At 59.9% G+C, this 230,686-nt stretch carries 203 protein-coding genes, 1 tRNA gene, 3 pseudogenes and 1 riboswitch (2 of these 208 only partly in view); of the genes and pseudogenes, 96 read left to right on the top strand and 111 right to left on the bottom strand.

The features are described from left to right. From RS75_RS04495 to RS75_RS04485, 3 genes are all read left to right on the top strand, one after another. On the top strand, nucleotides 1–1,437 hold the 3' portion of the coding sequence (locus RS75_RS04495; RefSeq protein WP_045017774.1) for a type I secretion system permease/ATPase. Its footprint begins 783 nt before the window's first position; 1,437 of the gene's 2,220 nt are visible here — the last part of the coding sequence; the start codon falls outside the window, past its left edge; its stop codon occupies nucleotides 1,435–1,437. Between the two features lie 8 nt (nucleotides 1,438–1,445). Then, nucleotides 1,446–2,804: an HlyD family type I secretion periplasmic adaptor subunit gene (locus tag RS75_RS04490; RefSeq protein ID WP_045017771.1), complete on the top strand. Its 1,359-nt coding sequence runs from the start codon at nucleotides 1,446–1,448 to the stop codon at nucleotides 2,802–2,804. A 113-nt stretch (nucleotides 2,805–2,917) separates the two neighbouring features. Further along, a complete protein-coding gene (locus RS75_RS04485; RefSeq protein ID WP_045017768.1) occupies nucleotides 2,918–3,412 on the top strand; it encodes a hypothetical protein in 495 nt (164 codons plus the stop codon). Nucleotides 3,413–3,432: 20 nt separating this feature from the next. Here RS75_RS04485 and RS75_RS04480 read toward each other — a convergent pair whose 3' ends face one another. The 4 genes from RS75_RS04480 to RS75_RS04465 form a co-directional block, all read right to left on the bottom strand. Beyond that, entirely contained in the window at nucleotides 3,433–4,701 is a 1,269-nt protein-coding gene (locus tag RS75_RS04480) for an O-antigen ligase family protein (protein WP_045017766.1), read from the bottom strand. A gap of 7 nt (nucleotides 4,702–4,708) precedes the next feature. Further along, on the bottom strand, nucleotides 4,709–5,995 hold the full coding sequence (locus RS75_RS04475; RefSeq protein WP_045017764.1) for a polysaccharide biosynthesis/export family protein: 1,287 nt from the start codon (nucleotides 5,993–5,995) through the stop codon (nucleotides 4,709–4,711). Between the two features lie 193 nt (nucleotides 5,996–6,188). After that, complete coding sequence (locus RS75_RS04470; protein WP_045017761.1) at nucleotides 6,189–6,869, bottom strand: sugar transferase; 681 nt, start codon at nucleotides 6,867–6,869, stop codon at nucleotides 6,189–6,191. A 618-nt stretch (nucleotides 6,870–7,487) separates the two neighbouring features. Then, nucleotides 7,488–8,036 (bottom strand): cupin domain-containing protein, encoded by a 549-nt coding sequence (locus tag RS75_RS04465; RefSeq protein ID WP_045017758.1) that lies wholly within the window; start codon nucleotides 8,034–8,036, stop codon nucleotides 7,488–7,490. 273 nt (nucleotides 8,037–8,309) lie between these two features. Here RS75_RS04465 and RS75_RS04460 point away from each other — a divergent pair, with 273 nt between their 5' ends. The 3 genes from RS75_RS04460 to RS75_RS04450 all read left to right on the top strand — a co-directional run bounded on the left by RS75_RS04460 (nucleotide 8,310) and on the right by RS75_RS04450 (nucleotide 12,953). After that, the gene (locus RS75_RS04460) at nucleotides 8,310–9,377 is read left to right on the top strand and encodes an IS110 family RNA-guided transposase (protein ID WP_045017882.1); all 1,068 of its coding nucleotides are present in this window, start codon (nucleotides 8,310–8,312) and stop codon (nucleotides 9,375–9,377) included. A 277-nt stretch (nucleotides 9,378–9,654) separates the two neighbouring features. Next, nucleotides 9,655–10,989: an aspartate aminotransferase family protein gene (locus tag RS75_RS04455; protein ID WP_045017756.1), complete on the top strand. Its 1,335-nt coding sequence runs from the start codon at nucleotides 9,655–9,657 to the stop codon at nucleotides 10,987–10,989. Nucleotides 10,990–11,132: 143 nt separating this feature from the next. After that, complete coding sequence (locus tag RS75_RS04450; RefSeq protein WP_045017754.1) at nucleotides 11,133–12,953, top strand: methyl-accepting chemotaxis protein; 1,821 nt, start codon at nucleotides 11,133–11,135, stop codon at nucleotides 12,951–12,953. A gap of 77 nt (nucleotides 12,954–13,030) precedes the next feature. Here RS75_RS04450 and RS75_RS04445 read toward each other — a convergent pair whose 3' ends face one another. From RS75_RS04445 to RS75_RS26745, 4 genes are all read right to left on the bottom strand, one after another. Next, nucleotides 13,031–13,816 (bottom strand): L,D-transpeptidase, encoded by a 786-nt coding sequence (locus tag RS75_RS04445; RefSeq protein WP_045017751.1) that lies wholly within the window; start codon nucleotides 13,814–13,816, stop codon nucleotides 13,031–13,033. 19 nt (nucleotides 13,817–13,835) lie between these two features. Continuing rightward, on the bottom strand, nucleotides 13,836–14,891 hold the full coding sequence (locus RS75_RS04440; protein ID WP_045017748.1) for a L,D-transpeptidase family protein: 1,056 nt from the start codon (nucleotides 14,889–14,891) through the stop codon (nucleotides 13,836–13,838). Nucleotides 14,892–15,046: 155 nt separating this feature from the next. Next, complete coding sequence (locus RS75_RS04435) at nucleotides 15,047–15,832, bottom strand: SDR family oxidoreductase (protein ID WP_045017745.1); 786 nt, start codon at nucleotides 15,830–15,832, stop codon at nucleotides 15,047–15,049. Next, entirely contained in the window at nucleotides 15,829–16,212 is a 384-nt protein-coding gene (locus RS75_RS26745) for a hypothetical protein (protein ID WP_045017742.1), read from the bottom strand. The genes RS75_RS04435 and RS75_RS26745 overlap by 4 nt, the downstream gene beginning before the upstream one ends. Before the next feature lie 68 nt (nucleotides 16,213–16,280). Here RS75_RS26745 and RS75_RS04425 point away from each other — a divergent pair, with 68 nt between their 5' ends. Then, a complete protein-coding gene (locus tag RS75_RS04425; RefSeq protein WP_045017741.1) occupies nucleotides 16,281–16,856 on the top strand; it encodes a DNA-3-methyladenine glycosylase in 576 nt (191 codons plus the stop codon). Here the strand turns inward: RS75_RS04425 and RS75_RS27045 are convergent. The 3 genes from RS75_RS27045 to RS75_RS04415 form a co-directional block, all read right to left on the bottom strand. Then, nucleotides 16,831–17,019, bottom strand: a complete 189-nt coding sequence (locus RS75_RS27045; protein WP_052679652.1) for a hypothetical protein — start codon at nucleotides 17,017–17,019, stop codon at nucleotides 16,831–16,833. The two genes, RS75_RS04425 and RS75_RS27045, sit on opposite strands and share 26 nt — an antisense overlap. Before the next feature lie 230 nt (nucleotides 17,020–17,249). Then, nucleotides 17,250–17,447 (bottom strand): hypothetical protein, encoded by a 198-nt coding sequence (locus RS75_RS04420; RefSeq protein WP_045017739.1) that lies wholly within the window; start codon nucleotides 17,445–17,447, stop codon nucleotides 17,250–17,252. 177 nt (nucleotides 17,448–17,624) lie between these two features. Then, on the bottom strand, nucleotides 17,625–18,638 hold the full coding sequence (locus RS75_RS04415; RefSeq protein WP_045017737.1) for a substrate-binding domain-containing protein: 1,014 nt from the start codon (nucleotides 18,636–18,638) through the stop codon (nucleotides 17,625–17,627). Nucleotides 18,639–18,905: 267 nt separating this feature from the next. Here RS75_RS04415 and RS75_RS04410 point away from each other — a divergent pair, with 267 nt between their 5' ends. The 6 genes from RS75_RS04410 (at nucleotide 18,906) to RS75_RS04385 (ending at nucleotide 24,978) form a co-directional block, all read left to right on the top strand. Next, nucleotides 18,906–20,171, top strand: a complete 1,266-nt coding sequence (locus RS75_RS04410) for an ABC transporter substrate-binding protein (protein WP_045017735.1) — start codon at nucleotides 18,906–18,908, stop codon at nucleotides 20,169–20,171. A 64-nt stretch (nucleotides 20,172–20,235) separates the two neighbouring features. Further along, nucleotides 20,236–21,210, top strand: a complete 975-nt coding sequence (locus RS75_RS04405) for a carbohydrate ABC transporter permease (RefSeq protein WP_045017733.1) — start codon at nucleotides 20,236–20,238, stop codon at nucleotides 21,208–21,210. Beyond that, entirely contained in the window at nucleotides 21,207–22,040 is an 834-nt protein-coding gene (locus tag RS75_RS04400) for a carbohydrate ABC transporter permease (protein WP_045017731.1), read from the top strand. The genes RS75_RS04405 and RS75_RS04400 overlap by 4 nt, the downstream gene beginning before the upstream one ends. A gap of 11 nt (nucleotides 22,041–22,051) precedes the next feature. Then, nucleotides 22,052–23,080 (top strand): ABC transporter ATP-binding protein, encoded by a 1,029-nt coding sequence (locus RS75_RS04395; protein ID WP_045017729.1) that lies wholly within the window; start codon nucleotides 22,052–22,054, stop codon nucleotides 23,078–23,080. Nucleotides 23,081–23,136: 56 nt separating this feature from the next. Next, nucleotides 23,137–23,922: a ThuA domain-containing protein gene (locus RS75_RS04390; protein ID WP_045017726.1), complete on the top strand. Its 786-nt coding sequence runs from the start codon at nucleotides 23,137–23,139 to the stop codon at nucleotides 23,920–23,922. Between the two features lie 6 nt (nucleotides 23,923–23,928). Next, nucleotides 23,929–24,978 (top strand): Gfo/Idh/MocA family protein, encoded by a 1,050-nt coding sequence (locus tag RS75_RS04385; RefSeq protein WP_045017724.1) that lies wholly within the window; start codon nucleotides 23,929–23,931, stop codon nucleotides 24,976–24,978. 237 nt (nucleotides 24,979–25,215) lie between these two features. On the opposite strand, the gene queE is transcribed toward RS75_RS04385, so the two are convergent. From queE to RS75_RS04330, 11 genes are all read right to left on the bottom strand, one after another. Continuing rightward, complete coding sequence (queE, locus tag RS75_RS04380; protein WP_045017722.1) at nucleotides 25,216–25,971, bottom strand: 7-carboxy-7-deazaguanine synthase QueE; 756 nt, start codon at nucleotides 25,969–25,971, stop codon at nucleotides 25,216–25,218. Continuing rightward, nucleotides 25,968–26,324 carry a 6-carboxytetrahydropterin synthase QueD gene (queD, locus tag RS75_RS04375; protein ID WP_045017720.1) on the bottom strand — a complete coding sequence of 119 codons (357 nt, stop codon included), beginning with the start codon at nucleotides 26,322–26,324 and terminating at the stop codon, nucleotides 25,968–25,970. Before queD ends, queE begins: the two co-directional genes overlap by 4 nt. Beyond that, nucleotides 26,324–27,034: a 7-cyano-7-deazaguanine synthase QueC gene (queC, locus tag RS75_RS04370; RefSeq protein WP_045017718.1), complete on the bottom strand. Its 711-nt coding sequence runs from the start codon at nucleotides 27,032–27,034 to the stop codon at nucleotides 26,324–26,326. The genes queD and queC overlap by 1 nt, the downstream gene beginning before the upstream one ends. A gap of 172 nt (nucleotides 27,035–27,206) precedes the next feature. Beyond that, nucleotides 27,207–28,340: a Gfo/Idh/MocA family protein gene (locus RS75_RS04365; protein WP_045017880.1), complete on the bottom strand. Its 1,134-nt coding sequence runs from the start codon at nucleotides 28,338–28,340 to the stop codon at nucleotides 27,207–27,209. Between the two features lie 23 nt (nucleotides 28,341–28,363). Next, a complete protein-coding gene (locus tag RS75_RS04360; RefSeq protein ID WP_045017715.1) occupies nucleotides 28,364–29,128 on the bottom strand; it encodes a sugar phosphate isomerase/epimerase family protein in 765 nt (254 codons plus the stop codon). A 59-nt stretch (nucleotides 29,129–29,187) separates the two neighbouring features. Continuing rightward, nucleotides 29,188–30,276, bottom strand: a complete 1,089-nt coding sequence (locus RS75_RS04355; RefSeq protein ID WP_045017713.1) for an ABC transporter ATP-binding protein — start codon at nucleotides 30,274–30,276, stop codon at nucleotides 29,188–29,190. Between the two features lie 5 nt (nucleotides 30,277–30,281). Further along, a complete protein-coding gene (locus RS75_RS04350) occupies nucleotides 30,282–31,223 on the bottom strand; it encodes a carbohydrate ABC transporter permease (protein WP_045017710.1) in 942 nt (313 codons plus the stop codon). Then, nucleotides 31,216–32,118, bottom strand: a complete 903-nt coding sequence (locus RS75_RS04345; RefSeq protein ID WP_045017708.1) for a carbohydrate ABC transporter permease — start codon at nucleotides 32,116–32,118, stop codon at nucleotides 31,216–31,218. The genes RS75_RS04350 and RS75_RS04345 overlap by 8 nt, the downstream gene beginning before the upstream one ends. Nucleotides 32,119–32,259: 141 nt before the next feature. Further along, nucleotides 32,260–33,492, bottom strand: coding sequence for an ABC transporter substrate-binding protein (locus tag RS75_RS04340; RefSeq protein WP_045017706.1), 1,233 nt, complete (start codon nucleotides 33,490–33,492; stop codon nucleotides 32,260–32,262). 325 nt (nucleotides 33,493–33,817) lie between these two features. After that, nucleotides 33,818–35,245: a mannose-1-phosphate guanylyltransferase/mannose-6-phosphate isomerase gene (locus RS75_RS04335; RefSeq protein ID WP_045017705.1), complete on the bottom strand. Its 1,428-nt coding sequence runs from the start codon at nucleotides 35,243–35,245 to the stop codon at nucleotides 33,818–33,820. 271 nt (nucleotides 35,246–35,516) lie between these two features. Next, a complete protein-coding gene (locus tag RS75_RS04330) occupies nucleotides 35,517–37,946 on the bottom strand; it encodes a glucose/quinate/shikimate family membrane-bound PQQ-dependent dehydrogenase (protein ID WP_045017703.1) in 2,430 nt (809 codons plus the stop codon). A 327-nt stretch (nucleotides 37,947–38,273) separates the two neighbouring features. Here RS75_RS04330 and RS75_RS04325 point away from each other — a divergent pair, with 327 nt between their 5' ends. The 8 genes from RS75_RS04325 to RS75_RS04290 all read left to right on the top strand — a co-directional run bounded on the left by RS75_RS04325 (nucleotide 38,274) and on the right by RS75_RS04290 (nucleotide 48,093). After that, entirely contained in the window at nucleotides 38,274–39,272 is a 999-nt protein-coding gene (locus RS75_RS04325) for a LysR family transcriptional regulator (protein WP_045017701.1), read from the top strand. Nucleotides 39,273–39,404: 132 nt separating this feature from the next. Then, nucleotides 39,405–41,693 carry an NADP-dependent malic enzyme gene (locus tag RS75_RS04320; protein ID WP_045017699.1) on the top strand — a complete coding sequence of 763 codons (2,289 nt, stop codon included), beginning with the start codon at nucleotides 39,405–39,407 and terminating at the stop codon, nucleotides 41,691–41,693. 332 nt (nucleotides 41,694–42,025) lie between these two features. Further along, nucleotides 42,026–42,865, top strand: a complete 840-nt coding sequence (locus tag RS75_RS04315) for a transporter substrate-binding domain-containing protein (RefSeq protein ID WP_045017696.1) — start codon at nucleotides 42,026–42,028, stop codon at nucleotides 42,863–42,865. Between the two features lie 189 nt (nucleotides 42,866–43,054). Further along, on the top strand, nucleotides 43,055–43,798 hold the full coding sequence (locus tag RS75_RS04310) for an amino acid ABC transporter permease (protein ID WP_045017695.1): 744 nt from the start codon (nucleotides 43,055–43,057) through the stop codon (nucleotides 43,796–43,798). After that, entirely contained in the window at nucleotides 43,795–44,577 is a 783-nt protein-coding gene (locus RS75_RS04305) for an amino acid ABC transporter permease (protein WP_045017693.1), read from the top strand. The genes RS75_RS04310 and RS75_RS04305 overlap by 4 nt, the downstream gene beginning before the upstream one ends. Nucleotides 44,578–44,589: 12 nt before the next feature. After that, nucleotides 44,590–45,405: an amino acid ABC transporter ATP-binding protein gene (locus tag RS75_RS04300; protein ID WP_045017690.1), complete on the top strand. Its 816-nt coding sequence runs from the start codon at nucleotides 44,590–44,592 to the stop codon at nucleotides 45,403–45,405. A 4-nt stretch (nucleotides 45,406–45,409) separates the two neighbouring features. Further along, on the top strand, nucleotides 45,410–46,756 hold the full coding sequence (locus RS75_RS04295; protein ID WP_045017878.1) for an MmgE/PrpD family protein: 1,347 nt from the start codon (nucleotides 45,410–45,412) through the stop codon (nucleotides 46,754–46,756). A 26-nt stretch (nucleotides 46,757–46,782) separates the two neighbouring features. After that, nucleotides 46,783–48,093, top strand: a complete 1,311-nt coding sequence (locus RS75_RS04290; RefSeq protein WP_045017689.1) for an LLM class flavin-dependent oxidoreductase — start codon at nucleotides 46,783–46,785, stop codon at nucleotides 48,091–48,093. Between the two features lie 79 nt (nucleotides 48,094–48,172). Here RS75_RS04290 and RS75_RS04285 read toward each other — a convergent pair whose 3' ends face one another. Beyond that, nucleotides 48,173–49,909, bottom strand: coding sequence for a methyl-accepting chemotaxis protein (locus RS75_RS04285; RefSeq protein ID WP_045017687.1), 1,737 nt, complete (start codon nucleotides 49,907–49,909; stop codon nucleotides 48,173–48,175). Nucleotides 49,910–50,232: 323 nt separating this feature from the next. On the opposite strand from RS75_RS04285, the gene RS75_RS04280 reads away from it, so the two are divergent. Continuing rightward, a complete protein-coding gene (locus RS75_RS04280; protein ID WP_045017685.1) occupies nucleotides 50,233–51,486 on the top strand; it encodes an NAD(P)/FAD-dependent oxidoreductase in 1,254 nt (417 codons plus the stop codon). Between the two features lie 58 nt (nucleotides 51,487–51,544). On the opposite strand, the gene RS75_RS04275 is transcribed toward RS75_RS04280, so the two are convergent. Both RS75_RS04275 and RS75_RS04270 read right to left on the bottom strand, forming a co-directional pair. Continuing rightward, nucleotides 51,545–52,078 carry a hypothetical protein gene (locus RS75_RS04275; protein ID WP_162484788.1) on the bottom strand — a complete coding sequence of 178 codons (534 nt, stop codon included), beginning with the start codon at nucleotides 52,076–52,078 and terminating at the stop codon, nucleotides 51,545–51,547. 80 nt (nucleotides 52,079–52,158) lie between these two features. After that, nucleotides 52,159–52,383 carry an aa3-type cytochrome c oxidase subunit IV gene (locus RS75_RS04270; RefSeq protein WP_045017681.1) on the bottom strand — a complete coding sequence of 75 codons (225 nt, stop codon included), beginning with the start codon at nucleotides 52,381–52,383 and terminating at the stop codon, nucleotides 52,159–52,161. Between the two features lie 416 nt (nucleotides 52,384–52,799). Between RS75_RS04270 and RS75_RS04265 the strand changes: the two genes are divergently transcribed. Continuing rightward, the gene (locus tag RS75_RS04265; protein ID WP_234704224.1) at nucleotides 52,800–53,369 is read left to right on the top strand and encodes a TRAP transporter small permease subunit; all 570 of its coding nucleotides are present in this window, start codon (nucleotides 52,800–52,802) and stop codon (nucleotides 53,367–53,369) included. A gap of 1 nt (nucleotide 53,370) precedes the next feature. Next, a complete protein-coding gene (locus RS75_RS04260; protein WP_045017675.1) occupies nucleotides 53,371–55,212 on the top strand; it encodes a TRAP transporter large permease in 1,842 nt (613 codons plus the stop codon). Between the two features lie 187 nt (nucleotides 55,213–55,399). Here RS75_RS04260 and RS75_RS04255 read toward each other — a convergent pair whose 3' ends face one another. Beyond that, the gene (locus RS75_RS04255) at nucleotides 55,400–56,494 is read right to left on the bottom strand and encodes a TRAP transporter substrate-binding protein (protein ID WP_045017674.1); all 1,095 of its coding nucleotides are present in this window, start codon (nucleotides 56,492–56,494) and stop codon (nucleotides 55,400–55,402) included. Nucleotides 56,495–56,798: 304 nt separating this feature from the next. Here RS75_RS04255 and RS75_RS04250 point away from each other — a divergent pair, with 304 nt between their 5' ends. Then, the gene (locus RS75_RS04250) at nucleotides 56,799–57,554 is read left to right on the top strand and encodes a gamma-glutamyl-gamma-aminobutyrate hydrolase family protein (protein ID WP_045017672.1); all 756 of its coding nucleotides are present in this window, start codon (nucleotides 56,799–56,801) and stop codon (nucleotides 57,552–57,554) included. Nucleotides 57,555–57,654: 100 nt separating this feature from the next. Here RS75_RS04250 and RS75_RS04245 read toward each other — a convergent pair whose 3' ends face one another. From RS75_RS04245 to RS75_RS04190, 13 genes and pseudogenes are all read right to left on the bottom strand, one after another. Further along, nucleotides 57,655–58,686 carry an ABC transporter permease gene (locus tag RS75_RS04245; RefSeq protein ID WP_045017670.1) on the bottom strand — a complete coding sequence of 344 codons (1,032 nt, stop codon included), beginning with the start codon at nucleotides 58,684–58,686 and terminating at the stop codon, nucleotides 57,655–57,657. A gap of 32 nt (nucleotides 58,687–58,718) precedes the next feature. After that, complete coding sequence (locus tag RS75_RS04240; protein WP_045017668.1) at nucleotides 58,719–60,260, bottom strand: sugar ABC transporter ATP-binding protein; 1,542 nt, start codon at nucleotides 60,258–60,260, stop codon at nucleotides 58,719–58,721. 238 nt (nucleotides 60,261–60,498) lie between these two features. Then, nucleotides 60,499–61,428, bottom strand: a complete 930-nt coding sequence (locus RS75_RS04235; RefSeq protein WP_045017666.1) for a sugar ABC transporter substrate-binding protein — start codon at nucleotides 61,426–61,428, stop codon at nucleotides 60,499–60,501. Nucleotides 61,429–61,746: 318 nt separating this feature from the next. Then, a pseudogene (locus tag RS75_RS27040) lies at nucleotides 61,747–61,969 on the bottom strand (amidohydrolase); the annotation flags it as partial. A gap of 6 nt (nucleotides 61,970–61,975) precedes the next feature. After that, nucleotides 61,976–62,920, bottom strand: a complete 945-nt coding sequence (locus tag RS75_RS04230; protein ID WP_045017664.1) for an isoaspartyl peptidase/L-asparaginase family protein — start codon at nucleotides 62,918–62,920, stop codon at nucleotides 61,976–61,978. A gap of 45 nt (nucleotides 62,921–62,965) precedes the next feature. After that, the gene (locus RS75_RS04225) at nucleotides 62,966–64,504 is read right to left on the bottom strand and encodes a hydantoinase/oxoprolinase N-terminal domain-containing protein (protein ID WP_045017662.1); all 1,539 of its coding nucleotides are present in this window, start codon (nucleotides 64,502–64,504) and stop codon (nucleotides 62,966–62,968) included. Then, nucleotides 64,501–65,577 carry a DUF917 domain-containing protein gene (locus RS75_RS04220; protein WP_045017659.1) on the bottom strand — a complete coding sequence of 359 codons (1,077 nt, stop codon included), beginning with the start codon at nucleotides 65,575–65,577 and terminating at the stop codon, nucleotides 64,501–64,503. The genes RS75_RS04225 and RS75_RS04220 overlap by 4 nt, the downstream gene beginning before the upstream one ends. A 117-nt stretch (nucleotides 65,578–65,694) precedes the next feature. After that, nucleotides 65,695–67,290 (bottom strand): ABC transporter substrate-binding protein, encoded by a 1,596-nt coding sequence (locus RS75_RS04215; protein ID WP_045017657.1) that lies wholly within the window; start codon nucleotides 67,288–67,290, stop codon nucleotides 65,695–65,697. A 42-nt stretch (nucleotides 67,291–67,332) separates the two neighbouring features. Continuing rightward, on the bottom strand, nucleotides 67,333–68,466 hold the full coding sequence (locus RS75_RS04210; RefSeq protein WP_045017655.1) for a DUF917 domain-containing protein: 1,134 nt from the start codon (nucleotides 68,464–68,466) through the stop codon (nucleotides 67,333–67,335). After that, nucleotides 68,459–70,015, bottom strand: coding sequence for a hydantoinase/oxoprolinase N-terminal domain-containing protein (locus RS75_RS04205; RefSeq protein ID WP_045017877.1), 1,557 nt, complete (start codon nucleotides 70,013–70,015; stop codon nucleotides 68,459–68,461). The genes RS75_RS04210 and RS75_RS04205 overlap by 8 nt, the downstream gene beginning before the upstream one ends. A gap of 17 nt (nucleotides 70,016–70,032) precedes the next feature. Further along, complete coding sequence (locus tag RS75_RS04200; RefSeq protein WP_045017654.1) at nucleotides 70,033–71,679, bottom strand: ATP-binding cassette domain-containing protein; 1,647 nt, start codon at nucleotides 71,677–71,679, stop codon at nucleotides 70,033–70,035. Nucleotides 71,680–71,683: 4 nt separating this feature from the next. Further along, nucleotides 71,684–72,565, bottom strand: a complete 882-nt coding sequence (locus RS75_RS04195) for an ABC transporter permease (RefSeq protein ID WP_045017652.1) — start codon at nucleotides 72,563–72,565, stop codon at nucleotides 71,684–71,686. Continuing rightward, complete coding sequence (locus tag RS75_RS04190; RefSeq protein ID WP_045017650.1) at nucleotides 72,565–73,593, bottom strand: ABC transporter permease; 1,029 nt, start codon at nucleotides 73,591–73,593, stop codon at nucleotides 72,565–72,567. Before RS75_RS04190 ends, RS75_RS04195 begins: the two co-directional genes overlap by 1 nt. Before the next feature lie 136 nt (nucleotides 73,594–73,729). Between RS75_RS04190 and RS75_RS04185 the strand changes: the two genes are divergently transcribed. Then, a complete protein-coding gene (locus RS75_RS04185) occupies nucleotides 73,730–76,081 on the top strand; it encodes a helix-turn-helix transcriptional regulator (RefSeq protein ID WP_045017648.1) in 2,352 nt (783 codons plus the stop codon). Between the two features lie 48 nt (nucleotides 76,082–76,129). On the opposite strand, the gene RS75_RS04180 is transcribed toward RS75_RS04185, so the two are convergent. The 10 genes from RS75_RS04180 to RS75_RS04135 form a co-directional block, all read right to left on the bottom strand. After that, nucleotides 76,130–77,443: an HlyD family type I secretion periplasmic adaptor subunit gene (locus RS75_RS04180; RefSeq protein ID WP_045017645.1), complete on the bottom strand. Its 1,314-nt coding sequence runs from the start codon at nucleotides 77,441–77,443 to the stop codon at nucleotides 76,130–76,132. Further along, nucleotides 77,430–79,277, bottom strand: coding sequence for a type I secretion system permease/ATPase (locus tag RS75_RS04175; RefSeq protein WP_045017643.1), 1,848 nt, complete (start codon nucleotides 79,275–79,277; stop codon nucleotides 77,430–77,432). The genes RS75_RS04180 and RS75_RS04175 overlap by 14 nt, the downstream gene beginning before the upstream one ends. Nucleotides 79,278–79,291: 14 nt before the next feature. Then, entirely contained in the window at nucleotides 79,292–80,047 is a 756-nt protein-coding gene (locus tag RS75_RS04170) for a calcium-binding protein (RefSeq protein WP_045017641.1), read from the bottom strand. Nucleotides 80,048–80,152: 105 nt separating this feature from the next. After that, on the bottom strand, nucleotides 80,153–82,951 hold the full coding sequence (locus tag RS75_RS04165; RefSeq protein ID WP_045017640.1) for a TonB-dependent receptor: 2,799 nt from the start codon (nucleotides 82,949–82,951) through the stop codon (nucleotides 80,153–80,155). 138 nt (nucleotides 82,952–83,089) lie between these two features. Further along, the gene (locus RS75_RS04160; RefSeq protein WP_045017638.1) at nucleotides 83,090–84,085 is read right to left on the bottom strand and encodes a FecR family protein; all 996 of its coding nucleotides are present in this window, start codon (nucleotides 84,083–84,085) and stop codon (nucleotides 83,090–83,092) included. Between the two features lie 112 nt (nucleotides 84,086–84,197). Next, nucleotides 84,198–84,698 carry an RNA polymerase sigma factor gene (locus RS75_RS04155; RefSeq protein ID WP_045017636.1) on the bottom strand — a complete coding sequence of 167 codons (501 nt, stop codon included), beginning with the start codon at nucleotides 84,696–84,698 and terminating at the stop codon, nucleotides 84,198–84,200. A gap of 205 nt (nucleotides 84,699–84,903) precedes the next feature. Then, nucleotides 84,904–85,659: an ABC transporter ATP-binding protein gene (locus RS75_RS04150; protein ID WP_045017635.1), complete on the bottom strand. Its 756-nt coding sequence runs from the start codon at nucleotides 85,657–85,659 to the stop codon at nucleotides 84,904–84,906. After that, complete coding sequence (locus tag RS75_RS04145) at nucleotides 85,653–86,720, bottom strand: FecCD family ABC transporter permease (RefSeq protein ID WP_045017633.1); 1,068 nt, start codon at nucleotides 86,718–86,720, stop codon at nucleotides 85,653–85,655. Before RS75_RS04145 ends, RS75_RS04150 begins: the two co-directional genes overlap by 7 nt. Then, complete coding sequence (locus RS75_RS04140) at nucleotides 86,717–87,856, bottom strand: ABC transporter substrate-binding protein (RefSeq protein WP_045017631.1); 1,140 nt, start codon at nucleotides 87,854–87,856, stop codon at nucleotides 86,717–86,719. The genes RS75_RS04145 and RS75_RS04140 overlap by 4 nt, the downstream gene beginning before the upstream one ends. A gap of 96 nt (nucleotides 87,857–87,952) precedes the next feature. Beyond that, on the bottom strand, nucleotides 87,953–89,086 hold the full coding sequence (locus RS75_RS04135; RefSeq protein WP_045017629.1) for an ABC transporter substrate-binding protein: 1,134 nt from the start codon (nucleotides 89,084–89,086) through the stop codon (nucleotides 87,953–87,955). 113 nt (nucleotides 89,087–89,199) lie between these two features. Here RS75_RS04135 and RS75_RS04130 point away from each other — a divergent pair, with 113 nt between their 5' ends. Beyond that, complete coding sequence (locus RS75_RS04130; protein WP_045017627.1) at nucleotides 89,200–90,024, top strand: class I SAM-dependent methyltransferase; 825 nt, start codon at nucleotides 89,200–89,202, stop codon at nucleotides 90,022–90,024. Between the two features lie 154 nt (nucleotides 90,025–90,178). On the opposite strand, the gene RS75_RS04125 is transcribed toward RS75_RS04130, so the two are convergent. From RS75_RS04125 to RS75_RS04110, 4 genes are read right to left on the bottom strand one after another with little or no spacing between them, the layout of a single operon-like run. Further along, nucleotides 90,179–90,673 (bottom strand): pseudoazurin, encoded by a 495-nt coding sequence (locus RS75_RS04125; RefSeq protein ID WP_045017625.1) that lies wholly within the window; start codon nucleotides 90,671–90,673, stop codon nucleotides 90,179–90,181. Continuing rightward, a complete protein-coding gene (locus RS75_RS04120) occupies nucleotides 90,670–91,470 on the bottom strand; it encodes an ABC transporter ATP-binding protein (RefSeq protein WP_045017622.1) in 801 nt (266 codons plus the stop codon). Before RS75_RS04120 ends, RS75_RS04125 begins: the two co-directional genes overlap by 4 nt. Then, nucleotides 91,467–92,495 carry a FecCD family ABC transporter permease gene (locus tag RS75_RS04115; protein ID WP_045017620.1) on the bottom strand — a complete coding sequence of 343 codons (1,029 nt, stop codon included), beginning with the start codon at nucleotides 92,493–92,495 and terminating at the stop codon, nucleotides 91,467–91,469. The genes RS75_RS04120 and RS75_RS04115 overlap by 4 nt, the downstream gene beginning before the upstream one ends. Then, nucleotides 92,492–93,523 (bottom strand): ABC transporter substrate-binding protein, encoded by a 1,032-nt coding sequence (locus tag RS75_RS04110; RefSeq protein ID WP_045017617.1) that lies wholly within the window; start codon nucleotides 93,521–93,523, stop codon nucleotides 92,492–92,494. The genes RS75_RS04115 and RS75_RS04110 overlap by 4 nt, the downstream gene beginning before the upstream one ends. Before the next feature lie 163 nt (nucleotides 93,524–93,686). After that, a riboswitch (cobalamin riboswitch) is annotated at nucleotides 93,687–93,920 on the bottom strand. Between the two features lie 185 nt (nucleotides 93,921–94,105). On the opposite strand from RS75_RS04110, the gene argE reads away from it, so the two are divergent. From argE to RS75_RS04080, 6 genes and pseudogenes are all read left to right on the top strand, one after another. Further along, on the top strand, nucleotides 94,106–95,230 hold the full coding sequence (gene argE / locus RS75_RS04105; RefSeq protein ID WP_045017616.1) for an acetylornithine deacetylase: 1,125 nt from the start codon (nucleotides 94,106–94,108) through the stop codon (nucleotides 95,228–95,230). 24 nt (nucleotides 95,231–95,254) lie between these two features. After that, entirely contained in the window at nucleotides 95,255–96,181 is a 927-nt protein-coding gene (locus RS75_RS04100; protein WP_045017614.1) for a 2-hydroxyacid dehydrogenase, read from the top strand. A 26-nt stretch (nucleotides 96,182–96,207) separates the two neighbouring features. Then, complete coding sequence (locus tag RS75_RS04095) at nucleotides 96,208–96,564, top strand: cupin domain-containing protein (protein WP_045017612.1); 357 nt, start codon at nucleotides 96,208–96,210, stop codon at nucleotides 96,562–96,564. A 297-nt stretch (nucleotides 96,565–96,861) separates the two neighbouring features. Further along, nucleotides 96,862–97,044: pseudogene (locus RS75_RS04090) on the top strand (aldehyde dehydrogenase family protein); the annotation flags it as partial. Nucleotides 97,045–97,150: 106 nt separating this feature from the next. Continuing rightward, nucleotides 97,151–98,194: a tartrate dehydrogenase gene (locus RS75_RS04085; protein WP_045017608.1), complete on the top strand. Its 1,044-nt coding sequence runs from the start codon at nucleotides 97,151–97,153 to the stop codon at nucleotides 98,192–98,194. A 15-nt stretch (nucleotides 98,195–98,209) separates the two neighbouring features. Then, nucleotides 98,210–99,667, top strand: coding sequence for an NAD-dependent succinate-semialdehyde dehydrogenase (locus RS75_RS04080; RefSeq protein ID WP_045017875.1), 1,458 nt, complete (start codon nucleotides 98,210–98,212; stop codon nucleotides 99,665–99,667). Between the two features lie 93 nt (nucleotides 99,668–99,760). On the opposite strand, the gene RS75_RS04075 is transcribed toward RS75_RS04080, so the two are convergent. Together RS75_RS04075 and RS75_RS04070 are read right to left on the bottom strand one after the other, a co-directional pair. Further along, nucleotides 99,761–101,035: an NAD(P)/FAD-dependent oxidoreductase gene (locus tag RS75_RS04075; RefSeq protein WP_045017607.1), complete on the bottom strand. Its 1,275-nt coding sequence runs from the start codon at nucleotides 101,033–101,035 to the stop codon at nucleotides 99,761–99,763. Nucleotides 101,036–101,050: 15 nt separating this feature from the next. Next, nucleotides 101,051–101,719: a haloacid dehalogenase type II gene (locus RS75_RS04070; protein ID WP_045017605.1), complete on the bottom strand. Its 669-nt coding sequence runs from the start codon at nucleotides 101,717–101,719 to the stop codon at nucleotides 101,051–101,053. 324 nt (nucleotides 101,720–102,043) lie between these two features. Here RS75_RS04070 and RS75_RS04065 point away from each other — a divergent pair, with 324 nt between their 5' ends. The 7 genes from RS75_RS04065 to RS75_RS04035 all read left to right on the top strand — a co-directional run bounded on the left by RS75_RS04065 (nucleotide 102,044) and on the right by RS75_RS04035 (nucleotide 110,597). After that, nucleotides 102,044–102,880, top strand: coding sequence for a GNAT family N-acetyltransferase (locus RS75_RS04065; RefSeq protein WP_045017873.1), 837 nt, complete (start codon nucleotides 102,044–102,046; stop codon nucleotides 102,878–102,880). Between the two features lie 14 nt (nucleotides 102,881–102,894). Continuing rightward, complete coding sequence (locus RS75_RS04060; protein ID WP_045017603.1) at nucleotides 102,895–104,268, top strand: aspartate aminotransferase family protein; 1,374 nt, start codon at nucleotides 102,895–102,897, stop codon at nucleotides 104,266–104,268. Nucleotides 104,269–104,552: 284 nt separating this feature from the next. Next, nucleotides 104,553–105,236 (top strand): HAD-IA family hydrolase, encoded by a 684-nt coding sequence (locus RS75_RS04055; RefSeq protein ID WP_407691513.1) that lies wholly within the window; start codon nucleotides 104,553–104,555, stop codon nucleotides 105,234–105,236. A gap of 94 nt (nucleotides 105,237–105,330) precedes the next feature. Then, nucleotides 105,331–106,941 carry an ABC transporter substrate-binding protein gene (locus RS75_RS04050; RefSeq protein WP_045017599.1) on the top strand — a complete coding sequence of 537 codons (1,611 nt, stop codon included), beginning with the start codon at nucleotides 105,331–105,333 and terminating at the stop codon, nucleotides 106,939–106,941. A gap of 199 nt (nucleotides 106,942–107,140) precedes the next feature. Then, entirely contained in the window at nucleotides 107,141–108,091 is a 951-nt protein-coding gene (locus tag RS75_RS04045) for an ABC transporter permease (protein ID WP_045017597.1), read from the top strand. Beyond that, nucleotides 108,091–108,942 carry an ABC transporter permease gene (locus RS75_RS04040; RefSeq protein ID WP_045017595.1) on the top strand — a complete coding sequence of 284 codons (852 nt, stop codon included), beginning with the start codon at nucleotides 108,091–108,093 and terminating at the stop codon, nucleotides 108,940–108,942. Before RS75_RS04045 ends, RS75_RS04040 begins: the two co-directional genes overlap by 1 nt. Beyond that, a complete protein-coding gene (locus RS75_RS04035; protein WP_045017593.1) occupies nucleotides 108,942–110,597 on the top strand; it encodes an ABC transporter ATP-binding protein in 1,656 nt (551 codons plus the stop codon). The genes RS75_RS04040 and RS75_RS04035 overlap by 1 nt, the downstream gene beginning before the upstream one ends. A 158-nt stretch (nucleotides 110,598–110,755) precedes the next feature. Here the strand turns inward: RS75_RS04035 and RS75_RS04030 are convergent, their stop codons facing one another. Beyond that, nucleotides 110,756–111,232, bottom strand: coding sequence for an Lrp/AsnC family transcriptional regulator (locus RS75_RS04030; RefSeq protein WP_045017871.1), 477 nt, complete (start codon nucleotides 111,230–111,232; stop codon nucleotides 110,756–110,758). Nucleotides 111,233–111,463: 231 nt separating this feature from the next. On the opposite strand from RS75_RS04030, the gene RS75_RS04025 reads away from it, so the two are divergent. Then, the gene (locus tag RS75_RS04025) at nucleotides 111,464–112,789 is read left to right on the top strand and encodes an NAD(P)/FAD-dependent oxidoreductase (RefSeq protein ID WP_045017591.1); all 1,326 of its coding nucleotides are present in this window, start codon (nucleotides 111,464–111,466) and stop codon (nucleotides 112,787–112,789) included. A gap of 87 nt (nucleotides 112,790–112,876) precedes the next feature. Here RS75_RS04025 and RS75_RS04020 read toward each other — a convergent pair whose 3' ends face one another. The 7 genes from RS75_RS04020 to RS75_RS03990 all read right to left on the bottom strand — a co-directional run bounded on the left by RS75_RS04020 (nucleotide 112,877) and on the right by RS75_RS03990 (nucleotide 120,937). Continuing rightward, complete coding sequence (locus tag RS75_RS04020; protein WP_045017589.1) at nucleotides 112,877–113,812, bottom strand: ABC transporter substrate-binding protein; 936 nt, start codon at nucleotides 113,810–113,812, stop codon at nucleotides 112,877–112,879. A gap of 121 nt (nucleotides 113,813–113,933) precedes the next feature. After that, nucleotides 113,934–114,872 (bottom strand): ABC transporter substrate-binding protein, encoded by a 939-nt coding sequence (locus RS75_RS04015; RefSeq protein ID WP_045017587.1) that lies wholly within the window; start codon nucleotides 114,870–114,872, stop codon nucleotides 113,934–113,936. A gap of 25 nt (nucleotides 114,873–114,897) precedes the next feature. Beyond that, nucleotides 114,898–116,703 (bottom strand): amino acid ABC transporter permease/ATP-binding protein, encoded by a 1,806-nt coding sequence (locus RS75_RS27370; RefSeq protein ID WP_084686428.1) that lies wholly within the window; start codon nucleotides 116,701–116,703, stop codon nucleotides 114,898–114,900. 13 nt (nucleotides 116,704–116,716) lie between these two features. Then, nucleotides 116,717–117,274 carry a GNAT family N-acetyltransferase gene (locus RS75_RS04005; RefSeq protein ID WP_045017585.1) on the bottom strand — a complete coding sequence of 186 codons (558 nt, stop codon included), beginning with the start codon at nucleotides 117,272–117,274 and terminating at the stop codon, nucleotides 116,717–116,719. A 22-nt stretch (nucleotides 117,275–117,296) separates the two neighbouring features. Then, a complete protein-coding gene (locus tag RS75_RS04000) occupies nucleotides 117,297–118,484 on the bottom strand; it encodes a M20 aminoacylase family protein (protein WP_045017584.1) in 1,188 nt (395 codons plus the stop codon). Between the two features lie 84 nt (nucleotides 118,485–118,568). Continuing rightward, on the bottom strand, nucleotides 118,569–119,909 hold the full coding sequence (locus RS75_RS03995) for an LLM class flavin-dependent oxidoreductase (RefSeq protein ID WP_045017581.1): 1,341 nt from the start codon (nucleotides 119,907–119,909) through the stop codon (nucleotides 118,569–118,571). Between the two features lie 23 nt (nucleotides 119,910–119,932). Continuing rightward, on the bottom strand, nucleotides 119,933–120,937 hold the full coding sequence (locus tag RS75_RS03990) for an LLM class flavin-dependent oxidoreductase (RefSeq protein ID WP_045017579.1): 1,005 nt from the start codon (nucleotides 120,935–120,937) through the stop codon (nucleotides 119,933–119,935). Nucleotides 120,938–121,241: 304 nt separating this feature from the next. On the opposite strand from RS75_RS03990, the gene RS75_RS03985 reads away from it, so the two are divergent. After that, nucleotides 121,242–121,691, top strand: coding sequence for an RrF2 family transcriptional regulator (locus tag RS75_RS03985; RefSeq protein WP_045017867.1), 450 nt, complete (start codon nucleotides 121,242–121,244; stop codon nucleotides 121,689–121,691). Between the two features lie 7 nt (nucleotides 121,692–121,698). Here the strand turns inward: RS75_RS03985 and RS75_RS03980 are convergent, their stop codons facing one another. From RS75_RS03980 to RS75_RS03960, 5 genes are all read right to left on the bottom strand, one after another. Then, nucleotides 121,699–122,643 carry an acyl-CoA dehydrogenase family protein gene (locus RS75_RS03980; RefSeq protein ID WP_045017577.1) on the bottom strand — a complete coding sequence of 315 codons (945 nt, stop codon included), beginning with the start codon at nucleotides 122,641–122,643 and terminating at the stop codon, nucleotides 121,699–121,701. Nucleotides 122,644–122,694: 51 nt separating this feature from the next. Beyond that, nucleotides 122,695–123,240 (bottom strand): flavin reductase family protein, encoded by a 546-nt coding sequence (locus RS75_RS03975; RefSeq protein WP_045017575.1) that lies wholly within the window; start codon nucleotides 123,238–123,240, stop codon nucleotides 122,695–122,697. A 202-nt stretch (nucleotides 123,241–123,442) separates the two neighbouring features. Beyond that, the gene (gene ssuD, locus RS75_RS03970; protein ID WP_045017573.1) at nucleotides 123,443–124,612 is read right to left on the bottom strand and encodes an FMNH2-dependent alkanesulfonate monooxygenase; all 1,170 of its coding nucleotides are present in this window, start codon (nucleotides 124,610–124,612) and stop codon (nucleotides 123,443–123,445) included. A 159-nt stretch (nucleotides 124,613–124,771) separates the two neighbouring features. Beyond that, entirely contained in the window at nucleotides 124,772–124,969 is a 198-nt protein-coding gene (locus RS75_RS26740) for a hypothetical protein (protein WP_045017571.1), read from the bottom strand. Nucleotides 124,970–125,186: 217 nt separating this feature from the next. Next, nucleotides 125,187–125,807: an alpha/beta hydrolase gene (locus RS75_RS03960; protein WP_045017569.1), complete on the bottom strand. Its 621-nt coding sequence runs from the start codon at nucleotides 125,805–125,807 to the stop codon at nucleotides 125,187–125,189. 36 nt (nucleotides 125,808–125,843) lie between these two features. On the opposite strand from RS75_RS03960, the gene RS75_RS26585 reads away from it, so the two are divergent. Together RS75_RS26585 and RS75_RS03955 are read left to right on the top strand one after the other, a co-directional pair. After that, entirely contained in the window at nucleotides 125,844–126,143 is a 300-nt protein-coding gene (locus RS75_RS26585) for a hypothetical protein (protein WP_160297174.1), read from the top strand. Nucleotides 126,144–126,205: 62 nt separating this feature from the next. Further along, the gene (locus RS75_RS03955; protein WP_045017865.1) at nucleotides 126,206–127,276 is read left to right on the top strand and encodes an LLM class flavin-dependent oxidoreductase; all 1,071 of its coding nucleotides are present in this window, start codon (nucleotides 126,206–126,208) and stop codon (nucleotides 127,274–127,276) included. 60 nt (nucleotides 127,277–127,336) lie between these two features. On the opposite strand, the gene RS75_RS03950 is transcribed toward RS75_RS03955, so the two are convergent. The 3 genes from RS75_RS03950 to RS75_RS03940 form a co-directional block, all read right to left on the bottom strand. Continuing rightward, nucleotides 127,337–128,515 (bottom strand): acyl-CoA dehydrogenase family protein, encoded by a 1,179-nt coding sequence (locus tag RS75_RS03950; RefSeq protein ID WP_045017567.1) that lies wholly within the window; start codon nucleotides 128,513–128,515, stop codon nucleotides 127,337–127,339. Beyond that, nucleotides 128,512–129,543, bottom strand: coding sequence for an ABC transporter substrate-binding protein (locus RS75_RS03945; protein WP_045017863.1), 1,032 nt, complete (start codon nucleotides 129,541–129,543; stop codon nucleotides 128,512–128,514). The genes RS75_RS03950 and RS75_RS03945 overlap by 4 nt, the downstream gene beginning before the upstream one ends. A 112-nt stretch (nucleotides 129,544–129,655) precedes the next feature. Beyond that, the gene (locus tag RS75_RS03940; RefSeq protein ID WP_045017565.1) at nucleotides 129,656–131,263 is read right to left on the bottom strand and encodes an ABC transporter substrate-binding protein; all 1,608 of its coding nucleotides are present in this window, start codon (nucleotides 131,261–131,263) and stop codon (nucleotides 129,656–129,658) included. Between the two features lie 270 nt (nucleotides 131,264–131,533). On the opposite strand from RS75_RS03940, the gene RS75_RS03935 reads away from it, so the two are divergent. From RS75_RS03935 to RS75_RS03905, 7 genes are all read left to right on the top strand, one after another. Further along, nucleotides 131,534–132,523 (top strand): ABC transporter permease, encoded by a 990-nt coding sequence (locus RS75_RS03935; RefSeq protein WP_045017562.1) that lies wholly within the window; start codon nucleotides 131,534–131,536, stop codon nucleotides 132,521–132,523. Next, nucleotides 132,520–133,515, top strand: a complete 996-nt coding sequence (locus RS75_RS03930) for an ABC transporter permease (RefSeq protein ID WP_045017560.1) — start codon at nucleotides 132,520–132,522, stop codon at nucleotides 133,513–133,515. Before RS75_RS03935 ends, RS75_RS03930 begins: the two co-directional genes overlap by 4 nt. After that, a complete protein-coding gene (locus RS75_RS03925; RefSeq protein WP_045017557.1) occupies nucleotides 133,512–134,510 on the top strand; it encodes an ABC transporter ATP-binding protein in 999 nt (332 codons plus the stop codon). Before RS75_RS03930 ends, RS75_RS03925 begins: the two co-directional genes overlap by 4 nt. Beyond that, the gene (locus tag RS75_RS03920) at nucleotides 134,488–135,423 is read left to right on the top strand and encodes an ABC transporter ATP-binding protein (protein WP_045017555.1); all 936 of its coding nucleotides are present in this window, start codon (nucleotides 134,488–134,490) and stop codon (nucleotides 135,421–135,423) included. Before RS75_RS03925 ends, RS75_RS03920 begins: the two co-directional genes overlap by 23 nt. Before the next feature lie 39 nt (nucleotides 135,424–135,462). Next, on the top strand, nucleotides 135,463–136,518 hold the full coding sequence (locus RS75_RS03915; protein ID WP_045017553.1) for an aldo/keto reductase: 1,056 nt from the start codon (nucleotides 135,463–135,465) through the stop codon (nucleotides 136,516–136,518). Nucleotides 136,519–136,587: 69 nt separating this feature from the next. Next, a complete protein-coding gene (locus RS75_RS03910) occupies nucleotides 136,588–137,826 on the top strand; it encodes an acyl-CoA dehydrogenase family protein (protein ID WP_045017551.1) in 1,239 nt (412 codons plus the stop codon). 123 nt (nucleotides 137,827–137,949) lie between these two features. Further along, nucleotides 137,950–138,921: a LysR substrate-binding domain-containing protein gene (locus tag RS75_RS03905; protein WP_045017550.1), complete on the top strand. Its 972-nt coding sequence runs from the start codon at nucleotides 137,950–137,952 to the stop codon at nucleotides 138,919–138,921. Between the two features lie 16 nt (nucleotides 138,922–138,937). Here RS75_RS03905 and RS75_RS03900 read toward each other — a convergent pair whose 3' ends face one another. Together RS75_RS03900 and RS75_RS03895 are read right to left on the bottom strand one after the other, a co-directional pair. Further along, complete coding sequence (locus RS75_RS03900) at nucleotides 138,938–140,290, bottom strand: LLM class flavin-dependent oxidoreductase (RefSeq protein WP_045017547.1); 1,353 nt, start codon at nucleotides 140,288–140,290, stop codon at nucleotides 138,938–138,940. Between the two features lie 54 nt (nucleotides 140,291–140,344). After that, complete coding sequence (locus tag RS75_RS03895) at nucleotides 140,345–141,940, bottom strand: ABC transporter substrate-binding protein (RefSeq protein WP_045017860.1); 1,596 nt, start codon at nucleotides 141,938–141,940, stop codon at nucleotides 140,345–140,347. Between the two features lie 408 nt (nucleotides 141,941–142,348). Here RS75_RS03895 and RS75_RS03890 point away from each other — a divergent pair, with 408 nt between their 5' ends. After that, complete coding sequence (locus RS75_RS03890) at nucleotides 142,349–143,656, top strand: NtaA/DmoA family FMN-dependent monooxygenase (protein WP_045017545.1); 1,308 nt, start codon at nucleotides 142,349–142,351, stop codon at nucleotides 143,654–143,656. 61 nt (nucleotides 143,657–143,717) lie between these two features. Here RS75_RS03890 and RS75_RS03885 read toward each other — a convergent pair whose 3' ends face one another. Further along, nucleotides 143,718–144,746 (bottom strand): LLM class flavin-dependent oxidoreductase, encoded by a 1,029-nt coding sequence (locus RS75_RS03885; RefSeq protein WP_045017858.1) that lies wholly within the window; start codon nucleotides 144,744–144,746, stop codon nucleotides 143,718–143,720. Between the two features lie 425 nt (nucleotides 144,747–145,171). Here RS75_RS03885 and RS75_RS03880 point away from each other — a divergent pair, with 425 nt between their 5' ends. The 3 genes from RS75_RS03880 (at nucleotide 145,172) to RS75_RS03870 (ending at nucleotide 148,633) form a co-directional block, all read left to right on the top strand. Next, complete coding sequence (locus tag RS75_RS03880; RefSeq protein ID WP_045017543.1) at nucleotides 145,172–146,320, top strand: mandelate racemase family protein; 1,149 nt, start codon at nucleotides 145,172–145,174, stop codon at nucleotides 146,318–146,320. 6 nt (nucleotides 146,321–146,326) lie between these two features. Beyond that, nucleotides 146,327–146,956, top strand: coding sequence for an SGNH/GDSL hydrolase family protein (locus RS75_RS03875; protein WP_045017542.1), 630 nt, complete (start codon nucleotides 146,327–146,329; stop codon nucleotides 146,954–146,956). A 78-nt stretch (nucleotides 146,957–147,034) separates the two neighbouring features. Further along, nucleotides 147,035–148,633: an ABC transporter substrate-binding protein gene (locus RS75_RS03870; protein ID WP_045017540.1), complete on the top strand. Its 1,599-nt coding sequence runs from the start codon at nucleotides 147,035–147,037 to the stop codon at nucleotides 148,631–148,633. A gap of 371 nt (nucleotides 148,634–149,004) precedes the next feature. Here the strand turns inward: RS75_RS03870 and RS75_RS03865 are convergent, their stop codons facing one another. The 4 genes from RS75_RS03865 to RS75_RS03850 are packed head-to-tail and all read right to left on the bottom strand — an operon-like array spanning nucleotide 149,005 to nucleotide 152,513. Then, entirely contained in the window at nucleotides 149,005–149,763 is a 759-nt protein-coding gene (locus RS75_RS03865; RefSeq protein WP_045017538.1) for an ABC transporter ATP-binding protein, read from the bottom strand. Then, entirely contained in the window at nucleotides 149,763–150,599 is an 837-nt protein-coding gene (locus RS75_RS03860) for an ABC transporter ATP-binding protein (protein ID WP_045017536.1), read from the bottom strand. Before RS75_RS03860 ends, RS75_RS03865 begins: the two co-directional genes overlap by 1 nt. Nucleotides 150,600–150,603: 4 nt before the next feature. Then, nucleotides 150,604–151,491, bottom strand: coding sequence for an ABC transporter permease (locus RS75_RS03855; RefSeq protein WP_045017534.1), 888 nt, complete (start codon nucleotides 151,489–151,491; stop codon nucleotides 150,604–150,606). Continuing rightward, nucleotides 151,491–152,513, bottom strand: coding sequence for an ABC transporter permease (locus RS75_RS03850; protein ID WP_045017533.1), 1,023 nt, complete (start codon nucleotides 152,511–152,513; stop codon nucleotides 151,491–151,493). The genes RS75_RS03855 and RS75_RS03850 overlap by 1 nt, the downstream gene beginning before the upstream one ends. 340 nt (nucleotides 152,514–152,853) lie before the next feature. Between RS75_RS03850 and RS75_RS03845 the strand changes: the two genes are divergently transcribed. Next, nucleotides 152,854–153,489: a LysE family translocator gene (locus RS75_RS03845; protein ID WP_045017530.1), complete on the top strand. Its 636-nt coding sequence runs from the start codon at nucleotides 152,854–152,856 to the stop codon at nucleotides 153,487–153,489. Between the two features lie 27 nt (nucleotides 153,490–153,516). Here the strand turns inward: RS75_RS03845 and RS75_RS03840 are convergent, their stop codons facing one another. Next, nucleotides 153,517–154,245: a FadR/GntR family transcriptional regulator gene (locus RS75_RS03840; RefSeq protein WP_045017528.1), complete on the bottom strand. Its 729-nt coding sequence runs from the start codon at nucleotides 154,243–154,245 to the stop codon at nucleotides 153,517–153,519. Nucleotides 154,246–154,365: 120 nt separating this feature from the next. Continuing rightward, nucleotides 154,366–155,352, bottom strand: a complete 987-nt coding sequence (locus RS75_RS03835) for a GlxA family transcriptional regulator (RefSeq protein ID WP_045017525.1) — start codon at nucleotides 155,350–155,352, stop codon at nucleotides 154,366–154,368. 129 nt (nucleotides 155,353–155,481) lie between these two features. Here RS75_RS03835 and RS75_RS03830 point away from each other — a divergent pair, with 129 nt between their 5' ends. The 5 genes from RS75_RS03830 (at nucleotide 155,482) to bigR (ending at nucleotide 159,368) form a co-directional block, all read left to right on the top strand. Continuing rightward, the gene (locus RS75_RS03830; RefSeq protein WP_045017523.1) at nucleotides 155,482–156,309 is read left to right on the top strand and encodes an alpha/beta fold hydrolase; all 828 of its coding nucleotides are present in this window, start codon (nucleotides 155,482–155,484) and stop codon (nucleotides 156,307–156,309) included. Between the two features lie 26 nt (nucleotides 156,310–156,335). Next, nucleotides 156,336–157,127, top strand: a complete 792-nt coding sequence (locus RS75_RS03825; RefSeq protein ID WP_045017522.1) for an SDR family NAD(P)-dependent oxidoreductase — start codon at nucleotides 156,336–156,338, stop codon at nucleotides 157,125–157,127. Nucleotides 157,128–157,140: 13 nt separating this feature from the next. Beyond that, entirely contained in the window at nucleotides 157,141–157,644 is a 504-nt protein-coding gene (locus tag RS75_RS03820) for a hypothetical protein (RefSeq protein ID WP_045017515.1), read from the top strand. An 81-nt stretch (nucleotides 157,645–157,725) separates the two neighbouring features. Further along, a complete protein-coding gene (gene blh / locus RS75_RS03815) occupies nucleotides 157,726–159,021 on the top strand; it encodes a bifunctional sulfur transferase/dioxygenase Blh (protein WP_045017514.1) in 1,296 nt (431 codons plus the stop codon). Further along, a complete protein-coding gene (gene bigR / locus RS75_RS03810; protein WP_045017513.1) occupies nucleotides 159,015–159,368 on the top strand; it encodes a sulfite-sensing transcriptional repressor BigR in 354 nt (117 codons plus the stop codon). Before blh ends, bigR begins: the two co-directional genes overlap by 7 nt. Before the next feature lie 120 nt (nucleotides 159,369–159,488). On the opposite strand, the gene gpmI is transcribed toward bigR, so the two are convergent. The 5 genes from gpmI to RS75_RS03785 all read right to left on the bottom strand — a co-directional run bounded on the left by gpmI (nucleotide 159,489) and on the right by RS75_RS03785 (nucleotide 165,877). Beyond that, nucleotides 159,489–161,006, bottom strand: a complete 1,518-nt coding sequence (gene gpmI / locus RS75_RS03805) for a 2,3-bisphosphoglycerate-independent phosphoglycerate mutase (RefSeq protein WP_045017512.1) — start codon at nucleotides 161,004–161,006, stop codon at nucleotides 159,489–159,491. A 206-nt stretch (nucleotides 161,007–161,212) separates the two neighbouring features. Further along, on the bottom strand, nucleotides 161,213–162,451 hold the full coding sequence (locus tag RS75_RS03800) for a dihydrolipoamide acetyltransferase family protein (RefSeq protein ID WP_045017511.1): 1,239 nt from the start codon (nucleotides 162,449–162,451) through the stop codon (nucleotides 161,213–161,215). Nucleotides 162,452–162,453: 2 nt separating this feature from the next. Beyond that, nucleotides 162,454–163,467, bottom strand: a complete 1,014-nt coding sequence (locus tag RS75_RS03795; RefSeq protein ID WP_045017509.1) for an alpha-ketoacid dehydrogenase subunit beta — start codon at nucleotides 163,465–163,467, stop codon at nucleotides 162,454–162,456. A gap of 1 nt (nucleotide 163,468) precedes the next feature. Then, nucleotides 163,469–164,701: a 3-methyl-2-oxobutanoate dehydrogenase (2-methylpropanoyl-transferring) subunit alpha gene (locus tag RS75_RS03790; protein ID WP_200893614.1), complete on the bottom strand. Its 1,233-nt coding sequence runs from the start codon at nucleotides 164,699–164,701 to the stop codon at nucleotides 163,469–163,471. Between the two features lie 48 nt (nucleotides 164,702–164,749). Beyond that, nucleotides 164,750–165,877 carry an acyl-CoA dehydrogenase family protein gene (locus tag RS75_RS03785; protein ID WP_045017507.1) on the bottom strand — a complete coding sequence of 376 codons (1,128 nt, stop codon included), beginning with the start codon at nucleotides 165,875–165,877 and terminating at the stop codon, nucleotides 164,750–164,752. A 322-nt stretch (nucleotides 165,878–166,199) separates the two neighbouring features. Between RS75_RS03785 and RS75_RS03780 the strand changes: the two genes are divergently transcribed. The 8 genes from RS75_RS03780 (at nucleotide 166,200) to panB (ending at nucleotide 175,032) form a co-directional block, all read left to right on the top strand. Next, entirely contained in the window at nucleotides 166,200–166,673 is a 474-nt protein-coding gene (locus RS75_RS03780) for an Lrp/AsnC family transcriptional regulator (protein WP_003500312.1), read from the top strand. A gap of 56 nt (nucleotides 166,674–166,729) precedes the next feature. Further along, a complete protein-coding gene (locus tag RS75_RS03775) occupies nucleotides 166,730–167,902 on the top strand; it encodes an isovaleryl-CoA dehydrogenase (RefSeq protein ID WP_045017506.1) in 1,173 nt (390 codons plus the stop codon). A gap of 8 nt (nucleotides 167,903–167,910) precedes the next feature. Continuing rightward, complete coding sequence (locus tag RS75_RS03770; RefSeq protein WP_045017505.1) at nucleotides 167,911–169,512, top strand: carboxyl transferase domain-containing protein; 1,602 nt, start codon at nucleotides 167,911–167,913, stop codon at nucleotides 169,510–169,512. Between the two features lie 7 nt (nucleotides 169,513–169,519). Beyond that, nucleotides 169,520–171,505: an acetyl/propionyl/methylcrotonyl-CoA carboxylase subunit alpha gene (locus RS75_RS03765; protein WP_045017504.1), complete on the top strand. Its 1,986-nt coding sequence runs from the start codon at nucleotides 169,520–169,522 to the stop codon at nucleotides 171,503–171,505. 1 nt (nucleotide 171,506) lies between these two features. Then, nucleotides 171,507–172,433: a hydroxymethylglutaryl-CoA lyase gene (locus tag RS75_RS03760; RefSeq protein WP_045017502.1), complete on the top strand. Its 927-nt coding sequence runs from the start codon at nucleotides 171,507–171,509 to the stop codon at nucleotides 172,431–172,433. Then, nucleotides 172,423–173,199, top strand: a complete 777-nt coding sequence (locus tag RS75_RS03755; protein WP_045017500.1) for an enoyl-CoA hydratase-related protein — start codon at nucleotides 172,423–172,425, stop codon at nucleotides 173,197–173,199. The genes RS75_RS03760 and RS75_RS03755 overlap by 11 nt, the downstream gene beginning before the upstream one ends. Before the next feature lie 118 nt (nucleotides 173,200–173,317). After that, on the top strand, nucleotides 173,318–174,196 hold the full coding sequence (panC, locus tag RS75_RS03750; RefSeq protein ID WP_045017498.1) for a pantoate--beta-alanine ligase: 879 nt from the start codon (nucleotides 173,318–173,320) through the stop codon (nucleotides 174,194–174,196). Further along, entirely contained in the window at nucleotides 174,193–175,032 is an 840-nt protein-coding gene (gene panB / locus RS75_RS03745; protein ID WP_045017496.1) for a 3-methyl-2-oxobutanoate hydroxymethyltransferase, read from the top strand. The genes panC and panB overlap by 4 nt, the downstream gene beginning before the upstream one ends. 166 nt (nucleotides 175,033–175,198) lie before the next feature. Here the strand turns inward: panB and rhaI are convergent, their stop codons facing one another. Next, nucleotides 175,199–176,491 (bottom strand): L-rhamnose catabolism isomerase, encoded by a 1,293-nt coding sequence (gene rhaI, locus RS75_RS03740; protein WP_045017494.1) that lies wholly within the window; start codon nucleotides 176,489–176,491, stop codon nucleotides 175,199–175,201. Between the two features lie 51 nt (nucleotides 176,492–176,542). After that, nucleotides 176,543–178,639: a bifunctional rhamnulose-1-phosphate aldolase/short-chain dehydrogenase gene (locus RS75_RS03735; RefSeq protein WP_045017492.1), complete on the bottom strand. Its 2,097-nt coding sequence runs from the start codon at nucleotides 178,637–178,639 to the stop codon at nucleotides 176,543–176,545. Between the two features lie 200 nt (nucleotides 178,640–178,839). On the opposite strand from RS75_RS03735, the gene RS75_RS03730 reads away from it, so the two are divergent. The 7 genes from RS75_RS03730 to RS75_RS03700 all read left to right on the top strand — a co-directional run bounded on the left by RS75_RS03730 (nucleotide 178,840) and on the right by RS75_RS03700 (nucleotide 186,218). After that, entirely contained in the window at nucleotides 178,840–179,670 is an 831-nt protein-coding gene (locus tag RS75_RS03730; RefSeq protein WP_045017490.1) for a DeoR/GlpR family DNA-binding transcription regulator, read from the top strand. 47 nt (nucleotides 179,671–179,717) lie between these two features. Then, entirely contained in the window at nucleotides 179,718–180,728 is a 1,011-nt protein-coding gene (gene rhaS, locus RS75_RS03725; RefSeq protein ID WP_045017488.1) for a rhamnose ABC transporter substrate-binding protein, read from the top strand. 211 nt (nucleotides 180,729–180,939) lie between these two features. Next, nucleotides 180,940–182,475, top strand: coding sequence for a sugar ABC transporter ATP-binding protein (locus RS75_RS03720; RefSeq protein WP_045017486.1), 1,536 nt, complete (start codon nucleotides 180,940–180,942; stop codon nucleotides 182,473–182,475). Between the two features lie 13 nt (nucleotides 182,476–182,488). After that, on the top strand, nucleotides 182,489–183,490 hold the full coding sequence (locus RS75_RS03715) for an ABC transporter permease (protein ID WP_045017484.1): 1,002 nt from the start codon (nucleotides 182,489–182,491) through the stop codon (nucleotides 183,488–183,490). Continuing rightward, a complete protein-coding gene (locus RS75_RS03710) occupies nucleotides 183,487–184,497 on the top strand; it encodes an ABC transporter permease (protein ID WP_045017483.1) in 1,011 nt (336 codons plus the stop codon). Before RS75_RS03715 ends, RS75_RS03710 begins: the two co-directional genes overlap by 4 nt. An 18-nt stretch (nucleotides 184,498–184,515) precedes the next feature. Beyond that, the gene (rhaM, locus tag RS75_RS03705; protein ID WP_045017481.1) at nucleotides 184,516–184,839 is read left to right on the top strand and encodes an L-rhamnose mutarotase; all 324 of its coding nucleotides are present in this window, start codon (nucleotides 184,516–184,518) and stop codon (nucleotides 184,837–184,839) included. Next, nucleotides 184,836–186,218, top strand: a complete 1,383-nt coding sequence (locus RS75_RS03700; protein WP_045017479.1) for an FGGY-family carbohydrate kinase — start codon at nucleotides 184,836–184,838, stop codon at nucleotides 186,216–186,218. Before rhaM ends, RS75_RS03700 begins: the two co-directional genes overlap by 4 nt. A 49-nt stretch (nucleotides 186,219–186,267) precedes the next feature. Here RS75_RS03700 and RS75_RS03695 read toward each other — a convergent pair whose 3' ends face one another. The 4 genes from RS75_RS03695 to RS75_RS03680 form a co-directional block, all read right to left on the bottom strand. Further along, nucleotides 186,268–187,104 carry an alpha/beta fold hydrolase gene (locus RS75_RS03695; RefSeq protein ID WP_045017478.1) on the bottom strand — a complete coding sequence of 279 codons (837 nt, stop codon included), beginning with the start codon at nucleotides 187,102–187,104 and terminating at the stop codon, nucleotides 186,268–186,270. 293 nt (nucleotides 187,105–187,397) lie between these two features. Beyond that, the gene (locus tag RS75_RS03690) at nucleotides 187,398–188,093 is read right to left on the bottom strand and encodes an FkbM family methyltransferase (RefSeq protein WP_045017477.1); all 696 of its coding nucleotides are present in this window, start codon (nucleotides 188,091–188,093) and stop codon (nucleotides 187,398–187,400) included. Between the two features lie 164 nt (nucleotides 188,094–188,257). Continuing rightward, a complete protein-coding gene (locus RS75_RS03685) occupies nucleotides 188,258–190,180 on the bottom strand; it encodes a putative bifunctional diguanylate cyclase/phosphodiesterase (RefSeq protein WP_234704223.1) in 1,923 nt (640 codons plus the stop codon). Nucleotides 190,181–190,201: 21 nt separating this feature from the next. Continuing rightward, nucleotides 190,202–190,708, bottom strand: a complete 507-nt coding sequence (locus tag RS75_RS03680) for an oxidoreductase (protein WP_045017475.1) — start codon at nucleotides 190,706–190,708, stop codon at nucleotides 190,202–190,204. A 639-nt stretch (nucleotides 190,709–191,347) separates the two neighbouring features. Here RS75_RS03680 and RS75_RS03675 point away from each other — a divergent pair. Then, nucleotides 191,348–192,784, top strand: a complete 1,437-nt coding sequence (locus tag RS75_RS03675) for an NAD-dependent succinate-semialdehyde dehydrogenase (RefSeq protein ID WP_045017474.1) — start codon at nucleotides 191,348–191,350, stop codon at nucleotides 192,782–192,784. A 247-nt stretch (nucleotides 192,785–193,031) separates the two neighbouring features. Further along, on the top strand, nucleotides 193,032–194,129 hold the full coding sequence (locus RS75_RS03670) for a DNA alkylation repair protein (protein WP_045017473.1): 1,098 nt from the start codon (nucleotides 193,032–193,034) through the stop codon (nucleotides 194,127–194,129). A gap of 18 nt (nucleotides 194,130–194,147) precedes the next feature. Here the strand turns inward: RS75_RS03670 and RS75_RS03665 are convergent, their stop codons facing one another. From RS75_RS03665 to RS75_RS03645, 5 genes are all read right to left on the bottom strand, one after another. Further along, a complete protein-coding gene (locus RS75_RS03665; RefSeq protein WP_045017472.1) occupies nucleotides 194,148–195,173 on the bottom strand; it encodes a sulfate/molybdate ABC transporter ATP-binding protein in 1,026 nt (341 codons plus the stop codon). Nucleotides 195,174–195,178: 5 nt separating this feature from the next. Beyond that, on the bottom strand, nucleotides 195,179–196,066 hold the full coding sequence (gene cysW / locus RS75_RS03660; RefSeq protein WP_045017471.1) for a sulfate ABC transporter permease subunit CysW: 888 nt from the start codon (nucleotides 196,064–196,066) through the stop codon (nucleotides 195,179–195,181). A gap of 3 nt (nucleotides 196,067–196,069) precedes the next feature. After that, nucleotides 196,070–196,909, bottom strand: a complete 840-nt coding sequence (cysT, locus tag RS75_RS03655; RefSeq protein ID WP_084686422.1) for a sulfate ABC transporter permease subunit CysT — start codon at nucleotides 196,907–196,909, stop codon at nucleotides 196,070–196,072. Between the two features lie 57 nt (nucleotides 196,910–196,966). After that, entirely contained in the window at nucleotides 196,967–197,953 is a 987-nt protein-coding gene (cysP, locus tag RS75_RS03650; protein WP_045017470.1) for a thiosulfate ABC transporter substrate-binding protein CysP, read from the bottom strand. Nucleotides 197,954–198,126: 173 nt separating this feature from the next. After that, a complete protein-coding gene (locus RS75_RS03645; RefSeq protein WP_045017469.1) occupies nucleotides 198,127–199,209 on the bottom strand; it encodes an enoyl-CoA hydratase/isomerase family protein in 1,083 nt (360 codons plus the stop codon). A gap of 282 nt (nucleotides 199,210–199,491) precedes the next feature. On the opposite strand from RS75_RS03645, the gene RS75_RS26735 reads away from it, so the two are divergent. Further along, nucleotides 199,492–199,743 carry a DUF2934 domain-containing protein gene (locus tag RS75_RS26735; protein ID WP_045017468.1) on the top strand — a complete coding sequence of 84 codons (252 nt, stop codon included), beginning with the start codon at nucleotides 199,492–199,494 and terminating at the stop codon, nucleotides 199,741–199,743. Nucleotides 199,744–199,811: 68 nt separating this feature from the next. Here the strand turns inward: RS75_RS26735 and RS75_RS03635 are convergent, their stop codons facing one another. Beyond that, nucleotides 199,812–200,603, bottom strand: a complete 792-nt coding sequence (locus RS75_RS03635; protein ID WP_045017855.1) for an SH3 domain-containing protein — start codon at nucleotides 200,601–200,603, stop codon at nucleotides 199,812–199,814. Further along, nucleotides 200,600–200,863: a hypothetical protein gene (locus tag RS75_RS26160; RefSeq protein WP_152643105.1), complete on the bottom strand. Its 264-nt coding sequence runs from the start codon at nucleotides 200,861–200,863 to the stop codon at nucleotides 200,600–200,602. The genes RS75_RS03635 and RS75_RS26160 overlap by 4 nt, the downstream gene beginning before the upstream one ends. Between RS75_RS26160 and ubiG the strand changes: the two genes are divergently transcribed. Further along, nucleotides 200,862–201,614 (top strand): bifunctional 2-polyprenyl-6-hydroxyphenol methylase/3-demethylubiquinol 3-O-methyltransferase UbiG, encoded by a 753-nt coding sequence (gene ubiG, locus RS75_RS03630; protein ID WP_045017853.1) that lies wholly within the window; start codon nucleotides 200,862–200,864, stop codon nucleotides 201,612–201,614. The genes RS75_RS26160 and ubiG overlap by 2 nt on opposite strands. Nucleotides 201,615–201,654: 40 nt before the next feature. Here the strand turns inward: ubiG and RS75_RS03625 are convergent, their stop codons facing one another. From RS75_RS03625 to RS75_RS03610, 4 genes are read right to left on the bottom strand one after another with little or no spacing between them, the layout of a single operon-like run. Then, the gene (locus RS75_RS03625) at nucleotides 201,655–202,083 is read right to left on the bottom strand and encodes a DUF1178 family protein (protein ID WP_045017467.1); all 429 of its coding nucleotides are present in this window, start codon (nucleotides 202,081–202,083) and stop codon (nucleotides 201,655–201,657) included. Then, the gene (locus RS75_RS03620) at nucleotides 202,080–202,940 is read right to left on the bottom strand and encodes a carbon-nitrogen hydrolase family protein (RefSeq protein ID WP_045017466.1); all 861 of its coding nucleotides are present in this window, start codon (nucleotides 202,938–202,940) and stop codon (nucleotides 202,080–202,082) included. The genes RS75_RS03625 and RS75_RS03620 overlap by 4 nt, the downstream gene beginning before the upstream one ends. A 29-nt stretch (nucleotides 202,941–202,969) precedes the next feature. Next, nucleotides 202,970–203,224: a glutaredoxin 3 gene (grxC, locus tag RS75_RS03615; protein ID WP_045017465.1), complete on the bottom strand. Its 255-nt coding sequence runs from the start codon at nucleotides 203,222–203,224 to the stop codon at nucleotides 202,970–202,972. A 60-nt stretch (nucleotides 203,225–203,284) separates the two neighbouring features. Further along, nucleotides 203,285–204,076 carry a ComF family protein gene (locus RS75_RS03610; protein WP_045017464.1) on the bottom strand — a complete coding sequence of 264 codons (792 nt, stop codon included), beginning with the start codon at nucleotides 204,074–204,076 and terminating at the stop codon, nucleotides 203,285–203,287. A gap of 143 nt (nucleotides 204,077–204,219) precedes the next feature. Between RS75_RS03610 and RS75_RS03605 the strand changes: the two genes are divergently transcribed. Next, a complete protein-coding gene (locus tag RS75_RS03605; protein ID WP_045017463.1) occupies nucleotides 204,220–205,101 on the top strand; it encodes a methyltransferase domain-containing protein in 882 nt (293 codons plus the stop codon). A gap of 18 nt (nucleotides 205,102–205,119) precedes the next feature. On the opposite strand, the gene RS75_RS03600 is transcribed toward RS75_RS03605, so the two are convergent. The 6 genes from RS75_RS03600 to RS75_RS03575 form a co-directional block, all read right to left on the bottom strand. Continuing rightward, nucleotides 205,120–205,302, bottom strand: coding sequence for a Flp family type IVb pilin (locus RS75_RS03600; RefSeq protein WP_045017462.1), 183 nt, complete (start codon nucleotides 205,300–205,302; stop codon nucleotides 205,120–205,122). A 101-nt stretch (nucleotides 205,303–205,403) separates the two neighbouring features. Continuing rightward, nucleotides 205,404–205,718: a hypothetical protein gene (locus tag RS75_RS03595; protein WP_045017461.1), complete on the bottom strand. Its 315-nt coding sequence runs from the start codon at nucleotides 205,716–205,718 to the stop codon at nucleotides 205,404–205,406. Between the two features lie 181 nt (nucleotides 205,719–205,899). Next, on the bottom strand, nucleotides 205,900–206,313 hold the full coding sequence (mutT, locus tag RS75_RS03590) for an 8-oxo-dGTP diphosphatase MutT (protein WP_045017460.1): 414 nt from the start codon (nucleotides 206,311–206,313) through the stop codon (nucleotides 205,900–205,902). Then, nucleotides 206,310–207,086, bottom strand: coding sequence for a GNAT family N-acetyltransferase (locus tag RS75_RS03585; protein ID WP_045017459.1), 777 nt, complete (start codon nucleotides 207,084–207,086; stop codon nucleotides 206,310–206,312). Before RS75_RS03585 ends, mutT begins: the two co-directional genes overlap by 4 nt. Before the next feature lie 18 nt (nucleotides 207,087–207,104). Next, entirely contained in the window at nucleotides 207,105–208,346 is a 1,242-nt protein-coding gene (gene argJ, locus RS75_RS03580; protein WP_045017458.1) for a bifunctional glutamate N-acetyltransferase/amino-acid acetyltransferase ArgJ, read from the bottom strand. 90 nt (nucleotides 208,347–208,436) lie between these two features. Then, complete coding sequence (locus RS75_RS03575) at nucleotides 208,437–209,306, bottom strand: peptidylprolyl isomerase (protein ID WP_045017851.1); 870 nt, start codon at nucleotides 209,304–209,306, stop codon at nucleotides 208,437–208,439. 243 nt (nucleotides 209,307–209,549) lie between these two features. Here RS75_RS03575 and secA point away from each other — a divergent pair, with 243 nt between their 5' ends. From secA to RS75_RS03550, 5 genes are all read left to right on the top strand, one after another. Next, complete coding sequence (secA, locus tag RS75_RS03570; protein ID WP_045017848.1) at nucleotides 209,550–212,258, top strand: preprotein translocase subunit SecA; 2,709 nt, start codon at nucleotides 209,550–209,552, stop codon at nucleotides 212,256–212,258. 145 nt (nucleotides 212,259–212,403) lie between these two features. After that, nucleotides 212,404–213,297, top strand: a complete 894-nt coding sequence (locus RS75_RS03565; RefSeq protein WP_045017457.1) for a DMT family transporter — start codon at nucleotides 212,404–212,406, stop codon at nucleotides 213,295–213,297. 81 nt (nucleotides 213,298–213,378) lie between these two features. Continuing rightward, a complete protein-coding gene (locus tag RS75_RS03560) occupies nucleotides 213,379–214,581 on the top strand; it encodes an acyltransferase family protein (RefSeq protein ID WP_084686439.1) in 1,203 nt (400 codons plus the stop codon). A 57-nt stretch (nucleotides 214,582–214,638) separates the two neighbouring features. After that, nucleotides 214,639–216,054 (top strand): Wzx-type polysaccharide biosynthesis protein UppV, encoded by a 1,416-nt coding sequence (uppV, locus tag RS75_RS03555; RefSeq protein WP_045017456.1) that lies wholly within the window; start codon nucleotides 214,639–214,641, stop codon nucleotides 216,052–216,054. An 8-nt stretch (nucleotides 216,055–216,062) separates the two neighbouring features. Next, nucleotides 216,063–217,334, top strand: coding sequence for a GNAT family N-acetyltransferase (locus RS75_RS03550; protein WP_045017455.1), 1,272 nt, complete (start codon nucleotides 216,063–216,065; stop codon nucleotides 217,332–217,334). A gap of 63 nt (nucleotides 217,335–217,397) precedes the next feature. Here RS75_RS03550 and uppQ read toward each other — a convergent pair whose 3' ends face one another. After that, nucleotides 217,398–218,039: a polysaccharide biosynthesis GNAT family N-acetyltransferase UppQ gene (gene uppQ, locus RS75_RS03545; RefSeq protein WP_045017454.1), complete on the bottom strand. Its 642-nt coding sequence runs from the start codon at nucleotides 218,037–218,039 to the stop codon at nucleotides 217,398–217,400. 296 nt (nucleotides 218,040–218,335) lie between these two features. Between uppQ and RS75_RS03540 the strand changes: the two genes are divergently transcribed. After that, nucleotides 218,336–218,420 (top strand) — tRNA-Leu (locus RS75_RS03540). Between the two features lie 267 nt (nucleotides 218,421–218,687). After that, nucleotides 218,688–219,203 carry a disulfide bond formation protein B gene (locus RS75_RS03535; protein ID WP_045017453.1) on the top strand — a complete coding sequence of 172 codons (516 nt, stop codon included), beginning with the start codon at nucleotides 218,688–218,690 and terminating at the stop codon, nucleotides 219,201–219,203. Between the two features lie 29 nt (nucleotides 219,204–219,232). Here RS75_RS03535 and RS75_RS03530 read toward each other — a convergent pair whose 3' ends face one another. Together RS75_RS03530 and RS75_RS03525 are read right to left on the bottom strand one after the other, a co-directional pair. Then, nucleotides 219,233–219,790, bottom strand: coding sequence for an HNH endonuclease (locus tag RS75_RS03530; protein WP_045017452.1), 558 nt, complete (start codon nucleotides 219,788–219,790; stop codon nucleotides 219,233–219,235). A 67-nt stretch (nucleotides 219,791–219,857) separates the two neighbouring features. After that, a complete protein-coding gene (locus tag RS75_RS03525) occupies nucleotides 219,858–220,079 on the bottom strand; it encodes a hypothetical protein (protein ID WP_045017451.1) in 222 nt (73 codons plus the stop codon). Between RS75_RS03525 and RS75_RS03520 the strand changes: the two genes are divergently transcribed. The 8 genes and pseudogenes from RS75_RS03520 to RS75_RS03485 all read left to right on the top strand — a co-directional run. Beyond that, nucleotides 220,078–220,380 carry a hypothetical protein gene (locus tag RS75_RS03520; protein WP_045017450.1) on the top strand — a complete coding sequence of 101 codons (303 nt, stop codon included), beginning with the start codon at nucleotides 220,078–220,080 and terminating at the stop codon, nucleotides 220,378–220,380. The genes RS75_RS03525 and RS75_RS03520 overlap by 2 nt on opposite strands. 133 nt (nucleotides 220,381–220,513) lie before the next feature. Continuing rightward, nucleotides 220,514–221,119, top strand: coding sequence for a transglutaminase-like cysteine peptidase (locus RS75_RS03515; protein ID WP_045017449.1), 606 nt, complete (start codon nucleotides 220,514–220,516; stop codon nucleotides 221,117–221,119). A 233-nt stretch (nucleotides 221,120–221,352) separates the two neighbouring features. Continuing rightward, on the top strand, nucleotides 221,353–222,144 hold the full coding sequence (locus RS75_RS03510; protein ID WP_045017448.1) for a metallophosphoesterase family protein: 792 nt from the start codon (nucleotides 221,353–221,355) through the stop codon (nucleotides 222,142–222,144). A gap of 265 nt (nucleotides 222,145–222,409) precedes the next feature. Further along, the gene (locus RS75_RS03505) at nucleotides 222,410–223,306 is read left to right on the top strand and encodes a hypothetical protein (protein ID WP_045017447.1); all 897 of its coding nucleotides are present in this window, start codon (nucleotides 222,410–222,412) and stop codon (nucleotides 223,304–223,306) included. Nucleotides 223,307–223,431: 125 nt separating this feature from the next. Beyond that, nucleotides 223,432–225,693 (top strand): polysaccharide biosynthesis tyrosine autokinase, encoded by a 2,262-nt coding sequence (locus RS75_RS03500; RefSeq protein WP_045017446.1) that lies wholly within the window; start codon nucleotides 223,432–223,434, stop codon nucleotides 225,691–225,693. Next, nucleotides 225,686–226,410, top strand: a pseudogene (locus RS75_RS03495) (hypothetical protein). The gene RS75_RS03500 and the pseudogene RS75_RS03495 overlap by 8 nt, the downstream one beginning before the upstream one ends. 37 nt (nucleotides 226,411–226,447) lie before the next feature. Then, complete coding sequence (locus tag RS75_RS03490) at nucleotides 226,448–228,007, top strand: O-antigen ligase family protein (RefSeq protein ID WP_045017443.1); 1,560 nt, start codon at nucleotides 226,448–226,450, stop codon at nucleotides 228,005–228,007. 218 nt (nucleotides 228,008–228,225) lie between these two features. Continuing rightward, nucleotides 228,226–230,686 carry the 5' portion of a DUF4838 domain-containing protein gene (locus tag RS75_RS03485; protein WP_052679651.1) on the top strand. Its footprint extends 515 nt past the window's final position, so only the first 2,461 of its 2,976 coding nucleotides appear in the window; the start codon lies at nucleotides 228,226–228,228; its stop codon lies off the right edge, out of view.

Raw genomic sequence — 230,686 nt, 5'->3', positions numbered from 1 at the left:
CTTGGCGCGCCGATCCTTTCGGCCGCCGCCCGCGCCTCGCTGCATGGCAGCGGCAAGGACTACCAGACATTGCAGGACTTGCAGCAGCTGCGCTCCTTCCTCACCTCCGGCACGTTGATCGCCTTTCTCGATGCCCCGCTGATGCCGCTTTTCATCGTGGTGGTCTATCTCGTCCATCCGCATCTCGGCATCATCATCATGGTCTGCTGCGTGGTGCTGTTCATCATCGCCTGGCTGAACCAGCGTTTCACCGCCAGACAATTCTCCGAAGCGTCCGGTTATCTCAGCCGCGCCAATTTCCATCTCGATTCCATGTCGCGCAACTCGCAGATCATCAATGCTCTGGCCATGATCCCCGAGGCGGTGAAGATGTGGGGCCGCGAAACGGCCGGATCACTGAAGTCGCATGTGGCGGCGCAGGATCGCAACATCATGTTTTCCGGCGTCTCCAAGGCCGCCCGCATGATAACCCAGGTGGCATTACTGGGCTGGGGCGCGCATCTGTCGCTTGCCGGCGAACTGACCGGCGGCATGGTGATTGCCGCCTCCATCATTTCCGGCCGCGCGCTGGCGCCCATCGAAGGGGCGATCGAAGGCTGGCACCAGTTCAACAAATCCGCAGCCTCTTATGGCCGCATCAAGCAGCTTCTCATCAGTTCGCCTTTAAACTTCCCGCGCCTGCGGCTGCCCAATCCGGAAGGCCGTCTGGATGTGGAGCGTATCCTCTTCGTGCCGCCGCCGCAGAAGAAGGTGATCTTGAACGGCATTTCCTTTTCACTGAAAAAGGGAGAGTCGCTCGCCATCATCGGCAATTCCGGCTCCGGCAAGACGACGCTCGGCAAAATGCTGGTCGGCTCCATTCTACCCACCTCAGGAAATGTCCGCCTCGACCTCATGGACCTGCGCAACTGGGATCAGCGGCAATTCGGTGAGAGCATCGGTTACCTGCCGCAGGACGTGCAGCTTTTTCCCGGCACCATCAAGGCCAATATCTGCCGCATGCGCGACGATGTCGAAGATCGTCAGATCTATGAGGCGGCCGTGCTGGCCGACGTGCACGAGCTGATCGCCGGTTTCCCGCAAGGCTACGAGACGGTGGTCGCCGCCGATGGCGCGCCGCTTTCCGGTGGCCAGAAACAGCGCATCGCGCTTGCCCGCGCCTTCTTCGGCGACCCCAAATTCGTGGTACTGGACGAGCCCAACTCCAACCTCGATACGCAGGGCGAGCAGGCGCTGGCAAAGGCCATTCTGCACGCCAAGAAACAGGGCATTACCACCGTCACCATCACCCAGCGGCCGGCACTTCTTCAGTGCGTCGACAAGATCATGGTGCTGAAGGACGGATCTGTCGCCATGTTCGGCGAACGGATGGACGTGCTGAAGGCCATTTCCGGCAATGCCCGGCCAAGCGGCCAGTCTCCGCAGATCGAAGGTTGAGGATCGTCATGTTCAGGAAAAAAACCGCCATCGCCGAGGTAAAATCCCAGGGCCAGCTTGAATGGTACAGCGAAGTGCCGCGTTCCATTCGCCTGCACAGTTCCATCGGTCTGGCCGTGCTGCTTGCCTCCTTCGGCGGGTTTGGATACTGGGCGGGCACGGCGCCGCTCTCTTCCGCCATCATCGCCCAGGGCAGCTTCGTCGCCACCGGCAACAACAAGATCGTCCAGCATCTGGAAGGCGGCATCATCAAGGAAATGATGGTCAGCGAAGGCGACACCGTCGAGGAAGGCGATGTGTTGCTGACGCTCGACAAGACGACAGCGCTCGCCAACGAACGCATGTTGCAGCTGCGGCGGCTCCGCCTCGAAACCATCGTGACGCGCCTGCGAGCCGAGGCGCAGGGAGAAAAGAGCTTCAAGGTACCAGACATCGTGATGAAGGAAGCCGGCGATCCGGATATCAAGTCCATCATCCAGAGCCAGAACATCGTGTTCCACAGCAAGCTCATCAAGCTTGAGGAACAGCTGAACCTCATCGACAAGAACATCCGGTCGCTTGAGTTCCGCTATACGGGTTATGACGGACAAAAACAGTCCTTCGACCGGCAACTGGCGCTTTTAACGCAGGAGCGCGATTCCAAGGCAAAGCTCGCCAGGGACGGCGTCATCCGCAAGACCGACATGCTGGCGCTGGAACGCGCCATCGCCGATGCCATGGGCGATATCGCCCGCCTGACCGGCGAAATGAACCAGAGCGAGGCGGAAATCGCCAAGTTCCGGCAGGAAGCGGTCATCGCCCTTAATGCCAACAAGCAGGCAGCGCTCGACGCATTGGAAATTGCGGAGGCGGATCTCGATAGCGTGCGCGAGCAGGTGCGCGGTGCCGCCGAAGTGCTGGAGCGCACGGTCATCCGCTCCCCCGTCAACGGCACAGTGGTACGCGCCTATTACCATACCGCCGGCGGCGTCATCACCACCGGTAAGCCGATCATGGAAATCCTGCCCGCCCATGTTCCCCTGATCCTTGAGGCGCAGGTTCTCAGAACCTCGATCGATCAATTGCATGAGGGCCAGATCGCCGCGATCCGTCTTTCGGCGCTGGACCGCCGCACGACGCCCGTTTTGAACGGCAAGGTCTTTTACGTTTCCGCCGACAGCATCGAGGAAAATGCAGGCATGCAGGTCAAGGACGTCTATATCGTGCGCGTGCAGATTTCCGACGAGGAGATCGCCAAGGTCCATAATTTCCACCCCGTGCCCGGCATGCCGGCCGACGTTCTGATCCAGACTTCGGAGCGCACCTTCTTCGAATATCTGACCAAGCCCATTTCCGACAGCATGTCCCGCGCCTTCAAGGAAAGATAAAGAAATAGAGCATCTCCGGTAAAAGTGCGCAGCGGTTTTTAGGGCATACACTGTCAATCCTGCACTGACGGGCATAGAATGCCAGTATATTTCATTGGGGCGGGAGAATCAGCATGGCGGCGATGTCGGATGTATTGCTGATGGTCGGCAGGCTGAATTATGTGTGGACCAACACCGAAAGCCTGATGATCTATCTGATCGTCCATCTCCTGAAAGTGGAGAAGGAAGCTGCCATCGTCGTGTTCCTGACGCTCAACACCACGCGGGCGCGCATGGACCTCATCGAGCGTCTGGCGAAGCTTCCCTCAACGCCCGCGCCGGACCGCAAGACCATTCTCTCCATCATGGCGCGGCTCAAGAAGGAAGCGAAGACGCGCAACAAATACAATCACTGCATCTATTCCTTCGACGAGAAGGGCGAAATCGCCAGCACCCAGCTGATGCGGCTGGTGGAAGACGACAGCCAGGTCCGTTACGGCAAGGTCGAACGCATGGACGAGAAGGAAATCGAGCACCTCGAAAAGTCGATCACGGACATCGTCGAGGTCAGCAAGGACATGTGGAGCTTCATCCACGCCAGCCCGCACGTCTCGGCGGATTACCTCTGACGTAGGGCGTTGCGTAGCACTTAAGCTCTCGTCTGCAACCGCACGCCAATCGCCGGGTGGGTTTCGCCGTTCTGCGCGGATTTCGCCGGAAGGCAGAGTTTTCCGGCAGCGAAATACAGCAGGAAAGAACCGATCTGGAAGGGGAAGATGATATCGATTTCCACGAAGGAGCGAACGACGAACAGCGCGCAGATGGCAAACAGAATGACGCCCTGCGGATCGCTATGGCGCATCAGCACCGAACGTAGATGTCCGAGCAGCGTTCCGTAAAGCACCATGCCGAGCAGCACCATGCCGACGATCCCATTCTCCACCACCGTCTCGATATAGGTGTTGTGAAAGTGGAAGCCGCTGCGTCCGGTAATGAAAAAGTCGTTCCACAGGCGCTCGGCATCGGCAAAACCCGCCACCCAGAACCCCTGATATCCGACGCCGAGGATAGGCGTCTGTTTCGCCGCCTCGATGCCCTGCTGCCAGAGATAGGTGCGGCCGGTCAGCGTCGAATCCTTGCCGAAAAGGCCGAGAATGGCATCAAGCAGGCCGAATTGCAGGGAAGCGACCGCTAGCAACACACCAAGACCGCCGAGCGCAAAAAAGGTCATCTTGCGGTTGGCCGGCGAAAGCATGCCGATCGGGATGAAGCCGATAATGAGGGCAACCACCGCCGCCGTGGTAATGGTGGATGTGGCCGATTGCGACGCAATGAGACTATAGGCCGACAAAAGTCCGGTGACGCCAGCGACAGGCAGCCAGATGCCCCTTTGCTTGAGGACCAATACGGAGGATACGGCAAAAATAACGCCGAGCGAGGCGTAAAAGCCGAGCTGGTTCTTTGACGAGAAAGCGCCGACGAAACTGTAGGTTCCATCCAGCGCATCGAAGAGGTGGACACCGAACAGCAGCGAATAGAGCAGCACCACGGCGATGCCGATCAACCCGCCGCGCGTCAGCGTGCGGATTGAGATCACCCGCATGGCGATGAGCGCGCAGACGATATGCGTCATATACTGGATGGAGGCGCGCATGGTCACCGACGCGGCCTCCGACCAGAAGCTCGACAGCACGGTCAGAATGCCGAAGGCGGATATCCACAAATAGCGCGGATAATTGCCGAGTACACGCCGGTAATTGACCACCACCAGCGGTAGCCAGGTGCCATAATAGGCCAGAACCGAGATTTGCCCAAAACGCGAGGAATAGGCGAAAACGAAGAATGACAGCGCAATCGCCGCCATTCCGTAGACTTCATTGCGTTCGGGATCGATCAGCGCCGATTTGGCGATCCGCATGAAAACCTCACTGCATCAGGATTTCGGACGCGACCTTGACGACATCGCCGGGCTGCAGAAGGGCGTTTTCATCCACCTTCACTTCCTTCGGCTTGCCGTTTTCCTCACGCACCACGACATAGCTGATCGTGGCGGATTTTCCCGAGGGATCGAAACGGATTGCCTCGGCCGATTGCGCCAGCGCCTCCGACATCAACTCGCGACTGGTGGTCAGCTGCAGATTGAGCTTGTCCAGTTCCGCTTCTGTATCTTGCAATTCTTTCGAGCGTTGCGCCACCCAGTCGTTACGCAGGTTGATTTCATCCTGGGTCGCCTTGTTGATGTCCTGCTTGGCACGCAGCGACTGCGTGTCGATATCGAGCAGGGTGGATTCCACCTCCGCCGCACGTTCTTCCGCAGAAATACGCCGTTGCGACAGCGCAAGCCCCTGCTCGTTCAACCGGTTGACGCGGTCGCGGTCCTCATTGGCGAGCTGAAGCTGGCGGTTTTGCGTTTCCGACTTTTTCTTCAGCGATTCGACTTCGCTTTCCAGAAGCGCATGCAGATCCGTCAGCGCCTTGAGCTGCAAGGTATAACGCTCGGTCCGGGATTTCATCAGCGCGCTTTCGCTGGCCAGAAGCGTATCGATCTCGGCGATCTTTTCCATTTCCGGCGTCTTGGCGATGTTTTGATCACCCTTCACCTCGGCGACAAGCCGCGCCTGGCGGGCGAGCAGCCTTGCCCGCTGGTTGTCATAAACGGCAGCATCGCCGCGCGCATTGATGAAGTCGCGGGCAAAACGCTGCCCGGCGTCGGAACGCCTCAGGCCGCCGGCAAGGCTGACGGCCTTCAACACGGTGAGATTGGCGGCATAGGGGTATTCGCCTGGAGTCTGCACGTCGCCGCTCAAAAAAATCGGCCGGAACTGGGCGATTTCGACGGAAGCCGACGGCAGGTTGCGAAGCGCGAACTTGCTCTGAAGCTGCGCGCCGATCGCTTCACCGACTTCCGAGGGCGTTTTACCCGCGACGTCAAGCTGGCCGATAAAGGGCAAGGACAGCGCGCCGGACGGACCAACGGAATAATCGCCGTTGATGACGTCCCAGTTGCGGATGCTGCCATCGGCGGGCTGCCATTCCGCAACGCGAATGCGCAGCTTGTCAGCGGTACCGAGCGTATAGTTGGCGCCATCCGCAGCCAATGCGGAAAGCGGCGCTCCAAATGCGACGGATGCGGCAAGCAGAAGAGCGGCGAAAGTCTGTCCGGCGGTTTTTGTGGCAAGCGGACGGCTGGTGGCGGCAAAAAGGCCGTTCATCGGGAAACTCCCTGTTTGCGGATCGCCACGCGGGCGATCAGGCGATAGAGCAGCCGGACAAGGCCGGCTGCGCAGCGCCGCAAAAAGCGGCCATTACGATTTACACCAATGACGCACCCGAAGACCGGACTTGGGATCCCGGTCGGGGTGCGTGTCAAAACAAAGATCGATAAAGCCAAACTCAATATCGGTATCAGTAGCTTCCGCGCGAAAGGCACACGGCTGGAATGGTCTTGACGATGATGAAGACATCCTGTCGCATCGACCAGTTCTGAACATATTGGGTGTCGAAAGCCACGCGGGTCTTGTAGCTTACGTCGTTGCGGCCGCTGATCTGCCAGAGGCCGGTCAGGCCCGGACGGGTGCTGAGATAATAAGCGGCATCGCTTTCGTAGTAGCTCAGTTCCTCGTCAACGACGGGGCGTGGGCCAACGACGCTCATTTCACCGCGGACGATGTTGAGGAGCTGCGGCAGCTCGTCGAGGCTGAGCTTGCGCAGAACGGCGCCAACCGCGGTCACCCGCGGATCGTTCTTGAGTTTGCGGGTGGCGCGCCATTCCTCGGCGGCCTCCGGGTTCGCGGCAAGATATTGCCGCAACATCTCGTCGCCGTTCATCGCCATCGTCCTGAATTTCAGGCAATGGAAATAACGGCCGTTGTGTCCCACACGCCGGTGGCCATAAAAGACCGGGCCGGGATCGGACAATTTTACCAGTGCGGCGATCAACAGGAAAATAGGGCTGAAGATGAGCAGCGCAAGCACAGCCGATGCCATATCGAAGCTGCGTTTTGCGATGCCCCCGATAGGGAAACTGACATCGAAATCTTCGGAACTGCTGAGTGTCTGTTCAGCCGATTGGGTCGCGGACTTCATAGAGAGAACTCCATTTATGTTTTGCGATTGGTCGGTGCCCGGAGGCGCGTCTTTCCGTCTAAAAGAGATAACAAGTCTGTGTTCGGAATTTGATGCTAATGGATTTTTTGTAAGGCACATTGCCTATCACCGTCTATGCGATTTCTTGCGGGAGCCGCCGATCACCGTCCGGGCAATATTAAGGGTTGCATAAAAAAGCAACAAATGTGCCGGCGGCCATGTGTTGAGAGCATGGGTATCGTTCCCGCATGTATTGCGTTTTCGACCTCCGGCAGTCTTTTCTTATGTGTTTCTTGTGACTTAATCAGGTGAGACAGGAACGCCAAGAACAGCCAAGGATGGAATGGACTATTAAATTTTTTTGCACCGCAGCAAGATTGCGGCAATGCATATAAAATTTGACATATTAGCCGGGATTTTTTTACCGGGTGGACTAGTTTGACCAAGAAAAAGCGATGTAGAAGTTGGAAGAGCGGCGCAAAAGCGGCAAAACAGTGGCAAGAATCTGTATTGAAGACCCACTGGATCGTAGAAAATCTTTCCAGACAGACCGAATTCTCTCAATTCGCATCGGCCTGATTGCTCTTCAGATGTAGCTTGATGCAAAAAACAGGGGAATCAAAAGGTAGGAGGCGTGCAGGCGCTGATGACCTCGCACGGCACGGGACCGACGCAACGGAAGCGATGCGGCCTGCGGCTTTCGAAATAATAGGCATCTCCCGGCCCGAGCACCCGCCTCTCTTCGTCCACCGTCACTTCCAGACGCCCCGAGAGGATTATGCCCCCTTCCTCGCCGTCATGGACCAGCGGCACCTTGCCGGTGTCTGCACCCGGCTGGTAACGTTCCTTCAGGATTTGCAGGCTGCGGCCGAAAACATTGTCGCCCACCTGCCGGAAGGATATCGGCCCCTTGCCGATCTCGACCAGTTCATCCGCTCGGTAAAAAGCCTTGCGGCTCGTCTCCGGCTCGAAGGCGAAAAACTCGGCAAGGCCGATCGGTATGCCGTCGAGAATACGTTTCAACGCACCGACAGACGGGTTGGAGGTGTTGGATTCGATCAGCGAAATCGTCGAATTGGTAACGCCGGCGCGTCTTGCCAGTTCGCGCTGGGAAATATTGTGTCGCAGCCGCACGTGGCGCAAACGCCCGCCTATATCCACCGACATGCTGCGGCCCCCGTTGCCGTTGTTCGAAATATCGAAAACTATCTCTCCCTCCTATAACATTTTCAATGGCTTGGCCACAGAAAGAAAAGGGCTTGTTCAGTCCGGAAAATAGCTTTCAATCACCGCAACGAACAGGAGGTGGCATGAAAGGGGCCGTACCCAGCATTGAAGGAACAGATATCTGAGATGGATATGATCTTGGGACAGTCACGCTTGGCGCCGTTTGGCTTACCTTATCTGGGTTTTGACAAACTCAGTGAAGGAGAGCAAAGCGTGACTACCCCTTATGATTATCACATCGGCGTGGATTACCACAAAAGCGACAGCCACCTTGTCGTGCAGGATTCTGCCGGGAAGACGTTACGATCCGGTCGCGTGAAGAATGACCACCAGTCTCTCGGTTTGTTCCTGGAACGGTATCGGGAGAACAGCCACGCGGTGGTGGAAGCCACCCGCAACTGGATGGTGATGTATGACTGGCTGGAGGACATCTGCGACGATGTCGTTCTGGCGCATCCACTGAAGGTTAAGGCGATTGCCGACGCCAGGATCAAGACGGACAAGATCGATGCGACGGTGCTTGCGCACTTGTTGCGCGCCGATCTTGTGCCGGAAGCCTGGGCTCCCGGAGAGAAGGCGCGGGAGTTGCGCATCGCGCTGCGCGAGCGGATGTTCTACGTGCGGCTGCGCACGATGACAAAGAACCGGATCGTGACAGTGTTCGATCGTTACCCGGAGCAGACGACGCAGTTGAAGAAGCTGGGCGACCTTTTCGGCAAGGCCGGCCGGCAGCAGCTCGCTACGATCAAGGTGTCAGATATCGATCGTATCCAGATCGACCGCGGGCTTGACTTCATCGGTGACATCGACGGGCGGATCAAGCAGTCGGAGATGACGATCAAGGCAATGACGAAGACCAACGGCAATGTGAAGCTGTTGAAGACCATTCCCGGCATCGGGGAGTTCTTCGCCCGGCTGATCGATGCCGAGATCGATGACATCGGCCGCTTCCGTAATCCGAAGAAGCTGGCCGCCTATGCCGGGCTTGTTCCTTCGACCTATTCGAGCGGTGGCAAGACCTATCATGGGAAGATCATCAAGCAGGGCAACAAATGGCTGCGCTGGGCCTTTGTCGAGGCGGTCGCCCCGGCCGTCGCCACCGACCCACAACTTCGTGCCCAGTATGAGCATCTGAAGTTCAAGGGAACCAACAAGGCGCGTGTCGCGGTCGCGCGCAAGCTTTTGACGATCGCCTTCCAGATCCTGCGTGACCAGCGCCCCTATGAACGGCGCGCTAATGGTGAGGAAGGCGCCTTGTCGACGATATCCCGGCTGTCCTGATAGTGGTTTAGCGAGCCCCGGCAGGTCTGGGCTGCGCTCTTACAGGAGAATGGGAAGCCGGGAGCCGAACGCCACTATGTGACCGAAGCCGGAAGGAAACGGCATCAGGGTCACGGATTGGAGAATGGTTCAAGACCGAAGGACGTAACATGCCGTCCTTCGAACGAGGAAGATTTTGTCGATCGGCCGAAACGCCGCTCAAAACATAACCGAACCCAGGGAAAAGCCACGCGGAACAAGCGTTTTTGCCCTTGAGTTCTTTCATTGGAGAACCACTATGGATAACCCGAGCCGATCAAATTCCACCTCGCTCGACAGCTATTGGATGCCGTTTACCGCCAACAGGCAGTTCAAGGACAATCCTCGACTGCTGACGAGCGCCGAGGGCATGTATTACACCAGCAATGACGGACGTCAGGTTCTCGATGGCACGGCTGGCCTGTGGTGCGTCAATGTCGGCCATGGCCGCCACCAGATCGCATCCGCCGTCAAACACCAGCTTTCGACCATGGATTATGCGCCCTCCTTCCAGATGGGCCATCCTGTCGCCTTCGAATTCGCCGAGCGTCTGGCGGAAATCGCACCCGGCCCGGAAGGTGCGAAACTTGACCGGGTGTTCTACACCGGCTCCGGTTCGGAATCGGTCGATACGGCGTTGAAGATCGCCATCGCCTATCAGCGCGCCATCGGCCAGGGTACCCGCAGCCGCCTGATCGGCCGCGAGCGCGGTTATCACGGCGTCGGTTTCGGCGGCATCTCCGTCGGTGGTCTCGTCAACAACCGCCGCGTTTTTCCGCAAATCCCCGCCGATCATCTGCGACACACCCACGACCTAGCGAAGAACAGCTTCGTCAAGGGCCAGCCCGAACATGGCGCCGAGCTTGCCGACGATCTGGAACGTCTCGTCGCCCTACATGGCGCCGAAACCATCGCCGCCTGCATCGTGGAGCCGGTGGCCGGCTCAACCGGCGTGCTGGTGCCGCCGAAGGGTTATCTGGAGCGCCTGCGCGCCATCTGCGACAAGCACGGCATTCTCCTGATTTTCGATGAGGTCATCACCGGCTTCGGCCGCATGGGCTCTTCCTTCGCCAGCAACTATTTCGGTGTGACGCCGGATATCGTCACCGCTGCCAAGGGGCTGACCAATGGCGCGATCCCCATGGGCGCGGTCTTCACCAGCCGCAAGGTGCACGATGCGCTGATGCATGGGCCGGAGAACCAGATCGAGCTGTTCCACGGCTATACCTATTCCGGCCACCCGGTCGCCTGCGCTGCCGGCATCGCTACGCTCGATATCTACCGCGACGAGGGGCTCTTTACCCGTGCAGCCGAATTGCAGGATGTCTGGCACGATACCATCCATTCGCTGAAAGGCCTGCCAAACGTCATTGACATCCGCACCATCGGCTTCATCGCCGGCATCGAGCTGCAATCGCGTGATGGCGCCATTGGTGCACGCGCCTATGACATCTTCGTTGATTGCTTCGAGCGCGGCCTGCTCATCCGCGTCACCGGCGATATCATCGCCCTTTCGCCGCCGCTGATCGCCGAGAAATCCCATTTTGACGATATTGTATCGATCCTCGGCGACGCGCTGAAAAGAGCAAATTAAAAATATACGAATCCATTACAGAAAGGCTGCAATAAAACTGCAGCCTTTCTTTTTGCCTTCGCCAAGGCCAGAACGAAGACATATTATTTATTAATCATATTCTATTATATTCCTGAAGTATAACCAACAGCAGGAACGGCTCCATGGCGTCGATTCAGAATAAAATAATATTAGCAAGCATTGCCATTTTTTCCATAACCGGAAGTGCCGCCGGCATCGGCATCTGGGCGACAGAGACCCTCAATCATAACAGCGAATATGTCTCGCTTTCCGCCGATGTACTGCGCAAACACATGCAGGCGGACATGATGCACGATGCGCTGCGCTCCGACGTGCTCGCCGCCATTCTCTCCACCGATGCCAGCATGGGTCTGGACCTCAAGGAGGTAAAGGCTGATCTTGCGGAACATGAAACCACCTTCCGCGAGATGATCGAGGCGAACAAGTCATTGTCAGCCGGCACGGACGTCAAGCCGGTCATCGACAGTGTCGAAAAGCCGCTTCTCGCCTATATCGACGCCGCCGATGCGGTTGTCAGTCTTGCCGGCACCGGCTCGACAGAAGCGATCAAGCTGATGCCGGAATTCATGCGGCAGTTTTCGACACTTGAAAAAGCGATGGAAACGGCGGGCGACCAGATCGAAGCCCTTTCCAACGCCGCCTCAACTGAAAGCGAAAAGACCAAGACGACAATCAATCTCATTTTGAAGGGGTTGCTGGTTCTGGCAGCGCTTTTCTCCGCCGGGCTTTTCCTTCTCACCCGCAAATCGGTCATCCGTCCCATCCTGCGATTGTCGGAGAACATGGAAACCCTTGCGGGCGGCGACACCTCACACCCACCTTCTGGCACCGATCGTAAGGACGAGATCGGCTCCATGTCCGGTGCGGTCGAAATATTCCGCCAGGCAGCGATTGCCAATCGCGCGCTCGAAGAACAGGCCGCAGCAGCCAGACAGCAGGCTGAAGCCGATCAGGAATCGGCACGGCGGCAGGCGGAGGAAGATGCCTCCGAACGGTTGCGCATCGCCACCTCCGGCCTTGCAGCCGGCCTGAAGCGGCTGGCGTCGGGTGATCTGGCCTTTCAGCTCGATGAGGCTTTCGCCCCTCAGTTCGAGGCCTTGCGGCACGATTTCAACAGCTCGGTGCGGCAACTCGCCGAAACGCTCTTCGCCATTTCCGACGGCATTGGCACGATTGACGGCAGCAGCCGGGAAATCGCCGCCGGCGCCGGCGATCTATCCCGCCGCACGGAAAATCAGGCCGCGTCTCTGGAACAGACCGCCGCAGCGCTCGATGAAATCACGGTCAATGTCTCGAACTCCAACAAACGCGCCGCCGAGGCACGCCTCGCCGCCACCGACGCCAACCACAGCGCACTGAAATCGGTCGAGGTGGTAGGCCATGCGGAAGAGGCAATGCGCCGCATCGAAACCTCGTCCCGGCAGATCACCGGCATCGTCGGCGTCATAGACGAGATCGCCTTCCAGACCAATCTTCTGGCGTTGAATGCCGGGGTTGAGGCTGCACGCGCCGGCGAAGCCGGCAAAGGATTTGCCGTGGTGGCGCAGGAAGTGCGCGATCTGGCTCAGCGCGCAGCAAAGGCCGCAAGCGAAATCCGGGACCATATCCGACAATCGTCGACGGAAGTGGAAAGCGGCGTGAAACTGGTTCTAGACACCGGCATGGCGCTGAAGGATATCGGCGAGCGCATCGCCGGCATCGACCGCCATATGAACGCCATCGCCACGTCGGCGGCCGAACAATCGACCGGTCTTGCCGAAATCAACGCGGCGGTGAACGCCATGGATCAGGCCACCCAGCAAAACGCGGCCATGGTGGAACAATCCACCGCGGCCTCGGCAACGCTCGCCACGGAGACGGCAAAGTTGCGGGCGCTGGTATCCCGTTTCCGTCTCGAGATGAAGAATGCCGGTGGCCGCGACATGATACGTCACGTGGCCTGAGGCTGAAGCGCTGGCGACTACGCCTTCATTCAGCCGCCATTTCCAGCCGCCGTCTCCGGCGACTGGAAATTTGTCTATCAGTAGGTCTGCATCGGTTGAGACAGGCCGTCACCGACCACGCCGCCGCCATATTGCGCCACGGGCACGCCCGCTTCGCCGATCGGCACGCCCTGCTGCGCAGGTCCGAGCGCCGTCACCACAATCGGCGTACCATCCGGCACCCGGTTGTATAGATCGACGATATCCTGATTTATGAGGCGCACGCAGCCGGAGGATACCGATTTGCCGATCGTCCACCATTCGGGCGAACCGTGCAGACGGTAGATCGTGTCCTTGCCATCCTTGAAGATATAGAGCGCACGCGCACCGAGCGGGTTCTTGAGGCCAGGCTCCATACCGCCATTGCGGCCGCTATAGGGTTCCAGTTCCGGCTGGCGCGCGATCATCTCGTCGGGCGGCGTCCAGCGCGGCCATTGCCGCTTGTACTGGATCACGCCGCGACCGGCCCATTCGAAACCAGCGCGGCCGAGACCGACGCCATAACGCATGGCCTGGTTGTTCTCATAGGTGAGATAGAGGAAATGGTTGGCGGTATCGACCACGATGATGCCGGGGCGCTCACCCGTTGGGTTTTCGACCATCTGCCGCAGGAACTGACGCGGGATCCGCTTGTAGGGAATTTCCGGCAACGGAAACTGTTCGTCCGGCTTGGGGCCGTACATCAGGGCATACATCGGATCGTCGGCGGGCGCGGCGGGCCGTGCGGTCTCGCGCGCCGTGGTGTTGCAGCCAGCAAGGCCGGCAAGCGCCAGTCCTCCGGCTCCAAGCAGGAAGCCCCGCCGGGTCGTTGTCTTGTCGTTCAATTGAAAAACCTCATTTACGTCATCTCGCACTGGCAAAGGGATCTGCCAGCGCCGCCTCGGGGCGGCTGATAGGGTACTTCGTGCCGGAAACCTGCGATGCCATGGACTTGGCACCGCTGGATTTCAGAATGGCACGGAAGCTCGGATGCATGCCGCCGTCTACATACGCGCTGATGGGGGCGGAAGTTCCCTCGTTCATCGCGGCGGCAAATTTTTGTTGCTCCTCGGCCAGTTTCGAAGCCACCAGCGGGTCCTGCTGGTTGAGCGCAGGCGGGCACGCCGCCAGCGGATCGGCGGGCTCGCCTTCGGCAAATTCGCTGTTGAAAACATATCGCCGGCCGCAAACCGAAACCTTCGGCTGACGGCGCGTCACCTCGAAATAGTCGTAGCCTTCCTTCAGTGTACGCCAGAACGGCATGTTGGGATCGTCCCGATGCGCCACCATGTTCCGCGCGCTCATGCGGAAAGGATAGGCCTGCACCTGAAAGCGGTCCTGCCCACCCTGCAGCGCGCGGGCGACGATGGCGTAGATCTCGCCGACCTGTTGATCGGTCATCGCGTAGCAGCCCGACGACGAACAGGCGCCGTGCACCATCAGCGCTTCGCCGGTGTAACCGAGCGCCGATTCCAGCCGGTTGGGATAACCGAGATTGAAGGAGACGTAATATTGCGAATTAGGGTTCAGCATGCCCGCCGAGACATGATAAAAACCTTCCGGCGCCTGGCGATCGCCCGTCTTCATCTTCGGCCCAAGCTTTCCGGACCAGCGGCACATCGGGTAGGCCTTGAGCAGAGCATAGTTTCCGGTCTTGTCGATCTTCCAGACCTCAAGTTCGCTTTCCTGCTTGAAGATGCGCACCAGAACCGGGCTTTCCGGGCGCATGCTCCTGGCGGACATCTGCGCCATCATCTTGGACGAGAGTTTCGGCGGGTCTTTCTTGACGCTGTCGAGACCCATGGAAGTGCACGCCGCAAGGCTACCGCCGATCGCGACGACCGCAGCTATTCTCACCCCTGCCTTTACCCTGTGCCGCAGCCCCGCAACTGCGAAGTCCAGCAATGCCTTCATGCCCATGGATCGTTCAGCCCGCCTGATTTGCCCGCCATTCCGGCAGACGCTTACCTAACGAAGGTGGCCATATGGCGGCAACCTCGCACCTGGACAAAGTCTCGTGAACAGACGTTACCCTTTCGTTAATCATAGGCACACAAGCCTGTGATGGCACGCCGCTACCGCAGCAGCCCCTGCCCGCCGTCGATCCATACCGGCGTGCCGGTTATATGACGCGAAAGGTCCGAAGCGAGAAAACCGATCAGTGCGGCGACATCGTCGCTCGATCCCGCCTCGCCGCCCGTGACCGGAATGTCGCCCGCCGGAAAACTGACCGGCACCTCGGTCTTTTCGCGCCCGCGTATGTCGGTATTGTCGTCGATCGCCGTTTCGATCTGCCCCGGACACACCGCGTTGACACGAATGCGATGACGCCCAAGCTCCAGAGCCAGTTGCTGGGCCATGGCAAGCTGCCCGGCCTTGGTCACGGAATAGGCCGTAGCGCCCGGCGAGGTGAAGGTGCGCGTGCCGTTGATCGAAGAGACAATGACAATGGAGCCACCGCCCGCCGCCTTCAGATACGGCACGCTGGCATGAACGGTGAGATAGGTGCCGCGCAGGTTGATGCGGATCGTATCATCCCATTCGGAAGGCTTCAGCTCGTCGATAGGCGCCCAGACACCGTTAACACCGGCATTGGCCACCACGACATCCAGGCGGCCGAACGCCCGCACCAACGTCTCGATTGCGTTGTGCATCGCGACCTCGTCCGCCACATCAGCGACAAGGACCTTCGAGGAGCCGGATTCAGCGGCAATCTCATGTTCCACCGCCTTCAGTTCGGATTCGGTGCGGCCGAGGAGACCGACGACAAAACCTTCCGCAGCCAGATGGAGGGCAGCAGCCCGACCGATGCCGGAACCTGCACCCGTGATGAGGGCGACCTTACCGTAAGCCAATGTCACAGCCCTCCTTTTCTGGAAGCGATCGAGGTGCCGACCGCCGAGACCGGATCGCTGGCTGGAAAGCTCTCTTCCAGCCCTTCATCCAGTTCCTCCTCCAGAATGTCGCGGTCCTTCGATGTGCGGGCGCTGGCCTGCCCGTGAGGGGCCTCATCCCGCGCTGTTCCGAGAGCGGAGAGTTGCGAGGGCGCATCCGCGATGACACGCGTTCCGAATGCCGTCAACTGGGTGATCACTGCGCTGGCGCGTTTAATGGCCTCCGCGTCGTCGATCCCTTTCAGACCGTCGGCAAGGCGAACCGAGACCTGCTCGCCGTCACGGCCGACGAATTCGACGGAGACGACACCGTTATCCCGTTTTACATAGGTCGTAGAAAGTTGCATGACATGCCCTCCGGTTTGGATCACTAAATCCTGAATTCACAACGATGGCGGAGCGGAAGGGGTTCCAGATGGATCAGGCCTTTGGCCCGGAAATGCAGGAGAGGTTCTTCCTGCGCGATGCGGTGGACGTGGCCCGCGCTCTCATCGGCGCGGAATTCCGCGTGGGCAATACCGGCGGCATCATCGTGGAAACCGAAGCCTATCATCCGGACGACCCGGCATCGCACAGTTTCAACGGGCAAACCCCGCGCAACAAAGCGATGTTCGGCCCGGCCGGCCGTCTGTATGTCTACCGGTCCTATGGCATTCACTGGTGCGCCAACTTCGTCTGCGCTCCCGGTTCTGCCGTGCTCCTGCGCGCCGTCGAACCCCTGACCGGCATGGACATGATGAAACTGCGGCGGGGAACCGACAAGCTGAAACTCCTATGTTCCGGCCCCGGCAGGCTTTGCCAGGCTCTGGCCATTACCGGAGAGATGGACGGGGCACCGCTGGACAGTCCGCCGTTTTTCCTCCGCCTGCCGAAGGAGGCTGCCGCCGTCACCAGCGGCAGACGCATCGGCATCAGCCGCGCAAAGGATTATCCGTGGCGTTTCGGGCTTGAAGGCTCGGCCTTCGTCAGCAAGAAATTCGAAAAGGTCTGAAAACCGATAGTACCTTCGGCGGTTCGTCGTTTTCATCGGGATTGGGCACCGGCACCTCGTCCGGCAATCTGTCGGGCTCCGGCTCCTTTACCGGCGGTATCTCAGGCTGCGGCGGTACCGGCATCGGCGGTTCGGGATAAGGTTCGACGGGGACGGTCGACATTGCGGCCTCCTGATATAAACGCTCTTTGTCCTACACGGACCGAGACTGCGCTTTCATCTGTTGGGACAGCGCAATCGCGCCGTCGCTACTCAGGCGGCGCAGCGTCAAATTTGCCCGCCGGTCAAATGCCGGTCAGGTCCCTTCGGTCCTTTGCGCCGCCCTGCGGGTCGTGCAGGAAAACGCGGGGAAGCGCCGGTCAGTTCCGTTTTTTAGGAAAGCTTTTGCGATGCTCAGGCAAAACCGAGCGCGCTACGGGAGATATCGCGGGTTTCGCAATAATCGCGGGAGTGGGCCTCGTGACCGTGCTCGCGAGCGGTGGAACGGTTCAGTTCCGGGCTTGGCACGTTGAGCAGCGCATCGGCGTAAGTGCCGGTTGCCTCCACGTCATCGATCACAGTCTGCTGTTGCGGTTTCAAGAATCCAAACATCCGTCCTCCTCCTCCTTCAACACGTCCCCTAAACGCGCTGATCCGGGTCCTGTTCCAAACGCCCGTGACAATTCCGATTATACATGAGATGGCGCTGGCGTATAGACGACGAAAGGCGAACGGCAATCAATTGACGTTCACAAAATGGAATGGAATCAGTGAGCTATGACGACAAGCTCAGGCGGGACCGACCGATTCCCGCAGGATCAGTTCCACGGGCCACAATTCCTGAACCTCGCGGACGGGACGACCGCCGACGATCTGCAAAAGCAGATCCGTCACCCGCATACCCGCCATGCGCATGGGCGAACGGGTGGTGGAAAGCGGCGGCATCATGCTTTCCGGCGTAAGGTAAGGAAACACGTCGTCATGGGCGATGACGGACACGTCCCTGCCGATCGTCAATCCCAATTGCGTTGCGGCGCGATAGACCCCCTGCGCCGTCATCATCGCGCCCGCAACGAAGGCTGTCGGGCGCGGCGTCTGCTCCAGCAGCGAGCGGGCGAAACGGAAAGCAGCATCCTCGCTGAAATGCTCGCTCATCATGAAGCGCGGGTCCGGCGTGATGCCGTGGGTGGCCAGCGCTTCACGAAAACCCTGTTCGCGGTCCTGCACGAAGGTGCGGCCGACAGGGCCGTTGATAAGGGCGATGCGACGATGACCGCGCTCCAGAAAATGGATGGTGGGCCGGTAAGTCACGTCATGATTGTCGATATCGAGCCAGGCATGCTCGAACGCCGTTTTCGAGCGGCCATGGACTATGAAGGGCACGCCCAGCCGGTTGAGCAGCGCGATACGCTCATCCGCCGGGCGCGGCGAATGCACGATGATGCCGTCCACCCGGCCGCTTGATGCCAGCCGGCTGAAAATCGCCAGTTCCTCGTCGAGATTGTTGTCGACGGTGACGCTGACGAGAATGTCGGTCTCTTCCCCTTCCAGCCGGGTCGCCATGCCGCCCATGAACTCCGAAAAGAAATGCCCGCCGCCGGACCGCCCCATGACGACGCCGATCGCGCCGGCCCTGCCGGTTGCCAGACGCACGGCATTGGCGTTGGGCCGGTAGCCGTATTTCAGCGCAGCATCCATCACACGCTGGCGCGTTTCCTCGCGCACCTCCGGATAGCCGCCCAGCGCGCGGCTGACGGTGGTGGGCGACAGCCCGACCTTTTCTGCGAATTCCTTGAGCTTCATGTTTTTTGCCAATTTGCCCTTGCATGCGTTGCCTCGGCAGATTTTTCAAGCCGACAAAAATTGAAAACGATTTCAATTTTTTCTCACCTGAAACCTTACAGTTCATTATTTCGAAAGGCAAACCGTGAAAATTGCATGCGAAAACTCCCGATTTTCCCGCTATCAGAAAGAGTATTGACAGATTGCTTGGCTTTTGCGAGCCTCATATCAGTCAAAAGCGCTTTCAATTTTGAGGATGATCGGAAGCGTCAACGGAGGAGTTTGACAATGAATATTTCCATGAAGACTTTGTTCCTGTGCGGCAGCGTACTTTCTGCGGCGGTTTCGGCGCAGGCGGCCGAACTTTCCATCGCCGCCAATTCGACCGGCAAGAACGTTGCGTTCTTCCGCGAGCGGATTGCCGCCTTCGAAAAAGAGACCGGCCACAAGGTCAACCTGGTCACCATGCCGTCGTCGTCCAGCGAGCAGTTCAGCCAGTACCGGCTGTGGCTTGCCGCCGGCAACAAGGATGTCGATGTCTATCAGACAGACGTGATCTGGGCGCCGCAGCTGGCCGAACAATTCGTGGATCTGACCGAGGCGACCAAGGATGTCATCGGCGATCACTTCCCCTCCATCGTGGCGTCGCAGACCGTGGACGGCAAGCTTGTCGCCATGCCGATGTTCACCGACGCACCGGCCCTGTTCTACCGCAAGGACCTTCTGGAAAAATACGGCAAGCAGCCGCCGAAGACCTGGAAGGAACTGAGCGAGACCGCCAAGGAAATTCAGGACAAGGAGCGCGAAGCCGGCCAGAAGGACCTCTGGGGCTTCGTTTTCCAGGGCAGCGCCTATGAGGGTCTGACCTGCAACGCGCTGGAATGGATAGCATCGGCCGGCGGCGGCCATATCGTCGAAAGCAATGGCGACATCTCGATCAACAACGAGAAGGCCGCAGCCGCCATCGAAGCCGCCAAGGGCTGGGTCGGCACCATCGCACCGCAGGGCGTACTCGCCTACAAGGAAGAGGAAGCGCGCGGCGTCTGGCAGACCGGCAACTCCGTCTTCATGCGCAACTGGCCCTATGCCTACGCACTCGGCAACGGCGACGACAGCGCGATCAAGGGCAAGTTCGGCGTCACCCCGCTTCCGGCGGGAGCAGAGGGTGAAGCCCCGGCTTCGACACTCGGCGGCTGGAACCTTGCCGTTTCGAAATATTCCGACGAGCAGGAAGCGGCCATCCAGCTCGTGAAGTTCATCGCATCCAAGGAAACCCAGAAGATGCGCGCCGTTCAGCTCTCCAACATGCCGACTATCGCTTCGCTATACGACGACAAGGATGTGGCCGCTGCACAGCCCTTCATGCCGACATGGAAGCCGATCTTCGAGACCGCCGTTCCACGTCCCTCCGCCTCGGCCAAGGTGAAATATAACGAGGTTTCCGCCAAGTTCTGGGGCGCTGTTCACAACACGCTCTCTGGCAACGGCACGGCCGCGGAAAATCTCGAACTTCTCGAGGTTGAACTGACCGATCTCAAAGGCAACGGCTGGTAATCCGGCTCGCGCGGGAAGCGGTCTTGCCTGATCGTTTCCCGCGCCCCAACCGCGAGATATTCCCATGAACGACACCGCCCTTCAAAGACCGGTCGCGGCATCCGGCACAGGCTCCGACCTTCAGTCGGAACGCCTGAAATCCGCCTGGCTTTTTCTTGCCCCGACGTTTCTGGTGCTTGCGATGGTGGCCGGCTGGCCGCTCGTGCGCACCGTCTGGTTCAGCCTCACCGACGCGTCGCTGACCAATCTCGACGGCGCGCAATTCGTCGGCCTCAAGAACTACCTCACCTGGATCACGCTCAGCAGCGGACGCACCATCTATCGCGGCCTGCTGGCCGATCCCGCCTGGTGGGGTGCGGTTCTCAACACGCTGAAGTTCACCGTCCTCTCGGTCAGTTTCGAAACCGTTCTCGGTCTCATCGTCGCACTGGTGCTGAACGCCGAATTCAGGGGACGCGGTCTGGTGCGCGCCGCCATTCTGGTGCCGTGGGCCATTCCAACCATCGTTTCGGCGCAGATGTGGGCATGGATGTTGAACGACCAGTTCGGCATATTGAACGACCTGTTCCTCAATCTCGGCCTGATCTCCAACAAGATCGCCTGGACCGCCAATCCAGACACCGCGATGGTCGCCGTGCTGATCGTCGATATCTGGAAGACGACGCCGTTCATGGCGCTGCTCATCCTTGCGGGTCTGCAAATGGTGCCGAAGGACATGTATGAGGCGGCCAAGGTGGACGGTATCCACCCCGTCAAAGTGTTCTTCCGCGTCACCCTGCCGATGATCCGGCCGGCACTCATGGTCGCCGTCATTTTCCGCATGCTGGATGCGATGCGCGTTTTCGACCTTATCTATATTCTGACGCCAAATAACGCCCAGACCCGCACCATGTCCGTGCTGGCGCGCGAGAACCTGTTCGATTTTGATAAGTTCGCCTATGGCGCCGCCGCTTCCACAATGCTGTTCCTCATCATCGCCTCGATAACAGTCGTTTACATGTGGCTCGGGCGCGTCAACACCGATGGAGCTTCGCGATGACCCTGCCAGGCATCCTGAAAACCACCGCCTTTTATGCGCTGGTCGCCATCATCATGGTGATATCCGTATTCCCGTTCTACTACGCGATCCTGACGAGCCTGAAATCCGGCTCGGCACTTTTCCAGGTCAACTACTGGCCCCGTGACTTCTCGCTGACCAACTACACTTTCGTCATCGGCAATGGCACTTTCCTGCGCAATCTCGGCAACTCGCTGTTCGTTGCATCTTCAGTCGTCGTGCTGTCGCTGTTCCTTGCGGTAACCGCATCCTATGCATTGGCTCGCGTTCGCTTCCGTGGACGCTCGCTGCTTCTGCTCACCATCCTGTCGGTTTCGATGTTCCCGCAGATCGCCGTTCTCGCCGGTCTGTTCGAACTGATCCGCTGGGCAGGCATCTTCAACACGCCGTTGGCGCTGATCTTTTCCTACATGATCTTCACCCTGCCCTTCACGGTGTGGGTGCTGACAACCTTCATGCGCGACCTGCCGATTGAAATCGAGGAAGCGGCGATCGTGGATGGCGCGACGCCATGGGTCATCATAACCCAGGTCTTCATGCCGCTGATGTGGCCGGCGCTGGTCACGACAGGGCTTCTCGCCTTCATCGCAGCATGGAACGAGTTCCTCTTCGCGCTCACCTTCACCTCATCGAACGAACAGCGCACGGTGCCGGTCGCCATCGCACTTCTTTCGGGCGGCTCGCAGTTCGAAATCCCCTGGGGAACGATCATGGCGGCATCCGTCATCGTCACCGCCCCGCTCGTCGTCCTCGTTCTGATCTTCCAGCGACGCATCATTTCCGGCCTCACCGCCGGCGGCGTCAAAGGCTAGGAGAAATTAAAATGACCACCATTCAACTGCGCGATCTTCGCAAATCCTTCGGCGCCTTCGATGTCATCAAGGGCATCGACATGGATATACGCTCCGGCGAATTCATGGTCTTCGTCGGCCCTTCCGGCTGCGGCAAGTCCACGCTGCTGCGTCTCATCTGCGGGCTGGAGGAAATCACCGCCGGCACGCTTTCCTTCGACGGCGCGCCGGTCAACCGCCTGCCACCCGCCAAGCGCGGCGTCGCCATGGTATTCCAGTCCTATGCGCTTTATCCGCATATGACTGTGTTCGAGAACATGGCATTCGGCATGAAACTGTCAGGCGCAGACAAGGAACAGCGCCGCAAGCGCGTGGAGGCTGCCGCCGAAATGCTGCAGCTCACGCCCTATCTGGAACGCCTGCCGAAGCAGCTTTCCGGCGGCCAGCGCCAGCGCGTCGCCATCGGCCGCGCCATCGTGCGTGACCCCAAGGTGTTCCTGTTCGACGAACCCCTGTCCAACCTTGATGCCGCGCTGCGCGTTGCCACCCGTCTCGAAATCGCCAAGCTGCATCGCTCGATGCATGACACGACGATGATCTACGTCACCCACGACCAGGTGGAGGCCATGACGCTGGCTGACCGCATCTGTGTTCTACGCGACGGCCGTGTCGAACAGATCGGCACGCCGCTGGAGCTTTACGAAAGCCCTGTTAACACCTTCGTCGCCGGCTTCATCGGCTCGCCGAAGATGAACTTCCTCGCAGGCAAATATGCCGAGACGGAAGGCGCGGCCACCATCGGCATCCGGCCCGAACACCTTTCCATCGCTGCCGGTGAGGCCGGGTGGAACGGCGAAATCATCCATTCGGAAATGCTGGGATCGGACAGCTACATCTATGTCGAGATCGGCGCAGGCGAACCTGTCGTCGTCCGCGAGGAAGGTGTGACCGACCGCAAGCCAGGAGAGCATATCGTCCTCGTGCCTGATGCGGCGCAAATCCACCGTTTCGATAAGGAAGGCCAGGCGCTCGCCCGAAATCCCGTGCGGGGCGCGGCCTGAACAGTCAACTTTCGCCGGATCACCCAAGCTTCCGGCTTTCACCAAGGAGCATGAAAATGACCATCAACACCGTTGTATGGGGCGAGAATATCCACGAACACATCAATGAGACGGTGCGTTCGATCTATCCTGATGGCATGCACAACACCATTGCCGACGCGCTGAACACGAACCCGGAAATCAATGCCACCACCGCAACGCTTCAGGAGCCGGAACACGGACTTTCGCAGGAGCGTCTGGACAAGACAGACGTTCTCGTCTGGTGGGGCCACAAGGACCACGGCGCGGTAGAGGATGAGATCGTCGAGCGCGTCGCCAAGCGCGTATGGGAAGGCATGGGCCTCATCGTCCTGCATTCCGGCCACTTCTCCAAGCCGTTCAAGCGGTTGATGGGCACCCCCTGCGCCCTGAAATGGCGCGAGGCCGGCGAACGCGAGCGTCTGTGGACGATCAATCCGCGCCACCCGATCGCAGCCGGCCTGCCCGAGCATTTCGAGCTGGAAAACGAGGAGATGTATGGTGAGCAGTTCTCCGTGCCGGAGCCGCTGGAAACCGTCTTCATCTCCTGGTTCCAGGGCGGTGAAGTCTTCCGTTCCGGCCTCACCTGGCGTCGCGGCGCGGGCAATATCTTCTATTTCCGCCCCGGCCACGAAACCTATCCGACCTATCACGACGCCAATGTGCAAAAGGTCATCAGCAACTCGGTGAAATGGGCCTATAATCCGGCCGGCGCGCTGACGAGCATCCACGCTGCCCCCAACGTTCCCGTCGACAAGGCGCTGGAGCCTATCGAGGAACGCGGTCCCAAGCTGCACAAGGCAGGCGAAGCAGGTTACAGGTAAAAATCCATGAGACTTCTCATTCTCGGAACGGGCGGCATGGCCAACAACCATGCCACATATTTCTCGCAAATCCCCGGCGTCGAACTGGTGGCGGCGGTGGATGTGGACGATGTGGTGGTGCGGGCCTTCGCGCTTCGCCACAACATTCCGCTCTCCTTCACCTCGCTGGACGACGCGATTGCCTGGGGCGAATTCGACGCGGCGGCGAACGTCACGCCGGATGCCATTCACCACCCCACCAGCCTTAAATTGCTGGCGGCGGGTAAACACGTTTTCTGCGAAAAGCCGCTGGCGGAGAATTACGCCAAAGCCGCCGAAATGGCAGACGCAGCCGAAAAAGCGGGCCTCGTCGCCATGGTCAACCTCACCTATCGCAATGTCGCCCCCTTGCAGGCGGCACGCGAAATGGTGCTGGCCGGCAAGATCGGCAAGGTGCGCCATCTCGAAGCCTCCTATCTCCAGAGCTGGCTCGTTTCCAAGGCCTGGGGCGACTGGATGACGGAAAGCAAGTGGCTGTGGCGGCTTTCCACCAAGCACGGCTCCAACGGCGTTCTGGGTGATGTCGGCATCCACATTCTGGACTTCGCCTCCTATGGCGCCGGCAGCGATGTAGAGCGCATCTTCACGCGGCTGAAGACCTTCGACAAATATGAGGGCAACAAGATCGGCGCCTACGATCTCGATGCCAATGACAGCTTCACCATGACCGCCGAACTGGAAAACGGCGCCATGGGCGTCATTCACGCCAGCCGCTGGGCGACGGGCCACCTCAACGAACTTCGCCTGCGCATCCATGGCGACAAGGGCGCGCTGGAAGTCATCCACACGCCGGATTATTCCAGCCTGCGCACCTGCGTTGGCGAGGATGTTGAGAAGGCGATCTGGAAGACGATCGATGTCGATCCGGTGCCGACGAATTACGAAAAATTCGCCAAGGCCGTCATGGAAGGCGGCGTCGCCGACCCAGACTTCCGCCACGCGGCAAACTTGCAGAAGGTGCTCGATCTCTCGATTGTCGCCGACCGTGAGAGGCGTGAAGTGGCCGTTTCGGTCTGATGCTAAGGGGCGTCATGCGGCACAACGTTGCCGCATGTTTCTTCTCCCCGCCGGGGAGAAGGTGGCCCGAAGGGTCGGATGAGGGGGCAAGCTCTCGGCCTATTGCTGACGTCGCCCCCTCATCCCGCTGCCGCGACCTTCTCCCCGGCGGGGAGAAGAAAGCAAGACGGACCCGCTCGCCCAGCACATCGCGCCCTTTTCTCGGACAGAACACGGTGGGGATATCCCTACGCAACCTCACACCCCCCGCTTGTTCCCCCACAACAGCACATGCAACTGCGGCAGCACGCGAGCCGAAAACCAGCGGTCTTCGTTCGCCTTGTCCACCAGCCACAACATGCGGTCCATGACCCCGTCGATATCCACGCGCGCGTCATCGTCATCCGGCGGTGGCGGCGTGTGGTTGCCGGGCTGGAGGTAAACGGGCAAATGCGGGAAACGCGCCGATGCCGCTTTGGCATAGGCATAATCCGCATCGTCGAAGACCACGATTTTCAGCGCCACCTGCGGTCCGTCGCCGGCGGCGGTGAGACAGTCCGCGAATGCCTGCCAGTCCGTTTCCATGCCGCTCGACGGTGGTTTGGGGCTGAGCACCAGATGATCGAGATCGGCAAACCAGTCTTTTGCGATGCTGCCCTGCGTTTCCAGCGCGAAGCGATAACCCTCGCCATGCCCCTTCGCAATCAACTGCCCAAGCGACTGGATGGCCGGGTTGCCGCCGGAAAGCGACACCGTCAGCGGCACGCCGCCGGAAAGCCGCCGCACCTCCTGCCAGATGGCCTCGACCGACATAGGCAACCATGTCTCGCGATACGCGCTATCAACGGCATGCAACGTATCGCACCAGGAGCAGCGATAATCGCAGCCGCCGGTGCGCACGAAAACGGTGGGAAGGCCGATCAGCGGCCCCTCGCCCTGAATGGTCGGGCCGAAGATTTCGCTGATGCGGATCGCCGTTTCCCTCGCTGCAACCTTCCGTGCAGCCGCCGTCATGGCCGGTATTCCGCCCAGGTCTTGGCCGTTTCGCTCACCCGCACGGCGCTGGTTTCCGGCAGGCTCGTCTTGCACCAATCGTAAAAGTGCTTCGCCAGACATTCCGCCGTCACCCGGTCATGGCCGAGAACGTCGTTCAGGTGGCGATGGTCGAAATGATCATCGATATAGTGCTTCAGCGGTGCAAGCTCGTGATAGTCGCGCACGAAACCGTGCTCGTTCAGTTCTTCACCTGATAGTTCGACCTCGACGATGTAATTATGCCCGTGCAGACGGGCGCACTGGTGGTCGGCGGGCAGGCTTTTCAGCTGGTGAGAGGCGGAGAAATGGAACTCCTTGGTGATGCGAAACATCAGCGCACCTCCTGCGCCGCATAGGCATGGGTGGCGGCCACCCAGAAATCGGGGTCCTCGTAGTCGGTCGGGTCGGTGACGCCAGCGAGATGAAAGGCCTCGCGCCGTTCCACGCAGGTGCCACAGCGGCCGCAATGGCGCAGGCCACCCTTGTAACACGACCAGGTTTCGCCGAAGGGGGTGCCGTATTTCACGCCATCGGTAACGATCGCCGCCTTGGAGACGGTGACATAGGGCGCAAAAAGCGTGACGTCGGCGTAACCTTCGAGCGCATGCGCCTGCATGGCGTTGAAACTGTCGATGAAGCCCGGCCGGCAATCGGGATAGATGAAATGGTCGCCGCCATGGACAGCGATCGCCACCGCATCCGCCTGTTGCGCGGCGGCCAGACCGAAGGCGATGGTGAGCATGATGGCGTTGCGGTTCGGCACCACGGTGGAGCGCATGGTCTCTTCCGCATAATGCCCGTCCGGCACCGCAATGTCGTCCGTCAGGGCCGAGCCGGTGAGATGTGCGCCGATGGTGCGGATATCGATGACATGATGCGGCACGCCGAAACGCCTTGCGCAATCGGCGGCGAAATCCAGCTCCTTCTTGTGGCGCTGGCCATAATCGAAGGAAACGAGAGCGAGAAGTTCATGTTCCGCCGCGATTTTATGCGCAAGCGAAACGGAGTCCAATCCGCCGGAGCAGATGACGATGGTTTTCATAATTTGGGGTCCCTTGTTTTGACCGGGTGGGCTGCGACCGGATACGGCGCGGCTTTAAACCAAAGCAAAGGGCTTGTGAAGAGCTTTAAGATGAGAGCGATGATGCGCTGTTGCTGCTGAAAACAAAAAAGCGGCGGAGTTGCCTCCGCCGCCTGTCTGATCGTCCGTCACCTCAGCGCAGCAGCGCCTGCGCCTCCTCAATGCCGAGAGCGGCCGGCTGGGTGCAGGTCGTGGTCATCTCGATGAAGCGGCCTTCTTCCCCGGATTTGAGTATCGAGGTCATGACGTCGATGCCGTGCAGGGAGCGATCCAGCGAGCAGCGGGCATCGCGGCCTTCCAGAATGGCAATCGCCATATCGGCAAGGCCAGCCGTGCGGTAATTGGCGCGCGGGCCGTTCGGGCTTTCCTGATTGGCGATGCCGAAAGGGTGCGCCCAGTCTTCAAGCGGCTGGATATTCTTGTCGCGTCCACTCGCCTCCACCACGCCACCGAAGAAGTTGGGATCCGGCACGTAGACGGAGCCTTCGGTGCCGTAAAGCTCCATATTGGCGTGGCGGTGCGACCACACGTCCCAGCTGGCCGAAAGCGTGATCGTCGCACCGTTCACGAATTCCAGCAGCGCATGGATGTTGGTCGGTGTTTCGACCGGGATGACCTCGCCGTTCAGCGGCTGGCTGGTCACCGTGCGGGTGGGATTGGCCATGGAAGTCAACGCGCCGACGCGCTTGACCGGGCCGATGAGGTTGATGAGGTTGGCGACGTAATAGGGGCCAAGGTCGAGGATCGGCCCGCCACCCTTCAGGAAGAAGAAGCCCGGATTGGGATGCCACATTTCCATGCCGGGGCTCATCACGTGGCATGTGCCGGAGGTGATGCGGCCGATCTTGCCCTCATCGATATATTGCCGGGCGAGCTGGTGCGCGCCGCCAAGGAAGGTATCCGGCGCGCAGCCGACGGAGAGGTTCTTTTCGCGGGCGATGCGCCGCAATTCCTCGCCTTCCTCCAGCGAAAGCACCAGCGGTTTTTCCGAATAGACGTGTTTGCCCGCCTCCAGCGCCGCTTTCGACACCGGGAAATGCGCGGCGGGAATGGTGAGGTTCACCACCACGTCTACGTCCTTATTGGCAAGCAGTTCCTCGATGGACTGCGCGGTAACGCCGAATTCTTCCGCCCTCAGTTCCGCGGCATTGCGGTTGAGGTCGGCGCACGCCAGCACCTTGATGCCCTTGAAGAGCGGCGCCAGCGAAAAGTAAGCAGACGAGATGTTGCCGCATCCGATGATGCCGACGCCAAGTTCCCTTTGCATGATGAAAACTCCGGAGATTGAACTCAATAGGCTTGGAAGGATGCGATCGAGCGGGTAATCAGCCGGTCGATGTCCTTGGGATTGTCGTGTTCGACCACAAAATGTTTCGCGGCGGATTTCGCCTTCAGTGCAGAAATGAGACCCTTCCAGTCCACGGTGCCGTGGCCGACATCCGCCCAGCCGTCCTCATCCGCGTTCTCGCCTGATGGTGCTATGTCCTTGACGTGCACGGCGGTAATGCGCTTGCCGTAGCTTTCGATCCAGGCGAGCGGATCAGCATTGCCTCTGATAATCCAGGCGATATCCGCTTCCCATTTCAGGTCCGGTCCGCCGGCAAAAATCTGCTCCTGCGGGGTGGAGCCGTCAGGGAGCACCTTGAACTCGAAATCGTGGTTATGCCAGCCGAAAGTCAGCCCGGCATCCACGAAGGGTTTACCCGCCTCCTGCAGGCGCTTGCCGAAGGCGAACCATCCGGCCGCATCCGCCGGGCGCTGGTCGGGCATCAGGTAAGGGCAATAGATCGCCTCCACGCCCAGAACCCTGGCGATGTTCAGGGCTTTTTTCGGATCACCCTCAAGAAGGTCGAGGCCGAAATGGCCTGTCGGCATGGCAAGACCGTTGGCGTCGAGTTCGGCGCGCAGGCTGTTCAGCCCGGCGTCATCAAGCGAGGCGTACATGGCGCCGTAACCTTCGACCTGTTTGTAACCCGCCGCCGACAGCTTCTTCAAAATATTGGAAAAAGGCTGGAAATTACGGGCGCTGTAAAGCTGGAAACCGAGTTCTGTCATTATCTCCTCCATAGAGATGTGGGGGCTTGGGATGGTGTGGGGTTAAAAACGGGGCCTTTCTAAAGCCGCTCTTCGCTCTGCGCGTCGAACAGCGAGGCCATTGTCAGGTCGAGGCCGAGGCGAACTTTGGTGCCAGGCGAAAACCGCCTGTGGCCGCCAACGCGCACCGAGAGGGTGTGACCGGCATGTTTGAGCCAGATCAGATTGTCGGCGCCCATCGGCTCCTCGATATCGACGATCGCCTCGTGCACCTCGCCGCTGACAATGTCGGCATCGACGCGTACATGTTCGGGGCGAACGCCCAGAACCACGGCGCGGCCGGCAACGAGCGGCGTCTCCGGCTGATAGCCATCAAGCGAGAAACTGACGCCATTAGTGGTGAAGACCACCTTGCCGTTCTTCTCGATCAACTCGCCACGCAGGAAATTCATCGAGGGCGAACCGATGAAGCCGGCGACGAAGAGGTTCCTCGGCTTGTTGTAGATGGTGACGGGATCGGCCAGCTGCTGGATAACGCCGCTTTTCATGATCGCGATGCGGTCCGCCAACGTCAGCGCCTCGATCTGGTCGTGCGTCACGTAGATCATCGTGTTTTTCAGCGCCTGGTGCAGCCTCTTGATCTCGACACGCAGTTCCGAGCGCAGCTTGGCGTCGAGGTTGGACAGCGGCTCGTCGAACAGGAACACATCCACGTCACGCACCAGCGCCCGGCCGATTGCCACGCGCTGGCGCTGGCCGCCGGAAAGCTCGGCGGGCTTGCGTTTCAACAGCGGTTCGATTTGCAATATGCCGGCCGCTCTTTTAACGCGCCGGTCAATTTCCTCCTTCGGTACCTTGGCGACCTGAAGGCCAAAGGACAGGTTCTTCTCCACCGTCATCTGCGGATAAAGCGCATAAGACTGGAACACCATGCCGATGCCGCGATCCTTGGGCTCCTCCCAGGTGACGTTGCGTTCCTTGATGAAGATTTGCCCGTCGGTCGGCTCCAGAAGCCCGGCGATGCAATTGAGAAGCGTCGACTTGCCGCAGCCGGAAGAGCCGAGCAGCACGAGGAACTCGCCGTCGTAAATGTCCAGATTGAGGTCCTTCAGGACGGTCACCGCGCCGAAGGACAGGGAAAGATCGCGAATGGAAACGCTTTTGTTCATATAACTCAACCTTTTACTGCGCCTGCGGCGATGCCGCGGACGAAAAGCCTGCCGGAAACGAAATAAACGATCAGCGGCACGGCCCCGGTCAGAAGGGTTGCGGCCATGTTGACGTTGTATTCTTTCACGCCCTGCACGGAGTTGACGATGTTATTGAGCTGCACGGTCATCGGGTAATATTCCGGCCGCGTGAACACCACGCCGAACAGGAAGTCGTTCCAGATGCCGGTAACCTGCAGGATCATCGCCACAACGAAGATCGGCAGTGACATGGGCAGCATGATGCGGAAATAAATCTGCCAGAAATTGGCGCCGTCGATGCGCGCCGCCTTGAACAGTTCCTCCGGCAACGAAGCGAAATAGTTGCGGAACAACAGCGTCAGGATCGGCATGCCGAAGATGGTGTGCACGATGACGAGGCCGGTCAGCGTGCCATAAACGCCCATTTCGCGCAGCACGATGACAATCGGATAGATCATCACCTGATAGGGGATGAAGGCGCCGATGATGAGGATCGAGAAGAACAGTTCCGAACCCTTGAATTTCCAGTTCGCGATGGCGTAACCGCTGACGGAAGCGACGATGATCGAGATGACGACCGAAGGCACGAGAATGCGCACCGAGTTCCAGAACCCGCGTGAAAGCCCGTCGCAATTCAGTCCGGTGCAGGCATTCGCCCAGGCTTTCACCCAAGGCTCGAAAGTGATTTCCACCGGCGGCGCGAAGATGTTGCCGAGCCGGATTTCCGGCATGCCCTTCAGTGAGGTGACGACCATCACGTAAAGCGGCAGCAGGTAATAGGCGGCGGCGACGAACAGCGTGCCGTAGAGAATGATGTTGCGCCGGGAAAAGGTTTTTCTCGGCTTCTTGCCGCGCGGGCCGGAAAGCGCTCCGGCAACCGCATCGGTTGCGGCAGCGACCGTGTTCAATGTGCTGATATTAGCCACGCTTCTTGCCTCCAAATTCGAGGTAGGCCCATGGGATGACGATGATGGCGACGGTCAGAAGCATCATGGTCGAGGCAGCGAAACCCTGCCCCAGGTTCTGCGCCTGAAACATGTAGTCATAGACATATTTCGCCGGCACTTCGGACGCGATGCCCGGCCCGCCGCTGGTCTGCGCCACCACCAGATCGTAGACCTTGACGATGCCGCTGGCGATGATGACGAGCGTGGTGATGAAGACCGGCCGCATCATGGGAATGATGATGAGGATATAGGTTTTCCACATGGGGATGCCATCGACGCGTGTCGCCTTCCAGATATCCTCGTCGATACCGCGAAGACCAGCCAGCATCAGGCACATGACGAGCCCCGTACCCTGCCAGAGCGCCGCGATCAGGATGCCGTATATGACGATCTCAGAATTATAAAGCGGATCGAAGGTGAAGCTTTCCCATCCCATCGAGCGAACCACGGACTGAATGCCGAATTCCGGGTTCAACAGCCATTGCCAGACAAGGCCTGTCACGATGAACGACAAAGCAAAGGGATAAAGGAAGATGGTGCGGAAGGTGTTTTCGAAGCGGATCTTCTGGTCCATCAGCGCCGCCAGCACGAAGCCTATCACCAGACTGAAGATCAGCGACAGAATGCCGTAGATCGCCAGATTCTGGATGGAAATGATCCAGCGCGGCGCAGCCCACAGCCGTTCATATTGATCGAAACCGATAAAGCTCGCACGCGGCAGAAGCTTGGAATTGGTGAATGAATAAATCACCGTCCAGACCGTTCCGCCGAGAAAAATCACGACGGCGGTCAAGATCATGGGAATGGATGCAATCTTCGAATTGAGATTGCGGAAAAGTTGTTTGGGGCGGCCGGAGCGCGCTTGACCCGCCATGGATGACCCTCCTGTAACGTTACCGTTGATAGCCAAGCAAGGCCACAAAGGCCTCGCCCAATCCTCCGGATTGCGTGTTTACGCGTCCCGCAGGGAGCTTACGGCGGATGGATGCGCCACCCGCCGCACAAGAGGTTGCGGTCAGTCAGCCGAACCGATGAGGTCAACGAAGCGCTTTTGCGCATCTTCAGCAGTCATCGCGCCGGCGAAAAACTCCGCCATCAGGTCTTCTTTCTGCTTCTGGGTATCGGCGGAAATCAGCTGGTCAGTGCTGGTCAGCGCATTGCCCTTGGCCAGAATTTCCAGACCCTTCTTCATGCAGTCATTGGCCGCATTGAGGTCGACGTCGCCGCGGATCGGCAGCGAGCCTTTCTTCAGGTTGAAAGCGACCTGCGTTTTCGGGTCGACGATGGTCGCGGCCAGTATGTCCTGCGCCTTGGTTTTCTCCTCGTCCTTCAGAACCGGGAAATAGAAGGCGTCGCCGCCGGTGGTGATGTAGTCGTTGAGGCCGAGCCCCGGCAGGCAGGTGTAATCCGTACCGGCCTTCTGTTTTGCGAGCTGGAACTCGCCCTGCGCCCAGTCACCCATGATCTGGCCGCCGGCCTTGCCGGTGATGACCATGTTGGTGGCCTGGTTCCAGTCCTGAACATTCGTACCCTTGGCCATGTCGCGGGCCGCGACGGCAGCTACGAAAATCTTCGCCATGTCGGGACCGGCCGCCGCTTCGGCATCCTTGTCGCCATAGACTTTCTGATAGAGGTCCTTACCGCCGATCGACAGCGTCAGCGTGTCGAACAGACCGTTGGCCTGCCAGGCCTGACCGCCAAGCGCGAGCGGCTGGATGCCTGCCTTTTTCAGAGCCGGCGCCGCGGCGACGAACTCGGTCCAGTTCTTCGGAACCTCGACACCCGCCTTCTTGAAGGCTTCGTTGGAAAGCCACAGCCATTGCCAGGAATGGATGTTGACCGGGGCGCAATAAATCTTGCCGTCGATGGTGCAGCTGTCGAGCAGACTTGCCGGTTTGATGACCTCTTTCCACTTGCCCTTTTCGGCAACGTCGCTCAGGTCGCGCATCAGGCCGGCCTGCACCAGCTCTTCCGCCTGTCGGCCATGGTTGAACTGGGTAGCGCCCATCGGGTCGCCGCCGGTGATACGGCTGATCATGATCGGGCGGGCGGTGCCGCCCGAGCCTGCAATGGCGCCGTCCACCCATTTGTTGCCGGTGGCATCGAAAGCCTTGGCGAGTTCGGCGACGGCAGCGGCTTCGCCGCCCGATGTCCACCAATGAGTAACTTCAAGATCAGTAGCCCCGGCAATACCCGCCGGAATCATGACACTGGCCAAAAAGGCCGCAGAAATAACGCGCATTCGCATGAGTCTCCTCCCTCACTGAAACGTTGCAGTTGGAACGTAAGCGAAGATTTTTGATTAGGCAACCGCCTAGGACAATGAATCTCGCCATCGCTCCCCAAGGCGTTTTGGACGATCGCAAAACGGGACGGGCGACTGGCTTTTTACCAAGAAAAGAAGGTGGGGGATTGGGAAAAGCCGAATGGCGCGAAGAGGTCGGCTACACGTAACCCACAGGCAATGCGGCGCTGGCCTCCTGATCCGGCGTAATGACAGAGATGCTATGGATCTATGATCCCGGCCTCACCGGCCGGGATAAAATGCCGCTCCAGCGCGGGCAACGATCCTATTATCTCTTATAATCATCCTCGATGCGAATGACGTCGTCTTCGCCGATATAGGCGCCGGTCTGGATTTCCACCAGTTCGAGCGGGATCTGCCCCTCATTGGCAAGCCGGTGCGGCTGGCCAATGGGGATGTAAACCGACTGGTTTTCGGTCAGCAGTCGGGTTTCCTCGCCGATCGTCACCGACGCCGTTCCCTTGACGATGATCCAGTGTTCGGAGCGGTGATAATGTTTCTGGAACGAGATGCGATGGCCGGGATCGACCGTAATGTGGCCTACGCGATAACGCTCGTCCACATACATATGTTCGATGTAACCCCACGGGCGATAGACGCGCCTGTGCGCCTGTGTCTGCGGTGCATGTTCGCCGTCCTTCAGCGTCTCCACCAGCCCTTTTACATCCTGCACCCGATTTTTCGGGACCACCAGAACCGCATCCTTGGTAGCCACCACCACCAGATCCTTCGCACCCACCACCGTCGTCAGCAATTGCGTCGAATGGATCAGACAACCCTCGGAATCAATGAAGACACCGTCGCCCTCCAGCGCATTGTCGTTACCCTGCTTGTCGGCGATCTCCCAGATCGCGTCCCAGCTGCCGATATCCGACCAGCGGAAATGGCCGTGCACCACCGCCATGCGTTTCGTCTTCTCGATCACCGCATAGTCGATGGAGTTTTTCGGCGAGGCCTCGAAGCTTGCCTGATGCAGGCGCACGAAGCCAAGGTCGCTTTCATATTGTTCGACCGACTGCGTCACTGCCGCGAGAATCTCCGGCGCGAATGCCTTCAGTTCGGCAATCATCACGTCGGAGCGGAACAGGAAGTTGCCGGAGTTCCAGAGATAGCCTTTTTCCAGATAGGAGATCGCCGTTTTCACATCCGGCTTTTCCACGAAGGCTTCAACGATGCTGAGGTCTGCCTCGCCATCGATCGCCTCGCCCGGCTTGATATAGCCGTAGGAAGTGCGCGGCTCTGTGGGCACCAGACCGAAGACCACGATATTGCCCTGATCGGCGGCTTTCGCGCCGAGCTTCACGGCGTCGGAGAACTTGTCAGCATCCAGCACAACATGGTCGGCGGCCAGCGCCAGCACCAGACATCCCGGCTCCCGGCGTTCGGCCAGCACGGCGGCGGCCGCCATGGCGGCCGCGCTGTCGCGGCGGGCGGGCTCGAGAACCACCGTCGCCGGCAAGCCGATCTCTTCCGCCTGACGGCGGGCGAAGAAGCGGAAATCCTCGTTGGTGATCACCAGCGGTTCGGAATAAAGCGTCTTGTCGCCCACGCGTGTGAGCGTCTGCTGATAGGTCGAAAGATTGCCGACCAGCGGCTGGAACTGCTTGGGCAACTGATCGCGCGATACCGGCCAAAGCCGCGATCCCGCCCCGCCTGCAAGAAGAACCGGCGTGATCTTTCGAGTTTGTTCCTTCACAGCAAAAACCTTTCCAACTTTAAAAAAATTCCGGCGGGCCGGACAATATACATATTTGCCAATACCGCCATCATCTGTTCACGGGCGGACGAGCGCAAGCTCATAAGTTCACCTTGTGAAAGCTTGGTGAATGCGGGACCCGTTCGCCGATAGACCGTTTTGCTAACGCGAGGCGGAGGGTGAAGTTCCCCTCGGGCATCAGTTGCGCGGCAAAGAAAAACCCCGGACCAATGGCCCGGGGTTGCGTTTTCAGAATGAAGAGCCGTGAGAATCAGTTGGGCAGCGCATAGGCGATCACATAGTCGCCACGGTCGGGAGACTGGCGTGCGCCGCCGGCCGAGATGACGATATATTGCCTGCCAGTCTTTGGAGACTTGTAGCTCATCGGGCCGCCCTGGCTGCCGACCGGAAGGCGGGCCTTCCAGACTTCCTTGCCGGTCGCCGTGTCGAAGGCGCGCAGATAATAGTCCTGCGTGCCGGCGATGAAGACGAGACCGCCCTGCGTGGCGAGCGTGCCGCCAAGCGTCGGCATTCCGATCGGGATAGGCAGGCCCATCTTGATGCCGAGCGGACCCGTATCCTCGACAGTGCCGACCGGCACCTGCCACTTGATCTGCTGCGTCTTCATGTCGATGGCGGTCATCGTGCCATAGGGCGGAGCCTGGCAGGGAATGCCGAGAGCCGACAGGAAGCGGTTCTTGTTCACCGCATAGGGCGTGCCCTTCATGGGAACGACGCCCATGCCGGTGTTGACGCTTTCGCCACCGCTGGCCACCGCCTTGGTCGGAGCGGCTTCCTTCATCTCGATCCACAGGCCGAGGCGCATGTCGTTGACGAAGATGGTGTTGGTGGTCGGATCGGTCGAAAGACCGCCCCAGTTCATGCCGCCGAGCGAACCGGGGAAGGCTAGGGATAGATCCGTTCCCGGCGCGGTATAAAGGCCCTCATAACGCATGCCCTTGAAGGCGATACGGCACAAAAGCTGGTCGAACGGGGTGGCGCCCCACATATCGGCCTCGGTCAGAGTCTGCGCGCCGATTTCAGGCATGCCAACCGAACGCGGCTGGGTGGGCGAATAAGGCTCGTTCGGAATATTGCCGGCCTTGACCGGAACGTCTTCCACCTTCGTCAACGGCTGACCCGTCGCGCGGTCCAGCACATAAATCTGCCCGGCCTTGGTACCGAAGACCAGAGCTGGAACGGTCGTTCCGCCCGCCTTCGGGAAATCGACGAAGCTCGGCTGCATCGGCACGTCGAAGTCCCAGAGGTCGTTGTGAACCGTCTGGTAGACCCATTTTTCACGGCCGGTCGTGGCATCGAGCGCCAGCATGGAAGCGCCGTATTTGTGGTCGAGCGGCGTGCGCGTCGCGCCATAAAGATCGACCGAAGGGCTGCCGACCGGCATGAAGACCGTATTCAGCTCCGGATCATAGGACATGGACGCCCAGACGTTCGGAGTAGAGCGGGTATACGTCTGGCCTGCAGGCGGCAGTCCGGTGATCTCGGGGTTGCCGGGATCGAAAGCCCAGCGAAGCTCACCCGTCACCACGTCAAAACCGCGCATCACGCCGCCAGGCATGTCCACCTGCACGTTGTCGGCGATACGTCCGCCAACGACGACGGTGGTGCCTGCGAGCGTCGGTGCCGATGTCAGCACATATTGCGGATCCGGCGCATCACCGAGACCAATCTTCAGATCGACGCGGCCGTTGGTGCCGAAATCCGGGCAAAATGCGCCGGTGTCGGCATCAAGTGCGATGAGTTCAGCGTTGATGGTGTTCATCAGAATGCGGCGCTGGCAAAGCGCGCCGTCGGCAACTACCGCCGGCGTGACAGGCGTCGAGCCCGGCGCTGTCGGCTGCTTCAGCGGCGCCTTGGCATCGAAATAGGCAAGGCCGCGGCAACGCATCCAGACGCTGGATTTCGCGTTGATTTCGGTCTTCCACTTCTGCGCGCCGGTATCGGCGTCGAGAGCGATGACATTGTTGTGCGGCGTGCACACAAAAACGGTGTCGCCCACCTGCAGCGGCGTCTCCTGATCTTCCGCACCGTTCGCGCCGGGGCTGATCGGGGTATCGCCGGTGCGATAGGTCCATGCCACCTCAAGGTTCTTGACGTTGTCCCGGTTGATCCCGTCAAGCGCGACAAAGCGGCTGCCGCCTGCCGTATTGCCGTAATGCTCCCAGTTCTTCTGCTCCGTTTCCGGCGTCACCGGCGTCAGCGCAGCGACCTCACCATTAAACGCGACAGTCGGATGCGGCACGAACATGCCGGCAAAACCGGCGGCGGACGCGATGGCCAAAACGGCGGCCAGGGCAAAGGAGGTGCCGTAAGCCGGCGTTTTGCCAGCCGCGCGGCGCAGCAGCGGATAGGAAAGCGCAACCACCGTGGCGCCCACACCCAATGCCAGCAGGCGGGAGATGAGCGGCCAGAAGTGCAATCCGGCTTCCCAGAATGCCCAGACACCGCTCGCGATGAAAACAAGGCCGAACAGCAGCGCGCCAGCGGGCTTGCGCAATACGATGAGCAGGCCGGAGACGATCAGCGCGATACCCGCCACGACGAAATAAAGGCTGCCGCCGAGTGCTGCGAGCTTCCCGCCGCCGATGGCGAAGAACAGGCCCGCGGCAATGATGACGGCGCCGAGCACCAACAGCCATAATCTGGCTGGAAGCGACGATGAGGTTGCTGGTTTACTCATGAATTAAATATCCGGTTAGGAGAGCCGCCGCGAAGGCTGACGCCCGATGATCGTTCAATGTCCGGCAAGACCGGGACAGTCCGCCGCACTTGCGGCTGAGCGAAGATGCGATGAAGGCGGCGCGGATGAACGGGGAACAATGCTGGGGAAGACTTCCGTGGTGACTGTCATTTTGACCCATTCACTGCAGGTTTCCGCCGGCCCGGTGGACGGCAGATTAGACGCTCGAATAAATCCTCCCCGGCCCGGAGACTGCCAGCATCGCTTGTTGACGCCAGAGAACCGAGACCTTGGGCGTGGTATAACGTCGCCTGCGACAAGATGACAATGCTCAAGACAGGCAAATTTGATAAGCTATACTTATACCATGTAATCACGCCGAAAAAGACCTGCCCGCCGATGGATATTCGACAACTTACAATCTTCGTGGAAGCCGCAAGGGCCAGAAATTTTCGTGCCGCCGCCTTGCAGCTCGGCATCGCCCAGCCTGCCGTTACCCAGCGTATCCGGCAACTGGAGGAAAACCTGGGCTTCAAGCTCTTTCACCGCATCAGTCGCGGCGTGGAACTCACGCCAGCGGGCCAGTCGATGCTGCTCGATGCGGAGGAAATCCTTGCCCGCACCAGGGGCGCGCTGGAAAAAGCGCACCAGATCAGGCGAGGCCAGCTCGGCACGCTGCGTATCGGCTTCGGCACCAGCGTGATGGCGGAACGCAAATTGCCGGCGCTGATCACCCGTTATGGAGGCGACCATAAGGACATCACGCTTGAACTTCTGCCCGGCATGACGATGGAACAGTTGATCGAGCAGGTGGCGACGCGCAAGACCGACGTAGCCTTCATTCGCGCACCCCTGCCCCAGTTGCCGCAAGGGCTGAGGGCCAAGCCCTTCGATCGCTCGAAACTGTGCGTCGCCCTGCCGGAACAGCATCCGCTTGCGTCCCGCAACAGACTTTCGATTAGCGATATTGCGCAGGAAAAACTGCTGCTGCCGGTAGACGAGATCGGCCTCGGCCTCAGCAGCAGCGCGCTCTCGCTGTTTGAGGATGCAGGCTGCGAACCGCAAATCGCCATGCGCATCGCCAACGTCAATACCATCCTTGCCCTTGTGGCAGCGGGTGCGGGAATTTCTATTCTGCCGGAAAACACGGCGCGCTCCACCAGAGGCGTCACTGGTGTGCCGCTGGACAGCGCCGATCCCTGGTCGGATTGCGTACTGGTCGTCCGGCGGGGTCAGCTTGCCCTTCACGTAGAAGCCTTCGTCAATATGGCGCGGCAGGCCTACAGCGCCGGTCCGCAATTCGAACAATGCGACTTAATCGATTGAATCGTCCGCAAATTTCGCAACAGCTAAATTTGCTGCACTGAACAACATTCAAAGCTTGGCAGGCGCGCGAAAAATACAATAACAACGGCGGATATTTTTACACGTTTATCGACAGGAAAGCACGCACAGCCCATGTCCGACACCACGAAAACCGCCAGCCCCAGAACATCGGTTACGGATCAGGAAGCACTGGATTTCCACTCGCAAGGCAGGCCGGGGAAACTGGAAATCACCCCGACCAAGCCGATGGCGACGCAGCGGGATCTGTCGCTCGCCTATTCGCCGGGCGTGGCTGTGCCGGTGAAAGCGATCGCCGAAAATCCGGCCACCGCTTACGACTATACGACGCGCGGCAACATGGTGGCGGTCATCTCCAATGGCACGGCGATCCTCGGTCTCGGCAATCTCGGCGCGCTCGCCTCCAAGCCGGTCATGGAGGGCAAGTCGGTTCTGTTCAAGCGCTTCGCCGATGTCGACTCCATCGACCTTGAAGTGGACACAGAGGACGCCGATGAATTCATCAATTGCGTGCGTTACCTTGGCCCCTCCTTTGGCGGCATCAATCTGGAAGACATCAAGGCGCCCGAATGTTTCATCATCGAAAGCCGCCTGCGCGAGTTGATGGACATTCCCGTCTTCCATGACGACCAGCACGGCACCGCCATCATCGCCGCCGCCGGCCTCATCAACGCCATCGAGCTGACCGGCCGCGACTTCAAGACGACGAAGCTCGTCTGCAACGGTGCGGGCGCAGCCGCCATCGCCTGCATGGACCTCATCAAGGCCATGGGTTTCAACCCTGAAAACATCACGCTTTGCGACACCAAGGGCGTGATCTACCAGGGCCGCACCGAAGGCATGAACCAGTGGAAATCCGCGCATGCGGTGAAGACCGACAACCGCACGCTGGTGGAAGCCATGAAGGGTGCGGACGTGGTGTTCGGCCTGTCCCAGAAGGGCGCCTTCAGCGAAGAGATGATCCGCTCGATGGCGCCGAAGCCGATCATTTTCGCGATGGCCAATCCGGATCCGGAAATCACCCCCGAAGAAGTCGCCCGCATCCGTGATGACGCCATCATGGCGACCGGGCGTTCGGATTATCCGAACCAGGTCAACAATGTTCTGGGCTTTCCCTACATCTTCCGCGGCGCGCTCGATGTCCGCGCCAGCCAGATCAACGATGCGATGAAGATTGCCGCCGCACAGGCGCTGGCCGACCTTGCCCGCGAAGACGTGCCGGATGACGTGGCCGCCGCCTATCAGGGCAACCGTCCGCGCTTCGGATCGCAATATATCATTCCGGTTCCGTTCGACCCGCGCCTGATCTCGGCCATTCCGGTGGCCGTTGCCCGGGCCGCCATCGAAACCGGCGTCGCCCGCCGCGAGTTGCCCGATCTCGACGCCTATGCCCGCGAGCTTTCCGCCCGACGCGACCCCATGGCTTCGACCACGCAGCGCCTTTACGAGCGGGTGCGCCAGTCGCCCAAGCGGGTCGTCTTTGCCGAGGCGGAAGAAGAACAGGTCATGCGCGCGGCGATTTCGTTTACCGCGCAAGGGCTTGGTACCGCCATCCTGCTCGGCCGCGACGACATCATCAAAGCCAATGCGGAGCGCGCCGGCATCGATCTCGACCGTGCGAATATCGAGATCACCAATGCCCGCCTCTCCAGCCGCGTCGATGCCTATGTCGATTATCTCTATGCGCGATTGCAGCGCGGCGGCTTCCTGCTGCGCGACGTACAGCGCCTGGTCCACAACGACCGCAACCACTTCGCCGCCTGCATGGTGGCGATGGGCGACGCGGATGCCGTGGTCACCGGCGTTACCCGCAACTACTCCACGGCGCTGGAGGATATCCGCCGCTGCATCAACACCAAGCCTGGCCACCGCGTCATCGGCGTTTCGCTGGTCGTGTCGCGCAACCGCACCGTCTTCGTGGCCGACACAGCCGTGCACGACATGCCGTCCGCTGAAGACCTGGCCGATATCGCCGAGGAGGCAGCCGGTCTCGCCCGCCGTTTCGGCTACGAGCCGCGTGTGGCCATGCTCGCCTACTCCACCTTCGGCCAGCCGACCGGCGAGCGTTCCGACAAGGTCCGCGAAGCGGTGAAGATCCTCGACAAGCGCAACGTCAATTTCGAGGTCGACGGCGAAATGTCGGCCGATGTGGCGCTCAACCACCATCGCATGCAGAGCCAGTACCCTTTCGCCCGCCTTTCCGGCGCGGCCAACGTGCTGGTCATGCCCGCGATCCATTCCGCCTCCATCTCCACCAAGATGTTGCAGGAACTGGGCGGCGCAACCGTCATCGGCCCGCTTCTCGTCGGCCTCGACAAGTCGGTGCAGATCACCTCGATGGGCGCCAAGGACAGCGATATCGTCAACATGGCGGCGATCGCGGCCTATAATGCCGGTCGGTGACGGCAGGGCGGAACGTTGCGGCGCATTTCTTCTCCCCGCCGGGGAGAAGGTGGCCCGAAGGGTCGGATGAGGGGGCAACATCAGCGATAGACCGCACCCTTGCCCCTTCATTCCGCTGCCGCGACCTTCTCCCCGGCGGGGAGAAGGTGAAAACTGCGCGAACTCGCTTCTTAAAGAACAAGATTCTACGATTTCAAATTCTTAGGTTATTTTTTCTCACTAGAGAACTTATTGGAACGCAATTTTATTCATATGATTTTTGGCGCAAAGCCAATTCTCGCTCTCGGCGGGCGCGTCATGTAGTTTCCATCTACAATAAAAAGGAAATACCAATGGCCCTCTCCTTCTCCAGATTTGCCGCGAAACTCATCGCCGGAACCGTCGTCGTCGCTTCGATGGCCACCGCCGCTCACGCGGATGCGACGCTCGACCGTATCAAGGGTCGTGGCAAGCTCACCGTTGGCGTCATCCTGTCCGGCGCGCCTTTCGGCTTCATCGATCCGAAGACGCAGGAGCAGAAGGGTCTCAACATCGACGTCGCCAAGGCGCTGGCAGCCGGTCTGGGTGTCGAACTGGTCACCGAAACCGTGACCCCGCCCAACCGCGTGCAATTCCTGCAGCAGGGCAAGGTCGATATCCTGATCGCCAACATGCAATACACGGAAGAGCGCGCCAAAACGCTCGGTTACGTGCCCACCCCCTATGACCGTCAGGGCGGCGCTGCTATCGGCCGCAAGGATTCGGGCATCAAGGACTGGTCGGACCTGAAGGGCAAGATCGCCTGCGTTTCGCAGGGCTCCAACTACACCCAGCCGCTGATCGAGCAATATGGCGCGCAGGTAAAGGCGCTGCCGAGCCAGCCGGAATCGCTGCTGGCGCTGAAGGGCGGCAATTGCGACGTCTCCGTGCACGTCAACGGCACGCTGAGCCTGATGCTTCAGGACCGTGCCGACGAGTGGAAGGATTACGGCATCCTCATCCCGACCGATCTTATCCCTTCTGACTCCGTCATCTGGCTGCGCAAGGGCGAGGCCGACACCCAGGCCGCGCTCGACAAGATCGTCAAGGAATTGCACGCCTCCGGCAAGATGATCGAATTCGCCAAGGCCAACCGCCTGCCGAGCATCGGTTATATGGAAGAGCAGAAGGCGAAGCTTTCCGCAGCGCAGTAAAAAGACAGGTTCCGGGTTTTCTCCTCCTAGCAGCAAGGGCGGCGGGAGATGACGATGCGAACGCGGAGCGGTTTACCCTAATCATCTAGAACGGCCGGTTTCGCCCGCCGTTCTTTTCTGCTTTATAGCAAGGCAGGTCATTCTGGCGTCGCCTGTCGGGCGGCACCGCGACAACAGCATGGATTTCCGATGCAGGATGCATTTATAGCGCGCTTCATAGAACTGGCCGCGCATATCGGCCTCAACTATGACTTTCTGAACAGCGGCTATGAGGTTCAGATCTGGCTCGACGGCATGAAGATGACGCTGATCCTCGTCGCCGTCACCCTGCCGCTCAGCCTCGTTTTCGGCTTCATTTTCGCGGCCATGCTCACCTCCGGCAAGGTCTGGCTCGCCGGACCCGTGCGCGCCTATGTGGAACTGACCCGCAACACGCCGACGCTGGTGCAGCTGATGTGCGGCTTTCTCGTGCTTAACATGCTGATTTCCAACGCACTTGGCGGCGCGCAGAACAATCCGCTCACCCCGTTCTTCTGGGTCGTCGCCATCACCGGCCTGCACGTTGCCGCTTTTCATGCGGAGGCGCTACGCGGCGGCATCGAGGCGGTGCCAGCCACCACCATCGAGGCGGCGCGCTCAATCGGCTTCAACTCCTTCGATATCTTGCGCTATGTGGAGTTTCCGCTGGCAATCCGCACCGCACTGCCCTCCATCATCAACAATCTCATCAATCTGGTGAAGCTCACCACCGTCGGCTCGGCGATTGCGGTCGGTGAAATCACCTATGCCTCGATCCTGATCTGGACGCAGCGCGACAATGTGGTCGAACTGATGCTGGTGATCCTCATCTTCTTCAGTGTCATCAATTTCATCGTGGCAAGGGCGGGTCTGTGGCTCGAACGGCGACTTGCGGTTCCGGGGTTCGGTCAATGAGCGCGGTGGTCTCTCCAACACAGGCGGCGAAGAAGCTGCCTTTCGGCACCATTCTTCTGTGCGGCGTGCTGGTCGCCGTCGTGCTGTGGCTGGTTCTCGACCCTTCGCTCGGCCAGGTGCTGCTGGAATGGCTGCCCTATCTCGGCAAGGGTTTCGCGATGAATGTGCTCATCAGCATTCTGGCGATCGCCATCGGCACCATCATCGGCGTTGTGCTTGGCGTCATGGAGCTTGCGCCCTATCGCCTCGTGCGCGCGCCGGCGCTCACCTATGTGCAAATCTTCCGCAACGCCCCGCATCTGGTGCTGATTTTCGCCGCGACCTACATCTTCCCCTTCGAGATCGTCGCTTTCGGCAACTACATTCCCTTCCCGGACTGGATCAAGGCCGTCGTCGGGCTTGCCATTCCGGCCAGCGCCCACATCGCCGAAATCACCCGCGGAGCGATCCAGTCCATTCCGACCGCGCAATGGGAAGCGGCGCAGGGCCTCGGCTTTTCGCGCAACCAGACGCTGCGCTGGATCATCCTGCCGCAATGCGTGAAACGCTCGCTGCCGCCGTGGATGAACCTTTATTCCTCGATTACCATGGGCACGGCGCTCGCCTCGCTGGTCGGCGTGCATGAGCTTCTGCACGCGGCAACCGATGCCAGCACCGCCGTGCAGCGCAACGATTTCACCGTCGTGGTCTATCTCACCGTCCTGATGGCGTTCTTCCTGTTCTGCTATCCCGTGTCCCGTTTCACGCAGCGCCTCGAGCGGCGCTTCGCCTCCCGCTGATTGGAATACACCATGTCCGCATCCGCACCGCAAACCGCCGCCAAAGCCCCCGCCACCCAAGCCTTGGTTGAACTGGAAGGCGTGCACCTGTCCTTCGGTGACAATCAGGTCCTGAAAGGCATCGATCTTACGGTCAACAAGGGCGACGCCGTCTCCATCATCGGCCCTTCCGGCTCCGGAAAATCCACCATTCTGCGCTGCATCAACGGCCTGCTCATTCCGCAATCGGGCAAGATCACCGTCGGCGGCACCCGCGTCGATCAGCTGAAGACCGAGGCTGAGCGTATAACGTTGCGCAAGCGCATCGGCATCGTCTTTCAGCAGTTCAACCTCTTCCCGCATCTGACGGTGATGGAGAACATCACCATCGCGCCCATCAAAATCCTCGGCACGCCAAAGGCGGAGGCCGAACGTCATGCCCGCGAATTGCTGGAAAAAGTGCGTCTGTCGCAGAAGGTGGATGCCTATCCCGGCCAGCTTTCCGGCGGCCAACAGCAACGCGTGGCCATTGCCCGCGCACTTGCCATGCGGCCGGAACTGGTGCTGTTCGACGAGGTCACTTCCGCGCTCGACCCGGAAACCGTCGGTGAAGTGCTCGCCGTCATCCGCGATCTCGTCAATGACGGCATGACCAGCATTCTCGTCACCCACGAAATGCGCTTCGCCGAAGAAATCAGTGATAATATCGTCTTCACCGAAAACGGCCTGATCGTCGATCAGGGCACGCCGGAGCACATCTTCTACAAATCGACCAATCCACGTATCAATGCCTTCGTCAAAGGTCTCGGAGGACAGGTGGCACGGGTTGCTGACGGCGAAGGGATCTGACGCCATGACCGCCGACGAAAAGCTCACGCTTCACCTGGCTGAGGCCATCGCCGCTTCCGATCCGCTCCGCGACGAAGAGGCGGTAGCGATTGCCCGCACGGCGCTGATCGACTTTTTCGCCTGCGTGCTGGGTGGCGCTTCAGACAGAAGCACGAAAATCCTGATCGACAGCTTTACGTCAGGCACATCCGGCACGGCGGGCATTATCGGCCACGACCTGCGCACGGATGCCTTTACCGCCGCCCTCATCAATGGCCATGCCGGGCACGTGCTGGATTATGACGATGTCCATGGCAGCGTGCGCGGCCACCCCACCGTCGCCATCATTCCCGCTCTGCTGACTGTTGCGGTCGAGGAAGGCTCGACGGCGGATGCCTTCATCGCCGCCTATATCGTCGGGCTGGAAACCATGGCGCGGATTGGTCTGTCGCTCGGGACCAAGCATTACGAAAACGGCTTCCACGCCACCGCCACCCTCGGCCCCATCGGCGCTGCGGCGGCCATCGCCCACATTCTGAAGTTTAATCCGCAAACCACCGCCGTGGCGCTTGGCCTTGCCGCCACGCAATCGGCGGGGCTTCGTCTGCAATTCGGTTATGACGCCAAGCCGCTGCATGCCGGGCTCGCCACGCGCGCCGGCCTCACAGCCGCACGGCTCGCACGATCAGGTTTTCAGGGCGCGCCGGATTTTCTGGACAACCCGATCAGCTTTTATTCCGCCTTCGCCTTCGGTGCCGAACAGCCGAAACGGGTCCTGTCGGGCTGGGGTTCGCCCTGGCAGATCGTCTCGCCTGGCCTCACCCTCAAAGCCTTTCCCTGCTGCACCGCCAGCCACCCCGTCGCTGTCGGCGCGCTTGCACTACGCAACCTGCATGACCTGACGCCGGATGAGATTGAAACCGTCGTCATCACCTTTCCGCCGGGTGGCGATGCCGCCCTTGTCGGCTCGGCTACGCCCGTCACCGGTATCGATGCGCGCTTCAGCGCCGAATATGTCTTTGCCGCCGCACTTGCCGATGGAGCGCTTGGCATTAGCCATTTCGACGAAAGCCCGGCGCGTACCGACCTGCTTGAACTCTCGGCAAAAGTCTCGCGCCGGCATGACGAAACTGCCCGCCGTCTCTCGCCCGATCCGACCACCCGTTTCGTGGTCATCGACGTGACGAAGAAGGATGGCACGGCACTCTCGCGCCGTATCGACGGCCTGCCCGGCATCGATGACCCCACGGAAAAATTTGCCGATGCCACCGGCGGCAATGAAAAACTCGCTGGAATTCCGGCACTGGTGCGGAGCATGAAAACCGCAGCCGATCTCAAGAAGCTCGAAACGCTTCTGGCAACACAAATATAACTCGACCGACATGAAGGCATGATCCCATGACCACGACGACCCGCAAAAGACAGATGCATCTCGGCCTTTTCCTGCAGGGCGCAGGACACCACGTTTCCGGCTGGCGTCATCCGGAGGCGGAAGCCGGCAGCGAGAATTTCGACCTTTTGACCCGCGTCACGAAAATGGCCGAAGCTGCGAAGTTCGACATGGTGTTTCTCGCCGACGGCCTGACCAGCGGCGTCGACGCCCATCCCTCGATGATCGCCCGTTTCGAGCCGCTGACCCTGCTTGCGGCACTTGCCATGGTGACCGACAAGATCGGTCTGGCCGCCACCGCCTCCACAACTTACGGTGAACCTTACCACACCGCCCGTGCCTTCGCCTCCATCGATCATCTGAGCCATGGCCGCGCGGCATGGAACATCGTCACCACATCTTACGCCCGCACGGCGGCAAACTTCTCCAAGAGCCATCCCGAGCATGACGAGCGTTATGCCGTGGCGGAAGAATATGTGAACGTGGTGCGCGGCCTTTGGGACAGCTGGGACGACGACGCCTTCGTCAAGGACAAGCAGGCGGGCCGTTACGTCGATCCTGAGAAGGTCCATATTCTCGATCACGAAGGCAAATATTTCACGGTCAAGGGGCCGCTCAATATTCCGCGCTCGCCGCAGGGTCACCCGATTCTCATTCAGGCCGGCTCCTCCGGGCCAGGTCAGGATCTAGCCGCCCGCACCGCCGATATCGTCTTCACCGCCCAGCAGGCGATTTCCGAAGCACAGGCCTTCTACACCAGCCTCAAGGCGCGGGTGGAAAAGTTCGGCCGCGATCCGGCTAGCGTTGCCGTGATGCCGGGTTTCATGCCGATTATCGGCAAGAGCTTCGAAGAGGCCGGCGAAAAGCTGAAGGAACTGAACCGCTGGACCGATATCAAGAGCGCAATGCCGCTGCTTGAGGAGCGCATCGGCCACAGCCTTGCCGAATACGATCTCGACGGCCCGCTGCCGGATCTGCCGATCTCCGACCAGTTGCGCAGTCGCGCCGAACTTCTGACCGAACTGGCGCGTCGTGAAAAGCTGACGATCCGTGAACTGGCGCTGCGTGTTGCAGCAGGGCGCGGCCATCATATCGTCATGGGCACGGCGAAAGACGTGGCCGACCGCATGCAACAATGGTTCGAAAATGGCGCAGCCGACGGCTTCAACGTCATGCCGCCCTTCTTCCCCGGCGGGCTGGAAGAATTCACCCGCGAGGTTGTGCCGCTATTGCAGGAACGCGGTCTGTTCCGCCTGGACTACGAGGGTTCGACGCTGCGCGACCATCTCGGCATCGAGCGACCTGCATTGCGGGGGTAATGGCATGCGGATGCTGACCGGCCGCATCCGCGTCGCCAAAGCTCGAGAAGTAACGGAAGCAGGCGGCAAGCCCGCCCCTTCAGGCGGCGGCGCGGTCTGCTTGCCGACCCTGCCGAGCGGCATTCGAGAAATCTGACCGGACAGACGATCCGTCTTCGCGCTGAACCGTGCGGCGGTTCAGTTTGAACAGGCTGACCAGTTGCGCGAGCACATCGGCTCCCTGCGCCAGCGTGGTGCTGATTGCCGTGGTGCGGGCGCTCATGGCGGCATTCTCCTGCGTCATCCGGTCCAGCTGGCCAACCGCCTTGTTGATTTCGCTGATGCCGATGGCCTGCTCGTCGGCGGCCTTGGCAATCATGTCGACATTGCCGTCGATGTGCCTGACCAATCCGTCGATCTGCTTCAGTGCCTCGCCGGTCTCACCCACCAGCCTGACGCCTTCGAGAACTTCCGCGCCGGACTTGTTGATGAGCGTCTTGATTTCCTTTGCGGCTTTGGCGGAACGCTGCGCAAGCTCGCGCACTTCCTGCGCCACCACGGCAAAACCCTTACCCGCCTCGCCCGCGCGCGCTGCTTCCACGCCGGCATTCAGCGCCAGAAGGTTGGTCTGGAAGGCGATCTCGTCGATAACGCCGATGATCTGGCTGATTTCCCGCGATGCCGTCTCGATGCGCTGCATGGCGTTGACGGTCCGCTCGACAACCTCCGTCGAGGCCGCCGTCGATGTACGTGCGCTCTGAACGAGTTTGCGCGTCTCTTTGGTATTTTCGGTCGAAGAACGGACCGTGGAGGTGATCTCTTCAAGCGCTGCCGAGGTCTCTTCCAGCGCCACTGCCTGCTCGCGCGAGCGCTCGGCGAGATTGATGGAGGCATCGCTGACTTCCTGGCTGCTTCTGCTCAGCTCGTCCGTCTGGCCGAGAACATTCTCCAGCGTCTTCTGGAATTCCGCGATGGATTTGTTGAAATCGCGTCGCAGCGTTTCGAACTCGCCCACGAACGGCCTATCCAGCGTCAGCCGGATATTGCATTGTGAAAGCCGCTCGAGTGCCGCACCAAGTTCCTCAACCGCATGCATCCGGTCGGTGACGTCAAAAGCGAATTTTACGACCTTGAAGACACGGCCCCGGTCATCGAGGATCGGATTGTAGGACGCCTGAATGAAGACGCGTTTGCCATCCTTGCCGAGCCGCATGAATTGCCCGGAGGAGAAACTTCCTGAACGAAGGTCTTCCCAGAAGGAGCGATATTCCTGGGACCGGACATAGGTCTGATCGCAGAACATCGAATGATGTTTGCCGATAATTTCTTCCGCCGTGTAACCGAGCGCGGTCAGGAAATTCTCGTTGGCGCCGAGGATCTTTCCGTCCGGCGTAAACTCGATCGTCGCCTGCGCCCGGGAAAGCGCCACCAGCTTGCCGTCATCCTCGGCGCTCTTGCGCTTCATCGAGGTGATATCGGTTGCGATCTTGACCACCTTGTAAGGTTTGCCGAAACGAAAAACCGGATTGTAAGAGGCTTCGATCCAGATATCGTCACCGCTTTTCGCACGCCGCCGGTACTGCCCTTGATCGTATTCGCCGCGCGACAGTTTTGCCCAGAAAGCCCTGTATTCGGGCGAAGCCGCGTCTTCAGGCGACAGGAACATGCTGTGGGAGCGTCCGATGAGGTCAGATTGCTGATAACCGACCGCCTTGCAGAAATTGTCGTTCGCTTTCAGAATCTTACCAGCCAGATCGAACTCGATGATCGCCTGTGAGCGGCCAAGGGCGTCGAGGATCGCAGATGCGTCCGAACCGAGATTGAAAAAGTTAGACATGCGTTCCCCCATCAATGACCGATATGCGGACCTCCTCCTCCCTTGATATCCAGGAGATGAAATCGGAGCGGTCTGCTTTCGCGCAAAACTAGCGGGACACCGTTAAATACCGATTAATGATGATCTATAACTATCAATCCGGCTACAGATTTGTCGACAAAACCGTTGCAGGCGCACGCTTTGGCCCACCGCCCTGCCTCGAACCGGAAACGCTTATTTGCCACAGTGCCGATATTTCTGCGGTCGCGGAGCGATGTGGGCTTTCAACGGGACGGCATTCATTGTTATGGCGAGCTTGAAATATTTGTGTTGCAGGAGCGCCGATGACCAAAACCCTGAAATGCGACGTGCTGGTGATCGGCACCGGCATTGTCGGTTCCATGGCGGCGCTTTACCTGCAAAATGCCGGACGCGAAGTCGTTCTTCTGGAGCGCGGCGAGGTTGCCCGAGGCGCGAGTTCCGGCAATGCCGGCATTCTGGCCTTTCCTGAAATCATTCCCATTCCCGCCCCCGGCATCATGAAAAAGGCGCCGCGCTGGCTTTTCGATCCGCTCGGCCCGCTCAGCGTGCCGCCCGCCTATGCGCCGAAGATCGCGCCCTGGCTGTGGCGTTTCTGGCGCGCCAGCGCCGAGCGCAACTTCCGCCACGGGCTGAGGGCGCTCAGCGAAATCAACCGGCTGGCGGCCACGGAAATGGCGCATGTCGCCGCCATGCCGGAGCTTGCTCCTTTCGTTTCGAAAATCGGCACGCTCGATCTCTACGACAGCGAGGCGAGCCTTAACGCCGCCCGCAAGGACTGGGATGAAAAGGAGCAGGCAGGCTTTTCTTCCCAGCGTGTCGGCCGCAATGAGATAGACGAGTTGCAGCCGGGTCTTGCACCGCAATTCCGTCACGCCATGTTCTCACCGGACGGCCTGCAGGTCTCCGATCCCTACGATTTCACCCGCGCCATTTTCGATCTGGTGATTTCCCGTGGTGGAAGCCTGCGCAAGGGCGAGGCCGAACGCATCGACGCCGTCGGCGAAAGCACGATCGTGACGCTGGAAAACGGCGACAAGATCGATGCCGACAAGGTGGTGATCGCCTGCGGCGCGTGGTCGAAGAAACTCGCCGCGACACTTGGCAATATCGTGCCGCTGGAAACCGAGCGCGGCTACAACACCACCCTGCCCGCCGGCGCTTTCAACCTGACGCGCCAGCTTTATTTCAACGACCACGGTTTCGTCGTAACCCCGCTTTCCTCGGGCATCCGCGTCGGCGGCGCTGTCGAACTGGGCGGACTGGAACTGAAGCCGAATTTCAAACGATCGGAAGCCATGCTGAAGAAGGCGGGACGTTTCCTGCCTGGCCTCAAGGTGGAAGGCGGACAGCAGTGGATGGGGTTCCGTCCTTCGATGCCGGATTGTCTTCCCGTCATCGGCACAGCCCGCAACACAACTTCCGTCATCTATGCCTTCGGCCACGGCCATCTGGGGCTGACGCAATCGGCAGCAACCGCGCGCCTCGTGACGCAGCTGGCAAGTGGCGAAGAGACTGCGATTTCGGCCGATCCGTTCCGTCCGGGACGCTTTTCCTGAGACAGGTGGCGGGTTGGATATCAGCCAGAATGTTTCCGGTTCAGGCGGAAGCGTCAGGCTATTTCACCTGCTGCATGGAATCTTCCGGAAACTCCACCTCGGCAAAGGACGGGTAAACCTTTCGCAGGATCGTTACCTGCTGCTGGTCGCTCACGCGCAGCAAATACCAGCCCGTACCGTCGATCAGCGCCAGTGTGTGGGACTTCGCTTCAATCGTCTGGCCTCCGGTTTCCATCACCGTTTTCGTCGGAATGAGCGCATAGGGCGTTCCGTCAGACGTCTGCTCCAGGCTGATCGCCTGCGTGTCCATGGTGAATTCGGTGATCTTGACTGCCGCGAGCGCCATTTGCATCTGTGTCGTCAGAGCGCTGCGCAATTGCCCGACAGAAACACCCGCATCCTGTGCAATGAACTCGAAGATTTTCGGCGGCACCGTCCGGCCTACGGTCTCGAAATCCTGCGCATTTAATGCCGCGCTGAAACGCTCTATCTGCGTATGCAGTTTGTCCTGTTCAGACGGCGAAAGATCGCGCGACAAAGCGGGATATGACAGCGCCGCCAGCAAAAACAGACAGGATAACAGGCGTTTCATTGCATGGCCCTTCCGAACATGGCGTTTCCGGCTGACCAACATCGCCATGTTCCGCGCCGGGAAACGCTCGTGAACGGAATTCAGCGCAGAAGAATGAAGCCTGCGGCCGAGAGGACGAGGAACACGATGAGACCGCCAAGGAAACCCACCGAGGTAAAGAAACCGGCGACCATCGCCAGCATCAGCACGCACAGCAACATGGTGCCGTATTTCGTCATGGCCAGAAAAGCGTTATAGGTCTTTTCGTGCTCGGCGTAGTTCATCTCGGCGCCAACTTCGACTGGACCCGTATGGTGTTCGCTCATTTCCGCTTCCCCTTTATCTCCATCCGCCATACCCGCCGCACAAGACGATTTGCTCGCCGACGATCACGGGTCCATGACGGATTCTCCGGAGCCAGAGGTAACATGAAGTCGGAGAAAAGTGCAATGGATCATTGCCTCCACGTTGCTTGTCGCAGCCGTGGAAAAGTGAAATTTAATAGGCCGTGAAAGACCGATGCTGTAGCGCACAGGGTAAAATCCGTGCACGATAAATTGTAGCAGGCGCTGCCGGGAGGGATTGCCAGAGGAGGGGTAAGCCGTTCGGAGTTGCTTTTTGAAATGCAGTTCAATAAGCACCTGCAAACAAGAAAACATCGGACTTGCTTGGCAACAGGGCATAAGCCGTCAATAAAAAATGCTGCGGTCCGGACCTTGGTTCTGGTCCTGAGGAGGGGAAAGTGAAATTTTTATTGGGAATAAGCCGTGCCGTTGATGCGGTCACCACGGTTATAGGGCAATCTGTGTCCTGGTTGTTGCTGGCGGCGGTGCTGATCAGCGCAACCAATGCGGTCGTTCGCAAGGTATTCGACATGTCGTCGAACGCATGGCTTGAGGTGCAATGGTATTTATACGGCACTGTTTTTATGCTTGCGGCGGCGTATGCGCTTCTTAAGAACGAGCATGTGCGGATCGACGTCCTGTCCTCCACATGGTCGAAGCGCACGCGTGATATCGTCGATTTCGTCCTTCACATCATTTTCCTCGTCCCCTTTGCCGGGTTGATGACCTATCTGGCCTGGCCTTGGTTCTGGAATTCCTTCAACTCCGGTGAAGTGTCGTCCAATGCCGGCGGCCTGATCATCTGGCCTGCCAAATTTGTCGTGCTGCTGGGCTTCGCCCTGCTTCTGGTCCAGGCGTTTTCGGAAATCATCAAGCGATATGCGGTGATCGCCGGATACATGGCCGATCCGCGCGAAACGGCGCTGTCGGAGCACGAAGCAGAAACCAACGGCACGGCAGGAAACTGACATGATAGATCTGATCGCGCATAATCTGCCGCTGGTAATGTTCAGCAGCGTGATGCTGATGCTGTTGCTCGGTTATCCCGTTGCCTTCACGCTTGCCGCCGGCGGCCTCATCTATTTCGTGGTGGGCGTGGAACTGTCCTGGATTTCTCCAGAAATCCGCCTGTTCTGGCCCTTGCTGCAATCCCATCCGGAACGCATTTACGGGATCATGTACAACGACACGCTGCTGTCGATCCCGTTCTTCACCTTCATGGGCATCATTCTCGAGCGTTCCCGCATGGCGGAGGACCTTCTCGATACGATCGGCCAGCTTTTCGGCCCGATCCGCGGCGGCCTCGCCTATGCCGTCATTCTCGTCGGCGCGCTGCTGGGCGCCACGACCGGCGTGGTGGCGGCCTCCGTCATGGCGATGGGCCTCATCTCACTGCCGATCATGATGCGTTACGGTTATAACCGCCCACTCGTCGCCGGCACCATCGCCGCTTCGGGCACGCTCGCGCAGATCGTGCCGCCGTCCCTGGTTCTGATCGTCATGGCCGACCAGCTCGGCCGCTCCGTCGGAGACATGTATGTCGGCGCGCTTTATCCGGCGCTTCTGATCATTGCCACCTACTGCGCTTATATCTTTGCGATTTCAATTTTCAAACCGGACATGGTGCCTGCTCTTCCAAAGGAAGCACGCACGCTCGGTAACGGCGTTACATCGCTTCTCGTGATGATCGCGCTTTCGGTGGCGCTTTATTTCCTCGGGATGCATGTGCTCTTCGCCGGCGTTGCAAGCCCGGAATGGCGGCTCGTTGCCGCGCTGGCCTTTGCCGTCCTGGCGGTTTATCTCGTTGCCCTGTTTAACAGCGCGGTGAGCAAGAAGGTCATCTCGCGTCTGGCTGAACAGGTAATCGTCGTTCTGGTGCCGCCGCTGGCACTGATCTTCCTTGTTCTCGGAACCATCTTCCTCGGCATCGCCACACCGACCGAAGGCGGTGCGATGGGCGCCACCGGCGCACTCATCCTCGCACTCGCCAAAGGCAGACTTTCGGTTGCGACGGTAAAGAATGCGCTGGATGCGACCACCAAACTCTCCGCCTTCGTCATGATGATCCTCATCGGCGCCCGCGTTTTCGGTCTCACCTTCTACGGCATCAACGGTAACGTCTGGATCGAGGAATTGCTGCTTGCCCTGCCTGGCGGGGAATACGGCTTCCTGATCGTCGTCACGATCATCATTTTCATTCTCGGCTGCTTTCTCGATTTCTTCGAGATCGCCTTCATCATGGTGCCGTTGCTCGCTCCCGTGGCCGACAAGCTCGGCATAGACCTGGTCTGGTTTGGCATCATTCTCGGCATCAACCTGCAAACCTCGTTCCTGACGCCGCCCTTCGGTTTTTCACTGTTCTTCCTGCGCTCCATCGCCCCGAATTCCACCTGGGTGGACAAGGTCACCGGCAAAAGGATGCCGGGCGTGAAGACGACGGAAATCTACAAGGGTGTGTTTCCCTATATCGTCATCCAGTTCGCGATGATCCTGGTCGTCATCGCATTCCCCGGCCTGGTCATGACCTACAAAAGCGGTCACAGCACGGTCGATCCCAATACCGTCAAGATCGAGATACCGGGCGGCCCCGGAAGCGGCGGACTTTCCCTTCCCCCGCTTGGCGGCGGTACTTCACCGCAGCAACCCTCCATGGGCCTTCCACCGCTGAACCTGGGCGGGCCAGCCCCGGCACAGCCAGCCCCGCAGGCGCCGGCCCTCGGTCTGCCGCCGCTCGATCTGGGCGGCCCGCAAAACGGACAGCAGCAACCGGCACAGCCCGACCTCGGCCAGCCGCCGAAGATCGGTCCGTAAACGCCGGCCTGCCGAAACCGCCCGCGAATGCAATGTTCCCAAGGGATGACGAAGCCTGCGGCCTCGCCATCCCTCATGACACATGCAAGCCCGATCGCCGCGCGGCTGCACCCCGGAAAAATCGCACAACAAAAACCCCGGAGACCGAAATCTCCGGGGTTTTTGCCGGTCCGCCTTCACCGCATAATCAGAGCTTGCCGTTACGCTGCTGGATCATCATGAATGTATCGAACGTATACTCCGAAAGCTGCATCCAGAGATAACCCTCGCGCTTGAAGGCCACCTGATCCTCGTAGATCTTCTTGAAGTCAGGGTTGGATGCCGAAATATTGGCGTAGACTTCCAACGCGGCCTTGTAGCAGGCTTCGAGGATTTCCTGGCTGAATGGACGCAAGATGGCCCCTTCCGCAACAAGCTGCCGCACCGCTGTCGGGTTTTTGGCGTCGTATTTCGCCATCATATTGGTGTTGGCAAAGGCACAGGCATCCTGCAGCACCGTCTGATAGTGCTTCGGCAGGCTGTTCCACTTGTCCAGATTGACGAAGGAGTGGATGACCGGGCCGCCTTCCCAGAAGGCCGGGTAATAATAATATTTCGCAACCTTGTAGAAACCGAGCTTGTGATCGTCATAGGGACCGACCCATTCGGCAGCGTCGATGGTGCCTTTTTCCAGCGCCGGATAGATGTCGCCGCCGGCGATCTGCTGCGGCACGACGCCGAGCTTTTCCACCACTTTGCCGGCCAGACCGGCAATGCGCATCTTCACACCCTTGAAATCGTCGACGGTGTTGATTTCCTTGCGGAACCAGCCGCCCATCTGCGCGCCTGTGTTGCCTGATATCATGCCGTAGAGATTGTGCTTGGCGTAAAACTCGTTGAGCAGTTTGTTGCCATTGCCCTCGTAGAACCAGGAATTGGTCAACCGGGCATTAAGGCCGAAGGGTATCGCCGTACCGATGGCGAAGGTCGGATCCTTGCCGACGTAATAATAGGAGCAGGTATGGCACATTTCCACCGTGCCTGATGACACGGCATCGGCCGCCTGCAGGCCGGGGACGATTTCGCCGGCGGCGAAAGTCTGGATGGTGAAATTGCCGTCCGTGGCGGCGGCGACATGCTTGGAAATATCCTCTGCGCCGCCATAGATCGTGTCGAGCGATTTCGGAAACGACGACGTCAGACGCCAGGTGATCTTTGTATTCTGTTGTGCAATGGCAGGCGCAGCAAGAGCCGTAGCAGCTCCCGCAAGCGCACCTTTTTTCATAAAGGAACGGCGATCCATCTATATCCTCCCAGATATGAACGCTGCCTGCAGCTTGAATTTCCCCTTTGCTGTTCAGGCATCAAGGCGAAGTATGCACGGTCCCGCCTTGCTGACAAGCACCCTCGCCAAGAATAAACCGCCGAAAAACCGGCCCTTTCGAGAATTTTCCGGAAGGGCCGGTACTATTCTGTTTGCAACTGAAAAGGCTTCATCCCGCCTCATACTTTAGGCGGATACATCGTGGAGGCATCACCAAACGCATGCTTGACTTGGCCCGTCGGCAGTCGCACATATTTTCGGAGATTCGCCGCCTGGAGCCGCCATGCCAAAACCCATCATCGCCGTTCCCGCCGACATCCGGCATTTCGCCGGAGCCGACTGGCACGCCGCCCAGAACCAGTATCTTTCCGCCGCGCTGAAGGTGGCCGGTGTCATGTCTTTCATCGTTCCGGCCTTCGAGGACGGCAATGAGGTCGATGCCATCCTCGACCGGGTCGATGGCCTGCTCGTGTCCGGTTCGGCCACCAATGTGCACCCTTCCCTCTACGGAAAAGAGGCGCAGGAGAGCGACGGACCATTCGATCCGGCCCGCGACGCCACCAGCCTGCCGCTTATCCGCCGCGCGCTGGAACGCGGCATTCCAATGCTTGCCATCTGTCGCGGCATTCAGGAGCTGAACGTGGCGCTGGGCGGTACCCTTGCTTCCGAAATACAGGAACAGCCCGGCATCTGGGACCACCGCAAGCCAGAACATGACGACCGCGACGTGGCGTTCGCCATTCGCCAGCCCGTGCAGGTGCGCGAAGGCTCCTGCATTGCGCAACATCTCGGCGTGTCGGGCGAAATCCAGATCAATTCGCTGCATCGGCAGGCGATTGCTGAAACGGCGCCACGCCTGCAGGTGGAGGCGACGGCGGCGGACGGCACCATCGAGGCCGTTTCCGTGATCGACGCCAAGGGCTTTGCCGTTGGTGTGCAATGGCATCCGGAATATTGGGCCGAGACGGATGCCCCCTCGCGAGCCTTGTTCGAGGCCTTCGGCAAGGCTGTTTACGAGTACCGAAACAGCAAGGCCTGAAACCGGCCTCTTTCCTCCAACGCAAATCAAGCCTTCATCGCCAGGGCATAAAAAAAGGGGCAAGCCTGAAAGCTTGCCCCAAGTCCGGGAGGAGGAGTGTTTAGCGCTTTGCGCGTTTCTTCTGTCGGTAAACGTCGGCGACGACGGCGGCCACGATGATCAGACCTTTGACGATCTCCTGATAATAGGCATCGACCCTGAGGAATGTGAAACCTGACGTCATGACGCCGAGAATGATGGTGCCGATCACCGTTCCGGTGATGCGGCCAGCACCGCCGGCGAGCGAAGTGCCGCCGATAACGGCCGCAGCGATGGCGTCAAGTTCATACATCACACCCATGCCGGCCTGCGCCGTCTGCGCACGGGCGGCGGTAACGACGCCGGCAAGACCGGCCAGCATGCCGGCAATGGCATAGACCTTGATCAGATGCGCCTCGATATTGATACCGGAAACGCGGGCGGCCTGCTGGTTGGCGCCGATGGCATAGGTGAACTTGCCATAACGCGTGTAACGCAGCGCGACGTGGAAAATGACGGCAACGACGAGGAAAACCACGACCGGCCAGACGCCCGTGCCGATGAAGGTGAAACCATCGGTCAGGCCGGAGATCGGCTGACCCTTGGTGTACCATTTGGAAAGACCGCGCGCCGTCACCATCATGCCAAGCGTTGCGATGAAGGGCGGGATTTTCGTACGCGCGATAAGTTGCCCGTTGATAAAACCGGCCAAAGCGCCGGCCAGAATGCCGACAGCCAGCGGCATGAAGAAAGGCAGATCGGTAAGACCCGGATAAAGCGCGCGCGGCCATGTGGAGGATTGCCCCACGCTGGCGGATAACATCGCCGTCAGGCCGACCACCGAACCGGAAGACAGATCGATACCACCGGTGATGATGACCTGCGTGACGCCGACGGCGATGATGCCGATGACCGACACCTGCAGGATCATGATCGTCAGGCGCTGCTGGTTCATCAGAAAGCTCTGGCCGATGAAAATCCAGCCGAGTATTTCATAAACCAGCGCGATGCCGATCAGCACGAAAAATATATTTGCTTCCGGCGGTATGCGCCGATGCGGCTTGCGTCCGGATTTTGCATCCAACTCTGCGTTGGCGGCGGCGTTCGTAGTCATAGTCATTCCTCCTCGAGAAATCCCGGCACGCCTCACCGCGATGCGAGATCCATCACCTTCACCTGTGTGGCTTCACTTCTGTCAAGGAAACCCGTCACGCGACCTTCATGCATGACCATGATACGGTCGCTCATGCCCAGAACCTCCGGCATTTCGGAGGAAATCATGATGACGGCGACACCGTTGCGCGCCATCTCGCAGACCAGCTTGTGAATTTCCGCCTTGGCCCCGACATCGATGCCACGCGTCGGCTCGTCCAGAATGAGAATACGCGGCTTGGTCAGCATCCAGCGGCCGATCAGCACTTTCTGCTGGTTGCCGCCTGACAGATTTTCGATACGCTCATAAAGATTGGGCGTCTTGACCCTCAGCTTGCGGCACATGTCGTCGCAGGCTTCGGAGAGCGCTTTTTCCTGCACGAAGCCGTTGGCGACATATTTGTCCTGCAGGACGGCGATCTGCATGTTCTCCAGAATATTGAGGATCAGCAGGCACCCGGTATCCTTACGGTCCTCCGTCAGGAACGCCATACGGTGGCGGATCGCCTCCGTGGGGCTCGTGATCGAGACTGGTTTACCGTTGATTTCAACAGTGCCCGAAGATGCCGGCGTGACACCGAACACTGTTTCCGCAACATTCGAGCGGCCCGAGCCGACCAGGCCCGCGACGCCTAGAATTTCCCCGGCGCGAACATCGAACGAAACATCGTGGAACACACCCTTGAGCGTCAGGTTTTTAACCGACAGCACCACGTCGCCGATCGGAACCTCTTCCTTCGGGAACATCTGGGTGATTTCGCGGCCCACCATCATGTGGATGATGTCGTCACGCGTCACATCGGTGGAAGCGTGGGTGCCGATATATTTGCCGTCGCGGAAGACGGAAAATTCATCGGCGATCTCGAACAGCTCGTTCATCTTGTGGGTGATGTAGACGATGCCGATACCGCGTTCCCTGAGGTCGCGGATGATGCGGAAAAGATGCTCGACCTCGCGTTCCGTCAGCGCCGAGGTCGGTTCGTCCATGATGAGAACGTCGGAATCGTAGGAAACCGCCTTGGCGATCTCGACCATCTGCCGGCTCGCAACCGACAGCTCGCCGACGCGCATTTCCGGGTCGAGATCGATGCCGAGCCTTTCGAGCAGCGTCTGGGTGCGCCGATACATTTCGCCATGGTCGATAAAGCCCAGCCGGTTTTTCGGTTCGCGGCGTATCCAGATGTTTTCCGCCACCGTCATATAAGCCATCAGATTGAGTTCCTGATGGATCATCGCGATGCCGTTTTCGAGCGCGTCGAGCGGTGAATCGAGACGTATCGCGGCGCCCTTCAGGCGAATTTCGCCGACATCAGGCTGATAAATACCCGCAAGAATCTTCATCAGCGTCGATTTGCCGGCGCCATTCTCGCCCATCAGCGCGTGCACGGTGCCGCGCTTGAGATGGAACGAAACATCATCGAGCGCGACGACGCCGGGAAACTCCTTGCGTATGCCGTCCGCCGCGAGAAGATATTCTGCATTCGGCACTGCGCCACTGGCGCGCACGGCGGCCATTGTCGATGGACTGACGACCATCTCATCCTCCACGATAGACAAAAACGACCGGAGAACGGCTCTGCCAAACGGCGTGGCTCTCCGGGGAGGTTTACAGCGCCATGTCGATCACGACACTAAAAAGGCGCTGTAACAATTTGAATTCACTGAAATTCTATCATCCTGCTTCGGCCCGGAGCCTGGCGTTCCGGTTACCGTCCATATCCGGCATTTGCTTCCGGGATTGGTTCAAGCGGTCGCAAATGCCGGTAGTGGATCGTCAGTTCTTGGCCACGTAGTCCTTGACGTTTTCCGGCGTAACGAGTTGGAAGGGAATGTAGACCTTCTTCTCAACCTTGTCGCCCTTGACGAGCTTCAGCGCGGCATCGAGAGCACCCTTGCCCTGGCCAGCCGCATCCTGGAACACCGTCACGTCGAGATCGCCCGCCTGCATGGCAGCAAGGGCGTCCTGCGTGGCGTCCACACCGGCAACCACATAGTCCTTCATGTCCTTGCCAGCGGCCTTCAGCGCCTGAACGGCACCGATCGCCATTTCATCGTTGTTGGCGATGACGGCGTTGAACTCGATACCGCTGGACAGCCAGTTGGTGACGAGGTCGGAACCCTGGGTGCGCTGCCAATTGGCGGTCTGTTCTTCCACCACGGAAATGCCCTTGCATTCATCGGTCTTCAGAACATCGTGAACGGCCTGCGTGCGCATGCGTGCGCCCTGATTGGACAGTTCGCCCATCATGATCACGGCCTTGCCCTTGCCACCGAGAAGTCGGCAGACTTCCTTGGTTTCGAGCGTGCCTGCCACCGTTTCTTCCGATGCAACAAATGCCTGGCCGTCCGGCAGGTTATCCACGTTCACCGGCTGGCGGTTGACGTAAACCAGCGGAATCTTGGCTTCAGTGGCAAGTTTCGACATGGCCGCCGTCGCATCCGTATCAACCGGATTGACGATGATCGCGTCGACCTTGGAGGCGATGAAGTTCTGGATCTGGCTCTGCTGCTTGGCAACGTCGTTCTGCGCGTCCTCAACTTGCAGTGTGACGCCTTTCAGCCCCTTGGAATAATCCTGCATGCCATTGCGCAGCACGGTCAGGAAGTTGTCGTCGAACAGGGCCATCGAAACACCGACGGTCTCGGCATGTGCCGCCGTGCCCAAAAGCACAGACATGGCCGCACTGATAATAAGCTTTTTCATTATTTTCTCCTCCTCGGTGTCCAGCGCCACCTCTCCCAGCCGGAAACGGACCCGAAAGTCCGTCGCTAACTCCTCACATCCAGAAAACGGAATAATGAAACCGAATTTCTGCTGTTCGATATATTTATTCCATTTTTAGCTCGAACGTCAATGCTTTCTTCGTGGCCGCGGGACGAGGCGGCAAACAAAGCGGTGATGATCAGGGAATTATGGCTCATGCTCTTGCTGAGCACTTCCACGGAAGTCGCTGGGCAGCCTGTGATAAAGCTTCTCGGACAGACAGGGAGAGTGGGCCGGGCGCGAAAAACCCGCCGCGCCTTATCGGTGAAAACCGGGCATCACATCTGTTGGAACGGGGCAGACATAGTCGCTGCCTTCGGTTTTCTCCGGCATTCTTTTTGGACTCTGGCAAGCAGTTCGGGCGAGGTCGTCAGCGAAAGAACTGTCAATGCGAGCGTTTTGGCGGCATACGCCATGGTCTTGTGGTCGCCGGGCTTCTGCCCTGCGCCACCACCTGTCAGATGTGCGGATTGGTTCCGATCACCCGTTACAATTCCACCTCATAGACCCTGTCGTGGGTGGCAACACGGGCCTCGCCTGAAGGCGTCACCCAGCCCCGGAACATGCCGGGCGTATTATAGGGCGCAGCAATCCCGCCTTCGGCGTCGATCGCGACAAGACCGGCACCGATATTGTAGGGCGCCAGATCCTTATGGACGAGATTGCCGGCAGCGGTCTCCAGATCCTGCCCGAGATAGGCAACGCGGGACGCTATCTCGTGGCCGACGACATAGCGGATGAAAAACTCACCCTTGCCGGTGCCGGAAACCGCGCAGGCGCCGTCGCGTGCGTAGGTCCCTGCCCCGATCACCGGGCTGTCACCCACCCTCCCATCCGGCTTATTGGTGTAACCGCCGGTAGAGGTCGCTGCCGCAAGATGTCCCGCCGCATCGAGCGCCACCGCGCCGACGGTTCCGTGTTTTTCATTTTCAGTCGCTTCGGTTCCTGTCGCGGCATGGACCTTCATGGCCGCCAGCGCCTCGACCCGCTTTTGCGTGGTGAAATAGGACTGAGGCTCCGTGGCAAGCTTCTTCTCCTGCGCAAACCGGTCTGCCGCTTCGCCGGTGAGATAGACCGCGCGTTCATCCACCATGAGCGCGCGGGCCGCCTTCACCGGGTTTCGAATGGCACGGGACGCGCTGATCGCGCCCGCCGCCAGGGTCTTGCCGTCCATGATCGACGCGTCGAGTTCGTGAATGCCATTCTCGTTGAGCGCCGCCCCATGGCCTGCGTTGAAATGCGGGCTGTCCTCCATGACGACGACCGCCGCTTCAACCGCTTCCAGCGCTGTTCCGCCAGCCTTGAGCACACCATAACCGGCGCGCAGAGCCGCCGCCAGATCGTGGCGCGCCGCTTCCCACTCATCCGGCGTCATGCTGTCTTCCGGCATCACGCCGCAACCACCGTGAATGGCCAATGCGATCTTCGTCATGTCCTCACTCCACTGTCGCCCCGCCGCCGGCCGGGCCTCTTATCGTCAATGAAAGGCGATGTCGCCGATGACCCGTACCCGTACCCGCCGAGCGCCGCCCGGCAGATAGGCGATGGGAATATCCTCCACCTCAAGGGTCTTGAGGCTCGCGCGCTCTGCTCCCGAAGCGACCGCCGCGTTCTGCGCTTCGGTCTCGGCTTTCGCAAGGGCCTCGTCGCGGCTCAATCCGGAAAAGACCTGATCCACTTCGCCCGAAACCTGCGCCATCGCCGCACCGAGCGCATTGGCAACGCCTGCATTTTCCACCCGCAGTACCTCGGATGCGCCCGGAACCCGCTCCGGTATCAGGAATGCCCCGCCGCCGACCGCAACCAGCGGCACGTCTTCGGCAGACGTCTTCATCTGGTCGAAACTGTCAGCCACCATGTCGCGGATACGGCCGAGCGTCGCCTGTACGAATGCCAGATCGAGGTCCTTCACACGTTCCCTGTCGCCCATCTCGATCAAGCCTGCGGCCACCGCAATATCCGATGTCGTCAGTGTCTCGCCGCCGAAAACGCGGGCTTCGGTCAGGATGCGATACCCCACCGAGCGCGGGCCTATCTTACCTGTCTGCGGGTCGACAATGGTGCCGCCACCAAGTGCGATCGGCAGAAGATCGGGCATGCGGAACAGGGTACGTACTCCGCCAATATGGACGATATTGTTTGCCTCACGCGGAAAACCACCGACAAGGCAACCGATATCGGAGGTGGTGCCGCCAACATCCACCACCATGGCATCGGAAAGCCCGGTGAGGAAGGCCGCGCCGCGCATCGAGTTGGTGGGGCCGGAGGCGAAGCTGTGCACGGGATTTGCGGCAGCCACATCCGCCAGCGCCACGGTACCGTCGTTCTGGGTCAGATAGAACGGCGCCTTCACACCCGCTTCGCGCAGTGCATCCGAAAATGCCTGTACCGTGGTCTTGCCCAATGTCTGCAAGGTGGCATTCAGAAGTGCGACGTTCTCGCGCTCCAGCAGCCCGATGCGTCCGAGCGTGTGGGAAAGCGTGATGCGTGCATCGGGGATCACCGAACGGACGATCTCCGCCGCCCTCACCTCGCACTCCGTCGTCAACGGCGAGAAGGTCGCGGAAATGGCGATGGAGGTGATGCCCGCATCGCGGATTTTCATCGCCGCTTCACGGATTTCGTCCGGGATCATCGGCACCAGCGGGCTGCCATCATATTCATGGCCGCCATGAACCACGAAGATCAGCGGATCGACAGCGTCATGGAGGTCTTTCGGCCAGTCGCACATGGGCGGCAGCGAAGAACCGGTCGGCAGCGCGATGCGAATGGCCGCAACCCGCTCCAGCCGGGCGCGCTCCACCACCGCATTGGTGAAATGCGTCGTACCGATCATCACCGCCTCGATCGGGCGATCCGCCACACCGACATGGCCCGCCACGTGGCTCAGTGCCGCCTTCACGCCGGACAAGACATCCTGCGTGGTCGGAACCTTGATGGAGGCGACGATCGTGTCTCCATCGATCAGAACGGCATCCGTATTGGTGCCGCCAACGTCAATACCGATGCGTTTCATGGGAATACCGATTTGAAGTCAATGTCATAACCGAAGGCACGCGGGCCGACGGCGGCGATACCCGCGGGCGTCGTCAAGAGTTCCGGCGCCGGCAGGGCGACAACCGTGACGCGCTGGCCGTACCGCACCGATTCCGTGCCGATGGCGCTGCCCGAAACGGTGTCGAGAAGGCAAAGCAGATCCGGCGTCATGGCGACCGGCTGGCCATCGCGGAAGGCGACCGCCCATTCGTTCTGGAAGGCGAGTTCCAGGCGCGAGCCTCTGTCGGCGTCGATGCCTTCAATGGTGGTGCTGCCGCGCAGGAAGCCGCCGGTAGTCTCGCGGGCGACATCCACCACCTTGCCACGGAAGAGATGCTTGCCGCCCTCATGGTCGAGAACCGCCTGAACAGGATCGTCATGCCGCGCACGCGCCTCCATCACCGCACGCCCGAGTTCGGTCGCCTTGGTGACGGTATAGTGGATGCCCCACTCCTTCACTTCCTTGCCGGTGCGCGGCGCCTTGCAGGTCGCGGCGGTGGAGCCGACTTCGGTGCAGACCTTGCGCGAGATGCGTTCCATCCATTTCCAGGAGGCAGCACGCGTCACGATCACCTCATTGTCGCGTACATCGACCAGCGAAAGCGGAAACATCGGCAGGTTGCCGATTGCGAAGGATGTCATCTGCGCTTCGGGATAAGCGCGTCCCATCGCATCCGCATTGACGACCGGCCGGTCGAGCATGGCGGCGGCGAGGAAAGACGACAGCGCGTTCGAACCGCCGATCTCGACGCTCATGATCGCCCGGAATGGCTTGCCGAGGTAATCTTCCATGACCTCCACCGCGCGGGCAAGATGAACGGGGTCTCCCAGCCGCTCCTGGCCGACAAGCGGCGCGCCCATCTTGGACACGACGGCCACCATATCGTCGTCGGCAAGCGCCATAGGGTCCATGACCTTTACCCGCCGCCCTTCGGCATAAAGACGGCGCAGATTGAGCGTCGAGATATAGGGATTGCCTCCCCCGCCCGTTCCCAAAATCCAGGCACCGGTGGCAAGAGGTTCGATATCGTCTTCGGAAAATTCCTGGATCATGCGTCATCCTCGAGCATCCCGCAGCCGTTACGGCGCATATGGGTCGCTCTATCCCTTTGAAATCACACGTTTGACCGGCCCCGCCTGTGGCGGAGCCGGATTTTCATAACGAGGCGATCACTCCGCCTTGCAGTCCCAGTGGAAGTTGGAGAAGTTCAGGTCCCAGCTCTGCATGGGAATGAATTCGTAACCCTGAAGGCACTTGTTCGCCGCATAACGGCGGTTCGGTGCAACCGCCCAGACATCCGGCTGAAGATCGGCGATCTTGGTCTGCATTTCCTTGTAGGTGGCGTTCTGCACGCCGACATCGGTCGTGGAACGAACCTTGTCGATCAGCCCGTCGATTTCCGCATTCTGCAACCATTCCATCGACATCCAGGTGCCAGACGCCTTGGAATGATACTGGTTGTAGAACATCGAATCCGGCGAGGGATAAGTCGGCGAGATATTCACCTGCGTCGATGCGGGCGTCGTCTCGGGCTTGGAGGAAAGCTCGACGATGCGGTTCCACGGCTCCGGCTTGATATCGAGCGTGATGCCGATCTGCTCGAGGCTGGACTGCAAAAGCAGCGCCACTTCCGCCTCGAAGGCCAGCGAAGCGACATAGCTGTTGACGAGCGTGATCTTCTGGCCGGCATATTTCGACTTCGCCAGCTCTTCCTTCGCCTTTTCCAGATCGTAGATGCCGGGCTGGATATCGCCGTTATGCGCGTCCTTGAAAGCGTCGGAGAGCGGTCCCTGCATGTCGAAACCGGGATAGATCACTTCCTGGATCGTTTTGTAATCCGTCGCATAGGCAATGGCGCGGCGAACGTGAACGTCGTCGGTCGGGTAGACCTTGGTGTTCAGCTTGATGACGAAGCCGCCGGCGGTGCGGGTCTGGATAAGCTTGTAATTCTTCATGCGGCCGATGGATTCGTAGGTGTCGTTGCCAAGCCCGTGCGAGGAAAGGCCAAGCTCGCCCTTTTCCGCGAGCGCCTTGACGGTGGCGTCGTCGCTCGTCTGGACGAAGCGCACTTCGTCGATCGGTTTGCCCTTGGTCCAGCCGAGGAAATAATCCGCATTGCGGGCGATGACCATATCGGCCGAGCGGTTGTAGCTGACGAGCTTGTAGGGACCGGAACCGGCGGAATGTTCGCCCACATAGGCCTCGCCCCACTTGTCTTCGGGCTTGGCATTGGTTTCGATGAGCGTCTTGTTCAGCGCCATCATCAGCGGCGTGGCTGCCATGAACGGCGAGAACTGGCGCTCGATCTTCATGACGAGCGTCGCATCGTCAGGTGCGGTGACGTTTTCGGGCTTCAGCACGCCGACGATGAGGTTCGACGGGCCTTTGTTGATGCCGAGCAGGCGCTGCACCGACCAGACGAGATCGGCAGCCTTCACCGCCGTGCCATCCTCAAACTTCGCGTCGTCGCGAAGATGGAAGGTATAGATCAAGCCGTCTTCAGAAATATCCCAGGACTTCGCCAGATGCGGCACGATTTCGCCCTTGGCGTTCACCGTGGTCAGGCCGTCATACATGTTCACGATGGCCATGTAGCCGGTGTAGTCAGTCACCTTCGCCGGGTCGAGTGAGCTGAATATCTGCATGGTATTGACCGCGACCGAAACCTTGTCTTCCGCAAAAGCAGCGGAAGGAACAAGCGGCAACGCGATTGCCGTGCCGAGCGCAAGCACGGCAAGGCGGGAAGAAAGTCCTGGCATTTTCATTGTCGTTCTCCTCTTTATTGCGGGTCATTTGCCCGCTTATGGTTAGGCAGCCTTGCTGACCGGTACGGGCAGCGGTGAGAAAGGAATTTCCGGATAACCGAATGCCGCCGGTCCGACGACTTCGAGCGCGCGGGCGCTGCGCAGCAGATCGTGGCAGGGGATCGCGACCACGGCCACGCGCTGGCCATAACGCAGGACTTCGGTGGTGATCGGATAACCCGTATCGACATCAAGCAGGACGATGAGATCCGGCACGGTCACCTCCACCTTGCCGTCACGGCGGAACAGCAGAAATTCGTTCTGGATCGCCACGCTCGCCGTCTGGCCGGAGCAATCGTCAAAACCGGAAAGCTCGACATCGCCCACCGCGAAACCGCCCCGCAGATGGCGCTTCAGATCGGTGATCTTGCCGTTGAAGATGCGTCGTCCGCCTTCAAGCGCGCAGATCGCCGCAATCGGGTCTTCCTGCTGCTTGCGGGCGCGGATCACCGCCTCGCCGAGCGCGATCGCCTTGGTGTAGGTTTTCGGAATGCCATATTGGTGCACGTAGTGGGCCTGCATCGGCGCGGTCGCCAGCATTGCGCCGCCGCCCTGCGAAACGACGCAGGCGCGGGCCATGCGCTCGTGCCAGACCTCGGAAACGGCGTGGCTGAAGATCACGGCATTGCCGTGCAGGTCGCACATTACCGATGGTGTCGAACTATGCCCATAGATGGAGAAGGTCGTCATCTGCATCTCGGGGAAAGCCCGGCCCATGCCGTCGCAATCGAGGATCGGCAGGCCACCGAGCGCCGCCGTCACCAGCGGGTTCATGGAGTTCGAGCCGCCGATTTCCTCGCAGACGATGGCGTCTACCGGGGTGCGGATCAGTTCTTCCATGGCGCGCAGGCAACGCAGACCTTCGCGGCCTTCGCGGATGCGCTCCACGCCGACCACGGGCGCGCCGATGCCGCCGATGGACATGCAGAGCGCATCCGGCTCGATGGCGTCGGTTGCAAGGATCTTCATCTCGTAACCGGCTTTCATGGCCTCGAGTGCAAGCAGCTTGCCCAGATAGGGATTGCCGCCGCCGCCCGTGCCAAGAATGCCGGCACCGATTTCCAGCGCGTCGAGATCCTCCCGCGTCAGCGTACGCAATGCCGCCTCGTCATATTTCAGCTTGCGCGTCTCAGCCATGATTGGCTCCCATTTCTCCAACGACTTTCACATGAATGCGGGTGGCATTGCCGGGCAGATAGGCAAGCGGCATATCCTCGCGCTCGATGACTTCCAGCGTCTCGGCCAATGCGCCTGCCGCAATCGCCTTCTCGCGTGCCTCGGCCTCGGCCTCGGCAAGTGCGCTTTCACGCGTACGGCCCTCGACCAGCGAGAAGACGCGGTCCGTTTCGCCGCTGATCTGCGCGATCGCCGCGCCGACCGCATTCGCCACCGCGAAATTCTCGGGGCGGATGACGTCCAGTTCGCCTATCCGATCCGGCATGAGGATGGAGCCGCCGCCAACGGCGATCACCGGCACCGGCGAGGACGAGATGCGGCTGCGTTCCACACATGCCCCGAGCATGTCGTTGATCTTTTTCACCGCAGCATCCACCAGCCGCTTGTCGAGAGTGGAAACCAGCGCCTTCTCACCCACATCCGCCATGCCGGATGCGACGGCGATATCGGTTGCGGTCAGGGTCGTGCCGCCGAAGCAGAGCGCTTCGCGGCGGACGCGGTAACCAACCGATTTCGGACCGACGGTGAGGCCATGATCACCATTGACCACCAGCGAGCCGCCACCGAGACCGATGGAGAACACATCCGGCATGCGGAAATTGGTGCGCACGCCGCCAATATCCACCGTCGTGGAAGCCTGGCGCGGAAAGCCATGCGACAGCGAGCCGACATCGGTGGTGGTGCCACCGACATCGACCACAACGGCATCCTTGAGGCCGGTGAGGAAGGCCGCGCCGCGCATGGAGTTCGTCGGACCCGAGGCGAATGTGAGCACCGGGAAGCCGCGCACCATATCAGCCGCCATCAGCGTGCCGTCGTTCTGGGTGATGTAGAACGGGCAGGTTATGCCCGCTGCCTTCAGCGCCTCGCCGAAAGCGGCAACGGTGCGGTCGGCGAGCGACAGAAGGCTGGCATTCATGATCGCCGCGCTTTCACGGGCGAGCAGGCCGTGCCGACCGATATCCTTGGACATGACCACCGGCAGACCGGGGCAACGCTCCTGAAGGATTTCCTTCACCCGCACTTCCATCGCATCGTTGATGCCGCTGAAAACGCAGGTGACGGCGGCTGCCTTCAGGCCCTTGGCGCGGATATCGGCGGCGATGCGGACAATCTCGTCCTCATCGAGCGGTGAGAGTTCGCGGCCGTCGAATTCGTAACCGCCCCGCACCTGGTAACCGTGGTTGCCGACGATTTCCCTGAGATCATCCGGCCAGTCGACCATCGGCGGCAGACCGGCGCCGGATGGCAGGCCGAGCCGGATGGCCGCGACCTCGTCCATATGTCGCCGCTCGATCACCGCATTGGTGAAATGCGTGGTGCCGATCATCACGGCGCCAACGCGCGCCCTGTCGATGCCCGACGCCTCGATCACCTTTTCAAGGGCTTCGATGACACCGGACGTCACATCCTCGGTGGTGGAGGCCTTCACCCCCGCCAGAACGATCTTTTCCTGTAACACAACGGCATCGGTATTTGTGCCGCCGACGTCAATTCCAACGCGATACACGTCAGGCTCCTCTTTCATCAATCGGTCGTTTTGACGAGGAAGCGCATACGCTCTTCCTCCGTCACGGTGGGTTTCAGACGTTCTTCCTCGTCGGTGACGACGGGGATCGCCGCGATCAGCGCGCGGGTATAGGGATGCTTCGGCTCAGCGAAGACGGCCGAGGTCACCCCTTCCTCGACGATCTCGCCACGCAGCATGACGGCGATGCGCGAGCAGAAATTGCGCATCAGCGACAGGTCGTGCGAGATCATCAGATAGGTCAGGCCAAGCTCCTCGCGCAGCTGCAGCAAAAGGTCGATCACCGTCTTCTGCACGGAGACATCAAGCGCCGCCGTCGGCTCGTCGAGGATGAGGATTTTTGGTTCGGCCGCCAGCGCACGGGCAATGGCTACACGCTGCTTCTGGCCGCCGGACAGTTCATGCGGGTATTTGCCGAGATAGGATTGCGGCAACCGCACCAGCCCCATTAGTTCCTGCATCCGGTTTTCGCGCGCCTCGCCGCCCATGCCGATGGATTTCAGCGGCAGGCTAAGCGTCTGCCTGACGGTGCGCTTCGGATTGAGGGAGGTGCCCGGATTTTGATAGACGATCTGCGTCAGCCGCTTGCCACGTCCCGGAGACGGGGCGTCGATGACGAGACTGCCGGAGGTCGGGCGCGAGAGGCCCATGATCATCCGGGCAACCGAGGTCTTGCCGGAACCGGATTCGCCCGCAAGGCCGAAAATCTCGCCGTCCTTCAGCGTCAGGTTCACATCGCGCACGGCATGGTAACCGTTGCGCCTGCCGTAAATCTTGTTCAACCCTTCGATTGTGATGATCGGCGAGCGTATGCTTTGCGCCAGATCCGTCACGCGCGGGCCGTAAAGCGGCGGCACCGCATCCAGCAGCGAACGTGTGTAATCCGCAGCGGGAGCATGCAGGATTTGCGCGCAGGGACCGGTCTCGACGATATCGCCATGGTGCATGACCACGACCCGGTCGGCCACCTTGCGCACGACGCCGAGATTGTGGGTGATCATCAACAACGCCATGTTTTCTTCGGCCACCAGCTGGTTGATGAGATTGAGAATTTCATCCTGCGTGGTCACATCGAGCGCGGTGCCGGGCTCATCGGCGATCAGGAGCTTGGGCTGATGCAGCAGCGCAAGCCCGATCAGCACGCGCTGGCGCATGCCGCCCGAAAGTTCTGACGGATAGGCATTCATGACCCGCTCGGTATCGCCAAGCTGCACGCGGCGCAGAACCGCCGCGATGCGGATGCGGCGCTCTGCCTTGGACGAGTTGATGCCGTCGCGCTTGTCGGCAAAGCGCATGACATCGTCGAGATGCGTGCCGATCTTGAAGACCGGATTGAAGGACGACAATGGGTCCTGCATGATCAGCGAAAACGCCGTTCCCTTTAGCGCCTCGCGTTCCCTCCGCGGCATGGCGAGCACATCCCGGCCGTCGATGACGATGGCCCCGGAAGCTATCGCGGCATTCTTTGGCAGCGTGCCGATGATCGTCTTGGCGGTGACCGATTTTCCCGATCCGGTTTCGCCGATCAGCGCCACGCGCTCGCCGGCGGCGACCGTGAAGGCGACATTGCGCAGCACCTGCCGCGTACGGCCATAATTGGTGAAAGTGACGTTGAGGTTTTCGACCTTGAGAAGCGGTTCAGTCATGGCTTTAGCTTTCCACGTCGAACATGTCACGCAGGCCGTCGCCCAGGAGATTGAAACCCAGCGTCACGTAAAGCACGGCCGCACCGGGGCAGAGGACTTCCCACCAGAAATCCGGCATGAACTGACGCCCGTCGGCAACCATCGATCCGAGGTCGGGGGTCGGCGGCTTGACACCGAAACCGAGGAAGCTGAGCGTCGCACCGAAGAGGATGACGAAAGCCGCATCCAGCGTCGTCTTGACGGAAATGACCGAGACGCAATTGGGCAGGATTTCGCGAAAGAGGATATGCAGCGGCCCGGCGCCGGCAAGACGTGCGGCTTCGATGTAATCCTCGGACGCGATGGACTTCGAGACCGAATAAATTAGCCGCGCATGCCAGGTCCACCACAGAAGCGTGATCGCGATCATGGCGTTCGTCAGCGTCGGCTCCAAAAGGTTGGAGACCGCCAGCGCCATGACGAGCGGCGGCATGGCCAGCATCACATTCGTCAGGCCGCTGATGATCTTCTCGATCCAGCCACCGAAATAGCCGGCAGCCAGGCCAAGCACCGTGCCGACGGGAACCGAAATGCCGAGCACGCCGATGACGAGAAGAAGCGAGACCCTGAGCCCGAACACAGTGCGGGAGAAGATGTCGCGTCCGGCCTTGTCGGTGCCGAACCAGTGCTCCAGATCCGGGGGCATGTGGCGGGCGCGGAAATCGACGACAGCGCCGATATGTTTGGGATAGGGTGTGAGCCAGGGCGCGAAAATCGCCAGCACCAGCACCGACAGCAGGATCAGCGAACCGATGACCGCCGCCGGATTGCGGCTGAAGCGGTACCACATCATGTAACCGGCGCTTAAGCCCCGATCGGTGGGTTCAAGCATTTTCATATCAGCCATCAGCGAGCCTCCTTGCGGCGCAGGCGCGGGTCGATGATCGAGATCAGGACATCAACGATCAGGTTCGCAACGATGAAGAACAGGCCGGCCACCAGCACCACGGCGGTTACGGCATTGAGGTCTTTCTGAAGGATGGAATTCAGCCCGTAGGAGGCGAAACCGCCCCAGGCGAAAACCATTTCGATCACGAAGGCGTTGCCGATCAGCGAGGCGAATTCGAGCCCCATGATCGTCAGCGGCGCGATGGAGGAAAGCTTCAGCAAATAACGGAAGATGATGACCCGCTCCGGCACGCCGAAGCTTTGCAGGGTGAGCACATGATCCTTGCGCTGGTTCTCGATCATCGAGGAGCGCGTGATGCGGGTGATCTGGCCGATGCCGGCCATGGAGAGCGCAAATGCCGGCAGCGCAAGGTGTTTCAGCGCGTCCAGCACCACATCGAACCGTCCGGCAAGCGTCCCGTCGATCAGGATGAAACCCGTCGGACCGCCCTGCCAGCCGAGCGCATGATCGATCCTGCCGATGATCGGCCAGCCGGAGATAAAGCGGGCGGCCAGCAATTGCAGCGTGATAGCGAAGAGAAAACTCGGGATCGTCACGCCGGTGAGCGAGAGGATGCGGCCGATATGATCGAGCGGCCGGTCGCGGTAATGCGCGGTGATGACGCCGAGCGGGATGGCGACGGCAAACATGAAGATGACCGAGACCAGCACCAGTTCGACGGTGGCGGGAACGGTCTGCGCCAGATCGGTGGTGACGGGACGCTGGGAAACCAGCGAGAAACCGAGATCGCCGTGCAGGGCGTTACTGATGTAGTCGAGATATTGGGCGGCGAGCGGCTTGTCGAGACCCATCTCGCCGCGCAGCGCATCCACCTGTTCCTGCGTAGCGGCTGGACCCAGCGCCATGCGGGCGGGATCGCCCGGCACCACGCGGGCCAGAACGAAAATCATGATGGACAGGGTGATCATGACCAGCACGAAAGCGCCGAGCCTGTTCAAAATCGCGACCAGCGGATGTTGCTGCATCAGTGGAACGTTCCTTGTGCATCAATTGCCTGAGCACAATTTTTCACCGCACATCCTTTTGAACAATCGCCGAAAGGTATAGTTTTTTGATAAATGAGTATAGGTTTTTGAATTCAAATCCCCTATCCCTTTGCGAATGACGCTTCTGCCGCGCACCCACCTCTGCCGCCGCATCGCCAGCGAAACCGCGGGCGTGATCTTTCTGCGCGCGCCGGCAGGCGCCGGAAAAAGCGTTCTCATGGACATGCTGGCAAAAGAGCTTGGAACGGAGGTGTGCCGGACGCACCAGCCACGAAGCGATGATGCAACAAAAGGCTGGCTGCTATGGGATATCCCGGTCTTCGCACGCGCCGTCCGCATGCCCGCTCCTATTCTGGAAACCGTGCGTTTCGTGGTCATCGCCTGCCGTCCGGATCAGCGCATCAGCGGACTGGCACGGCAAATCCTGCATCGCGGTTCACTCACCATCGGGCCGGAGGAACTGACTTTCAGGCAAGACGAGGCGGATGGCCTTTCTGCCGAGCAGAAACGCCTCGCGCTCAACGACTATGCGGGCTGGCCGGCCTTTCTGTCTCTCGCCTGCGAGCCCGACGAAAAACTGTGTGCCGACTATCTGCGGGAAAACTATCTGCCCCATCTTTCGCCTGCCCAGACGGTTGCGCTTTCACTCTGGCTCGAAGAGCCGTCAGCAGACCCCGGAGAGGACTGGGTGGAACTCCTGCCGCCTTTCCTGACAGGAAACCCGGAAAAGCACGGCATGCTGATACGGCTTCTGACCGTGGCAGTGAGAGAACGTCTTGCGACATTGCAGGCCAGCAGCGCCGTGGTGGAGATCGCCTCGGCTTTCGAAAAGGAAGGGCGCGCGCTTGCGGCAATGGCGATGCTGCTCGACCGCGGTTATGAGACCCATGCCGCGCAAATCCTCGAACGCGCCGATGGCCGCGAGCTGATCTACAGGAGTAGCGTCGACAGGTTTCGCGAAATCATCATGCGGTTTTCGCAGGACATGATCGCGGCGAATGAAACCGTCCTCTTCGCCGTTACCCGCGCACTGCTGAAACAGGGTGAATTGCAGCGCGTGCGCCATCTTCTCGGCAAGAGCCTTGGATCGGATTATCTCGACCCGCTGAAGGTCCTTGCCCGTGGCTCGCGTTTTTCCTTCGCCGCCCGCACGTTCCGGTTGAATCTGATGATTGCCGAGGACCTAACCCCCAATGACGCGATGATAACGCGGCTGGGGGAATTCATGGCCGATTATCCCATGGGCGACCACGGCAAATGGGCGGCCTACTACAATGCGCTGCTGGAATTCGAAATCCGCCGCCGCAATTTTCGCGAGGCAGAGGCCGCCGCCGCCCGCGCCCTCATCTATCTGCGCAAGATGGGCGGTCAGCCGCTGCTGGAATTCTTCATCCATCTGCACCAGATCGTGCTGCGACTGATGAGCGGCGATGTGCTCTTGGCCCGCCGGGCGGCGCAGGAGGCCCGCACAAGGCTGGAGCAGGTGCAGCATGACGCCGCGCAGGAATTCCGGATGCTGCGACTGGCTGAGGCCTGCCTCGCCTACGAGGCCGGAAAGCCGCGCGATCTGCTGCATTTCGTCGAGCATGAATTCGATCATTTCGCAGCGGCCGAGATATGGCCGAGCCTGATGCAATTTGCCCTGCATTATGCCTCGCAGGTTCTGATCGATCATTTTCCGATGACCGTTCGCCCGGGCTTTCTCGACGGGTTGTGGATCCATCTTTCGGAGGGGCTGCAATTCCACGCGATGATGGAGATCAGAACGGCCATCGCCTACCAGAATGCCAATCGCTGGGCTGATGCGGCCGCGACGCTATCTGCAATCCGCATGCCGATGGGTCGCAACTGGGTGGAGAGCGCGCATGAGGACCTTGCCCGTCTGACGCGGCGAGACGAAATCGCCTATGTGATGGCATGGCTTCGCGATGCGGTGCATCTTTTCACGCCGCGCGCCTATCTCTCCCGGCAGATGGACGCGATGATCGCCAATCCCAAGGTCACCAACCGCGAAAAGGTCGCGCTCAGAATTTGGCAGAGCTATGCCGCGCATCAGCGCCGCGACAACGCTGCCGCCCGCGCCCATATTCTGACCGCTTTGGAATCGGCGACGCGCCTTGGTTGCAGCGGCGTCCTGTCGGAGGAGCGCATCTTCCTGTCGCCGCTTCTGAACAACCGCCGTATCCGCAGTTTCATGGAAACCTCTTCCGACGTCCGGACAGCTTTGTCGATTTTCGCCGCTTCGGTGAACTCACCGCAGGCGCGCGCCCTGCATGGCGGACTTTCACAGCGGGAAACGCAGATGTTGCAACTGCTCGCAAGCGGTATGTCGAACAAGAAGATCGCGCAGACGCTCAACATCTCGGAAGTGACGGTGAAATTCCATCTCGGAAACCTGTTCCGCAAGCTCGATTGCAAACGCCGCGCGGAAGCGATCCGCGCGGCGAAAGCACTGGGCTGGCTCTGATCCCAACCCCGAACAACCGATCGGAAGAGCCGGCGCCCCGCCCGAGACCTATTCCTCCCGGAAGGCGCGGTTGATCTGGTCCGTCAGCGGCTTGGCGATATAGGACAGAGCGGTACGCTCGCTGGTCTGGATGAATGCCTCAGCGGGCATGCCCGGCACCAGCGGCGCATTGTTCAGCTTTTTCCGCTCGGAAACCGGCATGGTGATCCGTGCCAGATAATAGGAGAGACCGGTCCTTTGATCGGTGGTGATATCCGCCGCGATGCGACTGACATGGCCTTCCAGTTCGGGCGTGACGCGCTGATTGAACGCGGTCATGCGCAGCATGGCTTTTTGCCCCACCTGTAACTGGTCGATGTCCTTCGGCACGATCTGCACCTCCAGCGCCAGTTCGTCACCTTCCGGCACGATGAGCATGATCGGATCCGCCGGAGTTACCACACCGCCCACGGTATGCACCGCCATTTCATGCACCATACCGGATTGTGGCGCGACGATATCGATGCGTTTCAGCTGGTCCTCGGCGGCCACCTGCCGCTCGACATATTCGCCTGTCTGCGCCTGTATCTCGCGCAGTTCGCGCCCGACCTCGGTGCGCAGTTCCTGATCGATCTGCAGGATCTGCAGTTTCGTTTCGGTGATCCGGCCCGCAGTCTGCGCCTGATAGGCGATTTTTTCACCGCGCTCGCCGCCAAACGTCGCGGCCTGGGTCTGCAGGCTGTTCAGCCGCTGCACGGACACGACACCCTGTTCCCGCAGCGATTTCTGCGAAATGATTTCGTTCTGCAAGACCGCAAGCCCGTTGTCATAGGCGATTTCCTGCGCCTTCAACCCTTCGATTTCATGTTCGAACTGCATGATGCGTTCGGCAAGCTGCGCTTTCCGCCCCTCGCGATAGGACTTGCGGAATTCGAACAGCTTTGTTTCGCTGCGCATGGCGGAGGCGACATCGGGATGATCCTTGCGCACCATGAGCGCCGGCGGAAAGACGAGTTCCGACAGATCGTCCCGCTCGGCCTCCAGCCTTGCCATGCGCGCGCTCAGCTCGTCCAGCCGTTTGGTCACAATGGCGAGATTGGCGCGGGTCTGGGTCGCGTCGAGACGCATGAGGACATCGCCGGCCTTCACCTTGTCGCCTTCGTTCACCAGAATTTCGCCAACAACGCCGCCGCTCGGATGCTGCACTTTCTTGGTATAGGAATCCACCACCAGATGACCGGATGCGACGACCGCACCGGCAAGGTTGGTCGTTGCGGCCCATCCGCCGACACCGGCCAGCAGCGCAACGCTTGCGGCAAGGCCGGCAAAAAGATGTTTGCGGATGGAACGGGACACATGGCTGCGCTGATCAATTTTTGACATCCGTATCTCCTTCCTGGCTCACCTCTTCCCGGCCGTCTTTCAGCACTACCGCCTGGGGATTGGTATTGGCGACAACGCGCAGCGGCGAAATCGTTTGGGCGGAAGCGGCAAATCCCTTGGCTACCTGCCCGTTCGGCGCGCGCAGCACTTTCGACAGCACTTCGTCGCGTGGACCGAAAGCTTTCATCCGCCCCTCCTCCATCATCAAAATGAAATCGACGGCACCGATCGCGCTTGGCCGATGGGCGACGACGACGGCAATGCCCATGCGCGCCTTGACCGAGGCGATTGCCCTGACGACGGCCGCCTCGCCTTCCGCATCGAGATTGGCGTTCGGCTCGTCCAGCACCACGATGAAGGGATCGCCATAAAGCGCGCGGGCAAGACCGATACGCTGGCGCTGCCCGGCCGAAAGCGCGGAACCCGCCTCACCGATATCGCTGTCGTAGCCCTTTTCGAAACGCAGGATCAGTTCATGCGCACCGGCGGCTTTCGCCGCGGCGATGATGGCCTCGGGATCGGGATCGTCCTCGAAACGGCAAATGTTCTCGCCGATCGTGCCGTCGAACAGCTCCACGCCCTGTGGCAGATAACCGATGTGACGGCCGACCGTCTCGCGATCCCATTGATCGAAGCTCGCACCGTCGAGCCGCACCTTGCCGGCTGCGGGCGTCCAGGCTCCGGTGAGAATACGCGAAAGGGTGGATTTGCCGGAACCGGAAGGGCCGATGACGCCAAGCGCGCTCCCGGCGATCATGACGAAACCAAGTCCCGCGACGGTCGGTTTTCGCTCTCCCGGCGGAACGATGGTGACGTTCTCGACCCGGAGTTCCTTTTCAGGCTTCGGCAGGGCCATGGCCGAGGCTGTGGCCGGCATCTGCGCGAAAAGCTCCCTCAGCCTTACCCAGCTCTGCCGGGCCGCCACGAAGGATTTCCAGTTGGAGATGGCGAGATCGACGGGCGCCAACGCCCGGCCCATCATGATGGAGCTCGCAATCATCACGCCGCCCGAGGCCTCCTGCTGGATGACCAGCCATGCACCGACCGCGAGAATGGCCGATTGCAGCACGATCCGCAGGTATTTTGCGATATTGCCGAGACCGCCGGCTACGTCGCTCGCCTTGCGATTGGCGGCAAGATAGGCCTCGTTGGAAACCTGCCAGCGTCTGCCGAGCCGACCTCCAAGCCCCATGGCCTGCACGACCTCGGCATTGCGGCGCGAGGCTTCCAGCTGCCGGTTGCGGGCCATGTTTTCGACCATGGTGTCGCGGATCGGCTTCTGCGAGAAGATATTGGTCAAAATCGTAAGCGATATGAGCAGGATGGCGCCGGCAAGCGCCGTCACACCGATCCAGAAATGAAACAGAAAACATATGCCGAGATAGAGCGGCATCCACGGCAGGTCGAAAAAGGCGGTCGGCCCCGTACCGGATAGAAAGCCGCGCACATTGTCGAGATCGCGCAACGGCTGCAACCCATCACCCGGCATGCGGTTGACGAGCGGCAGGCGCACCACGGCATCATGCACCTTGCCGGAGTAACGCATGTCGAAATCTTCGCCGATGCGGATCAGAACCCGCGCGCGGATGATATCGAGCAGGCACTGGAAGCCATAGAGGCCAAGCGCGAGAAGAGCGAGCCCGATCAGCGTCGGTAGACTGCCGCTGGCCAGCACCCGGTCATAGACCTGAAGCATGAAAAGCGGCGAGGTGAGTGCCAGAATGTTGACCACGCCGCTGACGAGGGCCACACCGAAAAACGTGCTTTTAAGGGGCGAAACAACCGCCGCAGTGAGGGACTGCGGCGGTGTCTGCTGGTGGTTTTGAAAGCCCACAGCCTGATTTTCCTTTACGCGGCAAGCGCCGATGCACTGGCGAAAATGAAGTCCGATGCGTCGAGTACGCTGGAATCTACTCCGTTAAGAGTGATGGATACGGACGTGTCCGTTGCCGAAAGGATAACGGCATTGCCGTTATCATTATACCACAACAAATCGTCCACCGAAGTTGCGCCCCAAGCGGAGACATCCAGCGTATCCGTACCATCCTGATAGCCGTAAGTTCCGGTCGGGCCGGCACTCACAACATCGCTGCCGCCGGAGAATACGAACGTGTCCGCGCCGGCAAAACCCGTCAATGTGTTGGAGGACGCAGTATCCTCGATCACCGTGCCGGTAGCTGCGAAGTAATCATAAAAGCCGGCAAGCGAACCGAAACGGGCAAGCTGGTACACGGCGAGATCGAGAAGATCGCGCGCGCCGGCCAGCGAGTAGGCGCTGTCGGGGTCGATCAGCAGTTCCTGCTGGCTGACGGCGATGCCGCTTGTGGACTGGCTGTAGCCGGTGCCGAGAACGATGCTGTCGACCGAACCCGTCAGGTTGCCCTGGGAGTACTGCAGAGCGCCGCTCATGACGATGCCCTTGCCGCCGGTACTGCCATCGCCCCACGCCTCGTAAGTCGTGTTCGGATCGATGGTCGTCGTTGCAAGCGAGCTGGTCTGAGCGTCGTAGAACGCACCATAGGTCGAACCGAAACCGCTCGTCCAACCGTTGAGGTAGCCGATCAGGTCGGAGGAAGACTGCGTCAGTTGAATTGTGGTAGCCATAGGTGTACTCCTTTGCTGGCCAATACAGATACCTTGGTCATGTGACGAAGGCGTTTTATCTCCGGGACGGGCTGCAACCCCGGCCCGGAGAATTTCTTCCGCATCTCAGAACTTCACGTTCATCGTCGCGATAAAGGTGCGGCCCGGCGCCGTATAGGCACTTGCTGCCGGGATATATTTGCGGTCCGTCAGATTGTTAACGGCGAGCCGAAGCGTCGCCTTTTCATTGAAGGCATAGGAACCGTAGAGATCCACCGTCGTGTAAGGATCTGTCACCTCGCGCAGATTGCCCTCCGTATCGAGTGTGCGCGACTGTGTGGGCGTGACATGGTTCAGCCGCGCGCCTAGCGAGAATTTTTCGTCGAAGAAACGCATGCCGCCATCGAGCGTGAGCTTTACCTTGGGCGCGACATCGCCGGGCCATGCGACGATCTCACCGCTTGTGGTGGTCGTGCCGTTGGAGAAAACCTGTGTTTTGTCTGGCCAGTCTGTCTTCAGCAGTGTCGCCGAGCCGCCGATCCAGAAGCTGCGGGCATCGTAATTGCCCTCGAATTCAAGCCCGCGCATGTCAGTCGTGCCGTCCAGATTGACGAAGCTGGTATAGGTGCGGTCCGAGACCTGATCCGTAACGAGATAACCGAGGGCGATATAATCCTTCACCTCGCGGCGAAAGGCGGCCATTTTGATGCGGACGGAATCGTGGTCCAGCAGCACGCCGTCGAAGCTCATATTCGCGCCGATTTCATAGGTTGTCGCCTTTTCAGCCCGCAAAGCTTCGTTTGGAGCGTATTCGTATCCGGGGCTGTCACCCGGACGCGCGCCAGCGAACAAGGCCTCGAGAATTGTCGGTGGGCGAAGGCTCTGGGAATAGCTCACATAGGGACGGAACCAGTCGACGGGTTTCAGCTCGATTGTAGCGGAGGGCAACCAAGCGCTGTAGGAGCGATCGATATCGACATCATGCGAGGGGTACTCGGTAACTGTTCGAGGTGGCGTGGTCGTACCGGTGCCAGGCATACAGCCGGCCGAGGCATTGGGCCAGGCGCGCGCCAAGTAGAGCGCGTAGCGCGCGGCCCAGCTCGGGTTGGCGGGAAGGAAGACCCGATTGAAATAGTCGAGGGGCGTGTAGTGGTTGCGGACCGGATCGCAAGCGATCGAAGTGTCCACCTGATAGTTGCGGGTGCTGTAATAAGTCGCAGATCCCTTCAGGCGCGACCAGTCGTAACGCACCCCACCGCTTATCGTGATCCAATCCGCCGGCTCCAACTCGCCGTTGAGGAACAGGCTGGCGACATCACGCCGCCCCGCAGGGCTGAAAGCCGTGTAGCTGCTGGCGTAAGAGGGGTTCTGGCTAATAGTGGAACTGGTAGCACTCGACGAGGCAATATCCCGAAAAGCTTCCGCGCCATAATTCAAACTAAACGCACCCGCTTTCGTATCGAAACGGCTGGTATTTTCCAGACTGCCACCAAAGCTGCGCAGGCCCATGTCAAGATTCGTTTCGGCAGCATATCCGGCGCTACTCACGCCAAGTGGCCTGCGATCGGCACGCAACTCGTGCGTCATATTGTCGTTCAGCCACAGCGACGACTTGAAGTCGATGAGTTCGCTTTCCGGGTCCCAGTCCAGCTTCGCGACGACGCTGTCGTTACGCACCCTTTCCCGGTCGATCACCTCGGCAGCGCCCTGAACGAAATCGTTCTGCTGATGCAGCCATGACAGTGACGTCCGCACATCACCAAAGTCACCTTCGCCCTTGAAAAAGGTTGACCAGCCGTCCCGGCCGAGCAGGTCTTTCATCGTCAACGCGGTGCTTCGGGCCTCGCCTTTGGTTCCGATCTTATATTCATCCATGATCGTGCGGCTGTAACCGGCGACAAAGGAAAGAGGACCTTCCGGCTCGCGAATGGCGGCCAGAACCGAACCCTGAAAATCGTAACCATTGGTGCCCCGAGAGACATTCACCTCTCCGCCCTTGTTCGCACCCTCGGGGATCAGATCGGCAGCGCTGACGGTGCGGAACTCGACCTTGCCGCCCAGCGAACCGGCATTGCCGGAGGTGGCGTTGGTCATTTTTTCGACTTCGACCGCGCGAATGAAGGCGACATCCACATAGGCCTGACCATTATTGGCAGAATAAATTGAAGCGCCGCCGGTGCCAAAACCACGCTGCGCATTCTGCCGCGCGCCGTCGATGGAGACGACCACGCGGCCGCTTTCCTGCAAGCCGCGTACATTGGGCGAAACGGTCGGGAAGCTGCCATTGCCTTCACCGGCATAAACGCCGGAGACGCGGTTGAAGACATCGCGCGTGTTGCGCACGCCGGCGGACTGGATCGCCTCGCGGCTGACAACGCTGACGCTGGCGGGGGTTTCGTAAACCCAGTCGGGCGTGCCCTGGTAACCGGAGCCGGCGGCGGCATTGCGCCCGCTTTTACCGGTCAAGGTGATGGTTTCAAGAACCGTGGTGCCTTCCGCCCCGGAAAGATCGACAGCGGCCTCCTGCCCGGTGCCGATGATGACGGTCGTGCCGTTACCGGCGATCCGGAAATTTACGCCCGTGCCCGCCAGAAGTCGCGCCAGCGCCTCCCGCACCGTGAAACTGCCGGTGACGGCATTGGTGCGCACATTGCCGGCCGATGGCGTGGCAAGCGTGATCTGGAGACCGGATTGCCGCCCGAAAGCGCCGACAACGGACGATAGCGATTGGGCGGGAATGTTAAAAGGCCGCGTCGCGCCATGCTCGCCAGCCGGTCGCTGACCATTTGCGGCATTCGGCCCGCTCTGCGCAAAAACCGGCGTCGAAATTGAAACGACGGCCGCCGTCGTCGCCAGCAACACGGTGATACGTGCCTGCTGTGCCGCTTTTTTCCCTGAACCGGTCTTACGTGTCTGGAGGCGCATACTGCTTTCGTCTTCCTGTCTTTCGTTCCGGATATATCTTGACCGGATTACTCAACAAAAAGACGATTGCCTCGACGCTTTTTTTCATGGTTTCGGAAGAAATTTTATAAGCTACTGAAAATAAATAGATTTATTGATTCAGAAGCGGGTGATGATGCGGGCGGTGCCGGCAATCGCATGCACCTTGCCGTGATAGGGCTCCACCAGTGCTTCCAGCGCGCGGTCCGGATCGCGAAGGTTGTAAAAGCCCGTCACGCGCTGCTCGGCAAGCGTCTTGTCCGCCATCGTCAGCCATGCGGGATGATAACGCTGGATTTGCTCCACGACCGAGCCAATCGTCGCATCCACCACGTAAAGCTCGCCGTTGCGCCAGCCGCCGATATCCTCGACGGCGACGCTCTCTTTCCGGATGGCGCCGGAGGCGTCGACAACCAATATCTCGCCCGGAACAAGCCGCGCTGGCGGCGCATTGCGGAAGGAGGCTTCCACCGAACCGTGCGCAAGCGCGACCTGCGTCACGCCATCTGTCAGATCGACATCGAAAGCCGTGCCCAGCACCTTAACGGTCACGTTTTTCGCCTCCACGACAAAGGGTCGGCCGCTGTCCGGCACGACATCGAAAAAGGCTTCGCCCTTCAGCACCCTGACGCTGCGACGGCCATTGGCAAAATCGGTGGAAAGCGCGCTCGCAGCGGCAAGCTGCACCCGGCTACCGTCTTCGAGGGTTATGGTGCGGTTTTCGGCGGTGCTGGTCTGATACTCGGCTTCGATACGGACGAAAAGCGCAGGTACGAACAGCACGGCAAGACAGAGAGACGCCGCCGCCACGGCCATGCCGGCATAATGCCGCGCGGACCAGCGCCGCCGCGATGCCTGTTGTGTGGCCTTGCCAGGCAAATGCGGCGCATCTTCCCAGAGGCTCTTGAGAGCAGGCTCCACCAGACCGAGGTTTCGCCATGTCTTGCACGTCCGCTCCCAGGCCAGACGGTTTGCCGGCGAGGCTGCAAGCCACTGGTCGAACTCCGCCTTCACCCGCTGTTCCGAAGCACCCGCCTGCAGCCGGATCAGCCAGTCAGCCGCTTCTTCCGCCTTGCCCGTCGGCAATTCTATTTTTTTATCGGGATCAATGGTCATTGAGCCGGGCCAGTTCCTTTGACTGGGCGGAGGAGCCGCCTCGTCTTGCGCGTTACTATAAAGACGTTTGATGAAGAAGTTTTTTTCACAGGATGGGACAATAAAGGCTATTTTACTGCATTTCTTTAGTAATCGCGGCAATGCTACCCTTAATCAGACGGTGAGCGCTGGCCACGGACACACCGAGGTGACGAGCGATCTCTTCCATATTGTAACCGCCGAATCTATGCATTTCCAATGCCACCCGCGCCTGAACCGGCAGGGCGGCCAAGATAATCTGCATCTGCCGGACTTCATCGCAAAACAGCGCATGTTCCTCGGGCGTGCCGTGGTCCTGCGGCACACCCCAGAAGGGAGTGTCGTCCGGCCGCTCCCGCAGGTCCTGCCGGTTGCGCCGACGATTGTCGAGGGCGAGGTTGCGAACGATGCGGAAAAGATAAGATTTCAGGTTGGAGGGATTGCCGGAGCCTTCGGGAACGAATTTCAGGAACGCTTCCTGAACCACGTCTTCCGCATCCGCACGCGACCCTAAAATGAGGGTGGCGTATCTGATCAGGTCGATCCTATGCGTGACGTAAGCGTTATAACGCCTGTCATCTTCCCGTATGCCCATGTCTCAACCGAGAGAAATTTCAAGGATCAACGAACTGCAAGCCCCGAATGGCAGCGCAGTTTTGCTGCTCAAACCTCTAGCACCCAAACCGCGGATCGAACAGATATTTCATGACTATTATCATCAAGAATTTATGCAGGCGCGGATCGTGCAACAGCCGGAGACACGCAGACCCGGCAAGCGTTGCCGCCGGGTCTTGATCGCGTCAGATAGCCCCGTCGACGATCACCATCGGCCGGCCCTGCGAACAGGGTTCGATACGCGCGTCGATGCGATAGATATCGCGCAGCATGGCGGAGGTTATCACCGCCTCGGTGCTGCCGCTCACCACCATTTCGCCACGCGCGATCACCATCGTATTCTCACAATAACGAAGCGCGTGATTGAGGTCATGCAAGGCGATCAGCACGATCATGCCGGTCTTCTGTGCAAGATCGGTGACGAAGCCCAGAACCTCGATCTGCCGGTGAAGATCGAGCGCAGATGTCGGTTCGTCCATCAAAAGCACTTCGGGCTTGCGCGCCAAGGCCTGCGCCAGCGACACCAGCTGCCGCTGCCCGCCCGACAATTCGCCAAGTCCCCGAAAGGCGAGATCGTGAATTTTCAATGCCTTGAGAATGGCATCGATCTCGAACAGTTCATCGTCGTGAACACGCCAGCCGCCGCCGCCCTGCTTGGCGGAAAGCAGCACGGATTCGTAAACCGTCAGCACCGCGTTGGCGCCGGTGTCCTGCGGCATGTAGCAGATGGCGCGGTTGCCGCGCGCCGTATCCGACAGTTCGACCAGTCCGGGACCCGAGATCAGGCTGGCGATGCGCTTGAAAAGCGTGGATTTTCCAGCGGCGTTGGGGCCGATGACAGCCGTTACGCTGCCGCCTTCCAGCGTATCGATGCCGACCTTGGAAAGAACGGTGGTGCGCCCGTAGGCGGCGCCGACATCCTTCAGTGCGAGCGCTACCATGCGCGTCTCCTGTTGCCGAAAATAAGCGCGAAAAAGAAGGGTACGCCAACCAGCGCCGTGATGACCCCGATCGGCAGAATAGCGCCGGGAATGAGTATCTTGCTGATAACCGAGGTTGCCGATAAAAGCAGCGCCCCGCAGATTATCGAACCGGGCAGGAAGAACCGCTGGTCCTCGCCCACCACCATGCGGGCGATATGCGGGCCGACAAGCCCGACGAAACCGATGGTGCCGACGAAGGAAACCGGAATGGCGGCCAGAAGGCTGACGGTCAACATGGTCTGCAACCTGAGCCGGCGCACATTGATGCCCATGCTGGCCGCCTTGTCGTCGCCCAGCCGAAGGGCTGTCAGCGCCCAGGCGCTGCGCATGAAGATCGGCACGGTGACGAGAAGAATGCCGCCGGTAACATAGACCTTTTCCCAGGTCGCCTTCGTCAGGCTGCCCATGGTCCAGAAGACGACGGCGGCAAGCGCCTGTTCGGACGCAAGATATTCGAGCAGCGACAATGCCGCATTGAAGGTGAACACCAGCGCGATGCCGAGCAGGACGATGGTCTCGACGGTGACGCCGCGCATCGTCGAGGCGAAATGGATGAACAGGGCAGCGACCATGGCCATGATGAAGGCGTTGATCGGCACCATATATTGCACGGCACCCGGAAAGATTGCCACGCCGCCGACAAGGGCCAGCGCCGCACCGAAACTGGCAGCGGCCGAAATGCCGAGCGTAAACGGGCTGGCGAGAGGGTTGGACAGGATGGTCTGCATCTGTGCGCCAGCAACCGAAAGCGACGCACCGACAGTGACCGCCATCAGAGCGATCGGCATGCGGATATCCCAGATCACCACCCGAAGCTGGTTTGCGGCAGCAGCCGGATCGGCAATGGTCGCCAGAACTTGCGAAAGCGTGTAGCGCGCCGGGCCAAGCGCCATGTCGGCGGCCATGCTGAAACAAAGGGCGATGAACAGCCCGAAAAGAATAACGATCCTGCGGGCGGCAAGGGCGCGATATTGATCGCGCCCGCTCACGCCGACGGCGCTTTCATTCAACGAAGTCATTCATTCGAACCTTTTTCGAGGGAGGCGAAATAGCCCGGTCTGTAGGTAACGGGGAGAAACTTCCGGTGAAATTCCTCAAAATTCTTTTCCGGATCGAGATCGGTAAAGAGGTCGGGATGGAACCACTTGGCGAATTGCTGGATGGGGAAAAACTCGTAAGGCGCACCGTAGAACTGGTGCCAGACGGCGTGGACATCGCCTTTTTTGACGGCCTTCAGTTCAGGAAACGGCGTGCGCTTCATCAGGTTTGCCAGCCGCTTTCGGGAAAGAGCCATATCGGCTCCACGCCCTACGGGAACGAACTGGTTGATGTCGGATTCCGCCGCCCAGTTCGAGCCGGTGACGATGACATGGTCGGGATCGGAAACGACGAGCTGTTCGGGATTGAGATCGCCGAACGTCGTCTTGATGATACCGTCGGCAATATTGTGGCCGCCGGCCAGATCGACCATCGCGCCGAAATTGACGGGGCCGAAGGTGCGGCAGCAATTGTCTTCGCCGGAAATGCCGGGCGCGCGCTCGATGAAGACGTTCGGACGCGTAAGGTCCTTGACGCTGGCGAGCCGGTCGGTCACGCGGGCGATCTCGGTGCGGCGATAAGCGATGAATTCCCTAGCGCGTTCTTCGGCGCCGAACATTTTCCCGAGAATTTCAATCGAGGCTTCGCTGTTCTTCTCGGGATCGAGGCGGAAATCGAGATAGACGATCTTGATGCCGGCGGCGGAAGCCTTTTCTTCGAAACCGCTTTCTTTGGCGGATTTTTCCGCTTCCAGATTGAGGGTGATCACATCAGGCGAAAGGGTGATCGCCGTTTCCAGGCTGAAATCGCCCTGCGGCACATAACCGAAGCGCGGCAGTTTTTCGATCTGCGGAAAACGCTCGACATAGGCGGCGTAGCTGTCTGGATCCTTCTTGAGAAGATCGTCGCGCCAGCCGACGATGTTTTCGAAGGTCCGGTCGCCTTTCAGGGCCGCGATGACGTGAATCTGGCGCGCCTCGCCGACGATGACACGTTTGGCAGGCAGATCCAGCTCCACCTTGCGTCCGGCAACGTCGGTGATCTCCGCTGCCAAAACAGGCACGGCGAGAAGAGAAAAAGCCAGCACCGCAAAATGCCTGAGGGCGTTGAGCCGCATGAGAAGTCCTCATTGAGTTCCAAAAGAAAATGATGAAGCCGCATGGCTGCGGCTTCATCCATCGATCAGACGGCGCTCCTCTTCACCGTCTACGTCTTACTTGGCGTCCTTCAGCGATACGAAGTAACCGGGCTTGTAATCGAGCGGCAGGAAGCGGGCATGCAATTCCTTGAAGGTCGCCTCGGGGTCAAGATCCTTAAAGAGATCCGGATGCAGCCACTTGGCGATTTCCTGGATGGCGACGAACTGATAGGGATTGTTGTAGAACTGGTGCCAGATGGCATGAACATTGCCGTCCTTCACCGCCTGCACGCCCGTAAAGGCCGGACGCTTGGTCAGGTTTTCGAGCTTGCGATGGGCTTCCTTGATATCCGCGCCATAACCGACACCGACCCAGTTGCCGCCAGGAACATAGCCGTTCCAGTTGCCGCCGGTGATGATGATCTGCTCCGGATTGGAGGCGATGATCTGCTCGGGATTAACATTGCCGAACGTGCCGGGAATGATATCTTTCGCCATGTTGATGCCGCCGGCAAGCTCCACCATCTTGCCGAAATTCTCGTTGCCGAAGGACATGCAGCAATCGTCGGAATAACCGCCGGCGCGTTCAATAAAGACCACCGGCTTCTTCGGGTTGGCCTTGGCGAGCGTATCGGTAACGCGGGCGATGGAATCCGCGCGGAACTTGATGAAGTCCTCGGCGAGCTTTTCCTTGCCCGTCAGCTTGCCCATCAGGCGCATGCTCGGCTCGGTGTTTTCCATCGGCTTTTCACGGAAGTCGACATAGACCAGGGGAATGCCGACCTTTTCGAGCTTTTCGACATAGCCGGCTTCCTGCGTCGCCGTCTTCGCGTCGATGTTCATCAAAATGACATCGGGTTTCAGCGCGATGGCCTGCTCGATGTCGAAGGTGCCGTCCTTCATGCCGCCGAAGGTCGGCAGCTTGGCGATCTCAGGGTATTTGGCGAGATAGGCGTCATAGGTTTCCGGATCGGCCTTCGCCAGATCGTCGCGCCAGCCTACCACGTGCTGGAAAGGATTTTCCTTGTCGAGCGCGGCCAGGAAGTAAATCTGGCGTCCCTCGCCCAGAATGACGTGCGAAACGGGAACGTTGACCTCGACATCGCGGCCTGTCACGTCCTTGACGGTTACCTTTTCGGCGAATGCCGGCCAGGCGGCGGATACGAGAAGGCCAAGGGCAAGTGCCGCGAATTTGGCTGAGATGCGCATCGGATATTGCTCTCCAGTGTTGACTGTCGCGGCTGTATTATTTTCTGACTGTACTAGTCAAGATTTATGTTTTAGAGCCATTCTTAACTGACCGGTACATGAGCTGAAGAACAATGATCGACACTATCCAGTATGGTAAAAACGACAGCCTGAGAGACGAAATCAAAGCCTATTGGTCCGGTCGCGCCGCGACCTTCGACCTTTCTCCCGGACACGAGATTTTTTCGGAAGAAGAGCGCGCGGCCTGGCATGCGCTGGTGTTGAAGCATCTGGGCCAGGGCGAAGGCCGCAAGGCGCTCGATCTGGCGAGCGGCACCGGCGTCATCTCGCATCTGATGGACGATCTCGGTTTTCAGGTCACCGGCATGGACTGGTCGGAAACCATGCTGGAGCTTGCAAGGGCGAAGGCGAAAGCGCGCGGGCGCAATATCCGCTTTTTCGTCGGCGATGCCGAAAGCACGATGGAGCCGGACGAAAGCGCCGACGTCATCATCACGCGCCATCTGGTCTGGACGCTGGTGGACCCGCAGGCAAGCTTTGCCGAATGGTTCCGCGTGCTGAAACCGGGCGGACGCCTGCTGATCGTCGATGGTGATTTCGTCAACACCGGCTGGCGTGAAAAACTGGTCAAGAAGCTGGCGACCGGTCTGGAAAGCATCGGCCTCGTGAAACCGGACCAGCCGCACAAGCCGGCGGACCCGGCCAACACCTTCAGCAGCATTCTTTCACGGGTCTATTTTTCGAAAGGTGCAAGGGCCGGCGATGTCGCGGCGCTGTTGCGCGAAACCGGCTTCGAACCCGTCGCGATCGATCAGGAACTTCAGGCCATTCATCGCGCCCAGTCGAAAAACTTCAGCCTGCTGAAGGGTATTTTGCGCGGCCTTCAGCACCGCTATGCGGTTTGTGCGGTGAAGCCGGATACTTCCGGCAAGGGCTGAAGGCCGTTCAACCCTTCGTCACCCCGGACCTGATCCGGGGTCCAGTGCGATCAAGTCCTTGATCGCAAAAGACTCTACTCACGGCGCAGACGCGCCGTGGCTGGATGCCGGATCGAGTCCGGCATGACGGATGACGAGAACTCCGCACAGGAGCTCATTTTTCCATCCGCTCGAAGAGATCATCAAGCCGGGGTTTGGCGCGGCCGGGCACGTCGATCGATTTGTAACTCTGCGGCAAGCTCGCCTCCCCCACCTTGATCAGCATCACCATGCCCATGCCGTAATGCGGTGAGCATTTTATACCGTAAAAGCCCGGTCGTTCGAAACCGGTCTCGAATTCGTCGTTGATCCGGCTTTTGAACCCTTCAGCACCTTCAGGAATCATGCCGTCGATAGTCGCGGCATTGTGGCTCTTGTGGGTCGGCACGAAGCGCACGCGGTCGCCGGGGGCGATCTCCAGAAAATCGGGTTCGAACACCATCGGACCTTTTCCGCCCCGGTTCAGCATCTTCACTTCGAAGGTTTCGGCCGTCGCGTGAAAGGGAAAACCCGCAGCCGTCGCGAGGGCGATTCCGGCAAAAGCGTAAAACGATTTTGCATCCGGAAGGGCGCCAAAGCGAAGATTTTCAAGCATTTTCAACGTGATCATCGTGCCAGCACTTTCTTTGCGTGGTCGACCGTCCCGTGGGCAGGCAGAAAACGAATATGGGAAAAGCCGCCCTCGTCCGTGGTGACGACGGATTGCACGCCGAAAACGGCGGCTATCGTCGCAGAGGTCAAAACCTCGCGCGGTGGGCCGACTGCGATCAATTCGCCCCGATGGATGATGACAACCCGGTCGCAGAACATGGCGGCGTGATTGAGATCGTGCAGCGCCGCCACAACGGTCAGGCCCTGCCGGCGCACCAGATCGAGCAGGCCGATCTGATGGCCGATATCGAGGTGGTTGGTCGGCTCGTCCAGCAGCAGGATGTGCGGCTGCTGCGCCAGCGCCCGGGCAATGTGCAGGCGTTGGCGTTCGCCGCCTGAAAGGTGGTGCCAGTTGCGATCCGCCTTGTCCGCCATGTCGACATTTTCGAGCGCGGCATCGACGATGGCATCGTCTTTTGGCGACCAGGCGGACAGCGGGCCGAGATAGGGCGTGCGCCCGAGTTCCACGGCCTGCCGGGCGGTGATGCGCTCAGTGGTTTCAGCCTGCTGCTCCACGAAGGCGAGCCTGCGGGCAAGTTCCCGCCGCCCGAATGAGACAAGCGGCTCCTCACCAAGCGTGACATGACCCCGGCGCGGCTTGCGAATGCCGGCCAGCATGGAAAGCAGCGTGCTTTTGCCGGAACCGTTCGGCCCGATGATGCCGAGAAATTCACCGGAGGCGACCTCCAGCGAAACCCCGCGCACGATGTCGAGAGTGCCGGCATGGAAATGCAGATCATGGGCGGACAATCTCATGACCGGCCTCTTTTCTGCCCGAGAATGAAGGCGAAGGCGGGCGCACCGACCAAAGCGGTGATGACACCGATCGGCAAAACCTGGCCCGGAATGACGATGCGCGACAAAATATCCGCCACGATCATGAAAACCGCACCTGTGAGGGCCGTCACCGGCAGCAGCATGCCGTGGCGAACGCCAACGAAGATGCGCGCCGCATGCGGAATGACGAGGCCAACGAAGCCGATGGAGCCGACCAGCGACACCATGACCGCCGTCATGATCGCCGAAACCGAGATCAGCACCGCATAGACCCAGCGCACCGGGATGCCGAGCGACGCCGCCGCCTGCCCGCCAAAAGCGAAGGCATCGAGCGCACGGGCATACCAGAGACACACCGCAAGCCCTGCAAGACTGACCGGCAGGGCCAGCCAGACATCCGGCCAGCGCACGCCCGAAAGATTGCCCAGAAGCCAGAACATGATGCCCCGCGCCTGTTCGGCATTGGCGGATTTGGTAACGACGAACGACGTCATGGCGTTGAACAGCTGCGAACCAGCCACCCCCGCCAGAATGATGGCGCTGTTGCCGTGCCCTGCCCGCACCGCCAGAAGGCTGACCAGCGAAAACGCAACGAAAGCCCCGATCAGGGCGCCCGCCGGCATCGTCAGAAACCCTGCGCCGAAGCCCAGAAGCGCCACGGCGACTGCGCCGGTGGAGGCGCCTGCGGAAATGCCGAGAATATAGGGATCGGCGAGTGGATTGCGCAAAAGCGATTGCAGCACAGCACCGGCCAGCGCCAGCGATGCGCCGCAGCAGGCGGCGACAACGGCGCGGCTGAGGCGGTAACTCCAGACGATGCCCTCATCGAGCGGCTCCAGCGGATAACCCGCATGAAACACACGATTGGCGATGGTTTTCGCCACCACATCGAACGGAATTGCGGTCTCGCCGATGGCCGCACCGGCCATCAGCGCGACGAGCAGCAGGGCGAGTGCAGCAAAAGCCAGACCCGCCCTGCCAAGATTGACGGAAAAACCGTTCACTTGGCGAAGCCGGCAGTGGAAATCGCCTCGGCCAGCGTTTCGATGCCCTCGATCGTGCGGATGGTCGGGTTCATCGCCTGCGCGTCCATTTCGAAGACATGAGCCTCCTTGACGGCGGGCATGATGCTGGCAACCGGATCGGTGGCGAGAAACTTAAGCTTGACGGCAACATCATCGGCGGGGAAACGGCGGCGGTCCATCTTGCCGGCAACGATCACCGATGGATTGGCCTTGGCGATGGTTTCCCAACCAACGGTCGGCCATTCCTCATCGCTCTCAATGACATTCTTCAACCCGAGCGCGGACATGATGTAGCCGGGCGCGCCATTGCGTCCCGCCACGTAAGGGTCGATATCGAGTTCAGCGCTGGAGAACCAGAAGACGGCCGAAAGCTTGCCATTCGCCGAGGCGATCTTGGCGCGGGCGGCTTCCTCGCGTTTCTTCAGGTCGGCGACGACTTCCTCGCCGCGATCCTGAACGTTGAATATCTGGGCGAGGTCGCGGATTTCCTGGTAGATCAGATCCATTGTGAAGACGGATTTGCGCACGCCGTCACCCCCACCGGAATTGTCCTTGCCCATGCAATCGGCAGGCGACGTATAGACGGGAATACCGAGTTCGGCGAATTGCGCCGGCGTTCCGACAACGCCTTCGGGGCCGATCTGCCACTGGAACTGCGTCGTCACGAGGTCCGGCCTCTTGCCGACCACCGCCTCGAAGCTCGGATCATTGTCGGCCAGCCGCTCCACCTTGGCGTTGGCGTCCTCGTAACCCTTCAGAACCGGGCCGATCCACAGCGCCGTGCCCACCACCTTGTCGGCGACGCCGAGCAGATAAAGAACCTCGGTCGTGCTCTGGCCGACGGAAACGGTGCGGGCGGGCGCCTGCTTGAAGGTGATCTCGTGGCCGCAGCTTTTGATCGTCAGCGGATAAACGGTTTCGGCAGCATGAGCGGCTCCGGCAGGCAGGGCCGAGAGTGCAACGGCCAGAAGACCGGCGGAAACCGGCAGGTGTTTGAAATGGAACATATGTTCTCCAGTCAGAATACGTGGCGTGATCCGCAGAGGCGCGTCAAAACGCGTGGCGACAAAGCGGCGGCATGTGTGGAGATGGAGAACGGGACACGGAATACGTTTCCGCAGACGGAAAGGTCATAATCAGCTCCTCTTCCGGGCATCCCCGCCCGTAACGATGGTTCATATTATGACGGCAGGTCTCCTGGCTCACGAATATGCGCCGTTCATCTGCCTTCCCGCATCCCGAAGGACACAGTGGCATGACGCTTTGAGGCGTCACGAGGATGAACGGCAATCCGCTTACAGTTGCGGGGGCAGCCACGGCATTGGGCGATTAAATCACCCGCACCATGTTCCCTATTAATCCCTTTGCCTTTCGGCTTCAGGAACCGTCACGTTCTGACATAAGGGGCAAGTGGCGGGGCGTCAATTGCGATATTCGACTTTGAGGAAGGTTGCCGGTCACACCAGCACGAATTTTCTGAAAGCACTGGAAGGTCACAACAATCTACCGAAATCACCCGCATTTCAGCAGATAAACGCCGCAGGCCACTCTAAGCTTGCGCGATGACAATCCGGTCAGCGGAGACGGCCATGAACGCAATCGAAATCCTTGAGCGTCTCGTCGGTTTCCCGTCGATCGTCGGAACCGCCAATGGCGACATTGCCGGATGGATCGCCGATTATCTGGAAAGTCACGGCGCCAAAGTCTCCCTGCTTCCCGGGCCGGAGGGTGACCGCGCCAATCTGTTCGCCACCTTCGGGCCAGCAGATCGTGCCGGCTATATTCTGTCCGGCCACATGGATGTGGTGCCCGCAGGAGAACCGGAATGGTCCTCCGACCCCTTCTCGCTGCGGTCTAAAAACGACCGTCTCTATGGGCGCGGAACCACCGACATGAAAGGCTTCCTGGCGACTGTTCTGGCCGCCGCACCGGCATTTTCGCGTCTGGCGCTGAAACGGCCCGTGCATATCGCCTTTTCCTATGACGAAGAGGCGGGCTGCCGTGGCGTTCCGCATCTGATCGCCCGATTGCCGGAGCTGTGCGCTCCGCCGGCAGGCGCGATCATCGGCGAGCCGAGCAATATGCGGGCCGTTCGGGCGCATAAGGGCAAGGCCGCCGCGCGCATCGCCATCCGTGGCCGCTCCGGCCATTCGTCGCGCCCGGACCAGGGGGTGAACGCCATCCACCTGATGACCGGCATCATGGCAAAAGCCGTCGAGACGGCGGATGCGCTGATGCGGGGACCGTTCGAAACCACTTTCGAGCCGCCCTATTCCTCGCTGCAGATCGGCACCGTCAAGGGCGGTCAGGCGATCAACATCATCCCCGATTTCTCGGCCATCGAACTGGAAGCGCGGGCGATTTCCGGCGTGTCGCCGCTCGCCCTGCTCCAGCCGGTTCGCGACAGCGTCGAGGCGCTTGCCGCAAAGGGCGTCGACATCCAATGGACGCCGATGAGCGATTATCCGGCGCTTTCCTTGCCAGCCGATGCTCCACTCGTTCTGCTTCTGGAGGAATTGACCGGCACGGCCTGTCTAGCGGCCGTCAGCTACGGCACGGAAGCGGGGCTTTTTCAGGCTGCGGGCATCGACGCCATCATCTGCGGGCCGGGGGATATCGGCCGCGCCCACAAACCGGACGAATTCATAACGGCAGGCGAACTTTCGGCCTGCCAGTCGATGCTGGAAACACTCGCCAGCCGTTGCACGGTTTAAACCTTCGGGAAATATGGATTTCAGATGACGTTTCTCTTCAACTCCGACGCAAAGCGCGGCGAAATCTTCCGGCAGGCTCTGGCCGCCGACCTGCCTGATCTGCCGTTTTCGATGGATGCTTCCAGTGTCGATCCGGACGCGGTCCGTTACCTGATCACCTGGGTAGTCCCGCAGGACATCGCCCGGTATCGCAATCTCGAAGTCCTGTTTTCGATCGGTGCAGGTGTCGACCAGTTTCACATCGAGGCCATCCCCGAGACGGTGAAGGTCGTGCGCATGGTGGATGAGGGCATCATCCGCATGATACAGGAATATGTCTGCCTCGGCGTGCTTGCCCTTCACCGCAACCTGCCGGTCTATTTGAAACAGCAGCGCCAGCAATTGTGGAGGCCCCTGTCGGGCCAGCGTCAGGCGGAAGAGTGCCGGGTGGGCGTTCTCGGCCTCGGCATGCTGGGCGTTGCGGCGCTGGAGCGGCTGAAACCTTTCGGTTTTCCGCTCTCCGGCTGGAGCCGCTCACCGCGCCAGATCGAAGGCGTCATCTGCCACCATGGCGAAGAGGGGCTGGCCGCCATCCTCTCTACCAGCGATATTCTCGTCTGCCTGCTGCCGTTGACCGACGAGACCACGGGGCTTCTGAATGCCGGGCGCCTCGGGATGCTTCCCGAGGGTGCCGCCCTGGTCCACACCGGGCGTGGCAAACAGCTTGACCATGACGCCCTCATCGACGCGCTGGACAGCGGCAGGCTTTCAGGCGCCATGATCGACGTCACCGATCCGGAACCCCTACCGGAAGACCACAATTTCTGGACGCACCCGAAAATTCTCCTGACACCGCACATCGCCAGCGTCACCCAGCCCCATTCCGCCGCCCGCACCATTGTCGAAAATATCAAACGATACCAATCCGGTCTCGAACCGCTCGGCCTCGTCGACCGCGGCCGTGGATATTGATTACACCGCTCCAAGAAAGGACATCCATGCCTCTCCTCAAGACAATCGACACCAAACCCACCTTTGAACCGAAAGCCTCCAAGGCCTTGCCTGAACGTCTTATCGCCGGTGATCCGTCGTTCAAGACGTGGCCGCTGGATGAAGCCCGCGACGGCACCGTCCACACCGGCATCTGGGAAGCGACCCCCGGCGAAAGCCGCTCTATCAAGGGCGAAACATTCGAGTTTTGCCACATTCTCGAAGGCGTCATCGAGATCACGCCGGAAGGCGGTGCGCCGCTGCGTTACACGGCGGGCGACAGCTTCGTCATGAAACCCGGCTTTGTCGGCGTCTGGAAGACCATCGAAACCGTGCGCAAGATCTACGTTACGGTCACGGGGTGATTTGTTAAGCCAAATTCTTGGCATTCCGGCCGGTGGACAGGCGTTTTTGCGAAAAACCGCCGGCCGGCAATCGGATGCTGGACCCGTGCCTGCATGGGTGTCATCCCCGAATATTTTTCGGCCGGGATTTGCACCCCGGACGAAATGCAGCAGTTCCCAGTAAGCGACTTATGTCCGCCGAAGATTGCGCTGTGGGCAGCCTGCAAAACAGGATTTTCGTTCATTACCCCACCGCAGTCGGTCAATACTGCTTGCCATCAAGGGGTAGCGTTGAGGCATATCCAAAGAGGATTCCACATGACGCTCAGCTTCGATCCAGACAGCTTATCTCTCCCGATCGGCCATTTCATCGGCGACCGGCTGATCCCGGCTAAAAATGGCATCGACATGCATCGCCCTTCGGACGGCGTCGAATATGCCGGCTGCCCGAAAGCGGATGCGACGCTGGTCGATGAGGCCGTGCAAACCGCCAAGGCCGCGCGGCGGCTACAAGCGCTCCGGCACTGGCAAAGATCTCGGGCCCGAGGCTATCTTGCCAACCGCAAGAGCAAAAGCGTCCTTATCGGACTGTAACAGGGGAAACATCTTGAAAACGCATCGCATCGCACTCATTCCCGGAGACGGCATCGGCCGCAGCGTGACGGAGGCGGCATGGCAGGTTCTCAATGCCGCAGCAAAAAGTTCCAATTTTGCGCTTGAAGGAACGGAATTTCCGTGGTCCTGCGCCTTCTACAAGGAAACGGGCGCGATGATGCCGAAAGACGGCATTGAAACCCTGCGCGGTTTCGATGCCGTCATGCTCGGCGCGGTCGGCTGGCCGGCGGAGGTGCCGGATTCGGTCTCGCTGCACGGCCTGCTGCTGCCGATCCGCAAGGCTTTCGTGCAATACGCCAATATCCGTCCGCACCGGCTTCTGCCGGGTGTGCAAGGGCCACTCAAGTCCGATGGTTTCGACATCCTCTGCATCCGCGAAAATACCGAAGGCGAATATTCCGGCGCGGGCGGACGTGTACACCAGGGCACCGGGGACGAGGTTGCTGTCGAAACCTCCATCTTCACCCGCAAGGGCGTGGAACGCATTTTGCGCTTTGGCTTCGAGCAGGCGCAGAAGCGCCGTGGCAAGCTGGCTTCGGTCACCAAGTCGAACGCCCAGAAATACTCGATGGTGTTCTGGGACGAGGTGACGCAGAAGCTCGCTGATGAATATCCTGACGTCGAGGTTTCGAGCTATCATATCGATGCCATGGCGGCACGCATGGTCATGGCGCCGGAAAGCCTCGATGTCGTGGTCGCCTCCAATCTCTTCGGCGATATTCTGACCGATCTCGGCGCTGCCATTCAGGGTGGTCTCGGCTTTGCCGCCTCCGCCAATATCAATCCCGATCGCTCCGCCCCGTCCATGTTCGAACCGGTGCATGGGTCCGCCCCGGATATCGCCCATCTCGGCATCGCCAACCCCATCGCCGCCATCTGGTCCGGCGCGATGATGTTTGAGCATCTTGGCGAGACCGACGCGGCCGCGAAGATCATGACGGCACTGGAAACAGCGACCGGCAGGGGTATCGGCACGGTACCGGGCAAGGACAAGACGGACACCATAACCGCTGCAATTCTCGCAGCACTCGACTGATTTTGGAGGAACATGATGCAGGGCTTGAAGGACAAGGAACTCTTTCGCCAGACGGGTTTGATCGGCGGCGCATGGCAAGCGGCGGCAACGGGCAAGACAGTCGACGTGATCGACCCGGCAACGCAGGCGGTTATTGGCACCGTGCCGGATATGGATGGCGGTGAAACCCGCGCGGCGATCGAAGCCGCCAATGCCGCCTTCGGGCCGTGGAAGAAAAAGACCCACGCCGAACGGGCGGCACTTCTCGAAAAATGGTTCGCGCTGATGATCGAGCATATCGATGATCTCAGCCTGATCCTCACCACCGAACAGGGCAAACCGCTCGAAGAAGCCAAGGGCGAAATCCGCTATGGCGCGTCCTTCGTCAAATGGTTTGCGGAAGAGGCCCGGCGCATCAGCGGCGGCACCATCCCCTCCCCGACGCCGGATCGCCGCATTGTGGTGCTGAAGGAGCCTGTCGGCATCTGCGGCATCATCACGCCGTGGAATTTCCCAAACGCAATGATTACCCGCAAGGTCGCACCAGCCCTTGCGGCCGGCTGCACCGTCGTCATCAAGCCTTCGGAATTCACACCCTATTCGGCGCTGGCGCTCGGCGTTCTCGCCGAACGGGCCGGCATTCCCTCAGGCGTCATCAACATCGTCACCGGCATGCCGACGGATATCGGCAACGAGATCATGGCCAACGAGACGGTGCGGAAGATCTCCTTCACCGGCTCCACCCGTGTCGGCTCACTTCTGATGCGTGGTGCGGCCGACAGCGTGAAACGGCTGTCTCTGGAACTCGGCGGCAACGCGCCATTCATCGTTTTTGAGGATGCCGATCTGGATCTCGCCATTGAAGGCGCGCTCGTTTCGAAATTCCGCAACGGCGGCCAGACCTGCGTCTGCGCCAACCGCATTCTCGTTCAGGCGAGCGTTTATGACGCGTTTGCGAAAAAACTCGCTGCCCGCGTTGACGCCATGCGGGTCGGCCCCGGAACGGAGGCCGGTGTTTCCATCGGCCCGATGATCAACGAGCCGGCAATCGCCAAAATCCGTGCGCATATCGACGACGCCGTTTCCAAGGGTGCCAAGATCATCACCAAGGCGCATGATCTGCCGGAAGGTCCGCAATATACCGCACCCGTGGTGCTGACGGGCGCCACGACCAAGATGCGTCTGGCGAGCGAAGAGACCTTCGGGCCGGTGGCCCCGCTCTTCCGCTTCGAGACGGAAGAAGAGGCAATCGCCATAGCCAACGGCACGCCCTTCGGTCTTGCCGCCTATTTCTATACCGAAAGCCTCAAACGCGCCTGGCGCGTGGGCGAAGCGCTGGAATTCGGCATGGTCGGCCTCAACACCGGCGCGATCTCCACCGAGGTCGCACCTTTCGGTGGCGTCAAGCAATCCGGCCTCGGCCGCGAAGGCGCGCAGGCCGGTATCGAGGAATATCTGGAAATAAAGACGTTCCACATTGGTGGACTTGCCTGACGACTGTTTCTTTCTCCCCGCCTAAAGGGCCGCTCTGCGGCCCTTCTTTTTTGTACCCATGCAACAAAAAAGCGGCCCGGAGGCCGCTTTGAATTACTGGAACTTGTCGAGCATCTTATAATAAAGCCCGACGAGCGGCAGAAACCAGGGCTTGCCGAAATGGCCGGGAACGGCGGGCCAGTCCAGCCCCTTCAGCGGGTTGGTGTCCGGGCGGCCAAGAATGGCGTCGGCCATCGTCATGCCGAGATGGGTGGAAAGCTGCGCGCCGTGGCCGGAATAACCCATGGCGTACCAGACGCCATCCTGAAAACCGGCGCGCGGATAACGGTCCTTGGTCATGTCGACCAATCCGCCCCAGCAATAATCGATCGGCACATGGGCAAGCTGCGGGAATATGCGGTGCAGGCTTTCCGTCAAGATCGCACCGCTCTTGGCATCAGAACGCTGGTCCGATGTGGCGGAAAAGCGCGCGCGGCCGCCGAAGATCAGTCGGTTATCCGGCGCAAGCCGGAAATAATTGCCGATATTCATGGTGTTGACGTAGGTCCGGTTGCCCGGAACAGACGCCTGCACTTCGGCATCCGTCAGCGGCCGCGTGGCGATAATGAAACTGCCGACTGCGATGATGCGGCGGCGGAAATAGCTGAAGCCGGAGGGCGTGTAAGCCCCGGTCGCGACAAGCACATTATCGGCAGTCACCGTGCCACGCGTGGTTTCCAATTCGTGGATCTTGCCGTTCTGGATGTGTTTCGTCACCGCCGCATTTTCGAAGATCACTGCGCCATGGCGGCTGGCGGCTTGTGCAAGGCCGGCCACATAGCGGCCCATATGCATCATGGCGCTCTTCTTGGACAGCATGGCGCCATAAAAGGGAGAGCCTATTTCCGCCTTGAGATCGTCAACCGACAGAAGCGCCGTATCGGGATCGACCTCGGCATGAACAGCCTCGAAATTCTTCGCCAGCCCTTCGAAATGCTGCGGTTTCGACGCCATTTTCAGCTTGCCGGCACGGCGGAAATTACAATCGATCCCCTCCTCGGCGATCAGCGCCTCCAGCGTATCGATCGAATCGTCCAGCGCCTTATAGATGGCGATGGCGCGCTCCTTGCCGAGTTCCGCCTTGGCGGAGAGGTAGGAGTGGGCAAGGCCATTGTTGAGGTGCCCGCCATTGCGGCCGGAAGCGCCCCAGCCAACGCGCTGCCCCTCCAGAACGACGACGCGCGCGCCAGCTTTTGCGAGCTGGCGCGCAGCGCCCAGACCCGTAAAGCCGCCACCGATGACGGCCACATCATAGTGGCCTTCGACAGGACCTTGCGCCGCCCTCGCAAACAGGGGCGCCGTGTCATGCCAATAGGAGACGAGCTTCATGATCCGATCCTTTCCTTACAGTCCGACGACGCCCGCAAGACCGGAAATATCGGAGATTTCCGTGTAACCATAATAGGGATTTGCCGGTTCGTGGCCGCGATTGACCCAGACCTTGTTCTTGATGCCGAGATCATGGGCAGACATCAGGTCGTAGCGGAAGGAGGACGAGACGTGCAGAATATCCTCCGGGCCGCAGCCGAGCATGTCGAACATATATTCGAAAGCCTTGAAATGCGGCTTGTAGGCCTGTGCCTGTTCGGCCGTATAGACGGCATGGAACGGCGCGCCGAGCTTTGCCACATTCGACATGATCTGCGAATTCATGGCGTTGGACAGGATGACCAGCGGAATTTCCTTGGCGACCTTGGAGAGACCGGCCGGAACGTCCGCATGCGGACCCCAGGTAGGAACGCGCTCATAAACCATTGCCGCATCTTCGTCCTTGAAGGCCACACCGTTGCGCTTGCAGGTGCGCGACAGGGCGTTATGCACGACTTCGGCGTAAGGCTTCCAGTCATGCATGACCTCGTCCAGGCGATAGGCAGAGAAGTCCTTGATGAATTCCTGCATCTCGGCCTCATCCAGACGATCACCATAGAGATCGCGGGCAGCTTCGGCCATCTGGAAGTGGATCAGCGTACCGTGGCAATCGAACGTGATGTATTTCGGGCGGAAGATGGTCATGTCGTCGTCATCCTTTGCTGGGGATCGAAAGTGGCCGTGATATCAGGATTATAGAAAGCCTTTGCCGGACCGGCGCACCGCAATTGCCGGTCGCGAAAGCAGATTGTTGCGTATCCGACCACGAGATTGGCACAGAGTTGCGTGCGCCCATCCGGCCATTCCACGCCGCCCTCCCTTTTGCCCGGCAGTGGCGAAGGACACGCGGCATAAGATGCGGCGGCGGGTAAAAGCAACAGCGAAACATATCGAACCTTGCCATTCGTCGGGACAATGTTCTTTGGCCGCCGGTTTATCAATGAACGAGAAGAACAAACGGAGTGGGCCATGCAATCCAGCCTGATCGATATCCAGAATTTCGAGCCTCATCACCTCGACGCCGCCGTTGAGCTTTCCCGGCAGGCCAGCTGGCCGCACCGCAAAGAAGACTGGGCGCTTGTCCTTTCACTCAGCAAGGGTTTCGTCGCTCTGGAGAGCGGCCGGGTCGTCGGAACGGCGATGGCAACACTTCTGGGAGACACCTGCGCCACCGTTAATATGGTGATCGTGGACGAGGTGATGCGCGGCCGGGGTCTCGGGCGCCAGTTGATGAATGCAGCCCTCGACGCCGCCGAAAATCGCGAATGCCGCCTGACCGCCACCGCCGATGGTCTTCCGCTTTACGAGAAGCTGGGGTTCGCCGCCTGCGGCGAGGTACTCCAGCATCAGGGTATCCCAGTTGCGATCGATAAGCCGGCCGGTGTGACTTGGGCGGAAATCGTTGTTCCAGCCGAGCTTGCAGCACTTGATGCGCAGGCTTTTGGCGCGGACCGCACAGCACTCTTTGCCGAACTTGCAGATAGGGCACGTTTTGCGGTCGTGCGACAACAGGGCGTCATCAAGGGTTTTGCGGCGCTGCGCACGTTTGGCCGTGGCGAAGTCATCGGCCCGGTTGTGGCGGAAAATGCCGAAACTGCACGCGATTTGATCGCCTTCGTGCTTTCCGAGCGCCCCGGCGCATTCCTGCGCGTCGATACCACCGCCGTTACGGGCCTTGGCCCCTGGCTTGCCGAACACGGCCTTGGCCATGTTGGCGGCGGCATCGCCATGCGGCGGGCCGAAGCCGAAATCCCCGTCGACAAAAAACTGAAAACATTCGCATTGACCAGCCAGGCGCTGGGCTGAATCTGGAGAAACCAATGTTAAGCAATTCACTGATCGAGCTCGACCGCGCCCATCTGGTGCACCCCGTCTCTTCTTTCCGCGGCCATGAAAAGCTGGGCGTGCGGATATTGAAATCGGCAAAGGGCGCCACCGTCACCGACATGACCGGCCACCAACTGATCGACGGCTTTGCCGGCCTCTGGTGTGTCAATGCGGGCTACGGCCACGACAGCATCGTCGAGGCGGCGGCAAAGCAGATGCGGGAATTGCCCTATGCGACCGCTTATTTCGACATTGGCAGCGAACCGGCGATCCGGCTGGCCTCCGAACTGGCCGACCGCGCGCCGGGCGATCTCAACCACGTCTATTTCACGCTCGGCGGTTCCGATGCGGTGGACAGCACCATCCGGTTCATCCGCTATTACTGGCACGCCAAGGGCCAGCCGCAGCGCGACCAGTTCATTTCCATCGAACAGGGTTATCACGGCTCCACAACGGCCGGTTCGGGCCTGACCGCCCTGCCCGCCTTCCATGCGGGTTTCGGCGTGCCTTACGACTGGCAGCACAAGATCCCGTCGCATTATGCCTATCGCAACCCTGTCGGTAGCGATCCGGCCGCCATCATCGCTTCTTCCCTGCAAATCCTGAAGGACAAGATCGAGGCCATTGGCCCGGAACGGGTCGCCGCCTTTTATGCCGAGCCCATTCAGGGCTCCGGCGGCGTTCTGGTGCCGCCGCCGGGCTGGATCAAGGCCATGCGCGAACTCTGCCGGTCCTATGGCATCCTCTTCGTCGCCGACGAAGTGATCACCGGCTTCGGCCGCACGGGACCGCTATTTGCCTGTGCCGACGAGGATATCGTGCCGGACTTCATCACCACCGCCAAGGGTCTCACCTCCGGCTATGTGCCGATGGGTGCGGTCTTCATGGCCGACCATGTTTATGATACAATAGCCGACTTCGCGGGCGATGCCGCCATAGGGCACGGTTACACCTATTCCGCCCACCCCGTCAGCGCTGCCGTCGGTCTCGAAGTGTTGAAACTTTACGAGGGCGGGCTGCTGGAGAACGGCCGTCGCGCCGGTGCGCGGCTGATGGCCGGACTGGAAGGGTTGAGAAGCCACCCGCTGGTTGGTGATGTGCGCGGCCGCGGCATGCTCGCTGCCATCGAACTCGTGACCGACAAGGACAAAAAAACACCGCTGCCGGCTGCGGCGGCCCCTGCACGCAAGGTTTTCGACCGTGCCTGGGAGAACGGCCTTATCGTGCGGGCCTTCGCAAACGGCGTTCTCGGTTACGCGCCGCCGCTCTGCTGCACCGACAGCGATATCGACACCATTGTCGAGCGGACGCTGAAAACCCTCGATCAGACGCTCGAGGACCCGGCCGTTCGGGCCGCCATGGCCTGAGACGAAAGACGGATGGCGTTGCGACACCTTCTTGAAATGTCGCAACGCAGCACATATTCGCAATATTCTGCCGAAGTCTCGAGCCTTTTCGGCGAATCCGGCGCGCTGGAAGTGCCAAACTATCTTTAGAAAAACGCCAAACGCCCTAAAGAATGGGCGTTAACAACAATAGGAACGGGGCAAGCATCCCGTCCGGGAACAGAATAAAATGCCGCAGCCTTCCCACGAGGCGCGTGGCATAGCGGAGACCGACATTGCCCAAGAAATTGCGCGACTTCAAATATATGAGCTTCGATGTGGTTGGAACACTCATCGATTTCGAAGGCGGCCTGAAAACGACGCTTGTCGAGATCGGTGCTGAAAACGGCGTGGAGATCGACGGTGAAAAAGCCCTCGGGCTTTACCGCGCCGCCCGCTACTCCGACGCGACCGACCTGTTCCCGGACGATCTCGTCCGTGTGTACCTCGCCATCGCTCCGGAACTCGGCTTGCCGGCGGAGCGCGCCTTTGGCGAACGCCTGCGCGACGCGGCAAAAAACTGGAAAGGCTTTGCAGACAGCCGTGCCGCCATGGCTGAGCTTGCCAGGACGCATCGTCTCATCGCCATGACCAATGCCCAGCGCTGGGCCTTCGAATATTTCTCCAGGGAACTCGGCAATCCCTTTCATGCCGCTTTCACGGCTGATGATACCGGCACGGAAAAGCCCGACCCCGTTTTCTTCGAGAAGGTTTTCGCCTTCGTAGAAAGCGAAGGCGCATCGAAGGACGACATTCTGCACGTCGCGCAAAGCCAGTACCACGATATCGGCATTTCACGGAAACTTGGAATGACCAATTGCTGGATAGAGCGTCGCCACGCCCAGAAGGGATATGGCGGCACGATCGAGCCGGAAAACTTTACCGAACCGGACTACCACTTCACCTCGATGGCCGGCCTTGCCGAGGCCACGAGGCAGACGGGCGGTTGAGACCATCCTTGCCTGTGGCACCACGCGCCAGGACGCGGGTGCCGGAAATTTCTGCAAACGCTATTTCAACAAATCATACAATAAGGGGAAGACCATGAGTGACAGGATTACAAACTGGACCCGCTCCGACGATGCCGCCGTTGAACAGGCGATCCGGCGCGGCGCGACACGGCGAGAACTGCTGCACATGATGCTGGCGGGCGGCGTGGCGCTTTCCGCCGGTTCGGCCATTTTCGGCCGCGCCTCGCAGGCCGTGGCGGCCACCCCCGTTTCCGGCGGTACGCTGAAGGCGGCCGGCTGGTCCTCTTCCACCGCCGATACGCTCGACCCGGCGAAAGCCTCGCTTTCGACGGATTACGTTCGTTGCTGCGCGCTCTACAACCGCCTGAGCTTCCTCGATGTTTCCGGCACGCCCCAGATGGAGCTGGCCGAATCCATCGAAACGAAGGACGCCAAGACCTGGACCGTGAAGCTGCGTTCCGGCGTCACTTTCCATGACGGCAAGGCGCTGACCGCCGACGACGTGGTCTATTCGCTGAAGCGTCACCTCGACCCGGCCGTTGGTTCGAAGGTCGCCAAGATCGCCGCCCAGATGACCGGCTTCAAGGCAATCGACAAGAGCACCGTCGAGATCACGCTGGCAAACGCGAATGCCGACCTGCCCGCTATTCTGGCTCTGCACCATTTCATGATCGTCGCCGACGGCGCGACCGATTTCTCCAAGGGCAACGGCACCGGCGCCTTCAAGCTGGAGAAATTCGAACCCGGCGTCCGCTCGATCATGTCGAAAAACACCAACTACTGGAAACAGGGTGGCCCGCACGTCGATAGCTTCGAGTTCTTCGCGATTTCCGAAGACAATGCCCGCGTCAACGCACTCATTTCGGGCGATATCCATCTTGCAGCAGCGATCAATCCGCGTTCGATGCGCCTGCTCGACAAGCAGGAAGGTATCGTGCTGTCCAAGGGAACGTCCGGCAACTACACCAACCTCAATATGCGGCTGGACCAGGCTCCGGGCAACAATGCCGATTTCATCGCCGGCATGAAGTCGATCATCAATCGTGAGCAGATCGTCAAGGCGGCGCTGCGTGGCCTCGGCGAAGTCGGCAACGACCAGCCCGTGCCGCCAATGAGCCCCTACCACAATCCGGACCTGAAGCCGAAGGCCTTCGACCCGGACAAGGCGAAGTTCCACTTCGAGAAAGCCGGCCTCATCGGCCAGTCCATCCCGGTCATCACCTCGGATGCCGCAAACTCCGCCGTGGACATGGCGATGATCATCCAGGCGTCGGCCGCAGAAATCGGCGTCAAGCTGGACGTGCAGCGCGTTCCTTCCGATGGTTACTGGAGCAATTACTGGCTGAAGGCGCCTATACACTTCGGCAACATCAACCCGCGCCCGACGCCGGACATTCTTTTCTCGCTACTTTACGCCTCCGACGCACCGTGGAACGAAAGCCAGTACAAGTCGCCGAAGTTCGACAAGATGATGCTCGAAGCACGCGGCATGCTGGACATGGAAAAGCGCAAGCAGATCTACTTCGAGATGGAAACGATGATCGCCGACGAAGCCGGAACCATCATTCCCGCCTATATTACCAACGTCGACGCCATCTCCTCCAAGCTGAAGGGACTGGAAGCCAATCCGCTCGGCGGCATGATGGGTTACGCCTTTGCGGAACACGTCTGGCTCGAAGCCTGATAGACCATGGGGCCGGGCGCTGATGCGCCCGGCAACCTTTCCGCCAGTGCGGAAAGCCTCCATAGCTGAACGGGATGGCGAGAAATGTAAGCGGTTTTCGCCTGAAATCCCGCTCAAGCTATATAATTCGGATCATGATGATTTCAGGTCGATCCGGCCTGAACTCATCATGACCCAGGCAGGTCGCAGGAGCATGTGAATGAACAGCCGGATATTATCCCTTATCGCCAGGCGGCTGGTCGTCATGCTGACGACGCTGCTTATCGTATCGTTTATCGTCTTTTCCGCCACCAGCCTGCTGCCCGGCGACACGGCGACGATCCTTCTTGGCCAGTCGGCGACGCCGGAGGCCGTGGCTGGCCTGCGAACCGCCATGCATCTCGACGACCCCGCCCTTTTGCGTTTCGTCCGCTGGCTCTTTGGCCTGCTGCGCGGCGAACTCGGCACGTCCTACGCCAACAATATGGCGATTGCCGACCTCATCGGTCCGCGTTTCATCAACTCCATGAAGCTTGCCGGCATCACGACTGTTATCGCCGTACCGCTGGCGCTGACGCTCGGCATCAGCTCCGCCATGCTGCGCGGAACGCTTTATGACCGCGCCGTCACGATCCTGACCATCGGCGTCATTTCCGTGCCGGAATTCATGATCGCGACGCTCGCCGTTCTGCTTTTCGCCGTGTACCTGAAATGGCTGCCGGCCCTGTCGCTGGTCAGCGAGGTTCATACCCTGTTCGATGTGCTGCGGGTTTACGCCATGCCGGTCATCACCCTCACCTTCGTGGTGTCGGCGCAGATGATCCGCATGAGCCGCGCCGCCGTCATCGAAACGCTCGATACGCCCTATGTGGAAATGGCGCTCTTGAAGGGCGCGCCGCGCATGCGCATCGTCCTCCGCCACGCGCTTCCCAATGCGCTCGGCCCCATCGTCAATGCGGTCGCCCTGTCGCTCTCCTATCTCGTCGGCGGCGTCATCATCGTCGAGACCATCTTCAATTACCCTGGTATCGCCAAGCTGATGGTCGATGGCGTCGCGACCCGCGACCTGCCGCTGATCCAGAGCTGCGCGATGATTTTCTGTGTGGGTTATCTCCTCCTCATCACCACCGCCGATATCATCGCCATCATGTCCAATCCGAGGCTGCGCTGATGGCCGAGCATATCAAAACAACGTCGGGGAATTCGCGTTTGGGTTACAAGATCAACGTAGTCGGCGTTTTCGGCTTTCTCGTCATTTTTCTCTGGGCCATGGTGGCGATCTTCGCGCCTTATCTCATCCCGCATCCAGTCGGTGAAATCATCGATCTCGATTATTTCGGACCGATGACCTCCGATCTCTGGCTCGGTTCCGACTATCTCGGCCGCGACGTGTTTTCCCGCATTCTCATGGGCGCGCGTTTCACGGTCGGCATCTCGCTTGCTGCCGTCACGATCGCCTGCGTGTCCGGCGTCGTTCTCGGCATGAGCGCCGCCGTGGTCGGCGGCTGGTTCGATGCGGTACTCAGCCGCTTTCTCGATGCGGTGAACTCCATTCCGAGCAAGCTTTTCGGGCTTGTGGTCGTCGCCGCCGTCGGCTCTTCCATTCCGGTGCTGATCGTCACCCTGTCGGTGATCTATACGCCGGGCGCCTATCGTTTCGCCCGGGCGCTCGCCGTCAACGTCAACACCATGGACTTCGTCACCGTCGCCCGCGTGCGCGGCGAGAGCCTCCTGTACCTCATTACCTCCGAAATCCTGCCGAACATCATCCGCCCAGTGCTTGCCGATCTTGGCGTGCGTTTCGTGTTCATCGTGCTGCTGCTGTCGGGCCTCTCCTTCCTAGGTCTCGGCCTGCAACCGCCAAATGCGGACTGGGGCGCGCTGGTGCGTGAAAACATCGGCGGCCTGCCCTTTGCCGCGCCGGCCGTCCTCTTCCCGTCGCTGGCAATCGCCAGCCTGACGATCAGCGTCAACCTGCTGATCGACAATCTGCCGCAGAAAATCCGCGACAGGAGCGAATAATGACTAATCTCGTTGAAATCCGTGGACTGAAAGTCGAGGCGACCACCGATTCCGGCCGCCGCATCGAAATCATCAGGGGTGTCGACATCGATATCGCCGAGGGTGAAATCGTCGCGCTGATCGGCGAAAGCGGCTCCGGCAAGACGACCATCGCGCTGTCATTGATGGGTTATGCCCGCCCGGGTTGCCACATTTCCGGCGGCAGCGTTACGGTGGCGGGCCGGGACATGGTGCAGCTTTCGGAAGCAGAACGGGCGACCATTCGCGGCACGAAAATCAGCTATGTGCCGCAGAGCGCGGCAGCCGCCTTCAACCCGGCACAAAAGATCATCGATCAGGTCATTGAAGTCACCCGCATTCACCATCTGATGCCGCCGCAGGAGGCGCGCGTCAGGGCGGTAGAACTGTTCAAGGCATTGTCGCTGCCCAGCCCCGAAACCATCGGCGACCGTTATCCGCATCAGGTTTCCGGCGGCCAGCTTCAGCGTCTTTCCGCCGCCATGGCGCTGATCGGCAACCCGGAACTGGTGATCTTCGACGAACCGACCACAGCACTCGACGTGACCACACAGATCGAAGTTCTGCGCGCTTTCAAATCGGCGATGCGCAAGGGCGGCATCGGTGGCGTCTACGTTTCTCACGACCTTGCCGTCGTCGCCCAGATTGCCGACCGGATCGTGGTGCTGAAAGGTGGCGAGATACAGGAAACCGGCACCACTACGGATATTCTGGAGAATGCGCAGCATCCTTATACGCGGGAGCTGCTGACCGCCTTTAACGACAAGGTCCGCGCCGTAACACCGCTCAGACAGAGTGACGCAAAGCCGCTTCTGGATATCGAAAATCTGATCGCCGGTTATGGAACGAAAGGTAACGACCGGATGCCGCTGGTGCGTGCGGTGGATTCCGTCAGCCTTGCGGTCTATCCCGGCCGCAATCTCGGCATCATCGGCGAATCCGGCTGCGGAAAATCAACGCTGGCGCGCGCCATTGCCGGCATTCTGCCGGCCGCAAGCGGTCACGTCGTCTTCGAAGGCCGGCAACTGGATGCCGACGCCCGGTGTCGCACCAGCAATGAGCTGCGCCGTATGCAGATCGTTTTCCAATATGCCGATACGGCGCTCAACCCGGCAAAACCCATCGAGGACATTCTTGGCCGGCCGCTGACCTTCTATCATGGTATGAAAGGCAAGGCCCGTGACACCCGCATCGACGAATTGCTCGACATGGTGAAGCTGCCGCGCTCGGTTCGCAACCGCCACCCTTCCGGCCTGTCGGGCGGGCAGAAACAGCGCGTCAATTTCGCCCGCGCGCTCGCCGCCGAACCATCGCTCATCATCTGCGATGAAATCACTTCGGCGCTGGACACGGTCGTCGCAGCCGCCATCATCGATCTGCTCGGCGAACTCCAGCGAGAACTGAACCTCTCCTACATCTTCATCAGCCACGACCTTTCTGTGGTGGAAACCATCTGCGACGAGATCGTCGTGATGTATGGAGGGCAGAAAGTGGAGCATCTGGAGACCGAAGCGATCAAATCCCCGACCCATCCCTATTCGAAACTCCTGTTCTCCTCAGTACCGAAGCTCGACCCGAAATGGCTCGACAGTCTCCAGCAGGATGCGGAGCTGGTGCGGGCGTTCTCCAAGAAGTAACAACATCACTTTCGTCATCCTCGGGCTTGTCCCGAGATCTGCAACCGTCTGATTCTGCGAGACGTGGGTAGATCCTCGGCACGAGGCCGAGGATGACGTTGAGTATGAAGCGACGCGTCTCGGCACTTCGGCACCCCTGCAAAGGGACGTCCATCGCCTCAGAGCGGAAACAGGCTGGTCAGCGGCATATGCGATTTGATGATCGGCGATTTCAGCACCACGAAGCTGAAATATTTGTCGATGCCGACATCCATATCCGTCAGGCGTTCCATGATCAGCTGATATTCTACGATGCCTGAGGTGACGAATTTCAGCAGATAATCGTAGCCGCCCGATACCAGGTGGCATTCCACCACCTGATCGACCTTTTCGATGACGCCGAGGAAGCGGGCGAAATCGATCTGGCGGTGGTTCTTGAGCGTGATCTCGGTAAAGACCGTCAGCGTCTGACCGAGCTTGTTGATGTTGATCTGCGCCGAATAACCTTCGATGTAACCCTCGGACTGAAGTTTCTTCACCCGCATCAGGCAGGGGCTCGGCGAGAGGTTGACAAGCTCCGCCAGCTCGACATTGGTGATGCGACCGTTTTTCTGGAGTTCGTAGAGGATCTTGATATCGATCCGATCGAGTTTCATCACTTTGCAGAACCCCTTTTTTGTTTTTTCGTACACGCGGCATAAAATTCTGATGCGGCATTGAAAATCTTATCACATGGGCGAGCGCTGTCGACGCGGTGATGTTTTTTTCATTCAGCATAAAGAGTTGCAGACATGCCGCCGAACGGCAGGAGATTCTGACAATCGGCGTAGTCTGGCAGCGTTTACCTGACGAGCAAGGTAAATTAGGACGAATACAAGGAGCCCGACATGCCTGCCCCGCTGCAACAGATCACGACATCGCCGGAACTGCCGAAATCTGCGGACGCCGTTATTATCGGCGGTGGCATCGTCGGGGTTTTCGCTGCCTATTACCTCGCCCGTCGCGGCCTGAAAGTGGCGCTCGTCGAAAAGGGCCTGATCGGCGCGGAACAATCCAGCCGCAACTGGGGTTGGTGCCGGCAGCAGAACCGCGACGCCCGCGAATTGCCGATTTCAACGCAGAGCCTGGCGCTCTGGGAACGGTTTGCCGCAGAAAGCGGCGAAGACACCGGTTTCCGCCGCTGCGGATTGTTCTACCTGAGCAACAACGAAGCTGAAATTGCCGGCTGGGCGCGCTGGCGCGACTTTGCCATCACCGCCGGCGTAACGACGCATATGTTGAGCGGGGATGAGGCCAGCGAACGTGGCCGCGCAACCGGAAAACGCTGGAAGGGCGGCGTGTTTTCGCCGACGGACGGCACGGCCGATCCTTCGATGGCGGCCCCCGCCGTCGCGCGCGCCATCATGAAACTGGGCGGCACGGTACACCAGAACTGCGTAGCGCGCGGGCTGGAGACGGAAGGTGGCCGCGTCAGCGCCGTCGTTACCGAAAAAGGCACCATCCGCACCAAAACCGCCATCATGTCCGGCGGGGCCTGGGCGTCCTCCTTCTGCCGCCAGCTCGGCATTCGTTTTCCGCAGGCCTCTGTCCGCTCCTCCATCCTGTCCGTCACACCGGGTGCGGAAGGCCTGCCGGATGCGCTGCATACAAAAGCCGTTTCCGTAACGCGCCGGAACAACGGCGGTTACACGCTCGCCATCAGTGGTCTCGGCCGTATCGACCCGACGGCGCAGCAAATGCGTTTTGCGCGCGAATTCGTTCCGATGTTTCTCAAGCGCTGGCGCAGCCTGCGGCCAGGCGGGCTGGAGGGTATTCGCGGCGGCCACGAAACGCTGAAACGCTGGCGGCTCGATGCACCGACGCCGATGGAGCGGGTTCGTATTCTCGATCCTAAACCGAATGCTGCCGCCATTCGCGAGACCCACAAACGGGCGCTGGAACTTCTGCCCGCCCTCCGCAAAACGCAGATTTCCGCCGCCTGGGCCGGTTTCATCGACAGCACACCGGATGGTGTGCCAGCGATCGGCGAAACCAGCGAATTGCCCGGTTTCATCCTCGCCGCCGGGTTCAGCGGCCACGGTTTCGGCATCGGACCGGGCGCTGGCCATCTGATTGCCGATATAGTGACGGGTTCAACCCCGATCGTCGACCCCACCCCCTATCATCCCAGCCGTTTCCAAGGTTCGGCGTGGGGCAAGGTCGCCGATTTCTGATTTTTCTGCTCAGGGCAACTGACGCACAAAACAACACCCGCAGGCATAACCTGCGGGTGTTGTAGTCCGCCGCATTGTTTCGACCGGTCAGCTTTTCGGCAGGCCCGGAGGGTTGGTGCGCGATTCCGGCAAAGCCTCTTCCGAAAGCTGCCAGCGATCCAGTATTTTGGCATACGCGCCGCTCTTGATCAGGTCATTGGTAGCGAGCGTCAGAGCATCGGCCAGTCCTGAACCCTTGCGGGTGGTGATGGCGACATCGGAACGTTCCGGCCAGCCGGCAGAGAGCGTCCCGACACGCTTGATGGTCTTGTCGCGCGCCGCGATGAAGACCAGCTGCGCATGCGGCTGAACGATCACATCCGCCCGCCCCGCCGAGAGTGCGACAAGCCGCGTGGCCTCGTCATCATAATATTGTAGCTCGAGTGGCTTCAATCCGGCAGCGACATTCTCGTCGTTCCATTTCAGCAGAATACGCTCCTGATTGGTGCCGGCCCCGACGATGATCCTCAGACCCGCCGCATCCTTCGGCTCCCTGATGGCAGTGATGCCGCTGTTGGACTTGACGAAGAAACCGTGCAGGCCCTGACGATAGGTGGAAAAGTCGAACTTTTCCTTACTCTGCTCGGTCACGCCGACATTGGAGATGACGGCATCGTATTTTCCTGAGGCGAGGCCGAGCGGCCAATCCGCCCAGGCCACCGCCACCAGTTCCAGTTCGAGGCCGAGGCTGTCGGCCACCGCAAGGGCATAATCCGGGTCGGCCCCGACCACGGTTTTCGCGTCCGTCGCATAGGTTGCAAGCGGTGGGCCGCCGGGTGCAACGGCGACGGTTAGTTTGCCCGGCGTGAAGAATTTGAAGTCTTTCGGAATGGCCGCTATCGCGCCGGCGTCTTTTTCCACCCGGATCCGGCCAGGCTGGTCCGGTGAAAGATCGAAAACATCGGTTGCGAAAGCCGATCCGAAACCTGCGACGGAGAGAAAAGCACCGAGCGCGACTGTCGCGAGACGAGAGGTGAACGTCATTCTGGTTCCCCGATAAAATGATTGCGGGACGGAGGTAGCGCGGACGGGAGGATGCCCGCGCTACCGGCTGAGTGATGTCCCACCTTCAACTCAGCTTGTTAGCAACTCAGCTTTTGGTAACTCAGCTCTTGGGCAGGCCGGGCGGATTGGTGCGGGATTCGGTGATGGCTTCCGAGCCAAGGTTCCAGCGCGCGAGGACCTTGCCGTAATTGCCGTTCTTGATCTGGGCGTTCAGCGCCACCGTGACGGCTGCGGCAATGCCCGCATCCTTTTTGGACGCGACGGCTATTTCCGCCGCTTCCGGCCAGCCGCCGGAGAAGGTGCCGACGAGCTTGGTCTTCTTCTGGCTTGCCGCCTGGAAGGCCGATGTTGCGTTAGGCCCAAGATAGGCGTCCGCGCGGCCGGATTGCAGGGCGATATCCAGCACGGCCTGATCGTCGTAATATTGCACCTCGGTATCGGCCAGCCCCTTAGCCTTGTTGTCCTTGATCCATTTCAGCAGGATCTGCTCCTGATTGGTGGAAGCGCCGACGATGACCTTCAGCCCGGCCACATCCTCGGGCTTGCCGATGGCCGTTACCTTGCTGTTGTTGCCCACGTAAAAACCGAGCAGATCGTTGCGGTAGCTGGAAAAATCGAACTTTTCCTTGCGCGCTTCCGTCACCGTGATGTTGGAGGTAACGGCGTCATATTTGCCGGACGCAAGACCGAGCGGCCAGTCGGCCCAGGCGATCGGAACAAGCTGCAGCTCAAGGCCGAGGCTGTCGGCAACCAGTTGGGCGATATCCGGCTCGACCCCGATCGGCGTTTTTGTATCGCTCGCATAATCGACCAGCGGCAGGCGGAACGGCACGGTCGCGACCGTCAGCTTTCCGTCAGCAATGAACTTGTGGCCAACGGGAAGAAGCTTGATCGCCTCTTCTACCTTCTCAGTGCGCACGCGCCCCTTCTGTTCCGGCGAAAGGTCGACTTCCTGCGCATGCGCAGCCGGTATCAGCGCAGTGGTAGCGGTGAAAAGACCGCCTGCAAGCAACGACAATAGTTTCGATGAAAAAGCCATGCGAGTGTTTCCTTTGTTGTTTTGATTAAAGAACTTTTGCGAGGAATTCGGCGGTGCGCGGGTGATCCGGACTGTTGAACACCTTTTCCGGCGTGCCCGTTTCGATGATGCGGCCCTGTTCCATGAAGACGACCCTGTCGGAGACTTCGCGGGCAAAGCCGATTTCGTGGGTGACGATGATGAGGGTGACGCCTGAGCGGGAAAGCTCCTTGATGACGTCCAGCACCTCGTTGACGAGTTCAGGATCGAGCGCGGATGTCGGCTCGTCGAACAGCAGCACCTTCGGCCGCAGTGCCAGCGCCCGGGCAATCGCCACGCGCTGCTGCTGTCCGCCGGAAAGCTGGCGGGGATAGGCGCCGGCTTTTTCGGCAAGGCCGACGCGGGCCAGAAGATCACGCGCCTCGGCCTGCGCCTGCTCTTTCGATATGCCCCGAACCGCGACCGGTGCTTCGACGATGTTCTCAAGCGCGGTAAGGTGTGGGAACAGGTTGAAGCTCTGGAACACCATGCCCACCTCGGCGCGGCGCTTGAGGATTTCCCGTTCCTTCAGCTCATAAAGCGTGTCGCCCTTTTGACGATAACCGACCAGTTCGCCGTCTATGGCGATGAAACCGTCATCGACGCGCTCCAGATGGTTGATGGAGCGCAGCAATGTGGATTTTCCAGAGCCGGATTGGCCAAGAATGGTGGTGACGCTGCCTGCGGGAATGGAAAGGCTGATATCATCAAGCACTTTCAGCGACCCGAAGGATTTCGAAACACCGTGGATATTGACCGACCCGCCGCGATTTCCGAGCTGGAAGCTCACGGCGTGGGCAGGCACCGAACGCTCGGGCCTCGCGGCTGTCGTGGCCACCGTTTCTACGTTTTCAGGCAAGCGTTTGCGCGGCAGGAAGGTGCGGTAGATCGTGGCGAACAGCGACGGCGGCGGATTACGCAGCGCGCCGCGTGAAAAATGCCGCTCGATATGGTGCTGCACGATCGACAGCGCCGTCAGGATCACCAGATACCAGACGGTCGCGACCATCAGCAGCGGGATCACTTCCAGATTGCGGCGATAGATGATCTGGATCGTGTAGAACAACTCCGGCAGGGCAAGGATGTAGACCTGCGACGTGCCCTTGGCGAGGCCAATGATATCGTTGAAGGCGGTGGGCAGGATGGAGCGCATCGCCTGCGGCAGAACGATGCGGGCAGCCTGCCGTCTGCGGGGAAGGCCGAGTGCGGCAGCGGCTTCCAGTTGACCCTGATCGACCGAGAGAATGCCGCCACGCACGATTTCGGATGCGAAGGCGGCCTGATTGAGCGTCAGCCCCAGAACGGCGGCGGCAAACGGCGTCATCAGCTGCGTGGTATTCCAGCTGATGAAGTTGATGCCGGTATAGGGCACGCCGATCGTCACGGTCTCATAGAGATAACCGAGATTGTTGAGGATCAGCAGAAGCACGATCAGCGGGATCGACCGGAAAATCCAGATATAGGTCCAGGATACGGCAACCAGAAGCGGCGAGCGGGAAACGCGGGCAAGGGCAAGCAACGTTCCCAGCACAAAGCCGAACACGGCACCTAGTGCCGTCAGCAGCAGTGTGCGGCCGAGGCCGACCAGCACCGGTTCGGCAAAGAACCATTCCGCAAACACGTCCCAGCCCCAGCGCGGATTGCCGAAAACGGAATGCAGGACGGCGGCGATAATGAGAACGGAGAAAACCGTGCCCACCGTCCGCAACGGATAACGGGCCGGAACGATGCGGAAATGGGAGTAACCGCCCTTGATCGGTTCACCCTTATGGTCGCTCACCGCAACATGCGGAAAATCAGAGGCTATCGTCATCGGAAAAAGCCTTTCACGGGTGGGCCGGGGAAGATTGCGGCCGGGTAGCCGGTATCGGCGCTCCGTCCGCAACGGAGGTGGAGACGGTATCGGAGAGCCATTTCTCGAAGGGCAGCGACTTGATCGTCTCGGGGTCGGCCGACGTGTCGAACAGAGCGCGATAACCGTTGGTGAGATAAAGGCCGACCGCTTCCGGTTGGCGGAAGCCCGTGGTCAGATAGACGCGGGCATAACCCTGCCGGAACGCCTGCTGCTCCAGTTCCTGAAGCACGATTTTCGCCAACCCCTGCCGGCGGTGGGCCGAATGGGTCCAGACCCGCTTGAACTCGGCGGTTTCTTCGTCGTAACGCATGAAAGCGCCACCAGCGATTGCCTTGCCGCCGCGCAAAAGCAGCAGGAAGTTGCCCGATGGCGGGCTGAAGGCCTCCGGCGGATATTTGTTCATTTCCGCCTTGGCGCCTTCCGCATTGAAATATGTGCCGTAACGGCTGTCATATTCGAACAGCAACTCCTCCAGAAGCGGGGTTGCGAGCGGATCATTGACCGATGTGTAGAGAAAACTGTCGCTCATCTCGTTGTCCTAAACTCGTGCATCAGGAGAGGTATGCTTCCGCCAGACGCACCCAGAAGCGGGCCGCAGGCGCGATGATCGCATCGTTGAAATCGTAGTGGGGGCTGTGCAGCGGCGCACTGTCGCCATTGCCGACGAACAGATAGGAGCCTGGCCGCTCGAGCAGCATGAAGGCGAAATCCTCGCTCGCCGTTCGCGGCTGAAACCCTTCGGCAACCTGCTCGGCGGGAAAATGCCGTTTCGCGACATCGCGGGCAAAAACCGTCTGCGTGACGTGATTGATGACGGGCGGGAAGCCACGGGAATAGGTGACGTCGGCCCTTGCGCCAAAGCTTTCCGCCTGCGCCTTTGCAAGGGCGGGAAGCCGCTCCTCCAGCCTGTCGCGTACGGCGGGCGAAAAGGCCCGCGCGGTGATCTGGAGTTCGACACTTTCGGGAATGACGTTGGAGGCCGTTCCGCCATGGATGGAGCCCACCGTCAGCACCGCCATCTCGCGCGGATCGACATTGCGCGACACGATGCTCTGCAAGGCCGTGATGAAGCTTGCCGAGGCCAGAACCGGATCGACCGTTTCATGCGGCGCAGCGCCATGTCCACCCTTGCCGATGATCCGCACCTTCGCCTTGTCAACGGAGGCCATGGCCGGCCCCTCGACAAAGCCGAACTGGCCGGTTTCGACACCCGGCCAATTGTGCAGCCCGAACACCGCATCAACGGGAAACCGCTCGAACAACCGGTCCTTTATCATCGCTCTGGCACCAGCGCCGATTTCTTCGGCAGGCTGGAAAATCAGTGTCAGCGTGCCGGAAAAGCGCGATGTTTCGGCAAGATAACGGGCGGCCGCGAGCAGGATCGTCGTGTGGCCGTCGTGGCCGCAGGCATGCATCACACCCTGCGTCTGGCTGGCATAGGCAAGGCCGGTTTCCTCGATGATCGGCAGGGCGTCGATATCGGCGCGGATGCCCAGACGCTTGTCACCATGACCACGTTTCAGGGTGGCGACAACGCCATGGCCGCCGACACTTTCCGTCACCTCATATCCGAACGACAGGAGATAACGGGCAACAAGCGCCGCCGTGCGTTTTTCCCCAAGCGAAAGCTCCGGGTGCCGGTGGAGATCGTGCCGAATGGCGATGCTTTCCTCGAGAAAGGCAAGGATTCCCCGTTCGGCGTCGTCCTGCGGACGCGCGCCGTCAATGCGGATATTCATGGTTCTGGTCTCCTGCGCCGCGCTTTACCCGCACAGCACTTTGAAATTCTCTCCGGGCGGCAACGGCTGCCGCCCCACCCGGCCTTATGCGATCGCCTTGTTGGGACCACTTTCAGCGCGGGAATAGATGCTCTCCTTGAACGGCAGGCCGAGATGTTCTCGCAGCGTTGCGCCTTCCAGATGTGGCTCGAAATATCCGCGGCGTTGCAGCACCGGGATGACGAGGCGGATGAAATCATCCAGCCCTTCGGCAATCACGGGGAAGCCGAGAATGAAGCCATCGGCCGCATCGTGCTCCACCCAGCGAATGATCTCGTCGGCCACCTTGTCCGGGGTGCCGATGAAACCTTCGCGTGGGGTCGCGGCCTCCAGCGCCGCTTCGCGCAGGGTCTGTTTCTTTTCCTTCGCGCGACGCTTGATGCGGTCGGTCGTCGAACGGAAGCTGTTCTTGCCGATATCGCCAAGTTCAGGGAAAGGCTCATCCAGCGGATAGACGCTGAAGTCGTGGTGGTCGAAGAAGCGGCCAAGATAGGCAAGCGCATCCTCGATGGTGATGAGGTTGCGGATGACGTCGTATTTCGCTTCCGCCTCCTCCTGCGTTTCACCGACAATCGGTCCGATGCCGGGGAAAATCTTCACGTCGGCAGCAGACCTGCCCTGCGCGACCGCGCTCTGCTTCACACGCTTCAGGAACGTCTGGTTTTCCTCGAGTGATGCGGAATTGGTGAAGACGGCGTCGGCATGTTTGCCCGCAAGGCCGATACCGGCCTCGGAAGAACCCGCCTGGAACACCACCGGCTGCCCCTGTGGCGAACGCTGGATGTTCAACGGGCCTTCCACCTGGAAGAAGCGACCCTTGTGGCCAAGCGTGTGGAGTTTTTGCCTGTCGAAGAATTGCCCCGTCTCGCGGTTGCGCACGAAGGCGCCGTCGTCCCAGCTGTCCCACAGCCCTTTGATCACCTCGAGATATTCATCGGCAATCTCGTAACGCAGCGCATGTTCGGGATGGTTGCGGCTGTAGTTTTTCGCGGTGCCTTCGAGCGGCGTCGTCACCGCATTCCAGCCGGCGCGACCACCGCTTAAAAGATCGAGCGAGGCGAACTGGCGCGCCACCGTGAAGGGGTCGCTGTAGGAGGTCGAAACCGTGCCGGCGAGACCGATCTTCGAGGTGACGGCGGCAAGCGCCGAAAGGATGGTTAAAGGCTCGAACCGGTTGAGGAAATGCGGAATGGACTTGTCGTTGATGTAAAGCCCGTCGGCCACGAAAGCGAAGGCGATGCCGGCCGCTTCCGCCTTCAGCGCGTTCTTCCTGAAGAAATCGAAGTTGACGCTGGCATCAACGGGGCTTTTGGGGTGCCGCCAGGCGTTCATATGCCCGCCGGGGCCTTGAAGCATGATGCCGAAACGGATGGTCTTTCTCGTCATGTCATTCCCTCCTGAGGACAAGTTCACGCCGCCTTGGAAAGGCGGTGTGTGGCCAACAATTCAATAGAAGCAAGCCGCTGATCGGCCCCGACATGCGGCGGCTCGATAATGAATTCCTCGATGCCGTGCTCATCGGAAAGCGCACGCAGCGCCCTGTGAATATCCTCCGGCCCGCCATGCAGGAGGTTGGGCTTGCGCTCCTCGATGCGATAATCGCTATCGCCGGACTGGCGGGCGAATTCCTCGGCCTGCTCGCGGCGGCCAAGGTTGAACGCCTTGCCGTCACTCAGGAACACCCGGTAAATGCGCTGACCTTCCACCTGCCGCGCCGCATGCTCCGGATCGCTGGCGGTAAAGGCCGAAAGAGCAAGAATCGGCGCCCTGCCGCCGCTTTCCTCGCGGAAAGCCGACAGGCTGCGGCGAAGAACCTCCGGATCGCCATTGAGATGACCGGCAAAGACGAAATTCCAACCTCTGGAAGCTGCAAGCCTTGCGCTTTCGGGGCTGGCGCCGAGCAGAAATCTTTCCACCGCAACCGGCGGCGCAGGCGTCGCCTGCAACCCGGCCTGCGCATGCCCCTGCGGTGCGGCACCGGACAGAAATGTGGTGAGCTCACTGAAAGCCGTTTCGAAATCCGGCTTGCGGGCGGGATCATAGGCCTGCTGCAAGGCGGATGTCGCAAGCGGCAGGCCGCCCGGTGTCTTGCCGACGCCGAGATCGACCCGGCCGGGCGCGAGAGACGACAGAACGTTGAACACCTCGGCAACCTTGTAGGGGCTGTAATGCTGCAGCATGACGCCGCCGGAGCCGACACGGATGCGCGACGTCTTCGCCAGAATCCACGCAACCAGCGCCTCTGGCGCAGAACCGGCAAGCTCGGGCGAATTGTGATGTTCGGCCACCCAGAATCGGCGGTAACCCAGTTCTTCGGCGCGTCTGGCGAGATTGATCGTGTCGCGGAACGCGCTTGCCGCGTCTTCGCCCGTCGGAAGCGGGCTCTTATCCAGCAAACTGAGAGTATACATCATCACCTCGCACGTCTTTTGATGCATACTTTGTCTACTGATTTTATATAGTAATAAAGGATGTTCGTTCCACGTTGCGGTGGGATCAGAGAAAATATTGTTTTCCCCGATGATTTCGGCAGGCGTCTTTGGCAAAGCAATCCGAAACCATCAGGAAACAGGTCAAAAAAGCCGACGCGAAGCTGTTTTCGGTGCTAAACCCCGACGAAACGGGCTTGCGCGGGAATTCGGTAAAAACTACTTAGTAAGTTGAGAACAACATGATCCGGCGCTCCAGAATGTGCCGGCTCTCTTTTCGGATCATGCGATGCTGACCAAAAAAGGCAAATACGGACTAAAGGCTCTTGTCGATCTGGCGCGGTTGCCCCAGGGCGAGACCGCCTTCGTGACCGAGATTGCGACCCGCAACAATATTCCGAAAAAATTTCTGGATACTATTCTTCTGGAGCTGCGCAACAGCGGCATTCTGCGTTCCAAGAAGGGACCGAATGGCGGTTATTCGCTGTCGAAAATGCCCTCGGAAATCATGATCGGCCAGGTCATTCGCACGCTGGACGGGCCTTTGGCCCCCATCCGCTGTGCCAGCCGCACCGCCTTTGAAGCCTGCGACGACTGTGACGATCCCGAGACCTGTCAGGTCAGGGTTTCGATGACGGACGTTCGTGACGCCATCGCAACCATCCTGGACAATATGACGCTCGCACAATTCGTCGCCAAGGATGGGCAGGACGCGCGTTCCATTCCCGCAGGTAAATAAGCCTCGCTTATTGCCGGCGCAGATCCTCGTCCAGAGATGCGATCAGCCCGGATTCGCTTACGCCGTCGATAAGGCCCAGGCGTACCATCAGGATTTCCAGCGTGATGGCATTGTTCCTGACCGAGCGATAGGTAACGTTTTCCGCACCCACCTGCGCCGCATCGATATTGGTCGCGAGGCGGGAAATTTGCGCCTTCAGCAGTTCAATGGCGAGAAATATTTCGCCGATGAGGGGCCGCGTGTCGCCTTCATCGGCCAGTCTGTCAATCAGGAGTGCTGAAAGCTCACGCTGTTTTTCACCCAGAGCCACGGCGGCCTTCAGCAGGGTGAAAACGGAAGCGGCCAGATTTCCGGCACCCTGAGCAAGGAACGCAACCTGATCGGCGCGCAGCAGGCCGTCCCATGATGTATTCGGCCGATTGCGCAAAACGACGATTAGAGCCTGCCCGGCCGCGTTGACGGCCGGAACGACGATCCAGTCCGCATCGGCGGTGACCGATCGCGCGGCCTCATCGGGAAGGCGCAGAGCGTAGTCGTCGCCAGTCACCAGAACCGCCTGATCCACTCCTGCGCCAGACGATGCAAGTGCGAAGGTCTCGCCAAGATCGAGGCGGGCAAAGAGAGCCTTGCGTTGCTCGTCGCTTCCCGAATTCCTGATGAATTCAAGCGCGGTGAAGTGTTCGACGAGATCACGCGCTGCTCCCGCATCGGCGGCGGAAATAATCGAAAGCGCCTGCGAGAGAATGTCGTTGGTTATATCCGCCCCGCCCAGTTCGTTTGGAACGGAGAGGGCGAGAAGGCCGGAACGGGCAATCCGGGCATGGATTTGTCCCGGACTTTCCACGGCGCATTTTTCGGCGATCGTTCGGGCGACGGTCAGCACATCGCCATCCGCGCCGAGACGCGGGGACACGAAACGAATTCTTTCGCCAAGTGGCGTGACGGATCCCATGCTCAACTCCCTCAAAGAATGACCGAGTGAAAGCGCCGGAGCGGCCGGCGCTCAGTCCAGCGAATGATAACGTCCGTTTTGATAGACCAGCGAATGGCCCGAGCCGAGGCGGATCGCCTCGACCTTGCCGATGACGATGACGTGGCTGTGCCGCTCGATCGTCTCTTCGATAGTGCAATCGATCGCGGCAACGGCATCCTCGAGAATGGGTGCGCCGCTCGCCAGCCGGGTCCATTCCGCACCACGATAACGATCCACCCCTTTCAGACCGCCGATGCCGGCAAACTGGTTGGCGATGAACTGGTGGTTCGGTCCGATGATATTGATGGCGAGATGACCGAAACGCTGCACCACGGGCCATGTGGATGAGGAACGGTTGAGCGCAACCAGCATTCTTGGCGGATCGACAGACAGGGCGGTGGCGGATGTCACCGTAGCGCCCGTGCGCGCGTCACCCTCGCCCGCCGTGATCACGCTGACGCCGCCGCCCAGCGTTCTGAGCGCCGCCTTCAGGCTGTCGGCATCCGCCGCCTTGCCGGAGACGGGATCGCGAAGATTGATGAATTGTTGATCCTTGGCTGCATATTGCAATGTCATCGGACGCTCCTGAAAACAGCTGACTGATCAATAGTTAGCAGCGGTGGCGGGGCCTGAAATAGACATCGTTTTCCATAATACTTATATTCTATGGAAATAATGTTTTATATGCAGTTCATCTTCTGCTGCGGACGCTCCGCCGGATAGGCGCCCGCTGGAACTGCAAACCGGAAGGCAGCGCCACCTGCCTTCCGGCGGTTGATCACGAGCCAGACACCAGCTTGACGTTGCCGCCATGCCCGCCGCCGCCAAAAACCTGTTTCGCGCCGAAAGACGAGCGGATCTGATTGCGCGGCCCGCCAAGCCCAATTTCCGGGAACAGCAGTTCGGATAGCCGATAGGCTTCCTCCAGATGCGGATATCCCGACGCGATGACGGTATCGATGCCCAGCGCCTGATACTCCCTCAAGCGCGCCGCAACCGTTTTCGGCGAGCCGACCAGCGCGGTGCCAGCGCCCGAACGGACAAGACCGATGCCCGCCCACAAATTTGGGGAGACTTCCAGCCTGTCGCGCCGGCCATTGTGCAGCGCCTGCATCCTCGCTTGCCCGACGGAGTCCGACGCCTTGGAAAAGACCTCTTGAGCCGAAGCGATGGTTTCGTCGGAGAGCTTTGAAATCAACCGGTCGGCATCGGCCCAGGCTTCCTCGTCGGTTTCACGCACGATGAAATGCAGGCGGATGCCGAAAGTGACCTCCCGTCCCTTTTTTGCAGTGGCGGCGCGAACCTTGGCGATTTTTTCCGCCACCTGTGCCGGCGGCTCGCCCCAGGTCAGATATTTGTCGGTAATACCGGCCGAAAACTCGATGCCGGCATCGGAAGAACCGCCGAAGTAAAGCGGCGGGCGCGGTTCCTGTACCGGCGGCAGGCCGAGCTTGGCACCCTGCGCCTTGATATATTTGCCGTCGAAATCTCCCTTGCCGGTTTCGATCAGGGAATTGAACACCTGGAAGAACTCGTCGGCGTGATCGTAACGCTCGTCATGCGGCAGGAAAATGCCGTCACCGGCCAGTTCCTGCGCGCTGCCGCCAACGACGATGTTGAGAAGCAGCCGACCATTGGAAACACGATCGAGCGTGGAGGCCAGCCGTGCGTAATAGGCCGGCGAGGCGACGCCCGGACGGATGGCGACGAGGAATTTCAGCTTTTCGGTATAGGCGGCGAGATTAGCCGCGAGAATGAAGGATTCCTCGCAGGCGACGCCGGTGGGAATGAGCACACCGGAATAACCGAGCCGATCCGCAGCCTGCGCTATTTCCCGGAAATAGCCGGGATCGGCGGGACGCGACAGATCATCGGAGCCAAGATAGCTGCCATCGCCTGAGGTGGGTATGAACCACAGAAAATCGAGTGGTTTGTCAGCGCTGCTCATCGACAGGTCCTTTGCAATCCGCCCATCGGGCAATTCGGCTTGATGATAAAAGGGTAACCAATTCCCCGGCGCGTTTAAGAAATTTTGTTCCAATTTCCCCGCTACAAAGAGAGTTTATCTCCACGGGAAAACCGCGCTTCGAAGCTCGTCGCCGGAATGCTAGAAGACCGGATAAAGGCCGAACATCGCGAAATTCATTTCGCAGATCTCTTCCCGTTCGAGTTCGAGATCGCTTTTCTCCCGCCGGATGCGCCCGGAATGATCCAGCGGATGAAGATTGCCCTGCTCATCCTTGCGCGGGCGACGCCCGGCCAGACCGAACAGATCGAAAGTAAACGCATGAAGTCCCTGCGGCATGTGCGCCTCCTTTGGTCAACGTCCCCTATCCTCCGGCGGCTGCTCAAAATGGTCAATATTTTCCATAAAATTACTATTCTATAATTAGCGGATAGCCGGCAAATGTGGACTAAGGTTGCGGCAACGGGAAAAAATCCGTTTCGAACGTCCATAATGGGATCATCGCGATAGCACTCAGAGGTGACCACTCAAAGCGCGCCGACTTGGAACAAAAAGACTACAGAGCGCCAGCATCACCCAGATGCGCGCCGTGTATCGCGGGCAAGCCGCGTATTCTCGATCTGGTCGCCGCCTTTTCAGATGCGCCCGCCGTTTTCAGGCGGTCGAAGAGAGCATAGCCCTCTGGCCACCGGCCGAAACCGGCGGCGATATTGATATGCCCGACCGAACCGAGATTGACGAGATCGCTTCCCCAGCCGGCAGCAGTACGCGTCAGCTCTTCCGGGTTCATATAGGGGTCGTTCGTGCTGCCAACGACGAGACTGGGGAAAGCGAGCGGCGCTTGAGGAAATGCGCCGAAGCGGACGATGCAGGGGTGCATCGCCTCTACCCGGTCCAGATGGGCGGGCGCCACCAAAAGCGCGCCCTTGATTTTGCTGGCGACGGCTCGCGACGCCATATTCGCGACAAGCAGGCAACCGAGGCTGTGGGCGACGATATAGGCGCTTTCGGTTGCGGCGAGCGCCACCTCCAGACGAGCAAGCCAATCGTCAAGAACCGGGCAGTCCCAGTCCTCCTGATCGACCAGTTGCGCCTGCGGATCGTCCAGCAGCCAATGCCTCTGCCAATGTCCCTCGTCCGAACCGTTAAGGCCGGGAACAATCAAGGTCGTACACATGCCTACTCCGTGGTTTGCGGGCGGTGTGTATCAAGAATGGTGAATTTCACGATTTTAATCGACTATTGCCTTGCTCAACTTTCCCGAACTCAGGAAAAATCGATCCAGACAATTTCAGAAGATCGGAAAATGTTTTCTCTACAGTGGCTCCAACGCCGTTCAAACGGAATCATTTCCTTAAATATTTTCTATGGAAAATATGTGCATAATAAAGCGCAGGCGCGGAAAGTTTTTCCTCTGCCGCACCCCAAAAGAAACACCGCTGCTTGGCCGGGCCGCCGCCGGTTTGCCATTCTCGCACTATCGGAGGCTGCGCCTCCCGAACCTAAAAAATGACCAGGGCCGAACATCGGCGGGCCATTCCACCGCGGCATAAAACCAAAATTCAGGCGGATAATGTGAGCAGCAAGAGCGAATTTCTCTGGTACATCCCCAATGACGTCAAACCCGGCCATAGGGGCGATGCCGTCAGTGAAGACCATAACAGCCTCGATACGTTGACCAGCCATGCCAGAGCGTTGGAAAACCATGGCTGGAAAGGCGCGCTGATCGGCACCGGCTGGGGGCGTCCGGATACCTTTACGGTGGCGGCGTCGCTTACCGCGCGCACCACCACATTCGAGCCGCTGATCGCCATCCGCCCCGGTTACTGGAAGCCGGCCAACCTTGCATCGGCCGCCGCCACGCTCGACCAGCTTTCCGGCGGCCGGGTGCGGATCAATGTCGTCTCCGGCCGGGACGAGCTTTCGGCCTATGGCGACGAAGAAGGCGATCAGGCGCAGCGTTATGCACGCACGAAAGAGTTCATGCGGCTGGTGCGACGGCTCTGGACCGAGGAAAACGTCACTTTCGACGGCGAACATTTCCGGGTCAAGAACTCCACCGTCTCGCCGCGCATCGTTGAACGCGTCGATCGGCCGCATCCCAAGCTTTATTTCGGTGGCGCTTCCGAGGCTGCCGAACAGGTTGCCGCAACCGAAGCCGATGTGCAGCTGTTCTGGGGCGAACCGCTTGCCGGCGTCCGCGAACGGATCGAACGGCTCAGGCACTTCAGTGAGAAGCTTGGCCGCGACCTGCCACCGCTGCAATTCGGCCTGCGGATCACCACGCTGGTGCGCGAAACCACGGCCGAGGCGTGGCGCGATGCGGAAGCGAAGGTTGCCGAGATGGCCGCAAACAACGGCGTGCGCTGGAACGATCATCTTCAGGGGGTTGCAGTCGGCCAGCGCCGCCTGCTGGACCTGCACCGGCAGAACGATGTGCTGGACGACAATCTTTACACCGCGCCCGGCAAGTATGGCGGCGGCGGCGCCGGAACGACATGGCTCGTCGGTTCAGCGGAAGACGTGGCCGCTTCACTGCGCAAATATCGCGCGCTCGGTATCACCCATTTCGTGCTGTCCGACACGCCCTACCTTCAGGAGATTGAACGGCAGGGCGACAAACTTTTGCCGCTACTCCGGGATTGATGCCGACTGCTTGAACTAGGGGCGGCCCTGCCGGGCAAGGTCGCCCCTATCTCCATGTGATCAGCCGCCGGCGGACTTGATGATCTGGCGGCCGAGAATCGTGCGGATCATGTGGCTTTGCGGCGCATGCGCCCTCGCCGTGATGGCGTCGCGGTGATGCCGTTCGAGATTATAGTCCCGGCGCAGGCCACGATTGCCGCCAAGCTCCAGCGCCAGATCCGTCACCGCCACCGCATTGTCGATCACCACATGACGGACGGCGAGCGCATCCGTTCCCACCTTCTCTCCCACATCGATATCGCGGGCGACGGAGAGGAGTAAGCGCCTATTCGCCGTGAGAAGCACTTCGATCTGGCCGAGACCCTCCTGAATGCGCGGAATGGATGACAGCGGCGCACCGAGGCTTGCCGGAACATGGCCCGTCAGATGCCGTAACAGGGCATCACGCGCGGACAGCGCAACGCCGTGGTAGACGGAAGCCAGCAGCACGAAGAAATTGTAACCATCAGCCTCATCGCGCCGCAACGGCTCGTCCGCCGGCTGTTCGGCGACGATCTCGGCAAGCGGCACCTTTACCTCCTCAAGCACCAGATCGTCACTTGCGGTCGCATACATGCCGGTCGCTTCCCATGCCTTCTCCTGGGCGATGCCCGGCGCATCGAGCGGCACCAGAAGCTGGATCAGGCGCGGCGCCTCTTCCGTCGTGAGGGCAAGCACGATCGCCCATTTCAGGCCCGGCAGGCCGGTCACGAAGCTCTTGCGGCCGTTGACCACCCAGACATCGCCCTCGATCCGCGCCGTCGTTTCCGGCAGGCCGCCATGGGCGGGTGAACCGATGCCCGGTTCCGCCTGCGCATTGTTCAACAGCGCCGGTTGCCTGCTGTTGGCGGCCAGCACCTTTGCCGCCAAAGCAGCCGGCCATTTGCCGCGCCGGATGGCCGCGTGAACGCTGTAATGCATGGCGAGGATGAGAGCGGTGGACGGATCACCCTTGGCGATGGCCGCGATGACGGCATGCGCCGTTTCCATGCCCTCTCCCCAGCCGCCGTCCTTTTCAGCCGTGACGAGCCCGAGCAGGCCAGACTTGAACAGCGCCTCGAAATTGCCGGCGGCGAACTCGCCGCTTTTGTCGTAGTCCGCAGCGGTCAGGCTGAAACCTTCGGCGAGCGCGGTTGCAATGGCAATCGGGCTGGATGACTGTTCCAGCGATCGAGGAACGGCGGATATTGCAGCGCTCATGCCACCGCCCTTTCACTTGCCGTGACGAAACGATCGTCAATCCACGCACCGAGATCGAAGTCGTTTTCAAGGAAGCCCCATTGATGCAGGAAATCCTTGTAATGGCCGACAGCGGCAACGAGGTCCGCATCAAGGCCGAGGCCTAGATGGCGGTGGACATCCGGGCCGTTGGCGGCCAGAACCTGTTCTTCGGTCGCACCCGCCTCGCGCGCAATGAAACGGCGCGTTTCTTCCGGATGCTGCTCCGCCCAGAGCGAGGCTTTGGCAATGGCGGCGACCAGCCGCTCCACCAGATCGGGGCGCTCATCGGCAAGCCGCCCGTCAACCGTCAGTACGCGGGGAGAGCCGGAGTTGATGCGTATCTTCGGGTCAGGGTGAAAACCGAACTCCGCCACCTGCACCGCACCGATCAGGTTCGCGGCAGCAATACCGGCCGTTCCCTTGACGAAAATCGCGTCGACCTCGCCACGTAGCAGCGCGATAACCTCCTCGCCAAAGGATTGCCGGCGCTTCAGGCCAAACAGGGACGGTCCCTCCTGCGAGGCCAGCACGGAATCCTTGATGACGATATCCTTCAGTTCGATATCCTCGATCTTCAGCCCCTCCAGCGAGAGTGCCGAGGTGATGCCCTTCAGCGCCGTCGCCCGCATGAAATCGACGATACCATCAGGCCTGCGCGGCACACCGAAACGGCGGCCGACGAGATCGGCAAGCGAGCGGATGCCGGTTTCCGGCAGCGTGATGATCGCCTGAAATTCATCCGTCCAGGTAATGCCGATAAGCCGCGTATTACGCCCCTCCGAGCGGGCGCGAATAGGCGGCACATTGCCGCCGTGGCGGAAGGACCATTCCAGCGTGTGGTTGAAATGGCTCTGCCGGACGGAGCGATCCGGCGAATCGATGATGGATTTCAGCGATATGCCGACCTCCTCGAAGGTCTCTCCGAGATAACCAAGCTGCGCCGCCAGCCCCACGGGCGTGGGCACCGGGCAGCGTGTGTACCAGATTTCAGAAAGTGTCGTGCTCATGGCTTTGGCCTCGATGAAAACGGTGGCACCCAAAAGCGATGCTGAGGTGCCTGTCGATGGAGAGGAGATGCTCCGGCCCGCTGCAAAAGGCGGGCCGGCTTTAGCAAGACAATCAGGATGCGGCGATATGCGCGAAGGCGAGGCTTCCCGCCACACCTTCCGCACCGATGGTGTGATCGGCTATGCGCTTGTTGAAGATGGTGATTTCCGGAGCTGCGACGATATCAATGGCAGGCACGTCCTCGACGAGGATTTGCTGTATTTCCTTCCATTGCGCGACGCGCTTGTCCGGATCGATCTCGATTGCGGCAGCTTCCAGAAGCGCATCCACCTTGGGATTGCTGTAGGCGGCGCCATTGGAGAAGGGTACGCCCTTCTTGAAGTTCTTGGACCAATAGAGCCGCTGCACGCCGACGGTCGGGTCGAAGAGATTGCTCATGCCCTCATAGGCAAAATCGAAATCGCGATCCGTGTAGATGCGCTTGGTATAGGTGGCGAAATCCTGCGTCCGCACCGTCACATCCACGCCGACCTTTGCCAGTGCCTGGCGAATGTAATCCGCGCCGCGCGGATAGGCCTCGGTGCTCGGCACATAGTCCAGATTGAGCCTGAAACGGATGCCATCCGCACCGCGCTTGTATCCCGCCTCGTCCAGCAGGGCTTCCGCCGCCTTCAGATCGATCGGATAGGTCTTCAAATCCTCGACGAACCATTTCGAGAGTTTCGGATTGATCGGTCCGGTGATTGTCGCGCCATAGCCATAGTTGACCGTGTTGAAGATGACGTTGCGGTCGATTACATGCGCGAAGGCGCGGCGAACGCGCACATCCTTGAACACGTCCTTTTCGAGATTGAATTCCACCCGGCTGACGGAATTCGAATATTGATAGCCATTCGTCTCGAAGCCGAGGTTCGGCAGCTCTTTCAGGCGGTCGAGATCGCTATAGGCGACCGGCGTGCTGGGCGCGAGATCGATCTCGCCGGTTTCGATGGCGATGGCGCGGGCCGAGGCATCCGGAATGAAGCGGACGATAAGCTTGTCGAGATAGGGACGTGGCGCATCCCAGTAATCGGCGTTACGCTCAAAAACGATATGGCTGCCGCGCACCCACTCCTTGAATTTGAACGGGCCGGTGCCGATAGGCGCGAGATTGATCGGATTTTCGGTGACTTTCGTGCCTTCATAGAGATGTTTGGGTACGACAGGCGTTTCGGCGGAGGCAAGCGCCGTTATCAGGTAAGGCGCGGGCTTGGAAAGAACCAGCACCGCCGTCAGATCATCCGGGGTCTCGACGCTGGTGAGGTTCAGGAAGGTATTGCGCCCGCGCGGATGCACTTCCTTGATGGTGTTGATGGAGAATGCCACGTCGGCAGCGGTGAAAGGCTTGCCGTCATGCCATTTCACGCCGGGTCTGAGTTTAAAGGTGTAACGCAGGCCATCCGCGCTCACATCCCATGATTTTGCCAGAAGCGGCTTCGGATTGAGATCGAAATCATAGGTCAGCAGCCCTTCGGTGACCTTGGGCGATATATAGACGGAATTATAGGCCGTGTGCGCGATCGTCGTCAGTACCGGCGGCTCCGATGAGATGAGCAAGGTGGCAGTACCGCCGCTTGCCGGCTCCGCAGCACGGAGCTTCAGCCCCGGCAGCGACACCACGCCGAGCGCTACGGACGCCAGCAGAAATCCACGCCGCGTCGTCTGGTTGAAAACAGTCATGCGATACATCTCCTTAATTGAACCGACAAAAAATCGGCAAAACTGAACAGTTGCGCTTAGGAAGAAGTTTGTTCCGCAGACGAGAGTGAGATTGGTATGAAGCACCAACCACCCTCATTAATAGGAATTATCTTTTCTTTATGGCGCGCTTTATCGTAAATTTAAGAAAATAATTCTATTACTCTTTGACAAATTCCATAAAATTAGTCAACTAATACCCGCGCCTTCAAAGGCTGATTTCATGTTTTCCAAGCTTACGGACTGGAGCCGATGTCGAATTCGAAACGGATTTTATCGCAGGCAAAACGGGTCGCCATTCAGGCCATTCCGACGGTTCTCGGTATCGTCATTCTGAACTTCTTCCTGCTGCAGCTGGCGCCCGGCGACGCAGCCGATGTGCTGGCGGCGGAAGCGGGTTCGGCGACGGTCGAGACCATGGCCGAACTCCGTTCCCGCTTCGGACTGGACCTGCCGGTCATGCATCAACTCATGAACTATCTCGGCAATCTGGCCCAATTCAGCCTCGGTTTTTCACCGCGTTACGGCATGCCGGTGGCGGACCTCATCGGCCAGCGCCTGCCCGGCACGCTCGCGCTGATGGGAGCGGCCCTCGCTATCGCGATTTTCGTCGGCGTGTTCCTCGGCTCCATCATGGCGCTCTTTTCCGGCAAGCTGCCGGACCGGATCATTTCGATAGGCTCGCTGATCTTTTATTCCGTGCCGGGTTTCTGGATCGGCTTGATGCTCATCCTGACCTTCTCGGTCAAGCTCGGCTGGCTTCCGTCTGGCGGCGACAGCACCATCGGCAGCAGCCTCACCGGGCTCGACGCCCTTCTGGACAGGCTGCGCTATATCGTTCTCCCCGCCCTTTCGCTGGCGCTTTATTTTCTGGCGATCTATGCCCGCCTCACCCGTGCGGCGATGCTGGAAGTCAAATCCCAGGACTATGTGCGCACGGCGCGGGCCAAGGGCGTTTCTCCGTTCAGGCTCACCACCCGCCATATTCTGCGCAACGCTTTGATCCCCATCACCACCATGGCCGGCATGCATATTGGCGGCCTGCTGGGTGGCGCGGTCGTGGTTGAAACCGTCTTCAGCTGGCCGGGGCTTGGCCGTCTTGCTTTCGAAGCCGTCATGGCGCGAGATTTCAGCGTGCTGCTCGGCATCCTGCTTCTCTCTTCCCTTCTTGTCATTGTCGTCAATGCAGCTGTGGACCTGTTGCAGGCATGGCTCGACCCCCGCATCGGAGAAAGCCGATGAATTCCCCACATACGTCAGCAGTTCTCAACCCGGCCGAACTCAGCACTGATGAGACCAATCCGAAACCGAAAAAACCCGAAGAAAAGGTCTGGCCCTATATCCACGCACCGGACGCGCTTTCGGCCCGCTCCGTCTCCGTGCCACGGCGCGGATTGCGCCGCGAACTGAAAATCTTTCTGACCAACCCCAACGCCATCGTCGGGCTGCTGTTTCTCGCCACTGTCCTCATCGCCGCTCTCACGGCCTCGCTGATCTATCCCGGTGATCCGCTGGAAATGGTGGCCCGCCCCTTCCTCTGGCCCGGCCAGAATCCGGCCTATCCGCTCGGCACCGATTCCATGGGCCGGGATGTTCTGGCCGGCATCGTGCACGGCGCACGCATCTCGCTCACCGTCGGCGTCATCGCCACCCTGATCGGGCTTACGATCGGCATCACCATCGGTGCTTTCGCCGGTTATTTCGGCGGCGTCATCGACGATATTCTCGTCAAGATCATTGAAATCTTCCAGACGTTACCGAATTTCGTGCTTTTGGTGGTGCTGGTCGCCATCGCCCAGCCTTCAATCACCACGGTCACCTCGGCAATCGGCATCATCACCTGGCCGCTCGTTGCGCGCCTGACCCGCGCCGAATTCCGCGCCATCCGCGAGAAGGACTATGTGCTTGCCGCCTGCAGCCTGGGTTATGGCCACGCGCGCATCGTGTTCCAAGAAATCCTGCCCAACGCCCTGCCGCCGATCATCGTCACCTCCTCCGTTATGGTGGCGGGCGCGATCCTCATGGAAGCAGCGCTTTCCTTCATGGGGCTTGGCGATCCCAACCGTGTTTCCTGGGGTTCGATGATCGGTTCGGGACGCGACGTTATCCGCACCGCCTGGTATCTGACCGCCCTTCCCGGCCTCGCCATCGTTTTCACCGTTATTTCGCTGAACCTCATCAGCGATGGCCTCAACGATGCGCTCAACCCCCGTTTCTCGGAGGAACGTCGATGAGCAAACTGATCGAAGTCCACGATCTCTCCGTCAGCTTCGGCTCCACCCAGCCGGTCAAGGGCGTCAGCTTCGATGTGCAGTCCGGCGAAATGCTGGCGATCGTCGGCGAAAGCGGCTCGGGCAAATCGCTGACTGCGCTTGGCCTGATCGGCCTGTTGCCGTCGCATGCAAAGACCGGCGGGCGTGTTCTGCTCGAGGGTCGCGATCTCCTGCCGCTTTCCGAGCGGCAATGGCGCGGCATTCGCGGACGGGATATCGGCATGATCTTTCAGGAGCCTATGACGTCGCTGAACCCGGTCCTGACGGTCGGCGAACAGATCGTCGAGGTGCTACGCATCCATGAAAGGATCGACAGGTATCAGGCGCGCAAACGCGCAATCGAGCTTCTTGACCTCGTCAATATTCCCGACGCCCGCCGTCGTGTGGACGATTATCCGCACCAGCTTTCCGGCGGCATGCGCCAGCGCGTGATGATCGCCATCGGTGTTGCCTGCAATCCGAAACTGTTGATCGCCGACGAGGCGACGACCGCACTGGACGTGACGATACAGGCACAAATCCTCCAGCTGCTCGACAATCTGCGCCGCGATCTCAACATGGCCGTCATCCTCATCACCCACGATCTCGGCATTGTCGCGCAATGGGCCGACCGGGTGATGGTCATGTATGCCGGCCGCAAGGTGGAAGAGGGCCTGCCGGAACCGGTTTTCTCCAATCCTTACCACCCCTATACCCGCGGCCTGCTCGCCGCCTCTCCGCGCGCGGAAGACGGCCAGCATTATCGCGACGGGCCACTCATCGAAATTCCGGGCTCCATCGTTTCCGCCACGGGCGAGCGCGGCTGCGCCTTCCGGCCACGCTGTCCGAGCGCCCGCGGTTTCTGCGGGCAGTTCGTACCGCCGCTGAGGCTCATCTCGGAAGGCCGCTACGCCGCCTGCCCCTTCGTGTCCCCCACATCCCAGGAGGTATTCGATGACGCTCTTGTCAGTGCATAGTCTTTCCACCCATTATTCAGGAGGACGCGGAACCGTCCGTGCCGTCGATGAAGTGTCGCTCGACATCGAGGCGGGTGAGACCGTGGCGCTGGTAGGCGAATCCGGCTGCGGTAAATCCTCGCTCGGCAAGTCGCTGATGCGGCTGGTCGAGCCCACTTCCGGCAGGATCACCTTCAAGGGCGCCGATGTCACGGCGATGTCGTCGTCGCAGCTGCGCGGCATCCGTCGCCGCATCCAGATGATCTTCCAGGATCCCTTCGCTTCGCTCAATCCACGCCAGACGGTTCGCACCATCCTTACCGGACCGCTGAAGGTGCACGGCATTGGCGACAGGGCGCGTCAGGGGCAAATCGTCGAGGCCATCGTCACGCAGGTGGGCCTGCCGCCTGACGCACTCGACCGTTATCCGCATGAGTTTTCCGGCGGCCAGCGCCAGCGCATCGGCATTGCCCGCGCGCTCATTCTGGAGCCGGAGCTGGTCGTCTGCGACGAGCCGGTCTCAGCGCTCGATCTTTCCATTCAGGCGCAGATCCTCAACCTTCTGGTGGAGATGAAGAAGCGGCTTTCGCTGTCCTATCTCTTCGTGTCCCACGACCTTTCGGTTGTGCGCTATTTCTCAGACCGCGTTCTCGTCATGTATCTCGGCAAGATCGTGGAAAGCGCACCGACCGCTGAGCTCTGGGCGTCGCCGAAACACCCCTATACCCGTGCGCTTCTCGCAGCCGTTCCCGATCCCGCGCGTCGCAAGCAAGCGGCTCCCATTTCCGGCGATCTGCCCAGCCCGCACAACCCGCCATCCGGCTGCCGGTTTCACACCCGCTGCCCGCTCGCCACCGATCTCTGTCGCGAAAAAGCGCCGGATTACACCCTTTTCGGCAAGAACCACGCCGTGGCTTGCCACCATGCCCAATAACTTGCCAACCATGCCCAATAACTTGAAGGAGCAACCATAATGGTCGACTATCGCTATCTCGGACGCAGCGCGCTGAAGGTTTCGCCGCTGAGCCTCGGCACGATGATGTTCGGAGGTCCGACGCCGGATGACGTGGCCTTCCGCATCATCGACAAAGCGCGCGAGCAGGGCATCAACTTCATCGATACCGCCGATGTCTATCACGACGGCAAGTCGGAAGAAGTCGTCGGTCGCGGCATCAAGGCCAGCCGCGATCACTGGGTTCTTGCGACGAAATTCGTCAATTCCCATACCAAGGGGCCTAATCTCGGTGGACATTCGCGCAAGTGGGTGATCGAGACCGTCGAGAATTCGCTTCGCCGTCTCAACACCGACTATATCGATATTCTCTATTTCCACCGCGCCGTCTTCGACGCGCCGCTGGAAGAGCCGGTGCGCGCCATCGCAGATCTCATTCGCGCGGGCAAGCTGCGTTACTTCGGCGTTTCAAACTTCCGTGGCTGGCGCATCGCCGAAATTTCGCATCTGGCCGACCAGCTCGGCATCGACCGGCCCATCGCCAGCCAGCCGCTCTACAACATCGTCAACCGCACGGCGGAAGCCGAGCAGCTGCCTGCGGCCCATAATTACGGGCTGGGCGTCGTTTCCTATTCGCCGCTGGCGCGTGGTGTCCTGACCGGCAAATATCAGCCGGGCGAGCAGCCGGGCGCCGATACCCGCGTCGGCCGTGGTGACAAGCGGGTTCTGGAAACGGAATGGCGTCCGGAATCGGTCGAAATCGCCCAGAAGGTTGCGGCACACGCCGCATCGAAGGGCGTTTCGGCAGCAGATTTCGCGCTCGCCTGGGTGCTGAACAACAAGTTCGTCACAGCGGCGATCACCGGTCCGCGCACTGAAGATCATTGGGACGGTTACGTCCGCGCGCTGGATGTGAAGATCGATGCGGAAGACGAGGCGCTCGTCGACAGCCTTGTGACAACAGGCCATCCCTCCACACCCGGTTTCAACGATCCGAGTCATCCCGTCGAAGGCCGCGTGCCGCGTAATGTCGAACCCGCTCCGCGCCCGGTCGTCAAGCCGCGCGCGGTCGCCTGATCGTCCAGAAGAAAATGCCTGCGGCGCGACCGTGCCGCAGGTCATCACATCCGCTCAGGGAAACCCGCAATGTCCAATCCTAAAATACAGACCGCAACCACCGACAATTCCGGCGTACCGAGCCGGGACGACATTCTGGCGCGCGCCAGGGACATTGCGGTTGTCGCGGCCAAGGATGCCGCCCGCCGTGAACGCCATCGGGAACTGCCCTTTGAAATCTTCGATCTGATCAAGCAGGCGAAGATCGGCACGCTGCGCATCCCCGAGGTTAAGGGCGGACCGGGCGGCTCGATTGCGGACTATATCGAAGTGCTGATGATCCTCGGCGAAGCCGACAGCAATATTCCGCACGCACTCCGCAGCCATTTCAATTTCACCGAAAACCTCGCTCTCACACCGATAGAGCTTGAGGATCGGCGGCACCTCGAAAATGTCCTCACCGGCAAGCTCTTCGCGGGCGCCAGCACGGAACAGGGCACCAAACGCCCCGGCGAAATCACCACGCGCCTCAGCGCCGATGGCGACCGTTATCGTCTGAACGGCCGCAAATGGTATGCGACCGGCACCGCCTTCGCAGATTTCGGCACCTTCAGCGCTGTCGGCGACGACGAACAGCCGATCGGCGTCCTCATTCCGCTTGATCGGCCCGGGATCACCATTCTCGACGACTGGGACAGCATGGGCCAGCGCATGACGGCAAGCGGCGGCGTTTTGCTTGAAAATGTCGAAGTGCTCCCGCATGAACTGACGACCCGCAAGCTCGGCAGCCAGGTCGGACGCCACAGCTCGGCCATGCGGCAGTTGCATCTCGCAGCCTCCGCCGCCGGTGCCGTTCAGGGCGCACTCAATGACGGTATCGATTATGTGCAGCGCCAGGCACGCACCACGCTCCACAGCAGCGCGGAAACCGCCAGTCAGGATCCCTTCGTACAGAAGATGCTCGGCGAAATCAGCGCTGGCGCCTTCGCCGTCAAGACGCTGATCCGCGAGGCGGCCCGAACGCTCGACCGGACGGCTGTTGCTTTCGCCAGCGGCGATGAAGAGGCGATAGAGGCAGCCCTACTGGAAGGTTCGCTCGCCACCGCCCGCACCCAGATCATCGCCTCGCAGCTTTCGCTGACGGTCGCCACCAATCTTTACGAACTCGGCGGCGGCTCGGCGACATCGAGCGAGCGGAATTTCGACCGCCACTGGCGCAACATCCGCACGGTCTACAACCACAATCCGCTTGCCCACAAGGCGCGTGTCGTCGGCGACTACTACCTCAACGGCACCACGACGCATCTGAAGGAAGGCCGGGTATTCTAGAGCACGTCCGGTCAAAACGGATCCGTCGGACGTGCTCTATCACTTTGTTTTTTCGCATTTTCCGGACGTAAAACCGCTACGCACTTTTACTGGAAATGCTCCAGCCATGAAGAGGAGACGGCCATGAGAACGGAATTCATCCCTCCTTCCGTCGCGCGGGCGGCTTTTCGCTTGCCGACACTTTCCCGGCTGCCACCGCTGACGGCGTTGCGCGCCTTTGTCGTTGCCGCCCGTCACGCCAGCTTCTCGCGGGCGGCGGAGGAACTGCATGTCTCGACTGCCGCAATCGGCCAGCAGGTCCGCATTCTCGAAACCCATCTCGGCCAGCCGCTCTTCAGCCGCCAGCGCGGCGAACTGGTGCTGACCGATGCCGGCAGCACGCTTTACCCCGGCCTCGCGGACGCTTTCGAAACCATGATAGGTAGCCTTTCCGATCTCATGGCTTCCGGCGGCCGGCGACAGCTGAAGGTTCTGGCGGAAGGCTGTTTTGCTGCCCGCTGGCTGGCGCCACGGCTGGGAGGCATCGTTCCTACTCTCGGAGATGTGGACCTTTCAATCGAATCCCTTGAGGGCGACACCATTGACCTCACCCATTTCGATGCCGATTGCGCCATCGTCGCGACCCATGGACAAATCCTCGGCTTCATTCACGAACCGCTTTTTGCCGATACCGTCAGTGCCGTCTGCACGCCGGATTTCGCGGCCCGTCATCGCCTTTGCGGCGAAGCCGAGCGGCTGCGGGATCTCTCTTTTGCGATGTTGCGCGGCAATGGCGCGGATGCTGCCTTCGAATGGGCAAACTGGCTTCGCGCCTGCCGCATTCCGCTGCGGCTTTCGGCAACCGGACCGCGCTTTTCGCGCCAGACCGCGTTGATAGAGGCAATCTTGTCCGGCCATGGCATCGGCCTTGCGCGCCATTCGCTGATTTCCGAAGAACTTAAAACCGGCCGCTTGATCACACCCTTCGGCGCACCGCAGCCGACGGCCAGCCGTTATCACCTGCTGACAAGTCCTGACAGGCGGCGACTGCCGGAAATCGCATCTCTACTCGCTTTGTTGCGCGAGGATATACGCTCCCTGGAGGCCGCCGCCTGAACACGCCCGTCCCACCTCAGGCGCGTTCCCTTTGCAACTCCTTCGTCGCATGGATGTTTTCCGGCCGGGGCAGGCCGTAATGATCGCGCAGCGTATCGCCCTCGTAATCCTCGCGGAACAGCCCGCGCTGTTTCAGGATCGGCACGACCTCGTCGACGAAGATATCGAACCCGCCATTCAGCCATGGCGGCATGATGTTGAACCCGTCGGCAGCGCCCTCGCGGAACCAGGTCTCTATCCAGTCCGCCACCTGTTCCGGCGTTCCCGAAATCACCTTGTGGCCGCGCCCACCGGCAAGCCGGTGCAGCAATTGCCGGATCGTCGGATTTTCCCGGTCGATGACATCGAGAACCAGCTGGTGACGACTGCTATCCGCCTGCGCGCGTGTCGCTTCCACGGCTTCCTGCGGCAAGGGCTGGTCGAGATCGGCCGATGAGAGATCGATGCCGGTGATGCGCTGCAACTGCCCGAGCGAAAAGGCCGGCTGGATGAGATCGTTGAAGGAAGCCTCGAGCCTGCGCGCCTCCTCTTCGGTGGAGGCGATGAAGGGGCTGATGCCCGGCAGGATTTTCACATGGGCGGGATTACGCCCCGTGGCTGCCACACGTCTCTTGATGTCGGAATAAAAAGACCGCGCACTCTCCAGAGTTTGATGCGCGGTAAAGATTGCCTCGGCGTAACGGGCGGCAAAGCCGCGCCCTTCCTCCGAGGAGCCGGCCTGCACATAGACCGGCCGGCCCTGCGGCGAGCGCGGCATGTTGAGTGCGCCCCGCACGCGGTAGAACTCGCCCTCATGATTGGCGGGATGAATGCGGTCGGTATCGGCAAAAAGACCGCTCTCCCTGTCGGCGACGATGGCATCGTCTTCCCAGCTGTCCCAGAGCTTTGTCACGACGTCGACGAACTCTGTCGCCTGACGGTAACGGTCGGCATGCGGCGGATGCTGCTGGAGATTGAAGTTTCCGGCAGCTGCATCCACCGAGGTCGTCACGATGTTCCAGCCCACCCGGCCGCCGCTGATATGATCGACCGAAGCGAACAGCCGCGCGAGATTGTAAGGCTCGTAATAGGTGGTGGAGGCCGTCGCAATGAAGCCGATCTTTTCGGTGACGGCCGCCAAGGCCGCCAGCATGGTGATCGGCTCCAGCCGGTGGCGGGCGGCATAACGGATATTGGCGTCCAGCACCGGCGCATCAGCAAAGAAAATGGCATCCAGCTTTGCCGCCTCCGCCTTGCGGGCGATATCCTGATAGAGCCTTATATCGGTGACGCGGAGAGGCTCCGACTCGGGGTGACGCCAGGCTGCTTCGTGATGTCCACCCGGATAGATGAACGCATTGAGGACCAGCTTCTCGGATTTTCTGCTCATAGCGATGAACCCTTTTAAACTCTGACACGGCTTTAAACGAGAGGTGGGGAGGCGCTACGCCTCCTTCGTCACCCACGCTTTGGCGAGATTGCCGCTGAGACCCTCCGCTCCCGTCGCATAATCCTTGATGCGGACGCTGCCGACGACCGGCTGGATCGGCGAGACGAGATTGATGACAGGAAGATCCTTGGCGACGACGGCCTGAAACTCTTTAAAGAAAGCCGCACGCTTTTCGATATCCGGCTCCACCGCCGCCGCTTCCAGCAGCCGGTCCACTTCCGGATTGGCGTAGTGGCTGGCATTCGAGAACGGCAGACCGATCTTGAAGTTCTTGCTCCAATAGACGCGCTGCACGCCGGCCGTCGGATCGAAGGTATTGGAGAGGGATTCGACTGAAAGGTCCCAGGCACGGTCGGTATAAACGACCTTCACATAGGTGCCGAAATCGAATTTCTGGATATCCGCCTCGATGCCGATCTTGGAAAGCGCCTGTGCGATGAAATCCGAATAGGTCTGCGGGTTGAACGGGTTGGTCGTGACCCTGAGCTTGAAGCGCTTGCCGCCATCCTTGCGGGGAAAGCCTGCCTCATCCAGCAGTTTTTCCGCCAGCCCGACGTCGAATTTGGCAAAACCGATATCCGGATTGTGGAATTTCGCAAGACCGGGGCTGATCGGCGTGGGCGATGGCACGGCGTAACCATAGAGCACGGTGTCGATCAATGCCGGAACGTCGATCGCGTGGGCGATGGCCTGCCTCACCTTCAATTCCTTGAGATATTCGTTCTCAAGGTTGATGACGAGCTGGTTCTGCTGACCGGCATAGGCATAGATGCGGTCATCCACCTTCAGCGTCGGGATTGATTTCAGCCGTTCCAGATCGGCAAGCGCCACCGGGTTCGGGCCGATGTCGCCCTCCCCGGTTTCGAGCGCCGCCGCGCGAGCGCCCGCATCGTTGATGAGGCGGATGATGACGCGGTCGAGATAGGGGCCTGACGCGTCCCAGTAGTCGGCATTCTTTTCCAGAAGAATATGGCTGCCCGGCACCCATTCCTTCAGCACGAATGGACCGCTGCCGATGATCTGGGCGGGTTTCGGATTGTCGGTCGGCTTGAAGGTCTCGAAGATGTGCTTCGGCACAACAGGCGATTCCGATGAGGCGAGCGCAGTGATCAATCCCGGCGCCGGCTTGGAAAGCTTCACCTTTGCGATCAAAGGATCGGAAGTATCGACGCTTTCGACATGCGAGAAAGTCGCCCGACCACGCGGATGGGCTTCCTTCAGCCGCAGGATCGAAAACTCCACATCCGCCGATGTCACCGGCTTGCCGTCATGGAACTTCGCATTCGGCTGCAAATGGAAGACATATTCCAGCCCGTCGGCGGAAACGCTCCATTCTTTGGCAAGGCTTGGCTTGGGCGAAAGTTCGTAATCGTACGTCAAAAGCCCGTCATAAATCTTCGAGCCGATGAACTGCGGGCCACCCGCGCTGGTATTGATCGCCACAAGCTGGGTCGGCTCGGGAAAATAAACGATCTTGAGCGTGCCGCCCGAAACCGGCTCTTCGGCAGCGGCAAAAGAACCGCCCGGAAGTGCCACGAAAGCGCCGGCGGCGAGTGCAATCTTATGAAACTGGCGTCTGGAAAAGGTCATGTCTGTCTCCGAATAAATCCGATGTGCGAGGCGAACGGCCGCATCAGCCATGGCGTTCGTCCTCTCAATTGCGATCTGGAGGCACGCTACACGCGATGAAATATTTTCTATAGATAAAGTGTACTATTTGGGAGGCCATTGAGGAAATTCGTTTCCAGATCGCCAGCACTCACGCTGTAGACAAAATATCCTTTCGGAAATGGCATCATTTTCGAACGATGCCTTGGCCGAGTGTGCTTGATGGGAGGCGTCTCCTTGCGCGCCGACGCAACCATGGCTCGAAAGTTTTTCTTCTCCGAGCAGCAAGGATTTTTAACTCGCGACCGAAACCCCGGCTGTTACGCTTCCCCACAATTACGCCGGATCCGCAGGCCGGCAATCCAACAGACCTGAAAGAAAAGTGGAAGCATGAGCACGAACAAACGCCGGCTCAATCTGAATGTCGGCATCAACACCACCGGATACCTCGCCAATGCCTGGAAATACAGGAGCGGAGACCGGCACGATATCAACGATATCGGCTATTACCGGCGGCTGACGGAACTGGCCCACAAAGGCCGGTTCGACGCCGTTTTCCTTTCCGATCACCCGGCGCTGCTGACCGACCCGACAAGCCGCCCGTTTCACACCATCGATCCGCTTATCCTCTCCACATCGCTCGCCGCACAGGTGCCGGATATCGGCTTTGTGGCGACGGTGTCCTCCACCTATAATTCGCCCTATAATTTCGCCAGACGGACGCAATCCATCGATATCGTCACCGGTGGTCGGTTGATCGTCAACATCGTCTCTTCCTTCAATCCGAACGTCGCCGCCAATTTTGGCAATGATCCGCTACCGCCCCGCAATGAGCGGTATGCCAAGGCCACCGAATTTCTCGATGTCGCGAAAAAGCTCTGGTCGAGCTGGGATCCGCGCCGCGAAGGCGAGGTGCCGGAAGACCGTTTCTGGGATGCGGCGACGGCCGAGACGATCGATCATGAGGGGCAATATTTCCATGTCAAAGGACCGCTCAACGTGCCGCGCGGGCCGCAGGGGCACCCCGTCATCGCCCAGGCGGGCGCCTCCGAAGGCGGCATCGATCTGGCGGCGCGCCATGGTGAGATCATCTATTGCAACATATTGTCACGCCCCGCCGGCCAGGCCTTTGGCAAAAAGGTCCGTGACCGCGCCGTCTCCTTCGGCCGCGATCCCTCCGGCATCCGCATCGTTCCCGGCCTCGTCGTCATTCTCGGCGAAACCCGCGAGGAAGCGCTGCGCAAACACGAACTCTACAGCGGAACCGGCTCGGAAGACGGTCTCTTGGCGCGCTTCGCCAAGGAAAACGGTATCGAACCCCGCGATTTCGATCCCGATGCGAAACTGGATGGCGAGCGCTTCATTCCCGACCCGAACCGCCAATGGGCAGTGGGCATGGGGCTTGGCCTTTCCGAGCTACTGACCCACGAAAAGCTTACCGCCCGCGAGGCCGTGCGGCGCTCGGAGGGGCACCACCGGCTGCTACTCGGCACAGCGGAAGAGGTGGCGGACGGCATGATCGACCTCTGGCAAGACGGCACGGTCGATGGCTATACCCTGCAGCCGCCCCGCGCCCCTGACGATATCGCCGAATTCGTCGAAAAAGTCGTGCCGGTGCTGCAAGACCGAGGCGTTTACCCGCGCGAATATGAAGGCGCAACGATACGCGACAGATACGGCTTGCCCCAACCGGACTGACGACGGTCCCATCGCCCGCCATTCCCTTGCTCGGCGCGGGAATGGCGGCGTTGTGATAACCTTATTGGCCCGTTGCCGCTCTCAAAACGGGCTTTCCGCCAGAAAGCTGCGGCACGACGGACGCGAAATCCGCGACGATCTGGCGATAATCTTCCGGCTGGAATTCATAGGGTAGTTCCAGCCTGAGTTCCGAGACGTGCGGCAGAACGGGATCCCGCGACAGCTTTTCCAGAATTTCGTCGGTTGTTCCAACGATATCGGACAGAAAAAGCGTGCGTCGCGCACCATGCGGCGCATGCGTTCGCTTGTCGCGCTCGGCGACAAATTCCACATAACGGCGGCGTGTCGCCGGGCTGGCGCTATCGGTCGGCAGGATTACGCGACCAAGGGCAACACGCGGCTGACGTTCATGCGCCCATTCCTGTCGGAAGCGGCTGACCAGCGCTGCCTGCGCTGTCAGAAAATCATCGGTATCTTCACCGCTGACGATATTGCCGGTCAGCAGATTGAAGCCCGCCTTTCCCGCCCAGCGCGCGGAATTCTGCGATCCGCCACCATACCACAGACGATCGGTCAAACCCCTGGCGAAGGGTCGAAGGCGCGGCACTTGCGCGCCGGCCGCATTACCCGCCTCAGTCTCGCTGGACAGCGGTTCCGACCTCAAGGCCCTGGCGAGCTTCTCGGCGCGGGCATGGCTGTAATCCGCATCGGGTGCAGTATCGACATAGTCCGAAATGAGATGGGCGAAGGGCGGCGCGCCCACTGAAACGCCGACATTCAGTCGCCCATGTGACAGGATATCCACTGTGGCGAGATCTTCGGCCAGCCTGAAAGGATTTTCGTAACCGAGCTGAATGACGGCGGTGCCAAGCCCAATCCGCTTGGTGCGCTGCGACGCAGCCGCCAGAAAAGTGGCGGCCGAGGATACGCCGCGCTCCAGATGGCGCTGGCGAACCCAGGCGCTGTTATAGCCCAGCGCCTCCCCGGTCTCGAAAAGCTGCAGGGTTTCCTCCAGCCCCTGCGCAGGATCATCATCGTGATAATTGCCGGGAACCAGAAAAGCGAAATGGGAAATATGGGAAAGGGGCATGGTGTGCATCCGGAAATGATTGTTGCGGCAAGATGAGGCTCAGGCAGCGCAGGTGCGGCCATCCTCCCGTGCCGCGCATACGCAAGACAGAATGCACGATGACCGACATCGCTGGCACAGCATGGTCTTTTATAGTCCTGGCGATTGTTGAAAGATCGTTGCGCGATTCAATAATCTACTAAAATTATGGATTATTTCTGAGAACATTCGCCATATCCGCCCGCCCTCTTTCAAGGCAAGGGCTGCCCCTCCCCCGACCAAAAATCACTCGGCCGATAGCGCCGTCATTATCGGCTTTGCGCAAATACCCTTGATTTCCCTCCCATACATGTAATACAGGTTACCATACATGTTGACAAATAATGCAGACATGTATGACATTGCAGCAACAACGAACGCTGCGATACCTGCATGAGGGAGGAATTATGATCATCACCGACGTCGAGGTCCGTGTTTTCCGCACGACGACCCGTCGGCACTCGGACAGTGCCGGTCACGCACATCCGGGCCCGGCGCATCAGGTGGAACAGGCCATGCTGACCATCCGCACGGAAGACGGTCAGGAAGGGCATTCCTTCACCGCGCCGGAGATCGTTCGCCCACACGTCATCGAAAAATTCGTAAAAAAAGTCCTGATCGGCGAAGACCATCGCGACCGGGAACGCCTGTGGCAGGACCTTGCCCACTGGCAACGCGGCTCGGCCGCGCAGCTGACGGACCGCACGCTAGCGGTAGTGGATTGCGCGCTCTGGGACCTTGCCGGCCGCAGCCTCGGGCAACCTGTATACAAGTTGATCGGCGGTTATCGCGACAAGGTGCTCGCCTATGGCTCCATCATGTGCGGCGACGAGCTGGAAGGCGGGCTTGCAACTCCTGAAGACTACGGCCGCTTTGCCGAAACGCTGGTGAAGCGCGGCTACAAGGGCATCAAGCTGCACACATGGATGCCGCCGGTGAGCTGGGCGCCGGATGTGAAGATGGATATCAAGGCCTGCGCGGCCGTGCGCGAGGCCGTCGGCCCCGATATTCGCCTGATGATCGACGCCTTTCACTGGTATTCCCGCACCGATGCGCTGGCGCTCGGGCGCGGACTGGAGAAGCTCGGCTTCGACTGGATCGAGGAGCCGATGGATGAGCAGTCGTTATCCTCCTACAAGTGGCTCTCCGACAATCTCGATATTCCGGTCGTCGGCCCGGAAAGCGCGGCCGGCAAACATTGGCATCGCGCGGAATGGATCAAGGCCGGCGCCTGCGATATTCTTCGCACCGGCGTCAACGATGTCGGCGGCATCACACCGGCGCTCAAGACCATGCATCTGGCCGAAGCCTTCGGCATGGAATGCGAGGTGCACGGCAACACGGCCATGAACCTGCATGTGGTCGCCGCCACCAAGAATTGCCGCTGGTACGAGCGCGGCCTCTTACATCCCTTCCTCGAATATGATGACGGCCACGACTATCTGAAGTCGCTGTCCGACCCGATGGATAGCGACGGCTTCGTCCACGTTCCCAACCGGCCGGGCCTTGGCGAGGATATCGATTTTACCTTCATCGACAATAACCGGGTGAGGTAACGGGCGATGAAAACGGTGCTCGCCTTTGGAGACAGCCTCACCTGGGGTGCGGACCCGGCCACGGGCCTGAGGCACCCGGCCACATATCGCTGGCCGGAGGTGCTGGAAGCCGAGCTTTCCGGAAAGGCAAAGGTTCATTCCGAAGGGCTGGGCGGGCGCACCACCTGTTATGACGACCATGCCGGTCCCGCCTGCCGCAATGGTGTCCGCGCGCTTGAAGTGGCGCTTTCGTGCCATATGCCGCTCGATCTCGTCATCATCATGCTCGGCACCAACGACATCAAACCGGTGCATGGCGGGCGCGCGGAAGCCGCCGTTTCCGGCATGCGGCGGCTGGCGCAAATCGTCGAGACCTTTATCTACAAGCCGCGAGAAGCAGTGCCAAAACTTCTGATCGTCGCGCCGCCGCCCTGCGTCGCAGGTCCTGGCGGAGAACCCGCAGGCGGGCGCGATATCGAGCAATCGCTGCGGCTCGCGCCGCTTTACCGCAAACTCGCCGCCGAACTCGGACATGACTTCTTCGATGCCGGATCGGTCGCCAGCGCGTCGCCCGTGGATGGCGTGCATCTGGAAGCGCCGGCAACGGCCGCGATCGGCCGGGCGCTCGCCGCTCCGGTCAGAGACATTCTTGGCTGATCATGCGGAGCCTGTGGAGGAACAGGCGCGCGGATCGAAACGTGGAAGGCCGTATGAACCGGCCATATGGGAGGAAAAATGAAACATTTTCTTGCAACCGCCGCACTGGGCGCATTGCTGATCGGCGCTATGCCGCTCAGCGTCTTTGCCGAAACGCCGAAAGACCAGCTCATCGTCGCTACGACCATGAGCAATATCCTGACCCTTGACCCCGCCGCCATTACCGGCCGCGAGACGGTGCAGGTTCTGAATAACATCTACGACACGCTGGTCGTGCTTTCACCCAAAGATCGCAGCGTACAGCCCCGCCTTGCCGAACGCTGGGAAATCGCCGAAGACCGGAAATCGATCCGTTTCCATCTGCGCGGCGACGCCAAATTCGCATCCGGCAACGCCGTGACGGCAAAAGACGTGGCCTGGAGCCTGAAACGCCTGCTCGCCCGCAATCTGGCGCAATCGTCATTCCTGAAAACGCGTGGTTTCAAGCTGGAAGATGCCGACAAGCTCTTCGTTGCCGAAAACGACCAGACCTTCGTGCTGAATATTCCAAAGCCGGATGATCCCAATCTGCTTTTGATGATCCTCGGGCAAAACGGTCCCGGCTCGATCATCGACAGCCAGACGGCGCTTGCCAATGAAAAGGACGGCGATCTCGGCGGCGCGTGGCTGACACTCAATTCGGCAGGATCAGGCCCCTTCAAGCTTACGCAGTGGAAATCCAACGAATATATCATCCTCACCCGCAACGACGATTACTGGGGCGAAAAAGCCCAGATGAAGCGCGTCCTGATGCGCCATCTGCCCGAATCTCAATCACAGCGGCTGATGCTGGAAAAGGGGGATATCGACGTCGCTTACTCCCTGCAGGCGCCAGACCTGAAGTCGCTGGAAGCAGACAAGGCCATCGCCATCGAATCCACACCCGGCTCCGGTTTTTATTACCTCAGCGTGTCGATGAAGGATGAGAAGTTCGCGAACAAGAAAGTACGCGAGGCCCTGCGTTACCTGATCGACTACGACGGCCTCGACAAGGCGGTCATGCCTTATTACGGCAAGCTGCATCAGCGTTCTCTCAGCACCGGCGTGATGGGCGCGCTGCCCGATCAGGGATACAAGCTCGATATCGCAAAAGCCAAGGCGCTCCTGGCTGAAGCCGGCTATCCAAACGGTTTCAAGACGACGCTGCGCGTGCTTTCAGAAGACCCCTTCATGAAAGCGGCAACGGCAATCCAGAACACGCTGGCCCAGGCCGGCATTCAGGCCGAACTGATCAGCGGCTCCGGCGACCAGATCTACGGCGCGATGCGCGAGCGCAATTTCGAACTGCTTCTCGGTCGTGGCGGCGGCGGCCAGCAGCCGCATCCGGACAACAACCTTCGCTCCATCGCCTATAATCCGAACAATGCGGACGACGCCAAGCTCACCAACTACCAGAGCTGGCGCACGAGCTTCTTCGATGAAAAGCTGAACAAGATGATCGAAGAAGCCCTTGTCGAGCGCGACGCGACGAAACAGGCAAAGCTCTACGAAGATTTGCAGGCCTATATGGACGAAATCGTCATGTCCATTCAGCCCTTCTCCGAAGTCGTCGACACTGCTGCCTTCCGCAGCGATATCAAGGGCATGATCGTCAGCCCCTGGCTCTCGCGCTTTGAAGACGTCCGCAAGGAGCGGTGATCCCACACCATATGCGAATGGAAAGAAGGCGCGGCTAACTCCCGCGCCTTTTTACTGGCAACAAGGTCCCATAAATCCGACGTGTTGGCGAAAGCGCAGCATCAGAACCCCGTCACCCCGCACTAGATCCGGGGTCTAGTGCGATCAAGTCCTTGATCGCGAAAGAGTCTTTCCACGGCGCAGAGGCGCCGTGGCTGGATGCCGGATCAAGTCCGGCATGACGGAAGAGAGGGTCTCGTACTTTGTCAGCAGCCTAGGCGGAATTGGCGGCCCGCCATCCAAAAAAATTGCCCGGCACTGAGGCCGGGCAAGGAAGGAGGATTTTATTATGCGTGACGCCCCGGAGGAAGGCGATCACGTTCTTGAAGCTCTCACGCGCCTTCATATTCCAGTGAGGCGCCGATCAGTTCGCGCGCATAGGGATGTGTCGCGCCATTGCCGGCGATGGCCTCGCGCGGCAGGATTTCGGTAATTTCACCGCGCAGCATCACAGCGAAGCGGTCGCACATGTGATCGACAACGGCGAGATCGTGGGTCACCATAATATAGGTGAAACCCCGTTCCTCGCGCAGGCGCTGCAACAGGTTGAGGATTTCCGCCTGCACCGAAACATCGAGCGCAGACGTCGGCTCATCAAGCAGAAGCAGCGACGGTTCAAGGATCAGCGCACGGGCAATCGCCACGCGCTGCCGCTGGCCGCCGGAAAGCTGATGCGGGAAGCGGTCCAGAAACGACACGGGCAGGCCGACATCCGTAATCACCTTGCGCATGCGCTCTTCGCGGTCGCCGAGCTTGTGGATCGAGAGCGATTCCGACAGCACGGTGCGCACCGACTGGCGGGGATGCAGCGATCCATAGGGATCCTGAAACACCATCTGCAACGTGCGGCATCGCTCGATCAGCGGCATGTCGCGAACCGATTGGCCGTTGATGAGAATTTCGCCACTCCAGAAATCGTTCAACATCGACACGCAGCGTAATACGGTGGATTTCCCCGAACCGCTTTCGCCGACCAGCCCGAAGCACTCGCCCGGCTCGACACGGAAGGACACGGAGGGCAGCACTTTCAGAGCCGTGTGGCCACTGCCGAAGGTGATGGAAAGATCGCGGGTTTCAACGGAAACGGCCATTATACTTTCTCCTCCAGCCACTCGGGACGGCGATCCAGCACCGCGAGCGGCGCGCGCGTGCCACCGATGCGCGGCTGCGCCGCCAAAAGGCCACGCGTATAGGGATGCTGCGCCTGATCGAGATCGCGCGCGGCAAGCGTTTCCACCACCCGGCCGGAATACATGATGAGAACCCGATCGCAGAAATTGCGCACGAGATTGAGGTCATGGCTGATCATGATCAGGCCGATGCCGCGATCCCGCACAAGGCTGTCGAGAATGTTCAGAACTTGAAGTCGTACCGTCACATCCAGCGCGGAGGTCGGCTCGTCGGCAATGACGAGATCGGGATCGGCAAGCAGCATCATGGCAATCATGACACGCTGGCCCATGCCGCCGGAAATCTCATGCGGATATTGCTCGTAGACGCGTTCGGCGTCGCGGATCTTCACCGCGTCGAGCATGGCGAGCGCCTTTTCCCGAGCTTCCGATTTCGATGCCTTAAAATGACGTAGATAGGTTTCCGTCACCTGATCGCCGACGCGGCGGATGGGGTTGAGGGAGAACTTGGGATCCTGAAGGATCATCGACATACGCCGTCCGCGAACCTTCAGCATCTCTTTCTCACTGAGCGACAGAAGATCGAGACCGTCGAAATCAAGCCTGTCGGCGGTGATCGTCGCCGATGGCAGGAGGCGCAGCAGAGCCCTGCCGACGGTGGACTTGCCCGAGCCGCTTTCGCCGACAATGCCAAGCCGTTCCCGGCCAAGGGTAAAGGAGATGCCGCGCACGGCCTCGGTGGGCGAACCGCCATAACGGATGCGAAGATTTTCGACGTCGAGGATTGGTTTGTCCATGGCCCTATTTCCGGTTCATCTGCTTCGGATCGAGCGCATCCCGCAGACCGTCACCCAGAAGGTTGAAGGCGAGGCTGACGGAAAGGATCGCAACACCGGGAAAGGTGACGAGCCACCAGCTGTCGAGCATGTAGCGCCGACCGGTGGCGATCATCGCCCCCCATTCCGGCAGCGGCGGTTGCGCGCCGAGACCGAGGAAACCGAGGCCGGCGGCAGTCAGAATGACGGTCGCCATGTTCAGCGTCAGGCGGATCAGAACCGAAGGCAGGCACATCGGCATGATCGACTCGACGATGATGCGCAGTGGCGAGGCGCCCTGAAGCCTTGCGGCGGCGATATAATCCGCCTTGCGGAACGTCATCGCCTCGGCGCGGGCGAGACGTGCGATCGGCGGCCATGAGGTGAGCGCGATCGCGATAATCGCATTGTTGAGACTGGGCCCAAGCGCCGCCACGAAGGCCAGCGACAGGATGAGGCTCGGGAACGACAGGAAAATATCCGTGATGCGCATCATCACCGTATCGAACTTGCCGCCGAGATAACCCGAGGCCGTGCCGACCAGAAGACCGACCGGACCGACGATGATCGACACCAGCGAAATGATGGTGAGGGTGATGCGCGCGCCCCAGAGAAGGCGGCTGTAGATATCGCGTCCAAGCTCGTCCGTGCCGAAGAAATGGCCGTTGCCTGGCGGTTGCAGCGTATTGGCGAGATCCTGCACATAAGGATCATGCGTCGCAAGCCAGGGCGCGAAAACCGCCGCGATGACGAGAAGCAGCAAGACAGCCAGGCCGAAAGCCGATGTCGGGCTTTTCAGCAGGAAGACAAGGATGTTCTTCAGCGCGTTCAACGGCACGGGAAGACGCAGGGAGGTTTCAGCACGGGCTGTCATCAGCGGGTCCTCGGATCGAAAAAGCGGTAGAGAATGTCGGACAGGAGATTGAGCCCGATGAAGATGACGCCGACGATGAGTACGCAGGTCATCACGGCATTCATGTCGCCGATGATAAGATTGCTGGTGAGATATTGGCCGAAACCCGGCCAGGCGAAGACGGTCTCGATAAGGACAGCGCCTTCCAGCAGTGAGCCGTAAGCAAGGGCGATGATGGTGACCAGCTGCACGCGGATATTGCCGAAAGCGTGCAGCCAAACCGTTTGCCGTTGCGACAGGCCTTTGACGCGGGCGGTCGTCACATATTCCTGCCCTAGCTGGTCGAGCATGAAGCTGCGCGTCATGCGGGTGATATAGGCCGACGACGAATAACCCAGCAGAGCGGCGGGAAGGATGAGGTGATTGATGGCAGACCAGAAGACTTCCATATCGCCCGCGAGCAGGCTGTCGATCAGCAGGAAGCCCGTCCGCTCCTCCACGAGACCGATATAGAACTGGTCCATGCGGCCACCACCGCCGACAAGCCCGAGATGGGCGTAAAAAACGATCAGCGCGATCATGCCGGTCCAGAAAATCGGCATGGAATGGCCGAACAGGCTGAGCACCCGCACGAGATGGTCCTGCCAGCGGTCTTTCTTGACGGCGGCATAGACGCCCATGGGAATTCCAAGGCCGGCGCCAATCAGGATCGCGAAGGTCGCAAGCTCCATCGTCGCCGGCATCACTCGTATTATATCTTCGATGACGGGGCGACCGGTACGGATCGACGTTCCGAAATCGCCGGTGAAGACGTCGCCTAGATAATAGATGAACTGTTGCCATAGCGGACGGTCAAAACCGAGCGCATGGTAAACCTGCTCATAGGTTTCGCGGGTCGCGTCCTCGCCGACGATCGCCCGCACCGGATCGGCGGGCATCAGGCGGCCGATGAAAAAGGTCAGCAGCAGCAATCCGAGCAGCGTGACCGCAATACTTCCGATCTGGCCGGACAAGCCATACAGCGAAAGGCGTCTTTTTGGCATGATTCCTCCCTTGCCAGAAGTCGATTGCGCAAAAGAACGAAGGCGTAATCCTGTCTGACAACTATTCACAAGTTGTCACAGGTGTTGGAGGCTGTCAAGCATATGCCGGCAAATTTGATGCCGCAGCGAGGCCTGGAAATCCCGGAACCGGGCAGCGGCGCTGCCCTCCGGAGGCGGCGTTTCGCCCCGGAAACCAACCGTTCTTTCCTTCGCCGGAACAGAAATCACGCACGTTGCCGCGATCGCAAAAACCTGTACTCTTCAGCTGCGAAAAATGCCTGCGGAGAAATCAGTCCAGCGATGATACCGGCTACATCGCGGCTTCAGGGGGAGGGAAAAAATGGCGGAGATGACACTTCTGGCATTTGCCTTGGTCGCCTTTATCGGCATTGCGACGCCCGGCCCAACGGTTTTGCTGGCGCTCGCGAATGGCTCACGGTTCGGGGTTCGCCGCGCCCTGATCGGCATGGCCGGTGCTGTTCTCTCCGATTTCGTCCTGATCGGCGCTGTTGCGCTGGGATTGGGAGCCTTGCTCGCCGCCTCGGAATTCTGGTTCGGCGTCATTAAATGGGTCGGCATTTGTTATCTTGCTTTCCTCGGCATCATGCTTTTGCGCTCCAGAGGGTCGCTTGATGGCGCTCTTCAATCGGCAGCCGCAACCGGAGCCACTTCCGCCCGCTCGATTTTCCTCAAGAGCTTCCTTGTGGCGGTGACCAACCCCAAGGGATATCTGTTCTTTTCGGCCTTCCTGCCGCAATTCATCGATCTGGCAATGCCGCAGATCCAGCAATATGCGGTGCTTGCGCTGGTCTTTGCCAGCATCGATTTCATCGTGATGTTCGGATATGCCCTGCTCGGCTCGCAGGCCGTCAGATTATTGCGGAAATCCGGAGCGCTGTGGCTCGACCGAATTTGCGGCGGCGCGCTTCTGACGTTTGCCGCCTCTCTGGCCTTCTATCGACGGGCAAGCACGTAAACCGCTGAAGAAGAACGTCTTTCCAGGTTATTCTGCGGCGGTTCTGGAACGCAGAAGCACCTTGTAACGTTCAAGACTGCCGCGCAGATGCGCCGCCATATATTGGCGCGCGGCATCGGCATCACCTTCAATGATGGCGTCTACGATCTTCGCATGCTCCTCCTGGAGATGAAGGTTGTAGTCCTTCGGACGCGAACCGGGCGCTGCACCCTGCAACTCGCCACGGGGAATGATGCCGGAGCGGATGAGTTGAAGAAACTCGGGGAAACGCCTGTTCTGCGTCGCCTGCGCAATCGCCAGATGGAACTCGAAATCGGCGTCCCGTGTCGGCAATCCAGCGGAAAGACAGTCACCGACACGCCGATGCGCATCGACAATCGTCTCCACCTGCACGGCGGAACGACGCGATGCCGCAAGCCCCGCGGATTCGACCTCGAAGACGGTGCGCAATTCCAGCAATTCGATCACAGAAGAGATCCGCCCCACCGCCAGATCGTTGAAAGGCACCTCCTTGGCCGGTTTCGTCTCGATGGCGAAAACGCCTGCTCCCTTACGAGCCTCAACAAGACCATCGGCACGCAGAATGGCGATTGCCTCCCGAACCACCGTGCGGCTGACGGAATATTCGCGTGTCAGTGCGCTCTCGCTCGGAAGGCGGTCACCGGGGCGGAACACACCCTCCGACAAATCCCGCCTTAATGCCGAACTGATTTTCGCCGCGAGCGATACCTGCTTCGTGCTGCTCTCAACGTCCATTCCGGCCCACCTGTTTTAAACTTGTCTGGCATGTTAGCAAACACCTGCCACATTGCAAGAGCCGCGCTTCTCGCCCTCCCCATTGCCAAGCGGGCGATACCGCAAAAGCGGCATCCGCCGTCAGGCGGCCGCCATTGCCGAACCGCTGGAAAAGCGGTTTCTATATTCGCCCGGCGAAAGGCCTAGAATACGGTGAAACACGCGGCGAAAGGCGGCGGCATCCTCGTATCCCACCGACCAGGCGATCTGGTCTACCGAACGGCGGGTGAATTCCAGCAGTTCCCGCGCCTTGCCGACACGCAGATGTTGAACATATTCGATGGGTTTCAGGCCGGTTGCGGCCTTGAAACGGCGCAGAAAGGTCCGCTCCTCCAACCCGGCATGTGTGGCCATATCGGTTACGCTGGTGGCTCGCCCCGCCCGCGCCTGCAGCCAGTGCTGCACCTTCAGGATCGGCTCGTCGCCATGCATCAGCCTCGGCGCAAAACTGCTGTAATGTCGCTGTTCCCGTCCTGAAGGGTCGATCAGCAGGAACTTGCCGGTCTCGATCATGACCGAAGGTCCGAGCAGGCGGTCGACGATGCGCATGCCGAGATCGGTCCATGCCATCAACCCGCCGGCGGTGATGATGTCGCCATCCTCAATGACGATCTTGTCTACCTCCAGACGGACATCGGGAAAACGCTCGCGAAACGGTTCGGCAAACATCCAGTGGGTCGTGGCCGGGCGGCCGGACAGGAGACCGGTCGCGGCGATGATGAAGGAGCCGCCGCAACTGGCGGCTAGCGTCGCGCCATGCGCATGCCGGTCCAGCAGCCAACGGGCATAGGGCTCGGCCTCGTCGATTTCGGCAGGCCCGGTCAGCCGGCCGGGCACGACGAAGATATCGGGATGTCCCGGTCTGCCCGGATCGGTGTCATGGCTGCGGGAAAAACCGCCGCCCTCGGCCATGCTCCAGTGGCTGACCCGCAATTTCGGTCCGCCGCGATCCTCTGAAAAGACCGAGGCGATGCCAAAAAGGTCGGTGATGCCGTGCACCATGGCGACCTGACAGTCCCGATAGAGGACCAAACCGACTTCCAGCGCGCTTCCCGCAACACCCGCCATGCCCCGTATCCCCGTTTTGTCAGTTTCGGCTCGTTTTCTGTCAGAAGCGCCAATCCAGCCCCGGCTGTCTCCAGAGTATCTCTATTCCCACGGGACGCAAGCAAACCACCCGCAACAGGAGAGAGAGCCATGACAACGATAACCACCAGAGACGGAACGCACATCTTCTACAAGGACTGGGGCCCGAAAGACGGCAAGCCCATCATCTTTTCCCACGGCTGGCCGCTCAGCGCCGATGCATGGGATGCGCAGATGGTGTTCTTCGCCAATCACGGTTTCCGCACCATCGCCCACGATCGCCGCAGCCATGGCCGCTCCGATCAGGTCTGGCACAACAATACCATGGATCAATATGCCGACGATCTGGCCGAACTGATCGAACAGCTCGATCTTCACGACGTCGTTCTCGTCGGCCATTCCACCGGTGGCGGCGAGGTGACGCGTTATATCGGCCGCCACGGCACGGCCCGCATCGCCAGGATCGCCCTCATCGGCGCGGTGCCGCCGTTGATGCTGAAGACAGAAAGCAATGCCATCGGCCTGCCGATCGATGTTTTCGACGGCATCCGCAAGGGCACTTTTGACAATCGCAGCCAGTTCTTCAAGGATCTGTCCATTCCCTTCTACGGTTACAACCGCGACGGCGCCGCGATTTCTGAAGGCATTCGCGACGAATTCTGGCGGCAGGGCATGATGGGCGGCCTGAAAGGCCAGCTCGACAGCATCCGCGCTTTTTCGGAAAGCGACTTCCACCAGGACCTGAAGGCCTTCGACAAACCGACGCTGGTGCTGCACGGCGATGACGACCAGATCGTGCCGATCGGCGCTTCTGCACTCTCCACGGTCAAGATCGTCAAACATGCGGTGCTCAAAGTCTATGAGGGTGCCGACCATGGCCTGACGCAGACCTATCAGGACCGGTTTAACGCCGACCTTCTCGCCTTCATCACCGCCTGAAACCATAGGACACAGGAGACACGGATATGACACAGAGTACGTTTCTCATCACCGGTGCATCCGACGGCATTGGCGCGGTCTATGCCGAACGCCTGGCGAAACGCGGCCACGATCTCGTCCTCGTGGCGCGGCGCGTCGAAAAGCTGAAAGCACTGGCCGAGCAGCTGGAAAAAGATCATCACGTCGCTGTCGAAGTCCTTGCCGCCGATCTTTCCAGGGCGGAAGGCCTCGAAAAGGTCGAGGCCCGGCTGAGCGAAGACCGGCGGATTACCGGCCTCGTCAACAATGCCGGCATTGCCGGAGAAGGACCGATCACGGCGCTGGATCCGGCCCATGTCACGACGATGATCAACCTCAACATCCTTGCCGTCACCCGGCTTGCGGCGGCGATCGCGCCGCGCCTTGCCGCCGATGGAAAGGGCACGATCATCAATATCACCTCGGTAACGGCGCTGATGCCGGCGGCGTTTACCGCCGTCTATCCGGCGACCAAGGCCTTCGTTCTCGCCTTCACCGAGGCGCTGCACGCCCAGCTTTCCCCTTCCGGCGTGCGGGTCCAGGGCGTCTTGCCGGGCATTACCCGCACGGCGATCTGGGAAGAGGAACGGCTCGACGCCATTCCGGCTGCCATGGTCATGGACGTTAACGAGATGGTGGACGCCGCCCTTGCCGGTCTCGATCTCGGCGAGGCCCTGACCATTCCTTCCCTGCCGGACAGCGCCGATCTGGAGAATTTCCTTGCAGCCCGCGCAGCATTGAGGCCCAATCTGTCGCATGCACTTGCCGCCGGCCGGTATCGTGCAACTCAAACCGAATAGAGGGAGACGCATCATGATCCTCGGACTGACCATTCCCCAATTCACGACATTGCACGTTGCCTTGAGCCTCATCGGCATAGCAACCGGACTGATCGCCCTGCCCGCTTATGCGGCCGGACGATGGATGCCGCGCATGACGGCGCTTTTTCTCGTCACGACGCTCGCCACCACGCTCACCGGTTTTCTGTTTCCGATCGGCAACTTCACACCGGCGCTTGGCGTCGGCATCATCTCGGCCGCCATTCTGGCGGTCGCACTGGTGGCGCTTTACGGATACGGGCTCAATGGCAGGGCGCGCATCGTCTATACCATCACCGCCACGATGGGCCTTTATCTGAATATGTTCGTGCTGATCGTCCAGGCCTTCCTCAAGGTCGAAACGCTGAACGAACTGGCGCCGAACGGCAACGAGCCGCCATTTCTCCTCGCCCAGTTGGCCCTGCTGGTCGCGGCAATCTGTCTTGGCTGGAAGGCGACACGGCGCAAGCTCGTCGCCAGAGGCCAGCCCGCGTCCTGAAGCTTCTTCTCACGCCTATTGCGGCCAATCAATATACATTATACAATAAGGTATATTGTTATAAAGCAACAGGAGATCCCGATGAATGCCGTGAGGATCAACGACCGTCTGACTGTCGCAGGCCAACCGGAAATCGCCGACTTTCCATCGCTTTCCGCAAAGGGATATAAAGGCATCATCAATGCCCGGCCGGACGGCGAAGAACCCGGCCAGCCGGGCAATGCGCACGAAAAAAGCGCCGCCAGCGCCGCAGGCCTGGCCTATAGTTTCATTCCGGTCAGCAGCCCGACCATTACCGAGGCCGATATTCGTGCCTTCCAGCAGGCGATGACCGAGGCCGAAGGCCCTGTATTCGCTCATTGCAAAGGCGGTACCCGTGCGCTCACGCTCTATGTTCTCGGCGAAGCGCTGGACGGGCGCATGGAACCGGGTGAAATCCAGACGTTCGGCAAGAGACATGGTTTCGACCTCTCCGGCGCCATCCGCTGGCTGGAGCGGCAAGTTTTGGCAAAACCGCGCATCAAGGCGTTCTTCGATCCGCGCACATGCAGCGTGCAATATGTCGTCGCGGACCCCGCGAGCAGGCGCTGCGCCATTATCGATCCCATCTATGATTTCGACGAGAAATCCGGGGCGACCGGAACCATGAATGCGGACGCCATTCTGGATTATGTGGCGAACCAGGGCCTGTCGGTGGAATGGATTGTCGATACCCATCCGCACGCCGACCATTTTTCCGCCGCCCATTATCTCAGGCAGAAGACCGGTGCGAAAACCGCCATTGGCGCCCGGATAACCGGCGTGCAGAAGCTTTGGCAGGAAAAATACAATTGGCCCGATCTTGAGACCGACGGCTCGCAATGGGACCGGCTGTTTGAAGCGGGAGACCGTTTCAGCATCGGCTCGATCGAGGCGCGCGTGCTGTTTTCGCCCGGTCACACGCTAGCCTCCGTGACCTATGTCGTCGGCGATGCCGCCTTCGTGCATGATACGCTGTTCATGCCCGATTCCGGCACGGCGCGGGCGGATTTTCCCGGCGGCAACGCCGGAGAGCTTTGGGCGTCCATTCAGGACATACTTGCCCTTCCCGATGATACACGGCTTTTCACCGGCCACGACTACCAGCCCGGCGGCCGCGCACCGAAATGGGAAAGCACCGTCGGCGAACAAAAACGCAACAATCCGCATCTGGTCGGCATGACAAAGGAGAGGTTCATTCAGCTGCGCGAGGCAAGGGACCGCACCTTGCCGATGCCGAAGCTCATTCTGCACGCCTTGCAGGTCAATATCCGTGGCGGTCGGCTGCCGGAGCCGGAGGCTGACGGCAAGCGTTACCTCAAATTCCCGCTCGATGTGCTGGAGGGCAGCACATGGTGAAGGAAACCACGCTGAAACAGACCCCGCACATCACCGAAATCGCCCTTCCCGCCCTGGAAGAACGTGCTGAAGAGGTCGCTCTGCTTCTGAAGACGCTCGCCCATCCCGCGCGGTTGATGCTCGCCTGCACCCTGGCGCAGGGGGAATTTTCCGTCGGCGAACTGGAGACCAGGCTGGATATCCGCCAACCCACACTCTCCCAGCAACTCGGGGTCTTGAGGGAAGCCGGCATCGTCGAGACCCGGCGTGAAGCCAAACAGATTTTCTACAAGCTTGCGGAGGAAAAAGCGGCGCAGCTGATAGAGGCGCTTTATGCCATATTCTGTGCGCCGGAGGAGAGTGCGTAGCGGTTTTACGTCCGGAAAATGCGTAAAAACAAAGAGATAGATCACGTCGAACGATTCCGTTCAAACAGGACGTGCTCCAGCTGCGCGTGAGCCAAAAAGCTCGCGCGCAGGCTCGTTCGATTACAGGTCGATCAGGCTCTTGCCCGTCATTTCCGCAGGCAGTGGCACATTCATCAGTTGCAGCAGCGTGGGGGCGACATCGGCGAGAATACCGTCATGCAGCTTTGCACCTTCAGGTCCGCCATAAAGGATAACCGGCACCGGATTGGTGGTATGGGCGGTATGCGGGCCACCGGTCACCGGGTCCACCATGGTTTCGCAATTGCCGTGGTCGGCAATCACCAGCATGGCGCCGCCGACCTTTTCCAGCGCGGCAATGACGGCGGCAAGCCCGCGATCCACGGCTTCACAAGCCTTGATCGCAGCCTGTAGATCGCCAGTATGGCCCACCATGTCAGGATTGGCGTAATTGGTGACGATGAGATCGTAACCCTTGCCGATCGCCTCGACGAATTTTTCCGTCACTTCCGGCGCGCTCATTTCCGGCTGCAAATCGTAGGTCGCAACCTTCGGAGATTTCGGCATGAAGCGGTCTTCGCCCACTTCCGGCTCTTCCTTGCCGCCATTCAGGAAGAAGGTGACATGCGGATATTTTTCCGTCTCGGCCAGACGGAACTGCCGCAAGCCCTGCTTTGCCACCCAGGCGCCCAGCGTATTGGCGATATCGCGCTTGGGATAAGCCGTCGCCATGAAGGTGGCGTGTTTGGTGGAATATTCCACCATGCCAAGCAAGGCCGAAAGGTCGGGCTTTTCGCGCTTGAAGCCGTCGAAATCATCCGCGCCGATTGCGAGCAGGATTTCACGGGCGCGATCGGCGCGGAAGTTCAGGCAGAAGAGGCCGTCATCGGCCTTGAAGCCCTCATAATTGTCGATCACCGTCGGCAGGATGAATTCGTCGGTGACATTGTTTTTGTAACTTGCGGCAACTGCGCTGACAGCGTCAGGCGCATGTTCGCCCTTGCCGAGAACCATGGCGTCATAGGCTTTTTCAACACGCTCCCAGCGATTGTCACGGTCCATCACATAATAACGGCCGATCACGGTGCCGATGCTGGCGCCTTCGGGCAGGTTGGCCGCAAAGGCAGTGACGAAACCTTCCGCCGATTGCGGCGCGACATCGCGGCCATCGGTGATGGCATGCACGACGACCTTCAACCCCAGATCGGTCAAGAGCTTCACCGCCGCCTGACCGTGGACGATGTGGCCGTGAACGCCGCCATCGGAAACGACGCACATCAGATGCGCAACACCGCCCGCAGCCTTCACTTTGGCAGCGAAATCGAGGATCGCGGCATTCTGGAAAAAGCTGCCATCCTCGATCGCCAGATCGATCTGGCCGAGATCCATGGCGACGATACGGCCCGCGCCGATATTGGTATGTCCCACCTCGGAATTTCCCATCTGCCCGCTGGGCAGGCCGACATTCGGACCAAAGGTGGTCAGTCTGGCATTCGGGCAGGTGGCGAAAAGCCGGTCCATGGTGGGCGTGTTTGCCAGAACCGGCGCATTGCTGGACGTGTCCTCGCTCAGTCCCCAGCCATCGAGAATAGTCAGGACAACGGGTTTGGGAGTGCTCATGAAAGGACCTTCTTCTTCATTCGGTTGCCGGCGGACAGCGAAGCGCTGGGCACCGGAGCGCGCCCTTCCGCCACTGTGATCACGATGAGAAAACACGCTTCTCGTTCTTTCTCTTCTATACCCGAAGATCGCGAACGCAAGCCTATACCGACACCGAAACAGTTCCGTGAAGGTCGAAAACAACCCGCTAAAAAGCTATGCACGCGTCAGTCGATGAAGATCAGCGCGGGCTTTTCCAGCAGCGCCTTGACGGCCTGGATGAAGACGGCGGCGTCCCAGCCGTCGACAACCCGGTGATCGAAGCTGGAGGAAAGGTTCATCATTTTGCGCGGTACGAAACGTGTTCCGTCCCAGACCGGCCGCGTCGCGATCTTGTTGACGCCGATGATCGCCACCTCGGGGTGATTGATGATGGGTGTCGAAACGACACCGCCCAAGGCGCCGAGCGAACTGATGGTGATGGTGGACCCCATCAGTTCGTCGCGCGCCGCAGTGCCGGTGCGGGCCGCCTCGGCGACACGCGCGACTTCCGACGCGCATTCCCAAAGACCGAGCGTTTCCGTGTGGCGAACGACCGGGACTGTCAGCCCCGCCGGCGTCTGCGTGGCAATGCCGATATGAACCGCTTCGTAGTGGCTGACGACACCTTTCTCGTCATCGAAGGTGGCGTTCATGCCGGGATGGTCGGCAACCGTTCTGACAAGCGCGCGCATCAGGAACGGCAGGATCGTCAGTTTCGGCTGTCCGGAACGGCGGTTTCCGTTCATGGTCGCGCGCAAATCCTCCAGATCCGTCACGTCGATTTCCTCGACATAGGTGATGTGGGGGATACGGGAGACGGAAAGCGTCATCTTCTCGGCGATCTTGCGCCTCAGCCCCGTCACCTTCACCTCTTCCACAGCGCTGTCGCCGGGCACGATCGGCGCGAGCCGTTCTGGCTTTGACCGCGAGGTGAGATAGGTATCGAGATCGGCGTGGGTGATATGCCCGTCCGGCCCTGTTGCCCTGACCTGTCCAAGATCGATATCGAGATCGTCGGCACGTTGGCGAACGGCGGGGGACGCCAGAGGTTTATGATGCTCGATCTCAGGCGAAGGAGGCGCATCATCGATTTCACGGGCGGGCGGGCTTTCAACAACCGGCGGCGCTTCCGTCATGTCGGAGGGCGCTTCCGGTCCGTTGCCATCGGGAGTGGCGGCAGAGACATCGGTTTCGATGCGAACGAGCGGTGCCTTCACCGGCACCGTATTTCCCACGGCGACGGCCAGCCAGGTGACGACGCCGGCCACAGGTGACGGGATTTCCACCGTAGCTTTATCCGTCATCACTGCGGCCAGCACCATGTCCTCATGGACGAGATCGCCCGGTTTCACGTTCCATTCCACCAGTTCCGCTTCCGCGACGCCTTCACCGACATCGGGCATAGTGAGAATAAATTCCGCCATAATCAGGCCTCCATGACTTCGACAAGGGCGCGTCCGACGCGGGCAGGCCCCGGAAAATAGTCCCATTCCTGCGCATGAGGATAAGGCGTGTCCCAGCCGGCGACGCGGACGACGGGGGCTTCGAGATGGTAAAAACAATGTTCCTGCACCAGCGACACGACTTCCGCGCCGAAGCCGGAAGTGAGCGTCGCCTCATGCACCATGACGCAGCGGCCCGTCCTGGAAACGGACTTGACGATGGTGTCGAGATCGAGCGGCAGCAGGCTGCGAAGATCGATGATCTCGGCATCCACGCCCGTCTCCTCCGCCGCCGCCAGCGCCACATGCACCATGGTGCCGTAAGCGATGACGGTGACATCGTTTCCGGGACGGCGGATTTCGGCCTTACCGATCGGAATGGTGTAGTGGCCTTCCGGCACCTCACCCATGTCGTGCCTGGACCAGGGCGTCACCGGCCGGTCGTGATGGCCGTCGAAGGGGCCGTTATAAAGCCGTTTCGGCTCCAGAAACATCACCGGATCGGGGTCCTCGATCGATGCAATTAGCAGGCCTTTTGCGTCATAAGGGTTGGAAGGAACCACCACCTTCAGACCGCAGACATGCGTAAAAAGCGCCTCCGGGCTCTGGCTATGCGTCTGCCCGCCGAAAATGCCGCCGCCGGTCGGCATGCGCAGAACGATCGGGCAGGTGAAATCGCCGTTGGAGCGATAACGAATGCGGGCCGCCTCCTGGGTGATCTGGTCGTAGGCGGGATACATGTAATCCGCGAACTGGATTTCGACGCAGGGGCGTAAGCCATAAGCGGCCATGCCGATGGCCGTGCCGACAATGCCGGATTCGCTGATCGGCGCATCGAAACAGCGGGTTTTGCCGTATTTTCCCTGAAGGCCCTGCGTGGCCCGGAAAACACCGCCGAAATATCCCACGTCCTCGCCGAACACAACCACATCGTCGCTGCGCTCCATGGAGACATCCATGGCGCTGCGGACGGCTTCGATCATCGTCATTCTCGTCATGTCAGTACCCGGCTTTCTGGCGTTGACGGACGAGATGCGGCGGCATCTCTGCGTAAACACCCTCGAAAATATCCTTGGTCGGTGGCTTGCCGCCCGCATGCAGCGTGCCGTGGCTTTCCGCCTCGCGCTGCGCCTCGATCACCTCATCGGCAATTTCCGCCTCCGCCTGCCGGTGCCGCTCCTCCGACCAGACGCCGCGCACGATGAGATGTTTCTTCAGCCGCAAAACCGGGTCACCGAGCGGCCATGCCTCGGATTCGGTCTTGGGACGATAGGCGCTCGGATCGTCGGAGGTGGAATGCGCGCCGACGCGGTAGGTCACATATTCGATCAGCGTCGGGCCGAGATTCCGGCGTGCGCGTTCGGCAGCCCATCGGGCCACGGCATAAACGGCGAGATAATCATTGCCATCGACCCGGAGTGCGGGAATGCCGAAACCCAGCCCTCTGGCTGCAAAGGTGCCGGAACCGCCACGTGCGATACCCTGAAAAGTGGAAATGGCCCATTGGTTGTTGACGATGTTGAGGATCACCGGAGCCTTGTAGGTAGAGGCGAAGACCAGCGCGGAGTGAAAATCCGATTCCGCCGTCGAACCGTCGCCGATCCACGCGGCTGCGATTTTCGTATCGCCCTTGATGGCAGAGGCCATGGCCCAGCCGACCGCCTGCACATATTGCGTGGCAAGATTGCCGGACACGGTGAAGAAGCCATGCTCCTTTGAAGAATAGAGAACCGGCAATTGCCGCCCGTGCAACGGATCCAGCTCGTTGGAATAGATCTGGTTCATCATGGTGACGAGCGGGTAATCGTCGGCGATCAGCAGACCCGCCTGCCGGTAGGTCGGGAAATTCATATCGCCTTTGGAAAGCGCCTTGCGGAAGGCGCAGCTGACCGCCTCCTCGCCCAGATGTTGCATGTAGAAGGAGGTCTTGCCCTGTCGCTGCGCCATCAGCATGCGGGCATCGAAAGCCCGAAGCCGCATCATGTTTTTCAGGCCGGCAAGTAACTCCTCGTCCGAGAGCAGCCCTGCCCACGGTCCGACCGCTTCGCCCTGATGGTTGAGGACGCGGATGATCGAATAGGCGAGATCGCGCATGTCTTCAGGCGCCGCATCCACCTCCGGGCGCGGCACGGACCCGGCCTTGGGTATCTTCACATTGGAGAAATCCGGCTGGTCGCCGGGCCGCACCGCAGGCTCTGGAACATGCAGGCTGAGACGTGGTGTTTCGGTGATGTCCATTCTACTCCTCCCGTCACGGTCTCCTCCAGACCGCGAAAACTCTCAAAGGTTCCGCGCGATCACCATCCGCTGGACATCGCTGGTTCCCTCGTAAATCTGGCAGATGCGCACATCGCGATAGATCCGCTCCACCGGATAATCCACCATGTAGCCGTAACCGCCGTGAATCTGGATTGCGTCCGAGCAGACACGCTCCGCCATCTCCGAGGCGAAAAGCTTGGCCATCGAAGCTTCCGAAAGGCAGGGCTCGCCTGCTTCCTTCAGCGCCGCCGCATGCAGCACCAGTTGCCGCGCCGCCGCGATACGCGTTGCCATATCCGCCAGCCGAAACGCCACCGCCTGATGCTCGATGATGGCCTGCCCGAAAGCCTTGCGCTCGCGGGCATAATCCCGCGCCGCCTCGAAAGCCGCCTGCGCCATGCCCACCGCCTGCGCGGCGATGCCGATGCGGCCGCCTTCAAGGTTGGCAAGCGCGATGCGATACCCCTGCCCCTCTTCACCGAGCCGCAATTCGGCTGGGACCGCCATGTTAGTGAACGCTATCTGACAGGTATCGGAGGAATGCAGGCCGAGTTTTTCCTCGACCCTGATCACCTCGTAACCCGGCGTATCGGTGGGCACGATGAAGGCGCTGATGCCCTTTTTGCCTGCGTCGACATTGGTGACGGCAAAAACGATGATGACATCGCCATTCTTGCCTGACGTGATGAACTGTTTCGCGCCATCGAGAATATAACGGTCGCCATCGCGCCGCGCTTTTGTCTTCAGGTTGGAGGCGTCGGAACCGGCCTGCGGTTCGGTGAGCGCAAAACCGCCGATCCATTCACCGGAGGCCAGTTTCGGCAGGAAACGTTGCTTCTGATCTTCAGTGCCGAATTTGAGGATCGGCACGCAGCCGACCGAATTGTGAACGCTCATGATGGTGGAGCAGGCGCCGTCACCGGCAGCGATCTCCTCCAGCGCCAGGGCATAAGCGACGGCACCGGTTTCCGATCCGCCATAGTCCTCCGGGACCAGCATGCCAAGGAAGCCGAGTTCGCCCATCTCTTTCAGTTCGCCCGCCGGAAACCGGCTTTCCCGGTCGCGCGCGCCGGCACCGGGGGCAAGCCGCTCGCGGGCAAAATCGCGGGCCATATCCCTGATCTGCTGCTGGGCTTCGTTCAGGATCATCGCCGCCTCCCGCAGGAGCGCTCGGCAGAGGCAAAGGCCGCGCCTGAATGGGACGTGGCCATCAATTCGAATTCGCCCTGGAACTTGCCCATAGGACTACGGGCAGCCCCGACGACAACGACAGGGTCATGCACAGCCAAATTCACCTCCCTTAGTCACACCCTGCATGAGAGAATGACTATCATCGCGATCTCCTCCAGACCGAAACTGACATGAACGCTATCACTATCTCGAATTCATTTCAAAGCTATTTTGATTGACAGTTTTTCGATTGGCGATATCTTTGATCCAATAAATAGACATATCGTAGAGCAAATGATCCATGATTGAGCTCGACAGTTTCGACCAGAAGATTCTGCATGTGCTCGGCGATGACGGGCGGGTGAGCTGGCGCGATCTGGCAGCCCGGATCGGCCTTTCCTTCACGCCAACGCTGCGCCGGGTGCGCAAGCTCGAAGAGGAAGGCATCATTCGCGGTTATACCGCCGTGTTCGATGAGAACCGGCTGCTCGGCAATATGGGCGTGTTCATTTCCGTCACGCTTGAGCGGCAGATCAAGGAAGCGCTGACGACGTTCGAGCACCACGTCGCCTCCATTCCGGAAGTGGTCGGCGGTTACCAGACGAGCGGCAGTTCCGATTATCTCATTCATGCCATGGTGCGGGATTTGCCGCATTATCAGCAGCTTCTGGATTTCCTGACCACGGTTCCCGGCGTGTCACGCATCCAGTCCAATTTCGCCATCAAGACATTCGTGCGCCGTTCCGCCGCCTTCACCGGAGGTGACGCGCCATAAATGAGAGCGATCGGCGCGGAGGAGGTGCCGGTCGACTGGGAGGAGGAGTAGACGCGATGAGTTTGAACCTCGCCGCCATTTTCGACGCCGATCTCGGCCCGGAAATTGCAGCATTGCGCGACAGCGCAAGAGCATTTGCCGATGATAAAATCGCCCCGATCGCCGCGCAGATCGATCGCAACGACCAGTTTCCGCGCAAGCTCTGGCCACAGATGGGCGAACTTGGCCTGCACGGCATCACCGTTTCGGAGGAGTACGGCGGCGCGGATATGGGCTATCTCGCCCATTGCGTAGCCATGGAGGAGATAAGCCGGGCATCGGCTTCCATCGGCCTTTCCTACGGCGCGCATTCTAACCTCTGTATCAACCAGATTCACCGCTGGGGAACCGAAGAGCAGAAACGGCGATATCTGCCGAAGCTGGTTTCCGGCGAGCATGTCGGTTCGCTCGCCATGAGCGAGACGGAAGCCGGATCGGATGTCGTCTCGATGCGACTGAAGGCGGAACGTAAGGGCGACGTCTATGTGCTGAACGGCACGAAGATGTGGATCACCAACGGCCACGAGGCCGATACGCTGGTAGTCTACGCCAAGACGGACATGTCCGCCGGCGCGCGCGGCATCACGGCCTTTCTGATCGAAAAAAACTTCAAGGGTTTCCGCCCCGCGCAGAAACTCGACAAGCTCGGCATGCGCGGCTCACCCACCTCGGAGTTGGTGTTTGAGGATTGCGAGGTGCCGCAGGAAAACATCCTCGGGCGCTTGAACGACGGCGTGACGGTGCTGATGAGTGGCCTCGATTACGAGCGCGCCGTGCTGGCCGCCGGTCCGGTCGGCATCATGCAGGCGGCCATCGATCTGGTGCTGCCCTATGCCCGCGAGCGCAAACAATTCGGCAAGCCGATCGGCGAATTCCAGCTGGTGCAGGGAAAGCTTGCCGATATCTATTCGGGCATGAATGCATCCCGCGCCTATGTCTATGCCGTTGCCCGCGCCTGCGACAACGGCCGCATTACCCGGCAGGATGCCGCCGGCGCCATCCTGTTTGCTGCCGAGCGGGCGACACAGGTGGCGCTGGATGCGATCCAGCTTCTCGGCGGCTCGGGCTACGTCAACGAAAGCCCGGCAGGTCGCTTGCTCCGGGACGCCAAACTTTATGAAATCGGCGCAGGCACCAGCGAAATCCGCCGGATGCTGATCGGCCGCGAACTGGTCAAAGGCAACGGGTGAGGAACGCGATGAAGCTTACATCCACTCTGAACCGCGACCCCACCTTTTCCGCCAATGTCACCTTCATGTCTGGCCTGGTCGACGACCTGAGGCTGCACATCGAAAAAATCTCGAGGGGTGGCGGCGACAAGGCGCGCGAACGGCATCTGTCGCGCGGCAAATTGCTGGCGCGCGACCGGATCGAGACGCTTCTCGATCCCGGCAGTCCGTTTCTCGAATTCTCGCAATTCGCAGCTTATGAAGTCTATGACGAACCCGTTCCTGCCGCCGGCATCGTCACCGGCATCGGCCGGGTCGCTGGCCGCGAATGCGTGATCGTCGCCAATGATGCGACGGTGAAAGGCGGAACCTATTATCCTCTGACGGTGAAGAAACATCTGCGCGCGCAGGAGATTGCCACTGAGAACCGCCTGCCCTGCATTTATCTGGTGGATTCCGGCGGTGCTAACCTTCCCAATCAGGACGAGGTTTTTCCCGACCGCGATCATTTCGGCCGCATTTTTTACAATCAGGCCAATATGTCGGCGGTGGGCATCGCCCAGATTGCCGTAGTGATGGGTAGTTGCACAGCGGGCGGAGCCTATGTGCCCGCCATGAGCGACCAGTCCGTCATCGTCAAAAATCAGGGCACGATTTTTCTCGGTGGCCCGCCGCTGGTGAAGGCCGCAACGGGCGAAGTGGTGAGTGCGGAAGACCTGGGCGGCGCAGATGTTCATTCGCGGCAATCCGGCGTCACCGATCATTATGCCCATGATGACCGCCACGCTCTGGCGCTGACCCGGCGGATCGTCTCCACCCTCAACCGCCGCAAACAGGTGGAGCTGGACATCCGCCCACCGGCGGAACCGCTTTATCCGGCCGAAGACCTTTACGGCATCGTGCCCGCCGATACGCGCAAGCCTTTCGAGGTGCGCGAGATCATCGCGCGTCTGGTGGACGGCTCTGAGTTCGATGAGTTCAAGGCGCTTTACGGCACGACGCTGGTCTGCGGTTTCGCCCATATCCATGGTTATCCCGTCGGCATCGTCGCCAATAACGGCATTCTGTTTTCGGAATCGGCGTTGAAGGGCGCGCATTTCATCGAACTCTGCTGCCAGCGCGGCATTCCCCTGATTTTCCTGCAGAATATCACCGGCTTCATGGTCGGCAAGGCCTATGAGGCAGGCGGCATCGCCAAGGATGGCGCAAAGCTCGTTACCGCTGTCGCTTCAGCCAAAGTGCCGAAATTCACGGTCATCATCGGCGGCTCCTTCGGTGCGGGAAATTATGGCATGTGCGGACGCGCCTATTCGCCGCGCTTCCTCTGGATGTGGCCGAATGCGCGCATTTCCGTGATGGGCGGTGAGCAGGCGGCCTCCGTTCTGGCGCAAATCCGGCGCGACGGCATCGAGGCGGATGGCCGCCACTGGTCCACCGAGGGCGAAGAGGCGTTCAAACAGCCGATCCGGGAAAAATACGAACGGGAAGGCCATCCCTATTATGCCAGCGCAAGGCTGTGGGACGACGGCATCATCGATCCGAAGGATACCCGACTCGCGCTCGGCCTTGGCCTTTCCGCCGCGCTGAACGCGCCGATTGAACCCACCCGTTTCGGCATATTCAGGATGTGAGGCGACGATGTTCTCAAAAATACTGATCGCCAACCGCGGCGAAATCGCCTGCCGGATTATCCACACCGCTCGCAGCATGGGCATCCGCACCGTCGCGGTCTATTCGGATGCAGACCGCGACGCCATGCACGTGGCGCTGGCCGACGAGGCATTCGCCATCGGCCCCGCGCCTGCGCGTTCCTCCTATCTCGACGGCGAAAAAATCATTGCCGCCGCACAGGCAAGCGGCGCGGAGGCCATTCATCCCGGTTACGGTTTTCTCTCGGAAAATGCCGGTTTCGCCGAGGCCTGCGCAGCCGCCGGCCTCGTTTTCATTGGCCCGTCGCCGCAAGCGATCCGCGCCATGGGTGGAAAAAGCGAGGCGAAGGCGCTGATGGCGGAGGCGGGTGTTCCCGTCGTTCCCGGCTATCACGGTGAAGATCAGGCCGACAGAAAGCTTGCAGATGAGGCCGAATCTATCGGTTATCCCGTGCTGATCAAGGCCTCGGCCGGCGGCGGCGGCAAGGGCATGCGTGTCGTGCGGAAGAAACGCGAATTTGCAGCCGAGCTTGCCGGTGCCAAACGGGAAGCGCTTGCCGCCTTCGGCAACGACCGCATCCTGATCGAAAAATATCTCGAACGGCCGCGCCATGTGGAAGTGCAGGTCTTTGCCGATGGCCACGGCAACTGTTTTTCGCTGTTCGAGCGGGACTGCTCGATTCAGCGTCGACACCAGAAAGTCTTAGAAGAGGCCCCCGCCCCCGGCCTGCCCGACGCGCTCAGGCAACGCATGTACGAAGCGGCGGCCGCTGCCGCGCGCGCCATCGACTATCGCGGCGCGGGAACGGTGGAATTCCTGCTCGACACCTCCGGCGACTTCTATTTCATGGAAATGAACACAAGGCTTCAGGTCGAACATCCGGTGACGGAATATATTACCGGTCTCGATCTGGTCGAATGGCAAATCCGCGTCGCTCAAGGGCAGCCGCTGCCGGAAGACTGGAACACTCTGCGCATCAACGGCCACGCCATCGAGGCGCGGATTTACGCCGAAGACCCGGCACATGATTTTCTGCCGTCGATAGGTACGATCAGCCATCTCGTCTTTCCGGACGGGGACGCCCATCTCAGGATAGACAGCGGCATTCGTGCGGGCGATGCCATTACCGTGCATTACGACCCGATGATCGCCAAGCTGATCGTCTGGGATCATGATCGTCCCTCGGCCGTGCGGCGTCTGCGGCTTGCGCTCGAAAAACTGGCGATTTGCGGCGTCACCAGCAACGCCGCCTTTCTGACCCGGCTTGCGGAACTGGATGCTTTCGGAGCGGCCGATCTCGATACCGGCTTCATAACCCGCAACGAGGCAGCGCTTTTTGCCCCTGCGACCACAGGCGAAAACGAAATTGCTCTGGCCGCGCTCGGCCTGCTTCTTTCGCGCAAGAATGGGCCTAAGCCGCAGGCCGATCCTTACAGCCCGTGGAACACCACAAACGCTTTCCGCCTCAACGCGCCTGCGCGTGAGACCCTGCGTTTCATCCTCGATCAACAGCCTCTCGACGTCGCCGTTACACATGAGCCAGACGGTTTTTCGCTGGGGATCAACACGCGAACCATTCGCGCCCATGGCAGCCTCTCACAAGACGGCACATTGCGGGCGACTGTCGATGACAGACAAAGGCGGGGCTATTTCTTTGCCAACGATAACGGCCACGCGCTTTTTCTGGATGGCGAACAATATCGTGTCAGCCAGCCCGACCCCGTCGATATTGCGGATTCCGCCATTCATACCGGCGGTCTGGAAGCGCCCATGCCCGGCATCATTCGCGCCGTCCTGAGCGAGAACGGCGCGACCGTCGAAGCCGGTGAGGCGCTTGTGGTGATGGAGGCGATGAAAATGGAACACACGATCCGTGCGCCCGCAAAAGGCACCGTCACCGCCATCAATTGCGCCGAAGGCGATATGGTTGCGGCCGGCGCGGTGCTGGTGGATTTCGAGCCGGAGGGCGCGTGAGATGGCCTGGCCCCAAACCGTCAAAATCGTTGAGGTGGGTGCACGCGATGGCCTGCAAAACGAAAGTGCTGAGGTTTCCACCGCCATCAGAATCGAGTTGATCGAGCGGCTGGCTGCGGCCGGACTGACAGCGGTGGAAGCGGGAGCCTTCGTCTCGCCTAAAAAAGTTCCGCAAATGGCAGGCTCGAAGGATGTGTTTCAGGGTCTCCAACGCCGACCCGGCACCGCCTATCCGGCGCTCGTTCCCAATCTGAAGGGCTTCGAGGCCGCCATCGAGGCGGGTGTGACGGAGATCGCCGTTTTCGTGTCCGCCTCCGAAGGTTTCAGCCAGCATAATATCGCCTGCTCGCGCGCCGAAAGTCTTGAACGTCTGCGAGATGTTGCGGAGGCTGCGGCCAGCCGGAACATCCGCATGCGCGGTTACGTCTCCTGCATCGCCGGTTGCCCCTATGACGGCGCGGTCGCGCCCGATGATGTAGCGGCGATGGCCGAGGCGCTTGTCGCCATGGGATGCTACGAAATTTCCCTCGGCGATACGATCGGCGTCGGCACGGCCGGCCAAATCCGCAAACTCATCGACCACGTATCGACCCGCATCCCGCGCGAAAACCTCGCCATGCATTTCCACGACACCTATGGACAGGGCGTCGCCAATGTGCTGGCCTCGCTTGAGGAAGGCATTTCCGTTTTCGACAGTTCCGTGGCGGGGCTGGGCGGTTGCCCGTTCGCGCCGGGCGCCAGCGGCAATGTCGCCACCGAAGACGTTGCTTATCTGCTGCAAGGGCTTGGTATTAAAACCGGCATCGACCTGATGGCGGTGGCAAGAACCGGGGACTGGATAAGTCGCCATCTCGGCAGGCCAAGTGCGGCCCGCGCCGGAAAAGCGCTGCTTTCGGCAAAAATGGAGGGTAACGCGCATGGCGGATGAGTTGTTGAGCGAGAAGCGCAAGGACGTTCTGTGGCTGACGCTCAACCGGCCGGAAATCCACAATGCCATGAACGCGGCGATGACGGACGCCTTGACGCATGCGATCCAGACAGCCTCCAGCGACGACCACTTACGTGCCGTGGTGATAACGGCGGCAGGAAACCGCAGCTTCTGCTCCGGGGCCGATCTCAAGGAAAGCGCTGGCGGCATGTTCCTCTCGCACGCCGGAACGAACCCCATCGCTGACGTGATGCGCGCCATCGAGACCTGCGACAAGATCGTCATCGCCCGCATCAACGGGCGGGTGCTGGCGGGCGGGCTCGGCCTTATCGCGGCTTGTGATCTTGTTTATGCCGCCGATCATGCTGAGTTCGGCCTGCCGGAAGTTCGCGTCGGGCTTTTCCCGGCCATGGTGGCCGCGAAACTTCTGGCCAAAATACCGCTGAGCCGGCTGCACGAAATGGCCTATCTCGGGCAACCGGTCACCGCCGCAGAAGCCGAACGCATCGGCCTTATCAACCGCGCAGTGCCATCCGCCGAACTCGACAGTGTTATCGAGGAGGTTCTCGCCCGCTTGCGGCAGAATGCACCGGGCGCGATCGCAGCCGGAAAGGCCGCGTTACTGGCGATGCGCGACATGCCGTCAGTCGAACGGCTTGCCTTTGCCGAAAGCGTCATCGCGAAGATCAGCAGCGGCGAAGAGGCGCGCGAAGGCCGACAGGCATTTGCTGAAAAACGCCCGCCTATCTGGGTTCGCGGGTCCTGAACCGCCACTCAAGGTCTTAATCGATATTATGCCCGCAGCCGCGTTGACCCCGTTCGGCAAATCGAGTTCTATCCAGCACCTTTCGCCGGAGGGCGATCGGGGAGCCGGAGGAGAGCCTATGCGCCTTGTAAAAACCGTCGCCGAATTGCGCGGCCTGACCGCCACGTTTCGCCGCGATGGCAAGACCGTCGGCTTCGTGCCGACCATGGGCTTTCTCCATATCGGCCATCTGACGCTCGTTGCCAAAGCCAAGGCGGAGAACGACGTGACGGTGGTCTCGATCTTCGTCAACCCGCTGCAATTCGGGGCGAATGAGGATCTTGCCCGTTACCCCCGCGATCTCGCCCGCGACAGCGCGCTGCTGGAAGAGGCGGGCGTCGATATTCTTTTCGCACCGGAAGTCGCGGAGATGTATCCGCGCCCGATGCAGACCGTGGTGGATGTGCCAGAACTGGGTAGCCAGCTGGAAGGCGCGGTGCGGCCGGGCCATTTCGCCGGCGTTACCACCGTCGTCACCAAGCTTTTTAATCTCGTTCAGCCGGATGCGGCCTATTTCGGCGAAAAGGACTACCAGCAGGTGACGCTGATCCGGCGCATGGTGGAAGATCTCGCCCAGCCGGTCCGGGTCGTTCCGGTCGCCACCGTGCGTGAGGCGGATGGCCTCGCCTGCTCCTCGCGCAATGTCTATCTGAGCCCTGCGGAGCGCGCCGCCGCCGTTATCGTGCCACGCGCGCTCGATGAGGCGGAACGGCTCTATAATGAAGGCTGCGACGATCCGGCCACTTTCGAAGCGGCAATAGAGAAATTCATCGCCGCCGAGAAGCTGGCATCGCCCGAAGTCGTGGCAGTGCGCGATCCCGACACGCTGGCCCCCGTTGCTTCGTTGCAGGCGGGGCCTGTGCTGGTGGCGCTATTTGTGCGGGTGGGCAGCACCCGCCTGCTCGACAACCGCGTTATCGGACGTGATAAACCCGGCAAACAGGAGGCTGCACGATGAGCACGCACGGGAAACACAAGCGGCTGACCACGGCCTCCATCCGGCAGATGAAAGGCGAGGCGCACATCGTCTGCCTCACCGCCTATACGACGCCGATAACCCGCCTGCTCGATCCGCATTGCGATCTGCTGCTGGTAGGAGATTCCCTCGGCATGGTGCTTTACGGCATGGATACGACGGTGGGCGTCACGCTGGATATGATGATTGCCCACGGCCGTGCCGTCATGCGCGGCGTCGAACACGCCTGCGTCATCGTCGACCTGCCCTTCGGGACCTATCAGGAATCGAAGGAACAGGCGTTTCGCAATGCCGTGCGGGTGATGCAGGAGACCGGTTGCGACGGCGTGAAGCTGGAAGGCGGCGAGGAAATGGCGGAAACCATCGCTTTTCTGGTGGCCCGCGGCATTCCGGTGTTTGGCCATGTCGGGCTGATGCCGCAGCTGGTCCATACCGCCGGAGGGTTCCGCTCGCTCGGGCATTCGGACGCGGAAACGCAGAAAATCTGGCGCGATGCGATTGCGGTCGATCAGGCTGGCGCCTTTGCCATCGTCGTGGAAGGCACCGTCGAACCGCTCGCCCGCGAACTGACCGAAAAGCTCGCCGCCCCAACCGTCGGCATTGGCGCATCGCCGGCCTGCGATGGGCAGGTGCTCGTTTCCGACGACATGCTCGGCCTCTTCACCGACTTCAAACCGAAATTCGTCAAGCGTTTCGCGGATCTGGGGTCGACCGTCTCGCAAGCGGCGGCAACTTACGCCGACGAGGTGCGCTCCGGCGCCTTTCCGGGGTCGGAACATACGTTTCAGGTTCGCAAGCAAGCGCCTTCGGGGGAGTGACGGAACCAATACCCTCGTCATGCTCGGGCCTGTCCCGAGCATCTGCTACCTATCGATTTTGTGAATTTTGGCAAATCCTCGGCACAAGGCCGAGGATGACGTCGCGCTTGAGGCAAGGTTTGTAAGAAGGCTCGGCTTCTCCGCCTATCCCCTCAAACCCCGCCCCCTAAACAATCCCGCCGCTACCGCCGACCGAGGCCGGACGTTCCGCCGCAACATGGCTGCGATAACCGCTCGCCCTGTAGGTCGCGACCGGATCGATCGCGCCGCCCGCCAGTTGCCGCGCCCTGGCGAGAACCGGTTCAACATCGGTGCGATAGGCCCGTTTCAGCGTATCGGTTGCCATCAGCGCATCGTTGTCCTGTTGGTAGCCATCCAGAGCCGCGCGATCCACCAGCAGAGCTTGCGCATAGGCGCGGCGGATTTCGTTGGCGCTGGAAATCAGGCTTTCGATCGGGTCCGTCACATTGTGCGACTGGTCGATCATATGGGCGGGATGGAAACCCTTTACGCCGCGATGCTCCGCATCCACCAGTTCGTTAAAGACGAGGAACAGGCGATAAGGCTCGATTGAGCCGGCATCCAGATCGTCATCGCCATATTTGGAATCGTTGAAATGGAAACCGCCGAGCTTGCCGAACTGGATGAGGCGGGCGACGATCATCTCGATATTGGTGTTCGGCGCATGGTGACCGAGATCAACGAGGCAGAAGGCCTTTTCGCCGAGCGTATTGGCGATGAGGTAATTGGTGCCCCAATCCTGCACGACGGACGAATAAAACGCCGGCTCATACATCTTGTGTTCGGAAAAAATGCGCCAGTCATCCGGCAGCGCCTTGTAGATATCGGCCATGCCGGCGAGATAACGCTCGAAGCTTCTGGTGAAATTGCTCTGACCAGGAAAGTTGGAGCCATCGCCCACCCACACCGTCAGCGCCTTGGAGCCGATGGCTTTACCGATCTCGATACATTCGATGTTGTGCTCGATAGCCTGTTGCCGCGTTGCGGCATCCGTGTGGCTGAGCGAACCGTATTTGTAGGAACGGCTCTGGCCAGGCGCATCCGAGAAGGTGTTGGAATTCATCGCGTCGAAGCCGAGGCCGAGCGCGTCGGCATGGGCCTTCAACCGCTTCGGGTCTTGCTTGTCCCACGGAATATGCAGGGAAACATTCGGCGTGGCCCGCGTCAGGTGGTTGATGACGGCGCAATCGTCGAGCTTGTCGAAAATGCCGCGCGGTTCGCCCTCACCCGGAAAGCGGGCAAAACGGGTACCGCCGGTGCCGACACCCCAGGAAGGCACGGCGACGAAGAATTCCGCGACCTTGGCGGTGACAGCATTGATATCGATGTTGCGGCGCGCAAGCTGGTTGCCCAGCGCCTCGTAATCGTCCTTCAGCGCGGCGGCGCGCTTGTCATTTTCGGCCGCTATCACATCAACAGCGATTTTCGTGTCGGTCATCTCTTCCTCCCCGGTAATGGCGGCGATGCCGCCGCCTGTTACCGTCCCCTCTTATCGTGTGAAGCTCTGTGCGTTTCCGGCATCGACATTGATGATGTTGCCGGTCGATTTGGCGGAAGCGTCCGACGCCAGGAAGTAGATCGCCTCGGCGATATCTTCCGGGAACACGTTGAGCTTCAGCATAGAGCGCTTGCGATAATGCTCCTCCAGATCGGTCACCTCGATCTTGGAAGAGGCCGCGCGCTGCTCGCGCCACTCGCCGTTCCAGATCTTCGAGCCACGCAACACGGCGTCGGGATTGACGGTGTTGACACGGATGCCCGCCTCCGCCCCTTCGAGGGCAAGGCAACGGGCAAGATGAATTTCCGCCGCCTTCGCCGTGCAATAGGCGGAAGCATTGGGCGAAGAGGCGAGACCGTTTTTCGAGGCGACAAACACCACGTTGCCGCCGAGATTCTGACGACGCAGCAGCCGGAACGCTTCCCGAGACACGAGAAAATAGCCTGTCGCGAGAATATCGATATTCTTGTTCCACATGGCAAGCGTGGTTTCCTCCACCGGCGCGGAGGAAGCGATGCCGGCATTGGAGACGAGAATATCCACGCCGCCGAATTCCACGCTCGCTTCCGCAAAGGCCGAAATGACCGCGTCTTCCTGCGTTACATCCAGCTTCACGCTGCGCACCGCATCCGCGCTATAGCGCTTGACGAAATCGCCCTTGGCGGCTTCCAGCGCCGCCTCGTCGATATCGGCCAGCACAACACAGGCGCCCTCAGCCGCCAGCCTTTCCGCCGTCGCCCGGCCGATGCCGCCGGCGCCACCGGTGACGAAGGCCACACGGCCGGCAAGGCTTTTCGGCTTCGGCATGCGCTGCAGCTTCGCCTCTTCCAGCAGCCAATATTCGATATCGAAGGCTTCCTGTTCGGGAAGGCCCTGATATTCGGACACGGTGGAAGCACCGCGCATGACGTTGATGGCGTTGACGTAAAATTCACCGGCGATGCGGGCGGTGGCCTTATCCTTGGCAAAGGACAACATGCCGACACCGGGGATCAGGAAAATCACCGGGTTCGGATCACGTATAGCAGGCGAATTATCGTGGCGGCACGCTTCGTAATATCTGACGTAATCGGCCCGGTAGGCCTCAAGCGCCTTGTCGAGACCCGCCGTCAGCGCGTCCACATCGGGCTTCGCCGTATCGAGATCAAGGATCAACGGGCGGATTTTCGTGCGCAGGAAGTGATCCGGGCAGGATGTGCCGAGATTGCCGAGCGGCTTCAGATCCTTGGAATTGACGAATTCGAGAACCGCGTCCTGATCGTCGAAATGGCCGAGCTTGCGTTCTTCACGGCCGATGCGACCACGGATTTCCGGCATCAGCCGGGCAACAATGGCACGTCGTTCGGCAACCGGCAGGCTCCTGGCCACAGCACCGCCGAAAATCGTCTTGCCTTCGGTCTGCGCGGCAAACCATTCGATCGCCTTGTTGATGATGGCGAGCGTCAGTTCGTAACACGCCTTGGCGTCGTTATCCCAGGTGAACAGGCCGTGGCTTTCCAGCACAACGCCCTTGGCCTTTGGATTGGCCTTTACGAAAGCCTCGAGATCGAGACCGAGCTGGAAGCCGGGACGACGCCAGGGAAGCCAGCCGATGTCATCGCCGAAGATCTGCTGTGTCAATTCCTTCGAATTCTTCGAAGCGGCGATAGCGATGATCGCATCCGGATGCATGTGATCGACATGATCGAAAGGCACGAAACCATGCAGCGGCGTATCGATGGAGGCCGCGCGCGGGTTGAGATTGAAGGTGCAATGCGGCAGGAAGCCGACCATGCGGTCTTCGTCCTCGACGCCCTTGTAAAGGCCCTTCAGCGCTTCCAGCTTGTCGAGATAAAGCGTCGAAAAGCCGTCGAGCTTGATGGTGCCGACATCGCCGCCGGACCCTTTCACCCACATGACGCGAACCTTTTCGCCGGTCAGTGGATCGGTTTCAAGCACCTTTGCGGATGTGTTTCCGCCGCCGTAATTGGTGATGCGCTTGTCGGCGCCGAGCAGATTGGAGCGATAAAGCAGCTTGCCTGGCTCATCGAGCGTCTTGGCATAGGCATCGTCCCAACGGCTTTCGAGAAGGCGGGATTTTCCCGTCATGTCTTCCTCCCAAGTCAAGTCTGTATTCGCGGCGCCGATATCGGCCCGCCTCCGTTGATGGCAGATATCGCGCATACAAAAGCATAATGTCAATCAAAAACGATCATAAATTTTCATGTTGTAGCGCGATATTGATTAATTTGATCGTTCTTGATTGACAACGTAAAAAGATTGCGAATAATCACGATCAGGAGGACCCCATGCACGAACGCGAACGCCATCGCATCATCTTGAGCGCCACACAGGAAAAAGCTGTCGTGACGGTGCAGGATATTGCCGAACTGACGGATGCGTCCGAAGCGACGATCCGCAGGGATATCGCGTCGCTGCACGTTCAGGGCAAGTTGCGGCGCGTGCGTGGCGGGGCGGAAGCGGTGCATCCGCCGCAGCTGGGCAATCTGGCCGCGCGGCCTTTCCGCGTCTCCGAATCGGTCAATATCGATAAGAAACGCGCAATTGCGCGCAAGGCGGTCGATCTGTGCAATGACGGCGATGCGATCATCCTGAATGGCGGCACGACCACATTCCAGATGGTGCATTACATGGCGGCGCGACGGCTGCAGGTGATGACAAATTCCTTCGCGATTGCCGAACATCTGGTCAAACATTCCAAATGCAATGTCAGCGTGCCAGGTGGCGCGATCTATCGCGACCAGAGCCTTATCCTGTCGCCCTTCGAGAATGATGCGATTCGCAATTTTTATGCACGGCGGATTTTTCTCGGCGCACAGGGCGTGGGTGCGCTCGGCATCATGGAATCCGACGCGCTGGTGATCCAGAGCGAGCAGAAGCTGATGCGACAGGCGGAAGAGTTGATCGTGATGGTCGATTCCTCGAAGTTCAAAAAACGATCCAGTCTGATTTTATGCCCGCTCGAAAACGTCTCGACCATCATCACCGATGACGGGATTTCGGACGAGGCGGCGCGGATGGTGGAAAATGCCGGCGTCGAATTGCTAATCGCCGGCGCGGCGGGGGATGGCAAGATAGCCCGCCCGCCGGATGAGGAGAATTCTTCTTCGGTCGCCTGAGGAGCACCGATCAGGAAAACAACGTTCAAAACGGGAGGAAAAGAGACATGAAACTTACACGCAGAACATTGACGAGCGTCCTGGCGCTCAGCACGGCGCTCTCCGTCGCGGGCCTTGGCGGCATTGCCCAGGCCGCCGACGTGAAGATCGCCCTGGTAGTCAAATCGCTCGGCAACGGCTTTTTCGAAGCTGCCAACAAGGGCGCGCAAGAGGCCGCAAAAGACCTCGGCGGCGTCGAGATCATCTATACGGGTCCGACCAGCACCACGGCGGAAGGACAGATCGAAGTCATCAATTCGCTGATCGCGCAGGGCGTCGATGCCATCGCCATTTCCGCAAATGACCCGGACGCCGTTGTTCCCGCGCTGAAAAAGGCGACGCAGCGCGGCATCAAGGTCATTTCCTGGGATTCTGGCGTTGCGCCTGAAGGCCGCATTCTCCAGCTCAACCCCTCGTCCAACGCGCTGATCGGCAAGATGTGCCTGCAGCTCGCTGCAGCGCATCTGGAAGGCGGCAAGGGCGATTTCGCCATCCTGTCGGCCACCACCACCTCTACGAACCAGAATGTCTGGATCGGCGAGATGAAGAAGCAGCTCAAGGATTTCCCCGGCCTCAACCTCGTCACCACCGTTTATGGTGATGACCTTGCCGACAAGAGCTACCGCGAGGCGCAGGGCCTGCTTTCCTCGCAGCCGAACGTGAAGGTTATCGTTGCCCCGACGACCGTTGGCGTTCTCGCCGCCTCGCAGGCCGTGAAGGATGCGGGCAAAATCGGTCAGGTCTTTGTGACCGGCCTTGGCCTGCCGTCCGAAATGGCCGGAGCCATCAAATCCGGCGCGACCAAGGAATTCGCCATCTGGAACCCGATCGACCTCGGCTATTCCGCCACCCAGATCGCCTATCGCCTCGTGAAGGGTGAAGCAGACGGCAAGCCGGGCTCGGAAATCGAAGCGGGCCGCATGGGCAAGATCAAGGTTGGCGAAAACAGCGAAGCGGCGATGGCCGATCCGTTCATCTACGACGCCAAGAACATCGATCAGTTCTCGAAGATTTTCTGATCTGAGCAATAGCTGACGGCAAGCGGAGGGCACCCCCCTCTGCCCTGCCGGGCATCTCCCCCTCAAGGGGGGAGATCGATATGTGGCACCCATCTCGTTCCATAGGCAGGGTGTTATCCGCTTGCCGATCTCCCCCCTTGAGGGGGAGATGCCCGGCAGGGCAGAGGGGGGTGCCTCTCGCCACTTCACTCAAACTAACCGGTAAGACGGAATGATGCGTGCCGAAACCCAAACTTTAAACATGGCCGACGCTTCACATTTGACGCCCATTCTGGAAATGCGCGGCATCAGCCAGATATTTCCGGGTGTGAAGGCGCTGGATGGCGTCGATATCGCACTTTATCCCGGCAAGGTGACGGCGCTGATCGGCGAAAACGGTGCTGGAAAATCCACGCTCGTCAAAATCCTGACCGGTATCTACCGCCCCAATGAAGGCGAAATCCTTCTCGATGGACAGCCTGTCCATTTTCACGGTGCGCAAGACGCCATCGATGCCGGCGTAACCGCCATTCACCAGGAAACCGTGCTATTCGACGAGCTTTCCGTAGGCGAAAACATCTTCCTCGGCCATGCTCCAAAAGGGCGTTTCGGCCTGATCGACTGGAAGACCATCAATGCGCGCGCCAAGGTTCTGCTGGAGCAGCTCGAAAGCACCATCGATCCGTCCATTCGGCTGAAGGACCTTTCCATCGCGCAGCGCCATCTCGTGGCAATTGCCAGAGCGCTTTCCGTCGAGGCGCGGATCGTCATCATGGATGAGCCGACGGCCGCCCTTTCCCGTAAGGAAATCGACGATCTCTTCCGCATCGTCGAAAACCTGAAGCGGCAGGGCAAGGCGATTCTCTTCATCAGCCACAAATTCGACGAGGTCTATGAGATCGCCGAAAATTACGCGGTATTCCGGGACGGCAAGATGGTCGGCACGGGCAATCTCGCGGCCACGCCGCAGGACGAAATCGTGCGGTTAATGGTCGGCCGTGACGTGACGAACGCCTTTCCCAAGCAGGCGGTCACACTCGGCCCGACGGTTTTGTCGATCCGCAATTATTCGCACCAGACAGAATTCCGCGATATTTCACTCGATCTGCGCAAGGGCGAAATTCTCGGCCTCTACGGGCTGATCGGGGCCGGACGTTCGGAACTGTGCCAGTCGCTATTCGGCATCACCCGCCCGGCCTCCGGACAGATAACGTTGAACGGCCAGCCGCTCGCCATCCGTTCGCCGGAAGATGCGATCCGCGCCGGCATCGTTTATGTGCCGGAGGAGCGCGGACGCCATGGGCTGGCGCTGGACATGCCGATCTACCAGAACATGTCGCTACCCTCTCTCGCGCGCACCTCGCGCAAGGGGTTTCTCGCGGCCGCAAACGAATTTGCGCTGGCGCGCAAATATGCCTCCCGCCTCGACCTGCGCGCCGCCGCCCTGTCCGTGCCCGTCGGCACGCTTTCCGGCGGCAACCAGCAAAAGGTAGTGATCGGCAAATGGCTTGCCACGCAGCCGAAGGTCATCATTCTCGATGAACCCACCAAGGGCATCGATATCGGCTCGAAGGCCGCCGTGCACGGTTTCATCAGCGAACTTGCGGCCGAAGGTCTCTCGATCATCATGATTTCATCCGAACTTCCCGAAATTCTCGGCATGTCCGACCGCGCCATCGTCATGCGCGAAGGCCTGATGGCAGGTCTGTTCGAACGCGCCGATTTTTCTCCGGAAAAGCTGGTGCGCGCCGCCACCGGCAACGCCTGAGAGGGGCAAAACCATGCAACGTTTTCTCAAGAATCGCGAATGGCTGCTGGCGGGCATCATCATCGTCATGATTGCCGGCTTTGCACTGCGCGCGCCCGGTTTTAGCCGGCCGGCCAATCTGGTCAACATCTTCAACGATACCTCCATCCTCATCATTCTGGCGCTCGGCCAGATGGCGGTCATTCTCACCAAATCCATCGATCTTTCGGTCGCCGCCAATCTCGCCTTCACCGGCATGGCGGTGGCGATGACCAATGCCGCCTTTCCTGGAATTCCATTGCCGTTTCTCATCGCCATGGCAGTCGGCATCGGCGCGTTTTTGGGGTCGATCAATGGCGTGCTGGTCTGGTGGCTCGGCATTCCGCCCATCGTCGTCACGCTCGGCACGCTCACCATCTATCGCGGCATGGCCTTCGTGCTTTCGGGCGGCGGCTGGGTGAACGCGCACCAGCTTTCGCCCACCTTCCTCAACGTACCGCGCACCATGATCCTCGGCATGCCGGTTTTGTCCTGGGTCGCCATCCTCATCATCGCCGGCGCCTGGCTGGTGCTCAGCCGCACGTCCTTCGGCCGTTCGGCCTATGCCTCCGGCGGCAATCCGGGTGCTGCGGTCTATGCCGGCATCGATGTCGGCCGCACGCGCTTTCTCGCTTTCGTACTATCAGGCGCGCTGGCAGGGCTTGCCAGCTACCTCTGGGTGTCGCGTTATGCCGTCGCCTATGTGGATATCGCCGCCGGTTTCGAACTGGATAGCGTGGCGGCGAATGTCATCGGCGGCATTTCCATTGCCGGCGGCATCGGCTCGGTGGCGGGCGCTGTGCTCGGCGCGCTGTTCCTTGGCGTCATCAAGAACGCCCTGCCCGTCATCGGCATCTCGCCCTTCGCGCAAATGGCGATTTCCGGCGTAGTGATCGTCCTCGCCGTTGTCTTCAACGCCCGTGCCGAAGCTCGAAAAGGCCGCATCATCCTGCGCGACCGGGCCGCAAGCGATCAGGCCAAGGAGGCCGCAGCATGAGCACGAATTCTCAACCGACGCAGAAGCCGCGCATCATTCCCGACAAGCTCGGAACGCCGCTGCGCCGTATCCTGGCCAGCTGGGAAGTGCTACTGCTCGGCGTCGCGGTCCTCATCTTCATCGCCAATTCGCTCGCCTCGCCCTATTTCCTCAATGCCTGGAACCTGTCGGACGCGACCTTCAACTTCACCGAAAAGGCGATCATCGCCTTTGCGATGGCGCTTCTGATCATCGCCGGCGAAATCGACCTGTCGGTCGCCGCCATCATCGCGCTCGCCTCCACCGCCATGGGCGCTGCGGTGCAGATGGGTGTGGGCACGCCGGGCCTCGTGGCGATCGGCATCGGCACCGGGCTCCTCTGCGGCGCTTTCAACGGTTTCCTCGTCGCTGGCCTGAAACTGCCGTCCATCGTCGTCACCATCGGCACAATGAGCCTGTTTCGCGGCATTTCCTACATGGTGCTGGGCGATCAGGCCTATGGCAAATATCCGGCGGATTTCGCCTATTTCGGTCAGGGTTACGTCTTCTCGGTCATTTCCTTCGAATTCGTGCTGTTCCTCGTGATGGCCGTCATCTTCGCCATTCTTCTGCACGCCACCAATTTCGGTCGGCAGGTCTATGTTATCGGCAACAATCCCTTCGCCGCCCGCTTTTCCGGTATTCCCGTCGAACGGGTGAAGTTCATCCTTTTCCTCCTGACCGGCCTGATGAGCGGCATCGCCGCCGTCTGCCTCACCTCGCGGCTCGGCTCCACCCGCCCCTCGATCGCCCAAGGATGGGAGCTTGAGGTGGTGACCATGGTGGTGCTTGGCGGCGTTTCCATTCTCGGCGGCTCCGGCACCATCGCTGGCGTCGTCATCGCCGCCTTCGTCATGGGCCTCGTCACTTTCGGGCTGGGGCTGCTCAACGTGCCCGGCATCGTCATGTCGATCTTTGTCGGCCTGCTGCTGATCATCACCATCGCCATTCCCATCGTTGTGCGCCGCCTTCGCGCCCTCAGAAATTGAACGAAGAGAAACTGAGCCATGCCGGAACTCGAAAAACACGCCTTCAAGATGAAACTCCACGCCGGCAGGCAAGCGGAATATAAAAGACGCCATGACGAGATATGGCCGGAACTGGTGGCGCTGCTGCACGAAGCGGGCGTGAGCGACTATTCGATCCACCTCGATCCGGAAACGAACATCCTGTTCGGCGTGCTGACGCGACCGAAGACCCACGGCATGGCGGCATTGCCCGAGCATCCCGTGATGAAAAAATGGTGGGCGCACATGGCCGATATCATGGAGAGCAATCCTGATAATTCGCCTGTGGCGAAAGACCTCGTGACGGTGTTCCATCTGCCATGAACGACATGACGCAGCCACGCCGCGTCGCGGTCATCGATATCGGCAAGACCAATGCCAAGGTCGTCGTCATCGATACCCAAAGCGGAGAAGAGATCGCCGGCGAGAGGCGGACCAATCCTGTCCTTCGTGACGGAATTTATCCGCATTACGATGTGGAGATGCTCTGGAGCTTTATCCTCTCTTCTCTGAAGCGATTTGGCCAGGAACCGGGCTTCGACGCGATTTCCATCACCACCCATGGCGCGTCTGCGGCACTTCTTGACGAAAACGGCGATCTTGCCATGCCGGTGCTGGATTACGAGCACAGCTATCCCGCAGCTATTCAGGAAGCCTATCTCCGCATCAGGCCGGATTTTGCCGAAACCGGCTCGCCGCTACTTCCCGTCGGGCTGAACCTCGGCGCGCAAATCCATTTCCAGAAAACCGCCTTTCCGCAAGAATTCGCTGGGGTGCACAGCATCGTCACCTATGCGCAATATTGGGCGGGGCGACTGACCGGCGTTCAGGCCACCGAAACGACCTCGCTCGGTTGCCATACGGACCTCTGGAATCCTCGACTGAAGGCATTCTCATCGCTGGTCGAGCGCCTGGGCATAGAGCAATTGATGGCGCCGGTGCGCTCCGCTTTCGATGTGCTCGGACCAGTCCGCAAATCAGTGGCGAGGGAAACAGGTATATCGCCGCAAATACCGGTCTATTGTGGCATCCATGATTCCAACGCGTCACTCCTGCCGCATCTGCTGCGGCGGGAGGGTGATTTTTCCGTCGTCTCCACCGGCACCTGGGTAGTGAATTTCGCCATCGGCGGCGCAGCGGATACGCTGGATCCCGCCCGTGACACGCTTTTGAATGTCGATGCTCTCGGACGTCCCGTTCCTTCCTCCCGCTTCATGGGCGGCAGGGAGTATGAGATGCTGACGCAGCAATTCGGGCCTGCCCCAGACGAGGAGAGTGAAGCAGCCCTTGGTAGCGTACTTACGAAAGGCATGATGCTCTTGCCCAGCGTCGTCAGCGGATCAGGCCCTTTCCCCGGCAACACGGCGCGCTGGATCGCCGACGAAAATGCCACGGTTGCGGAACGGCACGCGGCAGCAGCACTTTATCTCGCGCTGATGACGGAGTTCAGTCTTTCGCTGATCGGGCGCAAAGGTCCGGTACTGGTGGAAGGCCCATTCGCCAGCAACGCGCTTTATCTCAAGGCGCTGGCCGGCTTTGCCGATACGGAAGTGATCGCCGTTAGCGGCTCCACCGGCACCAGTGCCGGAGCAGCGCTCCTCACCGGTATCAAGCCGCTCGCCGGCCGGGAGTGTCATTTCGCTCCCGACGCCATTGCCGGACTTCGCGCCTATCGCGGGGCGTGGCAAGCCCGTCTGGCTTGACGCAAAATGCGACCGGAATATCCGGCCGCATTCCGATTTTGCAGAAGGATCAGCCCTTGATGAAGGCCAAGAGATCGGCGTTCAGCACATCGGCATTCACGGTCAGCATGCCGTGTGAGAAGCCGGGATAGGTTTTCAGCGTGCCGTTCTTCAAAAGCTTCACCGACTTCAGCGCGGAATCCGCTATCGGCACGATCTGGTCGTCCTCCCCGTGCAGCACCAGCGTCGGAACGCTGATCGCCTTCAGGTCCCCGGTCTGATCGGTTTCCGAGAAGGCCTTGATGCCGTCGAAATGCGCCTTGGCTCCGCCCATCATGCCCTGCCGCCACCAGTTCTGGATCACACTTTCAAGAACGGTCGCGCCGTCGCGGTTGAAGCCGTAGAACGGACCGGCGGGGACGTCGCGAAAGAACTGCGCACGGTTGCTGGCGAGCGCCGTGCGGAAGCCGTCGAAAACCTCCATCGGCAGACCTTCGGGGTTGGCCGCAGTCTTGAGCATCAGCGGCGGCACGGCGGAAACGAGAACAGCCTTGGCAACGCGGCCCGCCGGTTCACCATGTTTTGCGACATAACGAGCCACTTCGCCACCGCCGGTGGAATGGCCGATATGCACGGCATTATTCAGGTCCAGCGCTTCGACGACAGCAAAGGCGTCGGCAGCATAATGGTCCATATCATGGCCTTCGGAAACCTGTGCCGAGCGACCGTGGCCACGGCGATCATGGGCGACGACACGATAACCCTTGGAGAGGAAGAACAGCATCTGCGCATCCCAGTCATCGGACGAGAGCGGCCAGCCGTGATGGAACACGATCGGCTGGGCATCCTTCGGGCCCCAGTCCTTGTAGAAGATTTCGGTTCCGTCTGTCGTCTTAACAAAGCCCATGATCGTTTCTCCTTCGGTTGCGTTGGCATCGTCCGGTGCGACCTTTGTTGTGCACCGGTTTGATGGAGGGATGATGACGCGGGGAAACGGCTGCAACAATTGCAATAATAATTCGGAGTTAATTGCTTATTTGGCAATAATAGCCTTCTCGTCCGCTGTCTTAAATTCTGGGTATCGGCGCTAAACGACACCAAGCCCAAAAAGTTGCGGCAGAAGGCGCAAACGGGTCGAAATATCCAACCCGGCTAGTCGCTTTTCTTTAAAAAATTAATGCAGACGGAGCGCTGGAGCTTTCAATCCACCTCGGGATCGTATTCTCTCGGGCTGTCATCCTTCGAGAACAGCACGCAAGGGCCACGAGAGCCGCGCGGATCATAGGCATATCCCTTGGCGGTCAGCGCCTGCATGATGTCGCGAACCCCGGCAAGGCCATAAAGGTGGTCGTGCAGCTCGACGAATATCCGCTCCACGCCGGCAAGTTCGGCCCTGCCGAGCAGATCGCGTTCCGCGCCCTCGATATCCATGACGAGCGCGGTGATGCCTTTGTTCGCGACGAATTCGTCGATATTTTCGGACGAGATTTCGATGCGCTGCTCATACGGCCCCTGATTTTCGTCCATGGACGACATCCAGAGATCCTTGCGGACATAAAAAGGGTAGGTTCGCGGCGCGTCGGCGGTGAGAAGCCCCTGCGAAAACACGACATTGCCCCGGCAATTGGCCTTGATCACCCGTTCCGCCAGTGCCGCCGTCGAGGGATTGGCTTCGAACGCCCATACGGAAACATCCTCTATGCCGGCGATGATCGAGGTGATGATGCCGATACCGGACCCCAGCTCCAGCACGCGGTCGCCGGGCTTGATGGCTTTCAGGACGCTGCGGGCCTCTTTCGCCTCATAGCTGCCGTCGGTCAGCGCCTGCCATATGACGGGCGACACCTCATCGGAAGAGAGAGGCAGGGCAACTCCATGCACGTCCAGTATTTCCATGTTTTCAAGCCTTTTCGCAAACCCGGTCGCTTCGCCAGAATGATCCCGCATCGACCGGGAATGCTCTACAGCATCGGCGCGGCAACCGGTATCGGTTTTCGCGTGCGACGATGCATCCTCATGAGAATTTGACGCGAGCCCCCCGTATGAAAGCAAACCCGGTTTCAAACGGAACTCCAGGCCACCAGTTCCTTGGCCGGCAACGGCCTGCTGATCAGATATCCCTGAACCAGATCGCATCCCAGACGTTTGACAAGCTCATATTGCTCCTCCGTCTCGATGCCTTCCGCGATGGTGGTCATTCGCAGACTGCGGCCAACGCCGACCACAAATTCGACGATCGCCAGTGCGTCGCGATCGCTGGTAATATCGCGCAGGAACGATCGGTCGATCTTTATCTTGTCGAAGGGCACCCCCCGCAAATTCGCCAGCGAGGAATAGCCGGTGCCGAAATCGTCCATGGCGATCTGGATGCCGACGGCCTTCAGCCGCGACAGCGTGTTGATCGTCTGGTCGCTCTTGTTCAGCAGGATCGATTCGGTAATCTCCAGCTCAAGCCGGCTCGGCTCCAGTCCGCTTTTTTCGAGCGCACCCATCACGTTCTGAATGAGGTTGGTGCTGTGGAACTGAACCGGCGAAAGATTGACCGCCACCTTCATGTCCTCGTCCCACCCCATCGCCTCACGGCAGGCGGTCTCCATCACCCATTTTCCCAGTGAATGGATGAGACCGGTTCTTTCCGCAACCGGAATGAACACGCTGGGCGGCACATCGCCCCGCACCGGATGCTTCCAGCGCAAAAGCGCCTCGAAGCCGCAAAGCTTGCGGGTCTGCGTCGCCACCTGCGGCTGGTAATAGACCTCCATCTCGTCGTTCTGCAACGCCGTCTGCAAATCGGCCTCGAAGGATTTCTTCTCGGTCAGCTGCTTCTGCATGCGGACCTTGAAAACGCTCGCCCGGCCAGGGCCTATGGCCTTGGCCTCATAAAGAGCCAGATCCGCGCGCTTGAACAATTCATCCGCATCGACGGCGCCGTGCGATATGGCGATACCGATGCAGGTGCCGATTTTGACCTCCTGCTCGCCGAGCTGATAGGTCCGGCTGATCTGGTCAATCAACTTCGAGGCGAGACGGCGCGCCGTATCCTCGTTGAGATCATCAGACACGACGGCGAATTCGTCACCGCCGAGGCGGCAAACCATGTCGTAGTCGCCGCCGATGCCGGAAAGGCGCTGCGCCACGGCCTGAAGCAGGGCATCGCCCGCATCGTGGCCGAGCGTGTCGTTGACGTCCTTGAACCCGTCGAGATCGAGCAGAAGGATGGCCGTCGTTCCGTTGCCGCCAAAGGAGCGACGCAGCCGCTCGACCAGTTCCTGCCGGAACAGCGCGCGGTTCGGCAGCCCCGTCAGCGCATCGTGATAGGCATCGTGTTCCAGCCGTACATTCTTCGCCTGCAATTCAAGCGTGGCGGCGCGCAGGTCGTCCGTCAGGCCGCGCATGCTTTTTTGTGCGCGGTTGAGCAGATCGTTCTGACGAAGCAGCAATATTACAAGCGCGATTCCACACAGGATCAGGCCGCCCGCAAGCGCCGTGTAGACGATATGCAGCTTGCGCACATCCTCATGGGCCGTGTCGATCAGATTGACGTCGTAAGCGACCGAAGACGATGCCAGCGTCGTCATCGGTGCGTCGAGCGCACTCATCGTGGAGAGCAGATCCGGGATATCAGGTGGCTTCAGATTGCCCATCTGCTGTTCCAGACGGGCCAGAACCGCATCGAGGCGGGTTACGAGATCTCGCCACTGCTGCTTTTCATCGATGAAAGCCCCTAGATTGCCCTGCTTCAAAAGCTCCAGACGGCTCAGCATGATATCCAGCCGCAGCTGCAATTCGTCGCGGTCGATCTCACCGGGGCTGAGCGCGAACACGGCCAGCTTGTTCTGAAGACGCAGATATTCGGCTACCGTCTGGCTGACCGCCCACGAATCGTTATAGCGGGCGAATTTCTGCAGAGCGGTCTGCCGCTCGGCAATGACGAAAGCGATATAGCCCGTTGCCAGGACGAAGCAACAGATGATCACCGCCACAAGTTTTCGCAAACGGCACCTTTATTCCACTATCAATTTGGCGACTTGCCATGCGGACCGCGAATAATAGGTCTGTTTCTGCAGCTCCGGGTCGCTATCATAGGGATAAATGACAAACAACGGGCCCTTTTCGCGAACTGTCATGTAATCGCCATCCAGCTTGATCGCGAGGATAACGTTAAATTTCTTAAAATCCTCAACCGGTATCGTGCTGACATAATCGTTGAGAGCGACTGCCGTGACGCTGGTGCCTTTTGCGCCGACGACATCCATCAATTTTGCCAGCGACACACCATCGAAACGGACACGGCCATCGTGCCAGGGCGTCGTTGTCTCCACCGTCACCATGCCCAACGCCTCCAGCATGTCGCGATCGAATACCGCGGCGCCATCGACATTGGTGATGGTGATGTTTCCGGAGATGGTTAATATCGGCTTGCCCTGCGGATTGGCGATCGTCCCGGCCTCGGCACAGGAAAACCACGCGAGCGACAAGAACGCACTGAGAAGTACCCGGGCGAAACTCATTGTTTTTCTCCATCGATAACGTTCAAGTCGAGGGTTTTCACCAACCTTGGAAGGTCAATGGAACCGACGCCTGCAATATATATCAGGAATGAATGTTATATCCTCAGTGAGATTTTATCCGTATTTTCTCTAGGTTTTCAGTAAACCCTTTGGATGATTTTTCCGTCTTATTGTATTTTTTCACATTTCACGCACTGTTATGACGCAAGCGACAAGCCGAGAGGCCTCCTCCCGTCAATTCGTCCGGTGCGACGAAGGCCGAATTGTGGCGCACGCTTCCCCGATCGTGAACAGAAACACGTGATTCGTTTTTGCGGGACAGGCTTGGGCCTGACAGGACAGCCGCAAATCCGCCACCGGTTTGCGCGCCAGAGGAATGGCGAAGGACAAGTTCCGTATCACAGAAAAATCATGGCGATTGCCGGAGCGGACGGTTGAAACATATCGCCCGCAACTTAATATAAGGGTTATCGTTTCCGTTTCCGGCAATTCCACAATCCTCTTGCCGAAAATGCCCAGGCACCCGTTCCGCGCAGCGAAAGCCGCGATGCCGGATATCCTCCGGCCAGGAAAATTCTGTTCACGTCTCCGGGCCGGACGGCGCCTCGCCGTATTGGCCGCATCATGAAGGTAGTTCCCATGCACACCTATCCCGACATCAAACTTCTCATTGATGGCGAATGGCGCGACGCCGTTTCCGGCAAGACGATCGCCGTGTCCGACCCTGCAACCGACGAAATCATCGGCGCCATCGCCCATGCCGAAAAGCCGGACCTCGATCTGGCGCTTGCCGCCGCCGACCGCGGTTTCAAGGTGTGGCGCGACACCTCGCCCTTCGAGCGCTCCAAGATCATGCGCAGGGCAGCCGATATCCTGCGCGAACGCAAGGACAAGATCGCCTATATAATGACCCGTGAGCAGGGCAAGCCGCTTTCGCAATCGGCAACCGAGATCATGGGCGCGGCCGACACCATCGACTGGTTCGCCGAAGAAGCGCGCCGCACCTATGGCCAGGTCATTCCGGCGCGCGCGGCAGGTGTATCGCAGCTTGCCATCAAGCTGCCCGTCGGCCCCGTCGCGGCCTTCACGCCCTGGAACTTCCCGATCAACCAGATCGTCCGCAAGCTTTCCGCAGCCCTTGCCACCGGCTGCTCGATCATCGTCAAGGCTCCGGAAGAAACGCCGGCATCGCCGGCGGAGCTGATCCGCGCCTTCGTGGATGCCGGTGTTCCGGCGGGCGTCATCGGCCTTGTTTACGGTGTTCCGTCCGAAATTTCGGAATACCTGATCCCGCACCCGGTCATCCGCAAGATTTCCTTCACCGGCTCCACGCCCATCGGCAAACATCTCGCAGCCCTTGCCGGCAAGCACATGAAGCGCGCCACGATGGAACTCGGCGGCCATGCGCCGGTGATGATCTTCGACGATGCCGATATCGACAAGGCGATCGAAGTGACCTCGCTTGCGAAATTCCGCAATGCCGGCCAGGTCTGCGTCGCTCCCACCCGCTTCCTCGTGCAGGACGGCGTGGCGGACCGCTTCCTTGAAGGTTTCGTGGAGGCGACGAAGGCCATCAAGGTCGGCAACGGCCTGGAAGATGGCATCGTCATGGGACCGCTCGCCAACGAGCGCCGCATCCCGGCGCTGGAAGGCCTCATCAGCGATGCCGTTTCCCATGGCGCGGAACTGAAGACGGGTGGACGCCGCATCGGCAACAAGGGCAATTTCTTCGAGCCGACGGTTCTCGCCAACGTGCCGGTAACCGCCAAGATCATGAACGACGAACCTTTCGGTCCCGTCGCCATCATCAATCGTTTCTCGACCTTCGATGACGCCATCACCGAAGCGAACCGCCTGCCCTTCGGCCTCGCATCCTATGCCTTCACCGGTTCGGTCAAGACCGCGCATGCGCTCGGCCATCAGGTCGAGGCCGGCATGCTGACCATCAACCACAACGGCCTCGCGCTCCCGGAAGTCCCCTTCGGCGGCATCAAGGATTCCGGCTACGGCACGGAAGGCGGCTCGGAAGCGGTTCAGGCCTATCTGGAGACGAAATTCGTCAGCCAGATGAGCTGAGTTGAGAAATTTCTTCTCCCCGCCGGGGAGAAGGTGGCCCGAAGGGTCGGATGAGGGGGCAACGCCATCGATGGACCGCACCCTCGCCCCCTCAACCCGCTGCCGCAACCTTCTCCCCCGGCGGGGAGAAGGCGAAAGCCGCAGCCGTTCGATCCGTCAGCACTCTCTGAAAGTTGCTCAGCGCTATCTTGTCTCAAACCTCATCATCCCTTAAAAGAACAAAAAGTGAACTTTTGGGGATGCAGACATGAGCGAGACGGCGGCACCGGCGCTGAAGGAAATCTTCAACCACGAAAAACTGCGGCACATCGCCGATCAGATCAAGGCCGTGCACGCGCCTTTCGACGTCTCCACCTTCATGACGCTCGCCACCGAAAATCTCGAGGTCCTGGGCATCATGCAGCGCATGCGGCAGGTGGCGACGAGCCTGCACGCCACGCTTCCTGGCGATTATGCACGTAATATCGAAATTCTGACCGCAGCAGCGCCGGGGATCGGCAACGGTTTCGCCTCCATTTCGCTGCCGGAATATGTGGCGCTTTATGGTCTCGATGATTTCGATCTTTCCATGCGGGCGCTGCAATATTTCACCCGCTTCGGTTCCTCGGAATTCGCCATCCGCCATTTTCTGCAAAAGGACTTGGGTCCCACCCTTGCCGTGATGGAAACATGGTCGCGACACGAAAACGAGCATGTGCGAAGGCTGGCGAGCGAGGGCTGCCGGCCGCGCCTGCCATGGTCGTTCCAGCTCAGGCCCCTGATCGACGACCCGTCGCCGGTCACCGCAATCCTCGATGCCATGAAAGCCGACGAGGCGCTTTACGTGCGCAAATCCGTCGCCAATCATCTGAATGACATCACTAAGGACAACCCCGCCTTCGTGCTGGCGCTCATCGACACATGGCCGAAGGAGAACCCGCATACGCGCTGGATCATGCGGCAGGCATTGCGCACGCTGATCAAGAAGGGCAATGCCGCCGCACTCGCCCATCTCGGCGCGCATGAGGAAGCGCAGATCGCGCTCGAGGCGTTTCAGGTTTCGCCGGAGAAGATCGTTCTCGGCAATCCGGTGCGCATTTCAGCCTCGTTCTCCTCCATTGCGAAACACCCGCAGAAGCTGGTGATCGATTATGCCGTGCATTACGTCAAGAAAAGCGGCGACGCCTCGGCGAAAGTCTTCAAATGGAAAGAGATCGAGCTTCAGCCGGGCGAAACATGCGCGCTGTCGATCAGTCGCGCCATGCGCGATTTCACCACCCGCAAACACTATGCGGGCGTTCACAAGGTCGATCTCATGGTCAATGGCAGGCTGGCGGCGGAAGCCTCGTTCGAACTTCTTATCTGAGGCCGATGTAGGCGTCCCTCACGCCACCGGAAAAATCTTCGCCCGACGGATGATGACGGAACCACGATCGCCTGCCGCGACATCGTTTTCCGGCGGCACGTCGAATTCCAGGAGATCGCCATCGTCGGTGCTGACGATCACGCGGCGTTCTCCCGCCCGATCAAGAACGCGCGAGACAGACGCCGGAATGCCCTCGTGCAGATCCTCCCATTCGAGATCGGAGGGGCGGGCATAGATTTCGACGGCGCCATCCGCCTGACCGTAAGAGAAAGGCAGCTCGTTTTCGCCAACATAGACCTTGCCGCCGCGCGCCACGCCGGACACCCGGTTGGCATCGCCCAGAAAGCGCATGACAAAGGCGCTGTTGGGCTGACGGCAGACTTCTTTCGGCGTGCCCTGCTGAACGATCTCACCCTGATTGAGGATGACGACACGGTCGGCGAGATCGAGAGCCTCCTCCTGGTCATGCGTCACGAAAATCGTGGTGATTCCCAGGGCACCATGAATTTCGCGCAGCCAGCGACGCAGGTCGCGGCGGACATTGGCGTCCAGCGCGCCGAAGGGCTCATCGAGCAGAAGCACTTTGGGGTCGACCGAAAGCGCACGCGCCAACGCCACACGCTGCCGCTGCCCGCCGGAAATCTGCGCCGGGAAACGGTCGCCCAGACCATCAAGCTTGACCAGGTTCAATAGTTCCTTGACCCGGGCATCAATCGCCGCCTTGTCCCGTTTCACCTTCGAGACCTTCATGCCGAAGGCGATGTTTTCATGCAGCGTCATATGCGGGAACAGCGCATAGTGCTGGAATACGAAACCGACACCACGGTCGCGCACCGGAATATTGGTGGCGTCCTCATCCCCGAAAAAGATGCGGCCGCCATCGCTATATTCGAGACCGGCGACCATCCGCAAAATCGTCGTCTTGCCGGAGCCGGAAGGACCGAGCAACGCCAGAAGCTCGCCACTTTCAATATCCAGCGAGATATCGCGCACCGCGCGGAACGTGTCGAAGGTCTTCACCACATTTTCGAGGCGGATTTTCATGAGAATCAGGTCTCCGTGGCGATGGCGGCATCGCCGTTGGTCTTCTTGGCTCCACGCCCCGCGCCGCGCCCCTCCAGCGCCACCTTGGCGATGATGGTGACGACGGCAAGCAGAGCGAGGATGGAGGCAGAGGCAAAGGCGCCGGCCGTCTGGTAATCGTGGTAGAGCAGTTCGATATGCAGCGGCAACGTGTTGGTCTGGCCGCGAATATTGCCTGATACGATCGACACCGCGCCGAATTCACCCATGACGCGGGCGTTGCACAGCACCACGCCATAAAGCAGCGCCCATTTGATATTCGGCAACGTCACCGAAAAGAACGTGCGCCAACCGGATGCGCCAAGTGAGGTCGCCGCCTCTTCCAGATCGCGGCCCTGCGCCTGCATCAGCGGGATCAGTTCGCGCGCCACAAAAGGTGCGGTGACGAACACCGACGCAATGACGATGCCGGGAAGCGCGAAGAGTATCTTGATGTTGTGCGCATCGAGGAACGGCCCGAATAGCCCCTGCAATCCGTAAACGAAGAGATAGGCGACACCGGCGACGATCGGGGAGATGGAAAAGGGTATCTCGATCAGCACCAGCAGGAAGCGCCGTCCGGGAAAGTCGAATTTGGTGATCGCCCATGCCGCCGCAACGCCGAAGGCGGTGTTGATGGGCACGGCAATCAGCGCCGTCAGCACCGTCAGCATGATGGCGTGGCGGGTATCGGGATGGGTGATGGTGGCGGAATAGACCTTCCAGCCCTGCGAAAACGCCTCGACCCCGATGATGGTGAGAGGAGCGACGACCAGAAACGCGCCGATGACGAGCACGAAAGCAATCAGGCTGCGGCGGACGAGAGGTGCATCACCGACACGCGGTGGCTTGCGGCGGGAAGAAATGGCGCTCATGTCTCAGCTCCTCACCGTATAACGAAGCGCACGCGCCTGTAGGGCATTGGTGACCGCCAGCATCACGAAGGCCGCGATGAGCAGCACGGAGGCGATGGCGGCGGCGGCCTGATAATCATATTCCTCAAGCCGGATGAAGATCAGCAGTGCCGTAATTTCCGTCGAGAAAGGCTGGTTGCCGGCAATGAAGATGATCGCCCCGAATTCACCAAGGCTGCGCGCGAAGGAGAGCGACAGACCGGCGAGCAGAGCCGGCGTCAGAAGCGGCAGGATGACCTTGCGGAAGATTTCGAAATCGGAACCGCCGAGCGATTGCGCCGCTTCCTCCAGTGCCGGATCGAGGTCTTCCAGCACCGGCTGCACGGTGCGCACGATGAAGGGCAGGCTGGTGAAGGCCATCGCCACCATGATGCCAAGCGGCGTATAGGCGACCTTGATGCCGAGCGGCGCCAGCACAGAGCCGAACCAGCCGTTACCCGCAAAAAGCGTCGTCAGCGCAATGCCGGCAACGGCAGTGGGAAGCGCAAAAGGCAGATCAACAATGGCATCGACGATGCGCCAGCCGGGAAAACGATAACGCGTCAGCACCCATGCGAGCGCCAGCCCGAAAACGACGTTGAACAGCGTGGCGGCCAGCGCGCACAGCACGGTGACGCGGTAGCTCGCAACAGCACGCGGCGATGAGATGATGGCCCAATATTCGGCAGGCCCAAGGCTCGCCGCCTTGAACACCAGCGCCGAGAGCGGCAGAAGCACGATGATGGCGACGTAAGTGAGGGTAACGCCGAGGGACAATTTAAGCCCCGGCAGAACATTCCGCTTCAAACCCCGCCCCCATTTCATCGTAAAGCGACCCGGCAGTTTCCCGCCGGGTCTTTTGCCTGTTATATGTCGTCGTGATTAACGGCTGCCGTAGAGCGTATCAAGCGTCGCGCCGGACGCAAAATGCTCTTTCTGGATTTTATTCCAGCCGCCGAAGACGTCATTGACGTTGACGAGACGAATGGCCGGGAACTTGTCCTTGAACTCGCCGACAATCTTTTCATTGTGGACGCGATGGCCGAACTCAGCGGCGATCCGCTGGCCTTCCTCGGTGTAGAGGAAATCGAGATAGCTCTTCGCCAGATCGCGCGAGCCGCGCTTGTCGGCCACCTTGTCCACCACGGCCACCGGGAATTCGGCCAGCAGGCTGACGGAGGGCACGACGCCTTCCACCTTGTCGGCGCCATATTGCTTGGCAATGCCGCGCGTCTCGGCTTCGAAGGTGATCAGCACGTCGCCAATCTCACGCTCGACGAAGGTGGTGGTGGCGGCGCGGCCTCCGGTATCGAAAACCGGCGTGTTGTCGAAGATTTTCTTGACGAATTCCTGAACCTTCTTCTCATCGCCGTTGAACTTCTCCTTGGCGTAGGCCGTGGCGGCGAGATAAGTATAACGGGCGTTACCCGAGGTCTTCGGATTGGGGAAAACCACCTTCACATCGTCACGGGCAAGATCGTCCCAGTCCTTGATGTGCTTGGGGTTGCCTGCGCGTACGAGGAAGGACGGGAAGGAATAGAACGGCGAAGCATCGTTCGGGAAATCCTTCTGCCAGTCGGCGGATACGAAACCCTGCTTCACCAGAAAATCGACATCGGTCACCTGATTGAAGGTGACAACGTCGGCTTCCAGACCCTCGACGATGGCGCGCGCCTGCTTGGAAGTGCCGGCATGCGACTGATCGACGGTGATGCCCGGATGCAGCTTCACGAACGCCTCGTTCTCGGCCGCGAAAACTTCACGGGCGACATCGTAGGACGCGTTGAGAATGGTGGTCGGAGACTGCGCCTGCGCTGCACCTGCAATGAGAGCGGCGATGGCAGTACCGATAATGAGAAGACGTTTCATGAATACCCCCGGAAAATCGAATGGTCCTCAACATAGCGGGCGGCGACAACGCCCGCGAGAAACAGCCGTGCTTTACGGGGCCGTGGATTGGAAATTTCGCCCAAACAACAGCAATTCAAAAGGCTATGATTTCATATATGGCGACAAGCCGGATTTCTTTTGCGTCACGCAATCTAAAGACGATGTCGCGGAAACAGATTTCCGGAATGCTCGGCGAAGTAGGGGAGAAGGTCCTCCTCGCGCACGTCCTCCAGCCGTTCCGGCTGCCAGCGGGGATTGCGGTCCTTGTCGACCAGGGCCGCGCGCGCGCCCTCATAAAAATCATGGCCCCGCAATATTTCGGTGCCGGCGGCAAATTCCCGCTCGAGGCATTCGATAAGGCTGGCGCTTTCCCGGCCGAGGCGCAGCAATTTCAGGGTCAGTTTCAGACTGGTGGGGGAGCGTTTTTTAAGGACCTCCAGAGTCTCGCGCGAAAACGCATCGTCGCGCGCCGAGAGCGCCGCGAAAATCTCCTCCACCGTATCGAAACGGAATGTCGCGTCGATGACCTGCCGGTTTGCTGACAGGACCCCCTCGCCGGCTTCGACGGCATAGGTGCGGATAGCCGCCTCGACACCTTCGTCATCCGCCGCCTGCGACAGGTCATGCACCAAATCCGCAAGTCGCTCAGAGGGGACGAAATGATCGGCAAAACCGGCATGGATCGCATCGGCGCCGGTGACGATGTTGCCGGTCAGCCCCAGCCAGGTGCCGCATTCGCCCGGCGCTCTCGGCAGAAGCCAGGAGCCGCCGACATCCGGGAAATAGCCGATGCCCGTTTCCGGCATGGCAAGCTTCGTCCGCTCCGTGACGATGCCGTGGCTGCCATGGGCGGATATACCGACGCCGCCGCCCATGACGATGCCGTCCATCAACGCGACGTAGGGTTTGGCAAAACGGGCGATGCGATAGTTCAGCGGAAACTCCTCCCGCCAGAAATCCAGTACCTGCGGATCACCCGCCTTGCCGAGGTCATGAATGATGCGGACATCGCCACCCGCGCAAAGCCCCCTGTCGCCCTCTCCCCTCAGCACCACGCAGGAAATACCGGGGTCCTCCTCGAAACGCCGAAGCGCCTGAAACATGGCGCGCACCATCGGCAGCGTCAGGCTGTTTATCGCTTTCGCGCGGTTGAGGCGGATGATGCCGGCCCTTCCCCGTCTCTCGACGATGACCTGCGTCTCCGCTTCCGCCGCCCCTGCCGTTGCAAGTTCCAAGGTCGCCTCCTCCGCTACCGTTCATCCGCCCATCTTGGCGACCTTGGCGCGATCACGCAACGTTGATCTTGTCTTCGAGGAACGTCTTTCGCTCAAACCGCTTTCACCCGCGTAAAATGCCTGAAATCCGCTTTCGCAATGCAGCATGTTTGCTTGACGCCCGGAAATTCATGGCATGTAATGGAGCTTGAAAATGCCGGCATTGATTCCTGTCGAGCGTGTGCCGGACCAAGCGGAATGTCGCCTTCTCAAAGGCGTTGTCAACAGCAACGGGAGACGAGCATGCAGGTTTCGGAACAAGAGTGGATCAGCAAAAGGGCCTATACACTTTGGGAAAAGGAAGGCCACCCCCATGGCCGCGATGGGGACCATTGGGAACAGGCAAGACATGAATTTTCGCTGCTGAAGACATCGGAAGCGACGAAGCCCGCGCCGCGCAAAAAGGCTGCGCCGAAAGCCGTTGTCGCAACGCCGGATGCCGAAGCTCCGGCAAAACCGAAATCCCGCGCACGCAAGGCAGCTGCCGCTAAATAAAGACGCTCTGGCAATGCTCTTAGACGTCGAATGAAAAGCCCGACGAAATCTCGCCGGGCTTTTTCTGTTTAGCGCGGGTCGCAGCCGGGGTCGCCGATCCGGCAGCCGCCCTGAAAGTTTTCCGAGGCAGGCGCACGGCGTGGGTCGTCCCACTGGCGACGTTCAGGACGGCGCTGACCTTCGTCCTGACTAGGCTGGCGATCGCGATTGCGGTCCCGGTTTTCTTCCTCAAAGCGGGGGCGGTTGTCCTCACGGCGCGGACGGTCCTGATTTCTGTCGCCCTGATTTCTATCACCTTGGTTCCAGTCGCCGTAACGACGCTCCCAGCGCCCGTCGTTCGGTCCGCCATCCTGACGCGGATCGCGCCGCTCATCGCGGCGTCCATCCCGCCATTCCTCGCGCGGACGCGGGCGCTCCCAGTCGCCGCGCGGCGGCGGAGCGTTCCAGTAACCGCCGGAAGGGCGACGCCAGCGGTCACGCTCGCGGTAAAAGTCGCGGTCGCGGTAATAACGGTCCCAATAACGGCCGGCTTCGAAGGTGATCACCGGAACGCCGAGATCGCGGTAATAACGCGGCTCGACATAGACCTGATTCTGCCGGTACGTCGTCTGGATATAGCGACCAGCGACCCAGCCGCGACCGCTGATGAAAGAGACGTCGCACCACGGTGTATCGGACAGACAGCCATGCACCGTCAATGGTGCGCCGGCCGGAATGACGACGACAGCCGGATAGGCTGTGCTCGGGCCGGAGCGCATGTTCACATTCGCGGTGGCGAAGCCGCGCGTCGCGGCTTCGGCAAGAGCCGGCGCGGCGAGCATGGCCACCAGCGCAATTGCGCCAAACAGTTTTTTCTTCACTTCTTTCTCCTCAAGCAAAGGCCCGCTTTGCCCTTGTCGGCATCCATCGCTTTCGATGGACGAGCATGCGTTCCGCATACTGCCATGATCGGAAAATACGCGGTGTTCCATGAACGCAGCATGAAACAAATCAAGGCCCGCTTCAGTTCCACCTGCGGCAATGGCGCACCGGACAATTTGCCGGCGGAATGGACCGCCGGTCTTGACTTCGGGGGGCAATCATCCGACTTCAATGAAACAGCAATATGGAGCAGAACCATGAGCGAAACCGCACAGACGACCGTCGACCAGAGCGAAGTGGATCGCTTCTCCGCGATGGCTGCGGAATGGTGGAGCCCGACGGGCAAGTTCCGCCCGCTGCATAAATTCAATCCGGTGCGGCTCGAATATATCCGCAACCGCATCTGCGACAATTTCGGCCGCGACCCGAAGGCGCACCGCCCGCTGGAGGGCCTGCGCATACTGGATATCGGCTGTGGCGGCGGCCTTCTGTCGGAACCTGTGGCACGCATGGGCGCGGATGTGGTGGGCGCCGATCCTTCGGAAAAGAACATCGGCATCGCCTCCACCCATGCGCGTGAAAGCGGCGTCAGCGTCGATTATCGCGCCGTGACCGCCGAACAATTGCTGGAGGCGGGCGAAACCTTCGACGTCATCCTCAACATGGAGGTGGTCGAGCATGTGGCCAATGTCGATCTCTTCGTCACCACCTGCGCGAAAATGGTGAGCCCCGGCGGGCTGATGTTTGCCGCCACCATCAACCGCACGCTGAAAGCCCGCGCGCTCGCGATCTTCGCTGCCGAAAACGTGCTGCGCTGGCTGCCGCGCGGCACCCACCAATATGAAAAGCTGGTTCGCCCGGAAGAGCTCGAACGGCCGCTGGTGGCAAGCGGCATGGATATCGTCCACCGCACCGGCGTCTTCTATAACGTGCTGCAGGACCGCTGGAATCTCTCGCCGGACATGGAGGTCAACTACATGATGCTGGCGAAAAGAGCAGCGCAGGGGTAACGCGACCAAATCTCCGTCATGGCCGGGTGTGACCCGGCCGTCAGTTGACGTCGTCGGGCAGCACCGGCAGCGGCGCGATTTCGATGCCCTCGTCAATCAACGCCTTGGCTTCCTGCACCGAAGCGTGGCCGATGATGCCGCGTTCGTCCGCCTCGCCATAGTGGATTTTACGGGCCTCTTCGGGAAATTTATCGCCGACATCTTCCGCATTCGCGCGAATATTGGCGACCGCTTCGCGGATTTTTGCCAGCGCTTCTTTTTTCGCCGTATCCATGGCGAGCGTCTGGCGCTCGTCTTTCTTGCGGGCGGTGGAAACGGAAGGCGCCATCAGAAGTTTGGAGACCTGAACGGAGTTGCAAACCGGGCAGGACAGGAAGCCACGCTGCAACTGATTGTCGAAATCGTCGCCCCCGGAAAACCAGCCTTCAAACTCATGGCCCTTTTCACAGGCCAGCGCATATCGGATCACGCCGCCTCACCTCCAGCAGGTTTCAGGGGAATAACCGTATCCATGGCAAACTCGCGGGAATTGCGGAGATTGGGAATTTTTCCGCGCGCGGCGGCCACGAGCGAGGTGTCGATTTCGGCGAAAATGATCTCTTCCCCGGCACCGCCGGCGATTGCCAGAACCTTGCCCCATGGGTCGATGATGATGGAATGACCGAAAGTTTCGCGCCCATCCTCATGCACGCCAGCCTGCGCGGCGGCGATGACGAAAGCGCCGTTTTCAATGGCGCGGGCACGCAGCAGAATTTCCCAGTGGGCTTGCCCGGTCTGGCGGGTGAAGGCGGCCGGAACCGTCAGAACCTCGGCGCCGGCAAGCGCTTCCGCGCGGAAAAGCTGCGGGAAACGAACATCGTAGCAGATCGCGAAGCCGAATTTCGCCAGCGGAATTTCGGCGACACGCGCCTCGACACCGGGTTCATAAGCCGCACTTTCGCGCCAGCTTTCGCCATTGTCGAGATCGACATCGAACATGTGGATCTTGTCATAGCTGCAGATACGGGAACCGTCAGGCGCAAAGAAAAAACCGCGATTGGCGATCTTGCCGTCCGGGCGGGCAATCGCCGTCGAACCGACATGGACATGGATGCCGAGTTCGCGCGCCAGCCGGGCAGCGGTCGCAACGATGATATCGCCCTCGTCATCACGCAACAATGCGCGAAGCGCCTGTCTGTCCTTCTGGATTGCGCCTGTCATTTCCGGTGTCTGCACATAGACCGCGCCCTGAGCGGCAGCGGCGCGCACCAGCCGCGTCATATCGGCGGCATTTTTGACCGGGTCGACACCTGAACGCATCTGAATGGCAGCAGCCTTGAAAGTCATCCCATCCTCCATGCCCGTAAATGGGCCGATCAGCCAGCCAGCATTGCGTCTAGTTTGCCGGCGCGTTCCAGCGCATGCAGATCGTCGCTGCCGCCGATATGCTCGCCGTTGATGAATATTTGCGGGAAGGTTGCGCCGCCGGATTTTTCGATCATTTCCTGCCGATATTCCGGCGTCGTCGTGGCGTTATATTCGGCATAATCGACGCCCTTGCTGTCCAGAAGCGCCTTGGCGCGCGCGCAATAACCACAAAAATCCCGCGTATAGATCGTTACCGGTGCCATGTTTTTCGAAGCCTCGCATATGTGCGCTGAAACGCACGATATAATTATGTCTTTCAGGCTTCATATAGGCCCGGAAACGGCCATTGCAAAGGTCAAAACGGTCACATCCGTGGCACCCGCCTTCCGCAAGATGCGGCTTGCCGCACCCACCGTTGCACCGGTGGTATAAACGTCGTCCACCAGCACCACCCGCTTGCCGTAAACATCGGGTTCTCGGCCGGGCGCGATTGCGAAAGCACCCCGCACATTATCCCGGCGAGCGAGCGCCGACAGCCCCACCTGCCGCTCGGTCGGCTTCACACGCAATAGCGAACCGGCGAGCAACGGTTTGCCGGCGGCCTTGGCCAGATGCCGGGCCAGCTCGGCGGACTGATTGAAACGGCGACGCCAGAAACGGTGGCGATGCAGCGGAACCGGCACGATACAATCGCAGGCATCGACCGTTCCGTCGCTGGCCCTCAGCATCCACAGCGCCATCAAACGGGCAAGATCGGTCCGGTCCTGATATTTCAGCCGGTGCACCAGCTTGCGGGCCGCTCCCTCATGGGTGGCGGCCGCGCGCAGGCGGTCGAAGGGCGGTGGATCGGCGATGGCTCGCGCGCTTACAACACCTTCGCCATGGCTCCGGGCGAAGGGAATGCCGAGAACCTCGCAGAAAGGCCGATCGATAAACGCCACATCCCGCCAGCAATCGGCACACAAGGCACCCTCGCCGCCGGTCATGCGGGCGCAGCCTGCGCAGGTGGGCGGATAGACCATGCGGAAAGCCGAGTGCAACACGCCGCGCGCCGCCACCGACACGGTCGCAGACTTCGACAGCAACCCCGAAAACAGATCTTCCCCAGCACCCATGAGGTTGACTTTAGCGCCGAACGGGTGCCTTTGCGAGAGCGATATGTTCCGGCCCGAGACCGGAAAAAGATGCCCGAAGCGGCATGACAACAACGACGCGGCCCGCCGATCCCGAAGGCGTTTGAGGCCGAGCAGGCACGACGATGGATATTCTCTTTGACCAGGCCCTGATCGAACAAAACCGCCGCCGAGCGTGGAACCGGCGCGACGACAAGGCCCTGTTTCTTCTCGACATGGCGGCCGACGAGTTTGCCGACCGGCTCGCCATCGTCGAGCGCCGCTTCGAGACCGCAGTCGAACTGCACGGCGGAACGGGTATCACCGCCCGACGCCTGGGCGAGACAGGCAAGGTGGATACCATCCACCGCATCGAAACGGACACCCGTTTTGCGACGGATGGGAATATCCCCGAGGCCGCCTCCATGGAGCATCTGCCGCTCGCGGAAGCCTCCGCCAATCTCATCGTTTCACCGCTTGCCCTGCACCTCACCAACGATACGCCCGGCGCGCTGATCCAGATAAGGCGGGCATTGAAGCCTGACGGGCTGTTTCTCGGCGCAATTCCCGGCAGCGGCACGTTGCAGGAGTTGCGCGACGTGCTGTTGACGGCTGAAGCCGAACTGACTGGCGGCGCAAGTCCCCGCGTCATTCCCTTTGCCGATGTGCGTGATGTCGGCGCGCTTTTGCAGCGTGCCGGTTTTGCGCTTCCCGTCACCGATGCCGAAACCTATACCGTGCGTTACGACTCGATTTTTCCGCTGATGCGCGACCTGCGCGCCATGGGCATGGCGAACCCGCTGGCAAGCCGCAGCAGAAAACCGCTCAACCGCGCTTTTTTCCTGCGGGCGGCAGAGCTTTACGCCGAGCGTTATTCCGATCCGGACGGGCGGATAAGGGCGACGTTTTCCATCATCTATGTCTCAGGTTGGGCACCGCATGAGAGCCAGCAGAAACCGCTGAAGCCCGGCTCCGCCAAGATGCGTCTCGCCGATGCCTTGAAGACGACCGAGGTGAAACTGTCCTGAGCGCGTAGCCCGACGGTTTCAAATGTTGGCGAAAGTGTCGGCGATGAACTGGAAGACTGTGTTGATATTGCTGCTGATGGTGCCGGCGCCGGCGATGAGAGCGGCGGAAATCAGCCCGACGATCAGGCCATATTCGACTGCGGTCGCGCCGCCTTCGTCCTTACATAAACTAATAAAACAATGCAGCACAGATATCCCCATCCACCATCCGGTGCTTCCGCCCGCCGGCATTATACCTTACTAAAATCGAATTTAGACTAGGCCGCCGACATGAGGAATCCGTTAGCGATGATGGTAAACGATCAGCAACCGCCCTCATTGCTGTAGCCCGTCACGACACAGGGCATCTCCGGCATCGGCTGGGTTATGCTGCGGCGGATGGAATAGGTCTTGCCCGCATCGGTCTTCTTGATGGAGCCGGTGCTTATCATGTCGTAATTTTCGGGAAATTGCGCCACGCGCGTGGATGATTTCCCGGCGAGCATGGGGGTAATGATCAGGGAGAGGGCAATCACAGCCGTCCCGAAAAGCAGCGCGACATTGAGCGCGCCGGTGCGACGGGATTTGTTGGAATAAGAGTGACGACCTTCCACCGTCTTCCAGAAATCCTCGTTCATAACCAACCTCGTGACGCGCAGTTTACCGCTTCTTTAGCTTAACAATCTGCCAGAGGGTGCTGAACGATCTGTTAACACAGCTTCATTTTGGTACGGCAAAAAGGCGTTGCGGGGCGTTTTCACCAAGCTGTGACAGCATGGAATCGCCCGGAGGCGAGATCACCCTCGACCCAATGCCGGTTTAAACCAGATCCTGAAGGAATGGGATGAGCGGCTCGTCGGCCGGGGGCATGGGATAGTCGCGCAGAGCCTGCGATTTCACCCACTTGATTGCCTGCCCTTCCCGCCCGTACGCGATGCCTTCATAACGACGGCACACGTAAAGCGGCATCAGCAGGTGAAAAGTCTCGTAAGTGTGGCTGGCGAAAGTCAGCGGTGCGAGGCAGGCGACCTTGGTCTTGATACCCAGCTCCTCTTCCAGCTCGCGGACGAGGGTTTCCTCCGGCGTCTCGCCGTGTTCCACCTTGCCACCTGGAAATTCCCACAGGCCGGCAAGCGACTTGCCTTCGGGACGCTGCGCCAGAAGAATGCGGCCATCCTGATCGAGAAGCGCGCAGGCGGCAACCAGCAGAATTTTTTTGCCTGCCTCACTCATTCTTCGTCAGCCTTGCGCCAATAGCGATAGGTATAGGCCTCAGCGAAGCCGAATTTCTCATAAAGCGCGATCGCGGGCAGATTTGTGGAGACAACCTGCAACCAGGCGCTTTTGGCGCCGCTGATCCGCGCCCAGCGCAGTGCCGACGCCAGAAGCTGCGTACCAAGCCCTTTTTTCCGCTGCGACTTCTCGACATCAAGGGAAAGAATGCCGGCAAGATCGTTATCCTGCACGCAGATGACGGTGGCGAGCGGGCTGCCTCCCACTTCCTCGTTGATGAACAGGCCGAGTGTCGGCTTGATCGAACTGAGGATTTCAGCGATCGCCGGGCGCAAAGCCGGGTCGCCGTCGCTGACCTTGATACTCGCCTCGACGAAACGGCCGATATCGTGGCTCGGCAGGCTGACCAGCGTTTCCGGCAGTTCCATGCCGGAGAGATCGGCCGTCATGACCCTGACCTCTTCGAACACGGACCAGCCGTCATTCACCATAAAATCCTTGAGTTGCGGCGGCATCAGCGTCGTTTCGCGCACCACCAGCGCACGGCCGAAATCCTCGAAGCGCTTGCGCGCCTTTTCCAGCCGCACCGCAGAGTTTCCATAGTCGGACGGATCGAGCGGCACTACGCAATTGATGCGCTTGGACGGATGCGAACCCGTGAGGCGGATTTGCCAGCTGCCGTCATAAATCACCGACGAGGCAGGCCATGCCCGGAAGCTGACGGCTTCCAGACGGCGAACCAGCGGCAGATTGACGGCATTGTTGTCCTGCATTCTCTTCGGCTCCAACGGTCAGCTCCGGTAGTCGCCGTTGATCGCAACATATTCCTTGGTCAGGTCGCAGGTCCAGACGGTGGCCGTGCCCTGCCCGAGACCGATATCGACCTTCACCGGAATGTCCTCCTGCCGCATCACGGCGGTGGTCTCCGCTTCCGAATAATCCGGATCACGCTCGCCGTTGACGGCCACACGCACGCCGCCGAACCAGATGGCGAGGCGATCACGGTCGGCCATTTCGCCAGATTTGCCGACGGCCATAACGACGCGGCCCCAATTGGCGTCCTCGCCGGCAACGGCGGTCTTCACCAGCGGCGAATTGGCGATGGAAAGGGCGATCTTCTTGGCGGCGGCATCGTTTTCCGCGCCGGTGACGGTGACTTCAACCATCTTGCGCGCGCCTTCGCCGTCGCGAACCACCTGCAGGGCCAGATCCTTGAGGAGATCGTTCAGGCTGGCGCGAAAGGCGGAAAGACGCTCGTCGTCGGCGCTCGTCACCTTCACCTGACCGTCTTCCGCCGCCGCGCCCGTGGCGAACAGCATCAGAGTATCGGAGGTGGACGTGTCGCTGTCGACCGTCACGGAATTGAAGGTGGGGCCGACGCCGGACGAAAGCAGGGATTGCAGGGCGGCGGGCTCGATGTCGGCATCCGTCACCACGAAGGAGAGCATCGTCGCCATGTCAGGCGCGATCATGCCGGCGCCCTTGGCGATGCCGTTGATGGTGACGATGACGCCACCGATTTCGGCGGTACGGGTCGCGACCTTCGGGTAGGTATCCGTCGTCATGATCGCCTTGGCGGCTTCCTGCCAGAAATCGGCTTCGGCCATGCGTTGCATGTCGCCCAGAACGCCCGCGAATTTGGTGGCGTCCAGCGGCTCGCCGATCACGCCGGTCGATGCCAGGAACACCTCGTTTTCAGAGCAGCCGACGGCAACGGCAGCGGATTTCGCCGTCAGTTCGGTCGCGGTCTTGCCCTTGACGCCGGTAAAGGCATTGGCGTTGCCGGAATTGACCACCACGGCACGCGCCACGCCGCCGCCGAGATTGGCGCGGCAGAAATCGACCGGGGCCGAGGGGCATTTCGATTTGGTGAAGACGCCGGCCACGCTTGCGGGCTTGTCGAACACCATCAGGAGAACGTCGGTCCGGTTCTTGTACTTGATGCCGGCGGCAGCCGTCGCCATGCGAACGCCGCGCAGCGCGGGCATGTCGGGATAGGATTTCGGAGCGAGCGGGGAAACGGCAACGGACATGGGAAAGCGCCTGAAATTCGGAAAAAGGGGAAGTTGAAAGTGCCTGAGATGAAACGGGGCGGCCTATAGCCGCCCCGTAACATGGGTATATTACTGCTGCGGCTGCGGCTGTGCCTGCTGTTCCTTCGAGGCTTCGTCATAGCCCTTCTTCAGCGTCTCATCCATGATTTCGATCTTCTGGTCAGCCTTTGCCTTCTCGATAAGGGCAACGTACTTGTCACGCATGACAAGCTGACGAACCTGCGGCTCGACCTGTTCGAAAGCCGGCGGCGGCGCGATGCGCTTGTCTTCCAGCTTGATGACGTGGAAGCCGAACTGGGTCTTCACCGGCGTCTTGGTGTAGGCGCCCTTTTCGAGACCGAAAGCGGCTTCTTCGAATTCCGGCACCATGCGGCCCTTGCCGAACCAGCCGAGATCGCCGCCGTCATCCTTGTTGGAATCGGTCGACTTTTCCTTGGCGAGTGCTGCGAAATCCTTGCCTGAATCAAGCTGCTTGATGACGTCCTTGGCTTCGTCCTCGCTTGCTACGAGGATGTGGGCGGCCTTGATTTCCTCTTCCTGCGGCAGGGCTGCGACTTCCTTGTCGTAGCGTGCCTTGACTTCGTCATTGGTGACGGCATCGACAACATGCTTGCGGAAATAGGCGTTGTGCAGCTCACGGTCCTGAATGAATTCCATGCGCTTCTTGAAATCCTCGGTCTTTTCCAGACCTTCGGCGCTGGCATTCTTCACCAGAAGTTTGACGTCGATCGCGCCGGAAAGAGCTGCGACCTTCTTCTGCTCGTCGGGGAGCTGTGCAAGCTGCGGATCGAGATTGCCCATTGCGAGATCGAGTTCGGACTGGTGGATTTCCAGATCGCCAACCTTGGCGACAACCTTGTCTTCCTGTGCGAAAGCCGGGAACTGGAGGCCGAGCGTGGCCACAATCACCGCAGCCGCAATTTTATTATAGCGCAACATTTTGAACCTTTCAGGGACAATGCCGGCTCCAGACATGGTTTCCGGCTCTGAAAAAACTTCCAAACACTGGAATGTGGCCATTCTGTAACGGGCAGAACCGTTGACATCATTTGCCCCCCCTCTTATCTGTCACGCAACCTCGCGTCCAGATACGTTGAAGGGCGAAGTCCGTCATTTGTTGGTGAAATCCGCATGATGGAGGGAAGCGCCCGCGAAAACGGAATTTCAGAAAGGGCCAGTAAGATGGTCAGTCTCGGCGGAATAGCCCGCAAATTGTTCGGCTCGGCAAATGAACGCCGCGTCCGCTCCTATAAAAGCAAGATCGCAGCCATCAACGCGCTGGAAGAAGCCACCAAGGCCCTTTCCGACGAAGCGCTGGCGGCGAAGACGGTGGAGTTCCGTCAACAGCTAACGGACGGCAAGTCGCTGGACGATCTGCTGATCCCGGCTTTCGCCGTTGCTCGCGAGGCGTCGCGCCGCGTTCTGCACATGCGCCCCTTCGACGTTCAGTTGACCGGCGCCATGATCCTGCATGGAGGCGCCATCGCCGAAATGAAGACGGGTGAAGGCAAGACGCTGGTGGCGACCCTTGCGGTCTACCTCAATGCACTGGCCGGCAAGGGCGTGCATGTCGTTACCGTCAACGATTACCTCGCCCAGCGTGACGCGGCCACGATGAGCAAGCTCTATCGTTTCCTCGGTCTGACGACCGGCGTCATCGTGCACGGGCTGGACGACGACCAGCGCCGCGAGGCCTATGCCTGCGACATCACCTACGCGACGAACAACGAACTCGGCTTCGATTATCTGCGCGACAACATGAAATATGACCGCGCCCAGATGGTGCAGCGCGGCCACAACTACGCGATCGTCGACGAAGTGGACAGCATTCTGGTCGATGAGGCGCGCACGCCGCTCATCATCTCCGGCCCGCTGGACGACCGCTCCGATCTCTACAACACCATCGACGCTTTCATTCCGCTTCTATCGCCGGAAGACTACGAGATCGATGAAAAGCAGCGTTCGGCCAACTTCTCCGAAGACGGCACCGAGAAGCTCGAAAACCTGCTGCGGCAGGCTGGCCTCCTTAAGGGCGAATCGCTTTACGACATCGAAAACGTCGCCATCGTCCATCACATCAACAATGCGCTGAAGGCCCACAAGCTCTTCACCCGCGACAAGGACTACATCGTCCGCAACGACGAGATCGTCATCATCGACGAATTCACCGGCCGCATGATGCCGGGCCGCCGTTATTCCGAAGGCCAGCACCAGGCGCTGGAAGCCAAGGAAAAGGTGCAGATCCAGCCGGAAAACCAGACGCTTTCCTCCGTCACCTTCCAGAATTACTTCCGCATGTATGCAAAGCTTGCCGGCATGACCGGTACGGCATCGACGGAAGCGGAAGAGTTCGGCAACATCTACGGTCTCGACGTCATCGAGGTGCCGACCAACCTGCCGATCCTGCGTATCGACGAGGACGACGAGGTCTACCGTACCGGCGAGGAGAAGTTCCTGGCCATCATCGCCGAGATCAAGGCGGCGCATGAACGCAACCAGCCGGTTCTCGTCGGCACGACATCCATCGAAAAATCCGAGCTTCTGGCACACATGCTGCGCCAGTCCGGCTTTAGCGATTTCCAGGTTCTGAACGCCCGTTACCACGAGCAGGAAGCCTATATCGTTTCGCAGGCCGGCGTTCCCGGCGCCGTCACCATCGCCACCAACATGGCCGGTCGCGGCACCGACATCCAGCTCGGCGGCAACGTCGAGATGCGTCTCGAGCGTGAGCTGGAAGGCATGGAGCCGGGCCCCGAGCTTGACGCGAAGGAAGAAGCGATCCGCGCCGAGATCAAGGTTCTGAAGGAAAAGGCGCTCGCCGCCGGCGGTCTTTACGTCATCGCCACCGAACGCCACGAAAGCCGCCGTATCGACAACCAGCTGCGTGGCCGTTCCGGCCGTCAGGGCGACCCCGGCCGCTCCAAATTCTACCTTTCGCTTCAGGACGACCTGATGCGTATCTTCGGCTCCGAGCGCATGGACAGCATGTTGCAGAAGCTTGGCCTGAAAGAAGGCGAAGCCATCGTCCATCCGTGGATCAACAAGGCGCTGGAACGCGCCCAGAAGAAGGTCGAAGCCCGCAACTTCGAGACCCGCAAGAACCTTCTGAAATATGACGACGTGCTGAACGACCAGCGCAAGGTCATCTTCGAGCAGCGCCTCGAGCTGATGGAATCCGACAATATCGGCGAAACCGCCGCCGACATGCGCCACGAAGTGATCGAAGCGCTCGTCGCCAAGCACGTTCCCGAAAATGCCTATGCCGAACAGTGGGATATCGCCGGTCTCAAGGCCGGTATCGAGCAGTTCCTGAACCTCGACCTGCCGGTGGAGGAATGGGCCAAGGAAGAAGGCATCGCCGAGGACGATATTCTTGAGCGTGTCACCGAGGCAGCGGACAAATATGCCGCCGAGCGGGCGGAGCGTTTCGGCCCCGAGATCATGACCTATGTCGAGCGCTCGGTCGTGCTTCAGACGATCGACCACCTGTGGCGCGAACATATCGTCAACCTCGATCACCTTCGTTCCGTCGTCGGTTTCCGCGGTTACGCCCAGCGCGATCCGTTGCAGGAATACAAGGCGGAAGCCTTCGAGCTGTTCCAGTCGCTGCTTACCAATCTGCGCGAAGCCGTCACCGCCCAGCTGATGCGCGTGGAACTGGTGCAGCAGGAACAGCAGCAGCCGGAACTGCCTGAGATGACCGCGCACCACCTCGACCCCGTCACTGGGGAAGATGAGATGGCACAGGGCGTACAGGCCGCTTTCGTACCGGCCGAGGACCGCGACCCGAACAATCCCGCCAGCTGGGGCCGTATCGGCCGCAACGAAATGTGCCCCTGCGGCTCCGGCAAAAAATACAAACATTGCCACGGCGTTTACGAACAGGCGTAAAAGCCGAGTTTCTGCCAGAAATCGATCGCCCGTAACCTCAGTTACGGGCGATTTGTTTGTGCCGGATCATCGGTGTCGACCGGGGTGTTGACTGGTATCGGCACTTTCCATATGGGAGCCTGATCATCTTTTGGAAAAAGCTTCCATGGCCCCTCGCGATCTCGCCGCCTATATCTTTCTTGCGCTCGCGTGGGGGGTATCTTTCCTGTTGCTTCTGCATGTCGTGGCCGCCTTCGGCTGGATTGGCGCAGTCACGCTTCGCTCGCTCATAACCGCCGTCGCCCTCTTCCTCATCGCACGGGCGGCGCGCCGGAAACTGGCGTTTTCCGCCGGCTGGGGCGCTTTCGCAATCGTCGGCGCAACCACGGTCGCCGGGCAACTGATCGGCCTCTCCTACGCAACACCGCAGATCGGCACCGCCATGGCCGCCATATTGGTGGCGACCATTCCGCTGTTTTCCATGCTCATCTCGCAGATATGGGGTCTGGAACGCCTGACGCGGCAGGGCATTGCCGGTCTCGTCATCGGCTTTGCCGGCATAGTCCTGCTTGTCGGCTTTCCGGCCGTTCCCGTCACGACCGGTTTCATCATCGGCTGCGCCGCCGCTGTCGCCGCCTGCATCTGCGCTGCCTATGGCAGCAACTTTGCGAGCCTCCACCTGAAGGGGGTAGGCTCCTGGGAAATCACCATCGGCTCCTTCCTGACGGGCGGCCTGATGACCCTGCCGCTTCTTCTTGCCGTGCCGTTGCCCGGAACGCCTGATCTCATCGATTACGGTTATCTTCTGGTGCAGGCGATCGTCATGAGCGGTCTTACCTACATCACCTATTTCAAGCTGGTCTCCTCGATAGGTGCGACCAAGGCGATCAGCGTTGAGTTCGCCGTCACCGTCGTGGCGGTGCTTGTCGGCGCCCTGGTGCTCGACGAACCCCTGTCGCTTCCCCAGCTCTTCGGCGCCGGCATCATCATTTTGGGCTGCGCACTGGTGCTCGATCTCCTGCCCAAGAAGAAAGCGCCGCCCACGCCCTCAGGCGCATGAAGGGTTTGTTAGCGTTTTCCACCAATAGTCGTGTCGATCGTTACGGATCAGGCGGGATCGCGTTTGCAGCGCGAGGGGAAAATGCAACCGGAAAAACCAGGCTATGAGCATTATTGGGACCCCTTGCGGGCGCTCCTCATGCTGCTCGGCATTCCCTATCACGCGTCCCTGCTTTATAGCCACGCCCTTGCCTGGGACATCAAGGATTTCGAGACCAGCCCGATCCTGACCACGCTCGGCGCAGCACTCGCCACCTTCCGCATGCCGGCATTTTTTCTGGTAGCCGGGTATTTTTCCATCATGGTCATCGGCAGGAAGGGCAAGATGCCCTGGCTCAGGCAGCGCTTCCTTCGCCTCGGCGTCCCCTTCATTGTGGCCATGCTTTTGCTCGGGCCATCGCAACTTTTCCTGCTGCGACTGGCGGGCGTTGCCAAAGGCAATATTCCCGCTGACCGTCTGATGCAGAACCTGCCGGATTTGCTGCTGCCGAGCGAGCAATGGATCATGCATCTGTGGTTCCTGCCCGCCCTCATCGCTTATTCGGTCCTGCTTGCCGGCCTGCTGTTTCTGGCAGGGCATCCGCCATTGGCATATTTAAGTGACTGGTTCGACAGGATGCTGGCTCGATATCCCACCGCGTTTTTCGCAGCACTCTGCACCTTTCCGGTGTTATGGGAGTTGATGATCTACGGTTCGGGCCTGTTTGCGGGAAAAAGCGGGAACGGCCTTTTTCTTCTCTATGAACGCGCCTCCGATCCCTATGCGCGCTATCTACCCTTCTTCCTCATCGGAGCCTTGCTTCACCGCGACCGGGTTCTCTTTGACCGTTTTCGTCAGACGGGCATTCTCACAGGCGTCGTCACGTTCGGCGCAATCGTGGCAGCGGTGACGCTGCGATTGCAAAATCCTTTTTCGAATTCGGCCCTGCTGGCGCTGGTTTCGACAATCGCGGCAGTGGCGGCAAGCCGCCTGCTGATCGACCTCGCCTACCGCTTTTTCGACAGACCAAGCCGGTTTGTCGGACGGATGACGGACGCCTCCTTCAGCATCTACCTGTTCCACCATCCGCTGATTTATGCCTTCGGCACGCTCTTCATCCTGATCTCGCTACCGCCGGTCCTGGAATTCGCCATCATCGTCGCGGCCACCACTGGAACGGCCTATATGCTGCATCGGGCGATACGCCGAAGCCCGCTTGCCCTTTTTCTTTTCAACGGCATCCGCAAACCACGGCCGGCGCCCGATATCGGCACACAGACCCCCGCCTCCCAAACCCTTCGTTAAGGATAAGGCGCTTACACTCCGGCTGCCCACTCAACTGGAAATCATGGCGTGTGGATCATGGCTATCCTCAATACGGCGGAAAAAGCCCTACCCGCAGGCCTGCGCGCGAAACTGTCGCCGCTGCGAGCGAAAATCGATGTCGCCGTTTCCGCCAGTGACGATGTCTCCCGGACCCAGCGCATGGCGCTTGTCGCCTTTGCGGTCCGCATCGTCAGCGCCGGCATCGCCTTCATCTCCCAGATCATTCTTGCCCGCCTGATGGGCGAATTCGAATACGGCCTGTTCGCCTTTGTCTGGGTTCTGGTGATCCTGTTCGGCAATCTGTCCTGTCTCGGCTTCCACACCACGGTCATCCGCTTTTTACCCGGCTACCGTCTGGAGAATGCCCATGACAAGATCATGGGACTGACCTCGACGGCGCGCGTCTTCGCCATGCTTTCGGCAAGCGCACTCGCACTTTTCGGTTTCGTTTTCCTCTATTTCTTCGGCGAGCATATCGCCGCCTATTACCTCATCCCTGTTTCACTGGCGCTTTTCACCCTGCCGATGGTGGCGCTGGGCGATGTGCTGAACGGCACTGCGCGCGCCAACGGCTGGGCTATCTCCGCGCTCAGCCCCACCTATATCATTCGCCCGGTGCTGATCCTGCTGTTCATGCTGGCGGCACTTGGTCTCGGTGCGGAAAAAACCGCGACGACGGCGATGCTCGCTGCCCTTTTGGCCACCTATATCACCACGCTTTTCCACTTCGTGTTCATGAACCGCCGGCTCAACCGGCATTTCCGCAGCGTCGCCCGCAAGGTTCATTTCCGCCCATGGATACGGTTCGCCTTTCCGATGTTCCTGATCGACGGCATCGGTTTTCTGATGACCAATTCCGATGTGGTGATCGTCGGCCTTTATTTGCCGCCGGATCAGGTCGGCATCTATTTCGCCGCGGCAAAAACCATCGTGCTGATGCAATTCGTGTTTTTTTCCGTGCAGGCGGCGGCGGCACCACGTCTCGCCGCCCTGATTTCCGCCGATGACCGGCAGGGGCTCGCCAGTTTCGCCAGCCAGGCCGCACGCTGGGCCTTCTGGCCATCGCTGGCCGTGGGCGGCCTCGTCCTTCTGGCAGGCCCGTTCCTGCTGTCGCTGTTCGGTCCCGGCTTCGTTCAGGGTTACAAGCTGATGTTCTTCCTTTTCGCCGGCTTTCTCGCAAAAGCGGTGATCGGTCCGGGAGAGACGCTGCTGAATATGGCCGGCAAACAGAAATTGTGCGTGGCGCTCTATATTATCATCTTCGGTTGCAACATTGTGCTCAACATGGCGATGATTCCGGTCTATGGTCTGGCCGGAGCTGCGGCAGCAGTTGCAATAGCCATGTGTATAGAAGCTGTGCTATTGCATATTGCCATTCGCCGCACACTCGGGATCGTCCTTTTTGCCTTCAACGATCCCCGGGCGGGTCAAGACACTCGGAAGGCGGTGTAACGATAAGCATGTCCAGCGACCCAAAGAATCCGGATTTTCAGGACCCGCGCATCGCTGCGCTGATGGCGTCGGCGGAGCGTGACCGCCCCGTGGCCGACAGCAGCCGGCGCGTGGGACGCGACGGCCGCGAATTCTGCGTCTATCCAGGCCGTCTCGGTTACGACATGCAGGAAGAACTCGACTTCCTGTCCAACCGCGTCATGGAGGCGAATGTCTTCTTCACCGGTCGGCTTCTTGCGCCCGCAATGCCGCGTATCGAAGACAAATCCGTCCGCTTCGCCCTTATTCGCGACGAGAATGGCGCCAGAAGCCGCATGCGCTTCCTGATGCCCTTTACCGTGGAAAAGCCGGGCTTTTCCATCGGACCCTCCATTATTCGCGGTTGGGCCAATCCGTTTGGCCCGCTCGGCACGCCGCTGGTCGATACCGAGGGTGCGGCAGAGACGCTCGACAATCTTTTCGATGCGCTTGCCGACCGGGAAATGCGCTTGCCGAATGTTCTGGTGCTGCCGGATGTGCGGCTCGAGGGGCCTTTTGCCCGCATGTTCAAAGCCATTGCGCTTAGCCGCAACCTGCCGGTGACGACGACGGGCAATTATCAGCGGCCGATGCTGGAGAGCCTTCTGGACGGCGAGGCCTATCTGCGAAGTTCACTCGCGCCGCACCATCTGCGGGAAATGCGCCGGCAGTGGCGGCAGCTCGAAAAACTCGGGCCCCTCTCCTATACCGTTACCCGGCAGCCGAAGGACATACGCTACCGCATGGAGGAATTCCTGGCGCTGGAGGCGAGCGGCTGGAAAGGCCGCAAACGCAGCGCGCTGGTCAACGACCGTTATCGTGCCGCCTTCGCCCGCGAGGCCATCACCAATTTGGCCGAAGCGGATGCGGTGCGCATCCACACAATCGATCTCAACGGCAGCGCCATCGCCTCCATGATCGTCTTCATGACGGCCGGCGAGGCCTATACCTGGAAAACCGCCTTCGACGAAACCTATGCGCAATTTTCCCCCGGCAAGCTGCTGGTGCAGAAACTGACCGGCTGGCAGCTGGACGACGCCAATATTCTGCGCAGCGACAGCTGCGCCGTGCCCGATCACCCGATCATGAGCCGCTTCTGGCAGGAACGTCAGGAAATGGGCACATTGGTCGTCGGGCTTACGCAGAACAGCGACCGCGACGTGCGACAGGTTTCCACGCAGGTGGACATGTACCGCAACACCCGCAACCTCGCCCGCAGCCTGCGCCAGAAAATCCTCTCCTTCGGGCGCAAGAGCAGTTAATCCCGAAGGACGCTGCGGCATCCTTCGGTTTATTATCTGACGATCGGCAGGGTTGATCCCGCGTCAGCGCGAGGCCGTCCGAATCATCTTGCACAATTGCGTCAGCGCCGCATCGTATCCGCCACCCAGAATATCGGCACAACGACGGACGAGCTTGATCTGCTCGGTTCGCGACATGTCGTTATAGGCCTGTATGGCATTGCGCATAGCGCCGGGCGACACCGATCCCGGGTTGCCGGGATTATGCGGATTGCCGGGGTTTCCCGGATTGCCAGGATTACCGGGCGAACCCGAACCGCCGATGCCGACCCCGACACCCAGGCCGAGACCGCTCGATCCGCCCACATTCGCATCGACATTGGCATTGATGCCGTTGGAACCGCCAACCGAAGCACCCACGCCCGCGTTGACACCGCTGGAACCGCCGACGGATGCGTTGACATCCGCATTGACCCCGTTGCTGCCGCCAACCGACGCGTTGACATCCGCGCCCAGCCCACCGCTGCTCCTGCCGCCGACATCAGCACTGGCATTGACGCCACCGCTACCGCCAACGGAAGCATCGACACCGAGCCCGCCGCTGCCATTACCACCCACGCTGGCATTTACCCCATTCTCACCACCGATCCCGATATCCAGCGCGTGGGCGTTGACCGGTAAGATCAGGCAGGCAGACAACAATAAATTGCGAGAAAGCGCCCTCATAATTTCCTCCCTATGAGTTCTGGCTATTCCCGCCCCGCGTGGAAACTCCACACCGACATCATAATTCAATTGGCAATTGTGTATATAGTTATTTATTAGTGGAATCTAATATTACTTTAACGCGTAATCACCGATGTACCGCTACGGGACGGCCAGACCCCCGCCGCACCTTCATTTTCTGCCCCGAAAAGGTGCGGAATAGCGCCTGGAAACGCGCCTCATTTAAAAGGAAAAGTCAGCTTTGGGGTTGCACGCATGGTATTGGCCGTGATAGACGCCGTGGCATTACCACCGTTGCCCCAATGGCGGAATTGGTAGACGCGCCGCACTCAAAATGCGGTTCCGAGAGGAGTGCTGGTTCGATCCCGGCTTGGGGTACCATTTCCAAAACCGCATTGATTTTCTTCGTTTTATCCGGGTCTTTCCAAAAGACCCGTCAATTGTTTCTTGGTCGCCAAAACGCTCACGAAACTTTGCTCATCCCCGCCCCGAATATTACCAGGCTTTCATTTGCCAGACGCAATGGACTGGATTAGACGCATCCTGTGACACACCGTTGAGACTGGCGACTTAATTTCGCCATCACGCCCGCCTTTTTGAAAGCCCGTCCGGGATATCTGCTTCTTCGCGAAGTTTGGGGAAAACATCATGGCCACTGCAACGACCGCCGACAATAGCCGCACACTCGCCGCTCTTGGCGTAACGGCGGGAATGATCTTCACCGTCGGTTCTGCCCTCGGTTTCCAGCATATTGGCGGTTATACGCCCTGCGCATTGTGCCTCTTGCAGCGCGATCCCTATTATTACGCCATTCCGCTGGGCATTTTGGCCATTGCGACCAGCATCTTCAAGCTGCCGGTTCAGATCACGCGGCTGCTTCTCGCCCTCATCGGCGTGGCGATGCTGATCGGCGCCGGGCTCGGCGTCTATCACTCCGGTGTTGAGTGGGGTTTTTGGGCAGGGCCGATCACCTGCGCCACCGGCGCGCCGTCCATCACCACCAATGCCGGTGATCTGTTGGGCAATCTGAACGCCATCAAGGCCCCTTCCTGCAACGACGCTGCACTTCGGGTGCTCGGCCTTTCCTTCGCGGGCTGGAACGTCATCGCAAGCATCGCGCTTGCAGCCGTCGCCTTTTTCGGCGCAAGCCGTAAAAACCGGTAAGCGGAAAGCCGCGTGCAGTCCTTAAAAGATCAGGGCTGCAGCTCGGTATCCCAGTAGAGATAATCCATCCAGCTTTCGTGCAGGTAATTGGGCGGGAACAGCCGCCCGTTATTGTGCAAATCCTGAACCGTCGGCTGGAAGGGCTTCTGCGCCGGGAACATGCCCGCCTGCTTGGGAAGCTTGCTACCTTTTCTCAGATTGCAGGGAGAGCACGCCGCCACGACATTGTGCCACGTGGTTTCGCCGCCATGCGCGCGGGGAATCACATGATCGAAGGTCAGGTCGTCCCGCGAGCTGCAATACTGGCATTCGAACTTGTCCCGAAGGAAAACGTTGAAGCGGGTGAAGGCGGGATTGCGGGTGGGCTGCACGTAAGTCTTGAGGCTGACGACGCTCGGCAGCCGCATGGAAAAGCTGGGTGACGACACCGCGTGATCATATTCTGCAATGATGTTCACACGGTCAAGAAAAACGGCCTTGATCGCGTCCTGCCAGGACCATAACGACAAGGGATAATAACTCAGCGGCCTGTAGTCTGCGTTCAGGACGAGCGCGGGCAGGGCCTGTGGTGAAACTGCAATCGTCAAGGGCTTCTCCTGAGCGATTCGGCATCTGCACTTGTATATTAGGTCCGTTGTTACAGGATTGTGAAGCCTATAAATGCAGCGGAGAAGAGCTTAATTTTTCGGCGTAAAAAACGTCTTTTTTGCGTTCTGAACCATCAGGCGGCGGGGTGACCGCTCCGTTGATGCGTAACAGCGGCATCGCGTTGATTCGTCCGCCGCCGGGCGTGGAAATCATTCTGACGCTCGATGCGATATCGGTGATATGATCATCGCGACGAATGATTGAAAAAGAAGAAGGCGAAACGGCCATGGTGTTGCGCAGGCATCAGGAGGCGACTTTGCGGGGCGGCCTGGCAGCCGGCGCTTTTGCCATCATGATGAGTGTTGCCGCCTCCGCCCCTGCCCAGCAATATCAGAATTTCGAAGTCACGCCGGATGGCCGTGGCGGCGCGCAAGGAACGATCGGCGGGCGCAATTTCGAAGTCCAACGCAATTACGACCGGCCGCCCGCAAGCCGCCGCGCCTCACCCGATACCCGGCGCGAGCTCCAACGCCCTCTCCCGCAACAGACCTGCATCATCGACGCCGAGGGCCGAACCCGCTGCAGGTGAGTGCAAGCACGGCATTATGGTGCCGCGATAAAATTAGCTTTCGTTAAAAAGCAATCTATCGACTTAAACGGCCCGCAACAAAGGGTCCGTATGTTCCCTACACAAGAGAAGACAACCGTGCGAGGGCAAAGACATGACGAAGAGACAAATCCGTCTGGCAAAGACTTTGGCAGTTGCCGTCAGTGTGGTGGCAAGCATCGCGACGACGACATCGGCTGCTCCGCTTGCTGGCCTTGCGCAGAACCCTGCGGCATCGCGCCCCGGCTTGTTCATGACGACAAGCCGCCCCACCATCGCACCCATTGCCTTTGCGAAATTTTGCGACAGCGCCGCCGACCAATGCGTCCGAATTGGCGATCGCGACACCATCGAGCTGACGAAACAGACGCGCGCGGAACTCCAGCGCATCAACGCTGAGATCAACACGTCGATAAGCTATGTCAGCGAATCGACCGGCGAAGACGAGTGGAAGCTGAGCCCGGCAAAGGGCGACTGTGACGACTATGCGGTGACCAAGCGGCAACGCCTTCTGCGCGCCGGCTGGCCCTCGGGCGCGCTGCGCATCGCCACGGCACGCACTTCAACGGGCATAGGCCACGCCGTTCTGGTCGTCAGCACGAGCCAGGGTGACCTCGTGCTGGACAACCGCACCAATGTCGTCAAGCCGTGGAAAGCGGTCGATCTGAAATGGATCAAGATCCAGTCGCACGAAAATCCGCGTGTCTGGCTGAAACTCTAGGTCCACAGGACCGTATCCTTTGAACATCAAAGAGGACGTTCTGTTCCTCTTCAACCGACCCATCGTGCTTTGCGAAAATCGATTGCGGTTTTCGCCATCACCCTTCGTGGACATGTTATCCGACAGGGCTTTAACGGATGCCGCAAGCGTTGTCTCAACCCTGCCTCAACGGGCGACGCGGCCTTCGCTTTCAACGCCCTTGACCTTGTGCGGGAGAGACAGTATCGGCAACTATGCCCAAAATGCTCAACTGGATTCGCGGTCGTAAACAACCAGTCATCCGCGACGACCGGAGGCGGCGCAGAATAGACCTTGGCGAAAAATCGCCATCTTTTCCGATCTACGCCATTGGCGACGTGCACGGCAGCCTCGATCTGCTTTTGCAGGCGGAGCAGAAAATCCTTGCGGATATGGCGAGCAATCCGTCTCCCGCTCTGGTTATTCTCTTGGGCGACTATGTCGATCGCGGACGTGATTCCTGCGGCGTTCTCGAGCATCTGTTGCAACCGCCGCCGGCGCCCCTGCGTCGTGTCGCACTTTGTGGCAATCACGAGCAGCTATTCGGCGATTTTCTCGAAAATCCGCAAGACAACATGCACTGGCTGGATTTCGGCGGCCGCCAGACGCTTTTGTCTTACGGGGTCGATATAGATTATTTCCTCCATAAGGGGCGCCTGCGGCTTCAGCCGTTGAAGGACGCACTGATCGGCGCTATCCCACAGACGCACCGTCAACTGTTATCCAACCTGCCAATCTACGCCCGCATCGGGCCTTACATTTTCGTACATGCCGGCTTCAGACCGGGGTTGCCGCTTGAGGCACAGACCGATGAAGACATGCTGTGGATCAGGGAACCCTTCCTTTCACAAGGAGCCGGCCTCGACCTCCTCGTCATCCACGGCCATACGCCGGTAGCGGCACCCGAAAGCGGTCCGCAACGCATCGGCATCGACACCGGCGCTTTTACGACGGGCAGACTAACGGTTTTGAGAATTATAGATTCAGAAATTATGATACTTGCATAATAGACGGCCTAACCTGCGGTAAACGTGTAACTTCGCGCCCGGCTGATAGCATTCCGGCACAAATTTGCTGTGCCCTGGTCTCAAGGCGAAAAATCCTCGCGACCTGCCGTTAAGAATACCGAGAAGTTCCGCTCACGAGGCAATTTTAACACTTGATCGTTTGTTTTGACTGTGCGATTTAAAGGTACACTTTAAGATGTTGAATAAACTTAGTTCGACATTGCACATATTTAAAATTCGTATTTTAAAATTTTGGAGACTTGTCATGTCCCGCCTTCCTTATGGCTCGACTCTTTCTAGTGTCATGTTGACTACAAGCCTGTGCCTTTTTTCAGGAATCGCCAACGCTCAAGGAGTCGAACCGGCTCCGCCAGTTGCACCGCAGCAAATAACCCCGGCTCAGAGCGTCACACCCGGTTCGCCCGTCAAGGCTGCCGACGAAACGGCAGCAGCGTTTCTTGCCCGTGTCAATGCCGCCAATCCTGAAACGGTTTCGCTTGCCGCAGCAGAGCTGTTCAAACAGTCTCCGACGCAAACAACGATCAAGGACCTAATCGTCCTTGCGTCAAATACGGATGCGGCAGCGGCAGACATGACCGGAAGAGTGACGAGCGGATTTCCCATCATCGCCGTTTCCACAAGCGCAGCGCAGTTCTCCGAACAGGTTTCCGCTCTGGTACTAAGCGATTCAAGCCAGCTATCCATGATCGTCGCACTCGCGCAGAAGGTTGCCAACAAGGACTTTTCGGAAGTTGTCGGCGAAGGCCTGGCACTGGCCTATTCTACAGCGATGCAGAGGGGCGACAGCATACTCGCGGCCGCCATCCAGTTGCAGACGAAGGGTACCGGCGTACCCTCCGATCTTCTCATCGCCTTTAGCGAAAACATCGAGGGAACGGCGGCCGGTCCGGCCGCACCTGCAGCCGCGGCGGCATCGCCGATCGGTGGTGCCGGTTCCACGCCTGTCAGCGGCAACAGCATAGGCGGCTCAGCCACTACGGGCGGGCCTGGCGGCACGGTACAGGCCGGTGGCGGCGCAGCGCCAGTTGGAGGTGGCGGTAGCGGTAGCGGGACATCCTCAACCGGCACCCAGGGCGTTTCGCCATCCGTAGCGGTTTCAACCGGCAGCACCAGCACCCCAACCAGCACAAGTCCGGTTTGAGTGTGAGTTTGCGGGCCCACCCTGCAAGGATGTCAGGCACCTGCCCTACGGCGCAACCGAAAGTCGGCGGGTGCCGCATCCACCAAAATGAGCGAGGCTGACAGTTGTTGCAAAGGCATGATCCCTTGACGGCGGCCGATTACGATAAAAGCGCGTTTACGGGCGACCTCATCGATATCGAAACCGCTCTTGCGACGATCCGCCGGCAGTGGCGCATTGTCCTTGCAGCTATCGCGGTCGCTGGTGCGATCGGGCTAACCTATACCGTGACGGCAGTTCCGATCTATTCAGCTACGGCAACCCTGCTGATCGACCGCAACAACAGCCAGATCGTTGAGCAGCTTTCAGCGATTGGCGGCGTCGTAGAGGACGAGGCCTCCATTCTCAGCCAGGTCGAGGTTCTGCAATCGGAAACCATCGGGCTTGCCGTCGTTGACAGTCTCAATCTGGTGGAAAATCAGGAATTCGGCGCAAAGCGCGCGTCGCTTTTAAGCTCGATATTCGACACCGTCCGTTCAATCGTCAATGTTTCGCAATGGTTTTCACCGGAGAAAGAGGCGGTCATTGATGACAAGACCCTTAAAAGGGCATTGTCGGACCGGCTGCTGGAGAACCTCTCCGTGACGCGCATCGGTCGCACTTACGCGCTGGAACTGACCTACAACTCGACATCGCCCACTCTCGCCGCCCAAGTCGTCAACGCCGTTGCATCAGCCTATCTGGTGGACAAGCTGAACTCGAAATATGAGGCAACGAAACGCGCGAGCGACTGGCTGTCCGACCGTATAGCCGAGTTGCGCCAGAGGGCGCTCGATACCGATTTTGCCGTGCAGAAATTTCGCACCGAACACAATTTGATCTCGACCGGCAATAACGGTCTGCTCTCCGATCAGCAACTCGCCGAGTCCAACAGCGCACTGATTTTGGCGCAGTCGGAAACAGCCCGGGCGCAAGCACGGGTGCAACGTATCGAATATATTCTCGTTACCGACGATGTCGATGCGGTCGTAACGGATATTCTCGACAGTTCGGTCGCAAATGATCTGCGCAAGAAATATCTCGAGTCCTCGAAGCTCGAAGCTGGAATCACCAGCCGTCTCGGCAGCAACCATGTTCAGGCTGTGCGTCTGCGCAACGAAATGCAGGAATACCGCCGGCTAATGTTCCAGGAAGTCCGACGGATCGCGCAAAGTTACAAAAGCGATCTGGAGGTCGCGGAGGCGAGGGAAAAATCGCTTCGGGAGAGTGTCGCCAAAGCCACCGACGTCACCAATTCGGCCAGCCAGACGCAGGTTCAGCTTCGCGAATTGCAGCGCGAAGCCGAGACCTATAAGAACATGTATCAAACCTTTCTGCAGCGTTACCAGGAGGCGATGCAGCAACAGTCCTTCCCCGTGACTGAAGCGCGCGTGATTTCCAAGGCAATGCCGCCTGAAACTCCGAGCAAACCAAACAAACCGCTGGTTTTGGCGCTGTTCATGTTCCTGGGAGCCGTCGCCGGTGGCGGCATCGCCGCGTTCCGCGAATTCCGCGACCGGTTCTTCCGCACCGGGGAGCAGGTTCGTGATGTTCTCGGATTGGAATTTCTGGGTAACACCCCCCTCATCCAGAACAAGCCGGCCACAGACATCTTGCCGAAGGGAAAAGAGGGCGACCCCACCGCGACACGCCCCTCCAGCATCGGCCGCTACGCCGTCGACCACCCGCTATCCTCCTTCGCCGAAACACTGCGCAGTACCCGGCTTGCCATAGATCTCGGCATTCCCGCAAAAAGCGGCGCGCGGGTGGTGGGTGTCGTGTCCGCCTTGCCGGGTGAAGGAAAATCGACGATCTCCATCAATCTGGCGCAGCTTCTTGCAGGACAGGGAGCAAGAGTATTGCTGCTTGATGCCGATATTCGCAATCCGGGTGCCACGCGCGCTTTGGCGCGTCACGCCGGAGAGGGCCTGCTTGAAGTGCTGCTGGAAGGCCGAAATATGCAGGATGTGCTGTTGCACGACGAAAAGACACGGCTGGTTTTCCTGCCCACGGTCGTCAAGCAGCGCGTACCGCATTCCTCCGAGTTATTGACGTCGGCACAGATGCATAAATTGCTGGCCGAGGCGAGCGGCGCTTTCGACTATATTATCGTAGACCTGCCGCCACTCGGACCGGTAGTCGACGCCCGCGCCATGGCTGGACGGATCGACGGTTTTGTCTTCGTTACCGAATGGGGCAAAACCGCTCGCAAGGCGGTACGCAACACGATCGAAAACGAAGTTCATATTCGCAAGAAGTGCCTCGGCGTCATCCTCAACAAGGTCGATACGGAAAAACTGAAACTTTACCGAGCTTACGGCTCGAGCGAATATTACCATTCACGCTACACGCGATATTACCATGACTAGACAGGACCGTGTGAGAGCCCTGCGTAAAATCGCTACGGTTGTGCCGGTTCTCATCATTTCCCTGTTTGTTTTATCCGTCGCAGCAGAGGCTTTTTCCGCAACACGGCGTTTTTCCGACATTGTTGCGATGGCGAAGATCGCCGACGCAAAAAACGGTCTGGCACCCAATCTCCTGACAAAGACCGTCGAAAGACTTCGGCCCGTCGTCGAAGAAAAAATCTGCCGCTCGGATATCATCAAGGCCGGGCTGCGGCTCGTTCTCGCCGACCTCGATGCAAACGGCAAGGATCAGGCCCTCGAGGCCGGAGCAAAGCGTCTTGGCTTTGCCGAGACCTATATTCGTCACGCGCTCTTTTGTATTCCTGCCAACGGCGACATATGGCTGCGTCTTGCGATGGTTCGTTCGCTGCGGAACGCCTCGCCCATGGAAATCGCCGTGTTGATGAATTTTTCCCAACATTACGGTCCGGCCGACGCCAACCTGATACGCGGACGCTTCGTGATGTGGCAGCAATTTCCAAAAGACACGTTACCTCAGGCAGAAGCTGCCCGTGACGCGGACACAGCAATCGTCTGCGGCAAGGGGGGAGAAGTCCTGCGCAGGACCTTACGTAATGTCTGCCCGCAGAAGCCGCTGGGGGGAGCATAAAACAACCAATGCCGCTCCCCCGAAGAAAAAACGGCGGCGCGGCCAAGGCCCCGCCCCTACGCTGCTGACATCGCCAAAACAAACGCCTCCGCAAAGCTAAAACCCATGCCGCCTATCGAAACCCGATCAGAACCATTGCCTTCCCGTCCATCGCGACCAATCGCGCTTCAAGATTACTTCAGAGTGGCTGCTACAGTCGCGTTCTGGGCGATTTTCCTGTTCGCGCTTCTCAATCGCGGTGCGACCGAGATCGAAAGCCGCATCGTCATCACGCTTGGAATTTATCTTTTGCTGGTGCCCGCCATCCTTGTGTTGGGGCCGCCCCGGGCCGGTGCCGGTAAGGCGCTCGCAGCAGCGTGCATCTTGCTGGGAGCACTTATCGTCCAGATGCGGCTTCAGTCATTGTCTTTGCCGGGCATCGCCACCCCCAATCCCGCCTGGTCCGTCGCCGCAATGTTCACACAGACGGTACCCGCCGCCACGACCTCCCTCACACCGGCAGACGATCGGCTCGGCTTACTTAGCGCCGCCCTGCCCTTCGGCACCTTCATAACCGGCCTCGTGATTTTCGATACCGGCGAGCGCGCCGGAAGAGCGCTGCGATGGCTCGCAATCGGTGGCGGCTGGCTCGCATTATGGTCGATCTTACAATTCCAATTTTTTCCCGAAACGCTTGGCCTCATTCAGAAACGCTTTTATCTTGACAGCCTGACCGGCCTGTTCGTCAATCGCAATACCGCCGCGACCTTTTTCGGTCTCATCCTGCTCACACTCCTCGTGCTGCTGCATAAAAGGCTCCTGGCGCCGAACTGGAAAATGGTCAGGGCTCTGGTGGCAAATCGCCTGACCGTGCCGGATAAACAGAAGCGCCTCATCCGCAGCGCCGCCTTCGTTGGTATGCTCACCGCCTTTTGCTTCATCGCATTGATGCTGACCGGATCGCGCGCGGGGATTATGTCGAGTTTTGCGGCGCTGCTTTTCCTCATCCTTCTCACCGTATTCAATTCCCCACCCAGAACCGGGCGCAATGCGGCTCCCTTACGCGACAAACCGGGCGGATCGAAACGGCTGGCGGCGATCATGCTTATCATTGCCGTTGGCCTGTTCTCGCTTTTCGCTAATCGGGTGGCACTTCGCATGGAAACGCGATTGGAGGACGACCTGCGCTTCTGCTACATGCCGGGCATCATGCGCGCCATCACCGACAATTGGCCGTGGGGATCAGGTCTCGCAAGCTTTGCGGAAACATATGCTTCCTATCATGCGGCGCAATGCGGAGTGAACGCCGTCGTCACCCACGCACATAATGTCTATGCCGAGGGCTTGCTGACGCTCGGTATCGCATTCCCATTTTACGCGGCTTTTTTTGTACTCGCTCAAGTGGCCATTTTTATTCACGGGGCGCGCAAACGCAAAACCTATCGCTACGCCTCCCATCTCGGCCTTGCCGGGCTGCTGCTTGTCGCACTGCATTCGACACTCGATTTTTCACTGCAGATTCCCGGCTTCGCGATGACCTACGCCATATTTCTCGCACCCATTGTCACCTTGTGTCTGCATCCCCCGGAAACAGAACGGTATGGACGACGACGGACCCCATCTGCAAACGTTCCAACAATGTCGCCTCGGGAGGAGCTTCCCCACCGACCGGAACTCACGGTATGAGTTTACCCTCGCGATTACGTTTTCGATGGATTAAAATCGAGACGATGCTACCTTCCTTTAGTTGTGTGTTAAGCGAAAACAAATTCTATTTTTGATCAAAAATCGTACTTGCAAGCATAAGTACGAGCATAAAGAGCGAGAAGCGAAATATTACTCATGCCTATCGCTCGATGTGAAATACATTTCAAATTTATTTAAATATAATTCAAGGAATAACAATGAAAGGGCTTATTCGACTACTTGTTGCTCGCCTTTTCGCGGCGTTCTATTTTCTTCCCGTTTCCGCTTTTGCCCAACAGCACGAACTCGTGAAAAACGGCTCCTTCGCAGGCAATATCCCCCCATGGTGGTCGCAAGGTGCAGGTATACGTGCCCGCAAAGTGAGTGGACGCGAATCCATCGCCGTGCCATCCGGTATGGTAGTACAAGAGAAAATCGGCGTGTCGGGCAACCGCAACTATCGCCTCTCGATAGAGGTCCTTGGCGAGGCTACGCAACCTGGCACGATTTATGTACAGATGAGCTTTCGTGGCCTAGGCGTCGCCGATGAATGGCAAGGGCCTTCGCGCGTCACGGTAGACGGCCGCAAGATCGGACATTGCACCGCAGCTCCAGTTTTACGAACTGAGAAAGCAGCCCTCGTTACGGGTGGCGGCGCGGCCAAATGGCAGTCGCATGCCATCACTTTTACCGTACCGCCCAAAGCTGATCAGATGATTCTTTATCTTCGAAAAGCTCCGTGCACTCCAGGTACAGCAGCGTTCACCGGCATTTCCGTTGTGGAGACGGAAGAGCCAGCAACCTCCGCCGCCCAGGCCGCCCGCCAGATGCTTGCAGACGAATGGCTTCCATCACCTGCGGATCCGGCATCCAATGCCGAACTCTTGAAAAACCAGCTTGCTCGTCCCGCTCCGCCGGATGGGCGCCATCGGCTGGCGATAGCGGGGGATATGAAGATGCGTGTGCATGTCGGCCGCGATGAAGACGTGATGACTCTTCAGGCTGCCGCCGATCTCTCGGTTTTTTCCGCGAAGGTGGCAGGTGCTGTGGGTCCCACACAGCTATCTGTGGATGAGGCTGTCGCACAGCAGCCGCTGCTCGTTGTCGGCCGTCTTAACGCATTCGCGCGCAAGGCATTCACCGAGGCCGATTTTGAAGAACTAGGGGACGATGGCTTCATTATACGCTCGTTTGGCCCCCACATCCTGATTGCCGGACGTACACCGCGCGGAACCATGTATGGTGTCAACTGGTTCCTTGATCGTAAGCTCGGAATTCGGTGGTTGGCGCCCGACGTGACACACCTTCCGCTGACGCCGAACATAACACTGCCACCTCAACAGGAGCGACAAGTTCCGCGTTTTGACTTTCGCGAGGTGCTCAGCGTTGAGGCTCAGGACAAGGCATGGCGTCAGCGCAACCTGATGAGCGGCGAATCTCACGGGCCTTCTTCTCAACCGTCACCGCCAGCGCTCGATAGCTGGAATAGAGACTGGGCAAGCAAGGGCATCATCGCCAATTTCTATCAATTGTTACCGCCCGCGGTCTACAAGCCAAGTCATCCGGAGTGGTACGCCGGTGGCCAACTGGCAATGATGAACGAGGAGATGCGCGCGGAGATGGCCCGCGTGGTTATCGGGCGACTACGCCTGTTACCAGACTACCGGAGTATCTGGTTCGCCATTCACGATATGGATTGGGGTTGGGATATGGATGCCGAGAGCAGGGCGTTCGCCAATCGCCATGGCGGGCACGCTTCGGCGCCCCGGCTGGATATGATGATCGACGTCGCCCAACGTGTCCGCACCGAACTACCCGGCGCTCGCCTCGCCTTCAACGCCTATCACTGGAGTTTCACACCGCCGGAAGGCATGACCGTACCGGATCACATCCTCGTCTATCCGATGACGATCCACGTCAATTATCGCGACGCACTCAACGGCCCCGCTAACGCTACCCTGGGCGAGGATATTGCCGGCTGGAATAAGATTGCCCGCAATGTTCTCATTTGGGATCACATCACAAATTTTGCCGGCTTCATTCAGCCTACTCCGAACATCTTTCCGATCGGCAGATCGATTCAGTGGCTCGCCTCACTGAAACATGTCGGAGGATACATGGGGGAAGGTAGCTTCGACACACCGGGCGCTGAATTTTCCAGCCTCAGGGCATGGATGATTGCTCGCCTGCTGTGGGAACCGGAACAGGATATCGAGGCGTTGGTGCGCGAATTCTGCGAGACGTATTACGGTCCTGCGGCCCCAGCCATCCTCGAATACATCCGTTTCTACCATGACAAGATCAACCGCACCGATGATGTTTTGGCAGAAAAGACAACGGTCGACATGCGTATGTTTGATGCGGAATTTGTCAAGCGGGCTGACGGGCTGTTCGACAAAGCCGAGGCGTCTGTCCGGGGAACTCGCTATGAAGCACGGGTGCAGACGGCCCGCATACCGGTGGACTACGTGATCCTGTTGCGCCGGAATGAATATTCGGCCTTGCGAGACCAGATCGGCTTCGACGTGAACATGAGCAAGGATCAACGCTCTCACCGGTTTTCGAAAGCGATCTCGCAAGCCGGCGTGAAGGAATATATTCAAGGTGACAAGATCGAAACTCTGGCCTCCCTTCTGACCATCGAGAGGCGAGCGCCCCAAAAGCCGGATATCGCCGCAG

Origin of the sequence: Rhizobium nepotum 39/7 (assembly GCF_000949865.1) — a bacterium.
GTDB classification, from domain to species: Bacteria; Pseudomonadota; Alphaproteobacteria; order Rhizobiales; family Rhizobiaceae; genus Agrobacterium; species Agrobacterium nepotum.
Note: the sequence above shows the minus strand (reverse complement) of the source record. Positions and strands in the feature narration are given on the sequence as shown.

Coding starts and splice junctions, on each gene's coding strand:
- RS75_RS03505 (WP_045017447.1), top strand. CDS start 222,410: ATGTCCCGCCTTCCTTATGGCTCGACTCTTTCTAGTGTCATGTTGACT.
- grxC (WP_045017465.1), bottom strand. CDS start 203,224: ATGGCACCGGTAACGATCTATACGCGGGATTTTTGTGGTTATTGCGCG.
- RS75_RS04050 (WP_045017599.1), top strand. CDS start 105,331: ATGAGTGACAGGATTACAAACTGGACCCGCTCCGACGATGCCGCCGTT.
- RS75_RS03620 (WP_045017466.1), bottom strand. CDS start 202,940: ATGACTTTCAAGGCTGCTGCCATTCAGATGCGTTCAGGTGTCGACCCG.
- RS75_RS04360 (WP_045017715.1), bottom strand. CDS start 29,128: ATGACAGAACTCGGTTTCCAGCTTTACAGCGCCCGTAATTTCCAGCCT.
- RS75_RS04170 (WP_045017641.1), bottom strand. CDS start 80,047: ATGGCTACCACAATTCAACTGACGCAGTCTTCCTCCGACCTGATCGGC.
- RS75_RS04310 (WP_045017695.1), top strand. CDS start 43,055: ATGCAGGATGCATTTATAGCGCGCTTCATAGAACTGGCCGCGCATATC.
- RS75_RS04400 (WP_045017731.1), top strand. CDS start 21,207: ATGACCCTGCCAGGCATCCTGAAAACCACCGCCTTTTATGCGCTGGTC.
- RS75_RS04040 (WP_045017595.1), top strand. CDS start 108,091: ATGGCCGAGCATATCAAAACAACGTCGGGGAATTCGCGTTTGGGTTAC.
- RS75_RS03710 (WP_045017483.1), top strand. CDS start 183,487: ATGAGCACGAATTCTCAACCGACGCAGAAGCCGCGCATCATTCCCGAC.
- RS75_RS04135 (WP_045017629.1), bottom strand. CDS start 89,086: ATGCGCATCTCAGCCAAATTCGCGGCACTTGCCCTTGGCCTTCTCGTA.
- RS75_RS04160 (WP_045017638.1), bottom strand. CDS start 84,085: ATGACCATTGATCCCGATAAAAAAATAGAATTGCCGACGGGCAAGGCG.
- RS75_RS27370 (WP_084686428.1), bottom strand. CDS start 116,703: ATGACGATAGCCTCTGATTTTCCGCATGTTGCGGTGAGCGACCATAAG.
- RS75_RS04320 (WP_045017699.1), top strand. CDS start 39,405: ATGTCCGACACCACGAAAACCGCCAGCCCCAGAACATCGGTTACGGAT.
- argJ (WP_045017458.1), bottom strand. CDS start 208,346: ATGTCCGTTGCCGTTTCCCCGCTCGCTCCGAAATCCTATCCCGACATG.
- RS75_RS03755 (WP_045017500.1), top strand. CDS start 172,423: ATGGCGGATGAGTTGTTGAGCGAGAAGCGCAAGGACGTTCTGTGGCTG.
- RS75_RS03765 (WP_045017504.1), top strand. CDS start 169,520: ATGTTCTCAAAAATACTGATCGCCAACCGCGGCGAAATCGCCTGCCGG.
- RS75_RS04285 (WP_045017687.1), bottom strand. CDS start 49,909: ATGTCTAACTTTTTCAATCTCGGTTCGGACGCATCTGCGATCCTCGAC.
- RS75_RS04060 (WP_045017603.1), top strand. CDS start 102,895: ATGTTAAGCAATTCACTGATCGAGCTCGACCGCGCCCATCTGGTGCAC.
- RS75_RS04480 (WP_045017766.1), bottom strand. CDS start 4,701: ATGCGGATCGCCAAATCGGCGCTGATCGATCCCGAACGCAATGAAGTC.
- RS75_RS03950 (WP_045017567.1), bottom strand. CDS start 128,515: ATGAGCGCTGCAATATCCGCCGTTCCTCGATCGCTGGAACAGTCATCC.
- RS75_RS04225 (WP_045017662.1), bottom strand. CDS start 64,504: ATGAAACGCATCGGTATTGACGTTGGCGGCACCAATACGGATGCCGTT.
- cysW (WP_045017471.1), bottom strand. CDS start 196,066: ATGAGCGCCATTTCTTCCCGCCGCAAGCCACCGCGTGTCGGTGATGCA.
- ssuD (WP_045017573.1), bottom strand. CDS start 124,612: ATGAGCAGCGCTGACAAACCACTCGATTTTCTGTGGTTCATACCCACC.
- queE (WP_045017722.1), bottom strand. CDS start 25,971: ATGACGGCGGCTGCACGGAAGGTTGCAGCGAGGGAAACGGCGATCCGC.
- RS75_RS03735 (WP_045017492.1), bottom strand. CDS start 178,639: ATGACGGGAAAATCCCGCCTTCTCGAAAGCCGTTGGGACGATGCCTAT.
- RS75_RS03795 (WP_045017509.1), bottom strand. CDS start 163,467: ATGACGAGAATGACGATGATCGAAGCCGTCCGCAGCGCCATGGATGTC.
- RS75_RS03610 (WP_045017464.1), bottom strand. CDS start 204,076: ATGGGTGCTGGGGAAGATCTGTTTTCGGGGTTGCTGTCGAAGTCTGCG.
- RS75_RS03925 (WP_045017557.1), top strand. CDS start 133,512: ATGAGCAAACTGATCGAAGTCCACGATCTCTCCGTCAGCTTCGGCTCC.
- RS75_RS04075 (WP_045017607.1), bottom strand. CDS start 101,035: ATGAAGCTCGTCTCCTATTGGCATGACACGGCGCCCCTGTTTGCGAGG.
- RS75_RS03585 (WP_045017459.1), bottom strand. CDS start 207,086: ATGCAGGACAACAATGCCGTCAATCTGCCGCTGGTTCGCCGTCTGGAA.
- RS75_RS04055 (WP_407691513.1), top strand. CDS start 104,553: ATGAGCTTCGATGTGGTTGGAACACTCATCGATTTCGAAGGCGGCCTG.
- RS75_RS03690 (WP_045017477.1), bottom strand. CDS start 188,093: ATGGAAATACTGGACGTGCATGGAGTTGCCCTGCCTCTCTCTTCCGAT.
- rhaM (WP_045017481.1), top strand. CDS start 184,516: ATGCCGGAACTCGAAAAACACGCCTTCAAGATGAAACTCCACGCCGGC.
- RS75_RS04255 (WP_045017674.1), bottom strand. CDS start 56,494: ATGGATCGCCGTTCCTTTATGAAAAAAGGTGCGCTTGCGGGAGCTGCT.
- RS75_RS03565 (WP_045017457.1), top strand. CDS start 212,404: ATGGCCCCTCGCGATCTCGCCGCCTATATCTTTCTTGCGCTCGCGTGG.
- RS75_RS04275 (WP_162484788.1), bottom strand. CDS start 52,078: ATGAAACGCCTGTTATCCTGTCTGTTTTTGCTGGCGGCGCTGTCATAT.
- RS75_RS03840 (WP_045017528.1), bottom strand. CDS start 154,245: ATGGACGTTGAGAGCAGCACGAAGCAGGTATCGCTCGCGGCGAAAATC.
- RS75_RS04120 (WP_045017622.1), bottom strand. CDS start 91,470: ATGAGATTGTCCGCCCATGATCTGCATTTCCATGCCGGCACTCTCGAC.
- cysT (WP_084686422.1), bottom strand. CDS start 196,909: ATGAAATGGGGGCGGGGTTTGAAGCGGAATGTTCTGCCGGGGCTTAAA.
- RS75_RS03880 (WP_045017543.1), top strand. CDS start 145,172: ATGATCATCACCGACGTCGAGGTCCGTGTTTTCCGCACGACGACCCGT.
- RS75_RS04245 (WP_045017670.1), bottom strand. CDS start 58,686: ATGACTACGAACGCCGCCGCCAACGCAGAGTTGGATGCAAAATCCGGA.
- gpmI (WP_045017512.1), bottom strand. CDS start 161,006: ATGAGCACTCCCAAACCCGTTGTCCTGACTATTCTCGATGGCTGGGGA.
- RS75_RS04165 (WP_045017640.1), bottom strand. CDS start 82,951: ATGCGCCTCCAGACACGTAAGACCGGTTCAGGGAAAAAAGCGGCACAG.
- RS75_RS03895 (WP_045017860.1), bottom strand. CDS start 141,940: ATGACCTTTTCCAGACGCCAGTTTCATAAGATTGCACTCGCCGCCGGC.
- RS75_RS03910 (WP_045017551.1), top strand. CDS start 136,588: ATGTCCAATCCTAAAATACAGACCGCAACCACCGACAATTCCGGCGTA.
- RS75_RS04280 (WP_045017685.1), top strand. CDS start 50,233: ATGACCAAAACCCTGAAATGCGACGTGCTGGTGATCGGCACCGGCATT.
- RS75_RS04425 (WP_045017741.1), top strand. CDS start 16,281: ATGGATCAGGCCTTTGGCCCGGAAATGCAGGAGAGGTTCTTCCTGCGC.
- RS75_RS04315 (WP_045017696.1), top strand. CDS start 42,026: ATGGCCCTCTCCTTCTCCAGATTTGCCGCGAAACTCATCGCCGGAACC.
- RS75_RS04240 (WP_045017668.1), bottom strand. CDS start 60,260: ATGGTCGTCAGTCCATCGACAATGGCCGCCGTGCGCGCCAGTGGCGCA.
- RS75_RS04030 (WP_045017871.1), bottom strand. CDS start 111,232: ATGAAACTCGATCGGATCGATATCAAGATCCTCTACGAACTCCAGAAA.
- RS75_RS04325 (WP_045017701.1), top strand. CDS start 38,274: ATGCTCAAGACAGGCAAATTTGATAAGCTATACTTATACCATGTAATC.
- RS75_RS04190 (WP_045017650.1), bottom strand. CDS start 73,593: ATGCAGCAACATCCGCTGGTCGCGATTTTGAACAGGCTCGGCGCTTTC.
- RS75_RS03535 (WP_045017453.1), top strand. CDS start 218,688: ATGGCCACTGCAACGACCGCCGACAATAGCCGCACACTCGCCGCTCTT.
- RS75_RS04295 (WP_045017878.1), top strand. CDS start 45,410: ATGACCGCCGACGAAAAGCTCACGCTTCACCTGGCTGAGGCCATCGCC.
- panB (WP_045017496.1), top strand. CDS start 174,193: ATGAGCACGCACGGGAAACACAAGCGGCTGACCACGGCCTCCATCCGG.
- RS75_RS03920 (WP_045017555.1), top strand. CDS start 134,488: ATGACGCTCTTGTCAGTGCATAGTCTTTCCACCCATTATTCAGGAGGA.
- RS75_RS03850 (WP_045017533.1), bottom strand. CDS start 152,513: ATGCCAAAAAGACGCCTTTCGCTGTATGGCTTGTCCGGCCAGATCGGA.
- RS75_RS04385 (WP_045017724.1), top strand. CDS start 23,929: ATGAGACTTCTCATTCTCGGAACGGGCGGCATGGCCAACAACCATGCC.
- RS75_RS03915 (WP_045017553.1), top strand. CDS start 135,463: ATGGTCGACTATCGCTATCTCGGACGCAGCGCGCTGAAGGTTTCGCCG.
- RS75_RS04355 (WP_045017713.1), bottom strand. CDS start 30,276: ATGAACAAAAGCGTTTCCATTCGCGATCTTTCCCTGTCCTTCGGCGCG.
- RS75_RS04490 (WP_045017771.1), top strand. CDS start 1,446: ATGTTCAGGAAAAAAACCGCCATCGCCGAGGTAAAATCCCAGGGCCAG.
- RS75_RS03730 (WP_045017490.1), top strand. CDS start 178,840: ATGCACGAACGCGAACGCCATCGCATCATCTTGAGCGCCACACAGGAA.
- RS75_RS03990 (WP_045017579.1), bottom strand. CDS start 120,937: ATGATGTATACTCTCAGTTTGCTGGATAAGAGCCCGCTTCCGACGGGC.
- uppQ (WP_045017454.1), bottom strand. CDS start 218,039: ATGAGGGCGCTTTCTCGCAATTTATTGTTGTCTGCCTGCCTGATCTTA.
- RS75_RS03845 (WP_045017530.1), top strand. CDS start 152,854: ATGGCGGAGATGACACTTCTGGCATTTGCCTTGGTCGCCTTTATCGGC.
- RS75_RS03960 (WP_045017569.1), bottom strand. CDS start 125,807: ATGTGTACGACCTTGATTGTTCCCGGCCTTAACGGTTCGGACGAGGGA.
- RS75_RS26745 (WP_045017742.1), bottom strand. CDS start 16,212: ATGCAACTTTCTACGACCTATGTAAAACGGGATAACGGTGTCGTCTCC.
- RS75_RS26585 (WP_160297174.1), top strand. CDS start 125,844: ATGGTGAATTTCACGATTTTAATCGACTATTGCCTTGCTCAACTTTCC.
- RS75_RS03575 (WP_045017851.1), bottom strand. CDS start 209,306: ATGTTGCGCTATAATAAAATTGCGGCTGCGGTGATTGTGGCCACGCTC.
- RS75_RS03940 (WP_045017565.1), bottom strand. CDS start 131,263: ATGACTGTTTTCAACCAGACGACGCGGCGTGGATTTCTGCTGGCGTCC.
- RS75_RS04390 (WP_045017726.1), top strand. CDS start 23,137: ATGACCATCAACACCGTTGTATGGGGCGAGAATATCCACGAACACATC.
- RS75_RS03930 (WP_045017560.1), top strand. CDS start 132,520: ATGAATTCCCCACATACGTCAGCAGTTCTCAACCCGGCCGAACTCAGC.
- RS75_RS04300 (WP_045017690.1), top strand. CDS start 44,590: ATGTCCGCATCCGCACCGCAAACCGCCGCCAAAGCCCCCGCCACCCAA.
- cysP (WP_045017470.1), bottom strand. CDS start 197,953: ATGAAACGTCTTCTCATTATCGGTACTGCCATCGCCGCTCTCATTGCA.
- RS75_RS04260 (WP_045017675.1), top strand. CDS start 53,371: ATGATAGATCTGATCGCGCATAATCTGCCGCTGGTAATGTTCAGCAGC.
- RS75_RS04210 (WP_045017655.1), bottom strand. CDS start 68,466: ATGGCTGAGACGCGCAAGCTGAAATATGACGAGGCGGCATTGCGTACG.
- RS75_RS04155 (WP_045017636.1), bottom strand. CDS start 84,698: ATGGGCATACGGGAAGATGACAGGCGTTATAACGCTTACGTCACGCAT.
- RS75_RS03720 (WP_045017486.1), top strand. CDS start 180,940: ATGATGCGTGCCGAAACCCAAACTTTAAACATGGCCGACGCTTCACAT.
- mutT (WP_045017460.1), bottom strand. CDS start 206,313: ATGAGTGAGGCAGGCAAAAAAATTCTGCTGGTTGCCGCCTGCGCGCTT.
- RS75_RS04405 (WP_045017733.1), top strand. CDS start 20,236: ATGAACGACACCGCCCTTCAAAGACCGGTCGCGGCATCCGGCACAGGC.
- RS75_RS04455 (WP_045017756.1), top strand. CDS start 9,655: ATGGATAACCCGAGCCGATCAAATTCCACCTCGCTCGACAGCTATTGG.
- RS75_RS03515 (WP_045017449.1), top strand. CDS start 220,514: ATGACGAAGAGACAAATCCGTCTGGCAAAGACTTTGGCAGTTGCCGTC.
- RS75_RS04450 (WP_045017754.1), top strand. CDS start 11,133: ATGGCGTCGATTCAGAATAAAATAATATTAGCAAGCATTGCCATTTTT.
- RS75_RS04230 (WP_045017664.1), bottom strand. CDS start 62,920: ATGACGAAGATCGCATTGGCCATTCACGGTGGTTGCGGCGTGATGCCG.
- RS75_RS04195 (WP_045017652.1), bottom strand. CDS start 72,565: ATGGCTGATATGAAAATGCTTGAACCCACCGATCGGGGCTTAAGCGCC.
- RS75_RS03785 (WP_045017507.1), bottom strand. CDS start 165,877: ATGATCCTGAACGAAGCCCAGCAGCAGATCAGGGATATGGCCCGCGAT.
- RS75_RS04365 (WP_045017880.1), bottom strand. CDS start 28,340: ATGCAAAGGGAACTTGGCGTCGGCATCATCGGATGCGGCAACATCTCG.
- RS75_RS04000 (WP_045017584.1), bottom strand. CDS start 118,484: ATGAATATCCGCATTGACGGCGCGCGTCCGCAGGACGACGCCGAACGG.
- RS75_RS03900 (WP_045017547.1), bottom strand. CDS start 140,290: ATGAGCAGAAAATCCGAGAAGCTGGTCCTCAATGCGTTCATCTATCCG.
- RS75_RS04290 (WP_045017689.1), top strand. CDS start 46,783: ATGACCACGACGACCCGCAAAAGACAGATGCATCTCGGCCTTTTCCTG.
- RS75_RS04070 (WP_045017605.1), bottom strand. CDS start 101,719: ATGACCATCTTCCGCCCGAAATACATCACGTTCGATTGCCACGGTACG.
- RS75_RS04420 (WP_045017739.1), bottom strand. CDS start 17,447: ATGTTTGGATTCTTGAAACCGCAACAGCAGACTGTGATCGATGACGTG.
- RS75_RS04185 (WP_045017648.1), top strand. CDS start 73,730: ATGACGCTTCTGCCGCGCACCCACCTCTGCCGCCGCATCGCCAGCGAA.
- RS75_RS03510 (WP_045017448.1), top strand. CDS start 221,353: ATGCCCAAAATGCTCAACTGGATTCGCGGTCGTAAACAACCAGTCATC.
- RS75_RS04065 (WP_045017873.1), top strand. CDS start 102,044: ATGCAATCCAGCCTGATCGATATCCAGAATTTCGAGCCTCATCACCTC.
- queD (WP_045017720.1), bottom strand. CDS start 26,324: ATGTTTCGCATCACCAAGGAGTTCCATTTCTCCGCCTCTCACCAGCTG.
- panC (WP_045017498.1), top strand. CDS start 173,318: ATGCGCCTTGTAAAAACCGTCGCCGAATTGCGCGGCCTGACCGCCACG.
- RS75_RS03855 (WP_045017534.1), bottom strand. CDS start 151,491: ATGACAGCCCGTGCTGAAACCTCCCTGCGTCTTCCCGTGCCGTTGAAC.
- RS75_RS04410 (WP_045017735.1), top strand. CDS start 18,906: ATGAATATTTCCATGAAGACTTTGTTCCTGTGCGGCAGCGTACTTTCT.
- RS75_RS03780 (WP_003500312.1), top strand. CDS start 166,200: ATGATTGAGCTCGACAGTTTCGACCAGAAGATTCTGCATGTGCTCGGC.
- RS75_RS04110 (WP_045017617.1), bottom strand. CDS start 93,523: ATGTTCCATTTCAAACACCTGCCGGTTTCCGCCGGTCTTCTGGCCGTT.
- RS75_RS03860 (WP_045017536.1), bottom strand. CDS start 150,599: ATGGACAAACCAATCCTCGACGTCGAAAATCTTCGCATCCGTTATGGC.
- RS75_RS04140 (WP_045017631.1), bottom strand. CDS start 87,856: ATGCGGCTCAACGCCCTCAGGCATTTTGCGGTGCTGGCTTTTTCTCTT.
- RS75_RS03875 (WP_045017542.1), top strand. CDS start 146,327: ATGAAAACGGTGCTCGCCTTTGGAGACAGCCTCACCTGGGGTGCGGAC.
- RS75_RS27045 (WP_052679652.1), bottom strand. CDS start 17,019: ATGTCGACCGTCCCCGTCGAACCTTATCCCGAACCGCCGATGCCGGTA.
- RS75_RS26740 (WP_045017571.1), bottom strand. CDS start 124,969: ATGCCGCAGGGACTTCATGCGTTTACTTTCGATCTGTTCGGTCTGGCC.
- rhaI (WP_045017494.1), bottom strand. CDS start 176,491: ATGACCGACACGAAAATCGCTGTTGATGTGATAGCGGCCGAAAATGAC.
- RS75_RS04465 (WP_045017758.1), bottom strand. CDS start 8,036: ATGTCGGTGGATATAGGCGGGCGTTTGCGCCACGTGCGGCTGCGACAC.
- RS75_RS03520 (WP_045017450.1), top strand. CDS start 220,078: ATGGTGTTGCGCAGGCATCAGGAGGCGACTTTGCGGGGCGGCCTGGCA.
- RS75_RS04415 (WP_045017737.1), bottom strand. CDS start 18,638: ATGAAGCTCAAGGAATTCGCAGAAAAGGTCGGGCTGTCGCCCACCACC.
- RS75_RS04020 (WP_045017589.1), bottom strand. CDS start 113,812: ATGACGTTCACCTCTCGTCTCGCGACAGTCGCGCTCGGTGCTTTTCTC.
- RS75_RS04395 (WP_045017729.1), top strand. CDS start 22,052: ATGACCACCATTCAACTGCGCGATCTTCGCAAATCCTTCGGCGCCTTC.
- RS75_RS04080 (WP_045017875.1), top strand. CDS start 98,210: ATGCAGGGCTTGAAGGACAAGGAACTCTTTCGCCAGACGGGTTTGATC.
- RS75_RS03825 (WP_045017522.1), top strand. CDS start 156,336: ATGACACAGAGTACGTTTCTCATCACCGGTGCATCCGACGGCATTGGC.
- RS75_RS03670 (WP_045017473.1), top strand. CDS start 193,032: ATGAGCGAGACGGCGGCACCGGCGCTGAAGGAAATCTTCAACCACGAA.
- RS75_RS03985 (WP_045017867.1), top strand. CDS start 121,242: ATGCTGACCAAAAAAGGCAAATACGGACTAAAGGCTCTTGTCGATCTG.
- RS75_RS04180 (WP_045017645.1), bottom strand. CDS start 77,443: ATGTCAAAAATTGATCAGCGCAGCCATGTGTCCCGTTCCATCCGCAAA.
- RS75_RS03605 (WP_045017463.1), top strand. CDS start 204,220: ATGGATATTCTCTTTGACCAGGCCCTGATCGAACAAAACCGCCGCCGA.
- RS75_RS03935 (WP_045017562.1), top strand. CDS start 131,534: ATGTCGAATTCGAAACGGATTTTATCGCAGGCAAAACGGGTCGCCATT.
- uppV (WP_045017456.1), top strand. CDS start 214,639: ATGGCTATCCTCAATACGGCGGAAAAAGCCCTACCCGCAGGCCTGCGC.
- RS75_RS04130 (WP_045017627.1), top strand. CDS start 89,200: ATGATCGACACTATCCAGTATGGTAAAAACGACAGCCTGAGAGACGAA.
- RS75_RS04270 (WP_045017681.1), bottom strand. CDS start 52,383: ATGAGCGAACACCATACGGGTCCAGTCGAAGTTGGCGCCGAGATGAAC.
- RS75_RS03830 (WP_045017523.1), top strand. CDS start 155,482: ATGACAACGATAACCACCAGAGACGGAACGCACATCTTCTACAAGGAC.
- RS75_RS03715 (WP_045017484.1), top strand. CDS start 182,489: ATGCAACGTTTTCTCAAGAATCGCGAATGGCTGCTGGCGGGCATCATC.
- RS75_RS03675 (WP_045017474.1), top strand. CDS start 191,348: ATGCACACCTATCCCGACATCAAACTTCTCATTGATGGCGAATGGCGC.
- secA (WP_045017848.1), top strand. CDS start 209,550: ATGGTCAGTCTCGGCGGAATAGCCCGCAAATTGTTCGGCTCGGCAAAT.
- RS75_RS04220 (WP_045017659.1), bottom strand. CDS start 65,577: ATGATCCAGGAATTTTCCGAAGACGATATCGAACCTCTTGCCACCGGT.
- RS75_RS03550 (WP_045017455.1), top strand. CDS start 216,063: ATGTCCAGCGACCCAAAGAATCCGGATTTTCAGGACCCGCGCATCGCT.
- RS75_RS03560 (WP_084686439.1), top strand. CDS start 213,379: ATGCAACCGGAAAAACCAGGCTATGAGCATTATTGGGACCCCTTGCGG.
- RS75_RS04005 (WP_045017585.1), bottom strand. CDS start 117,274: ATGAGCGACAGTTTTCTCTACACATCGGTCAATGATCCGCTCGCAACC.
- RS75_RS04305 (WP_045017693.1), top strand. CDS start 43,795: ATGAGCGCGGTGGTCTCTCCAACACAGGCGGCGAAGAAGCTGCCTTTC.
- RS75_RS04100 (WP_045017614.1), top strand. CDS start 95,255: ATGACGTTTCTCTTCAACTCCGACGCAAAGCGCGGCGAAATCTTCCGG.
- RS75_RS03905 (WP_045017550.1), top strand. CDS start 137,950: ATGAGAACGGAATTCATCCCTCCTTCCGTCGCGCGGGCGGCTTTTCGC.
- RS75_RS03890 (WP_045017545.1), top strand. CDS start 142,349: ATGAGCACGAACAAACGCCGGCTCAATCTGAATGTCGGCATCAACACC.
- blh (WP_045017514.1), top strand. CDS start 157,726: ATGAATGCCGTGAGGATCAACGACCGTCTGACTGTCGCAGGCCAACCG.
- RS75_RS04025 (WP_045017591.1), top strand. CDS start 111,464: ATGCCTGCCCCGCTGCAACAGATCACGACATCGCCGGAACTGCCGAAA.
- RS75_RS04345 (WP_045017708.1), bottom strand. CDS start 32,118: ATGGCGGGTCAAGCGCGCTCCGGCCGCCCCAAACAACTTTTCCGCAAT.
- argE (WP_045017616.1), top strand. CDS start 94,106: ATGAACGCAATCGAAATCCTTGAGCGTCTCGTCGGTTTCCCGTCGATC.
- RS75_RS04200 (WP_045017654.1), bottom strand. CDS start 71,679: ATGACTGAACCGCTTCTCAAGGTCGAAAACCTCAACGTCACTTTCACC.
- RS75_RS03595 (WP_045017461.1), bottom strand. CDS start 205,718: ATGAACGAGGATTTCTGGAAGACGGTGGAAGGTCGTCACTCTTATTCC.
- RS75_RS04045 (WP_045017597.1), top strand. CDS start 107,141: ATGAACAGCCGGATATTATCCCTTATCGCCAGGCGGCTGGTCGTCATG.
- ubiG (WP_045017853.1), top strand. CDS start 200,862: ATGAGCGAAACCGCACAGACGACCGTCGACCAGAGCGAAGTGGATCGC.
- RS75_RS04475 (WP_045017764.1), bottom strand. CDS start 5,995: ATGAACGGCCTTTTTGCCGCCACCAGCCGTCCGCTTGCCACAAAAACC.
- RS75_RS04215 (WP_045017657.1), bottom strand. CDS start 67,290: ATGAAAATGCCAGGACTTTCTTCCCGCCTTGCCGTGCTTGCGCTCGGC.
- RS75_RS04015 (WP_045017587.1), bottom strand. CDS start 114,872: ATGGCTTTTTCATCGAAACTATTGTCGTTGCTTGCAGGCGGTCTTTTC.
- RS75_RS03760 (WP_045017502.1), top strand. CDS start 171,507: ATGGCCTGGCCCCAAACCGTCAAAATCGTTGAGGTGGGTGCACGCGAT.
- RS75_RS04485 (WP_045017768.1), top strand. CDS start 2,918: ATGGCGGCGATGTCGGATGTATTGCTGATGGTCGGCAGGCTGAATTAT.
- RS75_RS04035 (WP_045017593.1), top strand. CDS start 108,942: ATGACTAATCTCGTTGAAATCCGTGGACTGAAAGTCGAGGCGACCACC.
- RS75_RS03775 (WP_045017506.1), top strand. CDS start 166,730: ATGAGTTTGAACCTCGCCGCCATTTTCGACGCCGATCTCGGCCCGGAA.
- RS75_RS03665 (WP_045017472.1), bottom strand. CDS start 195,173: ATGAAAATCCGCCTCGAAAATGTGGTGAAGACCTTCGACACGTTCCGC.
- RS75_RS04470 (WP_045017761.1), bottom strand. CDS start 6,869: ATGAAGTCCGCGACCCAATCGGCTGAACAGACACTCAGCAGTTCCGAA.
- RS75_RS04095 (WP_045017612.1), top strand. CDS start 96,208: ATGCCTCTCCTCAAGACAATCGACACCAAACCCACCTTTGAACCGAAA.
- RS75_RS04125 (WP_045017625.1), bottom strand. CDS start 90,673: ATGATCACGTTGAAAATGCTTGAAAATCTTCGCTTTGGCGCCCTTCCG.
- RS75_RS03980 (WP_045017577.1), bottom strand. CDS start 122,643: ATGGGATCCGTCACGCCACTTGGCGAAAGAATTCGTTTCGTGTCCCCG.
- RS75_RS03870 (WP_045017540.1), top strand. CDS start 147,035: ATGAAACATTTTCTTGCAACCGCCGCACTGGGCGCATTGCTGATCGGC.
- RS75_RS04150 (WP_045017635.1), bottom strand. CDS start 85,659: ATGGTAGCGCTCGCACTGAAGGATGTCGGCGCCGCCTACGGGCGCACC.
- rhaS (WP_045017488.1), top strand. CDS start 179,718: ATGAAACTTACACGCAGAACATTGACGAGCGTCCTGGCGCTCAGCACG.
- RS75_RS04145 (WP_045017633.1), bottom strand. CDS start 86,720: ATGACTTCGTTGAATGAAAGCGCCGTCGGCGTGAGCGGGCGCGATCAA.
- bigR (WP_045017513.1), top strand. CDS start 159,015: ATGGTGAAGGAAACCACGCTGAAACAGACCCCGCACATCACCGAAATC.
- RS75_RS03680 (WP_045017475.1), bottom strand. CDS start 190,708: ATGAGTTTCGCCCGGGTACTTCTCAGTGCGTTCTTGTCGCTCGCGTGG.
- RS75_RS03695 (WP_045017478.1), bottom strand. CDS start 187,104: ATGGGCTTTGTTAAGACGACAGACGGAACCGAAATCTTCTACAAGGAC.
- queC (WP_045017718.1), bottom strand. CDS start 27,034: ATGAAAACCATCGTCATCTGCTCCGGCGGATTGGACTCCGTTTCGCTT.
- RS75_RS04340 (WP_045017706.1), bottom strand. CDS start 33,492: ATGCGAATGCGCGTTATTTCTGCGGCCTTTTTGGCCAGTGTCATGATT.
- RS75_RS03700 (WP_045017479.1), top strand. CDS start 184,836: ATGAACGACATGACGCAGCCACGCCGCGTCGCGGTCATCGATATCGGC.
- RS75_RS03945 (WP_045017863.1), bottom strand. CDS start 129,543: ATGAGCACGACACTTTCTGAAATCTGGTACACACGCTGCCCGGTGCCC.
- RS75_RS26160 (WP_152643105.1), bottom strand. CDS start 200,863: ATGGTTCTGCTCCATATTGCTGTTTCATTGAAGTCGGATGATTGCCCC.
- RS75_RS03865 (WP_045017538.1), bottom strand. CDS start 149,763: ATGGCCGTTTCCGTTGAAACCCGCGATCTTTCCATCACCTTCGGCAGT.
- RS75_RS26735 (WP_045017468.1), top strand. CDS start 199,492: ATGCAGGTTTCGGAACAAGAGTGGATCAGCAAAAGGGCCTATACACTT.
- RS75_RS04440 (WP_045017748.1), bottom strand. CDS start 14,891: ATGGGCATGAAGGCATTGCTGGACTTCGCAGTTGCGGGGCTGCGGCAC.
- RS75_RS03490 (WP_045017443.1), top strand. CDS start 226,448: ATGCCGCCTATCGAAACCCGATCAGAACCATTGCCTTCCCGTCCATCG.
- RS75_RS04330 (WP_045017703.1), bottom strand. CDS start 37,946: ATGAGTAAACCAGCAACCTCATCGTCGCTTCCAGCCAGATTATGGCTG.
- RS75_RS03800 (WP_045017511.1), bottom strand. CDS start 162,451: ATGGCGGAATTTATTCTCACTATGCCCGATGTCGGTGAAGGCGTCGCG.
- RS75_RS03995 (WP_045017581.1), bottom strand. CDS start 119,909: ATGACGAGAAAGACCATCCGTTTCGGCATCATGCTTCAAGGCCCCGGC.
- RS75_RS03820 (WP_045017515.1), top strand. CDS start 157,141: ATGATCCTCGGACTGACCATTCCCCAATTCACGACATTGCACGTTGCC.
- RS75_RS03525 (WP_045017451.1), bottom strand. CDS start 220,079: ATGGCCGTTTCGCCTTCTTCTTTTTCAATCATTCGTCGCGATGATCAT.
- RS75_RS03835 (WP_045017525.1), bottom strand. CDS start 155,352: ATGGCGGGTGTTGCGGGAAGCGCGCTGGAAGTCGGTTTGGTCCTCTAT.
- RS75_RS04250 (WP_045017672.1), top strand. CDS start 56,799: ATGCCAAAACCCATCATCGCCGTTCCCGCCGACATCCGGCATTTCGCC.
- RS75_RS03885 (WP_045017858.1), bottom strand. CDS start 144,746: ATGCCCCTTTCCCATATTTCCCATTTCGCTTTTCTGGTTCCCGGCAAT.
- RS75_RS04235 (WP_045017666.1), bottom strand. CDS start 61,428: ATGAAAAAGCTTATTATCAGTGCGGCCATGTCTGTGCTTTTGGGCACG.
- RS75_RS03975 (WP_045017575.1), bottom strand. CDS start 123,240: ATGACATTGCAATATGCAGCCAAGGATCAACAATTCATCAATCTTCGC.
- RS75_RS03600 (WP_045017462.1), bottom strand. CDS start 205,302: ATGGGGATATCTGTGCTGCATTGTTTTATTAGTTTATGTAAGGACGAA.
- RS75_RS03770 (WP_045017505.1), top strand. CDS start 167,911: ATGAAGCTTACATCCACTCTGAACCGCGACCCCACCTTTTCCGCCAAT.